The following is a 226348-nucleotide window of genomic DNA, read 5'->3' as shown; positions in this document are numbered from 1 at the left end:
ACCAGTCGCTGACGTTCGTTCCCGGCGACATCCTGCTGCTGACCCAGCGGTGCCGCATCGACGTGGTCAACACCCCCGATCCCTGCAGCGGCCGCTACCTCAGTGCCATCGTGCCGCTCTGCACCGAAGTGCTGGCGGCGGCGCGTACGCTCTGGAATGAAGAGCTTCCCGCCCCCGGCCAGGCGATGGCGCGACTGCCGTTGATCGACCATGGCGCGGTGCTGCGCCAGTGGCGGCAATCGCTGCAGGACGGCCGTTACAGCGACGCGCGGCTGGCCCTGGCCTCGCTGGTGCTGACCCTGTGCCGACAGGGCCATGGCAACCTGCTGCTGCCGCAGGCGCCGAGCCTGGGCGAACAGATCCGCGACCGCATCGCCGCCGAACCAGCACGCGACTGGCAATCACGCGATGTGGAAGCGCAGTTCGCGCTGAGCGGCGCGACCCTGCGCCGTCGCCTGGCGGCCGAGGACACCAGCCTGCGCCAGCTGCTCACCGAGGCCCGGCTGGCGCATGGCATGCAGCTGCTCTACACCACCGACCTGCCGTTGAAGACCGTGGCCGCGCGCGCGGGCTACCGGTCTGCGGCCAGTTTCAGCAAGCGCTTCGCCGAGCAGTACGGGCTGGCTCCGACAGACATTTGAGGGGGTTCGGCAGGGCTGCGCCCTGCACCCGCAGAGGCAACGGCAACAGCCGAAGCAACAGCAACAGCAACAGCAACGGCGTGCATTTCGTGGAATGGCGGGGCACTGTGGGTTTGCGGGGACGCCGTAAACCCGTCCATGGGGGCTTGGTCGCCGCATCCATGCGGCTCACACCCCGCAAACCCACAGTGCCCCGCCTTCGACAGATTCCGGCGGCTGTTGGTAGGTGTCGACCTTGGTCGACACATCTGTCAGTTATCGAATGAAATTCGTGGGGTCAGATCCGTTTTCCTCCGGAAAACGGATCTGACCCCAAGAGCATTTCCAACAGACAGATAGCAGAAGACTGTCGAAGGCGGGGTGGGTCCGGTTGCGGGAGTGTCCGCGGCATGGATGCCGCGGCCAAGCCCCCATGGGTGAGGGCGCTTTGCTTGCGAAGCACTGCTTCGCAAGCGCCCGAACGCCCAGCCGCCAGCGACTGGGCCGGACCGCGGAGCGGGGTTTACGGCGTCTCCCGCAACCGGACCCACCCCGCCATCCCAGATAGCCCGCTGTCGCTGTTGCTGTTGCTTCGGCCGTTGCCGTTGCCTCTGCGGGTGCAGGGCGCAGCCCTGCAGCCCCCCCTTCCCTGAGCATTCCGCGCAGTGGTTTGAGCGCCGTGCACACGCCGGCCACGGCACGCTGGGCACAACGGAACCGCCCGTCATCCACCGAGAACCGCCATGATCCTGCGTCCCCTGCCGCTGCGCGGCGCCCTGCTGCTGGCCCTGTCGTCCCTGCCGCTGGCTGCACTGGCCGAAGCCACCTCGCCCGCTCCCACCCAGCAGGTGCCCGGCGTCTACCACCAGCGCGTTGGTGCGCTGCAGGTCACCGCCCTGTTCGACGGCGTGGTCGCGCTGGGCCGGCAGGAAGTGGTCGACGTGCCGCCGACACTGGTCAGCCGCCTGTTGGAAGGCCGCTACGTACCGGAAGACAAGAAGGGCCTGCAGACCGCGATCAACGCCTTCCTGGTGCGCCAGGGCAACCACCTGACCCTGGTCGATACCGGCACCGCGCAGTGCTTCGGCCCCGGCCTGGGCCAGGTGCTGGGCAACCTGCGCGCCTCCGGCGTGGACCCGGCCGAGGTGGACGAGGTGCTGCTGACCCACGCCCACCCGGACCATCTGTGCGGCGTGCTCGACGCGCAGGGCAAGCCGGCCTACCCGAATGCCACGGTGTGGTTGTCCAAGGCCGATGCCGATTACTGGCTCAGCCCGGCCAGCGAGGCCACGGCGCCGAAGGGCGTGCGCTTCGCCTTCCCGCTGGCACGCAATGCGGTCGCGCCCTACCAGGCCAGCGGCCACCTGCGCACGTTCAGCCCCGGCGATGCCCTGCCCGGTGGCGCGGTGGCGATGGACACCCACGGCCATACCCCCGGCCATGTCTCCTACCGGTTCGACAGCCAGGGCCAGTCACTGCTGGTGTGGGGTGATGTGCTGCACTTCCATGCGGTGCAGTTCGCGCACCCGGAAGCGGCATTCGAGGCCGATTCGGACCGCAAGGCGGCCATCGCCAGCCGTCGCGGGCTGCTGCAGCAGGCCACCGCCAACGGTTGGTGGGTGGCCGGTGCGCACCTGCCGTTCCCGGGCCTGGGCCATGTGCGTGGCGAGGGCCAGGCCTATGCGTGGGTGCCGGCGGAGTATTCGCCGTTGTGAGGGTGTGCCGACCAAGGTCGGCACCCACCCGATCGGGTAGCGCCCGGCTGCCAGCCGGGCGACCGGAGAGCCTTATTCCAGCCCCAGCCAGCCGCCGATCACGCCGCGGGCTTCGTCCACGCCGGTACGGTCTTCGCCGGAGAACACCTGCACGCTGACGCTGTCACCGTAAGCCGATTGCAGCTCCTTGCGCACCTTCTGCAGGGACTGCATCTGCTGGCTGCGGCTGAGCTTGTCGGCCTTGGTCAGCAACGCGTGCGCCGGCAGGCCACGCTGCACGGCATAGGACAGCATCTGCCGGTCGTAGTCCTTCAGGGGGTGGCGGATGTCCATCACCACCACCAGGCCCTTGAGGGCCTCGCGGGTGCGGAAATACTTGTCAATGAAGGCCTGCCAGTGCGCCTGCAGGTCCAGCGGCACCTTGGCGTAGCCGTAACCGGGCAGGTCGACCAGATGCGCTTCCGGGGTGACCTGGAAGAACACCAGCTGCTGGGTGCGGCCGGGGGTCTTGGAGACACGGGCCAGGGCGTTCTGGCGGGTCAGCGCGTTGAGCGCACTGGACTTGCCGGCGTTGGAGCGGCCGGCGAAGGCCACTTCAGCCCCTTCGTCGGGCGGCAGCTGCCGCACGTTGTGGGCCGAAAGGTGGTAACGGGCGCGTTCGATGAGCAATGACATGTGCCTAGGATCGCATGTTGCGGCGCCGCGCGCCCGTGCCGGCGGCCGCTGCGGCCATTTTGCTGCACTGCTGCGTTGACCGTGCGCGGAAACGCCGTTGATAATCCGGGCGATGCCGGCGGCCACCGTCCGGCCCGGTCCATACGGAGCTTCAGCATGCGCCACGCTCGCGTTCTTGCCGTATCCGCCCTTGCCACTGCTGTAGTCGTTGCCGCTGCTGCGTTCGCGCAGACCACGTTGACCCCGCTACCCGACAACGGGCCGATCAATACCGCCTCGCTGGAGGTGGACTTCAGCAAGACCCACTGGGGCGATGCCAAGGCCGGCCAGACCAAGGCGACGGCCTGCGCGGCCTGCCATGGTGCCGACGGCAACTCCACGGTGGAGATGTACCCGTCCATTGCCGGCCAGAGCGAGCGCTACGTGGCCCAGCAGATGGCCCTGATCGCCAACGGCCAGCGCAGTTCCGGCGCGGCGGTGGCGATGGTGCCGTTCGTGCAGAACCTCACCCCGCAGGACATGCGCGATATCGGCGCCTACTTCGCCACGCAGAAGGCCAACGCCGGCATCGCCGATGACACGGCAGTGACCGATGGCCCCTACAAGGGCATGAAGTTCTACGAGATCGGCCAGCAGCTGTACCGCGGCGGCGATGCCAAGCGCGGCCTGCCGGCCTGCATGGCCTGCCACGGCCCCAGCGGTGCCGGCAATCCCGGCCCGGCCTATCCGCACCTCGGTGGGCAGCACGCCAGCTATGTCGCGCGCCGCCTGCAGGAGTACCAGGCCGGCCAGACCAACGAGACCGACAAGGCGCACTTCCAGATCATGGCCACGGTCGCGCAGAAGCTCAGCGAGCAGGAGGTGCAGGCGCTGTCGAGCTACCTGCAGGGCCTGCACAACAAGGCCGACGATGTAGCCGCTGCGGCCACGCCGACGCAACCGGCTGCCGCCCCCTGACCACCACTGGTCGGCCCGGGCCGCGACGCCGGCCCACGGCTGCGGTATGTTTCCTTCACGCCGGCGACCGCGCCGGCGTTGCTTTTTTCAACGGAGATGCGTGTCGATGAGGTTGATTTCCCGCCTGCTGTTGTCCGTGCTGGTGCTGCTGCCGCTGGCAGCCTGCGCCGCCACCCCCGCCAATGCCCCGCTGGTCGAGGGCAAAGACTACGAGCGCATCGCCCAGCCGGGCCCGTTCCAGCCGCTGGCCGGCAAGATCGAGGTGGTCGAGGTCTTCGGCTACACCTGCCCGCACTGCGCCCATTTCGAGCCACAACTGGAAGCCTGGGCGGCCAAGCTACCGGCCGACGTGCGCTTCACCCCGGTCCCGGCCGCCTTCGGTGGCGCCTGGGATGCCTGGGCACTGGCCTACTACGCCGCCGACGAAGTCGGCGTGGCCAAGCGCAGCCACGCTGCCGTGTTCAAGGCCCTGCACGAGCAGGGATCGCTGCCGATGCAGAACGTCTCGGCCGATGAGCTCGCCACGTTCTACAAGGCCTACGGCGTGACCCCGGACCGCTACCTCCAGGCGCTGCGCGGCGATGCCGTGCAGAAGAAGGTCGAGGCCGCGCGCGCGTTCGCCCAGCGCACCAAGATCCCGGGCACCCCGGCCATCATCATCAACGGCCAGTACCTGGTGCGGGGCAACAGCTTCGACGACCAGCTGCGCATCGCCTCGGCGCTGATCGCGCAGGCCCGCGCCGCCCGCGGCCGCTGAACCAACGCCCACCCTCGACACGGCGCTGTCGCCGCCGCATGTCATCATTTCCCCCTGGCTGGCGCCTGGCGCCGGCCCCCACCTTTCCAGATGCTGGAGACGTTTCCATGAAGATCCGTTACGCCCTCGCCCTCGCAGCGCTGCTGCCGATCCTGGCTGCCTGCAAGGCTGATGACGGCAGCACCAACACCACCGCGGCCCCGGCCGCACCGGCAGCCGCCCCGGCCACCGCCGAACCGGCCGCTGCGCCGGCCACGGGCAGCGAAGGCACCGCTCCGGCTGCCGCCGAAGGCGAAAAGGCCCCGGCCGAAGCCGCCCCCGCCGCGGCGCCGGCCCCGACCACCGCCGCGCTGACCGGCCCGGCCCCGGTGGAAGGCGCCGATTACCAGGTGATCCCGAACGGCCAGCCGTTCCAGCCGGCTGCCGGCAAGATCGAAGTGACCGAGATCTTCGGCTACGTCTGCCCGGCCTGCGCCGCATTCCAGCCGCTGGTCGGCCCGTGGAAGGCCGGCCTGCCCAGCGACGTGAACTTCGTCTACGTGCCGGCCATGTTCGGCGGCACCTGGGATGACTACGCCCGTGCCTTCTACGCCGCGCAGACCCTGGGCGTGCAGGAAAAGACCCACGAAGCGCTGTACGCCGCCATCCACTCGCAGAAGACCCTGAAGGGCGAGCGCGGCCGTGACTCGGTGGAAGACATCGCCAAGTTCTACGCCACCTATGGCGTGGATCCGAAGCAGTTCGCCGCCACCATGGGCAGCTTCGCGGTGAACGCCAAGACCAACTCGGCCAAGCAGTTCGCCCAGCGCAGTCAGATCAGCGGCACCCCGTCGATCATCGTCAACGGCAAGTACCTGGTGAAGGGCAAGAGCTTCCCGGACATGCTGCGCATCGCCGACCACCTGATCGCCCGCGAACGCGGTGCGGCCCAGGCTCACTGATCCAAGAGAAGCATTTCCCGGCCGTGAATTCCCCCCGTACACGGACCCTGCGCTTGCTGACGGCCAACATCCAGGCCGGCTCAAGTACCCGCCGCTACAGCGACTATGTGACCCGCAGCTGGTCACATGCGCTGCCGGCGGGGCGCAAGCGCAGCAGCCTGGACGCGATCGCCACCCTGGCGCGCGACCATGACATCGTCGGCCTGCAGGAGGCCGATCCGGGCAGCCTGCGCTCGGGCTTCACCAACCAGACCCACTACCTGGCCCAGCGCGCCGGCTTCAACTACTGGAGCCACCAGCCGAACCGGCGCATGGGCGGCGTGGCATCCAGTGCCAATGGCCTGCTGAGCAAGCTGGAACCGGTGGAAGTGCAGGACCATGCCCTGCCCGGCCGCATCGGCGGGCGCGGCGTGCTGCTGGCCAAGTTCGGCGATGGTACCGATGGCCTGGCGGTGGCGGTGGCGCATCTGTCATTGGGCGCGGGCTCGCGGATGTCGCAGCTGGGCTTCATCGCCGAGCTGCTGTCCGACCACCCCAACGCGGTGCTGATGGGCGACTTCAACTGCCTGGCCGAACGCCCGGAAATGCAGGTGCTGTACCAGAAGACCCGGCTGCAGCCCCCGGGCTGCATCGTGCCGACCTTCCCCAGCTGGCGCCCCGACCGCGCCATCGACCACATCCTGGTCAGCAGTGGCCTGCAGACTCGTACCGTGGAAGCCGTACCAGCCGCGTTCTCCGATCACCTCGCCCTGGCGATGCAGATCGACGTCCCGGCCGACGCCCTGCGCTGACCCGCCGTTACGGTAGGTGCGGACCGTTGGTCCGCACGCTCTGCGCCGGGCGCCGCCCGGCGCTCCCCTAAATCGGGGCATAAACGACTTAATCCCCTCCGTCCCCTTTTTTTCAGGCGGTGACGGGTGCCTTCAGGCGCCGCGCGGTCATCGTGCTGCCCACCGAGGCCAGCACCGTGCAGCCGATCGCCAGCCACTGCAGCCCATGCAGGTGCTCGTGCAGCAGCAGCATCGCCCACAGCGCGGCCACCGCCGGTTCCATGCTGATCAGGATGCCGAAGGTCTCCTTCGGCAGCCGCTTGAGCGCCATCATCTCCAGTGACATCGGGATCGCGCTGGACACCAGCGCCACCAGCAGCCCGGCGGCCAGGATCTTCGGATCGAGCAGCGCGGCGCCGGCGTGCACCACGCCCACCGGCACTACCACCAGCGACGCCGCCAGCAGCCCCAGCGACACCGAATGCCCGGCGTGCAGGTGGCCGGCACGCTTGCCGAACACGATGTACAGGCCCCAGCACGCCGCAGCCCCCATCGCATACAGCACGCCAGCGGGATCCAGCGCCGGACCACCGCCGATCGGCAGCAGCAACAGCAGCCCCACCGCCGCACAGCCCACCCAGAGGAAATCGATCGGCCGTCGCGACGACAGCATGGCCACCGTCAGCGGCCCGGTGAATTCGATGGCCACCGCGATGCCGAAGGGAATGGTGCGCAGGGCCATGTAGAACAGCAGGTTCATCAGGCCCAGGGTGAGGCCGTAGCGCAGGATGGTGATCGCATCCGGGCGGCTGGTCTTCCAGCGCCACGGCCGCCAGAACAGCAGCAACAACAGCGCCGAGAAGCCCACGCGCAGCGCGCTGGTGCCCTGCGCGCCGATCAGCGGGAACAGGTGTTTTGCGTAGGAGGTGCCGATGGCCAGCGAGGTGACCGAGCCGAGCACCGCCAGCGCCGGCAACATCGGCGCGAGTCGTGAGGTCTGCATGGGCAAAGTCTATTGCGCCAGCGCCGAGCACTTGGCTCAATTGACGGCCCGTTCGTGCAACTTCTGCTCGCCATGGCCACCGCCCCCGTGCTCGACAGCTTCGACCGCGCCATCCTCGACCTGCTGCAGCGGGACAACACCCTGCCGCAGCGCGAAATCGCCGAGGCCGTGCACCTGTCCACGCCGGCCGTGCAGCGCCGCATCAAGCGCCTGCAGGACAGCGGCGTGATCGCGGCCAATGTGGCGGTGATCGCCGCCGCCCAGGTCGGGCGGCCACTGACCATCATCGTCGAAGTGCGCGTGGTCAGCGAGCAACGTGATCACGTGGCGCCGTTCAAGCGCCGCGTGCAGGACGACCCGGCGGTGCAGCAGTGCTACGCGATCACCGGCGATGGCGATTTCCTGCTACTGCTTTCGGCGGCGTCGATGGAAGAGTACGAGGCCATTACCGAGCGGTTGTTCGGCGGCGATGACAACATCGAACGCTTCAGAACGTCGGTGGCACTGGGGACGTTGAAGCGGAGTTTCGAAGTGCCGCTGCTGCCAGGCCTGTAGAGTCGAGCCATGCTCGACTGCCTCCTGATCGCAACGCAACAGCAGTCGAGCATGGCTCGACTCTACACTTTGAAACCATGAGTACACCGCCCTCCCCCGCCCGTCGCCTGCGCCGCTGGTTGCTGCGCGGCCTGTGGCTGGCCATCGCCCTCATTGCCGCGATGGCGCTGTGGAACAGCCCATGGGCCGCTGCGCCGAAGCTGCTGTGGACACTCTCTCGTATGCCGCCGGCCACGCAACTGGCGGTGCCGGTGGACGGCGTGCGGCCACGCCAGATCGCCGACACCTTCGGCGCACCACGTGGCCGTGACCGCTCCCACGCCGGCATCGACATCTTCGCCAAGCGCGGCACCGCGGTGCGCAGCGTCACTGCCGGCGTCATCGCGGACGTCAGCGAGCGCGGCCTCGGTGGCCGCCAGGTCTGGGTGATCGGGCCCGGGCGCGAACGTTACTACTACGCCCATCTGGACGACTGGGCCGAGGGCCTGGCGCGCGGCCAGGTGGTCCAGGCCGGCGACCTGCTCGGGCATGTAGGCGACAGCGGCAATGCCAAGGGCACGCCGCCCCACCTGCACTGGGGCATCTACGGCGCCGATGGCGCGCGCGATCCGCTGCCGCTGCTGCGCTGAACACCATGCGCTGCGTCGCGGCCCGGGTGAGCGCCTACCTCGTTCATGATTTGTAAATAGGAATAGTTCGTATTACCATTTCTTTCGTTTCCGGTGGTGCCAGGACGGCCTGCCCGCCCGTTTCCCACCCGTAGCGCCTCGCCTTCTGGATGCCGGCCGAGCGCGCGTGCTCGTCCAGGACCCCCATGACCTGTTCCACCTTCCGTATCCCGCAGCCGCAGCGGCTGTCCGTTGCCGTACTCGTTGCACTCTGCGCCCTGGCCCCGGCCGCCTTCGCCGACACCGCCGCCGACCCGACCACGCTGGACAAGGTCGTGGTCAAGGGCGAACGCGCCGAAGGCTATTCGGTGCGCCGCACCTCGGCCGGTACCCGCTTCGACCTGGCACCGCGCGAGATCCCGCAGTCGGTCAGCATCATCAGCCACCAGCGCATCGAAGATCAGAAGCTCGACGACATCATCGACGTGCTGGCCAACACCACCGGCGTGACCAGCACCCAGTCCGACAGCGAGCGCACCGAGTTCTACGCGCGTGGGTTCTACATCGACGCCTACCAGTTCGACGGCCTGCCGACGCAGATGGTGCAGAACTGGAGCTACGGTGACTCCGGCCTGGATCTGGCGCTGTACGACCGCGTGGAAGTGGTGCGCGGCGCCACCGGCCTGCTCAGCGGCGCCGGCAATCCGTCGGCGTCGGTGAACCTGATCCGCAAGCATGCCGACAGCGCCGAGCTGACCGGCAGCGTCTCGGTGAACGTCGGCAGCTGGGGCCGCACCCGCACCACGGTGGATGTGGGCAGCGCGCTCAACGCCAGCGGCAGCGTGCGCGGGCGCGTGATCGGCAGCTATCTGGATACCGACGGCCAGATGGACCGCTACAACCAGCGCAAGACGCTGGGCTACGCCGTCATCGATGCCGACCTGACCCCGGACACCCAGCTGAGCGTGGGCTACGACTACCAGCAGAAGCGCGCCAATGGTGCGACCTGGGGCGGCTTCCCGATGCTGTATTCGGATGGCTCGCGCACCGGCTACGACGAATCGTTCAACGCCAGCCCGGAGTGGACCTATTGGGACACCACCAGCAAGCGGGCCTTCGCCACCCTGCAACACGCCTTCAGCAACGGCTGGAAGTTCAAGGTGGGTGCCACGCACGATGAGACCAGGGCCGACGACAAGCTGTTCTACCCCGCCTACAACGACTGGACCACGGGCGCCTCGAACTTCGACCGGACCACTGGCGCGGGCATCTCGCCGTCCGCAGGCCTGTACAACACCGAGCGCAAGGTCACTGGCGTCGACGGCTACGTGGATGGCCCGTTCCAGCTGTTTGGCCGCGAGCACCAGCTGATGGCCGGCCTCAGCTACAACAGGCGCGAGTACGCCAACTACGGCGACTACCAGGTCGGTGGCCCGGGCCAGCCCTGGGATCCGTTCGCCAGCTATCTGAACTGGACGGGCAAGATCGGTGAGCCGAACTGGAACCCGCTGGCCCTGGCCAGCGAGGGCACCATCACGCAGAAGGCCGGTTACGCGGCCGCTCGCCTGTCGCTGGCCGATCCGCTGAAGCTGATCATCGGCGCACGCTACACCGACTGGAAGAGCGAGGGTGAAGGCGCCGACCGCGCGCACAAGGTGACCACGCCGTACGCTGGCCTGGTCTTCGACATCAACGGGACGTACTCGACCTACGCCAGCTACACCGAGATTTTCCAGCCGCAGACGCTGAAGGACCGCAATGGCGGCTACCTCGATCCGGTCGATGGAAAGAGCTACGAAGTGGGCGTCAAGGGCGCGTGGTTCGACAACCGCCTGAACGCCTCGCTGGCCGTGTTCCGCATCGAACAGGACAACGTCGGCCAGGCCACCGGTGAACCCGTGCAGGGCAGCCAGAACGAGTTCGCCTATCGCGCTGCACGCGGCACCGTCAGCCGCGGCTTCGAGTTCGAGCTGAACGGCGAACTCGCCCCGGGCTGGAATGCGACCTTCGGTGCGTCGCGCTATGTGGCCAAGGACATCAACGGCGCCGACATCAACACCAACCTGCCGCAGACCGCATTGAAGCTGTTCACCAGCTACACCCCGCAGTCGCTGCAGGCACTGACCGTCGGCGGCGGCGCCAACTGGCAGAACCGCATCTACTACCCGGTGCCGGCCTACGGCCGCATCGAACAGAGCGGCTACGCGCTGGTCAGCGCCTTCGTGCGTTACCGCATCTCGCCGGAGTTCAGCGTGCAGGCCAACCTCAACAACCTGCTGGACAAGAAGTACCTGTCGCAGATCAACGGCTACGGTGCCTACGGCGATGGCCGCAATGGCTCGCTGACGTTCACCTGGGCGTTCTGATCAGACGCGGGGTTCGCACGCCCCGCACCTGTAGAGCCGAGCCCATGCTCGGCTCAGAGAATCAGCCGAGCGCGGGCTCGGCTCTACACCCGCAAGGCAGCGCCGGAACTGACCGGCGCTGCCACCGTCACATCAGAAGCGCAGGTCCGCGCGCAGGTACCAGTAACGGCCACGCGGGATGTCGTAGGTCGAAGCGTCGTAGCCGTTCAACGAGCACGACAGGCAGATCGGCGGATCCTTGTCGAACACGTTGTTCAGGCCGGCGGTCAGCTGCAACCCCTTCATCCAGTCGATCTTGTAGCCCACCTGCATGTCGTGGAAGGTGGTGGCCGACAGCGTGTTGGTGCCCGCAGCCTGGTTGCTGCACACCGGGAAGGCCGCCGCATCGCCGCAGTTCTCGGTCAGCTCGGAGATGTGGCGCACCGTCCAGTTGGCGCTCCAGCGATCCATCGTCCAGCCGAGGCTGGCATTGCTGGTCCACTCCGGGATCGAGCTGTCGGCCACTTCCACGCCCGGCTTCTGCGGCTGCTTCTGCCCGGCCGCGCCAGTGGCCTCGTAACGGCCGACGAAGGTGTTCTTCCACCCCAGCTTGAACTGGCCGATGGAGGTCTGCGGCAGCGTCCAGAACAGATCCACGTCCCAACCGTCGGTCTTGATCGAACCCAGGTTGGTCAGGCGGTTGTTGAAGCTGCTGACCGCACCGGTGCTGGCACGGGTGATGCCGTTGCAGTAGATCGGGTCCAGTGTATCCACGCACAGGTCCAGCTGGGTCTGCGCGTTGATGGCCTGGATCGCACCATCGATGGCATGGCGGTAGAAAGTGACTTCCACATCGAAGCGCTCCGACCACGAGGCGTTGTTGCCGAACCACGGGCTCCACACGAAGCCGGCGCTGAAGCTGCGCGAGCGTTCCGGGTCCAGCTCGCGGTTGCCGCCGGTGGTCACCGAGATCTGCGAGTTGGCCTGCTGGAAGCCGGCCGGTACGCCCAGTGCAGCACAGTTGGCCGCGCTGCCACGCGGCGGCGTGCCGCCCAGGCCCACCGAGCACGGATCGAACAGCTGCAGGTCGGCACGTGCGGCAGAGCCGTACAGCTCACCGATGGACGGTGCGCGGAAACCCTCGGCGTACGTGGTGCGCAGCACGAAGTCATCGGTCACCTGCCAGCGCAGGCCGTACTTGGGCGTGAACTCGCCGCCGAAGGTGGAGTAGTCCGAATAGCGGCCGGCCAGGCTCAGGTCCAGCTTCTTGCCGAACGAGGAGTCGGCGAAGATCGGCACGCTCAACTCCAGGTAGGCCTCGTTGACGTCGTAGGAACCGGAGGTCGGTTGCGACGGCACGCCGTTGTAGTGGCCGATCACCGTCAGCGGATCGGGCTGGTAGGCGCCCTTGTACTTGCGGTACTCGAAGCCGGTGGCGAAGGACACCGGACCGGCCGGCAGCGAGAACAGCTCGCTGGACAGGTTGGCGGTGAACAGGCTCAGTTCGTTCTGGCTGCGGTCGCGCACCACCGGCTGGATCCACTTCAGCATGTCCGGGGTGATCGAACCGGCGCCACCGAAGATGTTCAACGGCACGCAGCCAGGCGTGGCCGCGCACACCGCGGGATCGCCCAGCGCCATGTTCACCTTGTAGATGTCATAGCTGCCGTAGTTGGTCTGCTCGGCCTTGTTCTTGCTGTACATGCCGTTGACGTCCCAGTACCAGCTGCGGTCGGCGGCATGGAAGTCACCGACCAGGCCGGTGGCGAAGTAGGTGGTGTCCACTTTCTGCTTGAACACGCGCGCACCGCCCTCCACCGGGCGACGACCGATCAGGCTCATGTTGTCGCCGGAGACGAGATCGAAGCCGAACGGGTTGTACGGGTTCAGGCGCGAGACCACGATGTTGTCGGCCAACGGATTGCCGGTGGCGCCATCGGGGCCGAAGAACAGCGGCTCGGGGCCGGCCTGGTTGGTCGACTCGCGGCGGTTGCCCAGCGCCTTGATGTACCACTGCACGTTGTCGGTGATGTCAAAGCGGAACTGGCCGAACAGGCCTTTGCGCTCCGACGGCGTAAGCACCATGTTGTATTCGGCGAAGTTGAAGCGGTCGGCGGTGGTGAAGCAGTGATAGTCATCCGTGCGGCTGCAGCCGGCACTGCCGTCGTACCGCGGATTGCTCACGCCGGTATTGGGCACGATGTTCTGCACCGCACCGGTGTTCGGGTCGGTGAACATGAAACGGCCCTGCGGAATACCACCGCTGCCGAACGCCAGGCCGGTACCGGGAATGGGGAAGCGCGACTGCTCGCGATCCTTGGCGAATACCGGGTCCTGCTTGGTCCAGCTGGCGCCCAGGAACAGGCTGAAGCGATCGCCACTCTTGCCCCAGGCCAGGTCCACGCCCTTCTGCGTGCCGTCGCCCTTGCTGTACTCGCCGTAGTTCAGCGTCACCTGCCCACCATCGAAATCGCGGCGGGTGATGATGTTGACCACGCCGGCGATGGCATCGGAGCCGTACAGCGACGAAGCACCGTCCTCCAGCACCTCGATGCGCTCGACGATGGCCAGCGGAATGGTGTTGAGGTCGGTGGCCGAGCCCACACCGGACGCCGACGATTCATTGACCCAGCGGATGCCGTCGACCAGCACCAGCACGCGCTTGGCACCCAGGTGGCGCAGATCGACCTGCGCCGAGCCGGCACCCACGCCACTGCCATCGGGCGGGAAACCGAAGTTGCCGGACGAGTTGAACTTGGCGTTGAGCGCAGAGCCGGAACCGGTGAGCTGCTGCAGCACTTCGCCGATCGAGGTCAGGCCGGTGCGTTCGATGTCGCCACGGGTCAGGGTCTGGATCGGGACCTGGCCCTCTACTTCAGCGCGCTTGATGCGGGTACCGGTGACTTCCACCGCGTCGAGGTTGGTGGTGGATTGTGCAGCGGCACCCAGGGGTGCCAAGGCCATCACGCACAGCGTGACGGCAACCGCCAACGGGCGGTGGTGCAGGTGCTTCATTCGCTCTCTCTCCAAAGGAATGTCGGGACATGGACTGCCGCGCTCCCCCCTGCATGGCGGCAGCGTCTCCTTTGTAAACAAGCGGTAAAAATCACGGCGTGATGATCGACACTCTTTCACGCGGAATTGACGCAATTGACAGACATTTACGTCAGATGAGGACCGTTTAGAACCGGACGGTACTGTTCACCGCCCTCCACTTTGATGCCGGCTGCGTCAGCGCGCGCCGAGATCCGCCACAACTCATCAAGGGGACTTGTCGGTGCAGGCGCTAGTGACCGGGCGCGTCGACGCGCAGCCCATGCTGGCTCACGGCCAGCAGCACGCGTGCCATGTCTTCGTAGTCGGTGTCGTCGGCGGTCGCCAGGTGCACCCAGGGGCGATGCTGCTGCGGCATCTGCTGCGCCTGCACCAGGTGCCGCTGCAACGCGACAGCGTCGAGCGGCTGGCCATTCCAGAACATCGCCCCCGCCGCGTCGATGCGCAGGTGGATCGGCTGGGGTGAGGACGCCGGCCAGGGTGGGCACGAGGTGCGCTGCTGGAGCGCCAGGAGGCCGGTCGCCTGCGCCATCGGCAGCGCGGTGATCACCAGCGCCAGCAACACCAGCAACACATCCACCAGCGGTGCCAGATTGGGGGCGGCCATCAGTGAGGCCGCGTGCTGTGTCCCGTATCGCATGCCACGTTCCCTCGCAGGAAGAGCGGCCTGCCGATGGCAGGCCGCCCGTTGCCGGACTCACCGCACGAAACTCACCGCACGAAGGCAATGCGCTCCATGCCAGTGGCTTCGGCCGCAGCCAATATCCGCGCCATGCCTTCGTACTCGGCCGCCGGATCGGTGGCGATGCGCAGCTCCGGCAGGTTGCCGGCATGCTCGCCGGCCTGCGCCTGCAGGCGCCCCTGCAGATCGCCGATCGCCATCGGCTGGCCATCCCAGCTCAGCTGGTTCGACGCATCCAGTCGCAGCTCGATCGGCGGCGGCGGTTCGGGGCGATCGATCGTGCGATCGGTGGCCTGTGGCAACTGCACGGGAATCGGCCGGGCCACGATCGGCGCGGTTACGATGAAGATGATCAACAGCACCAGCATCACATCCACCAGTGGCGTGACATTGATGTCCGCCAGCGGGCCGCTTCTTCCTGCGCTACTGAACGCCATGTGCCGCTCCCTGCAGCCGGGCGGTTCGCCCAAGGCCGACGTTACGACGCCTGCGCCCGCCTGCGGCAGGGGCCTGTGCGGGGTCATTCAGCTATCGTTGCCCACGCATTGCGTGCACGCAATGCGAAACTGAATTCAGCCACTGCCCGCTATGCTGCATGCCATGACCCGACGCTCTTCGACCGCCCTGTCCCTGCTGCCCTTGGCCACCACGCTGCTGATCGGCTGCGCCAATGCCCAGTCCCTCGATGCCCAGAACGCGCAGATGAAAGCCGCGATCGCGGCCGCCGAACGCGGCCAGTTCGATCCTGGCCAGGCCGCTGCGCTCAGCCGCCATCCGGCGTATGGCTGGCTGGAGTACGCCAACCTGCGCCGCAACATCGACACCGTCGATACCGCGCAGGCACAGGCCTTCCTCACGCGCTATGAGGGCCAGGCCGTGGCCAGCACGTTCCGCAGCGTGTGGCTGCCCTCGCTCGCCCGCCGCCAGGACTGGCCGACCCTGCTGGCCAACTGGGCGCCCACCGACAACGCCGGCCTGCGCTGTGCGCAGCTGACCGCGCGCCAGGTGACCGGCAAGGTCGATCCGCAGTGGATCAGCGAAGCACAGGAGCTGTGGCGCAAGAACGGCAAGCCGCTGCCGGACAGCTGCGATGCGGTGTTCACCGTGCTGCAGGCACAAGGCGGCCTGAGCGACGCCCTGCGCTGGGAACGGATCGATGCTGCCGCCGACGCGCAGCAGCCCGCCGTGATGCGCAGCGCGGCCCGCGGCCTGCCTGCCACTGACCTGGCACTGGCCAACACTTACGCCGCCTTCGTCGACAAGCCCAACGCCAGCGCCCTGAACTGGCCCCGCAACGAGCGCAGCCGGCGCATCGCCACCGATGGCCTGGCCAAGCTGGCCAAGGCCGACCCGGCCGCCACCGAACAGCAGCTGCCGCAGTACGCGCAGGCACTGGGGCTGAGTGCCGCCCAGCAGGGCCAGGTGCTGTACCAGATCGCGCTGTGGACGGTGGCGTCCTACCTGCCCGATTCGGCACGCCGCCTCAACGCGGTGCCGGAGTCGGCCTATGACGAACGCCTGCACGAGTGGCGCGTGCGCGAAGCGATGTCCCGCGGCGACTGGACCGCGGCGCTGACCGCCATCCGCAAGATGGGCAGCAAGCAGCGCAGCGACCCGCGCTGGCGCTACTTCGAAGGCCGCATGCTGGAGAAGACCGGCCAGGCCCAGCAGGCGCAGCCGCTGTTCCGCGAGGCCGCGCGTGCATCGACCTTCCACGGCTTCCTCGCCGCCGACAAGCTGCAGCAGGGCTACACGCTGTGCCCGTGGCAGCCCAACGACAGCGCGCAGGCTCAGGCGGTGATCGCGCGCGACCCGGCCATCCAGCGCGCAATGGCGTTGTACCAGATCGATCGCGCTGGCTGGGCCGTGGCCGAATGGAACAGTGCACTGTCGCGCTTCGATGACACCCAGCGTCGCCTCGCCGTGCGCGTGGCGCAGGACAACGGCTGGTTCGACCGCGCCGTGTTCGCGCTCGGCAAGCAGCCGCAGGAGCAGCGCCTGTACGACCTGCGCTTCCCGCTGCACCACGACGCCACCATCCGCCGCGAATCGGCACGCAACGCAATCGACCCGGCCTGGGTGGCGGCGGAGATCCGCGCCGAGAGCACCTTCACCCCGCGTGCGCGCTCGCCTGCCAACGCCATGGGCCTGATGCAGGTGCTGCCAGCCACCGGTGCCGGCGTGGCCAAGTCGATCGGCCTGACCGGCTACGGCGGCGCCGACAGCCTGTACGACCCGGACACCAACATCGCCATCGGCACCGCCTACCTGCGCCAGTTGATGAACAAGTACGACGGCCTGCCCTACGTGACCATCGCCGCGTACAACGCCGGCCCGACCCCGACCGCACGCTGGCAGAGCCAGCGCCCGGGCTTTGATCCGGACCTGTGGATCGAGACCATCAGCTACAAGGAAACCCGCGAGTACGTGGCCCGCGTGCTGGCCTTCAGCGTGATCTACGACTGGCGCCTCAATGGTGATGCGCTGCCGCTGAGCGATCGCCTGATGGGCCGCCTGGTGGACAAGCGCAAGCGCTTCAGCTGCGCCGCCAACGCCGACCAGGGCGGCGATTGATCGCACTGCGGTCGTGCCGGCCGCTGGCCGGCACGACCCGGCATCCACTCGCTGGGGAGGGAAACGATGAGCCTGCTGGCCTGGATCGGCTGGACGCTGTATCGGTAGTGCCGGGCGCTGGCCGGCAGCTTCGGGGTGACTGGGGGTGCCGGCCAGCGGCCGGCACTACCGGTGCGTCTGCGCCGGGCATGCGATGATTCCAGCCATGAAGATCTATCTTGTCGGCGGCGCCGTGCGTGACCGCCTGCTACAGCGACCTGCCGGCGACCATGACTGGGTGGTGGTCGGCGCCACGCCCGCGCAGATGGAAGCGCAGGGCTTCACCGCCGTCGGCCGCGATTTCCCGGTGTTCCTGCACCCGAAAACCGCTGAGGAATACGCGCTGGCGCGCACCGAGCGCAAATCCGGCCGTGGCTACCGCGGCTTCGTGGTCGATGCCGACCCGGCAGTGACGCTGGAAGAAGACCTGCAGCGCCGCGACTTCACCATCAACGCGATTGCCTGCGACGAAGACACCGGCACGCTGGTCGATCCCTACGGCGGTGTGCGCGATATCGAGCAACGCGTGCTGCGCCATGTCGGCCCCGCGTTCGTGGAAGATCCATTGCGCGTGCTGCGCGCGGCCCGGTTCATGGCGCGCTTCGCACCGCTGGGCTTCACCGTCGCCGAAGAGACCATGGCGCTGATGCGCGAGGTCGCCGCCAGCGGCGAGCTGGACGCGCTGGTGCCCGAGCGCGTCTGGCAGGAGCTACGCAAGGCGCTGGTCAGTGAACGGCCCTCCGCCTTCCTGCGCACGCTGCACGATGCGCAGGCACTGGGCCCGATCCTGCCCGAGCTGGAAGCGCTGTATGGCGTGCCGCAACGTGCTGAGTTCCACCCCGAGGTCGATACCGGCATCCATCAGGAAATGGTCAGCGACACCGCCGCGAAACTGGCGCCGGGCGATGACCTGGTCGGCTTTGCCGCGCTTACCCATGACCTGGGCAAGGGCCTGACCCCGCCGGAGGAGTGGCCGCGCCACATCATGCACGAGCAGCGCGGCATCAAGCCCTTGAAGGCACTGTGTGCGCGGTTGAAGATTCCCGCCGAACACCAGCAGCTGGCCGAAGCGGTGTGTCGCGAGCACTTGAACGTGCACCGCATCGACGAACTGCGCGATGCCACCGTGCTGGAACTGCTGGGCCGCTGTGATGCGCTGCGCCGGCCGGAACGCGTGGCCCGCATCGCACTGTGCTGCGAGGCCGACAAGCGCGGCCGGCTCGGCTTCGAGGACGCCGACTACCCCCAGGGCGAAACGCTCAAGCGCCTGCACCAAGCGGCGCTGTCAGTGCAGGCGCGGGATCTGGATACCACGCATCTGAAGGGCCCGGCCATCGGCGAAGCGCTGGCCAAGGCGCGGGTGAAAGCCATCGCCGCCGCCCGCTGATCCGCAACGTCCGCGCGCACTGCTATGGGCAGTGCCGGCCGCTGGCCGGCACCCCTATATCACTGGCTTCAGTGCGCCATCCCACGGGTAATCGCCGCCGCACGCTGCTTCAGCTGGGCCACGGCATCGGGAATCATCTCCATGCCCACGTCCAGGCCCGGGTTCAGCACCAGGCCGACGCCGTCGCCGATACCGGCCAGCAGCGCGTGCACCGCGATCGGCATGGCATGCGCAAACTGCGGCAGCTGCTCGTGCCACAGGCCCGCGCGCTCGGGGGCAGTGAACACCGCGAACATCGGCTCACCGCTCTCGCTGGTCAGCACCAGCGGCGAGATGCTTTCGTCCCAGGCGCCATCCTCACCAATGGCCTTGTCCAGCAGCACGAACGCCGTCGAGGTCAGCAGGCCGTCGAGGAACTGCGCTGCGGTCAGCGTGCCGTCCTGGGCCTGCAGCAGGCGCACCTCGAGGTCGTTGAGGGGTTCGAACGGGGTGTCGTGGTCCATGGTCGGTTCCGGTACGTGGTTGCAGGGCAGACTTTAACAGGCCCGGTCCTCAACCGATGTATCCGTGCCGCCACATCCAACCGGCCACCGCCAGCGCGGCGCCCCCCACCAGCATCAACGGCAGGCCGAAGCGGTGCCGCCACGGGATCGGCACCCCGCCCAGCTGCTGGTCCATGGTCTCGGTATCGAGCACCCAGCCGTGCTCGCACCGGGTGCAGGCCAGCTCGTAGCGGCGCTGGTAGGTGAAGCCGAACAGCAGGTCGATGCGCGCCATCTTGTAGCGCAGCTGCGGCGCGAACTCGGTTTCCGTCTGGCAGCGCAGGCAGTGGTGCGCTTCGGTGGGGCCGACGATCAGCACCCGTTCCTGTTGGCCGATCAGAATCATGTCCGGTTGCCCTGGCAGGCGGGCTGGGCCAGCAGCCAGGCCTGGGCGGCGGCCACAGTGGCGGCATCACCCTCGACGCGCTGGTCGGGTTCGATCTTCAAGCCATCGCCACGATCATTGCGGTCCCGCATCACGCTGGTGGTCAGCAGCAGGCGACTTCCATCGGCAAGGGTGTGCACGACATTGCCGGTGGAGACACCCGCGGTCGGCTGGCCGAAACTCCGCGACTGCGGGCGGCCACGCCACGCCAGCACCGAGGCCTCGCCCGAACTGCCGGTGCGGGGCCCGAACAGCACCGCCACCGGTGCGCCAGGCTGCCGCACTACATGGCCGGACTGGCCGAAGTCCAGCAGCGGCCTGCCCGCCAGCTGCACCGCAGTCGCCGTCAACGTCCAGCGCTGCGGCCCTTGCGCGGTTTCGAACGCGCCGACGTCCTCGTTGTTCACCACCGAGGTGCGTAATAGCGGGGCCATGCCCAGCAGCATCGGCCACATGGAGCCGCCACCGTTGTCCCGCAGGTCGACGATCCAGCCACAGCGCGCGCCGTCGTCCTTGCTGCGGATGACCTGCTGCCATCGCGCGGCACGCTGGATGTCCTGGCGGAATTTTTCCTGCGGCGTCGCGCCCGGCGAGGAGGCATAGCCCTCGATGACCACCCAGCCGATGCGCGCATCCACCGCATCAGCGGCCTTGGCCCGGTCCACGGCGGCGGCACCGGCCTGCTGCGCACGCGCGAGGGATTCGCGCTGACGCTGGGTCGTGGTCCACGCACCATGGTGGCCGGTGCTGAGCGCAATGGCTTCGCGCAGAACGGCCAGCCGTTGCGCGGGATCCCCCTGCGCCGATTGCAGGCGGATGCGGATGGCGGGCCAGTCCACCCGGTCGCGATACAGCGCCTGGCGTTCAAGCAGGTTGAGGATCTCAGCCTGGGCCTCCGGCGAGGGCATCTCGACCGCGCCTGGCGTATCGGCCATGGCGCCGGTCGCCAGCAACACGAGCATCAGCGCGCCGATGCGACGCACTCCCTTGCGAACCTGCATGCGACGCTTCCTTGTCGTTGAATCAGGACCGCAGCATAACCGGGGCATGATCGCTTGCGCCACGCGCGAACTGTCGTATCCGGCCCGGTCGCGGGTTGCAGCAAGGCGGCTTGCGTGCGGTCACCACATTGCAACTTTGCCCATGCCATCGCGGCGCACAACGCGCCAAGGTGGCCCCGTCGGCGCTTCCTGCGCTGACCGGGATTGGCGTCCTGAATCAAACATCGAAGCGATCGATTTGCCGCATCAACGGCAATCGCGACAATGCACCGGCTTGCCCATGGTGGGCGGTGCGTGGGGATCCTCGTGATCCGTCGGCTTTTTCGCTTTGATTTTGACCGGCACGCCAACCCGCACCGCCCGCCACCTTGCGCTTCGCAGGTGGCCTTGCCTCGTGAGGTTGCCGCCATGAACACGCCCTACCCCGCCTATCCACGCCTGCAGGCACTGCTCGGCGCTGCACTGCCCGGCCTGCAGCTGTCCAACGCCGCAGCCGAAGCGTTGGAAGATGCGCTCACCGAAGTCGACGAACAGGCGCCGCCCTCCGCATTCTTCGCGCGGCTGCGCGGCATCGCTCACAGCCACGCGGCCGACGGCCAGGCGTGGCGCGAACGGCAACTCAGCGAGGCGCGCGGCCGGCACCTGGCCGAGGCGACGCGCTGCCTGGCGGCGGTGTCTGCGTGTGGGGGCATCTTGTTGGCGGCGCAGTCGGCACGCGAGATGGATGATGCGCAGGCGCAGTGTCCGCCGCAGGTGGAGGAAGGCCTGCTGCATGCGGTGGTGGTGCTGGCCGATCATGCCGGGGCGCTGGTCGCGCCCGAGCTGCTGCCGATACGAGCCAATGAATGCTGCTAGATGTTGGAACCCTACCGGAAAGAAATAGACCCATGAGAAAGCAATCAGATCAAGGCCTGGACGACAAGAGATATGGATTACTTCGGAAATTCGTGCATGCGCTATCGGATCGGGATAGCAGCACACTGCAGGAGGACTTTGGCCTGACCTCAGTCATGATTCTGGAAATCTACGAGCTTCTGCCGGTGTACTTCCTAGAAGGTGCCGCCATTTCCATCCCTCTACCTACGTACGGCGCAGCAGGCGACTTGATATCGTTGATGACCACGTATGACTGTGGTGATGGTGACATTGCAGTTGAGTGCTATCTCCTCGGAGATGGCGAGCCCGGCGAGGCCATTCTTCATGTCCATTTCGAGAAAGGTAATCTCATCTACGGATTCATCAATTCATAGCAATTCCCTATCGCCCAAAGCGAACGATATTTCAGAGCGTGTCGACCAAGGTCGACACCTACCAGAGCGGGTCAATGGCGTCGGTTGGGTGTGTGTGCCGACCTTGGTCGGCACACCAGAGCATGAGACTCACCAGTCCGCGCGCAGGCCGATGTTGCCTTCGATGATGCGGCGCTTCTCTTTGCGGTCGCCGCCCAATTCGCGCGTGTAGTCGGCCACGGCATAGGCGCTGATCGTTCGGTTGAAACGCCCGACCACACCCACGCCGGCTTCCAGCGCGCGTGAGCGCTGCGAATTGATGATCACGTCGTCGTCGAAACGGATGCGGTCTTCACCAGAACGGCCATGCCAGTAATTGAGCTTGAAATACGGCTGCCAGCCGTTGTCAGCCAGCTGGTAATCACCGGCAAGACGCAGGCCGATGCGGCCGGTCCAGGCGTTGTCGTTGTCGAAGCGCACACTCGATACTTCATCGCGACGGTCATCCAGCGAAGTGCGCTGCCAGATCACCTGCACCTGCGGTTCCAGCCACCATGCGGACTGCCCGAAGTGCAGCAGCGGCTTGCCGGCCTCCACCGACACGCTGGTGCCGTCGCCGCTCAGGCCGAAGCCGAGCCCACGCGAGGAACGCACGCGGCCGTCGTAGCGGCTCTGCATCGCCACGGCGTCGATGTAGCCGCCACTGCTGTCGGTGAAGGTCCAGTACAGGCCCACGTGCTTGTCATCCAGGCGGTTCTGGCCTACCTGCACGTTCTCCCAGCCCAGTGCCAGACCCGTGGTCTTGCCCTGCGCGCGGGTGCGGCCAACGAATACACCGATCTGATTGCGATGATGGTCAGACGCCGCGGCCCACACATCAAGGCCGGCCTGCAGGCCCATCACATCGCCATCGAAGCCCGGCTGCGCATCACCCTTCCAGTGGATCTCGCTGCTCTGCCCCACCAACCGGCCCCAAGCGGTGCGGACTGTGCCCTGGTTGTACAGCAGGCGCTGTTCGCCCTGCCGCTCGTGGAAGGTACCGAGGCTGGCCAGCGAGGTCTCGCGCAGCAGCGGTGGCACCACGGCGTAGGCGGCGGTCTCCACGCGGTACAGCGGCACCACCGCGCCTTCGGCCGGGCGTGCACCCGGCGTTGGCGGGGTGCCGGTACCGGGCAACGCACCGCCGGCCACCGGCACGTCCGGCACCGCCGGGTCGCTGGGCGGCGCCACCGGCGCCGGTTCCGGTGGCGGCGGTGGCGGCGCGGCCTCGCCGGCGGTCAGGTTCGGATCGGTAGCGCCTTCAGGCGGCGGCGGCGGTGCCGGGGTGATCGCCGGCGGCGGTGCGACCGGCGGCGTCAGGGGCGGTGGCGTGGCAGTGCCGCCGCCGTTGGGTGCCGGCGTTGGTCCGGTCACCAGCGTCGATCGCAGGTACCAGTTCTCGCTGGTGCCGGCGCTGACACCACCCTTGAACAGGAAGTACTCGTAGGCACCGGCTGCAACCGGTGCGAACAGCGAGAACGCGCCCGGCGCAGTGCGGCCACCATTCAAGGCCTGCACCACCAGGATGCCATCGGCCAGCGTGGCGGCGCCGCTGCCGCCGGCATTGAGCACGCCGATGCCGGTGGTACCGGTGGCGGTTCCGCCATCGATCACCAGGCGGTCGCTGCTGGAATTGTCCGCACCCAGCACGGTACGCAGGTACAGGCCACCGCCGTCACCACGGTAGTTGCCACGCACGGTGAACACGTCGCCTGCGCCGGTGCCGGTCAGGTCGATGCGCCCGGCATTGGCCATCTCCACCAGTGCACCACTGTTGAACGGACGGACTGCATGGCCGCCACTGCCCGCGTAGACGGTGCTGGTGTCGTCCACGGTGAGCGTGCCGGTGCCGGTTCCGCTGTCGCCCAGCACCAGGTCGCCATCAAAGGTCAGCTCGGTGCTGTTAGCCAGGCTGATCGCCTCCCAGTTCTGGAAGCGGCCCACGCCGGCAGTCTTGACGTTGTGGAAGTTGAGCTGGTCGATGCCACCGCCACCGTCGAACAGCGGCACCGCCCCCAGGTTGCCCTGGTTGAGGTTGCCGAGGTTGGCGACGTCGTTGTCCGGCCCCATGTCGATCGCGCCGTAGACGATGCCGCCGCCATTCCAGTTGAAGGTGTCGTTGCCAGTACTGAGCAGTACCTGCCCGCGCACGGTGCCGTCGGTGATGGTCACGCTGTCGTTGCCGCCGCTGACGCTGATGTTGCCGCCGATGTAGGCGGTACCCGAGATGATGATGGTGTCGGTATCGAAGCCGGTCACCACGTTGCCGTCCACGGTGCCGCCGGACTGGTCCCACAGGTTCTTGTCCAGCTTCATGTTGACCCGGCCGATGCGGCCAGCGGTCATCCACGCCTGGTCACCATCCTCGAACGCACCGATGACGCGGCCACCGCTCATGCGGAAGGTATCGATGTTGTCGCCCTGCTGCAGCGCGCCGACCGTGCCGCCACTCATGACGAAATCATCGCGGCCACTGCCCTGCGCCACCACGCCGGTGACGGTGCCGCCGGTGACGGTCATCTGGTCATCGCCACTGCCCTGGTCGACGCTGTCGATCGTACCGTTGTCCAGCAGCAGCGCATCATTGCCATCACCCTGCAGCACACTGCCGCTGATGCTGCCAGCCTGCATGTCCAGGCGATCAGTGCCGGCACCGAACTGCACGCCGGTGCGCCCGCTGATCGTTCCGCGGTTGACCAGCACGCTGTCGCCCGCGCCGACGAACTGCAGGGCGGTGTTGTTGCCGGTGCTGATGCTGCCCGAGTTCTCGACGCGGCTGCCGCCACCGAGCTGGACCGCCACGCCGCCCACCGAACTGATCGTGCCCAGGTTGGACAACAGGTGCCCACCGGCCCCGACAAGCGAAATCGCGCTGCTGCCACCGCTTTGCTGCAGCTGCGCCGTGCTGGCGACAGTGACGGTGATGCCGGCGGCGCCATTGGCGGTGACGGGAACGGTCTGCGGGTTCGGCGCATTGGCATCGCAGGTGACCGTCTGGCCGGCGACGGGGGCGACGCTGTCACAGCCGGCCCAGGCGGCGCTGGCGGTCAACAGCATGACGGAGGGAACAGCCAAAGCCTGCAGTACGGAAACAGTGAGGCGGCGCATACGCACTGCGCGCGGGACGGCACGGGACATACAGCACTCCTGGACAGGGGATCAGGAACTGCGGATATGCGGTACTGCGAGCGAAGTCTGCGCCATGGTGAACGGTTTCGGCAGGTGAATTTGCGTGCCGATCATCACAGTTCAGATGCGAACTTGATCGGGCATCACCTGACCTCTACGTGCCTGAAATCGTTCACCTTTGCGGAGTCATGCCCATGCCTGGATGAGGCGGCCTCCCGGGTTGGGTCAGAGCCCTTTCCTGCGGAAAGGGATCCGACCCGGAGCCGTCAGATCTTCAGATAGATCTTCCGCCGGTCCAGCCACCACCCCACGCCCCACCACAGCGCGACGAACGCCAGCGCCTGCAGCATCGACGCCAGCTCGAGCGCGTGCGGCATCGCGGCGGCCAGTTGCTGCCAGATCCAGCCCCACGCGCCGGTCGCCATCAGCGCCACCGACATCACCGATGCGCCAAGATAGGCGGTAATTGCATTGACCCCGAAGCGCCGGCCCAGTGCGGGCCATCCCTTCTGGTCGATCAGCACGTGGCTCAGCCACAGTGCCAGCGCGGCAAGGCCCCCGGTCCACAGCGCGTAGCTGGGCGTCCACAGCTGCTTGTTCAACGGCAGCACCGTGGCCAGCAGCAGCCCCAGCACGGCGGTTGCCACACCCAGGCCAGCCAATGCCGCCGCACGACCGTTGCGCAGCAGGCCACCGGCAATCAGGCCGAGCACGGTACTGGCCAGCGCACCCAGCGTGCTCAGCAATCCTTCCGGGTCATGGCCCAGTCCGGTATCGGCGTGCCACTGGTAGATCCACGGTGCGAACAGCGTGGTGTCCAGGCGGCTGGCCGGGTTGGTCCATGGCGCCAGATCACCGATGCCCAGCAGCAGCACGGTGTAGCCCACCAGCAGCGTGACCAGCACGCCAGCCTGCACGCGCGGCCGCGCATACACCGCCAGAACACCCACCAACGCTGCGCATACCGCAATCCGCTGCAGCACGCCCCAGATGCGGAAGTGATGGGTATGCAGCGCCCACCAGATCAACAGGTGCAGCAACGCGCCGGCGAGCAGGATGCGCAGTGCACGCTCCAGCACCCCGCGCGCCAATGCTGGCCGTGCAGCGGCATCCAGCGCGCGCGGTGCCACGCTGAAGGCCATCGACACACCCACCAGGAACAGGAAGAACGGGAACACCAGGTCGGTGGGCGTGCAGCCATGCCATTCCGAGTGACGCAGCGGCGCGAACACCGCACTCCAGTCGCCCGGATTGTTGACCAGCAGCATCGCCGCCACGGTGATGCCGCGCAGGGCATCGATCGAGCCCAGACGGCGTGGCGGCGTACTGTTCATCAGGCGGCCTCGTACTGTCCGGCAATCCAGGTACCACGCACCTGCAGGGCGTCATCCAGCAGCACCAGGTCGGCCTGGTAGCCCTCGGCGATGTGGCCAAGGCGGTCGTCGACGTTGAGGAACTGCGCCGGATAGGTCGACGCCATGCGCGCCGCTTCGGCCAGCGGTTGGCCGAGCAGCTGCACGGTATTGCGCACGGCGATGGCCATGTCCAGCGCCGAGCCGGCCAACGAACCGGCGGCATTGCGCACCACGCCATCGATGGCGGTGATGGTTTCGCCATACAGCACGTAGCTGGGATCGTCGGCTCCAACCGGCGGCATCGCATCGGTCACCAGCAGCAGGCGACCGCGCGGCTTGGCCGCCAACGCCACGCGAAGGCTGGCCGGGTGCACATGCACGCCATCGACGATGATGCCGATCCAGCTGTCGCGGTCTTCCAGCGCAGCGCCCACCGCGCCGGGCTCGCGGCCCTGCAACGGCGACATCGCGTTGTACAGATGGGTGAAGCCGCGCACGCCGGCATCCAGGCCGGCGCGGATCTCTTCGTAGGTGCCTGCAGTGTGCCCAGCAGCGACGATCACGCCACGCTCGACCAGCGCACGGATGGTCTCCAGCGGCACGCGCTCCGGCGCCAGCGTCAGCAGGGTCACGCCGTTATCCAGCGATGCGGCCAGCGCAATCTCCGCTTCGTCCGGCACGCGGAACTTGCTGGCATCGTGCGTGCCCTTGCGCGCCGGCGCGATGTACGGCCCCTCCAGATGGATGCCGATCACGCCCGGCACGCCCTGCGTGATGGCCTCGCGCATTGCACCGATGGCTTCGCGCATCACCGCCACGTCATCGCTGATCAGCGTCGGCAGCATCGCGGTGGTACCGAAGCGGCGGTGCGCCTGCGCGATGGTGCGCAGTGCCGCCACGTCCGGCGTGTTGTTGAACAGCGCGCCGCCGCCGCCATTGACCTGCACATCGATGAAGCCGGGCAGCAGCCAGCCGCCCCCCAGGTCCACCTGCTCGGCCGCGTGGCCCAGCTGCGGCGCGGCATCGGGCAGCAGCGCGCTGATGCGACCGTCCTCGATCACCACCGCCAGGTCGTCGCGGAACTCATCGCCGGCCAGGATGCGGGCATTGCGCAGCACCGTCGCCATCACACCGTCTCCGTAACCTTGTTCAGATGCGGCGGCAGGTCCGGGTTGAAGCCACGGCGCAGCGCCAGCGCATTGATGGCGCGATAGAAGCTCTGCACGGTCAATAGCGGTGCGCACAGCGGATGCGGCGCGGCCGCCACCGGCAGGTTGCCGCCGGCACCGGCCATCCACACCTGCGCACCACGTGCGGTGAATTCATCGACCACTGCACGGGTACCGGCGCCGGTCTCGTCCGGCTGGGCGAAGGCCAGCACCGGGAAGCCACGGCCGACCAGCGCCATCGGGCCGTGCTTGACCTCGGCCGAGCTGTAGGCTTCGGCGTGCAGGCTGCAGGTTTCCTTGAACTTCAGTGCCGCTTCCTGCGCCGCACCCAGGCCCAGGCCACGGCCGAGCACGAACAGGTTGGTGGCCTCGACCAGGCCTTCGGTCACCGCGCTCCAGTCGCACTGCCAGGCTTCACGCATCGCGTCCGGCAGCAGGTCCAGCGCCGCACGCAGGCTGCTGTCCTGCTTCCAGTACGCGGCCAGCTGCAGCAATGCGGCCAGCGAGGCGAGGTAGCTCTTGGTCGCTGCAACGCTCTTCTCGGGGCCCGCATGCAGCGGGATGACCGTGTCGGCCAGCTGCGCCAGCGGTGAATCCTCGACGTTGACCAGCGCGATCACGCGCGCGCCGGCGGCCTTGGCCGCCTCGGCGTTGCGCAGCAGGTCCGGGCTCTTGCCCGACTGCGAGATGACGATGAACAGTGCGCCGCGCAGCTGCAATGGTGCGGCGTAGACCGAGCCCACTGATGGCGAGGCCGACGCGACCACCAGCCCCAGCTGGGTTTCCAGCAGGTACTTGCCATAGGTGGCGGCGTGGTCGGAGCTGCCGCGTGCACAGGTAACCACGAACGGCGGCGGCGCGGCACGCAGGCTGGCGGCCAGGGTTTCCAGGGTGGCGTGGTTTCGCGAGAACTGGCGGGCAACCACGTCGGCCGCTTCAGCGGCCTCGGCGAACATCAGGGTAGCGGTGGGGTCTGACAGCGACATGGCAGGCTCAGGCAGGATCGGAAGGAAGGGGGCGTGCGCCGGCCGGGCGCATCGGCGCGGTCGAACCGCGCACCACCAGCTGCGGCACGAAGCCCTGGTTGTGCAGCGGTGCCGGCGCATCGTCGTAGGCGTCGCTGCGCAGCTGCGCGATCAGCAGGCGCGCGGCATGGCGGGCGATGTCTTCGGTGGCCTGCTTGGCGGTGGTCAGCGGCGGCCACGACTGGCGCGAGAACGGGCTGTCCTCGAACCCGGCAATGGACAGGTCGTAGGGCACGTTCATGCCGGCCGACTTGGCGGCGGCCAGCACGCCGGCAGCGATTTCGTCGTTGGAACCGAAGATGGCGGTAGGCGGTTCGCGCAGCGCCAGCAGGCGGCGCGCGCCACGGAAACCGTCGTCGAAGGTGTAGTCGCCCTGCACCACCAGGTGCTTGTCCACGGTCATGCCGTAGTCCTTCAACGCGGCCTCATAACCGGCATAGCGTTCGCCCGAGGAGCGGTGCGAGCTGCCGCCCCAGAGGAAGCCGATGCGCTGGTGCCCCAGCTGGATCAGGTGTTCGGTGATCTCGTAGGCGGCCTCGCGGTCGTCGACGAACACGCAGGCACCGTCGGCCGGATCTTCGGTGGCCGCAATGATGCGCACCAGCTTGATGCCACGCGCGGTCAGCGCCTGGATCAGGTCGCGGCGCTCGGACATCGGTGCGGTCAGCACCAGCCCGGCCAGGCGCGAACGCTGCACCCAGTCAGCCAGTTCATCGGCCAGCAGCGGCGAACTGGAATCGCAGGGATGGATCTGCAGGCCGAACCCGGTCTCGCGGCAGGCGGCGAGCACGCCGTTCTGCACGCCGATGATGTGGTACGGGTTCGGGTTGTCGTAGACCAGCCCGATCACGAAGGTGGTGCCGCTGCGCAGGTTGCGCGCGGACGGATCGGGCTCGTAGTCCAGCTCGGCGATGGCACGCAGCACCCGCGCGCGGGTGGCCTGCATCACCGAGGGCTCGTTGTTGATCACCCGCGATACCGTCTTCAGCGAGACCTTGGCCTTTTCGGCAACGTCCTTGATGGTCGCTCTGCGCATCGGTTTTTCCTGGGGTTGGCTGCCGTCCATCATCGCCGATCAGCTCCGGTCCTGCGGCAGGCCCACGCGGTGGCCCACCACCGAATAGAACAGGATGTACAGGTAGCAGGGCACCATCAGCAGCACGAACACCAGCTGGAAATCGATGTGCTGCTTGAGCAGAGCGAACAGCTGCGGAATGATCGCGCCACCGGCGATGCCCATCACCAGCAGGGCCGAACCGGTTTCGGTGAAGCGCCCCAGGCCGCGGATGGCCAGCGGGAAGATGGCCGGCCACATCATGGCGTTGGCAAAGCCCAGCAAGGCCACGAAGGCCACCGACACATAGCCGTGCGTTGCCCACGCGCCCAGGCAGAACACCACGCCCAGCACCGCCGAAATGGTCAGGTAGCGCGACTGCGACACCACCCGCGGAATCACCAGCAGGCCGACCACGTAACCGACCAGCATCGCGCCCAGGGTGAAGGCGGTGAACATCTTGGTCTCGTCCAGCGGCAGGTTGAAGCCATGGCCGTAGGTGCCGATGGCATCACCGGCCATCACTTCCACGCCCACGTACACGAACAGGCACAGCACGCCCAGCCACAGGTGCGGGAACTGGAAGATGCTGCGGCGCTCGACCGCACCGGCGGCCACCGGCGTAGCGTTGGCTTCGGACGATTTGATTTCCGGCAGCGGCGAGAACAGGATCGCCACCGCCAACACCACCAGCAGCGCCGCCATGGCCAGGTACGGAGCATGGATCTTGGCGGCGAACTGGTTCAGCAGCACGGCTTTGGTCGCGGCATCGGCCGCCTGCACCTGCACGTCCAGATCGCCAATGCCATGCAGCACCACCGTGCCGATCAGGATCGGCGCCAGGATGCCGGCGATCTTGTTGCAGATGCCCATCAACGCGATGCGCCGCGCCGCCGTTTCGATCGGCCCAAGGATCGAGATGTACGGGTTGATGGCCGTCTGCAGCAGGGCCAGGCCGCTGCCGATCACGAACAGGCCGCCCAGTGCGCCGGGGTACCAGCGCTGGGTGGCGAATTCGCCGAACAGGGCGGCACCACCGGCCATCACCAGCAGGCTCAGGCTCAGGCCCTTCTTCATGCCGGTGCGGCGCAGGATCCACGACGCCGGCAGGGCCAGGAAGAAGTAGGACAGGTAGAACACCATCAGAACCAGGAAGGCGCCGACCTCGCTGAGTTCGAAGGCGAGCTTGACGAAGGTGATCAACGGGCCGTTGAGCCAGGTGAAGAAGCCGATCAGGAAGAACAGCACGCCGACGATGGCGATGGAGGTGGCCACGTTCGGGCGCGCGCTTGCAGCGGGGACGGCGGACATCAGGAGGGCTCCTGCGGCGACGGCCGCAGAACGCGGCGTCGGAGAGTGGCTGGGAACAACGTTGTCACATTCTTTCGATGGACAGCTGCGGTTTGTCAACTTCCGTCCGACGCCCCCTGCGCCTCATGTTGCACTGCGCAAGGCGGTCGCCCTGCATCTCGCTGAATGCGCTGCGCGGCTTGAGCCCCATGGCACAACGGTTCCCGCGTGAATCCCGCATTCACGCCATGTAAACGTTTACCACGTGGCGCATTCGCTGCGGCGCAGCAACGAAAGTGTCACGAACTCGTTGACATCGTTGTCAGCGCGGTTACAGACTCCGGCCCAATCGCCGCTCCCGATCCCGGGGCCGGCCCCACCTGCAGCAGGAGCCCGCGTGACCGCCAGCCACCCCGCCCCGGCCCATGTCCTGTCCCGCGTCGCGCCCTCGTTCCTGGCCGCGGACGTCGGTGGCACCCATGTGCGCGTGGCCCGGGTCCAGGCCAGCGGCGATGCCGCCCATCCGGTGCAGGTGCTGGAATACCGCAAGTACCGCAACGCCGACCACGCCGGTCTCAGCGCGATCCTGTCCGACTTTCTGGGCGAAGGCCCGCGCCCCACGCACTGCGTGGTTGCCAGCGCCGGCTACGCCCGCGAGGACGGCACGGTGATCACCGCCAACCTGCCGTGGCCACTGTCGGCGCGCCAGGTGGAGGCCGATGTCGGCCTGCAGCGGGTCTACATCGTCAACGACTTCGAAGCGGTGGCCTATGCCGCTGCGCAGGTGGACGCCAGCGGCGTGCTGCACCTGTGCGGGCCGGACACCGGCACGCGTGGCCCGACCCTGGTGGTCGGCCCCGGCACCGGCCTCGGCGCCGCGCTGTGGATCCCCACTGCGCATGGTCCGGTGGTCCTGCCGACCGAAGCCGGCCAGCCGACCCTGGCGGCCAGCACCGAACTGGAAATGGCCATCGTCCGCCACATGCAGCGCGACCGCGCCCACGTGTCGATCGAACATGCGATCTCCGGCCCCGGCCTGATGAACCTGTACCGCGCGGTGTGCGCGCTGCAGGGGCAGGCACCGACGCTGGCCAGCCCCGATGCGGTCACCGCCGCCGCCATGGCCGATACCGATGCGCACGCGCGCCAGGCGCTGGATGTGTTCTGCGGCCTGCTCGGCAGCACCATCGGCGACATGGCCCTGTTCTATGGTGCCCACGGTGGCGTCTACCTGGCCGGCGGCATCCTGCCGCAGATCCGCGAATACCTGCACGCCAGCACCTTCGTCGAACGCTACCTGCAGAAGGGGCCGATGGGCGAAGCACTGGCACGCATCCCGGTGAAGGTCGTCGAACACGGCCAGCTGGGCGTGGTCGGCGCTGCCAGCTGGTACCTGCAGCAGCAGTCGGCCGCCTGACACCGCAACAGGCTTCAACGCAATCGCAGCACGCAGTACGTGGCACGCCAACGCACGGGACTTCGCCGCCGCCCCGCGCATGTCATCGCAACCGTTATCGAACACCGCCGCCGGCATCCAATCGAGTGATGAGGAGAGACATCATGAATACCCGCAAGACCCTGCTTTCGGCCGCCATCGTCAGCTGCATCGCCTTCAGTGCGCACGCGCAGCAGGCTGCCCCGACCGCCACCGACCTGGACACCGTGACCGTTACCGGCATCCGTGGTTCGATGGAAAAATCGCTGGACACCAAGCGCGAAGCCAATGCGCGCGTGGAAGTGGTCACCGCCGAGGACGTGGGCAAGCTGCCGGCGCACAACGTCGCCGACACCCTGCAGCGCCTGCCGGGCGTCAACATCAGCTCGTCCAGCGCCGATGAAGGCGGTTTCGACGAAGCCGACCGTGTCAGCCTGCGCGGCACCAGCCCGAGCCTGACCCAGACCCTGATCAACGGCCACACCGTCGGTTCGGCCGACTGGTTCGTGCTCAGCCAGGGCAACAACGTCGGCCGCAGCGTCAGCTACTCGCTGCTGCCGTCCGAACTGGTCAGCTCGGTGGAAGTGAACAAGTCCTCGCAGGCCAAGCTGCAGGACGGCGGCACCACCGGTACCGTCAACATCATCACCCGCAAGCCACTGGAATTCTCCAAGCCGTTCACCGCGGAAGGCTCGATCGGCCTGGTGCGCTCGGACCAGGCCAAGTCGAACGACCCGCAATATTCGGCGCTGTTCAACTACAAGAACGACGAAGGCACCTTCGGCGTGATGGTGCAGGGCTTCAGCCAGAAGCGCGAACTGCGCCGTGAAGCGCAGGAAATCCCGGGTGGCTTCTTCAAGATCGGCGCAAACGATCCGGTCGCCAGGACCAATCCGGACCTGATCGGCGTCAACGTTCCGGGCCTGCTGGGTTCGACCCTTTTCGAACAGACCCGCGAGCGCAAGGGCGGCCTGGTCTCGCTGCAGTTCAAGCCGAGCGACAGCCTCACCCTCGGCCTCAATGGTTTCAGCTCCGAGCTGAAGGCGAACAACTACAACCGCAACTTCATGATGTTCGGCAACAGCTTCGCCAAGTCGCAGGCGCCGGATCCGGGCTATGTGGTCAAGGACGGCGTGCTGACCAACGCCAACTACAAGGGCGTGCCCGGCACCGACTATGCGGTGTACGACATGATCTACCGCGAGTCGAAGGCCAAGTCGAGCTATGTCACCTTCGATGCCGACTGGCAGATCAGCGACAGCCTGACCGCCAAGTTCCAGGCCGGCAGCACCAAGGGTACCGGCGAGACGCCGCGCCAGTACATCGCCGAGGTCACCCTGGCCAACGGCGGCGGCGCCAGCTGGGCTACCCACGGCAATGGCTCGCCGATCGACTGGAACGTCGGCGGCGACATCTCGCCCAACGGCGTGACCAGCTTCGGCACCTGGGGCAACCAGCAGGTCACCGCTGAAGACAAGGAGAAGTGGGCCACGCTCGATTTCAACCAGTACTTCAACGATGGCGGCGTGCTGAGCTCGATCGACTTCGGCCTGCGTTTCGCCGACCACAAGCGCGAAGCGCTGTCGCCGGAAGGTGCAACCCCGGGTGACATCTGGAGCGCGCTGAAGAACGGTGCGACGGCCAACTATCCCAGCGGCTTTGCCGGTGACATCGGCGGCACCTTCCCGCGCAACCTCTGGTACTTCACCCCGGGCGCGCTGAAGGACGCGGTGACCAACAACTCCACCTGGCTGGCCGGCAATGATGGCCCGACCGGTCGCCACAACTATGGCGCCGAGTGGAAGGTGAAGGAAAAGAACTTCGCCGGCTACGTGCAGGCCAACTTCCGCGGCGACTGGTGGAGCGGCAACGTCGGCCTGCGCTACGTCAACATCAAGCAGGACATCGACACCTACAACGCCGTCAGCAAGGCCGCCGATGCCGATGTCAGCAGCCTGTTCGGCATGTGGGAGCGCCTGGCCTTCCAGAACAAGCGCAACCGCGTATTGCCCAGCGCCAACATCAAGTTCGACCTGGACGACTCGCTGGTGCTGCGCGTCGCCGCCTCGCAGACCCAGACCCTGCCGGACTACTCGGCACTGGGTGCCTCCTCGTACGGTTCGGACCTGAACCGCACCGGCGGCGGTGGCAATCCGAACCTCAAGCCGACCCTGTCGACCAACCTGGACGCCAACCTGGAGTGGTACTTCATGCCGCGCGGCCTGCTGTCGGTGGGCGCGTACCACATGGACCTGAAGGACTACATCGCCTTCGACGTGGTCTCGCGCCAGCTGTACAGCGAACTGACCAACCAGCTTGAGACCTACCAGATCTCCACCCCGATCAATGCCGACGGCAAGGTCACCGGCGTGGAAGTGGCCTACGAACAGCCGATCGGCGAGTACTTCGGCGTCAATGCCAATTACACCTACGCCAACGGCACCACCTCGCACACCTGGTCGGACGGCTCGCACAACCTGCTGGGCACCTCGAAGAACACCTACAACGTGGGTGCCTACTTCGAGAACGAGCGCTTTGGCGCCCGCGTCAGCTATACCCGCCGTTCCTCGTTCCTGATCAGCCTGTCGGGCACCAATCCGTACTACCAGGATGACTTCGGCACGCTGTCGGCGTCGCTGAGCTACAAGGCCACCGACTGGCTGAGCATCACCCTGGATGGCCTGAACCTCAACAACCCGACCTACAAGTACTACCAGACCGCGGCCATCCCGACCTCGTTCTACAGCAACGGTCGCCAGTACTACCTCAACTTCCGCTTCAAGTACTGATCCAGCGGCGGCAACATCGCCGAGTCGTGCACGCACGCCGGGCCTGGGTCATTCCGGGCCCGGCGTTTTTCATGTATAGCGTTCATCGCACCGTTCCAAGGAGTCGTACCGATGGTCAAGCCTTCCCGCGCCCGGATGCGCAGCGCAGTGCTGCTGGGCAGCCTGCTCGCCCTGTTGCCGGCACTGCCGGCACTTGCCGCCGACCCCATGCCGGCCGCTGAGGCACCCGGCCCGCAGCTGCGTGCCGGCAGCCTGATGCTGATTCCCGCCCCCAGCAATGTGCAGCCTGGCCAGGGCAGCGGCATCACCGTGCGCGCCGATACCGTGCTGCAGGCCGAAGGCGAGGCCGCACAGCGCGTCGCCAGCCAGTTCGCCGACCTGCTGGCGCGCAGTGGCGGCCCGCGCCTGGGGCTGGCCAAGGGCAAGGCGGCGGCCAGGACCGGTGGCATCCGCTTCCAGATCGTGCCCACCTTCCGCGACAGCGGCGAGGGCTACACGCTGGAAAGCACCGCACAGGGCGTAGTGGTACAGGCCGGCAACGAAACCGGCCTGTTCTACGGCGCAACCACCCTCGCCCAGCTCGCCACCGGCGGCAGCAACGGCGTGCTGCCAGCGGTGCAGATCCAGGACGCGCCACGCTTCAGCTGGCGCGGTTTCATGCTCGACTCGGCGCGGCATTTCCAGAGCCTGGACGAGATCAAGCGCGTGCTCGACGCAATGGCCGCGCACAAGCTCAACACCTTCCATTGGCACCTGACCGATGACCAGGGTTGGCGCATGGAGATCAAGCGCTATCCGAAGCTGACCGGAGTGGGCAGCTGCCGCCTGCCGGCCGGCGACGGTGGCACCGATCCGGGCACTGGCAAGGAGCATCCGTATTGCGGCTTCTACACGCAGGACCAGATCCGCGAAGTGATTGCCTATGCCGCGAAGCTGCATATCCAGGTGATTCCGGAAATCGATGTGCCGGGGCACGCGACCGCGGCGATTGCCGCGTACCCGGAACTGGGTTCGATCGATACCCCGCTGAAGCCGATCAGCGAATGGGGCGTGTTCCCGAACCTGTTCAACGTGGAAGACAGTACTGTCACCTTCCTCGAGAACGTACTGGAGGAAGTGATCGAACTGTTCCCGGCCAAGTACGTGCACGTCGGCGGCGACGAGGCGGTCAAGGACCAGTGGGAAGCCTCCAGGCAGGTCCAGCAGCGCATGCGTGCGCTGGGCATCAAGGATGAAATGGCCATGCAGAGCCACATCATCAAGCGCCTGGAGACCTTCCTGGAGGAGCACGACCGGCGCCTGATCGGCTGGGATGAAATCCTTGAAGGCGGGCTGCCGCCGCAGGCCACGGTGATGTCCTGGCAGGGCACCGAAGGTGGCCTGGCCGCGGCCAGTGCTGGCCATGACGTGGTCATGTCGCCCGTGGGCTACCTCTATCTGGATTACCTGCAGACGGCCTCGCCGAACGAACCGCCGGGCCGCCCGGCCCAGGTCAACCTCGGCAAGCTGTACAACTTCGAGCCCGTGCCGGCCGAGCTGGCCGCTGACAAGCGCGGGCACATCCTCGGCCTGCAGGCCAACATGTTCACCGAACACACGCGCACCTATGCGCGCCTGCAGCACAACCTGTTCCCGCGCCTGGCCGCGGTGGCCGAGACCGGCTGGAGCACGCCGGAACATCGCGACTTCCGCGATTTCCTCGCGCGCCTGCCCGCGCAGCTGCAACGCTACCGCGCCTGGGGCCTGGCCTACGCGCAGACCCCGTTCGAAGTGGGCGTGGACTACACCGACAACCGCGCCGCCAACACGGTGACCGTGTCGCTGGCCAACCCGCTGGGCTATGAAGTGCGCTACAGCACCGATGGCCAGCCGGTGACGGCGCAGTCGCCGCTGTACCGGCAGCCGCTGACCAGTACGCTGCCGACCACGGTGCAGGCCGCCGCGTTCTACCAGGGCCAGATGCTGGCGGCGAAGCCGACGGTCGCGGACTTCAGTGCGCAATCGCTGCTCAGCCGCCGCAGTGACGAACTGCTCAGCTGCGTAGGCAAGAAGGGGCTGGTGCTGCGCCTGGAAGACGATGGCCCGCGCGAGGGAAACCGCGCAGTGTTCAACGTGGACATCTTCCAGCCATGCTGGCGCTGGCCACAGGCACAGCTGGACGGCATCGGCAGCGTGGAAGTCCGCGCGGGGCGTATTCCGTACTACTTCCAGCTGGCCCACGACGAGCCCAAGCGTCGCTTCGAGAAGGCCAAGCGTGCGCATGGCGAGATGCTGGTGCGTCGCGGCGACTGCAGCGGCAAGGTGCTGGCCGAAGTGCCGCTGCCGGCCACGCCGGATGCCGATGGCTTCGTGACGCTGCGTGCGACGCTGCCGAAGGGCTCCCAGGGCACCGGTGACCTGTGCATCAACTTCACCGGCGACACGCGCCCGGCGATGTGGGTGCTGGATGAGGTCACGCTGGGGAAGTGACCCCAAGCCTGTCCTGGCGCAATCGATCCACGCATGGCGTGGATCTACTGTAGAGCCGAGCCCATGCTCGGCTGCCTTTGGGAGGAAGCCGAGCATGGGTCGGCTCTACAGGAACTTTACCCGCGCCAGCGCAGCAGCAGATCGCGCAGCGGGGTCAGTGCCGTAGCCAGGCCGGCCAGCACGCCGATCATGTTGGCCAGCGCGTCCATCGGATCGGCCATGCGGTCATCGGTCAATGCGCCCTGCGCGAACTCGATGCCGATCCCCATCAGCACCAGGCCCACGCCCACACACAGCAGCGGACGTCCGTGCCGGAACAGCTGTACCGCGCTGCCAGCCAGGATGAAATAGGCGAGGAAGTGCTCACCCTTGTCGCCGTTTTCCGGCAACGGAATCGGTGGCGGTGGGATCAGGCAGACCACGATCACCAGCAGCACCGCGCTGAACCACAGTGCGGCCCACAGCCGCGGCCGCCGCAGCGGCTTGATCAGCGGCAGTGCATCGCTCACAGGCGCCAGCTCAGGTCACCCAGCTCGAAGGCGGGCTCGAAGTCGACGCCGCGCTGCAGGCCGATCGCCTGGAAGCGCTCCCCCATCTCGGTCGGCAGGGTCAGCTTCTTCACCTGGTCGCGCAGCTGGATGCGGCCGACCTCATCAGTGCGCTCCTCGGCCAGCGACAGCACCTGGTCCAGGCCGTTGCCGAGCAGGAAGCTGGCCTGGCTGCAGTAGCCCGCCAGCTCGAAACCGCCGTGCATGCCGGCCTCGGCCATCGCAGTGAAATCCACCGACGCGGTGATGTCCTGCAGCCCCGGCCAGCGGTGCACGTCGTTGTGCACGTGGTGGCGGTAGAACGCGCGTACGGTGCCCTCATCGCGGTCGTGCTGGTAGAACTCGCCACGGTTGTAACCGTAGTCGATGAACAGCATCGCACCGCGCTGCAGGCCGCCCGCCACCGCCTGCAACCAGTACGGCAGCTGCGGCAGCACCTCGGAACGGTAGCCCTCGGCGAAGGGGCGCTCCAGGTAGCGCTCGATGTGGCGCACCGCACCGTTGAGCAGGATGTCGGCCGGCTGCGCACCACGGATGAAGTTGCCTTCGGCGTCCAGTTCCACGGTTTCCTCGTAGACCTCGCCATCCCGGATCAGGAAGCGCGGCGTCGGCAGCGCGTCGATCACTTCGTTGGCAAACACCACGCCCTCCCAGTCCTCTTCGAACGGGCGATCGACCCAGTCCACGCGTGCGGCCAGCTCGGCCGGCAGGTTCTGCTGCAGGCGCTGTTGCTGGCGCTCGCGCAGGTCGGCGCTGGGTTCGAGGATGGCGTAGCGCGACGGCAGCGCGTCCAGCTCGGCCAGGCGCAGCAGCACCGCTTCGGCGAAGGCGCCGGTACCACCGCCCAGTTCCAGCATCCGCGCCTGCGTACCCAGCTGGGCGAACACCGGCGCCAGCGCGTTGGCCACGCTGCCGGCGAACAGGCTGCCGAGCTCGGGCGCGGTGGTGAAGTCGCCACTGCCGCCGAATTTGCTGGCGCCGGCGCTGTAATAGCCCCAGCCGGGGGTGTACAGGCACAGCTCCATGAAGCGGGAGAACGGCATTGCCCCGCCCTGCGCAAGGATTTCGGCGCGCAGGGCAGCGGCCAGCTGGTCGCTGTGGGCCAGGGCATCGGCTTCGGGCAGGGGGAAGGTGGGCTGCATGGCGTCTTCGAATGCGGTGACAATGGTGCACAGGATAGCCGAGCCTTGGAGGACCCTCGATGAGCGATACCCACCCCGTGGTCCTGATCACCGGCAGCGCGCGCCGGATCGGTGCGGCCATCGCCCGCCAGTTCCACGCCTGTGGCTGGTCGGTGGTGCTGCACGCCAACACCTCCAGCGCCGAGCTGCAGCAGGCTGCGTTCGATTTCGACAACGTGCGCCCGGGCAGCGTGCTGGCCCTGCAGGCCGACCTGCGTGACGCCGACGCCCTGGCCGATCTGGTCGAACAGGCCGTCACCCACTTCGGCCGCCTGGACGCGCTGGTCAACAACGCCTCCAACTTCTTCCCCACCCCGCTCGGCCAGGTCACCGCCGAGGCGATGGACGCGCTGTATGCGGTCAATGCACGCGCGCCGCTGCTGCTGTCACAGGCGGCAGCGCCCTACCTGCGCCGCCAGCAGGGCTGCATCGTCAACCTCACCGACCTGCACGGCACCGACCCGATGCGTGACCACATCGCCTACACCATGGCCAAGGCCGCGCTGGAGATGGCAACGCGCGCGCTGGCGCTGGAGCTGGCGCCAAAGGTGCGGGTCAATGCAGTAGCACCGGGTGCGATCCTGTGGCCGGAACAGGGCAAGGATGATTTCGCCCGCGAAGCGCTGCTGGCACGCACGCCTTTGGCGCGGATCGGCACCGTCGAGGAGATCGCCGAGGCGGTGTACTGGCTGGTGGCCGAGGCCAGCTTCGTCACCGGCCACACCCTGCGCGTGGACGGCGGGCGTACGGTCAGCTGAAAGGTTGCCGGGGTCCACAACGGGGTCAGATCCCTTTTCCCGGCGGGAAAAGGGATCTGACCCCGTCACTCCAGATCCACCACCTCGAATGCCTCGCCAAACTGCGGGTGCGCGCGCCACAGCGTGGCCAGGTTCTGGCCGCTGACCGGGTCGATGAAGCCCGGCGCGATGTCGGCCAGCGGCTTCAGCACGAACGCGTGCTTCAGCTCCGGCCGCGGGATGCGCAGGTGCCCCGGGCCTTCCAGCACCAGGTCGCCATAGAACACCACGTCGATGTCCAGGGTCCGGTCGGAGAAGCGCGGCCCGCTGCGGTCGCGACCGTGCGCGTCTTCCAGCGCGTGCAGCCAGTCGTCCAGTTCCTGCAGCGGCAGATCGGTCTCGATCGCCACCGCATTGTTGAGGAAGGCCGGGCCATCGAAGCCGACCGCGGCGGTACGGTAGGCCGGCGATACCTGCAGCGCGCCGAAGCGCTCGCGCAGGGCCGCCACCGCGGCGTGGAGGTAGCGGCGGGGCTGGACATTGCTGCCCAGGCTCAGGAGCACGGTCGTCATGCGGTTCAGGTGGCAGCAATGGGGGCGTGGACATGCCGTCGTCACGGCGGCCTGCCTACAATCCGGGATGCACATGATAGGGCACCGACATGACCTATTGCGTTGGAATCGAGGTGGACGAGGGCCTGGTCTTCGCTGCCGACACCCGGACCAATGCCTCGCTGGACGATGTGCGCGTGCATCGCAAGCTGCACGTGTTCGAGTATCCCGGCCAGGCAGCCTACGTGCTGATGGCGGCTGGCAACCTGGCCACCACCCAGCTGCTGGTGTCGCGTCTGGGCCGCGACGCCGCAGAGCGGCGCGTGCCCAACCTGCGCGACATGCCCCACCTGTTCGAAGCCGCCGAGTACGTCGGCCAGCTGCTGGTGGACAGCCAGGTGCACACCAACCACAGCGAACATGGCCACGATGGGGTCAATACCCAGGCCACGCTGATCTTCGGCGGGCAGATCGCCGGCGAGCGCCCCGGGCTGTACATGATCTATCCGCTCGGCAACGCCATCGCCGCCTCGCCGGAGACGCCCTACCTGCAGATCGGTGAATCCAAGTACGGCAAGCCGATCCTCGACCGCATCCTCAGCCCGGCCACGCGCCTGGAGGATGCCGCACGCACGGCGATCGTCTCGTTGGACTCCACCATCCGTTCCAACCTGTCGGTGGGCCTGCCGATCGACCTGGCGCTGCTGCGCGACGGCGAACTGCGCATCGGCCAGCAGCTGCGGCTGGGTGCGGATTCCACGCTGTATGCGGACATCCACCAGAACTGGTCGCGGCGGCTGGAACAGGCAGTGGACGCCCTGCCGCGCTTCCCCTGGGAAACCAACGGACGGTAGTGCCGGCCGCTGGTCGGCAACCGCGTTGATCCCACCACACAGGGATGCCGGCCAGCGGCCGGCACTACCGCGACATCAGCCCAGCGCTTCGGACACCGCGCGGAACACCTGCTGCATCTGCAGCGGCTTGCGCAGCACGTGCACCTGCACGCCAGCGGGAAATGCATCGGCCGCCACCTCCACCGCTGCGTCTTCCAGCACCAGCGCCGGGCCGCGATAGCCCAGCGTGGCCATCTCGCCCAGCAGCTGGCTGGCCGGCAACAACTTCGAGCCGGCGTCGGCAATCACCAGCGCCGGCATTGCCTCCTGCTGCATCCAGCGCAGCGCCGCCGGGCCATCGGAGGCCAGCTGCAGCTGATATCCCTGGCTTGACAGCGCATTGCCGAGCAACGACAGGCGCGTGGCCTCGCCATCGACCACCAGGATCGACTGGCCACTGCCCAGGGCCACCAGCTGCTCGATCGGCTCACTGCCGTCGCTGGCTTCGTGCATCGGCAAGTGCAGTTCGAAGCAGGTGCCCTGCCCCGGCTGGCTGCTGACATGGATGCTGCCGCCGGCACCTTCGACGATGCGCTTGCAGGAAATCAGGCCCAGGCCGGTGCCGTCGGCCTTGGTGGTGAAGAACGGATTGAACAGGTGCGACAGCGTGTCTGCATCCATGCCGATGCCTTCATCGGCCACGCAGATCCGCATCCAGTCCACGCCATCGCGCTGGCCGGCATGGCTGGCGGTCAGGCTCAGGCGACCGCCGTTGGGCATCGCCTGGATCGCGTTGAGCGCCAGGTTCAACATCACCTGCTGCAGCTCGGTGTAGTTGGCATCGACCACCAGGCCTTCGTCCTGCACCTGCAGTTCCAGGCGCACGGCATCGGGCACGTTGCTGCGCAACAGCAGTGCAACCGCATCGAACAGGCCATCGATCTCGATGCGCTCGCTCGGCTTGCGCGAACCGCGCACGAACGACAGCATCGATTCGGCCATCTCATGGCCACGGCGACCGCACTCGGCGATGACATCGGCCAGGTGGTGCAGCTGCGGATCCTCGGTGCGCGCCTTCAGCAGGTCCGGCATGATCAGCAATGGCTGCAGGATGTTGCGCAGGTCATGGCTGAGGCCGGCAGCAAGCAGCGACAGGCTTTCCAGGCGCTGCGCGCGCATCAGCTCGGTTTCCACCCGTGCACGCTCCACCGCGCTGCGTGCATCGCGGATCGCACGCGCCACCGCCGACGGCAGGCGCGCCGGCAGATGCTTGATGATGTAGTCATTGGCGCCCTTCTGCAGCGCCGCCACCGCGTTCTCCTCACCCATCGTGCCGGAGACGAAGATGAAGGGCACGTCCGGCGAGGTCTCGCGCACGATGCGCAGCGCGTCATCACCGGAGAACCCCGGCATGCTCAGGTCGGACAGCACGATGTCCGGCTGGAACGCAGCCAGTGCCTGGCGCAGTTCCGCCTCGCTCTCGACACGCTCGAAGCGGGCGTCCAGGCCCGCGTCGAGCATCTGTTCGGACATCAGCTCGGCATCCTCTTGTGAGTCTTCCACCAGCAGGATGCGCAGCGCCCCCAGGGCGGGACCGGTCAGGGGCATGGGCTCACTCGAGTTCCGGTGCCTGGTTGATCAACGCCCAGAACTTGCCCAGGGTCTGCACCGCGCCGAAGAACTGGTCCACGTCCACCGGCTTGACCACGTAGGCGTTCACGCCCATGTCCCAGCTGCGGGCCAGATCGCTTTCCTCGCGCGAGGACGACAGGATCACCACCGGCAGGCGCTTGAGTTCTTCATGCTCGCGGATCTGCCGAAGCACTTCCAGGCCATCCATGCGCGGCATCTTGATGTCCAGCAGCAGCACCGCCGGCAGGCCTTCCTCGCGATTGGCGAAGGCGCCGCGGCGCAGCAGGTAGTCCATCACTTCCACGCCGTCTTCGACGTGCACGATGGGATTGGCCAGACGCGCCTCTTCCAGGGCATCGATCGCCATTTCGGCATCCGCCGGGCTGTCTTCGGCGAGAAGAATGGTGCGCAGAGTGGTCATGCAGAAGGCCCTTGTTTGTCCGCGTCGATCGCGGGAGGCAGGTAGAAGTGGAAGGTGGCGCCGACGTCCGGTTCGGCCTCGGCCCAGATACGGCCGCCATGGCGGGTCAGCACGCGGCGCACGCTGGCCAGGCCGATGCCGGTCCCCGGGTAGTCGCTGGCCTTGTGCAGGCGCTGGAATACACCAAACAGCTTGCCGGCGTAGGCCATGTCAAAGCCTGCACCATTGTCGCTGACCGTGAACTGATGGCCGCCATCGGGCTGCGGCTGGTAGTCCACGCGGATCTTCGCCGGCTCGCGGTTGCCCGAGTACTTCACCGCGTTGCCGAGCAGGTTCAGCCAGACCTGGCGGATCATGTTCTCGTCGCCCACCACGATCGGCAGCGGCGCGATGCTCCACTCCACGTGGTGCGCATGGCCGCCGTTCTCGGCCTCAGCCTGCAGGTTGGCATCGAGCATGGCGCGGGTATCGGCCACCAGCGACTGCATGTCCACCGCCTGCTGGCGCATCGCCGCGCGGCCCAGCCGCGAATAGACCAGCAGGTCGTCGATCAGCGCCGCCATGCGCCGGGCCGAACTGGAGATCACCTCCAGGTAATGCCGGCTCTTGTCATCGGCGGCGTCGCCGAGGTGGCGCGACAGCTTGTCGGAGAATCCGGCCACGTGGCGAAGCGGCGCACGCAGGTCATGCGAAACCGAGTAGCTGAAGGCTTCCAGCTCGCGGTTGACCTCGGACACTTGCGCGACCTTGCCCTCCAGCTGGCGGTTCAGCTCTTCCACGCGCAGCTGCACTGCGCGCTGCATGGTGACGTCGCTGATGGTCAGCAGCACCACTTCGTCATCGGTATCGGGCAGCGGCATGCGCCGTGCGTTGAGCAGCATGTAGCGCACCATGCCATCGGCGGTACGCTGCTCATGCTCGAAGTCCCAGAGTTCGCGGCCACGCGACAGCACATCGGCCAGGCGCTGGCGCACCACCGGATCCCGCCAGGCGCCGTCGCCGATGTTTTCCAGCAGCAGGCCATCGGCGCGCTCGTCCTGCAGGTCATACAGTTCGGCGAACGCCGGGTTGTGCAGCTGCACGCGCAGGTCGCGGTCGAGCAGCACGATCGGTTCGCGCACGGTCTGCAGCACCGACGCCGCGCGTGCGGCCGAGCGCAGCGATTGCCGTTCCGCATGCAGGCGGCGGCCGATCTGCCGCTGCAGCAGCCACAGCACCAGGCCGAGCAGGGCCAGCTGGATCGCCAGCGAACTCCACGACACCAGTTCGGTCTGCTTGCGCTGGCGCGCGGCCTGCTGGGCGCGCAGTGCCAGCAGATTCTGCTCGCTGGCCTGCAGCTCCTCCACCAGGCCACGGATCGGATAACGCGTGCTCAGGTCCTGCACCAGCTCACGCTGGTCGGAGTTCGGTTCGGACCGGGCCAGCTCGCGGGCAAGCGCCATGCGGCCTTCGAGCATCGATTCGATCCGACCGATGCGGATCAGCTGATCGGGATTGTCACGCGTCATCCGGCCCAGTTCGGCCAGGCGCCCGGGGATCTCGTTGGCCTTGGCCATCCGCTCGCGCAGGCCGGGCGCATCCACGCCCTTGGACAGGGTCAGGGCGGCGGATTCGACGTCGCGCACATCGGCCTGCAGCTGTTGCAGCGCCACACCAACGGACTGGGTGTGGTTGACCCAGGCCATCGCCTCTTCGCTGTCCTGCTGCAGTTTGCGCAGGGTCAACCACGGCACCACGATGATCGCGGCAGCCGCCAGCGCCAGGGCCGGCAACCGCCAGCGGTCCCAGATGTCGTCACTGAAAACCAGCGCCATAGTTCCTCGTCAGCACGGCCGCGGAGCGGGACCCGGGACGAGCCCGGCTGCGGCGGAACCGGCAATATAGCGCAGGCGGTCACAACTCTGGAGCCCAAAGCGCGGCAGGCTGAACGGGCCCCGCAGCCGGCCCCATACGCGAGTGGGCGCCCCCTTCGGGGCGCCCACCCTGTTCAACGCGCGGTGGATGCTCAGCGCTTGGCAGCGGCGCTGACCTTAAGCGCGGCGGCATCGACGCGGGTCACGCCCTTGATGCCCTTGGCGGTGTTGACCGCCTTGTCCTTCTCCGCCTGCGTAGCGACGGCACCGCTCAGGCTGACCACGCCGTTCACGGTTTCCACCTTGATCTCGGTGCCCGGAACGTTGCTGCTGGCCAGCAGATCGGCCTTCACCTTGGTGGTGATCCAGGTATCGGTCACCGGCTCATTGGAGTCGTGACGATCAGCATGGGTCGTCGGATGGGTGCTGGTCGGCGGGCTCTTCGCGGCCGGGTCCTTGGCGAATGCGGCCGAGGAGGACAGCGCCAGGCCCAGGGTCAGGGCGGAAGCAATCAGCGTGCGGGTGGTATTGCTCATCGTGTCGTACTCCTTCGGAATGTGCTGCCAGTCTGGACAACCCACCGTAGAGCAGGCGTGGCGTTGCGGTCATGCCGCCGTGAATCGAAACGTTTCCAATGGCAACCGTTCAGTTTTGGACGGCCAGCACCCGTCGTTTACCCTGCCCTTCCCACTGCCGGAGCCCTGCCATGCGCCCCGACCTGCAACTGGCCCTGATAGGCTACGGCCTCGCCGGCCGCGTCTTCCATGCACCGCTGATCCAGCACACCCCCGGGCTGGCGCTGCACAGCATCGTCAGTTCACAACGCGACACCCTGCTGCGGACGTTCAGCGATGTGCACGTGCGTGCCACGCCGCAGCAGGTATTCGATGATCCGGCCGTGGATGCCGTAGTGATCGCCACGCCGAACGAACAGCACGCGCCACTGGCCATCACGGCGCTGGCGGCAGGCAAGCATGTGCTGGTCGACAAGCCGTTCGCGCTGGATGTGGCCGAAGCGGAAACGGTGCTGGCTGCGGCACGCGATGCCGGGCGCATCGCCACCGTGTTCCAGAACCGGCGTTTCGATGCCGACTTCCTCACCCTGCAGTCGCTGCTGGCCGAAGGCAGCTTGGGCGACGTGGCCGAGTGCCACGCGCACTTCGACCGTTACCGTCCGCAGGTGCGCGACCGCTGGCGCGAACAGGACGGGCCCGGCAGTGGCCTGTGGTACGACCTCGGTCCGCACCTGCTGGACCAGATGCTGGTGCTGTTCGGCTGGCCCGAGGCAATCGATGCCGACCTGGCCGTGCAGCGCGAAGGTGGCGGCGGCATCGATTACTTCCACGCGATACTGCACTACCCACGGCATCGGGCGATCGTCCACGCCGGTTCCCTGGTGGCAGCGCAGACGCCGCACTTCAGTGTGCATGGCAGCGCCGCCAGCTGGATCAAGCACGGCCTGGACGTGCAGGAGGCGCAGCTGCGCCGCGGCGTGGCGCCGGGCGCACCAGGCTGGGGCCTCGATCCGCGGCATGGCGAGCTGGTGCGCTGCGATACCGAAGACAACGTGCAACGCAGCACCGTCGACAACCTGCCCGGCGACTATCGCCGGTTGTATGCGCAGTTCGCAGCGGCGATGCACGGCGAGGGCGAAGCCACGGTCAGCCCGGTGCAGGCGCTGCAGCTGATGCGGTTGCTGCAGGCCGGCATGGACAGCGCGCGCGAAGGGCGCCGGATCGCGTTGGGGTGATCGGCAGGGCTGCGCCCTGCACCCGCAGAAACGGTAGTGCCGGCCGCTGGCCGGCAACCTCAACAGCAACGGCAAAAAACGGCTACCCGTGAGATGGCGGACCCACCCGCCTTCGACAGTTATCCGCGCCCGACGGTAGGTGTCGACCTTGGTCGACACATCCACGCCATGCGTGGATGACGTGGCAATGACCGAAGAAGGCTTTTGTAGAGTCGAGCCATGCTCGACTGGCTGCCTGGGGCCGGATCCCTTCGGCAACGCCGAAGGGCTCTGACGCCACCGCAGTGCTTACGACTTCTTGATAGCGTGGCCGCCGAATTCATTGCGCATCGCCGACAGCAGGCGATCGGTGAACGAATTCGATTCGCGCGAGCGCAGGCGTTCCAGCAGCGACAGCGTGATCACCGGCGCCGGCACATCCAGCGCGATGGCTTCGGCCACGGTCCAGCGGCCTTCGCCGGAATCCTCCACATACGGGGCAATGCCATCCAGCGAAGGATTGCGCTTGAGGGCTTCCGTGCTCAGGTCCAGCAGCCACGAACGCACCACGCTGCCGTGGCGCCACACCTCGGCCACCTGCGCCAGGTCCAGTTCCATCTCCTGCTTGCGCTCCATCAGCGCGAAGCCTTCGGCATAGGCCTGCATCATTCCGTACTCGATGCCGTTGTGGACCATCTTGGTGAAGTGGCCGGCACCGGACGGGCCGACGCGCCCCCAGCCACGATCTTCGGCCGGGGCCAGCGTGCGCAGCAACGGTGCGATCTGCTCCACCACCGACGCTTCGCCACCGACCATCAGGCTGTAGCCCTCCTGCAGGCCCCACACGCCACCGCTGGTGCCGCAGTCGACGTAGCCCAGATCATCCTCGGCCAGCGCCTTGGCGCGGCGGATCGAGTCCTGGTAGTTGGAGTTGCCGCCGTCGATGACGATGTCACCCTCGGCCAGGTGCGGGGTCAGCTGGCCCAGCGTCTGGTCGACGGTTTCGCCGGCCGGTACCATCAGCCACACCACGCGCGGCACCGGCAGCGCGGCCACGGCGGCGGCCAGCGAATCAACCACCTCCAGGCCGGCCTCGGCGGCGCGCTGGCGGGCGCCTTCGCCCGGGTCGTAGCCGACCACGCGGTGGCCGCCGCGATGCAGGCGCTGGGCCATGTTGGCGCCCATGCGGCCGAGGCCGATCATTGCAATATCCATTGTTTCACCTTCAGTTGGGGTCTAGGGTCAGGCTGCCTGGCCTGCCGGTAGCCGCGCAGTGGCGCAGCTGCGCCTCGCGCCAACGCCGGTAGAGCGTGGTATGCAGATTGTGCACCGCCAGGTCGATTGAAAACGGGGTTCGCGGGTTGCGATCGAGCAGGCGGGCGACGTGGTAGCCGATGGGACGTATACCGCGTGGATGCACATAGATCACGAACTGCTGGTAGAACGGATCGTCCAGCAGCTGGTCCATGCGCGCGAGCGTGTCGTGGTAGCGCGGCGCCAGCCGTGCGCGCAACTGCGGATCGCGCTCGAACAGCAGGCGCTCGAAGTAGCGCTGGCCGATGCGCGGGATGTCCTGCGCCAGGTTCCAGAGTTCGGCATTGCGCTGGTCGTACCAGGCCAGGCCGCCGTGCTGCGCCAGGGCCTGCGCAGCGCCCTCGCCCACAGTGACGACCACGAAGTTCTCGGCCTGGTTGCTCAGGTCATCCAGCGTACCGTTGTCGTACACATGTTCGATGAAGCCGGGCACACCCACGAACGCCTGCCGCCCCATCGCCGAGGTGCGCACCGCCTTGCCATCGGCGAAGAACTCGCCCGCGTGCGCGCCAAGCAGGATGCTGTCGGTGGCGCGCAGCGCGAGGAAGGTGCCGATCGACAGTTCATCCGCTGCGAACTCTGTATCGAACGCAGCATCGCCATACAGCTCGCGCTGGGTGGCCAGCTGCGCGACCTGGCGGCCGACACCGCACTCGGCGCGCACGGCACCGCTGTAGAACGCCTGCAGCGCATGGCTGTTGCCCGCACTGGGCACGAAGCCACGGCCGAAACTGCGCGTACGCTGCCAGCCCTGTGCCGGCGCGCCGCGCAGACCAAAGCCGATCCAGCCCAGTTGCGGGCCGGAGAAGCGGAACGTGGCATTGCCCTGCAATGCCGAGGTCGCGCGCCGCGTGGCCGCCCCCAGCTCGAAGGCATAGGCGCAGACCGTAGCAGGGTCTTCCAGCAGCTGCTGCAGCAGTGCCTGTCGTTCGCCTGCAGGCAGATCCGCCGGCCAGCGTACGCGCAGGTCACCCGCTGCCTGTGCCGCGGCGAGCGAGGAACGCGTACACACCGGGCCCTTGTGTACCTGCGGTGCACGCAGCTCGGCATCCTCGAAGCGCCACCCCAACCGCTGCAGCAGACCCTGCGTACAGTCCGGGGATGGCGCTGCGACGACCCACGCGGGCGCCAGCAGCAGGGCTGCAATCAGCCACCTGCCGCGCACGCTCAGCCCTGGTCCGTGACCGCCGGTGCGGGTGCGGGCTCCGGTGCCGCCGCCGGCGATGGCGGCGGCTTGCCCGCCGCGGCCGGCAGGTACTGCTGCAGGCGCTGGAAGAAGCGACGATAGAACTCGGCATCGGTGACCGTGCTGCTGGCCACCTTCACCAGCGAGTCGTCGTTGCTGCCGAAGGGCAGCGATACCGAACCCAGCGCTCCCACACCGACACTGGCCGAGGTCGGGCTCTTCTTCAGCGCGTAGCGATCCTGCACTGCGCTGACGAACACCAGCGTCTGGCCGCCACGCGGGGCGCAGGAGATGCGCAGCACCAGCTGCTCATGGTCATCCTCGCGCGGCTGGAAGTTCTTGTTGCCTTCCACCTGTGCATCGTCGGAACGGGCGATGGCATAGCCCTGGCTGAGCAGCGTGCGGCGCGCCGCTTCGCAGGCTTCGCCCGGGCGCCCATCGACCGTGCGCGAGAAGGTATCGCCGGAATCGAAGGACTCGCGCAACACGGTGCTGTCGGCGGCACGGCCACCGCAGGCCGAGAGGATCAGGGCGCTGGTGAGCGCCACGGCGGCGCTGGAAAGACGGGAGGCCCGCATGGGTACTCCTGCGAGAACGGAAGCACCAAGGGTAGTCCCACCCCCGTGTGCGGCAGGTCGACATACCCTCCCACGTTGCTCCCGGTTCATGCACGAAAAAGGGGACGGAGGGAATTAAGTCGTTTGTGGCACAAACGACTTAATTCCCTCCGTCCCCTTTTACGCCGAGGGGCCGGCAATGCCGGCCCCTGAGGTGTCACATGCCGTGGCCAGCTCAGTCCGCCCAGCGCCCCGCGCCGGTGGACTGCGGCAGCACCTGGGCCGACAGCGGGCGGTCATTGGCCAGCAGATTGACCGCGTCAGCGAGGATCGAGGCCGACTCGCGCAGCAGCGGGTCCGGACGCTTTTCAGCGGCCTTCTCACGGGCGGCATCCTTGACGATGTCGCGCTCGTTGCCGGTCAGGCCATCGTCGCTGCTGTCGTCGGCCAGCGGGTCCAGGGCCAGGCCCAGTTCCTTGCGCTGCACCTGGCGCTCCTTGCGCTGGGCGTCCTGGCGCTCGCGCTCGGCACGACGGGTCGCCTCGTTGAGCGAGATGTACTTCTTCGCGGCCTCGGTGCGGAACTGCTCCACATCCTCGTTCCACCACTGGAATTCCTTGTCAGTGGCGATGCGCGCGTCGTGGCGGGTCTCCAGCTTCGGCAGCAGCGGCGCGAAGTTGCCGTACTGGGTGTGCGGCACGGCGGCGATGCGGGTCCACGGCAGGGCGTTGTCGTAGGTGCTTTCGCCGAATTCGGTGGCATCGACGCTGGCCGGGAAGGCCAGGTCCGGCACCACACCCTTGTGCTGGGTGCTGCTGCCGCTGATGCGGAAGAACTGGGCGATGGTCAGCTTGACCTGGCCGAAGCGCTGGGTCTCGCCGCTCGGCCAGCGATCGAGGTCGACGATGTTCTGCACGGTGCCCTTGCCGAAGCTGGTTTCACCGATCACCAGGCCACGGCCGTAGTCCTGGATGGCACCGGCGAAGATCTCCGAGGCCGAGGCCGAACCGCGGTTGATCAGCACCGCCAGCGGGCCATCCCACGCCACGCCCTGGTTGCGGTCGCTGTTGACGGTAACGCGGCCACCGGACTCGCGCACCTGCACCACCGGGCCCTGTTCAATGAACAGGCCGGTCAGTTCGATCGCCTCATCCAGCGAGCCCCCCCCGTTGTTGCGCAGGTCCAGCACCACGCCATCCAGCTTGTCGTTCTTGAAGCCGGCCAGCAGCTTGGCGACGTCGCGGGTGGCCGAGGCGTAGTCAGCGGCATTGCGGCGACGGCCTTCGAAGTCCTGGTAGAAGGTCGGCAGCTTGATCACGCCGATCCTGCGCGCCGGTTCGCCGTTGGCGGCCGGGATGCTCATGGTCTCGCCCTTGGCGGCCTGTTCGGCCAGGCGCACCTTCTGGCGGGTCAGGACCAGCGTGTGGTGCTTGCCGTCCACGCCCTCGGCGGCCGGGATGAATTCCAGCTTGACCTGGGTATCCTTGGCACCGCGGATCTTGGCCACGACGTCGTCGATGCGCCAGCCGATCACATCCTCGACCAGGCCGGACTTGCCCTGGCCAACGCCGACGATGCGGTCCCCCGGCTTCAGGGTGCCGTCCACTGCGGCCGGACCACCGGCGATGATCTCGCGGATCACCACCATGTCGTCCTGCCGCTGCAGCTGCGCACCGATGCCTTCCAGCGACAGCGACATCGCCTGGTTGAAGTTCTCGGCGGTGCGCGGGGTGAAGTAGTCAGTGTGCGGATCAACCGCGCTGGTGTAGGCGTTCATGAAGAACTGGAAGACGTCTTCGCCCTTCAGCTCGTTGACCGACTTCTCCAGCGTCGCGTAGCGCTTGTCCAGCGTCTTGCGGATGTCGTCCGGCTTCTTGCCCGCCAGCTTCAGGCGCAGCCAGTCGTTCTTCACCGACTTGCGCCACAGCTCATCCAGTTCGGCACTGCTGGCCGCCCACGGAACCTTCTTGCGGTCGTATTCGAAGCGCTCGTCGGTGGTGAAGTCCGGCTCCTGCTTGAGCAGCTTGCGCGCATAGGCCACGCGCTCGCCGACGCGCTGCTTGTAGACCGCGAACACCTGGAACGCCGGCTCCAGCTCGCCGCCACGGATGGCCGAAGAGATGTTGGCTTCGAACGGCGCGAAGCGCGCCACGTCGGCCTGGGTGAAGTACTGCTTGCCGCCGTCCAGGGTCTCCAGGTAACGCTTGAACACGTCTTTGGAGGTGGCCTCGTCCAGCGCGCGCGGGCGGTAGGCGTAGCGGCTGTCGGACAACAGGCCGTACACCAGCTTGGAGGTGGTCACCTGATCGGCGGTGGCCGCCGCGGGCAATGCGGGCGAGTCGGCCTTGGCCGCCAGCGCCAGCGGCGCGACCAGCGCCAGGGCCATCAGGAATGCGGGGGCTTTGAATTTCATTGACGTGCTCGAAGGCGCCTTGCCAAGGGGGAGACTGCAGGGTGTTCAGACACCACGACAGTGCCGAAAGTTGCCGGGTTTGTCATCCGGCCGCGCTCGGTGGAAAACCAGCCTAGCCGGGCCGGTGTAGCAAATTGTGAATGCATGCAGAGCCGAGCCCATGCTCGGCTGGCCGGCAGCAAGCAGCCGAGCATGGGCTCGGCTCTGCGGCAGGCAGAGGTATGCGGACCAACGGTCCGCACCCACCTCAAGAGATGCCGGCGCCCTTGGCCTGCACGTCAGCGTGGTACGACGAGCGCACCATCGGGCCGGACGCCACGTGGCTGAAGCCCAGCGCGTAGCCGTAGTCTTCCAACGCCTTGTAGTCCTCGGGGGTCCAGTACTTCAGTACCGGGTGGTGATGCGCGGTCGGCTGCAGGTACTGGCCGATGGTGATCATGTCCACATCGTGCGCGCGCAGGTCGCGCATCGTGGCCTTGATCTGTTCGAAGTCTTCGCCCAGGCCCAGCATGATGCCGCTCTTGGTCGGCACGTCCGGGTGCTGTGCCTTGAAGTTCTTCAGCAGGTTCAGCGACCACTGGTAGTCCGCACCCGGGCGCACGTTGCGGTACAGGTCCGGCACGGTCTCGATGTTGTGGTTGAACACATCCGGCGGGTTCTGCGCCAGGATCTCCAGCGCGCGCTCCATGCGGCCCTTGCCACGGAAGTCCGGGGTCAGCACTTCGATGCGGGTACCCGGCGACTTTTCGCGGATGGCGGTGATGCAGTCGACGAAGTGCTGGGCACCGCCGTCACGCAGGTCATCGCGGTCGACGCTGGTCACCACCACGTACTTCAGGCCCATGTCGGCCACGGTCTGGCCGAGGCTGGCCGGTTCGTTGGCATCCGGCGGCTTCGGGCGGCCATGGGCCACGTCGCAGAACGAGCAGCGGCGGGTGCAGACCTCGCCGAGGATCATGAAGGTGGCGGTGCCATGGCCGAAGCATTCGTGGATGTTCGGGCAGCTGGCTTCCTCGCACACCGTCACCAGGCGGTTCTCGCGCAGCTTGGCCTTCAGGTTCTGCACGGCGTTGCCCGAGGGAATACGCACGCGGATCCACGACGGCTTGCGCAGCACCGGCGCATCGGCGAACTGCACCGGCGAACGGTTGATCTTGTCACCGCCCAGCTGCTTGACCCCGGCCTGCAACGGCGCGGCGGACGGAGAGTCGCCCTGCACGATCTGCAGGGGAATGGAACGGGCGGTGGTTTCAGTCATGGCAGTTCCGGGGGGCGGTCAGGCGGCCGCAGAAAGATCGGGCAGTTCCGGCGTGTGCTGCAGCAGCAGGCCGAACTGGCGGGCCAGGTGGTCCAGCAGCACCGGCTTGACGGCATCCAGCCCGGAGGGGCCGCCCAAGTCTACCACCGAGGTCACCTGCAACCCCTGATAGCCACAGGGGTTGATGCGGTGGAAGGGTTCCAGGTCCATGGCCACGTTGAAGGCCAGGCCATGGAAGGTGCAGCCGCGGCGCACGCGGATGCCAAGCGCAGCGATCTTGGCGCCACCGACGTAGACGCCCGGGGCGCCCTCGCGGCGTTCGGCGCCGATGTTCCACTCGGCCAGGGTATCGATGAGGGCCTGCTCGATGCGGCACACGTAGTCGCGCACACCGATGCCCAGCCGCGGCAGGCGCAACAGCGGGTAGACCACGATCTGGCCGGGCCCGTGATAGGTCACCTGGCCGCCACGGTCCACGTGCAGCACGGGGATGTCACCCGGCGCCAGCACGTGCTCATCCTTGCCGGCCTGGCCCAGGGTGAACACCGGATCGTGCTCGACTACCCACAGTTCGTCGGCGTCGGCGTCGCTGCGCTGGTCGGTGAAGCGCTGCATGGCGCGCCACACCGGCTCGTACGCTTGGCGGCCGAGGTCGCGGACCACCGCCGGACGCGGCGCGCGGTCTTCCGGGGCGGCTTCGGCCGGGCAGCTGTCGGCTACAGCGTCCACTTCACTTCCGGGTGGTCGCGCAGTGCCTGGTGCGCCAGGTCGTACTGCTCGCGGCTCTCGGCCTTGAACACGATGCGGACGGACACGTACTTGCCGTTGGACGAATGCTTCCAGCTGATGCGTTCGTTCACCACATCGATGCCGGCAGCCAGCAGCAGACGGGGAAGCTCATGCTCCAGGCCGCGGTTGGCCGGGCCCATGGCGCTGAGCTCGAACTGGCCGGGGAACTGGAAGCCGTGGTCGGGGTTGTCGGACTTGATTTCCATGGCCCCATTATCGGGCCGCAGGGCAACAAACCCAAGAGTATTCATCAACGTCAAAGACAGCACTGGCGGCCTGCTGCGTTGCAGCTGGCCCAAAAGCGCGGGCGGAGAGCCCAACGGCAGCTGACTGGTTCTTTCGGCCCCTCACTGACCGGGGCATCGTGCGCGCGGCCTGCAGTCGCCTTCACGCCAGGCCTGCGGCGCGTGCGCGGGTAACGAATTGTGTCCGCCGGACAATGTTGTTTTCGGAACAGACAAGTGATCCCAACGTGCTCGTTCCGGCGCGCGGGCACGAGTACCGTAGCGTTGCAGAAAACGACAGAAAACCGCCCCCTTCCCCATGAGCATTCCATCCATGCGTAGTGTCGCAGCCCTCGGGCTGGCCGGCGTGCTGGCCTCTGCCCTCCCCCTTGCCGCCCAGGCGGCCGAACAATGTGGCCCGGACGCGATGCGCGATCACCCGCCGCAGGTCAATTTCCGCGTCGACAACGACCTGTTCGGCGGCCGCCACCAGGACCAGGGCTATACCAACGGTGCGCTGTTGACCCTGGTCTCGCCCAATCTGGTCGATTACACCGACGACCCGTGCCTTCCGCGCATGGCGCGCTGGGTGAACCAGTACCTGGAAGGCCTGCATCCGGGCAGGTTCGAACAGCAGAACATGATCTTCAGCATCGGCCAGGGCATCTTCACCCCGACCGATTTCAGCCGCAGGGACCTGATCGAGGACGACCGCCCTTACGCGGGCGTACTGATCGCAAATTTCGGTTTCAATGCGCGCAGCGGCGACCGCCTGCAGACCACCCAGCTGACGTTGGGCGTAGTTGGCCCGTGGGCACAGGGCAAGCAGGTGCAGAATGCCGTGCACGAAGTGCTGGGCGACGAGAAATTCAAGGGCTGGGACAACCAGCTGCACAACGAGCCGCTGTTCATGCTGACCCATGAGCGCATGCGCCGCTGGCCGGGTGATGCCAGCATCAATGCCGACGGCTGGGGTTGGGACGCGATCAGCCACTACGGCGGCTCGATCGGCAACCTGGAAACCAAGGCCAACCTCGGCGGTGAAGTGCGCTTCGGCTGGAAGCTGCCGGACGACTTCGGCAGCACGCCGTTGCGCCCGGCCGGTGAGAACACGGCACCGACCCGCAGCGGCCGTCCCAATGGCTGGTCCTGGCACCTGTTCGCGACCTCGGACGCGGCCTGGGTGATCCGCGACATCACGCTGGATGGCAACACGTTCCGCAACAGTCACAGCGTGGACAAGCGCCATGTGGTGGCCTACGGTGGCTATGGCGTGGCCGTGATGTACGGACGCTGGAAGTTCGCCGCTGCGCGTTACCACAGCACGCGAGAGTTCAACGGCCAGCGCCAATCGCCGGTGTTCGGCAGCTTCACCATCAGCCGCTCGCTGTAGGCGAGGGGCTGAGGGTGAAGCGGGTAGGTGCCGACCGTTGGTCGGCACACCGGTTACCGCATCGCTCGCTGCAAGTCAGGCGCTGCAGGTGGTGCCGGCCGCTGGCCGGATGCCGGCAGTTCCGGATGAGTTGCTGGGGAGCCGGCCAGCGGCCGGCACGACCCGCATCTGGGTGGGCTCATGCGGAGCCGGCCAGCGGCCGGCTCTACCCCCCCGCGTGCGGGGGGAAGCGGCCTTCCGAAACAGAAAAGGCCGGCATTTGCCGGCCTTTTCGTTCACCACGCAAAGGCGTGGATCATTCCGATTCCCACCACATCCAGAAGCTGTCCCACAGGCGCTTGAAGAAGCCGGCCTGCTCGACGGCGGCCACGGCCACCAGCGGTGCCTCGGCGATGACCTTGCCATCCAGCGTGACCTTCACGGTGCCGATCTGCTGGCCGGCAGTGAACGGTGCTTCCAGGGTCTTGGGCACGTCGATGCTCGGCTTCAGGTCGTTGTAGCGGCCGCGCGGCACGCTCACCAGCATCGGCTGGGCCACGCCCAGCTGTACCTTGTCGGTGGTGCCCTTCCAGACCTTGTGCTCGGCCACGGCCTTGCCCGGCTCGTACAGGCGATGGGTCTCGAAGAAGCGGAAGCCCCAGTTCAGCAGGGCCAGGCTGTCGTCGGCACGCTGCTTCTCCGACGCACCACCCAGCACTACGGAGATCAGGCGCTGGTCGCCACGCTGGGCCGAGCTCATCAGGCAGTAGCCGGCTTCGGACGTGTGGCCGGTCTTGATGCCATCCACGCTGCCATCGCGCCACAGCAGCAGGTTGCGGTTCGGCTGCTTGATGTTGCCGACCTGGAATTCCTTGATCTTGTTATACGCGTAGGTTTCCGGGTAATCACGCACCATCGCGCGGCCCAGCAGCGCCAGGTCGTAGGCGGTGCTGTGGTGGCCCTGTGCGGTCAGGCCGTGGGCGTTGACGAAGTGCGAGTCCTTCATGCCGATCTTGGCGGCGTAGCTGTTCATCAGCGACGCAAAGGCCTCTTCGCTGCCGGCCACATGCTCGGCCAGGGCGATCGCGGCGTCATTGCCGGACTGGATCGCCATGCCCTTTTCCATGTCTTCCAGGCGTGCGGTCTGGTTGACCGGGAAGCCGCTGTAGCTGCCGTCGGTACCGGCGCCACCTTCGCGCCAGGCGCGCTCGCTCATCATCACCTGGTCATCTGCACGGACCTTGCCGTTCTTGACCTCGGCGGCAACGACGTACGACGTCATCACCTTGGTGATGCTGGCCGGGGCCAGCTGCTCGTGGATGTTCTCGCCGGCCAGCACCTGGCCGGTGGCGTAGTCCATCAGGACCCAGGCCTTGGACACGCTCGGGGCCGGGGCCGGCGGGGTCGCGACGGTGGCCGGGGCGGCAGCGGCGGCGGCAGGCGCCGGCGTGGCCGGGGTCGGCAGCGGCGTCTGGGCGGAAGCCAGGCCCACCACCAGGGTGGCGGCCAGGGCGGTGGCGGCGGAACGGAAATTCATTGGACAGCAGGCTCCAGGGGACGGCCGGGAATGGAGGGTGGAACGTAACGGCCATTGTAAGGCCGGGGGAGCCTGGGCCGGCAGCACCGGCCCGGGCGGATCAATCCTTGACGATCTGCGGCGAACCCAGGCCCAGACCGGCGATGCGGCCGGCAAGTTCCGCGGCACTGGCATGGTCGGTGGCAGGAACGCGCAGACGGAACAGGGTGCGGCCACCGGCGGCGATGTCGCTGATGGTCGCGCCGACGATGCCGGCAGCGTTGAGCTGGCCCATCGCACGGTTGGCGTTGTCGCGACTGGAGAAGCTGGCGACCTGCACCATCACCGCGCCCACCACCTGCTGCGACAGGCTGGGTGCCGCCGGCGTGGCGGCGACGGTGCGCACGGGTGCCGGCGCGACGGCGCGCGGCGCGGCGCTGGCGACTGCAACCGGCGCCGGTGCGGTGCTGCGCAGCGGTGCACTCGGCGGCAGGCTGCTGACCGCCACCTCCGGCACGGTGCTGGCCACGCCCTGGGTGGTGGCCGGCTGGCCGCGTGCCGGCATGCCATCGGCCGGCAGGCGCTTGACCAGGCGATCGATATCGCTGTCGGCAGTGGCGCGCGCGGTCGCTGCCGGGCGTGCACTGGCCACCGCAGCTGCCGCTTCGGCGGCACGACGCTCGCGGCGGGACGGCTTCTGCGCCAGCAGGTTGCTCTCGCCCGGCTGCAGCGCGCGCACTTCCACGTTGCCGGTACCGCGCTGGGTGATGCCCAGGCGCACGGCGGCGGCATAACTGAGATCGACCACGCGACCATCGTGGAACGGGCCGCGGTCGTTGACGCGCACGATCACCGACTCGCCATTGTCGAGGTTGGTCACGCGGGCGAAGCTGGGCAGCGGCAGCGTCTTGTGCGCGGCGGTGAACTGGTACATGTCGTAGACCTCGCGGTTGGAGGTCAGGCGGCCATGGAACTTGGCGCCGTAGTACGACGCGGTACCGCGCTCGACATAGTCGTGGGTATCGTCGAGCACCTTGTACGACTTCCCCAGCACCACGTACGGCGACTTGTTGCCGATCGCCGAGCGCTCCTCGGCGGTCACTTCCGGCTCGGGAATGCAGGCCACGTTGGGAATGTAATCCGGCGTGCTGTCACGCACGCCCGGCTTGTACAGGCCACCGGCAGTGTAGTTGCCGCGCGTGCTCAGGTCTTCCTTGGCCGCCGCGTACGGTGACCCTTCCGGGCAGTGTGCCGGGCGCGAGCCACGCCCCTGCACCAGCGTGCCGCCGGACTTGCCACCATGGCCGGCCGTGGCCGGCTTCTTCGGCGCGCTGCTGCAGGCAGCCAGCGCGAGGACGATCAAGCCTGGGACCAGCCATCTGATGTTCATGCCGGGGGCAGCTCCTGTCCGGCGATGGCCTGGGACAACTGGAACACGGCCATCGCGTACATCTTCGAGAGGTTGTAGCGGGTGATCGCGTAGTAGTTCTGGAAGCCCAGCCAGTACTGCTTGCCGGTGCTGCCTTCAAGCGTGATCGGCGTGGCGGTGGCGCCCGGCTGCACCGGCGCGCCCGGCTGGTAGCCGCGCTGCGCCAGGTCGGCCATCGTCCAGGTCGGCATCCATTCGGTCGGGTTGAACTCCTCGCGGCCCGGCGCCAGCGTGGCCGGCACGGCCACCTGCCCGCCACGCACCCAGCCGCCCTTCTTCACGAAGTAGTTGGCGATGGACGAGAACACGTCGTCGTAGCTGGTGAACAGGTCGCGGCGGCCATCACCGTTTCCGTCCACGGCGTAGTCGAGATAGCTGGACGGCATGAACTGGCCCATGCCCATCGCACCGGCATAACTGCCCTTGAGCGTGGTGATATCCAGTTTCTCTTCGTGGCCCAACTCGAACAGCTTGGCCAGCTCATCGCGGAAGAACAGCTCGCGGCGCACTTCGCGTTCCAGCTTGGCCGGGTCGCCGCTGCGCGGGTAATAGAACGCCAGCGTGTACAGCGCATCGAGCACGCGATGGCTGCCAGCATTCCTGCCGTAGCTGGTTTCCACACCGATGATCGCGACGATCACTTCGGCCGGCACGCCGGTGCGCTGCTGCACGCGATCCAGTTCGGCGCGGTGTTCGGCCAGGAACGCGCGGCCGCCATCGATGCGCGCCTTGCTGATGAACATCGGCCGGTACTCATTCCACGGCTTGACCCGTTCGGCCGGGCGCGACATCGCGGCGATGATCGGCTGGCGCACCTGCGCCTGGTCGAGCACGCTGCTGATCTGCTCCGGCTTCAGGCCATAGCGCTTGGCGGTATCGGCAATGAAGCGGGCCCGTGCGACCTCGAACGGCACCGGGGTGAGATCGACAGGCGCCGCGGTGGCGGCGGTGGCTTCAGGCGCGGCCTCGGCCGGGCCATGGGCCTTGGCGGCGGGCTGGCGCGGCGTACTGCTGGCCTGGGGCGAAGACGGTGGGGACTTCGGCTGGGTCGCGCAGGCGACCAGGCCGAGGGTGAGCATGCAGGCCAGAGTGCGTCGAATCATCGTCGCAGGTTAGCAGGTCATGGATGAATTAAAACCCCTAACACCATGAATCACAACGATTTGCCTGCGACCAGCGGGAAATGTGAAGGCACCGTGATCGCCCTTCCCCATTCAGATGGAGGTTGCCGGTTGCGTCCCCATCCCCGCAGACGCAACCGGCGACCGGATCCGGTCGGTACCTGCGCGGCTGCCGCTCCCCAGTGGCAGTACCCCGCGCTCCCTGTACCCGTTGGATCAGTACTGCTTCCCGCCCGACGCCCCCTCGCGCTGCAACGATTGACGGCGCGCCGTGCCGAACGGGCCGCCATTGTGCAGGCCGATTACGACAAGTCCATTGATCAAGATCAACGCGGTGTAAAAGTGTGAACCAGCTAACGTTTTTTGCGGACTTTCGTCAGCGGGCGTGCTGTCGTGCATCGGTGTGAGAACGCTTACACAACGGGCGTTGCGCAGTCAGGAAGTTTCCAGCCAATGGCGCAGCCCCTCGTGGGTGGCCGCGAAAAGCAGTTCATGGGTGGGGCCGGGTAGACGGGCTGCGCAGGGGCCGCTGCAAGTACGTCCATGTAAGCTCGGTCGCCGCATCCATGCGGCTCACGCCCCTGCGCAGCCCGTCTACCCGGCCACGGACAGGTTCCGTGCGCGTCTACCCACGGCGAAGTAAAGAGAAGATCAAAAGCAAAGGCGGCCTGACGGGTCGCTTCATTGCCGTGTGTAGAGCCGAGCCATGCTCGGCTCACGAGCAAGCGCAGCGTCGCGATCGGCTTTTGATCTTCTTTTTCTTCTCCGTGGGTGGCAGACCTCCGAAATCTGTCAGAAGCCGGTCGGGTTGGGTACGCGGGGGTGTCAGCCGCATGGATGCGGCTGCCAAGCCTCCAGGGACGGATTCACGGCGTCCCCCGCGTACCCAACCCGACCGGCCCACCCGCGGCTTCTGCTTTCCGCAGCCACCCAGACACCACCCACGAGGGGCTGCGCCGTTGGCTGGAAACCCTATCCCCCGTGCACGGGCCGGTGCCCGCGTACCGCCATCACCAACCCGATGCCGGCCAACAGCGAAACCGCCGATGTCCCGCCGTAGCTGATCAGCGGCATCGGAATGCCCACCACCGGCAGCAGGCCGGAAATCATTCCGCCGTTCACCAGCACGTAGACGAAGAACGCCAGCCCCAGGCTGCCGGCCAGCAACCGTGCATGCGTGTCGCGCGCGTGCACGGCAGTCCACAGGCAACGCCCGACCACGAACAGGTACAGCGCGAACAGCGTCGCCACGCCGATCCAGCCGAACTCTTCGGCCAGCACCGAAAACGCGAAGTCGGTGGTGTATTCGGGGAGGAAATCCAGCGTGGCCTGGGTGCCCTGCCCCCAGCCGCGTCCCTGCCATCCCCCGGAGCCGATCGCGATGCGTGACTGCAGGATGTTCCAGCCGGTGCCCAGGGGGTCGGCCGCCGGGTCGAGGAAGGTCAACACACGATCCTTCTGGTACTGACGCAGCAGACCGAACCACGCCAGCGGCGCGGCCACTGCCAGCCCCGCCGCGCCGGTCGCCACCCAGCCCCAGTGCAGGCCCGCCAGCAACAACGCGAACACGCCGCTGGCGGTGACCAGCGTGGCGGTGCCGAGGTTGGGCTGCATCAGGATCAACACCGCCGGCGCGCCGATCAGCACCGCGGCGGTCAGTACCGTGCGCGGCGACGGCGGCAGCGGTTGCCGGTGCAGGTACCAGGCCATCATCAACGGCAGGCTGAGCTTGAGCAGCTCCGACGGTTGCAGGTAGAACACGCCGAGGTTGAGCCAGCGCTGCCCATATTTGCCGGTGCCGATCACATACACCGCCATCAGCGGCAGCATCGACAGCGCGTACAACGCTGGTGTCCACGCGCGCAGGCGCAGCAGCGAAACACGTGACAGCAGCCACATCGCCAGCAGTCCACCCGCAAAGCGCGCCGCCTGCCCGGCCACCGGCCCGGACACACTGTGCAGCACCGCCAGGCCCGCGCCCATCAGGATCAGCAATGCGACCAGCAACGGCAGATCGATCGTGCGCACTGCCTCACGGCAGCCGCCAAACAGTCGTTTCCATTCCACGCGCAGCACGCTAGCAACGGGCGCTTGCGTGAAGCTGTCAGGGTGCTTCTGATCTCCGTAGCCGGGCTGTGGGGTCAGATCCCTTTTCCCTGTGGAAAAAGGGATCTGACCCCGACGCCGTACTCAGCCGTAGCCGCCGTGCACCGGGTTGTGACTGCGCACCGCCATCACCAATCCGAAGCCGGCCAGCAGTGACACCGCCGAGGTACCGCCGTAGCTGATCAGCGGCATCGGCACGCCCACCACCGGCAGCAGGCCGGAAATCATCCCGCCGTTCACCAGCACATAGACGAAGAACGCCAGGCCGGTGGCGCCGGCCAGCAGGCGCGAATACGAATCGCGCGACTGGCTGGCGATCCACAGGCAGCGCCCGATCACCACCAGGTACAGCGCCAGCACGGTGGCCACGCCGATCCAGCCGAACTCCTCGCTCAGCACCGAGAACGCGAAGTCGGTGGTCTGTTCGGGAATGAAGTTCAGGTGCGACTGCGAGCCCTCGCCCCAGCCCTTGCCATCGAAGCCGCCGGAACCGATCGCGATCTTCGACTGGATGATGTTCCACCCGGCCCCCAGCGCATCCATCTCCGGGTCCAGGAACATCATGATGCGGTCCTTCTGGTACGGCCGCAGCAACCAGAACCAGGCCACCGGCGCGACCGCGGCCACGCCACCCACGCCCAGGCCGACCCACCACCACGGCAGGCCGGCCAACAACAGCACGAACACGCCACTGGCAGCGATCAGCACACCAGTACCGAAGTCCGGCTGCAGCATCACCAGGCCGGTGGGCACGCCGATGATGACCAGGGCCACGAGCACGGTGTTGAAGCGCGGCGGCAGCGGCATCTTGTGCAGGTACCAGGCCACCATCATCGGCAGGCTGACCTTCAGCAGCTCGGCCGGCTGCAGGTAGAAGAACTTCAGGTCCAGCCACTGCCGGCCGTACTTGCCGGTGCCCAGCACGAACACCGCCAGCAACGGGATCATCGAGATCGCGTAGATCATCGGCGTAGCCGAGCGGATGCGCAGGATCGGCACCCGCGAGATGCCCCACAGCGCGGCCATGCCCACGGCGAAGCGCGCGCCCTGGGCCATCACCAGGCTGTCGCCACCGGCGCTCTTCAGGGTGGCCAGGCCGATCACCATCAGCGTCCCCAGGGCCAGGCACAGCACCCAGTCCAGCGTGCTGAAGAAGCGGCGCAGCATGTCGCCGGCCCAGCGCAGGAACACTCTCATCGTACGGGCTCCGCGACGGTCGGGCGTGGCGTGGCGGGCAACACGGCGGCGGCCGGCGTCGCCGGCTGCGGTGCGGGTACAGGTTCCGGCGCCGGCACGCCGACCAGCACCGGATGTTCACCCAGCTGCGCCGCGGCGAGGTCGCCAGCCTGGCGCGCGCCGGCATCTTCGTTGTCGAACGCGGTGGCGCCGATGGCGGTGGTGCCGCGCTCGCTGTCCAGTGGCTGCATGCCTTCGGGCATCTTGCCCAGCAGGTAGGCGTCGAACACCTTGCGTGCGATCGGCGCGGCCGCCGAACCACCATAGCCGCCGCCTTCCACGGCCACCGCGATCGCGATCACCGGGTTTTCCACCGGTGCGAAGCCGACGAACAGCGCGCGATGGCGCAGGTGCATCGGCAGGCTCTTCGGATTCACTGCCGCCGTGCCCTTTCGGCTGATGACCTGCGCGGTACCGGTCTTGCCGGCCATCACGTACGGCGCACCCACCGCCACGCGCCAGCCGCTGCCGCCGGGCCGCATGGTCGCCATCATGCCCTCGCGCACGGCCTGCACGTTGGCGGGGTTGGGGCTGACCGGCTTGCTCTCGCCAGCCGGCATCGCCGACCAGTCGCTGTCGAAACCCTCGCGCTGCTGGATCACCAGGTGCGGGGTGCGCAGCTGGCCATCGGCCAGACCGCTGACGCCGCGCGCCAGCTGCAGCGGGGTGACCTTCCAGTCACCCTGGCCGATGCTGATGTTGACCGTATCACCGGGGTACCAGGCTTCCTTGCGGCTCTTCCGCTTGTAGGCCGGCGACGGCAGGATGCCGCCGATCTCGCCGGTGAGGTCGATGCCGGTCGGCTGGCCGAAGCCGTAGTACTCCATGTAATGGTCGAAGCGCTCGATGCCCAGGTCCAGCGCCAGCTTGTAGTAGTAGGTGTTGACCGATTCGGCGATGGACTTGCGCAGGTCGGTCCAGCCATGGCCGCCACGGTGGGCGTCACCCCAGCCGCGGGAAGTGCCCGGCAGATAGAACATGCCGGTGGACAGCACCTTGTCTTCCGGGCGTCGAACGCCCGAATCCAGGCCGGCCAGGCCGATCAGCGGCTTCAGCGTGGAACCGGGGGCGACGCCACCGAGCACCAGGCGGTTGAACTGCGGCCGCGACGGGTTTTCGTTCAGCGCCTTGAAGTCGGCATGCGAGATGCCGTTGACGAACAGGTTGGGGTCGTAGGACGGCAGGCTGACCATCGCCAGCACTTCGCCGGTGCGCGGGTCCATCGCCACCGCCGAGCCTTCCTGGTCGCCGAAGGCGGCCACCATGGCGCGCTGCAGGTCGGCGTCGATCGACAGCCGCAGGTCGGCGCCGGACTGCGCGGCGACGCGGCCGATGGTGCGGATCGCGCGCCCCTGCACGTTGGTCTCGACCTGCTCGTAGCCGACCTTGCCGCGCAGCTGCTGCTCGTAGTAACGCTCCAGGCCGGACTTGCCGATGTGGGTCAGCGCGGCATTGCCTTCGCCGAGGATCTCCAGATCCTTGTCATCAACGCGGCCAACGTAGCCGATGATGTGCGCGAACAGATCGCCGTAGGGGTAGCGGCGGGTCAGGTAGGGCTCCAGCTCGACGCCGGGGAAGCGCCAGCGGTCGACCGCGAAGCGCGCCATCTCCTCGTCGCTCATGCGCAGCTTCAGCGTGACCGGCAGGAACTTGCGGCGCGCCTTGCGCGACTTGTTGAACGCTTCCAGCTCTTCCGGGCTGATGTTGATGATCTTCGCCAGCCCTTCCAGGGTGGCGTCCATGTCCTTGACCTTGTCCGGGGTCACGTCCAGGCGGAAGGCCGGCACGTTCTCGGCCAGCAGGCGGCCATTGCGGTCGTAGATCATGCCGCGCCCGGGCACCACCGGCCGCGGCTTGATGCGGTTGGCTTCCGAGCGCGTGGCATAGACGTCGTGGTCCAGCACCTGCAGCTTGAAGTACCAGCCGCCCAGGCCCAGCAGGCAGACCAGCACGCCCAGGAAGCCCAGCGCCGCGCGGCGGCGGAACTGTTCGGCTTCGGCGTGCGGGTTCTTGACCTGGCGGCGCGGGATCATGGCTCAGCGCCCGCGCTTGCCGAAGCGCACCGCGTCCAGCAGCACGAACACCAGCGGCCACAGGCCCATGCCCAGCAGCGGTGCCCACCAGTACGACCACGGCAGGGTCGGCTCATCCACCACGATGTGGACCAGCGCGCTGACGATACGGTCGTTGAACAGCAGGCCGCCGATGGCCAGCATCTGCTGGGACATCGGGAAGAAGCGGATGCGGGCGCGGAAGCGCTGCAGGATGAAGGCCAGCATCACCAGCCGCAGCGCCTGTTCGCCCAGCACGCCGCCGTACAGCAGGTCGGCAACCACGCCGCTGGCGAAGGCGATGCCCAGGCCGACGCGCTCGGGGGCTTCGATGACCCAGTACGCCAGCACCAGCGCCAGCCAGTACGGGCGCAGCGGCTGCAGCAGCGCCGGCAACGGCAGCAGGCCCAGCAGCAGCGCCACCACCAGGCTGGCCGGCAGCACCCACGGGTTGTCGCGCAGGCGGCTCATCGCTGGGCCTCCGGCGTGGTCGGTTGCCGGCCAGCGGCCGGCACTACCGGAGCAGCAGGATCAGGCGAGGATGCGCGGGCAACAGTCCTCGTTTGCGACGAGGGCTGTTGCCGGCCAGCGGCCGGCACTACCGGGGAGCTGGCCGGAGCCGGCGTCGTTGCCGCTGGCGCGGCTCCCGCAGGCACGCTGGCGCCGGTGGCCGGCCCCCCCGGGGCGGGTTCTTCCAGCTGCAGGCGCAGTTCCGGCGGAATGCGGATCGCCGCGCCCGGGCGCAGCAGCAGCACGTCGCGGCCGCGGTCGAGCTGGGCCGCCGGCTTCAGTTCGCCGACCAGGAAGGCGTGGGTGTCGTCCGGGCGCAGGCCGGTGATGGTGCCGACCGGGAAGCCGGCCGGGAAGCGCCCGCCGAGGCCGGAGGTAACGATCTCATCGCCCACTTCCACGCCGGCGCTGAGCGGAATGTCGCGCAGCTCCAGCGTGTCGCCGCGGCCGTAGACGATCAGGCGCACGCCGTTGCGGGCCACGGTAACGGGCACCGCGTGGTCGGGGTCGGTCAGCAGCAGCACGGTGGAGGTGCCGCCGGTGACGCTGATCACCTGCCCCATCAAGCCGCCGGCATCGATCACCGCCTGGCCGACGTGCACGCCTTCGCGGGTGCCGGCGTCGAGCACCAGGCGCTGCTTCACCGGGTCCAGGTCGATGTCCAGGATCGGCGCCAGCTGCACGTCCAGGCCGCTGCGCTCGGCCACGTTCAGCAGTTCGCGCAGCTGGGCATTGTCCAGCGCGGCGGTCTGCAGGCGGGTCAGGCGCGCGTTGGCCAGCAGCAGCTGGTTGCGCAGTTCGCGATTCTCGGTCACCAGCTGGGTATGGCTGGCGGCGGAATCCTTGACCTGGTTGCCGAGCTTGCCGGGCAGGCCGGCCAGCGCCCATACCGGCTGCACCAGGCTGTTGGCCTGCTCGCGCAGGCGCGCCAGCCAGCCGGCCTGGTCATCGAGCACGATCAGGGTGATGGCCAACGCGAGATAGGCCAGCAACCGCAGGGGGCTGGCGGCATCACCGGATCGGGAGGCAACGGGAGGACCGGCGTAGGGCGGCACGGCAACGATTCAACTGGCAGAAGGCGAAAGGGAAACACGCGGGCGCCCCGCCGGTGCCGGCCCGCCATCACGGCGGGCCGCACCCCGGAAGGGCGCGGCGGGCAGGAACGGCCGGGACGGCTTATTCCGGCGCAAAGAACTCGTTGCCGTGCATGTCCACCAGCTCCAGCGCACGGCCGCCACCGCGGGCCACGCAGGTCAGCGGATCGTCGGCCACCTGCACGTGCAGGCCGGTTTCCTCGGAGATCAGGCGGTCCAGATCGCGCAGCAGGGCGCCACCACCGGTCAGCACGATGCCGCGCTCGGCGACGTCGGCGCACAGTTCCGGCGGGGTCTGCTCCAGCGCCAGCTTGACCGCGCTGACGATGCCCGACAGCGGCTCGTGCAGGGCCTCGAGCACCTCGTTGGAGCTGATCTTGATCATCTTCGGCACGCCCTCGGCGAGGTTGCGGCCGGAGATTTCCATCTCGATCACTTCCGCCTGCGGGTAGGCGCAGCCCAGCTCGACCTTGATGCGCTCGGCGGTGGCTTCACCGATCAGCATGCCGTGGTTGCGGCGCACGTAGTTGGTGATCGACTCGTCGAAGCGGTCGCCGCCGATGCGGACCGAGGCCGAATAGACGATGCCGTTGAGCGAGATCACCGCCACTTCGGTGGTGCCGCCGCCGATGTCGATGACCATCGAGCCACGGGCCTCGGTGACCGGCATGCCGGCGCCGATCGCGGCCGCCATCGGTTCTTCGATCAGGAACACGTCACGGGCACCGGCTTCCTCGGCCGATTCCTTGATCGCGCGGCGCTCGACCTGGGTCGAGCCGGCCGGCACGCAGACCAGCACGCGCGGGCTCGGGCGCAGCACGCGCGATTTGTGCACCTTCTTGATGAAGTGCTTGAGCATCGCCTCGGTGTAGGTGAAGTCGGCGATGACGCCGTCCTTCATCGGGCGGATGGTGGTGATGTGACCCGGGGTACGGCCCAGCATCTGCTTGGCTTCGGCGCCCACGGCTGCCACCGAGCGGGTGCCACCGATGGCACGGTCCTGGCGCACGGCCACGACCGACGGCTCGTTCAGCACGATCCCCTGCCCGCGCACGTAGATGAGGGTGTTGGCCGTGCCCAGGTCGATGGACAGGTCGTTGGAGAACATGCCACGGAGTTTCTTGAACATCTGAGGAAGGAGTCCTGAGGGGTGTCGTGCCCGCCGCGGGATGGCGAAAAAATGGGCAGAAATCGAGGCCGACAAGCCTAGCAACCCGCCTGCCGCCGAGCAAGGAAAAAACTAGCTGAACCCGCGTCTTCACAGGCTTTCGGCCTGATCGGGCATCACCCGGTTCTGGCCCTGAGCGGCACCAGCGGGTAACCTTTGCGCCGTCGGGCGCCCAAGGGCGCCGTTTGCTTGCCCGCTGAACCGGGCTGGCCCACCCCAAAATTCACCGCATAGGCTTACATCGATGTCCGCTCTGATCTGTGGTTCTCTTGCCTTCGACACCATCATGGTGTTTCCGGACCAGTTCAAGAATCACATCCTGCCGGACAAGGTGCACATCCTGAACGTGTCCTTCCTGGTGCCGCGCATGCGCCGCGAGTTCGGCGGCTGCGCCGGCAACATCGCCTACAACCTGCACCTGCTGGGCGGCCAGCCGATCCCGATGGGCACCGTGGGTTCGGACTTCGGCCCGTACCGCGAGTACTTCGAAGGCCTGGGCATCGACCTGTCGCGCGTGCGCGTGATCGATGAGCTGTTCACCCCGCAGGCGTTCATCACCACCGACCACGACAACAACCAGATCACCGCCTTCCACCCGGGCGCGATGATGCGTTCCTACGAGAACCATGTGCGCGGCGTGCCGGGCGTGACCCTGGGCCTGGTCGGCCCGGACGGCCGCGAAGGCATGATCCAGAACGCGCAGGAATTCCACGAGGACGGCATCCCGTTCATCTTCGACCCGGGCCAGGCCATGCCGCTGTTCAACGGCCCGGAGCTGCGCGCCTTCATCGACCAGGCCGACTACGTGGTGGTCAACGACTACGAGTCGAACCTGCTGCAGGAGCGCACCGGCTGGGACGAAAAGGAGATCGTCAGCCGGGTCAAGGCCTACATCACCACCCGCGGCCCGAAGGGCGCGGTCATCCACACCCCGGAAAAGAGCTACGACATCCCGCCGGCGCACGAGCGCCGCGTGGTCGACCCGACCGGCTGTGGCGACGCCTTCCGCGCCGGCCTGATCTACGGCATCCAGAAGGGCTACGACTGGCTGACCATCGGCCGCATGGGCAACCTGATGGGCGCACTGAAGGTCGAGCACCCGGGCACGCAGAACCAGCGCTTCACCTTCGATGAGTTCAACGAGCAGTTCAAGCAGCAGTTCGGTTACGCGCTGGGCGCGTAAACCGAACTGCCCGCGCATCGCTCGGTGGGTGTCGACCTGGGTCGACACTGCCGGCCGGCGGCCGGCACTACCGGAACTTCCGACCGACACGTTGCCTGCTCTCTGTAGAGCCGAGCCCATGCTCGGCTTGCGCGCGCCTGCGCGATCTGACCGCAGAGCAGCCGAGCGTGGGCTCGGCTCTACACGGTCATGCGGCCTGCCAGGCCGCCAACAGCGCGCGGCAATCGGCGAAATGCCAGTCGGCACGGCCGGGCCACGGGTTTTCCGGCAGGTTGACCAGTACGGTATGGGCGCCCGCGGCGCGGCCGCACTCCAGGTCGTAGGCGTGGTCGCCGACCATCACCGCCTCCCTCGCTGCAATGCCCCAGCGCCGCAGGTGCTGCTGCAGGCCATCCGGCGAGGGCTTGGGCACCGCTTCATCACGGCCGACGATGTCGGCATCATCGAACAGTTCCCCGACCCCGATCGCGTCCAGCGTCAGCTTCGCCAGCGCATGATCGTTGCGGGTCAGGATGCCCAGCCGGCAACCGTCGGCTGCCAGCGCACGCAGCAGCGTCACCGCACCCGGCGCCGGCAGCGCCTCCTCGGCCAGCACACGTTCGTGATCCAGCAGCCACTCACGCTTGGCCTGCGCCGGCGCATCCGGCAACGCTGCGATATGGTCCAGGATGTCCTCCTCGGCCGCGATCTGCAGCGCACGGCGGATCGCGGCGAAATCATGCACGGCGACGGTCAGCGTACCATCCATGTCGAAGATCCAGTGCCGGATCGCGGACAACGCGTGCACTGCGCTGCCCGTCGCGATCATCACTGCCACCACTGCGGCATGCGACTGGCGTCGACACCGCCGGTCTCGAACACGGCCGTACGCGTGCCGCCAGCCTTGACCGGGAACTCGATGCTGATCGACTTGCCCTTGCGCGCCAGCTTCCACAACGCCTTCTGGTCGGTGATGAACAGGGCGATGGCTTCATCGGTCTTCGGGCGCCAGGCCGCCATCGACACCGGCTTGCCATCGTCCACGGTCACCTTCACCGTGCACTGCGGGCAGCGGAAATCGCCGGCCTGCAGCACCAGGTAAGCGTGCCGCTTCCACTCCGGGTGATCGCGGAACACCAGCTGCACCGGCTTGGCGCCGCTGCCATCCACGTCCACCCGTTCCTTGCTGTAGATCTGCGCCGAAACCTGGTTGCCCTTGTTGCCCACCGGGATCTGGTTGTACCGCCACAGCGCCTGCATGCGGCGCAGGTCGCGCGCGGCATCGCCCTTGGCCTTGACCTCGTCGAAGCCCGCGGCGATGCGCTCGGCGGCGGCGGTGTCCTTGTACTGGTCCAGCAGCGAGGCGCCATGCAGGCGCGCGCGTTCCCAGTCCTGCGCGGCCACGGCCATGTCGTACTGCTTGGCCACGTCCTCGGCCTTGGCTTCCTTCTGCGCCTGCACGGCGGCCGCGGCGGCTTCCTGCGCCTTGCGCTCTTCCTCGGGGTTGCTGCAGGCGGCCAGGGCCAGGGTGCAGGCGGTGAGCAGGATCAGTCGTTTCATGGCGGAGGTCCTATGCGAGTGCATCCCGATTCTATCGGCAGCGAAAAGCGGATACAGCAACGGCGGGTTTCCCCGCCGTAGCTGGTGAAGCAGTGACCGGTTGCCGGCCAGCGGCCGGCACCACCGGTTACTTGGCTTCAGCCTTGGCCAGCATGTCCTGGACCGAGGCCGTGGTGATCGGGTGGTAGCCCGGCTTGGCCTTTTCAAAGGCCTGCTTGGCCAGCTCCAGCCCCTTCGGGGTCTTCACCAGTTCGGCGTAGATCGGCAGGATCAGCTTGCGACGGCCGACGCGCTCGATGAACGCGGCAGCACCTTCATTGGCCTGCTCGTAGCCGCTGCGGATCGCCAGCGGGTACCAGCGCATGGCGATCTCGCCATTCGGGGTGCCGGTGAAGTGGAACGCCTTGTCCAGCGTGGCCAGCTTGTCCAGCGGCTGGGTCGCACCCAGGCCGTCGATGAAGCGCACCCATTCCTGCGTGCTCCAGTCGGCGATGACCTGGCTGCTCGGCACGGTGCCGGCGCTGGCGAAGGCAATGCGCGCGGTATCGACGCTGCTGAAGTTGCGCGACTGCGCCTTGGCCGCGAACGCCGGAATGCCCGGCTCGTCCAGCCACGCCTTCAGTTCGGCCTCGGTCACTGCCGAGGGATTCTTCGGCAGCAGGTTCTTCTTCATGTACGCGACGAACTGGTCGGTGTTCGCGCTCTGGAAGGCATGGTCATCGAACCAGCCGCGCAGGAACGGATCGAAGGTCTCGCGGCCGAAGCGCTGCTCCAGGAATTCCAGGAACCACGAACCCTTGACGTAGGCGACCTGGCTGAGGGCTTCGTCGGGGTCACGCTCGTTCAGCGGCGGCAGCGCCAGCGCCTGGTCGGCCGGGCTCATGTCCTTCACTTCGGCCAGCAGGTCGGTCTGGTCGATCTGCTTCTCCATCTCGGCCATCTCCTTGCCGTACAGGGCTTCGGTGATGCGGCCCTGGACGTAGGTGGTGAAGCCTTCATTGAGCCAGATGTCCTTCCAGCTGGCGTTGGTCACCAGGTTGCCCGACCAGCTGTGCGCCAGTTCATGGGCGACCAGCGAGACCAGCGACTTGTCACCGACGATCACGGTCGGGGTGGCGAAGGTCAGGCGCGGATTCTCCATGCCGCCGAACGGGAACGACGGCGGCAGCACCAGCATGTCGTAGCGGCCCCAGCGGTATTCGCCGTAGAGCTTCTCGGCGGCACCGATCATCTTCTCGGTGTCTTCGAATTCCTTGGCGGCCTTGTTGACCATGGTCGGCTCGGCCCAGACGCCGGAGCGGCCGGAGATCGGCTCGAACACCAGGTCGCCGGCGGCGATGGCCAGCAGGTAGGACGGAATCGGCTGCGGCATCTTGAAGGTGTAGTCACCGTCACGCGCGGCCTTCGGATCGTTGTCGGCGCTCATCAGCACCATCACGTCCGGGCGCGAGACCACGTGCGCGCTGTAGGTGAAACGCACGCTCGGGGTGTCCTGCAGCGGCACCCAGGAGCGGGCGTGGATGGCCTGCGACTGGCTGAACATGAAGGGCAGCTTCTTGCCTTCGGTCATCGACGGCGCCAGCCACTGCAGGCCCGAGGCGGTCGGTGCGGTGTGGTAGGTCACTTCCACCTTGGCCGGCTGTTCCGGGGTCTCGATTGTCAGCTTGCTGCCGAACACCTTGTCGACCGGGGCCAGCGCGAACTGCAGCGGGCTGCGCGCGCCATCGGCACCGACGGCCTCGACCTTGGACACGGTCAGCTCGCGGGTGTCGAGCACCAGCTGCCTGGCGTCCTTCTGCTTCCATTCCAGGGTGTAGGTGGCGGTGCCGCCGATCTGCTTCTGGTCGAAGTCCAGCTTCAGATCCAGTGCGATGTCCTTGATGACGACCTTGTCCGGCTCGGCGTACGAGCTTTCGTCGTGGCTGCGGTTCTCGGCGTTCACGGGGGCGGCGGGGGCCTTTGCGGCAGTCGGGGCGGCGGCGGGCGCGGCCGCCTCCTGGGAGCAGCCGGCGGCCAGGGCCACGGCCAGCGGAAGGAGCATCAGCGGATTACGCATGAATCGGGACCGTTACGGGGATCAAACCCCAATGGTACCTCCCTCCGGCCGCGCAGGCGTTGCGCGGTGCGGGGTAATGCAGGCCGGGGCCGTTCCTGCGCCTCCGGCGCATGCCAACCAAGGTTGGCATCTACAGGCAGGTGCCCACCTTGGTTGGCACGGATCCATCAACGCACGCGGCAGGCCCGTGCCGACCAAGGTCGGCACCTACCAGAGCGGATGACCGCAGCGGGCGAGTGCCAACCAAGTTGGCACCCACCAGAGCAGGGCTTACAGCTTGTAGCCGGAGTGGATCGAGACGATGCCGCCGGTCAGGTTCTTGTAGTGGCAGCGCTCGAAGCCGGCCTGCCCCATCATCGCCTTCAGTTCGTCCTGCGGCGGGTGCTTGCGGATGCTCTCGGCCAGGTACTGGTAGCTGTCCGAATCGTTGGCGAACAGCTTGCCCAGCTTGGGCAGGATCTTGAACGAGTGGAAGTCGTAGATCGGCTTGAACCAGTCCGCGGTGACTTCGGAGAATTCCAGCACGCGGGCCTGGCCGCCCACCTTCAGCACGCGGTACATCTCGCGCAGGCCAGCGTCCTTGTCGGTCACGTTGCGCAGGCCGAAGGCAATGGTGACCAGATCGAAGCTGTTGTCCGGGAACGGCAGGGCTTCGGCGTTGCACTGCACGTAGTCCAGGCCGAGCACGAGGCCGCGGTTGGTCAGGCGGTCACGGCCGACCGACAGCATGCCGGCGTTGATGTCGCCCAGCACCACCGAGCCCTCGGCGCCGACGCGCTCCTTCAGCAGGGCGGCGATGTCGCCGGTGCCGCCGGCCAGGTCGAGCACGCGGTCGCCCGGCTTCACCTGCGCGGTGGCCACGTAGTAGCGCTTCCACGCCCGGTGCACGCCCAGGCTCATCAGGTCGTTCATCAGGTCGTAGTTGCGCGCGACCGAGGTGAACACCTGGCCGACCAGCTTCTGCTTGTCCTTGGCGGCGACGTCGCGGAACCCGAAATGGGTGGTACCGGCTTTGTAGGGGGATTCGCTCATGGCCCCGATTATCGCACCGCCGGGGGCCAGCGGCACCCCCTGCCCGTATGATGGCGGGCCACGACTTACCGGAGCCCCGCATGATCACCACGCCCGACTACCAGGCCCTGCTGCAGACCGCCATCGCCGAAGCCCGCCAGGGCCTGGCCGAGGGCGGCGTGCCGATCGGCGCGGCGCTGTACCACAACGACGGCCGCCTCCTCGGCTGCGGCCACAACCGCCGCGTGCAGGAAGGCGACCCGTCGGTGCATGGGGAAACCGACGCCTTCCGCAAGGCCGGCCGCCAGCGCCGTTACCAGGACACCATCATGGTCACCACCCTGGCCCCGTGCTGGTACTGCTCGGGGCTGGTGCGCCAGTTCAACATCGGCACCGTGGTGGTGGGCGAATCGCGCACCTTCCAGGGCGGCATCGACTGGCTGCGCGAAAACGGCGTCAACGTGATCGACCTGGACAACCAGGAATGCGTGGACCTGCTGGGCGATTTCATCAGCCGTCATCCCGACATCTGGAACGAGGACATCGGCGAATGAGCCACGCGCGCTCGTCTCTGCAACACATTTAATGAACGCTTCAGCGCCGGTGCGCCCTTGTGCCGGCGGCCTTTGCGGGCATCGGCGTGACCGCGCGCACAGTCAGCCAGGCCACGCGCACACATTGCGGTAACACCCCACGCGGCTGACACGCCTACGGTGGGTTCACCGGGGCACCCGTTCCCCGGCGGAGCCAGCCATGTGCGCGCACGCCGTACGCCCTACGACAGACCCGATCCTCGATCCGATCCGCGAACGCTTGCAGCAGCAATATGCGCTGCACCGGCGCGGCGCGCCGTTCTGGACTGCCTATCAGCACATGCAACTGGAGCTGGTCCGCCGCCACCCGCTCGACCACGAACGCCTGTGCAATGCGATGGCCACTCTGGCCGAAGACCTCGGTGCGGTCGAACATGCGCAGTTGATCGGCCATGCCAACGCAGGCTCCACATCCCGCTGACGCGGCATGCACCGCCATATACGCCACACTCGGATGAACCCCCACTCCCTTTCCACTCAACCGAACTGGATTGTCATGCACGCTGAAGTCCCCACCATTCCTCCGGTCATCAACGTTGACGCCGAGCTTGACCACTGGCGCCGCCAACATGCCGAAGGCGCACTGCCGCACAACTCGTTCGGCTCGTACGTGCCGTGGATCAAGTTCGCCTGTGATTCGCTGATCACCCAGCCGCGCGCCAGCGAGGCCGAACGTGACGAGATGTTCCAGACCCAATACGCCCTGCAGATCATGCCGCGGCTGAGCGAAGCCCAGGCCCGTGAGTTCGTCGACCGTTGCTGGCAGCACGTCTACCAGAGCAGCCCGGTGCGCAGCCTGCAGGCGCCACGACTGCAGCGCATGCGCGCCTGACCGCCGCTGCACAACCCCTGCACGGGCCACTGCCGATCATCCTCGTCACCTGAGTGGGACGACGACGATGAAAGCACGCAACCTGTTCAATACGATCGCCAAGAAGGCCGCGGCCGCCACCGGCTCGCCGTGGACCTTCCTGGCTGCAGTAGCGATCGTGGTGATCTGGGGCATCAGTGGCCCGGTGTTCGGTTTCAACGACACCTGGCAGCTGGTGATCAACACCGGCACCACCATCATCACCTTCCTGATGGTGTTCCTGATCCAGCACACGCAGAACGCGGATACTGCCGCGATGCAGATCAAGCTGGACGAGCTGATCCGGGCGACGGCCGAAGCCAACAACGAACTGTTGGATCTGGAAGAACTGGATGAAGCGCGCCTGGAAGAGATCCGCGCCGAGTACGAGCAGATGGCGCGCGAAGCCGGCGATGCGCTGGCGCGCGTTCGCGCCTGCCATGCGGCGCGGCGCGACGATGAAGCGGTATAGCAGGCCTCCGAATGACAATGCCGGCCAACGGCCGGCACTACCCTCGATCTCCAGGCAGGTGCCAACCTTGGTTGGCACAGGGCCAGCCGCCTGCGCTGACGCATCCGTGCCAACCAAGGTTGGCACCTACCAGAAGCACTGCTTACCCGCGCTCGTGCCAGCCGCCGCCCAGCACCTTGTACAGGGTGATGCGGTTGGCCTGCTGCGCCAGCTGCGCCTGCAGCTGGGTCTGCTGCGCGTTGTAGGCGGTACGCCGCGCGTCAAGCAGGGTGACAAAGCTGTCCAGCCCCGCGTCGTAGCGTGCCTGCGACAGGCGATTGGCCTGTTCGGCCGCTTCCACCAGGCGCTGCTGTGAACTCACCTGCTCATCCAGGCTGACATTCAACGCCAGCGCATCGGCCGTTTCGCGGAATCCCACCTGGATCGACTTCTCGTACTGCGCCAGTGCGATATCACGATCCGCGTTGGCGATGGCCAGGTTGGCGCGCAGCTTGCCGCCCTGGAAGATCGGCAGGGTGATCTTCGGCAGGAAGCTCCACACACGGGTGCCGCTGTCGAACAGGTTGGACAGTTCGCTGGAGCCGCTGCCGATGCTGCCGGTCAGCGAGATGCTCGGGAAGAACGCTGCGCGTGCCGCACCGATGTTGGCATTGGCGGCCAGCAGCTGGTGTTCGGCGGCCATGATGTCCGGGCGCTGCAGCAGCACGTCGCTGGGCAGGCCGGCCGGCGGCGGGGCCAGCGCCAGCAGCTGCGGTTCGATGCTGTCCGGCAGCAGTGCCGGATCGAGCTGGCCACCGGCCAGCAGCGCCAGTGCGTTGCGGTCCTGGGCCAGCTGGCCGCGCAGGCGCGCGGCATCGGTGCGTGCGGTCTCGACCAGGGTACGGGTCTGGGTCAGCTCCAGCGCCGAACTGCCGCCGCGTTCGTGGCGGGCCTCGGCCAGGCGCAGCGAATCCTCGTAGGTCTTCAGCGTGGCATCGGCGATCTTCAGCCGCTGCGCATCAGCCCCATAGGTCAGCCACGCGGTGGCGGTCTCGGCCACCAGGCTCAGCTGCGCGTTGCGGCGGTTGGCAGCCACGGCGAAGTACTGCTGCAGCGCCGCCTCGCTGAGGTTGCGCACGCGACCGAACAGGTCCAGCTCGAACTCGGCCACACCCACGCCCGCGCTGAACTGCTCGGTGACACCGGCATCGGTACCACGGCGGTCCATCTGGCCGGTCACGGCCACGCCGGGCACGCGATCGGCGCGCTGCACGCGGTACTGGCCACGCGCGCGCTCGACATTGAGCACGGCCACGCGCAGGTCGCGGTTGTTCTGCAGCGACTGCTCGATCACCTGCTGCAGGCGCGCATCGGTGAAGAAATCGCGCCAGCCGACGGCGGCGACATCGGCCACCTCGCCCTGCGCGGCCTCGGCCGGCCACTGCGCAGGAATCGCCGGAGCGACGGCGGTGTTCTTCGGCGCCAGGGTGGAGCAGCCGGCCAGCGCGAGCGTGGCGGCAATGGAGAGGAACAGGGATGCACTTTTCATGGGGATCACTTCCATCGGTACTGCCGGATGGCAGGAGGCAGTGCCGGCCAGCGGCCGGCACTACCGTTTCGATAACGCCAGCCTGAGGCCGGCATGACCGCTACAGGTCACGTCGTGGATCTGCGCTTGAACACGCGCTGCACCACCACGAAGAACAGCGGCACGAAGAACACGCCGAGCACGGTGCCGACGATCATGCCGCCGAGCACGCCGGTGCCGATCGCCTGCTTGGCGCCGGAGCCGGCACCGGTGGAGATCGCCAGCGGTACCACGCCCATGCCGAAGGCCAGCGAGGTCATCACGATCGGGCGCAGGCGGTCGCGCACGGCGTGCATGATCGACTCGATCAGGCTGGCGCCCTTTTCCAGGTTTTCCTTGGCGAACTCGACGATCAGGATCGCGTTCTTGCTGGTCAGGCCCACCGTGGTCAGCATCGCCACCTGGAAGTAGATGTCGCGCTCCAGGCCCTTGAAGGTGTTGGCCAGCACCGCGCCGAGGATACCCAGCGGGGCCGCCAGCAGCACCGCGGTCGGTACGCTCCAGCTTTCATACATCGCGGCCAGGCACAGGAACACGATCATCAGCGACAGCGTGTACAGCAGCGGCGTCTGCGAGCCGGCCTGGCGTTCCTGGTAGGACATCGCCGTCCATTCGATGCCGAAACCCGCCGGCAGCTGCTTGGCCAGCTGTTCGATCTCGGCCATGGCATCACCGGAGGCGACACCCGGGGCCGGTTCGCCCTGGATTTCCATTGCCGACACACCGTTGTAGCGTTCCAGGCGCGGCGAACCGTAATCCCAGTGCTTGGTAGCGAAGGCGCTGAACGGCACCATCTCACCCTTGTCGTTCTTCACGGACCAGAGATCGAAGTCCTCCGGCACCATGCGGAACGCCTGGTCGGCCTGCACGAACACGCGCTTGACGCGGCCACGATCGACGAAGTCATCGATGTACGAGCTGCCCCACGCGGCTGCCAGCGTGCCGTTGATCTGGTCGATCGACAGTCCCAGCGAGGTCGCCTTGGCCGCGTCGATGTCGATGCGGAACTGCGGCGTGTCTTCCTGGCCGTTCGGGCGTACGTTGGCCAGCTTCTTGCTGCCTGCGGCCAGGCCGAGCAGCTGGTTGCGCGCGGCCACCAGTGCCTCGTGGCCCTGGCCGCTGTTGTCCTTCAGGAAGAAGGTGTAGCCCGAGGCGGTCCCCAGCTCCGGAATGGCCGGCGGCGGGAAGGCGAAGATGAAGGCATCCTTGATCTGGCCCAGGGCCGCCATCGCACGTCCGGTGATCGGCATCACGCCATTGTCGGCGTCACGCTCGCTCCAGTCCTTCAGCTTGACGAACGCCATGCCCGCGTTCTGGCCCATGCCGGCGAAGCTGAAGCCCTGCACGGAGAACACCGAGTCCACCGCATCCTTCTCGTTCTGCAGGAAGTGGTTTTCCAGTGCCGCGATCGATTCCAGCGTGCGTTCCTGGGTGGCACCGACCGGCGCCTGCACCAGCGCCATCAGCACACCCTGGTCTTCGTTGGGCAGGAACGAGCTGGGCAGGCGCACGAACAGCACGCCCATCAGCACGAACAAGGCCGCCACGATGCCCATGAAGCGCCACGGACGGTGGATGATGCCGCGCACGCCGCGCTGGTAGCTTTCGCTGGTGCGATCGAAGCCACGGTTGAAGCCATTGAAGAAGCGACCGGCCAGGCCACGGTGGGCGACGTGGTGCTCACCCTTCTTCAGTGGCTTGAGCATGGTCGCGCACAGTGCCGGGGTCAGCACGATCGCCACCAGCACCGACAACGCCATCGCAGAGACAATCGTGGCCGAGAACTGGCGATAGATCACGCCGGTGGAGCCGCTCATGAAGGCCATCGGCACGAACACCGCCGACAGCACCAGGCCGATACCCACCAGCGCACCGGTGATCTGGCCCATCGACTTACGGGTCGCTTCGAGCGGCGACAGCCCTTCCTCGGACATGATGCGCTCGACGTTCTCCACCACCACGATGGCATCGTCCACCAGCAGGCCGATCGCCAGCACCATCGCGAACATGGTCAGCATGTTCACCGAGAAGCCCAGCATCGCCAGCACGCCGAAGGTACCCAGCAGCACCACCGGCACGGCGATGGTCGGGATCAGGGTGGCGCGGAAGTTCTGCAGGAACAGGTACATCACCACGAACACCAGCACGATCGCTTCGATCAGGGTCTGCACCACGCCCTTGATCGACACGCGCACGAACGGGGTGGTGTCGTACGGGATCTCGGCCTTCAGGCCGGCCGGGAAGAAGCCCTTCATGTCTTCCAGCGCGGCATCCACACCGGCCGCGGTATCCAGCGCGTTGGCGCCGGTGGCCAGGGTGACCGCCAGGCCACTGGCCGGCTGGCCGTTGTAGCGGGTGACGAAGTCGTAGGACTCGGCACCCAGCTCGACGCGGGCGACATCACCCAGGCGCAGCTCGGCACCGTCCTGCGCACCGCGCACGATGATGTTTCGGAACTGTTCCGGGGTCTGCAGGCGCGACTGCGCGTTGATGGTGGCGTTGAGCTGCTGGCCCTTCACCGACGGCGCACCGCCGAGCTGGCCGATCGCCACCTGGGCGTTCTGCGCCTTGATCGCGGCGGTCACTTCCGGCACCGACAGGCCATAGGTATGCAGCTTGTTCGGGTCCAGCCAGATGCGCATGGCGTACTTGCCACCGAACACCTGGATGTTGCCCACGCCCGGCACGCGGCTCAGGCGGTCGACGACATTGGAACCGACGTAGTCGGCGATGTCGTTGGCGTCCATGCTGCCGTTCTCGGACACGAACGCGATGACGTTCAGGAAGCCCGAGCTGGACTTGGCCACGTTGATGCCCTGCCGCTGCACTTCCTGCGGCAGCAGCGGCATGGCCAGCTGCAGCTTGTTCTGCACCTGCACCTGGGCGATATCCGGGTTGGTGCCGCTCTCGAAGGTCAGGGTGATGGTGGCCTGGCCGTTGGACGAGCTGTTGGAGGAGAAGTAGATCAGGCCATCAAGGCCCTTCATGTTCTGCTCGATGATCTGCGTCACCGAGTCCTCGACCACCTTGGCCGATGCACCCGGGTAGGTGGCACTGATTTCCACCGCCGGCGGTGCGACGTTGGGGTACATCGAGACCGGCAGCTTGAACAGCGCCAGGCCGCCGGCGAGCATGATGATGATGGCGATCACCCACGCAAAGATGGGTCGATCGATGAAAAAGCGTGCCATGGGGTTCTCCGCTTACTTCGCGTCGCCGGCCGGGGCGGCAGGCTGGGCGGCTGCCGCCGGCTTGGCCGGTGCGTCGCCCTTCTCGGTGGCCTTGACCGGCATGCCGGGGCCGATCTTCTGCAGGCCTTCGACGATGACCTTGTCACCGGCCTTCAGGCCGTCCTCGACCAGCCACTTGTCGCCGACCGTGCGGCTGACCTTGACCGGGCGCACTTCGACCTTGTTGTCCTTGCCGACCACCATCGCGGTGGTGTCGCCCTTCGGATCGCGCGCGATGCCCTGCATCGGCACCAGCACCGCGTCGCTGCGCACGCCGCCGCCGATCACCGCACGCACGTACATGCCCGGCATCAGCAGGCCGTCCGGGTTGTCCACCTTCACGCGCAGGCCGAAGCTGCCGGTGGTCGGATCGACGCTGACTTCGGAGAACTCCAGCGTGCCCTTGTGCTCGAAGGTGCTGCCGTCTTCCATCAGGATGCTGACCGGCAGGGTCTGGTTGTCCTGCAGGCGGCCGGCGGCCAGTTCGCGGCGCAGCTGCAGCAGCTCGGCCGAGGACTGGGTCAGGTCGACATAGATCGGGTCCAGCTGCTGCACGGTGGCCAGTGCGTTGGCCTGGCCGGCGCTGACCAGCGCACCCTGGGTGACGCTGGACTTGCCGATGCGGCCGCTGATCGGCGCGGTGATGCGGGCGTAGCCCAGGGTGACGTTGGCCGCATCCAGCGAGGCCTTGGCGGCACCGACGTCGGCCTCGGCCTGCTTCTGCGCGGCGACGGCGTTCTCCAGGTCCTGCTGGCTGACCGCATCGACCTTGGCCAGCTCGGTGATGCGCTTGGCACTCAGGCGCGCGGCATTGGCGGTGGCTTCGGCGCGGGCCAGCTGGGCGCGGGCGTTGTTGGCCTGGGCCCGGTAGCTGGCATCGTCGAGCTGGTACAGCGGCTCGCCGGCCTTGACCATGCCGCCCTCGGTAAACAGGCGCTTGGCCACGATGCCATTGACCTGCGGGCGCACTTCGGCGACCAGGAAGGCATTGGTACGGCCCGGCAGTTCGCGGGTCAGGCCCACGGTCTCGGACTTCAGCGTGACCACGGTGACGTCACCCGGGCCCTGCTCGGGGGCCTGGGGTTGGCCGCCGCAGGCAGCCACGGTCGCGGCGATTGCCAGCGACAGTGCAAAGGGTCGGATTCGGCTCAGCAACATGACGGAAAGGCTCTTGGAGGAAGGAATCTCAGAGGGAGCTGATATCGATGGACGTTCCCCTTCCGGTGAAAGCCCGCAGATCGCGCCCACCCGGGTGGAGTGGGCGCCAGACCGGCCTGCCACGCACACGACGGGAATGATGGGTGCGAAATATACATACATGCTTGTTTGTTTGTAAACCGGTACAATTCAGCCACGTTTCACCCGCACTCGTACCCACACCCATGGCCCGCAAGACCAAAGAGGACACCCAGGCAACCCGGGAAGGCATCCTTGACGCCGCCGAAGCCTGCTTCCATGAACACGGCGTGGCCCGTACCACGCTGGAGATGATCGGTGCCCGCGCCGGCTACACCCGTGGCGCGGTCTACTGGCACTTCAAGAACAAGAGCGAGGTGCTGGCCGCCATCGTCGAGCGCGTGCACCTGCCCTTCATGCAGGAACTGGAGCGCACCTCCACCGACCAGCGCGACACCCCGGTGCACGACCTGCGCGCGGTAATGATCCACTCGTTCATCGAGCTGTCCGAGGACGAGCGCCTGCGCAAGACCATGGAGATCATGCTGCGCAGCGATGCGTCGGCGGACACCAGGGTGCTGACCGAAATGCAGCAGGCCGGATTCCGCGATGCGCTGGACCGGATGGAGCGTGCCCTGCGCCGCGCCCGCGATCTGGGCCAGCTGCGCGAAGGCGCCGACCCGAAAATCGCCGCGCGCATGCTGCACGCCACCGTGCTGGGCGTGCTGCACGGCGCGATGGTCGAACCGGAACTGATGGACCTCAAGCGCGACGGCATGCTCGCGCTGGACATGACCCTGGCCGCCTACGTGAAGGATGGTGTGTTCGTTCCCGGCACCGTCCCCGAGCCGCTGCCCGAGGCGTGAACGAGGCTGCTCCCATCACTGCGGCACCCCCTGCAAGGGCAGATCGATGATCCTGGACAACGTGGTGTGGGGCTTCATCGGGTGTGGCAGCGTCACCGAGAAGAAGAGCGGGCCAGCCCTGGCCAACACGCCGGGCTCACGGGTAGTGGCGGTCATGCGCCGCAATGCCGCATTGGCCGAAGACTATGCACGCCGCCACGCGATTCCGCGCTGGTACGCGGACGCCGATGCACTCATCGCCGATCCGGAGGTGAACGCGGTCTACGTTGCAACACCGCCCTCCACGCACATGCACTACGCATTGCAGGCGATTGCTGCGGGCAAGCCGGTCTACATCGAAAAGCCGATGGCCATGGACCACGACGAGTGCCAGCGCATCATCGCGGCCAGCGCCCGCAGCGGCGTGCCCGTGTTCGTGGCCTACTACCGCCGTGCCCTGCCCCGCTTCGCACAGGTGAAGCAGCTGCTGGACGACGGCGCGATCGGCACAGTGCGCGCCGTGCGCGCCACCCTGCACCGGCCGCATTCAGTGGATGCCGCATCGCCTGACTTCTGGCGGACCAACCCCGCGATCGCCGGCGGCGGGCTGTTCGTCGACCTGGGCTCGCATACCCTGGACCTGCTCGACCATCTGCTGGGGCCGCTGAGCGATGTGCGTGGCCTGGCCAGCTCGTTGACCGGCGCCTACGCCGCCGAGGACAGCGTCTCGATGTGCTTCCGCACCGGGACGGGGACGCACGGCATCGCGCAATGGAGCTTCTGCGCGTTCCGCCGCCAGGATCAGATCGAGATCACCGGCGACCGTGGCCAGCTGCGCTTTGCCACCTTCGAGGACGTTCCGGTGGAGCTGGAAACCGAAGCGGGCGTGCAGGCCTTCGACATCCCGAACCCGTCGTCGATCCAGCAGCCGTTGATCGCCTCCCTCGTGGACGAACTGCGCGGCAACGGGCACTCGCCCTCGAACGGCATCAGCGCCGCCCGCACCAGTGCAGTGATCGACCAGGTGCTGCGGGACTACCGCACCCGGCAATCGCACTGACCGCACAGGAAAAAGGCCGCCTTGCGGCGGCCTTTTCTGTTGCAGTGGGCGGGGTCAGCGCCCTCGCCACGGCGAGGGATCCGACCCCACCGGGCATTACAGGATGTAGCGGCTCAGGTCCGGGTCCTGCACCAGCTCACCCAGGTGCTTGTCAACGTAGGCGCTGTCGATGGCCAGGGTTTCGCCGTCGCGGTCCGGTGCCTCGTAGCTGAGCGAATCCAGCAGGCGCTCCAGCACCGTATGCAGGCGACGCGCGCCGATGTTTTCCTGGCGTTCGTTCACCTGGAAAGCGATCTCGGCCAGACGATCAATGGCATCGGCAGTGAAGCTGACCTTGACGCCTTCGGTGGCCAGCAGTGCTTCGTACTGCTTGGTCAGCGCGGCCTTCGGTTCGGTCAGGATGCGCACGAAATCGTTCTTGCTCAGCGCACCCAGCTCCACGCGGATCGGGAAGCGGCCCTGCAGCTCCGGAATCAGGTCGCTGGGCTTGGCCAGGTGGAACGCGCCCGACGCGATGAACAGGATGTGGTCGGTCTTGATCGTGCCGTACTTGGTGGACACGTTGGAGCCTTCCACCAGCGGCAGCAGGTCGCGCTGCACGCCTTCGCGCGACACGTCACCACCACCCACGTTGTCGCCACGCTTGGCGACCTTGTCGATCTCGTCGATGAAGACGATGCCGTGCTGCTCGCAGGCCTCGATCGCGGCGGTGCGGATGTCGTCCTCGTTGACCAGCTTGCCCGCTTCTTCCTCGATCAGCAGCGGGCGCGCGGCCTTGATGGTCAGCGTGCGCTTGTGCGCCTTGGCGCCGCCGCCGAGGTTGGCGAACATCGACTTCAGCTGCTGGCCCATTTCCTCCATGCCCGGCGGGGTCATGATGTCCATGCTGACGTTTGCGGCCAGGTCGAGTTCGATCTCGCGCTCGTCCAGCTCACCGTTGCGCAGCATCTTGCGGAACTTGATGCGGGTCTCGTTGTCCTGCGCCGACGGCTCGTTGCGGGCGACTTCCGGATCGAAGCCGATGCCACCGCTGCGGCGCGGCAGCAGCGCATCCAGGATGCGGTCTTCGGCACGCTCTTCGGCCTGGGTGCGTACGCGCACCTTGGCCTGTTCGCGATAGAGCTTGACCGCGGTATCGGCCAGGTCGCGGATGATCTGCTCGACGTCCTTGCCGACGTAGCCGACTTCGGTGAAGCGGGTGGCTTCGACCTTCACGAACGGCGCGTTGGCCAGCGTGGCCAGGCGACGCGCGATCTCGGTCTTGCCGACGCCGGTCGGGCCGATCATCAGGATGTTCTTCGGCATCACTTCATTGCGCAGCTCGGGCACCAGCTGCATGCGGCGCCAGCGGTTGCGCAGGGCGATGGCCACGGCGCGCTTGGCGTCGTGCTGGCCGACGATGTGCCGGTCCAGTTCCTGCACGATCTCGCGCGGGGTCATGGTGGCGGAGGAAACTTCGATCTTCGACATGGATGTGCTCACGGATTCTTTGTCGGTAGTGCCGGCCGCTGGCCGGCAACCAGGCACGCGTGCGGGGGATCATGAGGTTGCCGGCCAGCGCCCGACGCTACCCTCACAGCTCCTCGACCACCACGTTGCGGTTGGTGTAGATGCAGATGTCGCCGGCGATGCCGATCGCTTCGCTGGCGATGGTGCGCGCATCCAGTTCGGTGTGCGCCATCAAGGCGCGTGCGGCCGACAGTGCATACGAGCCACCCGAGCCGATGGCGATGATGCCGTCCTCCGGCTCGATCACATCGCCGGTGCCGCTGATGATCAGCGAGGTTTCCTTGTCGGCCACCGCCAACAGGGCTTCCAGCTTGCCGAGGCGGCGCTCGGTGCGCCAATCCTTGGCCAGTTCGACCGCAGCACGCTGCAGCTGGCCATGCTTTTCCAGCTTGGCCTCGAACAGCTCGAACAAGGTGAAGGCATCGGCGGCGGCACCGGCGAAGCCGGCCAGCACCTGGCCATCACGGCCGAGGCGGCGCACCTTGCGCGCGTTGCCCTTCATCACGGTGTGGCCCAGCGTGACCTGGCCGTCGCCGGCAATGGCCACGTGCTCGCCGCGACGGACGCAGACGATGGTGGTGGCGTGGAAAACGTTGGGGTTCTGACTGGGGTCCATGATGCCTCCGGGGTGACAGAACCAGAGGTGGGGACTGCGCTGCGCCCTTCAAGCCACCCGCGACCGGCTGCCGCAGGGGCAACGTTCAGCTTTCTCCGCTGCCCTCGTTGCTGCGTCGACGCTTCGCGCGCGGATGCGCGGCGTCGTAGACCTTGGCCAGGTGCTGGAAATCGAGGTGGGTATAGATCTGCGTGGTGGCTATGTCGGCGTGGCCCAGCAGCTCCTGCACACCGCGCAGGTCGCCGGACGATTCCAGGATGTGGCTGGCGAAACTGTGCCGCAGCATGTGCGGGTGCACGTGCTTGAACAGGCCCTGGCGCTGCGCCAGCTGGCGGATGCGGATCTGCACTGCACGCTGGCTGATCGGCCCGTTGCGGCCGGGGAACACCGGCGAGGCCGGGCCGCCCCCACTTTCCGTGCGCCACGCCTGCAGGGCTTCGCGCGCGGGCCGGCCGAACGGCACCCGGCGCTGGCGGTTGCCCTTGCCCAGCACGTTCACCAACCCGCTGTCGAAATCCAGATCGCGCCAGGTCAGCGCGCAGACTTCGCTCAGGCGCAGGCCAGAGGAATAGAACAGTTCCAGCAACGCGCGGTCACGGCGGCCGAGCTCACCCTCCGGCTCCAGCTCGACCAGCTGCACCGCCTCATCGGCGTCGAGGACCTGTGGCAACCGGCGCGGTGCGCGCGGTGCCTTCAGCGTCGCTGCCGGGCTGACCTCGATACGCCCGTGCTTGAGCAGCCAGGCATAGAAGCTTCGGCAGGCCGACAGGCGGCGCTGCAGGCTCTTGGCCGACAGGCCACGCCGGTGCTCGTCGGCAACGAACTGGCGCACGGCCTCGGCATCCAGTGCCTCCACCGCCACGCCACGCGGCTCGGCCCAGGCCGACAGCGCGTCCAGGTCGCGGCGGTAGGCGTCGAGCGTATGCGCCGACATCCGCCGCTCCACCTGCAGGTGCTGCAGGAAGGCCTGTACCGCGCTCATCGTCGTCGCAACCTGCTCAGCCCGGGAAGCGCTTCAGGCCAGTGACCAGCGCGTCGCCCATCATGCGCAGGAACAACGTCCCCATGCCCGGGTAGAAGCGGTTCGGGTCGTGGCTGCCGACCGCGATCAGGCCCACGCCCGGTAGCGGCAGCAGCGCGGTGGTCTGCACTTCCTCGCTGCGCACGCCGTACAGCACGGCATTCTTTTCCGGCTGCAGGCGGCCGCAGATCGGCTCGCCATCGTTCAGGCAATCGCGGAACGGGCCCAGCTGCGGATCATCCGCGGCAATCACCCGCAGCCAGTCGGCCTGTTCCAGCCCGGCCACTGGCGTGTGCACCACCAGCCGCACCAGGTCGCCGGCGAAGTCTTCCTGCAGCGAGGCGGCCATCGCGCGCAGGGTGTCAGCCGCGTTGTCCTGCTTCATCAGCGCCAGGGTCAGCTGGTGCGTGCGCACCGCCAGGCGCTCATTGACCTGGGCGGTCGCGCCCAGATCGGCCAACCGTCGTGCCAGCTCGCGGTTCTTCTCGCGCAGCACTTCCAGCTGGTAGCTGGCCAGCGACGCGGTCGGGCCGTCGTCACGCGGCACCACCAGGGTCAGGGCCAGGTCCGGGAACTGCTTGAGGAAGCCGGGATGACGCCGCAACCAGGCAGCGACTTCATGGGCCCCGAGCTTGTCGACGGTTTCGGTCATGCGATCCACTCCCCTTCGAAGACGAATGCGGTCGGGCCCGCCATCACCACCGGCTGGCCATCGCCCGGCCACTGGATGCGCAGGTCGCCACCGGGCAGGCTGATGCGGGCATCGCGCTGCAGGCGACCGCGCTGCATCAGGGTCACCGCGGCGGCACAGGCACCACTGCCGCAGGCCAGGGTCTCGCCGACACCGCGCTCGAACACGCGCAGGCGGGCGTGGGCCGGGCTCATCACCTGGGCGAAGCCCACGTTCACCGAGCGCGGGAACGACGCATGCTGCTGCAGCAGCGCACCGACGCGCTCGACCGGTGCAGCATCGACCAGGCCCACTTCGATCACCGCATGCGGGTTGCCCATCGACACCGCGGCGAAGCGTACGCTCTCGCCCTGCAGCGGCAGCAGGTATTCCTCGCGCGCGTGCGCAAAGCCCATCAGCGGCACGTTGGCCGGCTCGAAGGCGGGCACGCCCATCGTCACCGCAAACTGCCCTTCGCCCAGCACCTTCACTTCATGGCTGGCCAGCGGGCTGTCGATGACGAATGCACCGCCCTGCGCACTGCCCTCGCGCACCAGCCAGGCGGCGATGCAGCGCGCGCCGTTGCCGCACTGCTCGGAATTGGAGCCGTCGGCATTCCAGATGCGGTACGAGGCCACCGAACCGTCCGCACGCGGTGCCTCGATGGTCAGGATCTGGTCGCAGCCAACGCCGGTGTGGCGGTCGGCCAGGCGCGCGGCCAGCTCGGGCGTGGGCGGTGCGGTGCCGTCACGCAGGTCGATCACTACGAAATCATTGCCCGCGCCATGCATCTTGCTGAAACGCAGGGCCCTGGAACCGGCCTTACTCATTCCCGCTGCCCGCCTTCTTCGCGGGCGTTGGCGCCGGCTGGGTGGCCGGTGCGGCCGGCTCCACGGTCGTGGCCGGGGTGCCGCTGCCCTGGGTCTGCGGCGCGGTCGCCTCGGTGGCGGGCTCGGCAGCGGGTTCGACGGTTTCTTCCACCGGCACCGGCTTCTGCGGCAGTACCAGCGGGCCCTTGTTGCCGCAGGCGGCGAGGAGCAGCAGCGAGGCCGCTGCCAGCGGAATCAGGATGGCGTTTCGATGGGGGATCTTCATGCCCCGAGTATAGCCATTGGCGGCTGAGCGGTTGGTGCAGGGAATCGGGTGGCCGGCCAGCGGCCGGCACTGCCGCCGGCGCTCAATCCGCGGGCGGTGGTGGCAGCGGCCGCGTCCACAGCCAGATTGCGACCACGGTCATGCTGCCGATCGAGAACCACTTCACCCAGGCGATCGGCACGCACCACAGCATGATGCCGGCGCATACCGCCATGGTGATCGTGGCCATCCACTTGCCGTAGCGGCTGACCGCCCCGTGTGCCTGCCAGTTGGCGATGGCCGGGCCGAAACGCGGATGCTGCAGCAGCCAGGTATGCAGGCGCTCCGAACCGCGCGAGGCGGCCCAGGCCGAGATCAGGATGAATACGGTGGTCGGCAGCCCCGGAACGAAGATGCCGACGATGCCGGTGCCCAGGCTGACGTACGCCAGCAGCCACCATGCCCAGCGGAAACGCACCACGCGCGGCGGCGTGGCGCTATCGCGGGGTGCAGATGGCTCGGGCTGGCTCATGGCCGCAAGGATACCGGTTCGGGGTGCCAGGCAGCGCCCGGCGCCCCTTCGCCGTTACGGCTGGGCGATGCCCAGCTGCTGCAGCACGAACGCGTACGACTCGGACAGTTCACGGTAGCGCTGGAAGCGCCCCGACTTGCCGCCGTGGCCAGCTTCCATGTTGGTGCGGAACAGGATCGGGTAGTGGCCGGTGTTGTCATCACGCAGCTTGGCCACCCATTTGGCGGGCTCCCAGTACTGCACCTGCGAATCCCACAGGCCGGTACCCACGTACAGCGCCGGGTACGCCTGCTGCTTCACGTTGTCATAGGGCGAGTAGGACAGCATGTAGTCGTAATACGGCTTCTGCTCCGGGTTGCCCCACTCGTCGTATTCGTTGGTGGTCAACGGAATGGTCGGGTCGAGCATGGTGGTGACCACGTCGACGAACGGCACCTGCGCCACCATCACCCGGTAATCCTGCGGCGCCTGGTTGGCCACCGCGCCCATCAGCAGGCCGCCGGCGCTGCCACCGGACGCGGCCACGCGATCCTTCGCCGCCCAGCCCTGTGCTACCAGGCCACGGGTGACGTCGATGAAGTCGTTGAAGGTGTTCTGCTTGTGCAGCAGCTTGCCGTTCTCGTACCAGTCGCGTCCCATCTCCTGGCCGCCACGGATGTGGGCGATGGCATACACCACGCCACGATCAAGCAGGCTGACCGCGGTCTGGTTGAAGTACGGATCCATCGACATGCCGTAGCTGCCGTAGGCGTACTGGAACAGCGCGCCCTTGCCGTCCTTCTGGTAGCCCTTGCGGTAGACCAGCGACACCGGCACCTTCACGCCATCGCGCGCGGTGATCCAGACGCGGTCGGTCTCGTACTTCGAGGCGTCATAGCCGATCACCGGCTGCACCTTCAGCTGGCGACGCTCGCCGGTGGCGGTGTTCAGCTCGAACACGGTGGTCGGGGTGGTCATCGAGGTGTAGACGTAGCGCAGCCACGGCGTATCGGCCTCGGTGTTGTCGCCCAGGCCCATCGAATAGGCCGGCTCGTCGGCCTTCACGTAGTCGCTGCGCCCGTCCTTGAACAGCAGGCGGATGCGCTCCAGGCCCTCGGACCGTTCGGCGATGGCGGTGTAGGTGTCGAACAGTTCGAAGCCTTCGATGAACACCGCATCGTCGTGCGCGATCCAATCCTTCCATTGCGCGCGCGAGGTGGCATCGGTCGGCGCGGTGACCAGCTTGAAGTTCTTCGCACCGTCGTTGGTGCGGATCACCCAGCGGCCGTCATGGTGGTCGGCGTCGTACTCGACATCGCGCTGGCGCGGCGCCAGCACGGTGAAGGTGGTCGGGTCGCTGGCCGGCGCGTAGCGCTCTTCCGAGGACACGGTGCTGTGCACGCCGATGGTGATGAAGCGATCGTCGCGGGTGCGGCCGATGCCCATGTAGAAGCTGTCGTCCTTCTCTTCGTAGACGACGGTGTCGGCGCTGGCCGGGGTGCCCAGCACGTGCTTCTTCACGCGCACGGTCAGCAGCGTTTCCGGATCGTTTTCGACATACAGCACGGTGCGGTTGTCGTCGGCCCAGACCAGGTCGCCGGAGCTGCCGGTGATCACATCGGGCAGCACCGTGCCGGTGGCCAGGTCCTTGAAGCGGATCGTGTACTGGCGGCGGCCGACGTCATCGTCGGCCCAGGCCAGCAGCTGGTTGTCCTGGCTGACTTCCATCGAGCCGACGCTGAAGTAGCCCTTGCCGGCGGCCATCGCGTTGACGTCCAGCAGGATTTCCTCGGCCGCCTCCATGCTGCCCTTGCGGCGCGCGTGGATGGGGTAATCCTGGCCGGTCTCGAAGCGGCTGTAGTACCAGTAGCCGCGCTCGCGCGCCGGCACGCTGGAATCATCCTGCTTGATGCGGCCGACGATCTCCTTGTACAGGGTGTCTTCCAGGGGCTTCAGCGGTGCCAGCAGCTGGTCGGCGTAGGCATTCTCGGCCTGCAGGTAGGCCAGCATGTCCTTGTTCTCGCGCTTGTCGTCGCGCAGCCAGTAATAGTCATCGTTGCGGGTCGCGCCGAACGGCGCCTTGACCACGTGCGGATGCTTGGCGGCATCCGGCGGAACGGGCGGCGTGGCGGCGGTAGCAGTCGTGGTCATCAGGCTGGCGAGCAACAGGCAGAGGGTGGACTTCATGAGATAAGGCTCCTGGCGCATCAATGCAATGGTCTTCGACGGGGTCAGATCCCTTTTCCCGAAAAGGGATCTGACCCCAATCGCGGCAATGCGGCAACCCTGCGGAACGTCATGGGTTGCGCCGGCCGGCGTACCATGGGCACATGAGCACCCCGCCCCACACGCCGGGCTACAGCCGGCGCAGCCATGAAATCGCTCCGTTCCACGTGATGTCCCTGCTGGCCCGCGCGCAGGCGCTGGAACAGGCAGGCCACGATGTGATCCACCTGGAAATCGGCGAACCGGACTTCACTACCGCCGAACCCGTCGTGCGTGCCGGCCAGGCCGCACTGGCCGCCGGCCACACCCGCTACACCGCCGCGCGCGGCCTGCCGGCGCTGCGCCAGGCGATCAGCGGTTTCTACCGCAGCCACTATGGGCTGGATGTCGATCCCGAACGCATCCTGGTGACCCCGGGTGGGTCCGGTGCGCTGCTGCTGGCCAGCAGCCTGCTGGTCGATCCCGGCCGCCACTGGCTGCTGGCCGACCCCGGCTACCCCTGCAACCGCCACTTCCTGCGCCTCGTCGAGGGCGGCGCGCAGCTGGTGCCGGTCGGCCCGGACACCGCCTACCAGCTGACCCCTTCGCTGGTGGAACAGCACTGGAATGACGACAGCGTCGGCGCGCTGGTCGCCTCACCGGCCAATCCGACCGGCACCGTGCTGTCCGCCGACGAACTGGCGGCACTGTCGCAGGCCCTGCACGCGCGGGGCGGCCACCTGGTGGTGGACGAGATCTACCACGGCCTGACCTACGGCCTGGATGCGCCCAGCGTGCTGCAGGTGGACAACAGCGCGTTCGTGCTGAACAGCTTTTCCAAGTACTTCGGCATGACCGGCTGGCGGCTGGGCTGGCTGGTGGCACCGCCTGCAGCGGTACCGGACCTGGAAAAGCTGGCGCAGAACCTGTACATCAGCGCCTCCAGCATCGCCCAGCACGCCGCGCTCGCCTGCTTCAGCGAGGAATCGATGGCGATCTTCGAACAGCGCCGGGAAGCGTTCCGCCAACGCCGCGACTTCCTGCTGCCCGCGTTGCGTGAGCTCGGCTTCCGCATTGAAGTCGAGCCGCAGGGCGCGTTCTACCTGTACGCCGATGTCAGCGCGTTCACCGACGACGCGCAGGCGTTCTGCGCGCACTTCCTGGAAACCGAGCACGTGGCGTTCACGCCGGGCCTGGATTTCGGCTTCCATCGCGCCAACCAGCATGTGCGGCTGGCGTATACCCAGCAAGTACCGCGGTTGCAGGAGGCGGTGGGGCGGATCGCGCGCGGGTTGAAGCGTTGGCAGGGATCACGTTGACGGCAGTGCCGGCCGCTGGCCAGCAACCCGGGAATGCCTGAATGATGCGGTTGCCGGCCAGCGGCCGGCACTACCGGTAAAGAAAAACGCCGCCCTAGGGCGGCGTTTTCCGTTCTGCTTACTTGCCGCCCAACCGCTCCCACAGGAAGCTGTAGGCCAGCGCGGACATATGCGCGGCCTGTGCGTTGTTGGCTGCGCCGCCGTGGCCCCCTTCGATGTTCTCGTAGTAGGTCACGTCCTTGCCGGCGTCGATCATCTTCGCCGCCATCTTGCGGGCGTGGCCCGGGTGCACGCGGTCATCGCGGGTGGAGGTCGTGAACAGCACCGGCGGGTAGTTCTTCTTCGCGTTGAACAGGTGATACGGCGAGAAGGTCTTGATGAATTCCCAGTCGCTGGTGTCCGGGTTGCCGTACTCGGCCATCCACGAGGCGCCGGCCAACAGGTGGCTGTAGCGCTTCATGTCCAGCAGCGGCACCTGCACCACCACCGCACCGAACAGCTCCGGGTACTGGGTCAGCATGTTGCCGGTCAGCAGGCCACCGTTGCTGCCGCCCTGCACGCCCAGGTGCTTGGCGCTGGTGATCTTGCGCTTGACCAGGTCCCGCGCCACCGCGGCCATGTCTTCATAGGCCTTGTGACGGTTCTGCTTCAGCGCCGCCTGGTGCCAGCGCGGGCCGTACTCGCCGCCGCCGCGGATGTTGGCGACCACGTACACGCCGCCCTTCTCCAGCCAGGCGCGACCCATGCCACCGGAATAGCTCGGGGTCAGCGAGATCTCGAAACCACCGTAGCCATACAGCAGGGTCGGGTTGGAGCCATCGAGCTTCATCGCCCTGTCGTGCACCACGAAATACGGCACGCGGGTGCCGTCCTTGCTGGTGGCGAAGTGCTGCTCGATCACCTTGCCCTTGGCATCGAAGAAGGCCGGCATGGTCTTCAGCGTTTCCGGTGCCTGGCCGATCTCGGCCAGGGCCAGCGTGGTCGGCGTCAGGTAATCGGTGGCGGTCAGCCACACCGCGTCGCTGTCATTGCTGTCCACCGCAGCCACGCCCAGCGTGCCGAAGGCCGGGGCGCCGACGAAGCGGCTGGTCTGCCAGCCGTCGGCACCCGGGGTCAGCACCGACAGGCGGTTCTTGACGTCGTCCAGCACGTTCAGCACCAGGTGGCTCTTGGTCCAGCTGGCACTGGCCAGTGAGGTGGTCGCGGTCGGGGTGAACAGCACGTCGAAGTCGCGCTTGCCGGCCAGGAAATCGTCCAGCTTCGTCGCCAGCAGCGAACCGGACGCGTAGGTCTTGCCGCCCACGGTCCACGGATCGCGCAGTTCCAGGGTCAGCCACTGCTTGTGCAAACCCTTCTCGGCCGAGTTCGGCGCGTCGATCTTGGTCAGCGTGCCGTCGTCGCCACGCAGGTAGAGCTCGTTGTTGTAGAACGCCAGGGTGCGGCTGACCAGGTTGCGTTCGAAGCCCGGGGTGTCATCGTGCATCGCCGCGATGTACATGTCCTCCGGCTTGCCTTCGTACACCACGGTGGCCGAGGCCATCGGCGTGCCGCGCTTCCACAGCTTGGCCACGCGCGGGTAGCCGGAGGTGGTCATCGAGCCGGCACCGAAGTCGGTGTAGACGAACACGGTGTCGCGATCGACCCAGTTGAGGCCGCCCTTCGACTCCGGACGGAAGAAGCCGTCCTTGATCCAGGTCTTGTTGGCCAGGTCGAACTCACGGGTGACGTCGGCGTCGGCGCCGCCGCGCGACAGCGCGATCAGGCAGCGGCTGTAATCCGGGCGCAGGCAGTCGGCGCCGTGCCAGACCCAGTTCTCGCCCTCGGCCTTGTTCAGTGCATCCAGGTCGAGCACGGTCTCCCACTGCGGCGAGGCCTTGCGGTACTCGGCCAGGGTGGTGCGGCGCCACAGGCCGCGCTCGTGCTGCTGGTCCTTCCAGAAGTTGTAGTAGTAGTCACCGATCTTCTGCACGCCGGGAATCTTGGCGTCGGAGTCGAGCACCTCGCGGATGCTGGTCTCCATCTGCTTGAAGGCCGGGGCCTGCGCCAGGCGCGCCTCGGACCTGGCATTCTGTTCCTTGACCCAGGACAGTGGCTTGTCGCCGGTGACGTCCTCCAGCCAGGCGTAGCGATCGGTGTCTTCAGCGGCCACGGCGGTCCCCACCGAGGCAGCGGTCATCATGCCGGCCAGCAGGCAGGCGGAAGCGAGTCGTGACATTGCAGCTCCAGGCAGTCATAAGCCGGGGAACGCTAGCACGGAATGTCGCGGCCTCCCCCGTGTCGAAGGTCAGGCCGTGGCCGCCGGACCGCGCCGGCCGCGTGCGGCGGAAGCCGGCCGACGGCGCGCCTGTCCACCGGTACGCCGCGCCCGCCATCGCCATGACGGGTGCGGCAGCGGAAAGCGCAGCAGCGCCCACCAGGCGGCGAGCGGCATGCCCACCAGCCACATCGGCAGCCAGCCCAGCCACGCGCTGCTGCCGCGTGCCGCCGGCCAGACCAGGATCAGCGCCAGCCCGGCCAGCGCCAGTTGCCGCACGCCGCGCAGCAGGCGTGGGTCGGCGCGTTCGATGACGCGTTCAGTTGCAGGGCGACGGACGGAACGAGCGTTCATGGGGGCTTCTCCGGTAGACAATGCAACACAGCTTGGGCAAGCCCCTTCTCACAGGATGCGACACCATTGACGGATCGCGTGCACACAGTCGACCATGCGCGTGCAAGCCCACTGGAGCCCGCTCCCGCATGACTTCGATCCGCCCGTTCTGCGCCGTGCTGCTGGCTCTGTCCCTGGCAGGTCCTGCCATGGCCGCCAGTGAGCCGCCGTCGCCCCGCGCCAGCGCCACCGACGCGGCCGACCCGGGGGCGCCGATCGACCTGAAGCGCTTCATGGGCACCTGGTATGTGATCGGCCGCGTGCCGAACTTCATCGAACGCGGGCATGTCGCCAGCGTCAACGAGTACGAGCTGCGCGACGAGCACAAGGTCGCCATCACCTACCGCTACCGTGATGGCTTCGGCGAACCACTGCAGGAAATTCGCGCACGTGCCAGCGTCGATCCGGACAGCGGCAACCATGGCTGGCGAACCTGGTTCTATCGCGTGGTGCCGACCCATTCGCGGGTACTGGAAGTGGCCCCGGACTATTCATGGGCACTGATCGGTTATCCGGGCCGCGAAATGGCCTGGATCTTCGCGCGCAAGCCGGACATGGACAAAGCCCTGTACAAGGAGCTGGCCGAGCGCCTGCGCGACGAGTACGGCGTGAACACCGACAAGCTCAAGCGCGTGCCTCAGCATCCGGAACAGGTCGGCAAGCTGGGCTACGAAGTACCGAACGCGCGTTGACCGGATCGTGGGCGCGGATCCGGGGCCGCGCGTCCAGGGTTCATGCCTCCCGAGGCTGTACGCGGCGTTCGATCTCGCTGCGTGTTGGCAATGTCTTGAGATCGTAGGCCGCCTGCATCGCAAGCCAGGAAGCGGCATCCCCGCCGAAATGCCGTGCCAACCGCGCTGCCGTGTCCGCCGAGATGCTGCGCTGAGCGTGGACGATGGCGTGCAGCCGCGTTGCGGGAACATCCAGCGCCTTCGCCAGCGCATTCACGCTCAGCGACAGGGGCAGCAGAAACTCTTCGCGCAGGATCTCGCCAGGATGGATGGCGCGCATGCCGTTGTGGGGACGCTTCATGGCGGGCACCTCAGTGATAGTCAACAATTTCCACGGCATCGGCGCCGCCGTCGGTCCAGGTGAAACAGAGCCGCCACTGATCGTTGATACGGAGGCTGTATTGTCCTCTGCCTCAAGACGATTCCCGGGCGGGCTGCGCAGGAAGGCCAGCGTCTGTGCCGAATCGAGCAGCTGGAGTTTACGTTCAGCAGCGCGTCGTATCGTGCGCCAAGCGCGAGGGCAGGTTCCTTCAAACAGGGCCGGGTCTGCTTGCAGCGGAATGAACGGATCATTCCGCCAAACGTATTACGCCTTACGGAACACACCAAGGAACGCGACGTGCTGCCAGTCCCAGTCTGGCGATATCGATCCCTGATGGACGTGGCAGCTTCCAGAGCCTGGCGCCATGACAGGCACCCTGTCGACACTCTGCAGGCTGCAAGCTGCCGGCCAGCGGCCGGCACTACGCGAACGATGCCGGGCGCCGCCCGGCACTCTGTTATCTGCGGCTGTAATGCGCGACCAGGCGGTCGCCGAGCATCTGCAGCAGCTGCACCAGGACCAGCAACAGGACCACGGTGACCAGCGCCACGTCGGTGTGCGAACGCTGGTAACCATCGCGGAACGCCAGGTCGCCGAGGCCACCGGAACCGATCGCACCGCCCATCGCGGTGAAGCCGATCAGGGCCACGGTGGTGACCGTCGCCCCGGCGATCAGCCCCGGTCGTGCTTCCGGCAGCAGCACCCGGGTGACCAGCTGCCAGGTGGTGGCGCCCATCGCCTGGGTCGCCTCGATCACGCCACGATCCACTTCGCGCAGCGCGGTCTCGACAAGGCGCGCGTAGAACGGCGCCGCGCCGATCACCAGCGGCACGATCGCGCCGCGCACGCCCAGCGAGGTACCCATCAGGAACAGCGTGACCGGGATCAGCACGATCATCAGGATGATGAAAGGCACCGAGCGCAGCAGGTTCACCACCAGAGCCAGCACGCCATAGGCAAACGGCCGGCGCTTCATCTGCGGCGCCCCGAACAGGTACAGCAGCACACCCAGCGGCAGGCCGATGGCCAGAGTCAGCGGCAGCGAACCGAGCAGCATCAGCAGGGTGTCGAGGGTGGCCTGGCCGATGTCGGCCCACTTGCCCGCATCCAGGTGACGGAAGAAACCGCCGGCAGTGGCGATGATCATCGACGCAGCTCCTCGACATGCACGCCGGCAGCCACGAAGGCAGCCTGCGCGGCGGACTGGTCACCGCCCACCAGGGCGACCACCAGCTGGCCATAGGGGGTGTCCTTGATCCGGTCGATACGGCCGGACAGGATGTTGTAGTCGACCCCGGTCTGGCGCGCGACGCTGCCCAGCAGGGGTTCGTAGGTGTCGCCGCCGAGGAAGGTCAGGCGCACGATGCGCCCGCCCACCACGTCGAAATCGCGGTGCAACGCCCCTTCGTCCACGTGCTCCGATTCGCTGACGAACCGCCGCGTGGTCGGGTGCTGCGGATGCAGGAACACCCGGGTAACCGGACCGGTCTCGACCATCTGGCCAGCATCGAGCACGGCCACGCGGTCGCAGACACGGCGGATCACGTCCATCTCGTGGGTGATCAGCACGATGGTCAGGCCCAGCTCGCGGTTGATCTTCGACAACAGCGACAGCACCGAGGCGGTGGTCTGCGGATCCAGCGCGCTGGTGCCCTCGTCGCACAGCAGGATCTGCGGGCGGGTCGCCAGCGCACGGGCGATGCCGACACGCTGCTTCTGGCCGCCGGACAGCTGCGCCGGATACTTCTGCGCATGCGCTTCCAGGCCCACGGTCTGCAGCAGCTCGGCCACGCGCGCGTCGATCTCCGCCTGCGGCGTGCCGGCCAGTTCCAGCGGGAAGGCGACATTGCCAGCCACCGTGCGCGACGACAGCAGGTTGAAGTGCTGGAAGATCATGCCGATGCGCCGGCGCAGCGTGCGCAGGCCGTCCGCGTCCAGTGCGGTGACATCCTCGCCACCGATCAGCAGCCGGCCACCGCTGGGTTCTTCCAGGCGGTTGATCATGCGGATCAGGGTCGACTTGCCGGCGCCGGAATGGCCGATGATGCCGAATACCTCACCGGCCTCGATGGTCAGGTCCAGCGGTTGCAGCGCGCTGACTTCGCGGCCGGCAACGGCATAGGATTTGTGCAGGCGCTGGAACTCGATCACGGGCGTGGCTCACCGGCTGGGTGACGGAAGGGGGCGTGCAGCCTACCAGCGCAGGCGGTCGCGCGCCCGCGCCATGGGCCAGAATGTTATTCCTTTTGGTTCTAAGCCGCCCGCGCCGACGTGTTGGCTGGGGTCAGAGCCCCTGCGGGGATCCGACCCCGGGGTCGGATCCCCGCAGGGGCCCTGACCCCATTCCCAGGCCCAACCGGCTCAGGGATGGTCCAGCGGCTTAGGTGGCTGCACCCGGTTCAGGCGCTCACGATGCAGCAGGTACAGCCCCGAAGCCACGATGATCGCGGCGCCCACCCAGGTATAGCCATCAGGCAGCTGGCCCCAGAAGGCCAGATCCCAACCGATCACCCAGACCAGGCCACTGTATTCCAAGGGCGCGATCATCGAGGCCTCGCCCAGCTGGAACGCCTTGGTCAGGGCGATCTGGCCCAGCGCCCCGGCCAGGCCCATGCCGGCGATCAGCGGCGCATGCGCCAGCTGCAGCGGCACCCAGCCGGGAAGGGACAGCAGGCCGGCACCGATGGCCATGATCACCAGGAACCAGACCACCATCGACTGCGAGGTATCGGTGCGGGTCAGCAGGCTGACCGTGATCGCCGCCACGGCATAGGCGGTGGCCGCAGCCAGCACCATCAGGCCGGGCACCGAGATGAAACCGTCCACGCCCGGCCGCAGCACCACCAGCACGCCGACCAGGCCGATGCCGATGGCGACCCAGCGCCGTGGCCCGACCCGCTCGCCCAGCAGCGGTACCGACAAGGCGGCGATCAGCAGCGGGGCGACGAAATAGATGGTGTAGGCGGTGGACAGCGGCAGGTCGCGCAGGGCGAACACGAAGCAGCCGATCATCGCCATGCCCAGCGCGCCACGCAGCAGGTGCAGGCCCCAGCGACGCGGCACCAGCGAGCGCGGGCCGGCGCTGGCCAACACCCAGACCAGCACGAACGGCAACGAGGCCGCGCCGCGCAGGAAGGTCACCTCCAGGGTCGGATAGCTGGCCGACAGCTGCTTCATGCCAGCGTCCATCAGCGAGAAACAGGCGACCGCAGCGACCATCCAGGCCACCGCACGCGAAGGGGAGCGTTGCACGTTCATGGCCCATTATCGCCCGGTCGTCGCTTTCTGTAGAGCCGAGCCCACGCTCGGCTGCTCTTCACAAAGCCGCCGAGCGTGGGCTCGGCTCTACAGGGGACGGGCATGCGGGCCCTCGCGATAGAATGATCGCCACTGAAACCTGCGGAGCACCGCCCATGCCTTCCTTCGACGTCGTGTCCGAAGTCGACACCCACGAGCTGACCAACGCCATCGACCAGGCCAACCGCGAACTGGCCACCCGCTTCGACTTCAAGGGCGTGGACGCAAAGTTCGAGCGCGACGGCGATGTCATCAACCAGACCGCGCCGACCGAATTCCAGCTCAAGCAGATGAACGACATCCTGCGTGCTCGCCTGGCCGCACGCGGCATCGACGTGCTCAGCCTGGAGTTCGGCGACATCGAGACCAACCTGGCCCAGGCCCGGCAGAAGATCACCGTCAAGCAGGGCATCGAGCAGAAGATCGCCAAGAAGATCGCGGCGGCGCTGAAGGATGCCAAGCTGAAGGTGGAAAGCCAGATCAACGGCGACAAGCTGCGCGTGCAGGGCAAGAAGCGCGACGACCTGCAGGACGCCATCGCCGTGCTCAAGGCCGGCAAGTTCGAGCTGCCGCTGCAGTTCAACAACTTCCGCGACTGAGGCATCCGCCGGGCATGCCCCGGCGCTGCCAGCGGCAGGCACGACGGCGCGTTGCCAACGACGCGCCTACAATGGCGGCCCCGCCAGCCGACGTGCCCGCCATGACCGATTCCCCCCTGCCCACCGATGACCCGATCGCTGCCACCCGCCTGTGGCTGGAGCGCATCGTCATCGGCCTGAATCTGTGCCCGTTCGCCAAGGCGGTGTATGTGAAGGACCAGGTCCGCATCGTGCTCAGTGATGCGACCACGCCGGAAGCGCTGGTTGAGCAGCTGGCCGAGGAACTGGTGCTGTTGCGCGATACGCCGGCCGAGCAGATCGATACCACGCTGATCGTGCATCCGCAGGTGCTGACGGACTTCCTCGACTACAACGATTTCCTCGACAACGCCGACGCCGCGATCGAGGCACTGGACCTGCAGGGCATCCTGCAGGTGGCCAGCTTCCACCCGGACTACCAGTTCGACGGCGTGGCAGCGGACGACGCCAGCAACTACACCAATCGCGCGCCCTTCCCCACCCTGCACCTGCTGCGCGAAGACAGCGTGGCGCGCGCAGTGGATGTCTATCCGGACCCGGACGTGATCGTCGAGCGCAACATCCAGACCCTGGACCGCATCGGCGTGGACGGCTGGCATCGCCGCCTGCGTGGCGAAGACCTGACGTGAGCACGGTGCCGCCGATTGCCGCATGGCCGGCCGCGCCGCTGTCTGGCAAGGTGGTGCTGGTCACCGGCGGCGCCAACGGCATCGGCCGTGGCATCGCACAGGCCGTGCTCGGTGCCGGCGGACGCGTGCTGATCGGCGACCTGGACGTGGAGGCCGGCGAGGCGTGCCTGGCGGAATGGCAGCGTAGTGGCGAGGCCGCATTCCAGCGCCTGGACATCACCGACGAAGCCAGCGTGCGCGACTTCATCGCCGTGGCCCTGCGGCGTTTCAGCCGTATCGACGGGCTGGTCAACAACGCGGGCATCGCCGGACCGCATGGCACGCAGCTGCAGGACATGGACTGGGACGAGTGGCAGCGCCGCCTGTCCTCGCTGCACGGCGCCTTCCTGTGCAGCAAGCACGCACTACCGGCGCTGACGGCCAGCGCCGCCGGCGCAATCATCAACATCGCCTCGACCCGCGCCTGGCAATCCGAAGCGCACAGCGAGGCCTATGCTGCGGCCAAAGGCGGGCTGGTGGCGTTCACCCATGCGCTGGCGATCAGTGCCGGCCCAACGGTGCGGGTCAACAGCATCAGTCCGGGCTGGATCGGCACCACGGCCTGGCAGGCCCCCTCGCGGCGACACGCACCGGAGTACTCCGCCATCGACCAGGCACAGCACCCGGTCGGCCGGGTCGGCCGCCCCGAGGACATCGGCGCGCTGGCGGTGTACCTGCTGTCGTCGCTGTCCGGCTTCAGCACCGGCCAGGACTTCATCGTCGACGGCGGCATGACCCGGAAGATGATCTACGCCGGATAGAAAAAGGGGACGGAGGGGATTAAGTCGTTTGTGCACAAACGACTTAATCCCCTCCGTCCCCTTTTTTTCGCTTACGCCATGCCCGAGTGCCGCAGCAGCGCGTCGATCTGCGGCGCGCGGCCGCGGAAGGCCTTGAAGTTCTCCGCCGCCGGGCGGCTGCCACCACGCGACAGGATCTCATCGCGGAAGCGTGCACCGGTTTCAGCCAGTGCCTGCGGCGCTTCCTCGAACGCGGCGTAGGCATCGGCGCTGAGCACTTCGGCCCACTTGTAGCTGTAGTAACCCGCGGCGTAACCACCGGCGAAGATGTGGCTGAACTGGTGCGGGAAGCGGTTCCAGACCGGCGGGTGGTTCACGGCCACTTCCGCGCGCACTCGGTCCAGCAGTGCCAGCACGCTGTCCTGCGCCGGTTCGAACTGGCTGTGCAGCAGCATGTCGAACAGGCCGAACTCCAGCTGGCGCACCGTGGCCATGCCGCTATGGAAATTGCGCGCCGCCAGCATGCGCTCGTACAGCGCGCGCGGCAGCGGCTCGCCACTGTCCACGTGCGCGGTCATGCCCTGCAGGTGGTCCCATTCCCAGCAGAAGTTCTCCATGAACTGGCTGGGCAGCTCCACCGCGTCCCATTCCACGCCGTTGATGCCGGCCACGCCCAGTTCGCCGATGCGGGTCAGCAGCTGGTGCAGCCCGTGGCCCATCTCATGGAACAGCGTGGTCACTTCATTGTGGCTGAAGGTCGCCGGTCTGCCGTTGGCGCCCCGGCCAAAGTTGCACACCAGGTAGACCAGTGGCGTCTGCACGCTGCCGTCGCCACGCACGCGACGGTTGCGGCAATCGTCCATCCACGCACCGCCGCGCTTGCCCTCGCGTGCGTACAGGTCCAGGTAGAACTGGCCGACCAGCGCGCCCTGCGCATCGACCAGGCGGAAGAAGCGCACGTCTTCGTGCCACACCGGTGCGCTGTCTTCCTGCACATGCAGGCCATACAGCTGCTCGATCACCGAGAACAGGCCGCCCAGTACCTTCGGTTCGGTGAAATACTGCTTCACTTCCTGCTCGGAATAGCTGTAACGCGCCTGCTTCAGGCGGTCGGCGGCGAACGCCAGGTCCCAGGCCTGCAGGGCATCGATGCCCAGCTGCTCGCGTGCGAACTGCTCCAGCTCGGCGCGGTCCTTGGCCGCGAACGGCTTGGCTCGCGCGGCAAGGTCACGCAGGAAACCCAGCACTTCGGCCGGATCCTGCGCCATCTTGGTCGCCACCGAGTAATGGCCGTACGAATCGAAGCCGAGCAACGCGGCCAGTTCGGCGCGCAGGGCAAGGATACGGTCGATGTTGCCACTGTTGTCCAGCGCGTCATCGCCGAACTCCGATGCACGCTGCGCGCTGGCACGGTACAGGATCTCGCGCAGGTCGCGGTCTTCAGCCCAGGTCTGCACCGGCAGGTAGCACGGCATCTGCAGGGTCAGTTTCCAGCCGGTCCTGCCGTCCTTCTCTGCCGCAGCGCGCGCGGCAGCCTTCACGTCTTCCGGCAGGCCCAGCAGTCGCGCTTCGTCCTCGATGTACAGCGACCATGCATCGGTGGCGTCGAGCACGTTCTGCGAGAACTTCGCCGACAGCGCCGACAGTTCCTCCTTGATCGCCGCAAAGCGCTGCTGCGCCTCAGGTGCCAGCTCGGCACCGCCCAGGCGGAAGTCACGCAGCGTGTTGTCCAGCACCTTGCGCTGGGCTTCATTGAAATGCGCGGCCTCCGGGCTGGCGGCCAGTGCCTGGTACTGGCGATACAGCGCCAGGTTCTGGCCCAGCGCGCTGGCGAAACGGGTCACCCGCGGCAGGTTGCCGTTGTAGGCCTCACGCAGTTCCGGGGTGTTGACCACCCCCTGCAGGTGGCCGACCAGGCCCCAGGCACGCCACAGGCGCTCGGTGGCGTCATCCAGCGGGGTGACGAAGGTGTCCCAACGCACCGGCTGCACCCGCTCGGCTGCGCTGACGGCAGCTTCGGCCTCGGCCAGCAGCACATCCAGCGCCGGCGCGACGTGCTCGGGGCGGATCGCGTCAAAGCGCGGCAGTCCGGAAAAGTCGAGCAGGGGGTTGGCAACGGTCACGGCAGATCTCCAGGGAACGGGCCCGGCGGGCGGGCAGCTTCCCAGATATGGCGCTGACAGGCGCGGCTGACAAGGGGGCATGCGCCGGCGTTCACGTCGGCCTGACGGCCGCGCACCGAAGCTCTGGCTGCGGGGGAGTCCGCAGCGGTACTTACCGAACGAGGCCCTACATGGAAGGTCTGGCTGCAGTGGCATCCATCTCACCGGCGCGCTCGCTGGCGCTGTCCGCCAGCCCGGCAGAACTGGCCTGGATCGCCGCGCTGTGCGATGCCGGCGACGACGCCCCCCGCCATTTGGAGCAGCTGCAGGCGGTATTGCAGCAGGGCGGCACGTTCAACGATGCCCAGGAGTGGTACCCGTTCGAGGTGATCGAGCGCGGCGCCAGCCAGTTGCAGCTGGGCCACGAGCGCGAGTTCGTGATCTGCGTGCTGCTGTGGCTGCAGGCATTGGCCCAGGGACGCGCCAGCATCCTGGACCCCAGCCTGCACCTGGATGACCGCGCGATGGACATCGAGGCGTTGCCTGATGCGCTGCGCGATGCGGTGCTGGATGCGTTCACCGCAGCGGGGTATTGAGACGCCCCGGCGACCGGGTGGAGTCGACTGTGGGTCGACTTTCGCGCGCAGCGCGGGATTCCGGCGACCTGAACGTGGAGCGGTCGACCAACAGTAGACGCTACCCAGCCGATGCGCAGCCGGCCGTGCGTTGCCGCGTTACAACGCTTCCAGGCTGCACCACGGCAGTTCGGGCAACCCCTGCCCGGCCACCGCCGCCGCCAGCTGCGCATCGGCGCCGTCGACATCGATCCCCTGTCGCCCATACCACGCCGGGTCGTAATAGCTCTGCGCATAGCGCTCGCCACTGTCGCACAGGATGCTGACGATGCTGCCCTGGTGGCCCGCCTCACGCATCCATTGCGCGGCCTGCAGCACGCCGATGAAGTTGGTGCCGGTGGAGCCACCGACACGGCGGCCGAGCTGGCGGCTGACATGGCGCATCGCGGCCAGGCTCAGCGCATCGGGCACCTTCACCATCGCATCGACACTGGTCGGGATGAAACTCGGCTCCACCCGTGGCCGGCCGATGCCTTCCACGCGCGAGCCACCGCTGCAGGTCAGTCCACGCCAGTCCTGTTCACCGGCCACGGCAGCCTTGTAGCCGTCGAAGAACACCGACACTTCCGGGTCCGCGCAGAGGATGCGGGTGTCATGCCGGCGGTAGCTGACATAACGGCCCAGCGTGGCGGCGGTGCCGCCGGTACCCGGGCTGCACACGATCCATTCCGGAACCGGGCTGGGCTCTTCGGCCATCTGCTTGAAGATGGATTCGGCGATGTTGTTGTTGGCACGCCAGTCGGTCGCCCGCTCGGCATAGGTGAACTGGTCCATGAAGTGGCCGCCGGTTTCGCGGGCCAGCTTTTCCGAATCACAGTTGAGGTCGCAGGCGCGCTCGACCAGGTGGCAGCGGCCCCCGTGGAACTCGATCGCCGCGATCTTTTCCGGCGAGGTGGTGGCCGGGATCACCGCAATGAACGGCAGGCCCAGCAGGCGCGCGAAATAGGCTTCGGACACGGCGGTCGAGCCACTGGAGGCCTCGATCACTGGCCGGCCCTCGCGCAACCAACCGTTGGCCAGCGCGTACAGGAACAGCGAGCGCGCCAGCCGGTGCTTGAGGCTGCCGGTGGGATGGCTCGACTCGTCCTTCAGGTACAGGTCGATGCCCTCGAACCCGGGCAGCGCCAGCGGGATCAGATGGGTATCGGCGGAACGGTTGAAATCGGCTTCGATCTTGCGGATGGCGGCGGCCACCCATTCACGCTGCGACATGGCGGGCAATCGTTTTCAGGACGGAACGGTGCGATCCGGCCATTGTACGTCGCGGTGCCGTCAGGTGCGGGCCGGTAGAATGGCGCCATCCGGCCGGCAACGGCCCCGTCTGAAGGACCTCCCCCATGACCATTCCCGCCCTGCGCGATGTCCCCGGCGTCGCCGCCCAGGCACCGGCCGAAACCAGCGGCTTCGTGTTCAACCACACCATGCTGCGGGTGAAGGACATCACCGCCTCGCTGGACTTCTACACCCGCGTGCTGGGTTACCAGCTGATCGACAAGCGCGACTTCCCGGACGCCCAGTTCAGCCTGTACTTCCTGGCCTACGTGCCGGCCGGCGCAGTGGTGCCGGAAGACGACAGCCAGCGCCGCCTGTGGATGGCCGGCCTGCCGGGCGTGCTGGAACTGACCCACAACCACGGTACCGAAACCCAGGCCGGTGCGGTGTACCACGACGGTAACAGCGACCCGCGCGGCTTCGGCCACATCTGCGTGTCGGTGCCGGACATCGAGGCCGCCTGCCAGCGCTTCGAGGACCTCGGCGTGACCTTCCAGAAACGCCTGACCGACGGCCGCATGAAGAATCTGGCCTTCATCAAGGACCCGGACGGCTACTGGGTCGAAATCATCGCCAACTGACAAAAAGGGGACGGAGGGGATTAAGTCATTTCTGGCACTATTGGCCGGAAGCGACTTAATCCCCTCCGTCCCCTTTTTTGCGAGGTTCGTATGGAAACGATGGAACTGCACCGCGGCCGCCTGATCGACCACATCCAGCTGGTGGTGCGTGACCTGGCCGCCAGCCGCCGCTTCTACCAGGCGGTGTTCGACACCATCGGCATCCCGATCGCCGGCGAAGGCGATGATTACTTCTGGGCCGATGAGCTGTTCATTTCCAGCGCCAGCAGCGAGGCCGCCGCCGGCCAGCTGACCGGCCGGCACCATCTGGCCTTCCAGGCCCGCGACAGCGCCACCGTCGATGCCTTCCATACCGCCGCGATCGCCGCCGGCGGCACCGACAACGGCGCGCCGGGCGAACGCCCCTACCACCCGGGCTACTACGGCGCCTTCGTGCTCGACCCGGACGGCAACAACATCGAAGTGGTCTATCACGGTCCTGCGAACTACAGCGCCGACTCGGTAAAGGTCACGTTCTGATATCACCGAAGCCGTGAACGAAGAAGCCGGGCAATGCCCGGCTTCCCTGCTTCCAGCGCTGCAGCCCTCAGTGGGCGGCCATGTAGATGTCCTGAAGCACGGCCTTTTCCAGTTCCAGCTCGCCCAGCAGGTTCTTCACGATATCGCCCAGGCTGAGGATGCCGACCAGCTGGTTGCCGTCGGTCACCATCAGATGACGGCGCCGCGAGTACGTCATCAACGACATGGCCTGCTTCAGCGTCGCGTCCGGCGCAATGCCTTCCAGGCCGGTGGACGGCAGGCTGGAGATCACCCGGCGGCCGGCCTGCGGGCCGTCGTCGGCCAGGGTACGCACGATGTCCTTCTCGGAAATGATGCCGACCGGGGCATCGTCCTTCATCACCACCAGCGCAGCGATCCTGTTCGCGCTCATCTTGTGGGCGGCGGCACCGATGGTGTCTTCGGCGTCGATGGTGATGACAGCTTCTTTCTTGGATTGCAGGAGTTCGCGGACGTTCATTCTTGTTTCCTGGTGCAGGTCACTGAAGTCAAAAAAGTGTGCTCTTCCGATACGCCCCCTCCCCGGGAACAGACCTTTCAGCGCACGTCTGGCGCACCCGGCCGCCGCGTGGAATGGATCGGCAGGCGATGTGCTGCAACGCGAACGAGGTGGGCTCAACCGCTCAACCCGGACCTCGGTCAAATCGATTCTACGACTGCGACCATCGGTCACTACCGGCATCGATAGGACAGTTCGTCGTGGGAACCAACCGACGATCCAGAGAATGGCACCGCGGCTGAAACCGCCGCTGAATACAGCCGATGCCACGCATTAAAGAATGATTGCCTGCTGCCGACGGCGGACAGAACACCCGGTGGCTGTCCCACTTGGCATGGCCAACCACGCAAACGAAAGGGGCCACGCGGGCCCCTTTTCGCATGCAGCATTCAACGGATCCGGGAGTGTTACTCCACCGTCACGCTCTTGGCCAGGTTGCGCGGCTTGTCCACGTCGGTGCCGCGTGCCAGCGCGGTGTGGTAGGCCAGCAGCTGCACCGGGATGGTGTGCACGATCGGGCTGAGCACGCCGGCATGGCGCGGCGTGCGGATCACGTGCACGCCTTCGGACTCATTGAAGTTGCTGTCCTGGTCGGCGAACACGAACAGCTCGCCACCACGGGCGCGCACTTCCTGCATGTTCGACTTCACCTTCTCCAGCAGGCTGTCATTGGGGGCAATCACCACCACCGGCATGTCCTCGTCCACCAGCGCCAGCGGGCCGTGCTTCAGCTCGCCCGCCGGGTAGGCCTCGGCGTGGATGTAGGAAATCTCCTTGAGCTTGAGCGAGCCTTCCAGCGCGATCGGGTAATGCAGGCCACGGCCCAGGAACAGCGCATTGGACTTGCGCGCGAAGCGCTCGGCCCACGCCGCGATCTGCGGCTCCAGGTTCAGTGCGTGCTGCACGCTGCCCGGCAGGAAGCGCAGCTGCTCCAGGTAATCCGCTTCCTGCGCCGCGTCGATGCGGCCATGCAGCTTGCCCAGCACCACGGTCAACTGGAACAGCGCGGCCAGCTGGGTGGTGAAGGCCTTGGTCGAAGCCACGCCGATCTCCGCGCCCGCGCGGGTGTAGCAGACCAGCTCGCTGGCGCGCGGAATCGCGCTTTCCGGCACGTTGCAGATCGACAGCGTGTGCTTGTGGCCAAGCGCCTTGGCGTACTTCAGCGCCTCCATCGTATCCAGCGTTTCGCCGGACTGGGAGATGGTGACGATCAGGTGCTTCGGGTTGGCATACGCGGCGCGGTAGCGGTACTCGCTGGCAATCTCCACGCTGCACGGCAGGCCGGCGATGGCCTCGATCCAGTAGCGCGCGGTCAGGCCGGCGTAGTAGCTGGTGCCGCAGGCAATGATCTGCACGCCCTCGATGCCCGACAGCACCGCTTCGGCATTCTTGCCGAACAGCTCGGCCGGGAAACCACCGGCGTCGATCGCCGCCTCGATGGTGTCGCCCAGCGCGCGCGGCTGCTCGTGGATTTCCTTCTGCATGAAGTGGCGGTACGGGCCAAGCTCCAGCGATGCCAGCGACACGTCGGACAGGTGCACATCGCGCTCGACCGGCCGGTCATGCTCATCGAAGATGCGCACGCCATCGCGACGGATCTCGGCGGTGTCGCCCTCTTCCAGGAAGATCACCTTGCGGGTGGCCGAGATCACCGCCGAGACGTCGGAGGCGACGAAGTTCTCGCCCTCGCCCAGGCCCACCAGCAGCGGGCAGCCCATGCGCGCGCAGACGAAGCGCTCCGGCTCGGCGCGGCTGACCACGGCCAGCGCGTACGCGCCGGTCAGCTCCTTCACCGTGTGCTGCAGCGCCACCAGCAGGTCATCGCCGCCCTTCAGGTGATGATGGATCAGGTGCGCGATGACTTCGGTGTCGGTCTGCGACTCGAAGGTGTAGCCCAGCGCGCGCAGCTTCTCGCGCTGCTCTTCGTGGTTCTCGATGATGCCGTTGTGCACCAGCGCCACGCCGTGGCTGATGTGCGGATGCGCGTTGGCCTCGGTGACGCCGCCGTGGGTGGCCCAGCGGGTGTGGCCGATACCCAGCACCGCATTGAACCCTTCGGCCTCGGCCGCCGTGGCCATTTCCGACACGCGACCGGTGCGGCGGACACGACGTACTTCGGGGCGCTCGGCGTGATCGATCACCGCGATGCCCGAGGAGTCGTAACCACGGTACTCAAGCCGCTTCAGGCCTTCGATCAGCACCGGCACCACGTCGCGATCGGCGATTGCACCCACGATTCCACACATGTCACGCGTTTCCTTCAAGACGATCGGCGCATTCTAGCCCGCGTGTCCGGCTTCCCCCTCCTGTCCGCTTAATGAAAGTGTCCGGAAAGGTGTCCGCGGACACCCGGACACTCCAGCGGCCCGCCCAACCTGTTGAACTGAAAGGAAATAAAGTTGGCACGCTACGTGCTTGGTACTGGCTACCACCGTCAGGCACGCACCCGATGATCCGCGACACTTCCGCACAGGACCAGATCGTTTCCTCCGCCCCCGCCGGCGCCACCCGCGCCAACTGGCAGCGCTACCGCTGGCCGGCGCTGGGCACCATCGTGCTGCTGGCCGGCATCGGCTGGGCCGTGCATGCCTGGTCCAATGCCAGCCGCTCCTTCGACAGCAGCCGGGTGCGCATCGCCGAAGTGAAGCGCGGCGACCTGGTCCGCGACATCGCCGCCGACGGCCGGGTGATCGCCGCCAACAGCCCGATCCTGTACGCCATCTCGGCCGGCACCGTGGACCTGAAAGTGGTCGCCGGTGACGTGGTCAAGAAGGGCCAGGAACTGGCGGTCATCGACAGCCCGGAACTGCGCAGCAAGCTGGCCCAGGAACAGGCCACCCTGGCCGGCCTGGAAGCCGAGGCCAGCCGTGCCGCGCTGGACGCCACCCTGGCCCGCGCCAAGTCGCGCAAGGAAACCGACCAGGCCACCATCGAGCGCCAGGCCGCCGACCGCGACCTGCAGCGCTTCCAGCGCGGCTACGACGGCGGTGCGGTGCCACAGATCGACCTGGCCAAGGCCAAGGACTCGCTGAAGAAGGCCGACATCACCCTGGCCAACGCCACCACCGATGCGCGCCTGCAGAGCCAGGGCGCCGACCTGGATGCCCGCAACAAGCGCCTGCTGGCCGACCGCCAGAAGGCCGTGGTGGCCGAAGTGCAGCGCCAGGTCGACGCACTGACCCTGCGCGCACCGTTTGACGGCCAGGTCGGCCAGGTGCAGGCGGTCCAGTCCACCAACCTGGCTGCCAACGCGCCGGTGCTGGGCGTGGTCGACCTGTCCAAGTTCGAGGTCGAGATCAAGGTGCCGGAGAGCTTCGCCCGCGACCTGGCGATCGGCATGCCGGCGCAGCTGACCGGCGGCAATGGCAAGCCGTTCCCGGGCGAGATCAGCGCGGTGTCGCCGGAAGTGGTCAACGGCGAGGTCAACGCCCGCGTGCGCTTCGCCAGCGCGCAGCCGGAAGGCCTGCGCCAGAGCCAGCGGATGTCGGTGCGCGTGCTGCTCGATACCCGCAAGGACGTGCTGAAGGTCGAGCGCGGCCCGTTCGTCGAACAGGGCAATGGCGTGGCCTACGTGATGGATGGCCGCACCGCGGTGCGGCGTCCGGTGGAACTGGGCGTCAGCAGCCTGGGCGAAGTGGAAATCAAGTCGGGTGTGCAGCCGGGCGACCGCATCGTGGTCTCCGGCAGCGACCTGTTCAAGGACGCCGAACGCGTCTCCGTCAACTGATACCTGATACCTGAATCCTGGAGAGAGGACACCCCATGTACATGCTCGAAATGCGTTCGGTCGCCAAGGTCTTCCGCACCGAACAGGTGGAAACCCACGCGTTGCGCTCGCTGGAACTGCAGGTCAAGGAAGGCGAGTTCGTCGCGGTCACCGGCCCGTCCGGCTCCGGCAAGACCACCTTCCTCAACATCGCCGGCCTGCTGGAAACCTTCACCAGCGGCACCTACCTGCTTGACGGCCAGGACGTGAGCACGCTGGGCGATGACGCCCGCAGCCGCCTGCGCAACCAGAAGATCGGCTTCATCTTCCAGGGCTTCAACCTGATTCCCGACCTGAACCTGTTCGACAACGTCGACGTGCCGCTGCGCTACCGGAAGATGAGTGCCAACGAGCGCCGCGAACGCATCGAGAAGGCGCTCACCCAGGTCGGCCTGGGCTCACGCATGAAGCATTACCCGAACGAACTGTCCGGCGGCCAGCAGCAGCGTGCGGCGATCGCGCGTGCGCTGGCCGGCAGCCCGCGCCTGCTGCTGGCCGACGAACCGACCGGCAACCTGGATACGCAGATGGCCCGCGGCGTGATGGAACTGCTGGAGGAGATCAATGCCGCCGGCACCACCATCGTGATGGTCACCCACGACCCGGAACTGGCCGCGCGCGCGCAGCGCAACGTGCACATCGTCGATGGCCAGGTGACCGACCTGGTGCGCGAACCGGTGCTGGCTACCCCGCCGCGCCACATCGTTGCCGTCAACGAGTGAGGGCACTCCCATGTTCGCCTACTACACCCGATTGGCGGTACGCAGCTTCCGCCGCAACAAGATCCTGACCGCACTGATGGTGGTCGCCATCGCGCTCGGCATCGGTGCCTCGATGACCACGCTGACGGTGTTCCACGTGCTGTCCGGCGACCCGATTCCCGGCAAGAGCGACCAGCTGTTCTACGTGCAGGTCGATCCGCGCCCGCGCGGCGGCTATACCCCGGGTGAGGAGCCTGAGGAACAGATGACACGGCGCGACGCCGAGACCCTGCTGCGCGAGAAGCGCGGCATCCGCCAGGCGATGATGAGCGCGGGCGGCGGCACGGTGGAACCGGAGCTCAGCACGCTCAAGCCGTTCTCGGTGGATACGCGCTGGACGTCGGCCGATTTCTTCCCGATGTTCGACGTGCCGATGCAGTACGGGCGTGCCTGGAACAGCAGCGATGATGACAATCGCAGCCGGGTGGTGGTGCTGTCGAAAGCGATCAACGACAAGCTGTTCCAGGGTGCCGACAGCACCGGTCGCGAGATCCGCCTGAGTGGCCATTCACTGCGGGTGATCGGCGTGATGAAGAAGTGGAATCCCGAACCCCACTTCTTCGATCTGACCACCGGCAACTACGGCAAGGATGAAGACCTGCTGGTGCCGTTTTCCACTGCGATGGACCTGGAGTTCGGCAGCAACGGCAACATGAACTGCTTCGGCGAGAATCCGGATGGCAGCAGCAACTCGATCAACGCGCCCTGCAGCTGGATCCAGTACTGGGTGGAGCTGGATCCGGCCAAGGTCGAGGACTACCGCAGCTACCTGGCCAACTACTCGGACCAGCAGCGCGCAGCGGGCCGTTTCGAGCGCCCTACCAACGTGCGCCTGCGCCCGGTGATGGAGTGGTTGACGTTCAAGAATGCCGTGCCCAGCGACGTGCGCCTGCAGATGTGGCTGGCACTGGGCTTTCTCGGCGTCTGCCTGGTCAACACGGTGGGCCTGCTGCTGGCGAAGTTCCTGCGCCGCAGTGGCGAGATCGGCGTGCGCCGCGCCCTCGGTGCCAGCCGTGGGCAGATCTTCCTGCAATGCCTGGTTGAAGCCGGTGCGATCGGCGTTGCCGGCGGCGTGCTCGGCATCGGCCTGGCCCTGCTCGGCCTGTATGCGGTGCGCCAGCAACCCGTGGACTACGCGAGCCTGGCCCACCTGGACGGCAGCATGCTGCTGCTGGCCATTGGCCTGACCCTGTTCGCCAGCCTCGCCGCTGGTTTCCTGCCCGCCTGGCGCGCGATGCAGGTTACCCCGGCCATCCAGCTCAAGTCGCAGTAAGCACGAGTACGAGGACCTCCCATGGATATCCGCCCCATCCTCAGCACCCTGCGCCGGCACAAGACAGCCGCCGCCCTGATCGTGCTGGAAGTCGCCCTGACCTGCGCCATCGTCTGCAATGCCCTGTTCCTGGTCACCCAGCGCGTTGAACGGATCAGCCAGACCAGCGGCCTGGCCGAGAACGAGCTGGTGTTCGTCCGGGTCAGCGGCATCGGCAAGCAGACCAATGGCCAGGCCCGCACCCAGGAGGACCTGTCCGCCCTGCGCGCCGTTCCCGGGGTCACCGCCGCCGCGAAGGTCAACCAGCTGCCGTTCCGCCCGAACTCCTCCAATACCAGCGTTTCGCTGAAGCAGGAACAGGAACGTCCGACCGCCTTCGTCACCATGTACATGTTCGGCGAAGGTGGACTGTCCACGCTTGGACTGCAGCTGACCGCCGGCCGCGACTTCCAGCCCAGTGAATACAGCAACGTCGAGGATGCACAGAAGAACGCCTCCACCAATACCGCCTCCTCGGTGATCATCAGCCGCACGCTCGCCGACAGGCTGTACCCCGGCGAGAACGCACTGGGCAAGACGTTCTACATGGGCAAGCAGCCACTGCACGTGGTGGGTATTGTCGCGTCATTGGCCACGCCCACCGATTACAACAACAACACCACGCTGTCGATGGTGCTGCCTGTGCGGACCGATTTCACCCAGGGCCCGTACGTCCTGCGCACCGCTCCGGAACGGCGCGAGGAAGTACTCAAGGGCGCGATCGCCGCGCTTGAACGCAACGACCCCAACCGGCTGGTGCGCGAGAAGCTGACCTATGAGGCGCAGCGCAATGACTACTTCAAGAACGACAGGGCCATGGTCGGGCTGCTGATCACGGTGTGCATCTCGCTGCTGGTGGTCACCGCACTGGGCATCATCGGCCTGGCCAGCTTCTGGGTGCAGCAGCGCAGCAAGCAGATTGGTATCCGTCGCGCGCTCGGCGCGACGCGTGGGCAGATCCTGCGCTACTTCCAGACCGAGAACTTCCTGCTGGCCACGCTGGGCATCGTGCTGGGCATGCTGGCCGCCTATGCGATCAACCTGGCACTGATGAACATGTACGAGCTGCCGCGCATGCCGCTGCACTACCTGCCGCTGGGCGCACTGCTGCTGTGGGTGCTTGGCCAGATCGCGGTGTTCGGACCGGCCCGGCGCGCGGCAGCGGTACCGCCTGCGGTTGCCACGCGGGGCGCATGAGATGCGTATCCGCTGGATGCTGATGATGATGCTCCTGCCACTGCCGGCACTGGCCGGCGGTGGCAGCTCGCAGACACTGGAGTGGCGCCAGGACGATGCGCGCCTGGCATTGCGTTCGAGCGAAGGCCAGGTGCGCGTGGAAGCCGCCGGCCCGGAAGCCCGCTTCGGCGTGCGCAGCGGCGATCGCATCCTGCGGGTGGATGACACCACCGTACGCAGGATCGAGCATCTTGCCGAGGCCCTGCGGCGTTCAAGCGCCGCCAGGGCCTATCTCCTGCTGCAGCGCGACAGGCAGGAACTGACGGTCGCGGTGGACGCCGCTGCCTGGCGCAGGGCGCTGGTCGCTCCGCCTCCGCCAGCACCGCCACCGCCGCCGCCCCGACGCTGAGCCCGCCGCCCCGACGGCTACGGGTTTGGCTATGCTTGATGGGTGGCGCCGGGCTCTCCCGGCGTATGGACACGAACACGGCTCCATCGGCGCCGCCCATCCCTTTCTGCAGAACCGCTTGATGCCTTCGATCCTGATCATCGACGACAACGCCAGTGTGGGCACTGCACTGGACGTGCTGTTCTCCCTGCACGACATCGACACCCTGCAGGCGCAGAGCCCGGCCGAGGGGCTGGCCCTGCTCGAGTCGCAGCCGGTCGACCTGGTGATCCAGGACATGAACTTCAGCGAGGACACCACCTCCGGCGAGGAGGGCGAAGCGCTGTTCGCACAGATCCGCGCACGCCACCCGGACCTGCCGGTGATCCTGCTGACGGCCTGGACCCACCTGAGCAGCGCGGTGGACCTGGTCAAGGCCGGCGCCGCCGACTACCTGGCCAAGCCCTGGGACGACCGCAAGCTGCTGACCACGGTCAACAACCTGCTGGAGCTGTCCGAGGCGCGGCGCGAACTGGACCGCCGCCGCAGCCGCGAGCTGCGCCAGCGCAATGCGCTGGAAGAAAAGTACGACCTGTGCGGTGCGGTCTTCGCCGATCCGGCCAGCGAGCGCGTCATCGCCCTGGCCTGCCAGGTCGCGCGCTCCGAGCTGCCGGTGCTGATCACCGGTCCCAATGGTGCCGGCAAGGAGAAGATCGCGCAGATCATCCAGGCCAATTCACTGGTGGCCAAGGGCCCGTTCATCACGGTCAACTGCGGCGCGTTGCCGTCGGAGCTGATCGAGGCCGAACTGTTCGGTGCCGAGGCCGGCGCCTACACCGGCGCCAACAAGGCACGCGAGGGCAAGTTCGAAGCCGCCGACGGAGGCACGCTGTTCCTGGATGAGATCGGCAACCTGTCGCTGCGCGGGCAGATGAAGCTGTTGCGTGTGCTGGAAACCGGCCGCTTCGAGCGCCTGGGTTCCAATCGCGAACGCCAGGTCAAAGTCCGCGTGGTCAGCGCGACCAATGCCGACCTGCCGGCGATGATCCGCGACGGCACGTTCCGCGAAGATCTCTACTACCGCCTCAATACAGTGGAACTGGTACTACCGCCGTTGGCCGAGCGCGCGGGCGACATCGTGCCATTGGCCGAGCGTTTCCTGACGGCCGGCAAGCCGCTGTCCAGTGCCGCCAGTGCCGCCCTGCAACGGCACCCGTGGCCGGGCAACGTGCGCGAACTGCGCAACGTGATCCAGCGTGCCGAACTGCTGGCGACCGGCAACCGCATCGAGGTGGCCGACCTGAACCTGCCGCGCACCGCACCGGCGCCACGACCTGCACCGAGCGCTGGCAACGATCCCGACCGCGAGCGCATCGAGGACGTGCTGGCACGCAACCACGGCGTCATCGCCCAGGCGGCTGCCGAACTCGGCCTGAGCCGCCAGGCCCTGTACCGGCGCATGGACCGCCACGGCATCCCACGCGAATGAAACGGCGCTCGTTCACCTTCCGCCTGTTCCTGCGCCTGCTGCCGGTGCTGGCGCTGGCCGCTGCGCTGCCGTGGCTGCTGGCGTACTGGATGAACCATGGCTGGGTGGTGACCACGGCGTCGGCCGTGATCCTGCTGGCGTTGATGTGGTGGACCCTGCGCCGTGCCACCGCACCGGTGCGCTCGCTGATGCGTGCACTGTCCGGCACCACCAGCAGCTACCGCGACGGCGAGTACAACTTCGGCGTGTACTGGCCGGGCAACGACGAACTGGGCGACCTGGTGCAGGCGCACCGCGAGCTGGGCGATGTGCTGCGCGAACAGCGGCAGGGCCTGGTGCAGCGCGAACTGCTGCTGGACACCATGGTGCAGAACACGCCGGTGGCCATGCTGCTGATTGCCTCCGGCGGCGATGGCATCGCCCGCGTGGTGTTCTCCAACCTGGCTGCGCGCAAGCTGCTGCATGGCGGCTGGAAGCTGGAAGGCCAGCGTCTGGAAGAGGTGCTGGAACAGGTGCCGGTAGAGCTGCGCGATGCCATTGCCCGTGGCGGCGACAGCCTGTTCGCGGTGCATGCCGAGGGCGAGGACGGCGACGAGGATGACGAGCAGGTCTACCACCTGTCGCGCCGCGCCTTCCAGCTCAACGGCCGTCCGCACGACCTGCTGCTGGTACGCCTGCTCACCGCCGAACTGCGCCGCCAGGAAGTGCAGACGTGGAAGAAGGTGATCCGGGTGATCAGCCACGAGCTCAACAACTCACTGGCACCGATCGCCTCGCTGGCCCACTCCGGTGGCGTGCTGGTGCAGCGCGAACGCTTCGACCGGTTGCCGGAGATCTTCACCACCATCGAGGACCGCGCACGCCACCTGGAAGGCTTCATCCGTGGCTATGCACGCTTCGCAAAGCTGCCGCAGCCGCAACTGCAGACCGTGCACTGGGCGCCGTTCCTGTCCAGCCTGCGCCAGCAGATCCCGTTCACCATGGAACGCGAGCCGGACGAGGACCTGAGCAGCCGCATCGACATCGCGCAGTTCGGGCAGGCATTGCTGAATCTTCTGAAGAACGCGCATGAAGCCTGCGCCGAGGCCGATCCGCCCAACGATGACGTACAGGTGCAACTCACGCGGCTGCCGCAATGGCTGCGCCTGGACGTACTGGATCGCGGCAAGGGCATGAACGAGCAGGTGCTGCAGAACGCCTTGATGCCGTTCTATTCGACCAAGCGCAACGGCACCGGCCTGGGGTTGGCACTGACGCGCGAGATCGTGGAAGCGCACGGTGGCCGCGTGTCGCTGCAGAACCGCGGCGATGGCGGGTTGTGCGTGTCGATCCTGTTGCCGGTGGGTTGAGCGGGCCGATCGGGTAGCTCCACGCCATGCGCGGATGTGCCGACCAGGGCCGGCACCTACCAGGTCCGCCGCATCGCCACCCGCAGGTGCATCGGAAACCCGAGCGCAGCCTCTTCGGCCATGACGGCGCGCAGGCCGTCGTTCCACTCAGCCTCAGGCACTACGTCGAACCCTTCGCTGGCATAGAAGGCTGCATTCCATGGCACATCGCTCAAGGTGGTCAGCACCGCTGCAGCAAAGCCGGTGGCCCTGGCCTGCGCCAAGGCGTGCCGCAGCAATGCACGGCCATGGCCACGACGCGCGTGCGCCGGGTCCACATCCATCTGCAGGACATGGAACTCGCCACCCAGCTCGCCGCCCAGCAGGTAGCCGGCAATGTCGCCGCCGGGGCCATCCACAACCCACAGCTGGCCCCGCTGAAGGCCGTCCTGCAGCGTCGGCAGATCCAGGCCGTGGCCGGCAAATACCGGATGGGCTTCGTGATCCTTCAGCAGTTCGCCGGCACGCTGTTCAATTGCCGGCAGCACGCCGAGCTCGTCGGCATGCGGAATACGTGGCTCAGGACTTCTTGACCGGGCGCTTCCAGCCATCGATGGTTTCCTGTCGTGCGCGGGCCAGTGTCAGCTTGCCGTCCGGGGCGGTGCGGGTGATGACCGAACCGGCAGCGATGGTCGCGCCCTCGCCGATCGTCAGCGGCGCCACCAGCGAACTGTTGGAACCGATGAACGCGTTGTCGCCGATGGTGGTGGTCGACTTGTTCACGCCGTCGTAGTTGCAGGTGATGGTGCCGGCACCGATGTTCACCTTGCTGCCGATCACCGCATCACCCAGATAGGTGAGGTGGTTGGCCTTGCTGCCGACGCCGAGGGTGACCTTCTTGGTTTCGACGAAGTTGCCGACGTGCACGCCATCGGCCAGCACGGTACCTGGGCGGAGGCGCGCGAACGGACCGACCAGCGCCGCGCCTTCGGTGACCACACCCTCCAGATCACAGTGCGCGCGTACTTCGGTACCGGGGCCGAGAGTAACGTCCTTCAGGCGGTTGAACGGACCGATGGTAACGCCGTCGCCGAGCACGATGTTGCCTTCGAGAACGACATCGACATCGATCAGCACGTCACTGCCCACGGTGACGGTGCCACGGATGTCGAGTCGTGCCGGGTCGCGCACGCGTGCACCCTGTGCGCACAGCGCACGCACGGCGCGATGCTGCCAGGCACGCTCCAGCTGCGACAGCTGCCAGGGATCGTTTGCCCCCTCGGCTTCCTGCGCGTCGGCCACCAGCGCCATTTCGGCCGGGGTGTACTCATGCGCGGCAAATGCGAACACGTCGGTCAGGTAGTACTCGCCCTGCGCATTGCGGTTGGACAGCTGCGACAGCCAGCGGCGCAGCGCGGTCGACTCCGCGGCGATGATGCCGGTGTTGATCGTGCGCACGCGCAGCTGGTCGTCGGTCGCGTCCTTCTGCTCGACGATCGCTCCCACCTTGCCTTCGGCATCGCGCAGCACACGGCCGTAACCGGTCGGGTCATCAACCTCGGCGACCAGCACCGCCAACCGCCCCGGCTGCGCCAGCAGATCGCGCAGGGTCTGCGCGCGGATCAGCGGTACATCGCCGTACAGCACCAGCACCTGCACGGCATCCGGCACCTGCGGCATCGCCTGCGCCACCGCGTGGCCCGTACCCAGCTGCTGCGCCTGTTCAGCCCACTGCAGGTCGGGCTGGTCGGCGAACTGTTGCCGCACCGCCTCACCGCCATGGCCGTAGACCACATGGATGGCCGCCGGTTGCAGTTCGCGGGCCGCATCGATCACGTGCGCCAGCATCGGTTGGCCGGCGATCGGCTGCAGCACCTTCGGCAGCACCGACCTCATGCGCTTGCCGGCGCCGGCGGCGAGGATGATGACGTGCAAGGCTTGGGTCATGGGAACGGCAGTCCGTGGTTCGTTGCCGACGATTCTAGAGCGTACGCCGTTAACATGGGCATCCCTCCTCCTTCACCATGCCGATGAGCCTTGTCCGCCAGGGAAGCGCCTACCTCGTGATCGGGCTCGTGCAGCTGCTGGTCGATTGGCTGGTGTTCGTGGTCGCCACCGCGCTTGGCATGCCGGTCGCACCGGCCAACGTCGCCGGGCGCCTGGCCGGCATGCTGCTGGGCTTCTGGCTCAACGGCCGCTACACCTTTGCCGAGGCCGGCACCCACAAGCTGGGCTGGAAGCGCTTTGCACGCTTCTTCGGGCTGTGGCTGCTGCTGACTGCGGCAAGCACGTTGCTGGTGAGCCTGGTCGACCACGCGCTGGGCCTGCAGTACACCTGGCTGGCCAAGCCACTGGTGGAAGGCGGGCTGGCGTGCGTGTCGTTCCTGTTGATGCGCCATGTGGTGTACCGCTGATCGCGGTCAGCGGTCAGCGATCACCGTCACGGCGCAGGCGCGCTCCCAGTCCCTCACGCCACAGCTGCAGCGCGCTGTAGCGCAACCGCACCTGATGCTGCCCGGCCGGCACGCACAACGCATGGAAGAGGCCATTGCCGCGCAGCAGCGGCAGTACCTGGCCATCCTCGAGCTGCGCCTGCCAGCCACGACCGGTGGTTTCGTTGATCACCACCCATGCTGCATGGTCGGCCACCACCGTCAGCTCGATGCGTCCCGGCTGGTAGCGCAGCACCTGTACCGTGGCCTCGCCGGCATCCTGTTCGGCACAGTGGCTGCTGGCGGCTGCCGGCAGCCATAGCTGCCGGTTGAAATCGGTCTGGTTGAACAGCGGCGCAGGCGGTAGACGCTCCTCATGGCGGCGCACCTGCCGCGGATTCAGCACCCGTGGCAGCACGCTGTCACGCCGCGCAAGTTCCACCTGGTCGCCCTGCGCGCTGGAGCCCGGGAACGGCTCCTGGGCCAGCAGCCAACGCACGCCCAGCAGGTCGTACAGGGGAGCAGCGGTGTCTGGCATCCAGGCAGTGGGGACCTTCTGCTGGAAGGTATCCACCGGCTCGCCCGGCATCCCGGTCATCTGCAGATAGTCGCTTGCCAGCAGCGGGTTGTAGCCGTTTGCCAGCGCAATGGCATGCACCGCCGCGCCGTTGGTGAGTCCGCCGATGCCGAAGACCACCGCGCGCTCGGGTATGCCGATATGCCGCTCTGCCGCCAGCAGCGCATAGGCGCGCTGCGCAGGACCCGCACGATCGGCGGTGAGCACCGACTTTGTGCCGCTGCCCGCGTTGAACCTGGTGCCGACGTTGAACAGCAGCAGGTCCAACAGCACCAGCGCCAGCACCCAGCGCGCAGGTGACTGGTGGCGGCGCAGCACCCACACCGCGGCTACGCCCAGCGCGGCGCTGACCGCAAGCCAGGCGAAAGCGAGCGGATGACCATGATCGATCGCCAGCCACGCAGCGCACGCGCCCAGCACTGCGACGACCGCCACGGACACCCGATGCAATCGCAATGGCTGCCGCTGCAGGGCAACCTGCAGGGCACTGGCACCGAGCCACGCCGCCGCAGGCACGGTAAGAAACAGCGCATCGGATGGGCGCCGGAACAGGTCCAGCCCCGGAAGCCAGCCAAACAACCAGGGGAACAGCGGCGTGGCGCCACCCACCGCGACCATGATCGCCAGCGTCAGCGCACACAGCGCGACGCGCGTCGCCGCCGGCTTGCGCCGCAGCACCTCACCGCCCCAGAGCAGCCACAGCGCCAGCGGCACTGCCCCCACATAGAGGTAATCGGCGCTGATATCACCGAAGGCCCAGCTGTCGCCGCGCCCCTGCGAGAACACGTTGCCCGACAGCAGTGTCACCAGTGTCTGCCAGTGGATGGCACCCGGCAGCGCGGCTTCCAGCGTCAGGCCATTGCGATTGGTCTGGTCCAGCCAGGCCAGCGTGGACAGCCACTGCGGCGCACTGACACCACCGGCGAGAATGGCCACCACGCCCAGCTGCCACAGCAGGCGCATGCGCTGCCCCTGTGCCAGCACGACAGCAGCCACGGCGTAGATCACGCACGTGAGGATGATGAAATAAGTGACCTGGGTCAGTTGAAGCGCACACATCCCGCCGGCCACACCGGCCAGCAGGATGTCGCGCATCCGTCCCCGCCGGCGGACCTGCTCCAGGCCCAGCCACAGCCAAGGCAGCAGGCAGTAGCTGATGATCATCGGCGTGTGCTGCAGGCGCGACGCGGCCACGCCACCAAACATCAGCGTGAGTGCGAACAGCAGCTGCGCCGGCGGCGGCATGCCCTGCACGCGGCTCAACCGCAGTGCACCCAGGCCGCCTGCCAGCACATGCAGCAGCACCACCACCGTGAACAGGTGCAGGGAGCCCGGCGCCAGCAGCATCGGCAGCAGCATCGTCGGCTGCAGCGTCATCATCTGCGGATCGGCCACCTGCGGGTAGCCACCGTAGAGATACGGATTCCACCAGGGGGCCTGCAGGTGACGCAACTGCTCGGCACTGAAACTGACCGCCGGGAAGAACTGCTGCACGGCATCAAAGGGAATGGTCTTGATGCCACTGAGCCATGGCAGGCACAGAACGATCCACGCAATCAGGAACACGCCTGCCGGTGTGCGCCACGGCCGCTGCCAGCTGCCGCCTTCAATCGCTGTCGAGTAGTGCTGCATTCCCTGCTCCTGTGGCGAACAAACAAAAACGCCGGCAGCTAGCCGGCGCTTGTGCTTGATGACGCGCGAACCTCAGTGCTTGAGATTCTTGCGCAGGCGCTCCAGCGCCTGCAGCTGGACGACGGCTTCGGCCAGCTTCTGCTGGGCTTCAGCCACTTCCATCGCTTCGCCGCGGTTGGCCAGGATGCGCTCGGCTTCTTCCTTGGCCTTGCGGACCGAGGCTTCGTCGATGTCCTGCGCGCGGATCGCGGTGTCGGCCAGCACGGTCACCACCTGCGGCTGCACTTCCAGGATGCCGCCGGAAATGGCGAAATCCAGCTGCTCGCCGTTCGGCGTGGTCACCACCACCTTGCCCGGCTTCAGGCGGGTGATCAGCGGCGCGTGCTTGGGCGCGATGCCCAGTTCGCCCAGCTCACCGGTGGCCACGACCAGGGTCGCTTCGCCACGGAAGATTTCCTGCTCGGCGCTGACGATGTCGCAACGGATCGTGCTCATGCAAATCTCTTCGCTGTTCGCGGCGGCGCAATGCCGCCGTGGGGGTCCACCGGCGCGGGCGGTTGCCCGGCGCCGGCGTCAGGTCAGGCAGGATCGCTCCCGCCCGTCCCGGATCAGGCCTTCTCGGCCATCTTCTTGGCCTTCTCGACCGCTTCTTCGATGCCGCCGACCATGTAGAACGCCTGCTCCGGCAGGTGGTCGTACTCGCCATCGACGATGGCCTTGAAGCCACGGATGGTGTCCTTCAGCGGCACGTACTTGCCCGGCGAACCGGTGAACACTTCGGCCACGTGGAACGGCTGGCTGAAGAAGCGCTCGATCTTGCGGGCGCGCGACACGGCCTGCTTGTCTTCTTCGGACAGTTCGTCCATGCCCAGGATGGCGATGATGTCCTTCAGTTCCTTGTACTTCTGCAGGGTCTGCTGGACGCGCTGGGCGGTGTCGTAGTGCTCGTGGCCGATGACCAGCGGATCCATCTGGCGGCTGGTGGAGTCCAGCGGGTCGACGGCCGGGTAGATACCCAGCGAGGCGATCGAACGCGACAGGGTCACGGTCGAGTCCAGGTGGGCGAAGGTGGTCGCCGGCGACGGGTCGGTCAGGTCGTCCGCGGGAACGTAGACGGCCTGGATCGAGGTGATCGAACCGTTCTTGGTCGAGGTGATGCGCTCCTGCAGGACGCCCATTTCCTCGGCCAGGGTCGGCTGGTAACCCACGGCGGACGGCATGCGGCCCAGCAGTGCCGACACTTCGGTACCGGCCAGGGTGTAACGGTAGATGTTGTCGACGAACAGCAGGACGTCCTTACCCTTGCCGTTTTCGTCCTTCTCGTCGCGGAAGTACTCGGCCATGGTCAGGCCGGTCAGGGCGACGCGCAGACGGTTGCCCGGCGGCTCGTTCATCTGGCCGTACACCATCGCCACCTTGTCCAGGACGTTGGAGTCCTTCATTTCGTGGTAGAAGTCGTTGCCCTCACGGGTACGCTCACCCACGCCGGCGAACACGGACAGACCGCTGTGCGCCTTGGCGATGTTGTTGATCAGTTCCATCATGTTGACGGTCTTGCCGACGCCGGCGCCGCCGAACAGGCCGACCTTGCCGCCCTTGGCGAACGGGCACATCAGGTCGATGACCTTGATGCCGGTTTCCAGCAGCTCGGTGGCCGGGGACTGGTCTTCATACGACGGCGCAGCGCGGTGGATTTCCCAGTTGTCGCTGGCAGCGACCGGGCCGGCTTCGTCGATCGGACGGCCAAGCACGTCCATGATGCGGCCCAGGGTGCCGGCGCCGACCGGCACCGAGATGCCACGGCCGGTGTTGACGGCAACCAGGTTGCGCTTCAGGCCGTCGGTGGAACCGAGGGCGATGGTACGCACCACGCCGTCGCCCAGCTGCTGCTGGACTTCGAGGGTGATCTCGGTGTTTTCCACCTTCAGTGCGTCGTACACCTTCGGCACCGATTCACGCGGGAATTCGACGTCGACGACCGCGCCGATGATCTGAACGATCTTGCCCTGACTCATTGCTGCATCCTCTAATGTGTGCTTTGAACGAACGCGGTCAGACTGCTGCCGCGCCGCCGACGATTTCGGAGATTTCCTGGGTGATCGCTGCCTGGCGCGCCTTGTTGTAGACGAGCTGCAGGGTGCCGATCAGCTTGTTGGCGTTGTCGCTCGCCGCCTTCATCGCAACCATGCGTGCCGCATGCTCGGAGGCGACGTTTTCCAGCAGTGCCTGGTACACCAGCGACTCGATGTAACGCGTCATCACGTGCTCGAGCACGGTCGCGGCATCGGGTTCGTACAGGTAGTCCCAGTCGTGGTGAGCGACCTGCTTCTCAGCCGGCGGCAGCGGCAGCAGCTGATCGAAGCTGGCCTTCTGCACCATGGTGTTCACGAAGCGGTTGTAGACCAGGTACACGCGGTCGATCCTGCCTTCGGTGAAGGCGTCGAGCATGACCTTGATCACACCGATCAGCGATTCCAGCTTCGGTACGTCGCCGATGTGGGTCACGCTGCCGACCATGTTGACCTTCACGCGGCGGAAGAAGGTCGAAGCCTTCTGGCCGATGGTCACCAGGTCCACTTCGGCACCCTTGTCCTGCCATGCCTTGGCTTCGCCCAGCATCTTGCGGAACAGGTTGTTGTTCAGGCCGCCGGCCAGACCGCGATCGGAGGAGATCACGATGAAACCGACCCGCTTGACCTGCTCGCGCTCGACCAGGAACGGATGCTGGTAGTCGGTGCTGGCCTGGGCCAGATGACCGATCACCTGCTTCATCGCCTGCGCGTACGGACGCGAGGTCTTCATCCGATCCTGCGCCTTGCGGATCTTGGAGGCCGAGACCATTTCCAGGGCGCGCGTCACCTTGCGGGTGTTCTGCACGCTCTTGATCTTGGTTTTGATTTCGCGTCCGCTTGCCATCTCTTGTTTCCCGTGGCGCGGGGCTGATGCCCCGCGTTGTTCAACCGTTTGTCATCTGGTCCAGCGGAGCCAGCGGCTCCGCTCTACAGGACCGCGATTACCAGCTGCCGGTGGTCTTGAACTCGGCGATGCCCTTCTTGAAGGCACCTTCGATGTCGTTGTCCCAACCGCCGGTGGCGTTGACCTTGCTGATCAGCTCGCCCTGGGTGTTGGCGAAGTGGGCGTGCAGGCCTTCTTCGAACGCCAGCAGCTTGTTGACCGGCACGTCGTCGAGGTAACCCTCGTTGACGGCGTAGATCGACAGCGCCTGGTTGGCAATCGACATCGGCGCGTACTGCTTCTGCTTCATCAGCTCGGTGACGCGCTGGCCACGCTCCAGCTGCTTGCGGGTCGCTTCGTCCAGGTCCGAGGCGAACTGCGCGAACGCAGCCAGCTCGCGGTACTGGGCCAGCGAGATGCGAATGCCGCCCGACAGCTTCTTGATGATCTTGGTCTGGGCCGAGCCACCGACGCGCGACACCGAGATACCGGCGTTCACGGCCGGGCGGATGCCGGCGTTGAACAGGTCGGTTTCCAGGAAGATCTGGCCGTCGGTGATCGAGATCACGTTGGTCGGAACGAAGGCGGACACGTCGCCGGCCTGGGTCTCGATGATCGGCAGCGCGGTCAGCGAACCGGTCTTGCCGGTGACCTTGCCTTCGGTGAACTTCTCGACGTATTCCTCGGACACGCGGGCAGCGCGCTCGAGCAGACGGGAGTGCAGGTAGAACACGTCACCCGGGTAGGCTTCACGGCCCGGCGGACGCTTCAGCAGCAGCGAGATCTGGCGGTAGGCAACGGCCTGCTTGGACAGATCGTCGTACACGATCAGCGCGTCTTCGCCGCGGTCCATGAAGTACTCACCCATGGTGCAGCCCGAGTAGGCGCTGATGTACTGCATGGCAGCCGATTCGGAAGCGGTCGCGGCCACCACGATGGTGTGGGCCAGCGCGCCGTTCTCTTCCAGCTTGCGCACGATGTTGGCGATGGTCGACGCCTTCTGGCCGATCGCAACGTACACGCACTTGATGCCGGTGCCCTTCTGGTTGATCACCGCATCGATCGCCATGGCGGTCTTGCCGGTCTGGCGGTCACCGATGATCAGCTCGCGCTGGCCACGGCCGATCGGGATCATCGAGTCGACCGACTTGTAACCGGTCTGCACCGGCTGGTCGACCGACTTGCGCCAGATCACGCCCGGAGCAACGCGTTCCACCGGAGCGGTCAGGTCGGTGCCCAGCGGGCCCTTGCCGTCGATCGGCTCGCCCAGCGCGTTCACGACGCGGCCCAGCAGTTCCGGGCCGACCGGCACTTCCAGGATGCGGCCGGTGGTCTTGGCGACGTCGCCTTCGCGCAGGTGCTCGTAGTCACCCAGGACCACGGCGCCGACCGAGTCGCGCTCCAGGTTCAGGGCCAGGGCGAAGGTGTTGTTCGGCAGTTCGATCATTTCGCCCTGCATCACGTCGGCCAGACCGAAGATGCGCACGATGCCGTCGGACACGCTGGTCACGGTGCCTTCGTTGCGCGATTCCGCGGCCAGCTTGACCTTCTCGATGCGGTTCTTGATCAGTTCGCTGATTTCGGAGGGGTTGAGCGTGGTTGCCATCGTCAAGTCCTAGTGCCGGCAGCGGGGCCGGACGTTAAATGAATTCAGTTAGCGAGCGCGGTCTGCAGACGGGCCAGCTTGCCCTTCAGCGAACCATCGATGACCACGTCGCCGGCGTCGATCACGGCGCCGCCGATCAGCGAAGCATCGACCGCGGTGGTCACGTCGACCTCGCGGTTGAAGCGCTTGCGCAGCGCGACCTTGATCGCGTCCAGCTCGCCGGCCGACAGCTCGGAAGCCGAGGTCACCGTGGCCTTGACCACGTGCTCGGCTTCGGCGCGCAGGGCGTCGAACATGCCGGAGATTTCCGGCAGCAGCGGCAGACGATGCGATTCGGCCAGGATGGCCAGGAAGCGCGAGTAGGTCTCGCCGTGCGACACCGGCGCCAGCAGGGCGACGGCGTCGTCACGACCCAGCTCCGGGTTGGCGAGCAGGGCCGCCACGCGCGGGTCGGCGGCGACGTGGGCGGAGAACGCCAGGGCGTCCGACCACGGCGCGAACGCACCTTCGTCGCGCGCGGTCGCGAACGCGGCGCGGGCGTACGGGCGGGCAAGCGTGAGGGCCTGGCTCATCCTTAGATCTCCGAGGCCAGCTCGTCGAGCAGCGCCTTGTGGGCGTTGGCGTCGATTTCGCGCTTGAGCAGCTTTTCGGCACCGGTCACGGCCAGCGCGGACACCTGCTTGCGCAGATCTTCACGGGCACGGTTGGCGGCGGCGTCGATTTCAGCCTGGGCCAGTTCCTTCTGACGGGTGGCTTCGGTGATCGCTTCGTTACGGGCTGCATCAACGATCTGGTTGGCACGCGCGTGGGCCTGATCGATGATCTCGTTGGCCTTGGTGCGGGCTTCCTTCAGCGCTTCGTTGACCTTCTCCTGCGCCTGGGCCAGATCTTTCTGGCTGCGGTCGGCAGCAGCGAGGCCTTCAGCAATCTTCTGCTGGCGCTCTTCGATCGCGTTCATCAGCGGCGGCCAGATCTTGGTCGCGATGATCCAGATCAGACCAGCGAAGGCCAGCGCCTGCGCAAGAAGGGTGAAATTGATATTCATGGTTAGCTCGATCGCTGGTTTCGGGGTGGACGTGCCGCCGAAGCGGCACATCCGGCCTTCATCCGAAACCGGGTGCATCAGCACCCGGTCGTCTCAAACCGCTGTATCAGCCGGCCAGAGCCTTGGTGACGGCGCCAGCAAAGGCAGCCGACAGCGGGTTGGCGAAGGCCAGCAGCAGGCCAACGGCGACCGAGATGATGAACGCGGCGTCGATCAGGCCGGCGGTGATGAACATGCGGACCTGCAGGACCGGGATCAGTTCCGGCTGGCGCGCGGCCGACTCCAGGAACTTACCAGCCATGATGGCCAGACCCAGACCGGCGCCCAGCGCGGCCAGGCCGATCATGATGCCGACGGCAAGGGCGGTGGAGCTCTGAATCTGCGCGAAGTTGGTCAGGACGGCGAAGTACATGGTTATCTCCAGGAACTTAAGTTGCTAAGGGTGATGAAACGGATGAAGGTTGAAACGCGTTGAAGCTTGAAACTCAGTGAGCGTCTTCCGACAGGCTCAGGTACACGATCGACAGCATCATGAAGATGAAGGCCTGCAGCGGGATCACCAGCAGGTGGAACAGCATCCAGCCGAGGCCGAACACACCACCCGCGATGGCGCCGAAGAAACCGGCACCACCCAGCACCCAGATCAGCAGGAACACGATTTCGCCGCCGAACATGTTGCCGAACAGTCGCATCGCCAGCGAGATCGGCTTGCTCAGCCACTCGACGATGTTGAGGATCAGGTTGAACGGCATCATCCACTTGCCGAACGGCGCCGTCAGGAATTCCTTGACGAAGCCGACCAGGCCCTTGGACTTGAGCGCGAAGAACAGCATCAGGAAGAACACGCTGATGGCCATGCCGAGGGTGGCATTGACGTCAGCGGTCGGCACCGGCTTCCAGTAGTGCACGCCCACCCATTCCAGCGGCTTGGCGATGAAATCGGCCGGGATCATCTTCAGCAGATTCATCAACAGGATCCAGAAGAAGATCGTGATGGCGATCGGCGTGACCAGCTTGCTCTTGCCGTGGTAGGTGTCCTTGGCCTGGCGGTCGACGAACTCCAGGCAGATCTCGACGAAGGCCTGCCACTTGCCCGGCACGCCGGCGGTGGCCTTGCGGGTCCCCAGCCAGAACGCGACCACGATCACCAGGCCCATCAGGACGGCGGTGAGGAAGGTATCGACGTGGATATGCCAGAACATACCCTCACCCTTGCCGACCGGTGCGGTCAGGTTGTGCAGGTGATGCTGGATGTAGCTGGTAGGGGTTAGAGCCTCGCCCGCCATGTGTCCGGAACCTTCAGTTAATTGAATTCTGTCAACGCCTGGCCATGGCCAGGACCTGGAACATCAAGCCGACGGCGATACCGGCCAACAGCGCCAATGCAGGCAGCTTGAAGACCAGGAACCCCACCAGCAGGACGCCGAAAACCACGACCCACTTGGCCACGATCGCAATGATCAGGCGAGCCATCGCCGATCCTGCGGCCACCGCACCACCGCCCAGAGCCATCCGTGCCGCAACCCAGCCGCCGGCCGAAATGGCCACACCGGACGCCAGCGCGCCGAGGGCATACTTCGGACCTACCAGCAGGAAGGCCAGGGCCAGGACAGCCACCGCGGCCAGCGGGTAGACCGCGGCGCGCAGCATCAGTCGCCGACCCGCATCAACGGAGTTCAGCACAGGACGTCCCGCGTGGTTGCAAGTGGAGGGCTGAGGCGGCTACAGCAGGGGGGCCTCATCGAGCCGCCAAATTATAGCAATGGGACAATTTGCGAGACAACCGCTGCCTGTTCATCCCTGGAAGCCGCAAGTTGCGGTAACGGTTACATTTTTGCGTGCCACCCGGGGACAATGACGTCCGCGTGATGCTGCACCGCAGTATTGAACTTTGGTCGCAGGCGCGGAACTTTCGCCGGATGCGCCGGTCCGATCTTTCGACCTGCCTGCAGCAACCTCGTCGACGCTCCGCCCCGCAGGTCCCACGATGGCCCCGAAGCCCGGCTCCGGGGCCATCTTTTTGCGTCGTCGCGACAGGGCTGAACCGTGCACACTCCGTGGACCATACGTTCACGGATGGTGGACGGCGGCGTCCGGCACAGTGGTCTTCATTCTGATGAACCACTGCAAGGACTCTTCGATGCGCCCCGTACCCACCCTGCTCGCCCTTTCCCTGCTCGCTGCCGGCGCCTCGTTCGCCAATTCCGCCCACGCCGCCGAAGGCGACGACCGCTTCGCCATCCGTCTGGGTGCGATGAACATCGATTCGGACAACACGCTGCGCGGCAGCACCACCGTGGCCGGCCAGGACATCTCCCTGGACCAGGACTTCAAGCTGGGTGGCAAGGAATGGGAGCCGCGCATCGACGGCATGTTCCGCATCAGCAACCGTCAGCGCCTGCTGTTCAACTACTTCAAGTACGACAAGGACCGTCGCGAGACGCTTGACCAGGGCATTTCCTTCGGCGGTGAGAGCGTGCCGGCCGGCAGCTTCGTGAAGGGCGAGCTGAAGTACCAGGTGGCCAGCCTGGTCTATGACTACTCGGTCGTCGATACCGACACCTTCGACCTGGGCCTGCAGATCGGTGGCGAGTACGCCAAGGTCAGCACCAAGGGCTACGCGGACCTGGGCACGGTGTATGAAGGCCAGTTCCTCAACGAGAAGGCCGATGGCGTGGCACCGGTGGTGGGTGCGCGCATGACCTTCACTCCGTCCGAGCGCTGGATGATCACGCTGCAGGGCCAGTACCTGAACACGCGCTGGGGCAGTTTCGATGACTACAAGGGCGACCTGAGCCGCGCCAATGCGATCGTCGATTACCGCTTCACCAAGAACTTCGGTGTGTTCGCCGGCTACGACTGGTTCAAGCTGGACGTGGACAAGAAGGGCAGCGACGGCACGGTCGGCCTGAAGCAGGAATTCAAGGGCCCGGTGGCCGGTATCAGCTTCGTGTTCTGATCCCCTGCCCCTTCCACGGCATCTTCTCTCCTGGCGCGGCCTCCGGAACATCGGGGCCGCGTTTTTTCTTTGCATCGTCGAGCAGAAAAGCAGGCTGGTCGAGCGCTGGGGGAAGAGGGGCTTGCGTGCGAATGTCCCCCGGCGCCGGCCTACGGCCGTCACCTCCTCCTTTACTTCGCACACAAGCCCCTCTTCCCCCGCGTGTCAGGCATCCAGGCGGGCCAGGCTGTGGCTCTCGACTATCCGCAAGCCGAGCCGCTGCGCGGGTGGCAGGCGTTTGGACAAAGTAAAGGAGGAGGCGACCGCCAAAGGCGGACGACGGGGGACATTTGTCCAGACGCCTGCCACCCGCGCAGCGGCCCAGACCTTCGCGGTGGCAGTTGCCGTAGACGCAGGCGTGGTCGAGCGCTGGGGGAAGAGGGGCTTGCGTGCGAATGTCCCCCGGCGCCGGCCTACGGCCGGCGCCTCCTCCTTTACTTCGCACACAAGCCCCTCTTCCCCCGCGTGTCAGGCATCCAGGCGAGCCAGGCTGTGGCTCTCGACTATCCGCAAGCCGAGCCGCTGCGCGGGTGGCAGGCATTTCGACAAAGTAAAGGAGGAGGCGACCGCCGCAGGCGGACGACGGGGGACATTTGTCGAAATGCCTGCCACCCGTGCAGTGGCCCGGACCCTCGCGATGACAACGCCGAAGACATTCCTGCAGCCAACAAAAAACCCCGGCAGAAACCGGGGCTTTTCGTTCGGAACGGCGCGGACGCCTTACTTCTTCTTCGGCATGTACAGATCGGTGATCGTGCCGTCGTAGATTTCCGAAGCCATCGCCACCGACTCGCTCAGCGTCGGATGCGCATGGATGGTGTGGCCGATGTCTTCCGCTTCCGCCCCCATCTCGATCGCCAGGCCGATCTCGGCCAGCAGGTCGCCGGCATGCACGCCGACGATCGCGCCACCGATGATGCGGTGGGTCTCTTCGTCGAAGATCAGCTTGGTGAAGCCCTCGGTGCGACCGATGCCGATCGCGCGGCCACTGGCGGCCCACGGGAACTTGGCCACGCCGACCTTCAGGCCCTTGGCCTTGGCTTCGGTCTCGGTCACGCCGACCCAGGCGATTTCCGGGTTGGTGTAGGCCACCGACGGAATCACGCGGGCGACCCACTCCTTCTTGTGGCCGGCTGCCACTTCAGCGGCCAGCTTGCCCTCGTGCGTGGCCTTGTGGGCCAGCATCGGGTTGCCGACGATGTCGCCGATGGCAAAGATGTGCGGCACGTTGGTACGCATCTGCCGATCGACCGGGATGAAGCCGCGGTCGGTGACCTGCACGCCGGCCTTCTCGGCATCGATCTTCTTGCCGTTCGGCGAGCGGCCCACGGCCACCAGCACGCGGTCGAAGGTGCCCTGCGCCAGCGCAGGCGCCTGGCCTTCCTCGGCGGCTTCGAAGGTCACGGTGATGCCCTTGGCATCGGCGGTGACGCCCGAGGCCTTGGTCTTCAGGTGCACGTCGATGCCCTGCTTCTTCAGGCGGTCGGCCAGCGGCTTGACCAGGTCCTTGTCGGCGCCGGGCATCAGCTGGTCCATAAACTCGACCACGGTGACCTTGCTGCCCAGCGCGCTGTACACGGTGGCCATTTCCAGGCCGATGATGCCGCCGCCGACGACCAGCAGCGAGCCCGGCACTTCGGCCAGCTCCAGCGCATCGGTGGAATCCATCACGCGCTTGTCGTCCCACGGGAAGTTCGGCAGCTTCACCGCCTGCGAACCGGCGGCGATGATGCATTTCTGGAAGCGCAGCAGCTGGGTGCTGCCATCAGCGGCGGTGATCTCCAGCTCGTTGGCCGAAACAAACTTGCCGACGCCCTGCACGTTGCGGACCTTGCGCTGCTTGGCCATCCCGGCCAGGCCCTTGGTCAGCTGGTTGACGACCTTTTCCTTGTACGCGCGCAGCTTGTCCAGGGTGATGGTCGGCTTGCCGAACTCGACGCCGAAATCACCGGCGTGGGCCACTTCGTCGATCACCGCAGCAGCATGCAGCAGCGCCTTGGACGGGATGCAGCCGACATTGAGGCAGACGCCGCCGAGGCTGGCGTAACGTTCGACAAGCACCGTATCCAGGCCGACGTCGGCGGCGCGGAAGGCCGCGGTGTAGCCGCCCGGGCCGGAGCCCAGCACGACCATCTCGCATTCGATGTCGGCCGGCTTGCCGCTGGACAGCGCCGGCTTCGGCGCAGCCGGTTCAGCCGGGGCGCGGTGCGACGGAGTCACCGGCGGCTTGCTAGCCGGGGCGGCCGGAGCCAGCGCGGCGGCCTTGGCCGGGGCTTCGGCGGCGCCTTCAGTGTCCAGCACCACGACCACGGCGCCTTCGGACAGGGTATCGCCAAGCTTGACCTTGATTTCCTTGACCACACCAGCGGCCGAGGACGGCACTTCCAGGGTGGCCTTGTCCGACTCCAGGGTTACCAGACCCTGGTCCTTCTTCACCGTGTCGCCGACGGCGACCAACACTTCGATCACCGGCACATCGCTGTAATCGCCGATGTCGGGAACCTTGACTTCAATCGTGGCCATGGTGGGTTTTCCTCGTGCCCGCCCGGCGGCGCCGGCGGGCTGTCACTGCATCTGTTCACGCGGCCGCGCCATGGGCTGCGGCCGCACGGTGGGGGCGAAGCGGTGCCTTACAGCAGCACGCGGCGCATGTCGGCCAGTACCTGCGACAGGTACGTGGTGAAGCGTGCGGCCAGTGCGCCGTCGATGACGCGGTGGTCGTAGCTCAGCGACAGCGGCAGCATCAGCTTCGGCGCGAACTCCTTGCCATTCCAGACCGGCTGGATGGAGGACTTGGAGACGCCGAGGATGGCCACTTCCGGTGCGTTGACGATCGGGGTGAACGCGGTGCCGCCGATGCCGCCCAACGAGCTGATCGAGAAGCAGCCGCCGCTCATGTCCGCCGGGCCCAGCTTGCCGTCGCGTGCCTTCTTGGCCAGTTCGCCGGTTTCCTGCGCGATCTGCACCACGCCCTTCTTGTCCACGTCGCGGATGACCGGCACGACCAGGCCGTTCGGCGTGTCGGCGGCGAAACCGATGTGGAAGTACTTCTTCAGGGTCAGGTTTTCACCGCTGGCATCGAGCGAGGCGTTGAATTCCGGGAACTTCTTCAGCGCTGCGGCGCTGGCCTTGATCAGGAAGGCGAGCATGGTCAGCTTGATGCCGGCCTTCTCGTTCTCCTTGTTCAACGCCACGCGCAGGCCTTCCAGGTCGGTGATGTCGGCCTGCTCGAACTGGGTGACGTGCGGGATCATGGCCCAGTTGCGGGCCAGGTTCGCACCGGAGATCTTCTTGATGCGCGACAGCGGCTGGACTTCGGTCTCGCCGAACTTGCTGAAGTCGACCTTCGGCCACGGCAGCAGGTTCAGGCCACCACCAGCGGCGACGGCGCCACCGGCAGCGGCCGGCACGCCACCGCTGAGCGCGGCCTTGACGAACTTCTGTACGTCACCCTTGGTGATGCGGCCACCCTTCTCGGTGCCGTTGATCTGCAGCAGGTCCACGCCCAGCTCGCGGGCGAACACGCGCACCGCCGGGGTGGCGTACGGCACCTTGGCCGGCAACACGCCATCGGCATTGAACTGCACCGGCGGGCTGGACGGGGTACCGGCCGAGGCGATCTCGCGGGCCGCCAGCTTGTCCGGCTGCGCCGGCACAGCGACCGGCTCGACCTTGGTGGCGGTCTCTGCGGCAGCCGGAGCGGCAGCAGCAGCGGCCTTGGTCGGCGCCGGCGCGGCAGCGCCCTCGGCTTCGATGATGGCAACCACGTCGCCTTGCGACAGATTGTCGCCCACCTTGACCTTGATCTCCTTGACCACGCCGGCCACAGACGACGGCACTTCCATGGTGGCCTTGTCGCTTTCCAGCGTGACCAGGCCCTGGTCCTTCTTGACCGTATCGCCCACGGCGACCAGCACTTCGATGACCGGAATGCCGGCGTAGTCGCCGATGTCCGGCACCAGGGCTTCAACCGCACCACCGCTGGCAGCCGGAGCGGCCGGCGCAGCTGCGGCCGGCGCGCTCTGGGTGGCGGCAGCCGGGGCAGCGGCCTTGGCCGGTGCCGGTGCCGGTGCGGCCGGCTTGGCGGCTTCGGCTTCGCCTTCGGCCACTTCGATCAGGGCCACGACCTTGCCTTCGGACAGGCTGTCGCCCACTTTGACCTTGAGCTCCTTGACCACGCCCGCCACCGAGGACGGCACTTCCATGGTCGCCTTGTCGCTTTCCAGCGTCACCAGGCCCTGGTCCTTCTTGACCGTGTCGCCGACGGCGACAAGCACCTCGATTACCGGGATATCGCTGTAGTCACCGATATCGGGGACAAGTGCTTCCTTGATTTCGGCCATGGGGATAACTCCGGCAATCTGGTGTAGGGAAACGTCTATTGTGCGGCCAGCGGGGTCCAGCGCCAACCGTTACAGGTGTTTTCAGTACGCACGCAGCCGGGACAGGCTGTTGCCCATGGGTCGGGTGCGCGACCAGTCGGTAGCGTATTGTCCAGGCGATGTCCGCTTCATGTCGCCCGCGCGTCGGCCACCGGCTGCCAGGCCTGGCGCAGGCGCGGCAACGACCACGCCGCATTGGCAGGGCTGGTCGACGGCAGCGCGACCACCTTCGGCGGGGCCTCCAGCCGCGGCAACACCCAGCGCTGGAATGCCTGCAATGACGCGCCGCCATTGCAGCCGATCAGCGTCAGCTCAGGCAACGTGGCGATCAGTTCCGGCAGTGCATTGGCCACTTCCGTGCCACGCACGATGCCCGCATCCAGGCTGCCGCGCCGCTCGCAGCGCCCGATCACATCCCACAGGCCGATGCCTGCGGCGTTCAACGCCTGCAGCCGTTGCGCATAGGGCAGATCCGCGTCGAAACCGCAGATATCGGCCATCAGCGGCCAGAAGCGGTTGCGAGGATGCGCGTAGTAGCGCTGCTCCTGCAGGGATGCCACGCCTGGCATCGAGCCCAGCAGCAGCACCCTGCAATCGACGTTCACCTGCGCTGGCAGGCCAATGCACAACGTTGCTGTGCTCACATCTTCTCCAACTGCATGAATGTCGGCCAGAGCAGAAAACGCCATGAATACAGGCATTCCGCACCCGTCGCTGAACAAGTAAAACTATTTTTTAACGTGCGTCGGATTCGATTCATGTTGGGGCGACTACGGTGTGCTCGCCCCGCAACCGGGGGCCCAAAACAAGAAACATTAGGAGATACCCCCATGCGCTCCATCCGTATCCTGAGTCTCGCCCTGCTGACCTCCGCCGCCTTCGCGCCGGCCGCTTTCGCCCAGGACAGCAGCACCACCGATACCGCTTCGGGCAAGCATTTTGCCGTTGTTGGCGGCATCTCGCTGCTGGAGCCGAAGAACGACCCGATCACCGGCGTGAAGAAGACCGACGGTGGCCCGGCGCCGACCGTCAGCTTCAGCTACTACATCAACGACAACTGGGCCGTTGAGCTGTGGGGCGCTGCCGACAAGTTCGACAACAAGTTCAAGGGCCCGAACAACGCCCGCCTGGGTTCGGTCGAGCAGCAGCCGGTCGCGCTGAGCGGCCAGTACCACTTCGGCCAGGCTGACAACGTGTTCCGCCCGTTCGTGGGCGTGGGCTACTACCAGTCGAGCTTCAGCAACGAGAAGCTGGGCAACGGCGCTGACACCGACATCCGCTTCAAGGATGCCAAGGGCGTGATCGGCACCGTCGGCGTCGACATGAACATCAACTCCACCTGGTTCGCCCGCGCTGACGCCCGCTACATGCGCGCCCGCCCGGACATCAAGGTCGGCGGCGAGAAGATCGGCGAAGCCAAGATGGATCCGTGGACCGTCGGCTTCGGCATCGGCGCCCGCTTCTGATCCAGGCAGCACCTGCTTCACTGATGCAACGCGACGGGCCCTTCGGGGCCCGTCGTCGTTTCCGTCACCCGCGTTCCGCGTGTAGAGCCGAGCCCATGCTCGGCTGCTTTTTTGTAGAGTCGAGCCAAGCCCCCTATCCCGAGTCGAGCGGCGGGCTCCGCGCGCATTGCGATGCGTTACGTTCAATGGCGCCCACGGTCAAGGGTGGCGCGGCTCGGCTCTACAGACACAGGACGCGGAGACACGATGGACGACGTCGACCTGCTGGTGATCGGTGGCGGCATCAATGGCGCCGGCATCGCCCGTGACGCCAGCGGTCGCGGCCTGCGCGTGCTGCTGTGCGAACAGCATGACCTGGCCGCGCACACCTCCAGCGCCAGCAGCAAGCTGATCCACGGCGGCCTGCGCTACCTGGAGCAGGGCGAGTTCGGGCTGGTGCGCAAGGCGCTGGGTGAACGCGAGGTGGTGCGCCGGCAGGCGCCCCATCTGGTCCATCCGCTGCGCTTCGTCCTGCCGTGGGAACCGCACCTGCGCCCGCGCTGGATGCTGCGCGCGGGGCTGTGGCTGTACGACCATCTGGGCCGGCGCAGCCCCGCCTTCCCCGCGTCACGCGCACTGGAACTGCAACACGATCCGCTCGGCCAGTGGCTCTCCCCGGCGCTGCGGCAGGCCTTCAGCTCCGCCGATGCGCAGGTCGATGACGCGCGGCTGGTACTGCTCAACGCCCTGGATGCCGCGCAGCGGGGCGCACAGGTGCAGGTGCGCAGCCGCTGCATCGACCTGCACCCCGTGCAGGGCCGGTGGCGGGCTGTTCTGGAATCCGCCGATGGCCAGCGGCACCCCGTGAATGCCCGCGCCGTGGTCAATGCGGCGGGCCCGTGGGCCGGGGGCCTGCTGGAACGGATGCAGGCGCGCAGCGGCGACCCTGCGCTGCGTCTGGTGCAGGGCAGCCACATCGTGCTGCGCAGGCCGTGGCCCGATGACAGCGCCTGCCTGCTGCAGCAGCCCGACGGGCGGGTGGTGTTCCTGCTGCCTTTCGCCCACGACCACCTGCTGGTGGGCACCACCGATACCGACTATCGCGGTGACCCGGCGCGCTGCAGCGTGCTGCCTTCCGAGGTGACCTACCTGTGCGAAGCGGCCAATCGCTACCTGCGTGACCCCATCGCCCCGGACGAGGTGGTCTGGGCGTTCGCCGGTGTCCGTCCATTGCTGGCCGACCCGGATCCGCGCGCAGCGCAGCTGAGCCGCGACTACCGCCTGCAGGTGCAGGTGGACCCGGCACCGGCGCTGCATGTACTGGGCGGCAAGCTGACCACCTACCGGGTGCTGGCCGAGGAGGCACTGGACCTGCTGCGCCCTGCCCTGCCACAGATGGGACCGGCCTGGACGGCGCGCGGAGACCCGTTGCCGGGCAGCGACTGGGGCGACGCCGCACAGGCGTGCTCGCGCCTGCTGGCGCTGGCACCGTGGTTGCCCGCAGGTATCGCGCGACGCTGGGCCGGGGCCTATGGCAGTCGCAGCGCGGAACTGCTGCAGGGTGTACACGGCCTGCACGATCTGGGCGAGGACTTCGGCGGTGGCCTGCATGCACGCGAAGTGGACTTCCTGCGCGAACGCGAGTGGGCGTGTGACACCGACGATATCCTGTGGCGCCGGAGCAAGCTGGGGTTGCGCCTGGATGCTGCGCAGGTGGCACGGCTGCAGGCATGGATGGAGGGTCGGATCCCTTTCCCACGGAAAGGGCTCTGACCCCCGTGATGCCACGTGTGCCAACCCAGGTTGGCAGCTACCAGGGCAGCCGCGCGCGACGCGATCGATGCATTAGGATTTCCCCATCGCCATTGGAGACGCTGCATGACGCCCCGCTACGTGCTGGCCATCGACCAGGGCACCACCAGTTCGCGCGCGATCCTGTTCGACCGCGCCGGCGACATCGTCGGCAGCGCGCAGCGCGAGTTCGCGCAGATCTTCCCGCACCCCGGCTGGGTCGAGCATGACCCCCGCGAGATCCTTACCAGCGTCTATGCCACATTGACCGAACTGCTCAGCCGCGGGCAGATCGACCCACGCCATATCGCCGCGCTGGGCATCACCAACCAGCGAGAAACCACCGTGGTCTGGGACCGTGCCACCGGCCAGCCGATCCACAACGCCATCGTCTGGCAATCGCGGCAGAGCCACGCCATCTGCGAGCGGCTGAAATCGGAGGGGCATGAAGCACTGATCCGCGAGCGGACCGGGCTGCTGATCGACGCCTATTTCTCCGCGACCAAGGTGCGCTGGATCCTCGACCACGTGGATGGTGCGCAGCAGCGCGCCGAACGTGGTGAGCTGCTGTTCGGCACCATCGACAGCTGGCTGGTGTGGAACCTCAGCGGTGGCCAGGCACATGTGACTGACTACAGCAATGCGGCACGCACGCTGCTGTTCAACATCCACACGCTGGACTGGGATGACGACCTGCTGGCCCTGCTCGACATTCCGCGCGCGATGCTGCCGCAGGTGCGCGACTCCAGCGCGGTGTACGCACACACCCGGCCGCAGTTCTTCTTCGACCACCCGATCCCCATCGCCGGCATCGCCGGTGACCAGCAGGCGGCGCTGTTCGGCCAGGCTTGTTTCCAGCCGGGCATGGTCAAGAACACCTATGGCACCGGTTGCTTCATGTTGATGCACACCGGCGCGCAGGCGGTGCGGTCGCGCAACGGCCTGCTGACCACCATTGCCTGGGGCCTGGACGGGCGCGTGGAGTACGCGCTGGAGGGTTCGATCTTCATCGCCGGCTCGGTGGTGCAGTGGCTGCGCGATGGACTACGCATGATCGAACGCGCCAGCGACAGCCAGGCGCTGGCTGCGCAGGTGCCCGACAGTGGCGGCGCCTACCTGGTGCCGGCGTTCGTCGGCCTCGGCGCGCCCTATTGGCGCAGTGATGTGCGCGGTGCGATGTTCGGCCTGACCCGTGGCACCCGCAAGGCGCACTTCGTGCGCGCCGCGCTGGAAGCGATGGCCTACCAGACCCGCGATGTACTCGATGCGATGCAGTCCGATGCGGGTATCGCGCTGACCGAGCTGCGCGCTGATGGCGGTGCGATCGGCAACGACTTCCTGGCCGGTTTCCAGGCCGACATTCTCGGTGTGCCGCTGCTGCGGCCGCGACTGACCGAGACCACCGCGCTGGGTGCGGCCTACCTGGCCGGCCTGGCAGTGGGGTTCTGGAACAGCCGCGAACAGATCGCCGCGCAATGGGGCCTGGACCGGCGCTTCGAGCCACGGATGGAGGTGGCCCGGCGCGAGAAACTGTATGCGGGATGGCAGCAGGCGGTGGCCGCGACCCTCGCCTTCCACGTCGATTGAAACGGCAATGCCCTGCCCTGCTGCGGCACGTGGAGTGACACTGTAGAGCCGAGCCATGCTCGGCTGCCGCTGGCGGGATACCGCAAAAAGCAGAGCCGAGCATAGGCTCGGCTCTACAGGCGAATGGGCGCTGGCGTCAGAACGCCGGCAGCACCGCGCCCTTGTACTTGGTCTCGATGAACGCCTTCACCTGCGGGCTGGTCAGGGCCTTGGCCAGCTTCTGCACGCGGGCGTCGTCCTTGTTGTCCGGGCGCGCGACCAGGAAATTCACGTACGGCGAGTCCTTGCTCTCGATCGCCAGCGCATCCTGGGTCGGGTTGAGGCCTGCGTCCAGCGCGTAGTTGGTATTGATCAGGGCCAGGTCGACCTGGTCCAGCACGCGCGGCAGCATCGCCGAGTCGAGCTCGCGGAACTTCAGGTTCTTCGGATTGGCGATGATGTCGCGCTGGGTCGCCAGTGCGTTGGTCGGGTCCTTCAGCTCGATCACGCCGGCCTTGTGCAGCAGGATCAGCGCGCGGCTGTTGTTGCTCGGGTCGTTCGGGATCACCACGTCGGCGCCTTCGCGCAGCTCGGCCAGCGACTTGACCTTGCGCGAGTACGCACCGAACGGCTCGATGTGCACGCCGATCACCTTCACCAGGTCGGTCTTGCGGTCGCGGTTGTAGGCATCCAGGTAGGGCTCGGTCTGGAAGTAGTTCGCATCCACCTGCTTCTGCACCAGCTGGTCGTTGGGCTGCACGTAGTCATTGAACACCCGCACGTCCAGGTCCACGCCTTCCTGCTTGAGGATCGGCTTGACCACCTCGAGGATCTCGGCATGCGGCACGGCCGTGGCGGCCACCACCAGCTTCTGCGAGGGCTCGCCGGACTTGCCGCAGGCGGTCAGGGCCAGCGCAGCGGCGAGCAGGGGCAGCAACAGGGTCTTTTTCATGGGGGATTGAATTCTCGGGGAGTGTCAGGAGTTTTCGTAGTTGCTCAGGGCCAGCTCAAGCAAAGCCTTGGCCTGCTCGCGCAGCATCATGGGCTCGACGATCTCGGCATCCGAGCCGTAATGCAGCACATCCATCAGCAGCTCGCGCGAGACGCTGTACGGCACCTTCAGCTCATAGCGGCCGTCGGCCAGGAAGCGGCCCTGCTGCTTGGAATGCCAGTGCTCGTCGGCCACCCAGCGCGCGGCCTTGGCGCTGAACAGGATGGTCGCCCAGCCCTTCGGCGCGCCAGAGAAGATGCCGTAGCTGGCGCCGAGCTGCTCGTCCAGCTCGCTGTCGGCGACATCGCGCGCGGTGCTGTCGACCACCCGCGCCTTGTGGATGCGGTCGACCGCGAAACTGCGCAGGGCGTCGCGGTCATGGTCCCAGGCATCCAGGTACCAGTTGTCGCGATAGTGAGTCAGGCGCTGCGGCGAGACGGTGCGCTTGGTCGGCTCGTCGGTGGAACGGGCACGGTACTCGAACGCCAGCTGGCGGCGCTCCAGCACGGCCGATGCGACGCTGCGGAAGCTGCCTTCGTCAAACTTGCGGCCACGGTGCGGAATCACCCGCACGCGGTCGACCGGCCAGCTGGACACGCCGGCCTGGGCCGCCAGCAGGCTCTCGATGCGTTGCTGCAGCGGTGCCAGCACCGACGACAGCACACCACCGCCGGTCCGCGCCAGCAGGTGCTGCGAGGCCAGCAGGGCATGCAGCTCCTCCGAGCTGAGCCACAGGCCGGGCAGCTCGAAACGGTCGCTCTCGTCAGCCTGGTAGCGGAAGCCCGCCTCGCCGTCGCCCTCGATCGGTGCCATCAGCGCATCGCGCAGGAAGGCCAGGTCGCGGTAGACGGTGGCGCGGGAACAACCGAGCTTGTCCTGCAGGGTCGCCACCGTCACCGGATAGCGCGCGGACTTGAGCAGACGATGCAGGGCGGTGATGCGTTCGTATCGGTCCATACCCCCGATTATGTCCGAGTCGCGGGTCTTGTGTGGGACGTTTGGGCTATCGTGGTCGCCCCCACCCCCATGGAATGCCCGATGCGCCGGTTGCCTGCCCTGTCCCTGCTGGCCTGCCTGCTGCTGGCCGCCTGTGATCGCGCGCCGGCGCCGGCCGGCGCCGAGCCCCCGGTACCCGTCGCCGATCCGACGCAGGCGGTGCTGGGCGCCAGCCAGCGTTTCGCGGCCCTGCGCAGCTTCCACGCCGAACTGGAGGTGCTGGGCGCGCCGCAGCCGGTACGCAGCGCCATGGACTTCGTCGCGCCCGATCGTTTCCGGGTGGAGACGCCGGCGGGGCCGCAGACCATCATCGGCGACACCATGTTCCTGCAGGCCGACGGCGCGATCCGCCAGGTGCCGACCCCGCCTGGCCTGCTTGAGCAGTGGCGCAACCCGCTGCCCGCCGATGCCCTGCCCGCCGAACTGAAGGCCGAAGATCTCGGCAGCCAGTCGCTGGACGGGGTGCAGACCCGGCATTACCGGCTGCGCGGCACCCAGTCCGGGGAACGCCTGGAATACTGGGTGGATGCCCAGGGCCTGCCACGCCAGATCGTGCGCAGCGGCAGCAGCAATGGCCGCAGCTTCCAGCTGCGCCTGCGCTATTCGCGCTTCAACGACCCTGAGGTGCGCGTCGATCTGCCCTGAATAGGCGACCGCGCCAACGTTCGCTGAAGCGCGCATTTGGATCGATTCGGACCGCCATCACGCTTCCAGTATCATCACCGGCTGTCAACCGTTTCGGAGAAGCCTCGATGTCCCTGCGCGTGTCCCTGCTGATCCCCCTGCTGCTGTGTGCGCCGCTCGCATACGCGCAGGATGCCTCCGAGCTGGCGGCGATGTCCTCGCCGTGGAGCGGCAGTGGTGGCGAGCTCGGGTTTGCCTCGGCACGCGGCAACAGCAGCACCGAGAGCTTCAACGGCCGCCTGCGCCTGCGCTACACCGACGGTGACTGGGTGCACAGCATGGACCTGTTCGGCCTCCGCTCCAGCTCCAAGGTGACCGAAACCAACGACGACGGCACCACCACCCGCCGCAACAACACCACCGCCAACCGCTACACCGGCAGTGCCGGCAGCGCGCTGCAGCTGGGCGAACACCGCCAGCTGACCGCGACGGTGCGTACGGAACGCGACGACTTCGCCACCTACGACCGCCAGAGCTCGTTCGGTCTGGGTTACGGCACCCGCCTGTGGAACACCGAGCGCTTCTCGTTCGACGCGCAGATCGGCCCCGGTGTGCGCCGCACCCACAGCACCGAGGACGACCGCACCCGCACCGGCCTGATCGGCCGTGGCCTGTTCGACATGAAGTATTCGCTGACTGACAACACCGACCTGGTCAACACGCTGCTGGTCGAATCCGGTTCGTACAACACCTTCGGCCAGAACGACTTCGGTGTCTCGGTGAGCATGAACGAGCACCTGGCACTGAAGGCCGGCTGGCAGGCGCGCTACAACAGTGACGTGGCCGAGGACAAGCGCAAGACCGATACGCTGACCACGATGAACGTGGTCTACAAGTTCAAGTAAGCAGAACGGGCGCCCAGGGCGCCCGTTCTTCTTCCGGTAGTGCCGGCGGTAGCTCAGACGTTCAGCAGTTCGCCGGCACCGGCTTCCAGCAGCATCTTCGCCACGCGCTGGCCCAGCGCCTCCGGATCCCGGGCCGGTCCCACCGCCTCGGCGCGCACCGCACGACCATCGCTGGCACTGCCGACCAGGCCCTGCAGGTGCAGGTCGTCACCCTGCCACTGCGCGATGGCCGCCACCGGCACGTGGCAGCTGCCATGCAGCGCGCGGTTCATCGCCCGCTCGGCTTCCACGCAGGCGCGCGTAGCGGCGTCATCAAGCGTGGCGAACAGCGCCATCAGGCGCGTATTGCCACCGTCGCACTCCACCGCCACCGCGCCCTGCGCCGGTGCCGGCAGCCACTGCGGCGGCTGCAGGCGCGCGACGATGCGCCCGCCCAGGCCCAGGCGCTCCAGGCCGGCCACGGCCAGCACGATGGCGTCGTAACCACCATTGTCGAGCTTGGCCAGGCGGGTGTTGACGTTGCCGCGCAGGTCCAGCAATTCCAGATCCGGGCGCAGCGCGCGCAGCTGGGCCTGGCGGCGCAGCGATGAGGTGCCGACCCGCGCACCGATCGGGAGCGCGTCCAGCGAGGCGTACAGGTTGGAGACGAAACCATCGGCTGGATCGTGGCGGGTCAGCATCGCCGGCAGCGCGAAGGGTTCGTCCAGTTCCATCGGCACATCCTTCAGCGAGTGCACGGCGCAGTCGGCCTCACCGCGCAGCATGGCCAGCTCCAGCTCCTTCAGGAACAGGCCCTTGCCACCGATGGCGGCCAGCGAGCGGTCGAGCACCTCGTCACCGCGGGTGCTCATCGGCACCAGTTCCACATGCAGCCCGGGATGGGCCTGGCGCAGGCGGTTGGCGACGTGTTCGCTTTGCCAGAGGGCGAGCGGGCTCTTGCGGGTGGCGATGCGGACGGTTTCCATCCGGTCATTATCGCGCCTTCGGCGCGGATACGGCCAACGGCGGAGCCCCTCCTGGCTGGTGCTATCAAAGCAGAAGCCGTGCTTGGCCGGGGCGGTGGGGTCATGCGGGGACGCCGTGAACCCATCCCTGGGGGCTTGGCCGCGGCTTGCTCGTGTGCGCTGTCCTGCGCACACGGCAAGACCGGGGTTGGGCGTCCTGCCCAACCCGCCCGAGGCATGCCTCGGGCCCATGCCGCGGACACCCCCGCGAACCCACCCCGCCCGGCCTCTGACAGTTTCCGTGTGCGCCAGCCACGGAAGATCAAAAAAAAGAGTGCAGAAGCAAAGGCAACAGCCGACGGCTTCCGGGGTCAGATCCCTTTTCCACAGGAAAAGGGATCTGACCCCTCTTCCCCCGCCCGATAACAACAATGCCTTTGCCGTCCGACGCTGGACGAATGTGAGGGTTGGGCCGGGGTGGGGCGGCGGGACCGTTGGCGCCATGGATGGCGCCATCGAGCTTACATGGATGTACTTGCAGCGTGTCCCGCCGCCCCACCCCGGCCCAACCCAGCACGTAGAAACAACGAGCCACGACCCGCTGTTGCTGTTGCTGTTGATTTCATAGCAGTCGCGGCCGCAGGCCGCGCGGGACCACTCACAGATGCCGCAGTTCCTGCTTCAGCGTCGCCACACAGCGGCGGCTGACTTCCAGCGGCTGCCTGCCATGCCGCAGCACCGCCTGCACCTGCCCGCCGGAGCCGCGGCGCAGCTCCACCAGCTCGTGCCGCGCCACCAGGCAGTTGCGATGGATGCGGATGAAGCGGCTGGCGAACTCTTCTTCCAGCGACTTCAGCGACTCCTCGATCAGGTCCTCGCCGCGCGCGTGGTGCACCACCACGTACTTCTCTTCGGCCTGCAGGTAGTGGATGTCGTCCAGCGGAATCAGCCGCAGGCTGCCGCGCAGGCGTGCGCACAGTACGCTGCGTGCCTGCTGCCCGCTGTGCGCCTGCGGCTGGCCATCGCGACCGGCCAGGAACGTGCGTGCCCGTGCAATCGCCGCTGCCAGGCGTTCGGCGCGCACCGGCTTCATCAGGTAATCGATGGCTGCCGCTTCGAAGGCCGACAGCGCATGCGCATCGTAGGCAGTGCAGAACACCACCGCCGGCCGCGGTTCGAAGCTGGCCAGGTGGCGGGCTGCTTCCAGGCCGTCCAGCCCAGGCATTGCGATGTCCAGCAGGACCAGGTCCGGCTGCAGCTCCGCGCACGCGTGCAGGGCCTGCTCGCCGTTGCCGGCCTCGGCCACCACGTCCACGCCGTCCTGTGCGGCCAACAGGCTGCGCAGGCGCTCACGCGCCAGTGGTTCGTCATCGGCGATGACTACCCTCACGATCGTCCCCTCACTGGATCGGCACTGTCACCTGGCAGGCATAGTAGCCCTCGCTCCAGCCAGCCGTCATCCGCGCGGCACTGCCAAAGCGCCAGGCCAGCCGATGGCCGATGCTGTGCTGGGCATGGCCAGCCCCCCGCGCCAGGGCCAGCCCGGGCGCCTGCGGATCAGGCGCGGGATTGCGCACGCGGATCTGCAGATCGTTGCCCTCGCGCAGCAGCTGCAGCTCGATGGTGCCGCCCTCGGGCAGGCGCGAAATGCCATGCAGCACGGCGTTTTCCACCAGCGGCTGCAGTACCAGCCTTGGCAATGGCAGGTCCCACGGCAGCGGCTCGTCACGCTGCCAGCGCACCTGCAGGCGTTCGCCCAGGCGCAGCGATTCGATCGACAGGTAGCGCTCGGCCAGTTCGCATTCGTCGCGCAGGGTGGAATCGCCCTCGCCTGCACCGAGCGCAGCACGGAACAGATCGGACAGGTCGAGCACGGCACGCTCGGCCACCGCCGGGTCCCGATGCAGCAGGCTGGCGATGAGGTTCATGCTGTTGAACAGGAAATGCGGGCGGATGCGCGCCTGCAGCGCATCGGCCTGGGCGCGTGCATTGGCCTGCACCTGCGCGGCCCAGCGGTCGCTGACATAGAAGTAGCGCAGCGCCAGCGCGGTGATCAGCGCGGTGGTGGCGGCGCTGCCGAGGGTGAAGCGCCAGAAGCTGATGCCGTTGGCGAAGCTGTCACCCAGCACCGCGTACAGCGCGTGCACGATGCCGGCGCAGACGACCGCGATCAGGGCCGCCAGTGCGATGGCAGCGACCGCCCCCATCACCTGCGGCAGCCTGGACAGCGCCTGCCGCAGCAGGCACAGGCTGGCGGTCACGGCCAGCGCCAGCCACAGCGCGAAGCCGCTGGCCGACAGCAGCTCGCCAACGGTCCAGTGGCGGCTGCCATCCGGCGCAAGCGCCAGCACCACCACCACCAGCTCGGCCAGGCCCAGCATCGCCGCCAGCCGCGGCAGGCGGCACAGTTCCGGCATCCACGGCGATGGGCTGGCCGGGGACATGGCTCAGGCCGCGCCCAGCCGTTCCTGGAGCCAGTCGCCCAGCGCCCGGATTTCCTCGGCACAGACCTGGTGGGCCATCGGGTAGCTGTGCCACGCCACGTCCAGGCCCAGCGTACGCAGCGCCTGTGCGCTGTGGGCCGCCACGGCCTGCGGAATCACCGGGTCGCCACTGCCATGGGCCATGAACACCGGCACCTGCACCGCGCCTTCAACGCGCGTGGCACTGTCGGCTTCGGGCAGATAGGTGGACAGGGCGATCAGGCCGGCCAGTGGCGCGGTGCGCGACAGCGCAGCAGTCAGGATGATCGCACCACCCTGCGAGAAGCCGGCCAGGAAGATCTTCTCCGCCGCGACGCCACGCTCGATCTCGCGCGCGATCAGCGCGTCCAGCTGCACCACCGATTCCTGCACGCCGGCCATGTCGGCACGCGACCGGAAGTCCATGCCGACGATGTCGTACCAGCCGCGCATGGGCACGCCGTTGTTGATCGTGATCGGCCGCACCGGTGCGTGCGGGAACACGAAGCGCAGCGCCGGCCAGTGCGGCCGCACCAGCTCCGGCACGATCGGCGCGAAATCATGGCCATCGGCGCCGAGGCCGTGCAGCCAGATCACCGACCACTGCGGCGAGGCGCCGGTTTCCTGTTCCACCGTTTGCAGCATGATGCGGCTCCTTCAAGTTCGAGCCGCATTATGCCGCTGGCGTGGGGCAATCAGTACAGCGGCGGTTGCTCGGCCGCTTCGCGCCGCAGCTGCGCGGCGCGGACCAGTACCGGTGGCGGGATGTTCTCTTCGGGAATGTCCAGCAGGCCCAGGCGATGCAGGAAGGCGCCCGGACCACGCGAGGAGGTCAGCGCCACCACCGGAATGGCCAATACCATGCCGATCACCACCGGCGCCATCCACGCCGCCAGCGACGGCGACACGGCCCAGGCCAGCACGCCCATGAAGGCGCCGAACACACCCAGGCCACCGTAGCCGCGGATCAGTGCCAGCCACGAGATGCCGCCGTCGTCACGCTGCTGCGCATCCCAGCCGGAATCGCGGCCGGACAACACTTCGGCCACGCCCCGCGACTGCACGTACATCACCACCGGCGCCATCAGCGCGGCCAGCACGGTTTCCACCAGCATCGACACGAAGGCACGGATCGCACCGCCGCAGCCACGGCGGTCGACCGGGTCCAGCAGCATCGCCAGGTAACCGAGCACCTTGGGCAGCAGCAGTACCGCCATCGTGGCGGCGAACAGGCGCACCACCTGCTCTTCGTCCTGTGCGCGCCAGTACACGCTGGGCGACAGGTGCAGCAGGGCATTGAAGTCGATGCCCTCCTGGAACAGCGGGATGGCGATGCCGATCAGCATCAGCATTGCCCACATCGGTGCGGTGAAATAGTGGCCGATGCCGATCAGCATGTGCGTGCGGCTGATCCAGTGCAGGCCGCGGCTGCCCACGACCTTGCCGTGCTGCAGGTTGCCCTGGCACCAGCGGCGGTCGCGAACCAGCAGATCGGTCAGCGTCGGCGGGCCCTCTTCATAGCTGCCACCGAGGTAGGGCACCATGTGCGCAGCCCAGCCGCCACGACGCATCAACGCTGCTTCGACGAAGTCATGGCTGAGCACGTGGCCGCCGAACGGCTTGCGCCCCGGCAGCGCCGGCAGGCCGGCGTGGTCGGCGAAGGCGCGGGTACGGATGATGGCGTTGTGGCCCCAGTAGTTGCTCTCGGCGCCATGCCACCAGGCCACGCCACGGGCGATCACCGGCCCGTACACGCGGCCACCGAACTGCTGCATGCGTGCGAACAGGGTGCGGCCGCCGATCACCGACGGCAGGGTCTGGATCAGGCCGACGTCGGCGTTGTGCTCCATGCCGGCCACCAGGCGCACGATGCTGTCGCCGGTCATCAGGCTGTCGGCGTCGAGGATCAGCATCTGCGGGTAGGCACCGCCGAAGCGACGGACCCAGTCGGCGATGTTGCCGGCCTTGCGCCCGCTGTTGTCACCACGGCGACGGTAGAACAGGCGGATCTGCCCGTCCGGCACCCGCTCGCGCAGCTCGCCGAACACCCGCTCCTCGGCAGCGGCGATGTCCTCGCGACGGGTATCGCTGAGCACGAAGAAATCGAATCGGCCGAGCTGGCCGGTGGCCGCCACCGACTCGTAGATCGCCTGCAGGCCCGCCAGCAGGCGGCGCGGGTCTTCGTTGTAGGTCGGCATCAGCAGCGCGGTGCGGCTGTGCACGGTCGGCAGCGGCTTGTCCGGGTCGATGCCGAGGCGATAGCCACGGTCGAACACGGCGGTCAGGAAGCCGGCCAGGGCGCTGGCGAAAGACAGCGCGATCCAGGCAAACAGGCCAACGAACAGCACCAGCAGGCAGGCTTCGAGTACGCTGATGCCATTGGCCGACAGCACCCGCCACATCATCCGCGTGGCCACGGCGGTCATGCCGAGCGTGCCACCGAAGATGTACAGCCGGCGCAGGCCGATCAGGCGCGGCGACGTGCGATGCCGCCGGACCTTCAGTGCACCTTCGCGCAGGGTCTGTTCGGGCATCTGCAACGGAGATTCAGCGGGCAGCAGCGCCCAGCCGGCGTCGAGCCGGGGCGTTTCTGCTTCCGCATGGATGGTCTGCACCCCCATCGCCGCCTACTCCGCGCCGTCGGCACGGCCGGCTATCCCGGCCGGGCTGCATGCACCAAGGTTCCCGGCGCGCTTTCCCGGCGCCCGCACTTGTCCAGACTGTGTCGGCTTCAGGCCGCACAGTCGATGTCTGTCACTACCGGAACCCACACGATCTCCAACGGGGCGGAATCGAAAATGCGGCCCAGTCTAGGGCGCTGAATGTAAGCCGGGTGCGAAGGCCTACGCCGGGATTTATCCCCATTCAGCAAATAGCAGGCGATCACGTCGGGGGATGGCCAGATGTCATTGCATCGCCCCGGGTACTGGATCGTATCAAACGCGAACGGTTATCATTTCATTAACCAGGCAGGTCACCGTCTTCCGCACGGCCGCGACCCACCCAGCTGCGCCGGTCCACACCGCGCGCACCGACGACCCACGGAAGGGTGGCTGCCTGCTGTCTGCCTGCGCCTGCTGCTTCCACCGGGTCACCCCACCTCCCATGGAAGCCGCCATGTCCCCATCGTCCCGTTCCCGTTCCGCGCGCCTGCCGCGCACCCGTCTGGCCCATGCCCTGACCTCCGCCTGCCTGCTGGCCCTGCCAGGCCTGGCCGCTGCAGAGGCCGGCACCGATGCCTCCACCAAGGATCTGGATACCGTGGTGGTCACCGCCTCGGGCAGCCAGCAATGGATCAAGGATGCCCCGGCCAGCATCAGCGTGATCAGCCGTGAGGACATCGAGCGCCAGCCGGTTCCCGACCTGGCCACCCTGCTCAGCCGCGTGCCGGGCGTGACCGGCGGCCTCAGCGCCGTCGGCGAACAGTCCAAGATCAAGCTGCGCGGCATGCCGTCCAACTACACGCTGGTGCTGGTGGACGGCAAGCGCATGGGCAGCTCGGCCGCGACCAACTACCGCCCCGACCTCGGCCGCCAGGACCTGAACTGGATCTCGCCCGACCAGATCGAACGCATCGAAGTGGTGCGTGGGCCGATGTCCTCGCTGTACGGCTCCGACGCCATGGGCGGGGTGATCAACATCATCACCCGGCGCATCGGCGACGAATGGAACGGCAGCGCCACCCACAGCTACACCCGTCCCGGTGATGGCAAGCGCGGCGATACCCAGCAGATCGGCGCGACCTTCTCCGGCCCACTGGGAGAACGCTTCGGCCTGCGCATCGGTGCCAACAGCATGCGCCGTGATTCGGACCAGTCCAACCACGGTGTCTACGGCAATGCCTACGCCGGCGAGAAGGACCGCACTGTCGATGCGCTGCTGCAGTGGAAGCTGAGCGACGCACAGGAACTGTCGCTGGAAGCCGGCCATGGCGTGCAGCAGGCCTTCATCGATGCGTCGCTGGAAAAGCAGGACGAAGGCGCCTGGGGAGCCAGTGAGCTCAAGCGCAGCTCGCTGGCGCTCAACCACGATGGCACGTGGAGCTTCGGCACCTCCAGGCTCAGCGCGTACCGGACCGAATACAAGAACGACATCGGCGCCACCGGCCGCTCAGAGGCCACCGACACGATCATCGAAGGCAGCCTGACCACGCCGTTCACTCTGGGCGTTGAACACCAGTTTGCCGTGGGTGGGCAGTGGAAGCGCCAGGAACTGACCAACACCGATACCATCGGCCGCGCGCCGATCGACTACGCCGGCAACGCCGTCAGCGGCTCCAGCCTGGAAGTGGATACCTGGGCGCTGTTTGTCGAAGACGAACTGAAGCTGCACCGCACCCTGGCCCTGACCGTGGGCGCGCGCCTGGACCACCATGAGAAGTTCGGCGGCCACGTCAGCCCGCGTGCGTACCTGGTCTGGCATCCGGCCGAACAGTGGACCATCCGCGGTGGCGTCTCCAAGGGGTTCCGTGCGCCCAGCCTGACCGAGAATTCGGCCACCGCTGCCACCCAGTCCGGCGGCCGTGGCTGCACCTCGCTGATCCCGCTGGGTTATACCCGCGGCGGGTGCTACATGGCCGGCAACCCGGACCTGGATCCGGAAACCAGCACCAACCGCGAGATCGGCATCAGCTTCGACAATGACCTGATCGATGTTGGCGTGACCTACTTCCACACCGACTTCCGGAACAAGATCGAATACGCACCGCTGGGCCGCTTCAACGGCATCTGGTGGACGCGCATGAGCAACGTGCAGCGCGCGCGCACCAGCGGCATGGAAGGCAACTTCAACGTCCGCTTCGGCGAGCAGTGGCGCTGGCGCACCTCGGCAACCTGGATGAAGGAAGCCAGGAACCTGACCACCGGCCGCAACCTGATCGATACGCCGGAATTCTCCGGCTACTCGTCGCTGGACTGGACGCCGAATACGGTGTTCTCCGGCAGCCTGTCGGCGCAGTACACCGGCAAGCAGACCGGCACCGCCACGACCTTCCTCAAGGCCTACACCCTGTATGACCTGACCGTGGCATGGAACGTCAACGAGGTGCTGACCCTGCGCGGTGGCGTCAGCAACCTGGCCGACAAGAAGCTGTATGCGGAAGGCTCCACCGACTACTTCGTCGCCGGGCGCAGCTACTTCCTCAGCACGACCGCGCGCTTCTGACCGGCGGCACGCGCCGTGATCGCGCTGGCGACATGCCAGCGCGATCGACGGTATTGCGGGTTACTCGCTTTCCAGCGCGGCCGGTGCCGCGTCCCGCGTGGCGGCCGTGCGCGCACGGTCCATCGCCACCGCCAGTTGCTGGCGTGCGAGCAGTTGTTGTGCCTGCACCACTTCAGGTGTCGGCAGGAGCACCGGTCCCGGTGCGTTTTCCGGTGTAGCAGGTGTGGTCATGCAACCTCCATGGACATCCCGCCGCCGCACGGGTCCAACCGGGGCGGCAGCGGAACTGCGCACCCTATCCTAAAAACAAGGCGGGCGGGTGACGGTGCGGCACCCGGCCGCAGCATGTGGAACACGGCACGCGTCACATTTTTGACGGCAGCCCTTGGATCCTGAATAGGACTTGCCTTATCATGAAAACGTTTTCTCACAGGGATGTTTCCCCCAAATGAATACCACTGACCTGTCCCAGTTCAGCCCGAAGTGGCAGTTCCGCTTCAACTTCTTCCGCCAGCATGGCGCGCCCAAGAATCCCGGTTTCAAGCAGGCCTGGAAGGCGCTGTCGTTCGGTGACCGCCTGAAGATCAACCTGAACTTCTTCGCGTTGTTCTTCGGTGCGATCTACCTGTTGATCCTGGGCATGTGGCGCAAGGCGCTGGTGGTCATCGGCATCAACATCGCGCTGGCCATCGTCAGCATGTTCCTTCCCGACGTCGTCGGGCGCATGCTGTTCATCGCGATGAATCTGCTGGTCGCCTCCAGCACCAACTACAGCTACTACCTGGAGAAGGTGGAAGGTCGCGCCAGCTGGAACCCGTTTGAAGGAATGTTCTAAGCCATCAGACCGGCGCAGGGATGCGCGGCAAGGACGCAACCGACGCCCGGCCCCCGCCGGGCGTCTTCATTTGCGCGATCAGGCCGCGCGGCGTGCCACGGCCGCCGGCTCGGCCTGCAGGCGGAAGCGCGACACCGCCACCGCCAGCTGCTCGGCCTGCTCCTCCATCGCGCGCGCGGCGGCACTGGCTTCCTCCACCAGCGCGGCGTTCTGCTGGGTGGTTTCGTCCATCTGCACCACAGTCTGGTTGACCTGCTCGATGCCGGCCGATTGTTCGCGCGACGCGGCCGAGATCTCGGCCATGATCTCGTTGACCCGACCGACCTGACCGACGATGTCCTGCATGGTGCGCCCCGCGCCGTGCACCAGCTGCGCACCGGCACCGACCTGGGCCACCGAGGCGTCGATCAGCTCCTTGATCTCCTTCGCAGCACCCGCCGAACGCTGCGCCAACGCGCGCACTTCACTGGCAACCACGGCGAAGCCACGGCCCTGCTCACCGGCGCGCGCCGCTTCCACTGCTGCGTTCAACGCCAGGATGTTGGTCTGGAACGCAATCCCATCGATCACCGAGATGATCTCGGCGATGCGCTGCGAAGACGCCTCGATCTGCTCCATGGTGTGCACCACCTGGCTGACCACCTGGCCGCCTTCGCTGGCCACGCCCGCCGCGGAACCGGCCAGCGCGTTGGCCTGCAGCGCGTGGTCGGCGTTCTGGCGCACGGTGGAGGTCAGTTCTTCCATCGACGCGGCGGTTTCTTCCAGGTTGGCAGCCTGCTGTTCGGTACGGCGCGACAGGTCGCTGTTGCCGGCGGCGATCTCGCCGGCGGCCAAGCGGATGCTGGCTGCCGACTGCTGGATCTGGCCGACGATCTGGGTCAGGTGCTGCACGGTGCTGTTGGCATCGTCGCGCATCACCGCAAATACCCCATGGAAGTCACCCTGCATGCGGGTACTGAGGTCACCGCCGGCGATCGCGCGCAGCAGCGTCGACAGTGCGGCCAGGTTGTGGTCGCTGACTTCCATCATGGTGTTGAGGGTCTCCACCATGCGGCGGAAATCGTGGTCGAAGCGCAGTGCATCACCGCGCACGGCGAAGTCACCGGCGGCGGCCGCAGCGGCAAGCTGCTGGATCTGCTCGTTGATCGCGGCCAGGTTGCGCTTGGTGGTCGCCATCGCAGCGGTGAACACCGCCTTCTCGCCCGGCAGTGCTTCCATGTCCACGCTGAGGTCGCCGACGGCATAGCGCTGCATCACTTCAACCAGGCGCTGGGTGACCGCGTTGCTGGAGGCCACCAGCTGGTTGCTGTCGGCCACCATGCGGCCGTACTCGCCCGGGAACGCCGCGGCATCCATGCGGTAGCTGAGTTCACCGGCATCGTGGCGGCGCGCCATTTCGGCCTGCGCAGCCATCACCGCCTGCAGCTGGCCGCGCATGCCCTGCATCGCGTCCAGCAGGCGCCCCACTTCGTCGTTGCTGCGCGCCGGCAGGGTGCTGTCCAGCTTGCCGGCGGCGACGTCACCGGCCACGCGCACCGCTTCGGCCAGCGGGCGGATCGCCAGGCGGCGCAGCAGTATGTAGACACCGGCGCTGAGGGTCAGCGCGGCGATCACGCCGACCAGCAGGGTCAGCCACAGCAGCTGGCGCGCTTCGGCCACGATCACCGCATGCGGCATCACCACGCCCAGCGCGAAGCGCTGCGGGGCATCGCCCACGCGCAGCGGCACATACACGCGCACGTTGCCGGCCGCATCGGGGCTGAAGGCCTCGAAGGGGCGGTCGGCGGCGATCTCGGCCAGCATGCTGCGGGTCAGTGCGTCGTTGCGAGGCTTGCCGATTTCGGCGGCATTGGCCGAGGCCAGCACCACGCCCTTCGGCGACAGCAGTTCGACGCGGCCGGCCCCCATCGGCTGCAGCGTGGCCAGGTGCTTCTGCAACGCTGCCAGCGAGAAGTCGACGGTGAACACACCGAGGAACCTGTCGTTCTCGATGATCGGCGTGCTCAGCGTACTCATCAGCACCTGCTGCCCGGCGATGTCATAGGCATACGGTTCGCTCACTTTCGGCAGCTTGTCGCGGCTGGGCACCATGTACCAGTCACCGGAACCGCTGGCGGTCTCGGTGTAATCGGTCATCACCGACTGCTGCGGCTTGCCCTCCTGCCAGGCCCAGTAGCTCATGTAGCGGCCGGTGGCATCGTGCGCCTCGGTGTTGACGAACTCGGCATCCTTGCCGTCGAAGGCATCGGCCTCCCACATGGTGCTCTTGCCCAGCCATTCGGGATGGGCGCGCAGCTGCTCGCCCAGCACCGCCGCCAGACTGGCGCGGTCGGGCACGTCACCACGGGCGCGCTGGGCCAGCACGCTTTCAACCATGGCATCGTTGCTGGCAAAGGCGGTGCCCAGATCGGCCGCCACCTGGCGCGCCTCAGCGGTCGCCTCGCTGGTCATGGTCTGGCGTGAGGCGCTGATCAGGCTGGCGCTGGCCTGGCGATAGATCAGGAACGCGGTCAGGCCGAAGCACAGCAGCGCGATCGCGGCGGTGCCCAGCATCAGCTTGTGGGCGATGCTGCCCGGGCGGCGGGCAGCGGCGGAACGGGAAGAAGGCATGGGAGGGTCCGCAAGGCAGTTCAGGTCGACCGGCACCACGAAGGCACCGCGCAGGCGCGCGATCCGTCGCGCAGGCCACCGGCCGCCGGGCGGGCCCGGCGCTGGAAGCGCACCGGGTTAGCGGCCGCCCGCCAACGAGGTTGAGGCGACCGGCCTGCACATTCCTGAATCTGCTCAGGGTCGGGTCAGCCACCCGTCCGTCGCGATGGCCTCACTCGGCCACGCGGTCCTTGATCCACTGCGCGCGCGGCAGTACCTCGATGCTGCCGACGGCATACTGCTGCAGCACGTCGTCCGGCCCGAAGCACGGTTGCCAGCCCAGCTCACTGCGCAGGCGGGCACTGTCGTAGACACGGTCGATGCTCAATGGCAGCGGCCAGCCACGGCGTTCGAACTCGGCCAGCAGCTGCGGCGCGCGACGGGCCAGCACGCTGCGCGGGTGGGTGGCCAGTTCCAGGCAGTCCTCGCGCCGGAACGGCGTCGGTGCGCAGGCGAGATAGCGGGCGAATCGGGCGCCTTCGTCGAGCAGCAGTGCAGCGTGTGCGCTGGCCACATCGCGGGCGTCGATGCCGCGATGCAGGCGGAACATCGCCATGCGCTCGGGCGGTTCCGGGAAGCACCGGCCCATGCGCAGCACGCGAACGCTGAAGCCCGGCGTGGCGGCAGCTTCAGCCAGGGTCTCGGCCTGCAGCTTGGTGCGGTGGTAGATCGTGCGCGGCAGCGGCTCGGTGTCTTCATCGATCCAACGGCAGCCACCGGCTACCACGGCATGGCCGTACAGCGCGGTGGTGCTGGTCAGCACGAAACGCCGTGCGCCGGCTTCGCGTGCGGCCTGCAGCAGGTGCGCGGTTGCCTCCACGTTGATCTGCTGGAATACCGCGTCCGGCACCAGGCCGACATGCGGAGCATGCAGGGCCGCGGTATGGATGACCGCGTCCACGCCCTGCACCGCACGCGTGACCGCCTGGCGATCGGTGACATCGGCAATGATGCGCGTGGTGGCGAACGGGCTGCGGTCCAGCCCCACCACCTCGTGGGCGGCCGCCAACGCACCGAAGATCGCGCGCCCGATGCGCCCGGAACTGCCGGTCAACAGAATCTTCATTGAGTCCATTCACTCGAAGCGCCCGGGAACTACCGGGATGCTTCGATTCTAGGCATGCGTTCGCGCATCTGCGATAGGACAGCCATGCAATCGTGCGTTCATCTTGACGACTTCGCAGGCGCCAGCAGTTGCCGCGCGATGAACAGCGGATCGTCGCCGCCGGCCACATCAGGCCTCACGCCGGTGCCTTCCCAGTTGCCGCCGGTGCGCAGATTGATCGGTTGCCGGTCGGGAATGCTGATCTGATAGCCATCGGGCAGCAGCACAGGATCACCAAACATATGCGCGGCACCGCCACTGCGCGTGCCGACAATGCGCGCGCGGCCCAGGGCCTGCAGCGAATAGGCGACGAACTCGGCCGCCGAACCGGTACGCCGGTCGATCAGCACCACCAGCGGCTTCAGGTACACAGGCAGGCTGGCAGGCGGCAGCGGTACCGGCGTGCGCCGGCCACGCTGGTCCAGCTGCTGCACCGCGCCGATCTTCGCGTCCAGCAGCGTGCGCACCAGCAGGTCGGCACTTGCATCGTCGCCTCCCCCGTTCTGGCGCAGATCCAGCACCAGGCCATCGGTGTCGGCCAGCAGCGTGAAGGCCGCAGCGAACTTCGGCCGCGCCAGATCCAGCGGGTAAAAAGTACTCAACCGCAGGTAGCCAATGTTGCCTTCCAGCACCCTCACCTCGCGCACACCGGCACCATTGCTGCGGGCATCGGCACGCCAGGCCATCAACCAGTCGTCCTGGCCGGCAGCTGCGTCCACGCGCTCAACGTGGAAGTGGCCATCGAACATGTCCAGGTCCTGGTTCAGGCGTGCGCTGAACGCAGCAGGATCCGAACAGCTGCCCGCATACCGCTGCTGCGCCGACCAGCTGCGCAGGGCATCGGCGATGCGGGCGGCCTCCGCCTCGTCCAGGTACTGCGCCTGCACGGCGCTGGCGGCCGCCTGCAGCACCGCATCCTGCGCCGGGCAGGCCGTCGCCAGCAGCGCGCCGAGCATCCAGGAGACCGCCATCATCCACCCCGCATTGAGGATATATAAGCGCTTATATATCATCCCGCTCATGGATCTCCAACACGCCACGCTGGGTACCCTGCTGCGCGCACTGCTGGACCAGCTGGACCCGGCCGTCGAGCAGGCCTACCGGCACCTGCAACTGGACTACCGGCCGCGCTACACGCCGGTGCTGCGCACGCTGATGGCGCAGGGCCCCTGCCGGATCAAGGACCTCGCGCTGGCCTGCGGGCTCAGCCATTCGGCGCTCAGCCAGACCGTGGCGGCGATGGTGCGCGATGGTTGGCTGCACACTGCCAATGGTGACGACGGGCGCGAACGCATCCTGCAGTTGAGCCCGCGCGCGCAGCGCGCGATGCCTGTGCTGCAGGCGCAATGGCAGGCCACCGCAGTGGCGGCACGCAGCCTCGATGCCGATCTGGGGCAGTCGTTGGAGCAGGTGCTGCGCAAAGCACTGGTGGCGCTCGAACAACGGCCCTTCGCACAGCGCCTGCAGGACGCCCGCCGGCGCTGAGGCGTTACTGCTCTGCAGCCATCTCGATCTCGCTGAGGAAGGTCCAGCTGCCGTTGGCCACGCGCAGCTCCAGCGTGCGGCATTGCGCAGCCAGGGGGGCTGCATTGCCGAGCACGTACTCCTCTTCGGTCGAGCCCATCACGCCGGACTGGGTGAAGGGTGCCGACAGCGTGCCGATGGTTACGGCGGCAGTTCCGGGCTCGGCGCACATCACCTCCACCGAAGTCGGCGTGACGATGCCCCAGGCCGGGCGGGTCATCGTATGCAGGCCGATCCAGTCCACCCGTCGGCGCTGGCCCAGGTCGATGGTGATGCTGACGTTGCCGTGCACGCCTACCCAGCCCGCGTCCATCGGATTGCGCGGGTCGCCTACCCGGCGGTCGAACAGCTCATGGCCGCTGCCGTCGGGATAGCTGGTCGCCGGCGCCACGCTGTAGTGATAGGTGGTCTGCACCGGATCGACGAGGTACGAGGCACCCAACCCGTACAACCCGCGATAGGTGTTCATCATCCGCGGCGCCTCGCCGTAGCCCTGGCCGGGGCCGACCACTTCGGACATGTGGTACTGGTTGAGCCAGGCAACGCGCTTGCCAGCCGAACGCGCGCTCCACAACTGCTGGTTGATGCGCTGCACCGACGCCGACCGGTATGCACCGGACAGGCCGTTACCGGTATCAAGGAACAGCGGGCTGCCATGGTTGAACAGCTCGATGTCGGCCCACACAGCGCTGGCGCCCAGCTGCGCCGACAACGCCTGGTAGTACTGCTCGGTGGAATAGCCCGGTCGATCCCACTGGAACAGTTTCGCGTGCGACGCCGCGCCGATGCCGTCCTGCCAGATCTGCACGTCGACCCCCGTGGCAGAGCGGAACCGTAGCGCAGCACTGGCCACGCTGGCCGGGTCGACGCTGGAGGATGCCAGATAGGGCGCCACCATCACCGGCCTGGATGGCGTCGCCGCTTTCAGTGTGGAAACGATTGAACGATAGAACGACGCACGCTCGTCCGGTACCTGCGCGGGCTCATCGGTGATGTACCAGCCGGCGAATGCCGGATGCATCGCGTACTGCTGGGCCAGCTGCGCCATCGACTGCGCTGCGTCCTGCGCCACCGCTGCAGCGTTCGAGCCCTGCCAGAACGCCGCACACTGGCCCGAACTGTAGGTGGTGCCGACCACGACCTTCATCCCACGCGCTGCGGCCGCGTCCAGCACCGTGCCCAGCTTGGCCGGGAAGCCGGCGATCCATTCGAAATCCTGCGCGCTGCTGGCGCAGCCCACGCCGGCACGCGTGGCGCGGGTCTGGCCGATGATGAGCGTGTCGTTGCCCAGGTCCCGCAGTTCGTCGAGGAACAGCGGCAGCTGCGCCGCTGGCAGCTGCTCATCGGTGGACGAGTAACCGAAGTGAACGAAACTGCCGCTCAGCAGCGCAGTGTCTGCATGGGCCGGTGCAGCGCTGGCCAGCAGTACAAGCCATCCGAATCTGTCCATGGCGTCCTTTCCTGTCTGGGCGGTCATCCGCCATGCCGGTCCATCCTAGCCAAGCGGCGCTCATCGCGCAGCGGCGTAGTTGCGTCGTGAAAGCCAGTGCGGCGTGGCGTGAGGGCAGCACCGCCGGTGCGGACGCTGCCTTAGCCGGGCACACGCAAGGATGAGCTCCCCTTCCATGCACCGGGAGCCTTCACATGGCTGACCAGCATCACGGCACCTCCCATCGCGGCTTCGCTTCGATGGACCGGGACAAGCAGCGCGCGATTGCCGCAAAGGGTGGACGCGCCGCGCATGCGTCCGGCAATGCACATGAGTTCAGCCCGGCCGAGGCACGCGTGGCAGGCCGCAAGGGCGGCGAGGCGATCAGCCGCAATCGCCAGCACATGGCAGCGATCGGCCGCGAAGGCGGGCACGCGCGCCACGCCAATGCACGGCAACAGCGGCAGCACGCGGCCGAACCCGCGCCGACGAAGGAAGGGCCGCAACGCCAGCAAGGCTGACCGCAGCGTGCTCAGGCGCGCCTGCACTGGCGGTACAGGGCGAGCGCCGCCAACAGGGCCAGCACGCCCGCGACAGCCATCGCCCAGCCGAAACCGCTGGCCATCGCGCCGCGGTACCAGGCCAGTATCTGCGTCCCCGGCAGCAGTGAAGACGGCTGCAGGATCAGCGTGCGCGCCTGTGCGGCCACTGCGGGCTGCCCTGCCGCCTGCGCGGTGGCAGTGAACTGGCATACCGCGCGCAGGCCCATCAGGCTGCCCAGCAGCGCGATGCCAAGGCTCATGCCCGCCTGGCGCAGCGCGTTCATCGTGGCCGACGCAATGCCGGCACGCTCGGCCGGTACGCATGACATCACCGCCATGCCGGTCGCAGGTACCGCCAGTCCCATGCCAGTGCCGAGCAGCATCAGCAGTGCGCTGGCCTGGCCGTGCGCTGTAGTCGGCTCGAACGTGGCAATCGCACACAGCGCCATGCCTGTCATTGCATAGCCCGTCACCAGTGCGGCATGCAGCCCGAACCACGCCGCCAGACGGCCGAACAGCAGCGACACCACCGCCATCAGCACGAATTGCGGTACCAGCTGCGCACCGGCCTGCGCAGCCCCATGTCCCTGCGCCTGCTGGAAGAACAGCGACAGGAAGAACAGGCTCGCATAAGCGGTGAATCCAAGCACGAACGAGGCCAGGTTGAGCATGCCGAAACCCGGCTTCGCCAACAGGTCCAGCGGCAGCAGCGGCCGCGCCACGCGGCGCTCGACCCACGCAAACAGCGCCAGGCCGGATGCTGCGATGCCGAGCGCCAGCAGGGTCGAAGGTGCCAGCAGGCCGTGCTCGCCGATCGCGATCAGGCCGTAACTGAGTGCACCCAGCGCGACGATGCTGAGCAGCTGCCCGGCCGGGTCCAGCGCGGCGTGCTGCGGATGCCGTCGCTCAGGAATGCCCCAGGCCCCCAGCGCGAGTGCAAGCAGGCCCAGCGGCAGGTTGATCAGGAAGATGCTGGGCCAACCTGCGCGCTGCACCAGTTCGCCTCCCAGCAGCGGCCCCAGCACCAGCGCCAGCGCGCTGAACGCCGACCAGCCCCCGATCGCGCGTGCACGCTGGCGCGGATCAGGGAATGCATGGCTGAGGATCGGCATCGCACTCGGGATCAGCAGGGCGCCGGCCACCCCCTGCACCGCCCGCCCCGCCACCAGTGCGGAAAGACTGCCTGCGCAGGCACACAGCAGCGAGCCCACGGTGAAGGTCGCCACGCTGAGCAGCCACATGCGGCGGTGGCCATAGCGGTCACCCAGCGGCCCCGCCGACAGCATCACTGCGGACAGGGCGATGGCATAGGCGTTGATCACCCACTGCAGCCCGGCCATGTCGGTGTGCAGTGCCTGCTGCAGCGTCGGCAGCGCGACGTTGACGATGCTGATGTCCAGCGAGGCGAGGAAGGTGCCCAGGTAGGCCGCCAGCACCAGGGCCGGCCGTCGGAAGCGTTGCATGTGCGGATGCCGGGAGGGAGCGTGCGCGCATCGTAGTTTGCTGACTGACCGTCAGTCAATGACCGGCGGTCAGTCATTGCCGGAGGAAGCTAGAATGGCGACCGTCGCACCCGGACCCCGCCCCATGCAGATTCCCGCAGTCGCCAGGCCCCGCACCAAACCCGCTGAAACCCGCCAGGAAGAGCTGATGGACGCCGCGCAGGCGCTGTTCCTGTCACAGGGCGTGGAAGCGACCACCATCAGTGACATCGTGGCCGCCGCCGACGTGGCCAAGGGCACGTTCTATACCTACTTCGCCTCGCGCACCGAGATCCTGCAGGCGCTGGCGCAGCGCTACACGCTGCAGTTCATGGCCGAGGTCGACCATGCCGTTCAGCAGCAGCCTGCCCACGATGGCGTGGCGCGACTGTGCGCCTGGATCCGCGCCAACATCGAGACCTATGTGCGCACGCACGCACTGCACGACGTCGTCTACGCCAACCATCACCACCACCAGCGCGGCAATGCCGAGCGCAACGCCATCCAGCAGCAGCTGCTCGACATCCTCGAGGCGGGCACCCGTGCAGGCCTGTGGCAGCTGCCGGCACCGCAGATCACGGCCTCGCTGATCTATGCCGGCGTACATGGCGCCACCGATGACCTGATCGCTGCGCCCACGCAGGACGCCGACACCTTCATTGCGGCGGTGGTGGCCGATTGCCTGCGCATGGTCGGCGTGTCGCCGGCGCCGAAGCGTGGCGGCACCCGTCGCTGAAGCGCCCGCCGTCGCTCAGGCGTGGGCGAGGATGTTCAACAGCCGGCCGAACGGGTCGCGGACGAAGAAGCGCCGCACGCCCCAGGGCTCGTCGGCCGGCCCATAGTCCAGCGCGATGCCAGCCGCGTGCATGCGTTCCAGCACCTCCTGCAGGTTGTCCACTTCGATAGACAGGTCCGGCACCGGTGCGCCGGAACCCCCTTCGCTGGCGAAGCTGACCTGCGCCAGCGCACTGCCCTGCCCGCCATGGGTGACGATCCAGCCATGGTCCATCACCACCGGCATGCCGAGCAGCTCGCCATAGAATGCAGCGGCGCGGGCGGGATCAGACGTGGCGATGTTGGCGACGACACGCATGACGGCCATGTTCCACTCCACCAGGAAGAATGCGCCGAGAGTGCCCGACCCTGCGCACAAACAGAAGAGCCCCGTCATGGACGGGGCCCGTCATCAGCCGATCATGGCTGGGCTTACACCGCGCCGCAGCGCTCCATGACGCATCGATCGTATTCGTACTGGCATTCCATGGCATCACCCCCACCGGCTACACACGCCTGGTAGGCCTTCCAGCAGGGAAAATCGCAGGGCTGGACCGGTCCGGCCACGGCCACCGACCCACTGCAGGCCAACGCGAACACAGCACCGGCGATCACTTTCCTGAAAGTACGCATCGACATCACTCCTTGATAAGCCTGGTGAGCCCAGGCCGGGCCACCTTAGCGCTGCACCCGGGACGTTGGGTGAAGGCGGATGCGGCTGGACTCAGTGTTGCAGCATTCCCAGGACACGCAGTTGCCCGGCCAGCTCATCACTGTTGCGCCACGGCAGGATCGGCGAATTGCCGCGCTCGTCCGGCGGGGTGTCCGGCAGCGCGTCGGACCCGCCACCTGCCCCTGCAAGCGGCAGCAGCGGCCGCTTGTGCAGCCAAACCTCCGAGATCGTGCAGGCGCGCCCACCGCTGACGATGCAGGCATCACCGGCAAGGGCCATGATCAGGTTGCGCGCATCCCCCATGCCACAGGGCACCACCACCGTGGCCGGCCAGTCGGCCGGCGGCATGCTGCCTTCCGGGATGACGCTGGGCACCTGGCCACCAGCTGCGCGCTCGAACGCGTCGCTGCCAGGATCGGCACCGCCCAATATCGCCAACGGTGGTTTACGGAATGCGGTACGCATGGGCGGTTCCGAAGCCTCGGAAGGAAGGGTCACGGTGCCCTGCCCGCTGGAGCCGCACCATGCACCGATCACAAAACATTAACACGTTCATAAAATTCCCTTCACATTACTGGGGGATATCGCCATGCCTTGGCGTTAACGGCCTTGTTGTCCGTCAACCAAGGAAGTTGTCCGATGAATCACCCGCTGTACGGCCGTTCGTCCCGCTCCCTGTCGCATCGCCCGCTGGCGCTTGCCGTCGCCAGCTCGCTGCTGCTGGCCACCGCACTGCCAGCCATGGCCAGCGAATCACTCGAGGCCTGGCAGCAGCAGCGCCAGCTGCAGGCCGCGTGGGCGCAGCCCGCTGCCAGCACCGCACCTGCAACCACGGCCACGGCAGCCGCCGCCAGCAGCACCGCCGTTCTTGGCAACCCCGGCGATCCGGCCAGCTGGCGCAGCGATGAATTCAACGCCGATTGGGGCCTGGGCGCGATGGGCGCGGACTACGCCTATGCGCGCGGCCTGACTGGCAAGGGCGTACGCCTGGCGCTGTTCGACTCGGGCTCCGCACTGGCGCATCCGGAGTTTGCAGGACGCAATACCTCCAGCATCACCATCGGTGCCGACTGTGCGACGCCGGGCGTGGTCGCAGGGGCCGGCGCCTGCGGGCAGACCCGCGGCGAACAGCCCGGCTACAACTACTACGGACTGGGCGCCGGCGTTCCGGCCTCACTGGCGGCACGCCTGATCGCCGCCGGCCAGCCCTACGGCTTCAGCTACGCCGATCACGGCACGCATGTGCTTGGCACCATCGGCGCCAACCGCAATGGCACCGGCATGCATGGCGTGGCCTTTGATGCGGATCTCACTGCCGCCCGCGTGTTCGGTGACACCTACTACGAGTGGCGCCTGGACCCGGACAGGTTCTATCGTCCGCGCGCGGTGTACCGCACCGATCCGGATGATGCCGCCACGCTGGACATGTATGCGCAGATCCAGGCGCAGGGTGTACGCGCCATCAATCACAGCTGGGGCATTTCCACGCGCAACATGACCGCCGCCGCGCTGGACCAGCAGTACGCCAGCATTGGTGCCGACTACGGCGTGTACGGCAGCATCTACGCCAACAACGGCAATGCCCCGGGCTCCACTCTCATCCAGGTGTGGTCGGCTGGCAACGGCAGCGGTGCGGTTGCCGGCATCACCGCCTCGATGCCGCGCTGGAAGCCCGAACTGGAACCGTACTGGCTGACGGTCGCCAATGTCCGCCGGCCCGACGCCGCCGCAGGTGAAACCGACTACGTGATCGATGGCAGTTCCAGCATCTGCGGGGTTGCCGCCAACTGGTGCATCTCGGCCCCCGGTACCGATATCGTCAGCACCATCGTCTCCGGTGATATCCAGGGCCGCATCGAGAACACCTCCGCCTACGTGCGGCTGATCATCGACAGCGAGAACACCAACTACGTCTACGGCACCAAGACCGGCACGTCGATGGCCGCCCCCCATATCACCGGCGCCCTCGGCCTGCTGATGGAGCGCTTCCCGTACCTGGACAACGCCCAGGTCCGCGACGTGCTGTTGACCACCGCACGCGATCTCGGCGCGCCAGGCATCGATGCAATCTACGGCTGGGGCATGGTCGACCTGCGCAAGGCCATCGAGGGCTATGGCTCGCTGCGCGTGGACACCAACGTGGTGATGAACCAGAGGGCCGGCGGCCTGAAGGTCTGGGAAGGCGATGCGTGGGACAACTGGACCAACGACATCGGCGGCCCCGGCAAGCTGACCAAATCCGGTATCGGTTGGCTGCGCCTGAGCGGCAACAACAGCTTCAACGGCGCCGTGGTGCAGGACGGCATGCTGGAGTTGAACGGCGCCAACACGCTCACCTCGGCGGTCGAGGTCCAGGGTGGCCGGCTGCTGCTCAACGGCAGGCTGGTCTCCACCGCCCTGACCACCACCGGTGGCGTCAGCACGGTCAGCACCAGCGGCGTGCTGGATAACAGCAACCTGGTGGTCAACGGCGGCGTGGTGTCCTTCAACGGCACGCAGGCCGGTGGCACCACCACGGTCGGCGCCAATGGCCTGCTGAAGGGCGTCGGCACGCTCGGCAACACCCGCGTGGACGGCATCATCGCGCCGGGCAACTCGATCGGCACGCTGACCATCAACGGCAACTACGTGCAGGGCGCCACCGGCGTGTATGCGGCGGAGCTGGCACCGGGTAGTCGCAGTGACCAGCTGCACGTGACCGGCACCGCCACCCTCGGCGGCACCCTGGTCGCCCTGCCGGAACCGGGCGTGTATTACCTCGGCGAACAGTTCAACGTCCTGCGTGCCGACGGTGGCATCAGCGGCCAGTTCGCCAAGACCGACTTCAGTGCGTTCTCGCCCTTCCTGCAGTTCAGCCTGGCCTACGGTGCCAATGGCACGCGCATCGACGTTGCCCGTGGCGCTTCGCTGGCCACGGCTGCCAACACGCCCAACCAGCGTGCGGTGGCGGCCGCCGCCGACCTGCTGCCGATCGCCCAGGGCCTGCCCAAGCCGCTGACCCAGCTGTTCCCGCAGCAGGTCGGTGGCGTGCTCGATGGCCTCAGCGGCGAGCTGCATCCGGCCACGGCCATCGCCCTGGTCGAGGGCAGCCGCTACGTGCGCGATGCCGCGTTGTCACGCCGGGCCGGCGCCGCCGCACCCGGCAGCGACGTGGGTGATGCGACGGGTGCATGGGTGCAGGCCATCGGTGGCAACAGCAGGCTGGACGGTGACTTCAACACTGCCCGCACCGAGGCCAACAGCAACGGCCTGCTGGTCGGCATCGACCGCGAGTTCTCCGGCTGGCAGGTCGGCGTGCTGGCCGGTACCGGCCGTACCGACGTCAAGCAGCAGGACCGCCGCGCCAAGTCGAAGATCGACAACACGCACTTCGGTGCCTATGCCAGCCACACCTGGGGCGGCTTCGGCCTGCGCGGTGGTGTGGCGTGGAGCAAGCACGAGGTGAAGAGCACGCGTGAAGTCGCCTTCGCAGGTTTCAGTGACAGCCTGAGCGCGCGTTACGACGCCCGCACCCGCCAAGCCTTCATCGAAGCTGGTTATCGCTTCGGTGGCCCCGAAGCCGGGCTAGAGCCGTACCTGCAGGTGGCGCGCGTGGAAGTGGACCTCAAGCGCATCAGCGAACGCGGTGGAGCAGCGGCGCTGCAGGGCAAGGTGGACGACACCGGAACCACGATCGCCACCGTCGGCGTGCGCTTCGACAAGGGGCTGAAGGCTTCGTTCCAGCAGGACAGCTGGCTGCACCTGCGCGGGGGCGTCGGCTATCGTCGTGCCTCGGGGGATCGCAGCCAGGTCGCCAACCTTGCGTTTGCCAATGGCAGCTCCACGTTCGCGGTCAACGGCGCGCCGATCGCCGACAACGCGGTGGTGGCCGAACTGGGCCTGTCGGCGTGGCTCACCTCGCGCCAGCAGCTGGAGCTGGGTTACAGCGGCCAGTTCGGCAGCGAGAGCCGTGACCATGGTGCGAATGCACGCTGGTCCGTGCGTTTCTGATCTGTGCCTGCAGTGCGATGAAAACAGGAGGGGCGGCCGATCGGCCGCCCCTTCTGCTTGCAGGTGATTCCCTTTCAGCTCAGGCGCACAGCGCCTGCATGGCCTGCGCTGTGACCTCGACGATCTGCCCATCCACGATGTGGACGCTGCGACCCGCGCACGCCGCCAGCTCCTTGTCATGCGTCACCATGATGATGGTCATGCCGCCCTGGTTGAGCTCACGCAGAATCTCCATGACCCCTTGCGACATCTGCGAGTCCAGGTTTCCGGTCGGCTCGTCAGCCAGCAGCAGGGCCGGCGTACCCGCGATGGCGCGGGCGATCGCCACGCGCTGCTGCTGCCCGCCCGACAGTTCGCCGGGATAGTGCGACATGCGGCTGCCCAGTCCGACCTGGGCCAGTGCCGAGACCACACGCTGCCTGCATTCGGCTGCCGCCATGCCACGGTAGCGCAGGGGCACCTCCACATTGGCCTGGATGGTCAGATCCGGAATCAGGTTGAACGCCTGGAACACGAAGCCGATCTTCTCGTTGCGCAGCGCGCTGAGCGCCGCGTCGCGCATGCCGCCAACATCCACGCCACCGATCGCGTAGTGGCCGCCGGAAAAGCCCTCGAGCAGACCGAGGATGTTCAGCAGTGTGGACTTGCCGGAGCCGGAAGGGCCGGTAATCGACAGGAAATCGCCCTCCTGCACCGACAGGTCGATGGAGCGCAATGCATGGGTCATGACTTCACCCACCTGGAACACTTTGCTGACGCCTTGCATCCTGAGCATGGGAATTCTCGCTTGCAGATGGAAGCAGCGACCGGCCAAGGCCGCTGCGGGACTCACAACGAACGGATGGCCGACACCGGCGCGATGGCCGCGGCACGCAGCGCCGGCAGCAGTACCGCCGCCTGGCCCAGCAGCAGCAGGATCACCGCACTCACCGGCAGGTACAGCAGTGGCAGGCGCGGCAGTTCGTAGAAGCGCATCAGGGTCAGGTTCATCGCGTAGGCCAGCAGAGCCCCGGCCGCGATGCCGATGGAGACAATCAGCAGGTTCTCGATCTGGAAATAGCGCATCACATCGGTGCGCGTGGCCCCCAGCGCGCGGCGGATGCCGATCTGCTTGCGACGTTGCTCCACCCAGTAACTGGCCAGTCCGACAATGCCCAGGGCAGTGGCAGCCAGCAGTGCGATGATGACACCGCCCAGCAGCCCCATCATGACCCGGTCACCTTCGAAATGCCGCTCGCGCAGTTCGGAGATCCGCCGGCTGCCCTCGACATCGAACACCACGTCCGGCGCGACACGGCGGATTGCCTGCTGCGCATCGCGCATTACGCGGTTCATGTCGCCGGCCTCGGCGCGCACCAGATAGCGGCCGGTCAGGCGCGGCCCCTGCGATGCGGGCACGATCACCGACCAGTCCGAGCCCTTGGCTTCACCGCGGCCGGGGCGGGATACGGCCATGTGCTCGACCACGCCGATCACCCGCAGCCGGGTGTCCATCGCCCACAGGCTCTTGCCCACGGCGTTTTCGCCTGGCCAGTAGCGTTGGGCCAGCTCCTGGGTGACCAGCGCCGGGGGATTGGCCGGCACCAGTTCATCGGTCGGTGCGAACTCGTCCGCACCGGGCATGCGCCCCCCCACCAGGTGCAACTGCAGCGCGTCCAGGGCCACGGCATCGGCCAGGTAGAAATCCAGAACACCGCCGGGCACCTGCTGGTCCTCGTCCAGGTTGACGCCGGCGCGTATGCCCGGGCTGCCGAACGGCATGGCACTGACCAGCCCGGCCGCCGTCACGCCGCTCAGCCCCCGCAATGCACCAACGACCCGCGCGTTGACATCGTTGGCGCGCTCGGCATCGATGCCGTCGAGCTGGATCACCCCCAGCCGTGACTCGTCCAGGCCACTGACCAGCTGCATTGCAGCGTTCCGCTCGATCATCAGGAAGATCGCGTTGCACAGCACGGCGCAGGCCAATGCGATCTCCATCGCGATGAGGAAGGTCGCCAGGCGGTGCCGGCGCAGGGCCGAAAGTACGATGCCGATCTGCATGGTGGTTCCTCTACAGAAGCTTCAGTTGGGCGATGGGCTGGACCGCACTGGCACGGATCGCGGGAATCAGGCTCGCCAGCAGGCTGGCCAGCACCGACAGCGCCAGGGTGAACAGCAGCATGGTGGTATCAAGCCGCGCCAGGTCCGCATAGGCCACCGGCTGGCTGCGCACCGCGCTCAGGCCGAGCCAGGTCAGCAACAGGCCCAGCGTGCCACCCAGTGCCCCCACCAGCGCGGCCTCGACCACGCACTGCAGGAAGATCGCCGCGCGGCTTGCGCCCAGTGCGCGACGCAAGCCGATCTCGCCGCTGTAGCGCAGGAACTTCGCCAGCAGCAGACCGACCACATTGGCAATGCAGATCCCGAGGAAGGCGAAGGCCAGGATGGCCTGCAGCTTCACGTCGCTGGGTACCACCTGGTTGAAGTCGAGCCACTGCATCAATGAGCGCAGCCGCGTGTTGTCGGCGTGGCTGATCCGGCCCAGGGCCTTCTGCTCAGCGGCATAGTTCTGCAGGAACCGCTGATAGGCGGCCACCTTGGCGGCGCTGTCCAGCTTGACCCACAGGTGTACCCAGACACACGGCGCGGTCTGCAGCCGGCCGCGCTCCTCCGGCGTGGACCAGCAGGTGAACGGCACGAAGTCGCCGTCATTGATCTCCAGGCTGGAGGTCAGCGGCATGAACAGATCGTCGGCCGAGGCGAAGAAGCCCGACGTGTTGCCGCCGCTGAAGCGGCCGCCCCGCACCTTGTAGAACAGCGGCGAGGGTCGCCAGGGCGCGAGCACGCCCACGATGCGCATCGCGGTGTCCTTGACCCGCAGTGTCTGCCCCACACTGTCGCCCCCACCGAACATCTGCTCGTTGAGCTCCGACGAGATCACCACCACACGTGCGCGCGCGTCATCCTCCTCGCGCGACCACCAGCGTCCATGCGCCAGCGGCACCGCGAACATCGTCGCGAAGTCGGTGGTGGTGGAGATCGATGAGCGGATGACCGGTGGCGCGCTGCCCTGATCGGGCCGCAGCTTGACCGGATTGGCAACCACCAGTGTCTGCTGGTCCGCGCGCCCGGACGACCACAGGTCGAAGGCCGAGCGATAGTCCAGCACGTCGTACGGCTCGCGGCCCTTCGAGTTCGGGTTGGCATCCAGCTGGGGGTAGTAGAGGTCACCGCTGCGCCCGGGCAAGGGATCGCCGGACAGCAGGTAGACCACGGTCAAGGTGGTCATGCTGGCTCCAATTCCCACCGCGATGGCCAGCACCATCAGGGCGGTGATGGCCTTGCTCCGCAGTGTATTGTGCAGCGCCACCTGCGCGCAGTAGACCAGTCTGCGCATGCCCGCACCCTTTTCTGCACCCTGTATCGACTTCATGTCATGCCTCTCCCCGGACGTGCACGGGCGTGACCCGTGCCGGTTGCCACATGGACCTGCCAAGTTCGTGTACGTGATCGAATCGGGCGCGGTAGGCCTCGGCGCCGTGCATGATCATCACCAGCATGCGGCCATGGCTGCGTGCGAAGATCGCGTCCATCGCAATCTCGCGGCTGGCCGTATCGAGGTTGGCGACCGGCTCATCAAGAATGTAGAGGTCGGCGTCCTCGCCCAGCACCATCGCCAAGGCGATCTTCTGCTGCTGCCCTGCCGACAGGGTTTCCGGCAGGCTGTCGGCGATCCCGTCGCCGTCCATCCCCAGTCGCGCCAGCAGCACCGGATCGGCGCCGAGGTCGCGCACCTTCAGCGGAGGGAACTGCAGAGGAAGCGTGATGGCGCGGATACGCGCCGGTCGCAGCAGCTGGCCGGCGACGGGCTGGAAGTACCCGGCCAGGACGTTGGCCAGGGTCGTCTTGCCGCTGCCATTGTCGCCAATCACCAGTGCACGTTCACCGGGTGAAAGGGCCAGGGTGAAATCCGAAAACACGGGAGTGGCGCCGTACCCGTAGCCGATCGACGTCGCCAGCAGACCACCCTCGATGTGCGTGGCCGACGCCGCGGCTGCCGGCGCGGTCATGAACTCCGCCACCCGCACCACCACCACACCGTGGCTGTGCATCTCGGCAATGTTCTTGAAGATGCCGATGAGCGTCGTGGCTGAGCGCCAGAAGGCGTTCATGAAGGCGATGAACGAACCCAGTGTCATCTGTTGGCGGAACACGAACAGTGCGCCGACGAAGATCGAGCAGACATCCGAGATCACCATCGTCAGGTCGCTCGCACCCTGCAGGGTCCTCACCACCCTGAAGCGCTGGTAGGTCGAATCCAGCACCTCGCGCAGGCTGCGGTCATGGGCCTGCACCGTCCTGGGGCCCAGGCCGAACGTACAGACCATCTTGAAGGCAGACACGGCCCGGGTCAGCAAAGAAACCAGTTCGGCCTCGCGGTCACGCTCCACCACGGTCAGCTCGCGGATGCGTCGGCCGACCAGCACGCTGACCGTGGTGGCGATGGGAATGATGGCCATCAGCACCAGGAACGCACGCCAGGAGATGATCAGCAGGGCTGCGATCAAGGCGACGAATGTCACCGCCTGGGTCAGGGTGGTGCGTGCGACCGACAGCATCGGCACCACGCCATCCTTCACGTCCGAGCGGATCCGCGCCACATAGTAGCCAGCCCCCTTCTGCACCACCTCGTCATAACTGCGGCCATAGTAGGCGGTCAGCAACGAGGTCCCGATCCGCTCCACGATGCGGTTATCCACGCGCTGCTGCCACAGCGCGCAGCTGTAGTTGCCCAGGTTGGTCACCAGGCACAGCAGCAGATATGCACCGGTAAGCAGCAGGAAGCGATTGAAATCCTGCCGGCTGGCGGCCTCGTCGAAGATCGCGCGGATCAGCAGCGGATGCAGCAGCCCGCCCAGTCCGCCGAACATCGCGGTGGTGGCGGCCACCGCAAGGTAGCGCCCGCGGAGGGGGCCGAGCAGGATCGCGAAGCTGGCGAGGATGGCGCGCACACTGTGCCGCTGCGCGGTCTGCTCGCGCTGAAGTGGCTGTCCGGCCGGGTGCGGGCGCGCATTCATGCAACCGCCGCCTGCCCCACCCCGGCTCCGTCCACTTCCCGTACCACCGCGCCATGCACATCGAGTGCATCCAGGAAGAACTCGTCCGGCGCCAGCGTGTCGTACCGATGCAGGGCGCGGATCACTCCGGCGATGCCGGTACCGTGGTCGAAGGAAATGCGGAACAGATTCTCGCCCGGCACCGCCGCCATTCCCTCCTCCTCCTCGAACAGATACAGATCGACGATGCCCTGGTACGGTCGCTCCGCCATCTGCAGGTACCTCGGGTCACCGGAGTAGAGATGGGCGTCGACAAACACATCCAGCATGCCCGACAGGCCATACAACAGGCCGCAGAAGCCGGAATACTTGCGATGGAAGTCATGCACCAGCCGATTCACGTCCTGCCACAGGCCGTAACGGATCGCGACCTTGGCGATGCCCGCAGTCCCCTGCTCCAGATAGGGTTCATAGGTGTTGACCTCTTCCGGTGAGCTGGGGAAGGTGGTCACCCCGGTCTCCAGCTCGAAGCCGTAGGAGAGATCGTGTCGCAGTGCCTGCTCGCCAAGCACGCGCCATGCCGGATCACCACTGAGCTGCGACAGCCTCAGCAGGAACAGCGCCACCCCGGCCTGGCCGTAACCCATGCCGATGCGGACGCCACCTTCGTCCTGCCAGTAGGCACCCCGCTCTCCGTGGTGGACGGTGTCTGCAAGCCGCCGCGCCAGCGACAGCGCCCTGTCGAGATGCCCGGGCAGGCCGGTCGCGTGATGCATGGCCAGGTGCGCCATTCCGATACCCGCCATGCCGTGATACAGCGAGTGATGCGCATGCAACAGGTCACTGCCGTCAGCGCTGTCGAGCAGGCTGCGGGCGAGTTCCACCTCGCCACGCAGCAGCGCCGACCAGGCGATGCCGGCAAGGCCGGTGAGGAACCCCGGCGGTAGCGATGTGCGATCCAGGGCCTGCAGCTCCTGCGCATAGCGCTCCATCACCGCCGGCGACGGCTGATGACCCACCCCATGGAAGGCGTGGATCACACCGGTCGCCCCCAGACCAAGGCTCATCGTGTTGGTGGAGTGCGCGAACGGATCAAGTGGGAACAGCGTCCGCTCCGGCTGCAGCCGGCTGTGTGCATCCATGAACGCGAGCAGCCGCCGGATACACTGGCGCGGCGCCGGTAACGGGCGCTGCGGCGACGAGAACGGCGCCTGCAGGGTCGCCGGCTGCTGCAGCAGCTGTGCGGCCTCTTCCAGGCCGATACGGTCGTCCACCAGCGCCTGGATGACCGCGGCCACTGGCGTGTGCTGCCAGCCGATGTCCTCCATCATCACCGGCAGCACCTTCTGGAACAGGTCGGTACGGATGTAGGCCATGGCCATCAGCGGGAACAGGCAGTAGAACATCACCACCGCGGTCGCATAACGGTCATCCCTGAAACAGCTGGCGCGCTTGCGACCCTTCATGATCCGGCGGAATCCGGGCGTGTGGATGTCGTCCCACTCATCGCTGCCGTCCAGGAACGCGGCCTCCAGATCGATCAGGCGCACACGCATGTCGCTGCGGTCGACCATGATGTTGGACGGCGAGATGTCACCGATCACCACTCCCACCTTGTGTGCGCGGTCGACCGCGCGAAGCAGACCGGTGAAGATGGTCACGCACATCCCGTAGTAGTCACTACCATCGCGTGCGCTGGGACGGGCCTTCATCAGCGGCGAATGCTTGAGCATCAGCTCGCGAAGATCGAATGCATCCAGGCGCTCTTCCACCAGATAGCTGTTTTCCCAATCGGTGAATGCATCCAGGCAGCGCGGCGAGGCGCCCACCGGGCCCAGCAGTTCCAGATTGCGTCGTTCGCGTGCCAGGCGGCTGGTGGCGTCGAGCCCTTCCCCGTGCATTTCCACATGGGGCCGCGCCTCCTTGATGACCACTTCCTCCCCGGTGACCTGATCCAATGCCAGGTAGACCCCGCCCGTGTTGGAGAACCCAAGCGCGGCCTGCACCTGATAGCGGCCCTCCTTCAACGTCATCTCGCCGGGGTCATCCTCGCTGGGGAACGGGTCGGTTTCCCAGGCAGGCACCTCGAAATAGGGATTGCGCAGGTCGGGAACATGGCTGCCGTCGGGCGCGACCAGCATCGGCACCTTCTGGCCGATGAAATCAAGCCGGTACACCTGGCGCATGCCGCCATAGCGGTAATACAGGCAGCGGCAGTCCTTGTAGCGTCGATCGGACAGGATGTACGAGCCATCTTCGTCCTTCAGCGCCCCATGCAGCTGCTCGATGAAGCGCGTGAAGACCGCAAGGTCCAGCGGATAGAGCGTGATGAACTTGCCCGAGCCACCGCGTGGCCAACGCTTGGAGCTCATCATGCGCATCGTGTTCATGTCATTGGCGAACTTGAACTTCACGCGCTCGGCCAGGGCCATCCGGGTGACGGTGCGCAGCACCCGCTGGCAGTTTTCCTGCGTGGCTGAAACGTGGATCTTCCAGCCTTGCGGCGGCAGGTTGCCGGCGACCGGGTCGCCATGCGTCGCCAGGTGCGACCAGACACCGATGCGATGGATCGTCCACGCCATGCCGGCCGCCTCGATCTCCGCTTCAACGATACTGCGGAAATCTTCGCTGGGCCGGTACTGGCTGTAGCTCAATTCGTAGAACCGCTCGTCGCCCCCCACATAGGCGGCCTTGTCCATGTGGCGTGCTTCACGCAGTGATCGTTGACGCGCTGACATCGTCTCTCCCTGGTCGGTTCCACGGCTCATTTGCCCGGTGCACACATCCGCGAACGCCTCGCACATGCGCGATGGATGCATTGCGGGCGCTCCAGCCTGCAGGCATCGCAAAATGCGGAATGCGGATTCCCTGCCTGCTTCATTCGTAAGCACGGCGTGAAATCCGCCGGCTATCGCTGCAATGCAGCCGCCCGGAATGTCCCTGCAGATCGATGATTGCCACCGTACCTTGCCGCTACATTGCGCAGGCGATTCTCATTCCACAATTGACTTGACTCATTCCAATCGGCAATGCCATTTTCCATCCGCCACGTATAGACCGGGGTTCTTCAGCAACTGCAACAGGGCTTTGAGATTGCGTGGTGCAATCGCGCAGTGAATCATTTCATTGCGTAACGCGTGGGAGGCACGCATGCCTCCCGATCCCATGTACGACTAAGGAGAGTTGATATGAATCGCGTCCTGAATCTGCAGCGCCTGATGATCGAAAACCAGCAGGAAAACCTGGGCAACAGCTGCAGCAGCTCCGACAGCAACTGCTGCAACGGCTAAGCCTCTCCGGCTTGCCTGAGGTGGTGGTGCGCGCCCACCACCTCGACATCTGCCACAGCGTGATGCACCGCCACGTGGCAGGTCTCCATACGACGTAGAGATCGCTTGGCAGGCAGCCGTCCGCTGCCCGCGCTGCGCGTCCTGCATCTGCCAATGCCAGGACAGGCATCCCGGGGGGGGGATGATCAGCCAGCTGCAGCACGTGCTGCAGCCGTGACCATTGCTCGGCCCCGCTGCGACCTCACCACCATGACGGACGCTACGCAGTGCGCCTGCACGCCCGCCGGATCCAGCAATCAGGAAAAGACGCAGCATGCGCATCCTCGTGGCCATGGACGACGCCGAACTTGCACAGGCGCTTCGCAACGTACTGCAGAGCCGCAACATGCTGGTGGACCTCGTGGCAACCTGGTCACTGGCCAAGGCCGCGGTACAGGCCGTGGAGTACCGCGCCCTCATTCTCGACCGCTGGCTGCCCGAAGGCGATTCACTGAAGCTGGTGCAGATCGTGCGCGGCTTGCGTACCTGGCTACCCATTCTGCTGTTGGGGCGCCACAACCACGCTGCCGACTGCATCGCTTGCCTGGATGCCGGTGCCGATGACTACCTGCCCACGCCGTTCGAGTTCGACGAACTGGCCGCGCGGCTGCGCGCGATTACCCGGCGCCTCGACGCTGATGCCGGCCACATTCTGAGAATCGGCAATTTCACGTTCGATTTTTCCAACCGCATGGCATTGGTAGGCGGTGCGCCCCTGAGCCTGCCGCGCAGCCAGCTGCTGCTGCTGGAAGCGCTTTGCGCCCGCCAGGGCCGGATCGTCCGCCATGAAGTGCTGAGTGCTGCCGTGCACCTGGCCGGCGCCGACGGCGGTACCACCGTGTTGGATCCGCACGTATCACGCCTGCGCCGTGCCCTGCGCTCGGCCAGTGTCAGCATCGAGTCCAAGCGTGGGCTGGGCTACATGCTGAACGACGACGCGGCCTGATCAAAGGCCATCGGCGCGGGCCGCAAATGCAACAGCCGGGGCGGTAAACCGCCCCGGCTGCCAGTCCCGCTGATTGGGCCGTCCGCTGCGGTCAGGCGGCCTTCATTGCGTGCTTTCGCGCACGCATGACGTTGTGGCACTCCTGCACTTCCGGAAGCAGCTGGGTCACTTCCTGGCGCACGGCCGGCGGCAGCTCGTTGTCCTGCAGCACATCCTTGAACGCGCCCAGCAGGCGGTCCTCGGATTCTTCAAGTTCAGCCACGTAGCCATAGTTGGTGTCACCGAAAGCGGCTCGAACCTTGCCGTAGAACTGCTGCATCGAACCGACCACGGTGCCATGTTCGGCCGGCTTGCCACCGCTGGCGGCCACTGAGCCGCTCAACGCCGCCACGATGCGGCCCTTGACGCCAGCGATGCGGGTGAACAGTGCCGACAGCTCGGCATCCTTGACCTTGGTGGCCGCTTCTTCATAGAACGACTTGCCATCGCGGGCGATTTCGATCAGGTCGTTGAGGCGATGTTCGATGGTGGACTGGGTGCTCATGGCGTCGCTCCTGTGTGCTCGAAAGTCAGTGGAGAATGGCAGTGCATCTGCATTGCCTTCGACCCCACTGTGTGCAATCGCGTGTGCCAACCAGGTGAGCACGAATTGATGCACGCATCACCATGCGGAACACCTGCTGACTTCGTCATTTCAAGCATCGTCGGCTTTCACGGAATCTGAGCGCGTTGCACGCGTTACCACGGTGCGGTGACGATGATCAGAGTGACCAGCAGCGCGATTGCCAGGATCACCAGCAGCACGTGCCATTGCTTCCAGGTGGGTCTCGGCTTTCCAGGCGTATTCATCGATGGGCTCCTGCGCGGGCGGGGAATGGGGTTGCCAGACTGAAGCGCAACGGCATCGCACAATGTCGACGTGAGGTGCACGTTTCGTGCAGACCTTGCTGGAATATCGGGCCGCATCGGCCTTCCGCACCCGTGCCTGGCGGCATATTCAGCAAGTACCACACCCGACACCGCCAGCAGGCTGCCACCCAGCACCCCATCCGCTGAGTGACTCACCCAGCAGCAGCACCGCCAGTGCGGTGGTCACGATCGGCACCAGGCTGAAGAATCCCGAAACGCGCGCCGCGCCCAACCGCGAAAGACCGGTCATCCAGCTGAGGGGCGCAAGGATCGATGCACACACCGCAGCGAAACCGAAACAGCCCACCGCGGTCAGGTTGTTCACTCCGGCAGCTGCACCGGCAGCAGGATCAGCGACGTCGCCGTGGCCTGCAGGAACAGTGACTCCAGCACCGTCAGCGGAATCTTCCGGCGCTGCATCAGCACGATGCAGGCGGCAAATGCACGGCCGAATCCGTGGCCGAGATCGCGCAGCGGCCTCACATGAGCGTGCGCACGCTGGAGCGCATGGCGCGCAGTGAACTGGGCATGTCACTCGGCGGCCGGCGTGGGCGTGTGAAGTTCGTGCGCGCCACCGAGGCGCTGTGCACACGCAAGCCGATCAGCCGCATCGCCGGGGAGCTGGGCTATTCAGGCGTCAGCGCGTTTGCCGAAATGTTCAAGCGGCACGCGCAGTGCACGCCCGATCAGTATCGGGAGCAGCATCGGGCCGGGTGAAGGCCCGCATCGAGGGCTGTCGATTTCCCGCCCCGTCGCTCGTCGGAACAGGAAAGGCAGGCCCATCGGCCTGCAGGAGCGCTCCAATGCCACCGATCCTCACCGCCTTCGCCACCTCCCCCGACCGCGGCCAGGGCCTGGCCCGTGACATGCGCGTGCGCTGGGCGCTGGAGGAACTGGCCGTGGCCTATGACGTACAACTGCTCAGCTTCGCCGAGCTGAAGCAGCCCGCGCACCTGGCACGGAATCCGTTCGGGCAGATTCCCACGTGGCAGGAGGGCGACCGGACCCTGTTCGAATCCGGCGCCATCGCCCTGCACCTGGCCGAACAGCACCCCGGCCTGCTGCCGCGCGATCCGGACGCCCGCATGCGCGCGATCATGTGGGTGTTCGCTGCGCTGAACACGGTGGAGCCCCCCATCGTCGAGCGCTCCATGGCCTGGGTGCTTGAGCGCGAGCAACCCTGGTACGCGCAACGGCTGCCAATGCTCGATGAGCGGGTCCGGACGCGGCTGGCCCAACTATCGACGTGGTTGGCCAGGACAACGTGGCTGGACGGCGAATTCAGCGTGGGCGACCTGATGATGGTCTCGGTGCTGCTGCGCCTGAAGAGCAGCGGCCTGCTCGACGAGTACCCACAGGTCGCCACCTATGTGGCCCGGGCCACGCAGCGGCCCGCCTACCAGCGTGCGTTTGCTGCGCAGCTGGCGGTTTTCCAGGAGGCCTAGCGCTGCGCCTCCTCCCAGGCAACAAGGGGCCAGCAGTCACGCAGGCCCCATGCGTTACTTCAATCGACGCGATCTCCAGTTCAGGTAACCCCGCCAGCCAAAGGGAGCACTAAAAAGCGCAACCGCACCGCACGCCAGCAGGCCGTTGAACATCCAAGGGGTCAGCTCCGGGGAACCTGCCGACATGGATGGAAACACGAACCCGCATAGCAGTGCTCCCACAAAGGAAGTACCGAATATGACCGTGGAACCCAGGCCTGGTGAAACTCGCATCGATCTATTCCTCATCAGTTCCGGTTGCAGGTCACCTTGACCTCGGTCAGCCTGATCGTGCTGGTGCAGGTGACAGACTGATTGCCCGCCCCCGTCACCGGGACACCGATGTTGTTGAGCGCATTGACGAAGCTTCCCATATCGGTGGCATTCCCATTCGGGAATTCGAAGCGATGCGTGACGCCGCCTCGCCCCTCGCTCAACTGTGTAACGCTAAGCGGAATGGAGTTACCGAACCTGTCCTTGTAAAGGAGGGCGTTGGGCTCCCAGCGACGGTTGATCATGCTGTAGTTGTAGGAAGCGGTAGACCCGTCAGCATAGCGGATCTTCTGCGGCGCCCAGACATCGATGCCAAGCGAGTACGCGCCGGAAGCCAGGTAGATGTAAGTCTCGAAACGCTGCCCCAGATGCTGGCTGACCGCATCCCTTCTCTGCGGATTCTGGATGTCATCGTACACATTGGTCGGGTAGCCGGGCTCAGACAGGCTGATCACCGATTGAGCGACTATGCGCTTGAACTGAAGATAGTTGATCGCCGGTTGCTCGACCGGGAGCTCGTCGATGATGACGAAGGGTTCGCAATCCATCGCGCCGGGTTCCATTTTGTCGCAACGGATGCCGCCTTCACGATCACGCATGACGCTGAACTTTCGTGCCATGTTGCCCGATGGATTCAGTATGTAGAGGATCCTGTGCGACGGCATGCTCATGCCGTGCGCGAACGACTCCGCCATTCCCTGCATCTGCGGGTAACTGCAACCATCGCAGTCTCGAGCCACGACCTGCTGGGCATGCGCCTCCCCTGCTCCACCCAACCACGCCATCGCGATCAAAGCCGACGCACCAATCCATGTAGCCACGTTCTTTCCTGCCACTGCTTCATATCCCTGAAATCAAGTGAGTCCAGACAAGGTACGTGGAATTTCACAAATATGAAAGACACTTCATGAGCATCGCGCGCCACACGCGATGTCACTACCACTTTGAAGGATTGAGAGCGCTTGCCATACCCGGCACTTCTCCCGCAGCGACGACACTGTCAGTGCAACCTGCGCCGGCAGGCGGCCTGCACCAGCATCAGCTGCGCCACCAGGACCAGCATCGCGCAGCCCGACAGCAGCCACGGATCGATGTACCACTGTTCGTTGAAACTGAAGTCGCCGGCGGAAATGCGCTTCCAACCGTTGAAGTGCTGCATCGCCGCCACCACGAACGCGAAGGCGCCCGCGCTGTACGACAGCCAGGGCACCACGATGCCGCCCGGGCGCGCGAACAGCGTCAGCAGGCCCAACACGCCGATGACCGTGCGTTGCACGCGGCAATATGGGCAGACATAGGCCATCCCGCTCCATTCCACCGCCCAGGCCAGCAGGCTGACCAGCACGGCCGCGGCCGCGGCGGTATACAGCATCGTGGGCGTGATCGTCCTGCCTGCATCGTGTGCCATCCCGCGCTCCTTCGTTCAAAGACCCCGGCAGGGTAGCAGCGTGGCAGGTTCAATCCTTCTTGAAGACCGTGCGCTTGCCGATCGGGCTGCCCTTGCGCGCCGTCGGTCGCGCCAACCCGGGAATCAGGAAGTCGGTGACCTTGTGGCCCTTCTGGATCCTGGAAGCGAGCCAACGCGGCATGCGCCCGCGGCCGGACCAGGTCAGCCGCTTGTATTCCGGGTCTCGGTATTTGGCGGCCACTTTCCCGGTTCTGCGCCGTGCCGGTTTCCGGCTGGGTGCGGCCGCTTCGATGGCTTCATCGCCAAAGAGTTCTTCGAGGGTATATCCCGCTTCCGCTGCGGCGGCTTTCAGCATGCGCCGCACCGCGCTGGCAGGACGGCGGTTGGAAATCAGCTGCTTCCGCTGTTCAGCGGCAACCACCAAGGCGCCCAGCTCCCGCAGGCTGAGCGATTCAATATCGATCGTCATGCTGGAAAGGTCTACTGCCGCGCGGCGCCTGTCAAGGCGGCTTGCCCCCGCGTAGACACGGGCTTCACTGCGGGTGGGCTCCGATCGCCTTCGTCGGCCATCCCCGAGGACATCCCTGTGAGCACCTCATCGCATTCGCTTGCCTACCTGCTTGCGCGCATCCTGCTGATGGCGCTGTTCCTGGTCTCCGGGCTGGGCAAGCTCGGCGATCTCAGCGGCACCCAGGCCTATATGGAAGCCATGGGCGTGCCCGGCATCCTGCTGTGGCCAACGGTCGCCTTCGAGATCGGCAGTGGCCTGTGCATCCTGCTTGGCTTCCAGACCCGGCTGATGTCGATCGTGCTGGTGGGCTTCAGCCTGGTCACCGCTTTCATCTTCCACCACAACTTCGCCGACCAGACCCAGCAGATCATGTTCCTGAAGAACCTGGGGCTGGCCGGTGGGTTCCTGCTGCTGGCCTGCACCGGGGCTGGGCGCTACAGCATCGACGGGCGCGGTCGGCGCGGGTAAGCCTCGATTCGGAGTGTGCACCCGCTAGCGGCGAAGTTCGGCCTCTGGCGCCAGCGTGTGGATCACCTTGCCCTGTGCATGCAGGTACTCGATGGCACCGTAACCCTCGGCCGTGAGGGCCCGGCCAGGTTGAAGGCGCGCTTGTACTGCAGGCCATCGATGATCGGCGCCGGCGTCTTGACCTGGGTGATTCGCCAGCGTCGGACGCGAATGCCCGAACGCATTGCGATGCAGCCAGAACGAAGAACGCACAAGCACTGCGCATCATGCGATCTCCTGTCGGGATCGGAATCAACATCCGCACGCCCAGCATGCCTGTGGTCGACGACCCCGCGCGGTGACACCGGCATGCTGGCGATGGATCGACACCATCCCGTCAACCACGGCCCCCCCGAAGTCGGCCTTCCCCCTGTGCACGCCGCCGGATACGGAAATGATCCCGGCATGCGGACGGGGACATGCCGACAATGCTCTGGAACACCTTGCGGAAGGCGCTCACGTCGTCGTATCCAACTCTCACTCGCGCGGCGTTGGATTACCTGTCCCGCTGCGAGTCCGCACCGTCACTCGAATTCTTAACTCTTCAGAATTCGACCAAGCCACCTTTGTCCCAGATGGCCCACAAAACAGCATGATGGCGCCCTACGGATTCAGGGATTTCGTTCATCTTCATGCGTGACATCGGACAGTTCTACGTAATCAGCGTCGAGGGAGTGACGCGGGCAGACGGCACCCTGCTGCAGGTCACCCGAATCGATTGCTCCTGCATCAAGTGTTCCTGGCAGTTCAGGGCCATTCCCAACCATGGCCTTGTCGATCTCGACGGTGCGGCTGCCCTCAGTTGCCCAACCTGCGGCAATCACCAGTCAGTCAGCCGCGCACGGCTTGAAGAGCTCAATCGACGCAGCGACGAATAGCCTGCACTTCAACCATCCATCAACACAGCACCGACACGACCGATACCCGGTGGGCCCTATCGTTCGTCAACAAGCACCCCCCGGCATTCCCATGAGTCATACCGGCATTTTTCAGATCACCGATCTCACCTACAAGGCTGGGGAGCAGGGCGACCTGGCCCGCGCACTGCAGATCGTCGCCACCTGCACCGCCTGCGGATCGACGAGCGTGTGGGACGAGCATGAGATGGAACACGTTGCCGGTGGAACCGTGCTGTCATGCCGTGGCTGTGGTGTCCGCCAGGCCATCAGCAACGCGCGCCTTTCTGGCTGCGCTTCCGACATCCGCCATCCGCGCCGCTGAGCGGCGCGCAGTTCGTACTGCGTAGCCGCCGGCAGGGGCAGTCGTTCACTCGGCTTTTACAACGCTGCGACGTTTCAAGCGACAACGCGCACTGATGCATCTGCCTGCATCCAAGGGCCGCGCCAGCGCGTATGTAGGATGCCCGCGCCTTGCGGGCATCCTATAGAGGAACGCGCCGTGAAAGCCCTTCAGCGGATAGCCGCCACAGTCAGCTTCGCCGTACTCGTCTCAGCCACTTCAATGAGCTTCGCCGCCAGTACCGTGATGGTCGGCGGAGCGGAGATGTATCCCACCAGGACCATCGTCCAGAACGCCATCAACTCCAAGGACCACACGACCCTGGTCGCTGCGGTCAAGGCAGCGGGCCTGGTCGATACCCTCAATGGCGCCGGCCCCTTCACCGTCTTCGCGCCCACCAATGCAGCCTTCAGCAAGCTGCCCGCAGGTACGGTCGATACGCTGGTGAAACCTGAAAACAAGGCACAACTGACCAAGATCCTGACCTACCACGTGGTGCCAGGCAATTACAGTTCAGCGCAGCTGATGGCCGATGCCAGGAAGCACGGCGGCAAGGCCACGCTGAAGACCGTTGAAGGTGAATCCCTCACCGTCGCACTGCATGACGGCAAGCTGTGGGTCATCGATGCCAAGGGCGGCAAGGCGGGGATCAGCATCGCCGACGTCGGCCAGTCCAATGGCGTGATCCACGTGATCGACACCGTGTTGATGCCGAAGTAGTTGCAAGCAGCAGGACGTCCACATGAGCGGCAGCCGCATTGCGGCTGCCGCCGTCTCCTCCCATGAATCAGCATCGCGGCTGCGGGGCGATGACGCGCTACCTCATGTATCAGGAGCGTGCAGCGGCGTTGGGGCCTTGGTATCCCTGTCAGTCAGAAGGGGGCCTTGGATTCCAGGTGATTGCCTGACGTCGTAGATCTCGCATTCGGTTGGGTCCATCGGTTCCCAATGCTGGCTCGCCAGCTCAAAGAAGGCAGCGGGTACCTCCATGGGGAACGTTGCGCCTTTCTCGCGACTGCGCTGGCGGACGCGATCACGACGAATGTCATGCGGGGTATCCAGGAGATGCACCACCAGATTGTGGGCCGCCCCCCTGACCTGCGCGTCGAAGAGGGTCTTCGTACCAATTCGAGAACCCACAGGCCGTAATACTCCAGTGGTCAACTTAGAAGCCAGCCAAATTGACCATGAGGGAAGCAGCCATGCAACTGGAAGACATCGAGCGCATAGGCGACTACGTCATGCCGGAGCGCCCTGCAGTACGCTCAGATCTCGCACTGATCTTCGGAACTCGGCACGGAGTGGAGGATTTCTGCCAGGCAGTAGTCACCCTGTGGCACAAGAGAATGTTCCGGAAGGCAGTCGTTTCCGGTGGCATGACCGCAGGTCTTCACGATTCAGAAGCCGAAACCATGGCTACCCGCCTCATGGAGTTGGGAATTCCAGAGCATGTGCTCATCATCGAGCCGTTCGCCATGAACACTGGTGAGAACGTATGGCGCTCGCGCGAGCTTGCCGAGCTCATGCTGCCTCTCGAAGAGAGACGGAGCGTCATTGCCATCGGAAAAATCTGTTCCGCGCGTCGATATCTGATGACAATGGCCCGTCATTGGCCAGGGCCAATCGTTACCGCGCAGTGGGTCAACTATTTCGCGGTGGACAAGAGTGACTGGCACCTGGATCCGGAGTTCGCCGAACGCGTCAGGGCCGAGTACGTGAAGATCCCGGACTACATAAGGAGGGGATTCCTGATCGAGCTTCCAGAAAGCTGATCCAGGTGCTGCCAAGGCACGCTGCACGCATCACGCCACGACGCCGTGTGCTGTTCAGGGCTACCGAGCGGCAACACCGGGCCTGACCAGCCCGAAGTCTCTCAGCGCAACGTAAGGATCCCAGTACTCCCTGTAGGCCCTTATCTTGCCGCTTTCGAGCGTCACCATGGAGATATGGTCCTGGCGATAGAGCCAGCCGGCGTGGCCGCCTCCGTGTACTCTCCGCGCACCTGCCGGCGAGGACCAACCATTCGTTTCTTGCTGCCTTCCTTGTCATGGCAACAAGTGTCCATTGCCTGTCGATGCGCAGTAAATCCCGTGGAACCCTATCGGCGTCCGAGAATTATTTCCGATGTTCTTTCCGCCGACGCGGTAGAGGCATCGGGCCCGACGCCCAAGCACCTGCTTCTTATGGTGGGCCCACCAGGATTCGAACCTGGAACCAAGGGATTATGAGTCCCCTGCTCTAACCGTTGAGCTATAGGCCCTGTAAGGGTTTCAGGCGGTTTTGCGCGGTCGCCGTTGTAATTTCGGTGTAATCGCGTCGCCGGAAAGCTGTTTCTGTAGGGCCGCCATAGCGTCCTGCATCGAAGCCGCGTGAGTGTACCTTTCGGCCATAGCTCTTGTCTTCCAGCCGCCCATTGCTTGGATCGTGGCCGCATCGAGCCCAGCATGCGCAGCGTTGGTCGCGGCGGTGTGCCGCATCGTGTGCGGGGTCACATGCTTGGCGATGCCCGCGCGCTGCACGCACCGACCGAATACGGCGTTCATCTGATAGGCCCGGCCACTGCCCGCGCGCTGCGATGGGAATAGGTAGGCCTCAGCCTCCATTCCTTTGATGACCTTGCCAAGGTACTGCGCCAGCACTTGCGGCATGGGCTGCTCGCGCCGACCGGCCTTGTCCTTGCCGATCCACAGAATCCTGCGCTGCACGTCCACGTCGCCAGCGCGCAGGTTGAGCGCTGCGCTGTGCCGCAGGCCGGTGTAGAGCGTCACCATCACGAACCGATGCGCCAATGGCGACACGTCCTCCTGCGCGGCCAGCAGCAGCCGCTGCGACTCTTCCGGCGTCAGGTACACCAGCTTCCCCTGCGGCTCGCGCTGGCGGGCCAGCAGCGGCGCAGCGTTGAGGATCTTCCGGCGCCGCATCGTGTTGAGCATGTGCAGCAGCGCAGAGCGCTCACGGTTGATCGTGCCCGGACTGGCGCCCTCGCCCTTCCGGGTGGCCACGTAGGCGAGCCAGTCATCATCGGTCAGCCTGGCCACCGGCCGGCGCCCGAGGTGTGGCTTGATGTGATCGCGGAACCGCCGCTCCTTGGTGTCGATGTCCTTGCCGTCATGCCGGCGGAGATAGTCCAGGTAATCGTCAGCCGCCTGCGCGACCGTCTGCGAGGCGTTGCCCTTGCTCCCCTGCACCCCATGGGACGCGCTGCGTTTGGCGGCCTTGAGCGCGGCCACCACGTCCTCCGCCTGCGTACGGGTGTACCCCTCCGACTCCAAGCCCACCACCTGGTGATGCCGGCGCCTGGCCACCATCACGTTGACAGACCATCGCCCATCGCCGTTCGCGGTGCGCGTGTAGGTGATCCCGTGTTCGCTGATCGACTGGCCGGGCTTCAGCGCGCGCTGTACCGACCTGGTGAGCTTGACGTAGGCAGCCACTACTTAGCCTTCTTCACGTCCAGTTCGTGAGTGGTTTCAGCCAAGCGCAATTCGAGCAACGTCTTAAGCGTTTCCAGTTCTTGCATGCTCTTTTGCACCTTCTCCATGTTCTCTTGGACTTGGCGCGCGTTTCGCTCAACAGCTTTCCGATAGGCCACCAGGTTGACCGCAATGTCCTGCGCGATACCGCCGTCCGCAGCCTCGCCGGCTGAGTACGCCTCGGTGAGTCGAAAAACAATCTCTGCCGACAACGAACGGCCGGAACGCTCAGCTTCCTCTTCGACCTTCCGCATGAGATCGACCGGAAGCCGCAGTTTGAATTGGTGAAATTCGGGTGCCATGGGCGAATGATGGACCAAAATTGTCCTTGACGGCAACGGACAACAATGGTCCACTGCGCCATAGGGACAACAATGGTCCCTCAATGGACCATCCAACCATGAGACGCCAAATGACCACAAAAGAAACTGCAATCGCTCCGCCAGCCGCAAGACTCGACGCGGCCTCCGCAGCGGAATGGCTGGGGTTGAGCAAGAGCACGCTGGACAAGATGCGATGTGAGGGGCGCGGCCCGCGATACCTGCGGGTGGGCAAGCGCTGCTTTTACCGGCCTGCCGATCTGGACGCCTACCTGGAGGCCGCAGTTGTGGAGACGGCGGACAGCCGTGCGCTGCCCCGCTGAAAGAGAAACGGCCCACCCGGTTGCAGCCGGAGTGAGCCGTGAAAGCCACGTCCGAACCGACCAAGGAACGAACTGACCATGACGCCCATCGTACACCAACCCCTGCCGGCCGCAATCGGGCATTTCCCCGATGCGCTGCCGGACTTTTCTGACACCGCGCGCTGGGCCCAGGTGCTGGTACAGGACAACCTCAACGCCCCGCGCTATGAGCCGGGCGACCTCCTGCATGTGGACCTGCACCGCAACTACTTCGCCGGCGACGCCTGCTATGCGGTGGAGATTGCTGGGCAGCAGTCGATTCGATTCATCCAAGCCCGCCCCGGTGGCTTGCACGTCTACACGCGCAGTAATCCCGGCGCTGCCTACCCGATCCCTCCCGACCTGCTGGTGATCCTCGGGATGGTCATGTACGCCACCACAACGCGGAGGGTCGGATGAGCGCAACCATCATCCCCTTCCCTGCACACCGCATCGTACGGACTCCGCCGCTTCCCGCGCTGTCTGAGGCTCGCCTACAGGCACTCGCCGAGCGCCTGGCAGCTGCCATCGATCGCGCCCCACCACGCCGACAGGAGCGCGCGCCATGAGCCGCCGTCCTGTGGTTGAACCCATCGCATGCGACTGCTGCGGCAAGCCGCTGCTGCCGGTGTTCGGCACGTTCCATCGTGTGGAGCGGGAGTTCGGCTGGGCCTCCCTCCCCTACGTGCTGTGCGGTGACTGCGCCCTGCAGCACAGGGGCAACCCGTCTGAGGCTCGCGTGCGCGAGTGGATCATGACGCGCGCGGCGCGCGCTGGGGCGGACTGGTTGCGCGCGGTCACCAACGTGGTCACGCCACATGGCAGCTGAGAGGAACCGCCGCAAGATCACAGGCCGGCAGTTGAGCGACACGTTCGTTCGGTTGCCCCACTCGATGATGCGGCATCCGGCCTTCTTCGCGCTCAGCGGGGCAGCAATGAAGATGCTCCTGTTCTTGGCCGCGCAATACAACGGGCGCAACAACGGCGACCTCAGCGCCACAAAGGCGATGGTAGAAGGCGCTGGCGTGTGTGCTGCGAGTAAGAGCAAGGAGCTGCTGGCCCAGCTGGAGGAGGCGGGGTTCATCGTGCAGACGCGACACGGCATCAAGAAGCAATGCCATCTGTACGCGCTCACCTGGGTAGGTATTGATCGCTGCCCCGGCAAGAACCTGGAGATCGCTGCGGGCCCACCACGCAATGACTGGCGCAAAACGCATCTTCAACACCCCTCAGGGGTGCAAACAGAATCGCAATCTCAACACCCCTCAGGGGACCACGTAACACCCCTGAGGGGTGCAAAAGCAGCATGAGCCAGTCGATAAACACCCCTGAGGGGTGCAAATACAGGCAAATCGCCCGTTTTTTACACCCCTCAGGGGCCCCCCTTATAGATATCTACCAAGCGGGAGCGCAGCGGACGCTTGGCGCTGTTGCTCCTGCGCTGTTGATTCACCCGCTCTCCGCCTCGCTGCACCACCGAGCGAAAGGGAACGGGGCGCCCCCCATGCGCCCGCTGCACCCGATGCACGACGTTCACCACCACGGCCGGGGGAGGGAAAAGTTTCCGACCCTCTCGCTGCGACACGTGCGCCCCCCTTTCTTCGCGCATCCACAGTTGGCCGGACGACCCCAAAGGAGGGACGATTGAAGCCGCATAGCCTACGGGCACAAGGTCTGGACGCACTCATCGCCACAATGGATGGGCGCGCAGATTCGACCGCAACGCTGCTACGCCAGCAGGCAGAGAATCACGGAATGTGGATCAGCGCTGATGGGCGCGTTGGCGAGGCTGACTTGGCCAGGCTGATTGGCATTGCGCCTGGCACGCTGGCTAACAAGCGCAGGGAAGGCACAGCACCGGAGAGCTACGCGCTCGGCGGTGGCAAGCACAAGATCACCTATCGCCTGATCGATGCCGCGCGCTGGCTCGAGGCGCACAGGAAGTAAATTAGGCAACGCAACTCCACGCAACCCCACGATAACTGATGGTTGCGGCATGGCCTGAAACAGACACTGGACTCCTACACAGGAGCCCAGCATGACCAAGCCAACCAAGATCGCACGCGGCATTCAGGCCGTACGCGCAGAGGCCGAGCCGAACGACGTGGCCGGCCTCATCACCAAGCTCAACGCTGCCTTCGATCAGTTCAAGGCCAAGCACACCGCCGACGTGGACGCCGTGCGCCAGCAGGTGGACGAGAACACCACCGCACTGGCAGCGTGGCAGATGAACGGCGGCGGCCCGACTGATGCGCCCTCGGCGGACCTGGACGGCGGCGGTATCAAGGTGCTGCGCACTCCGGCAGAATTCCGGGCGTACTACGCCAGCCGCCGCGACGACGCTGACAAGCCGCGCGCTGCCGAAACCACGCTGACCGACTTCATGCGCGGCGTGGCCGGTATGAGCAGCACCGAGGCCGTGATGGCTTCGCTCGCAGTCGGCACCGACAGCGCAGGCGGCTACGCTGTCCCGGACGTGGTGATGCCGGGCATCCTGTCCGCGCTGGTCCCGGCGTCGTCGCTGCTGCAGGCGGGCGCGGGGATCGTCCCGATGGGCTACGGCGCAAAGTCGGTATCCACCGCGGCTATCGACACCCTACCCACTGCCAACTGGCGCAACGAGCTGGGCGACATCGGCGAGAGCCAGCCCACCCTGCGCTCGGTACAGTCCACCCCGCGCAGCCTGGCGTGCATCGTGCGCGTGTCGCGTGAGCTGCTGGCCGATGGCTCGGACGTGGATCGCGCGCTGCGCCAGGTCATCGCACAGGCGTTCGCCAAGGAGCTGGACCGGGTTGGTCTGCTGGGCTCGGGCACGGCGCCGGAGCCGCGCGGCCTGCGCAATACGGCGGGCATCAACACCGTGTCGCTGGGCGCCAATGGCGCCGCCCTGGACAGCTACCGCCCGCTGCTCAGGGCGTACGGCTCGATCATCGACGTGAACGCGCCTGCTCCGACTGCCGCGATTATGGCCACCCGCACGCTGATGGACTTCGAGGGTCTGACCGACACCACCGGCCAGCCGCTCCAGCGCCCGCGCCTGATCGATGGCATGTCCTTCGTGCCGACCAGCCAGCTCCCGACCGACGTAGAAGCTGGCACGGCGACAGATGCCAGCGAGATCTTCGTGGGCAACTTCAGCGGCCTGTACTTCCTGATGCGCGAGGCGCTGTCCATCCAGCTGCTGCGCGAGGCGTACGCCAAGACGGGCGAGATCGGTTTCCTGTGCCACGTCCGCGCCGATGTAGTCATCAACTACCCGCAGCAGTTCACCGTCATCACCGGCGTGCGGCCGGCTGAGGACTGAGTAAGGGTGGGCCCGCAGGTTCACAGGCCAGGACCAGCCGGCGGTGTCCGCAACAACACCGGCAGGGCGAGGCGCGTCGATGTTGCGCGCTGATCGCCCCGCGCAGGCCCGGCAACGGGCCTCGCGCGTTCTACCAACCAATAGCCGAGCTTGGCGCGTGCTGCGCGAGAGCATCTTGGTCCGCGACCTATACCGGTGCCAAGCGAAGGGCTGCGGTGTCCTGTGTAGCGCCAAGGGCCAAGCCCACGTCGATCACATTGATGGCGACCCGAACAACAACGTCACGACCAATCTGCAGACGCTGTGCGTCAGCTGTCACAGCAGGAAGACGGCGCGCGAGGACGGCGGATTCGGCAACCCTGACCGCGTGGTGATCGGTTGTGACGATGAAGGCTGGCCATTGCAGCCCTGAACGGCAGGGGGAGGGAAAAGTTTCAGACCCTCTCGCTGCGACACGTGCGCCCCCCTTTCTTCGCGCATCCGCAATTGGAAATACGACCCTCACGGGCCAAGGAGACCCCATGGCAAAGCCTCGAACCCCCACCAAGAAGGCCCGCGTATCGGGCGCTACCATCAAAGATCCAGGCCGTTACAAGAACCGCTCTGAGCCAGCCAATCCCGACCCCATCGGCACCCCCTACAAGGGCATGACTGTGGCTCAGGTGCGCGTCTGGAAGGAATGCGCTACCAACATGCCCTGGCTCAATGCGGCTCACCGCCTACTGTTGCGCCAGGTGTGCATCCTGGCCGCCCGCATGGAGACGGGCGAGGATCTCAGCGTGTCATCCACGCACGCGCTCAGCGCAATGCTCTCCAAGCTCGGCGCGACACCGACCGATGAGTCGAAAGTCACTCATCCTGGGTGCGGAGAGGATCCGGAAGAAGCCTTCTTCCATTGACAGGCCTCGAGATGTGACCGGCACGGCTATCTACCATGCCGGTCAACATCGTCACATGATGAAGCTGCCGATGTCCGAATAGCCAGTGCTCTCGACCCGTGCAGCTGCTAGCCTGGCCTGAATCAACCGCTTACACGAAAAGTCCTCTCCACCGTCCATGAGCCAAGCTCCCAGCCGGCGCTCGAACCAGCCGTGGGCGGACGCCTTGCCATCTTTGATCCCAAAACCACCATCCGCTTCAATGTCAGGGCTGTCAGGGTCAAGAAGTACGTTGATAGAAAGCTCACCTGCACCGATCGATGCAACTGTTACCACAGCTGTCAGGTCACCATCGAAGATAAAACGGTAGTGGCCACGCGCACCACCATTGCCGGAAGGATCGGCTCCAGGCCACCAGTCTTCATCTGGAGACAGGCCGAACAGGCGCTGATCCAACCCAGCATTGATAGCGGCGATCATAAGGTTCCGCCAAGCATTCCACCGGGCTCCGCGCTTCGCTTTTATCGGGTAGCGCTTACCAAATCCGTAAGAGTGCTTGAGCTCCGGAAGGAGCTTCAGATCGGGTCTGACGTGATAGCCAAACTGCCGCAGCCGCGAGTTCATGCGTTCGTTGCTCGGCTTGCTAGCCTCAACAGTTGCATTCCCTCGCAAGGCCGCGATTAGCGCAGCATGCGTTTTAAAGTCGAGCGCAACAGCGACCGCCTCTGAAAGATGAGACGAAGACACTCCATCCACCTTCTTTGCGGCGAACTGCTTGAGGTAGCGAACAGAGGCTGCGGAAACGAAATAGCTGTGTGTAGACATGCCTGTATCCCAAGGATGGCCGATGTCTGCCGATTACTCATCGACCGGGATGGGCTCGGTCAAGTTGGGTAGCGCTACTTTTTGAAACGTCGTTTAACCCGGCAGCAGGTTGAGCGTGACGCGGCTGTGAGCAGCACAATAGCCAATACGCACCCAAATGCAAGCGCTTACTGACCTACACAATCCTGAACAGGGGCGGGTGTTGACAATCGAAAAACATGTGACAATAGGCAACCGGTAGCAGACCGCCCTGACCGGCACATGGCACTTATGGCCTACAAAGATCGAAAGACTGCGCAGATCGCAGCCCGCATCCTCTCTCTGGGGAACGGCACTCTTAACATCGTGAAGCTCATGAAGCTTCTTTACCTCGTGGATCGTGAGGCCTTGAGCTCCACGCATCGCCCTCTCACTGGCGATCGTATGGTGTCGATGCCTCATGGGCCGGTGTTGTCGCGCACGTATGAGGCCTCCCAGGGTGTCGCGAACGCTGCTGTTGGCGGTTGGAACAGCTGGATGTCTGATCGCGCCAACCATCTAATCAGTCTGCGCCAGGGCGTTACTGCGACGAGGGACGCGCTTGATGAGCTTTCCGATATGGATATCGCGATGATCGATCAAGTATGGGAGCGGTTCGGGGCCATGAACCAATGGGACTTGGTCACTTACACGCACAACCATTGTGCAGAATGGGTCGACCCTTGCGGCTCATCGGCAAGAATTGACTACGAGACAGTTCTGCAAGCAGTAGGAAAGTCTCACGCGCAGGCTCAGGAAATCGCGCGTGAGATCGAAGCAGAGAACTTTTTGGACGCTACATTCGCAAGGATCTAGCGGTGCCGTTCCCATATCCCAAAGCCACTGTGCTTATGGCTTCTGGGCCGGCACACGATCCTGATCGAAAGCACCTCTTCATCGTCCTAACCGAGGCACTTGGAGATCCTCCTGAGGTTCTCTTGGTCAGCCTCAGCTCTGTGCCGACCAGCTACCAGCACGACTGTTCCTGTGAGCTTCAGCCTGGCGACCACAGCTTCATCACCCACCAGTCCTTTATTCGGTTTGATTTGGCACGAATTGAACCGGCACAAAAGTTGATTGATGGAGTTGACCAACAGATCTTTTCTGTTCGGGAGCCAATCAGTGAGGAGGTCTATCAGCGGATCTGCACTGGATTGATGCAATCACCCGGTAGTTCATTGAAGGTGAAGAACTTCTTGCAGTGGCATGTAAATCTCGCGTGATTCCTGTATGACCAGGAAGGCAAGACCAGCCTCATAGCACATCTCGGGGCGCTTGGAGTTCACTTCAATTGCAAGGCCGCGAAAGACAACGCGGACAGCGCAGCAGAGCAATGCTCTGCTCGCGCAGGTTGTAGATCGGTTGGGCCGGCTGGAGGCCGTCACGACTCAGGGGGTACGCGCTACAAACAGCAGCGAACTCCGCAAAGCGCTCAATGCAAAGCAAGGGGTCGGTGCATTATCTATTTACCTCAATTCTGCGCACCAACATAATATTACAATCCACACAATCACAGGCAATTTCTTTATAAACACCTTGAATTCAACGACTTGCGACTGATCAAATCCGACCAATTTAGATAACATCTATATAAACTTGATCTTTCATTTGCGCCCACCGCTAATTGCGGCATCGACACAGCGACACGCAGGTAGCAAATGAAGATCCAGACCAATGTAAGTTATCAATCAAGCTCAACGAGAGTGACTGAAAGAGCTCATGGACGCCGATTCGCGGCGCGCTGCCGCAGCGTTGACCTGACCGCCACGTGTAATTTCGGTGTAACCGTGCCGGAAATTACCCCAGGTTTCTGGCGAATGGGAGCAATCGCAGGCAAGCTGATGCTGCTGAAAATAGCCTATTTTTTGGCTCATCTGCTACATGAGGCGGGCGGCTGACATGTGCAGAGGGTGGATTATGAGTCCCCTGCTCTAACCGTTGAGCTATAGGCCCGGCGCAGCGTCACAGTGTAGTGGAGGCCGCGCCCGATCGGCTACCCGGCGGCGGCAAGCGCCTCCGAAATACGCCCCAGCCGCCTCTCCGCCGCTTCCGCGAGCCATACCTGCCGCCTCAGGCATGCCTGGAACAACGCAACCATCCTTCTGATCTGCTCCAGTCCCTGTTGGTTGTCGCCGCTGAAGCCGGCAAGCAATCCGGCCTCCGACAGCGTCAGCAGCGCATACGTCGTACGGCGTGCAAATCCCAATCGATCCTCGCACTCAACCCGCATCACCTCATCCCAGTCCAGCAGCGGCGGGAAATCGGTTTGCACGGGCTCGGGAACATCGTGCTCCACATCATTCATGGCGTGACTCCAGATGCATGACGAATCAATGCCGCAGGCCGTACGAGTTGCACGTGACCTGCCGCGCGCTTGCATCGGCGCCGGTGATGACCGGCCCGCCTACGGGATGTGTTGAGCATCTGCGCGATCAGCGTGCGACCGTCGCAGGAAAAATTCAAACGGCAGATGCGTCATCGGCAAGCCCCGTCGGGCATGTCCAGGCACCCCAAAAAGAAAAACCCCGCACCAGGCGGGGTTTCTCTCAACGCTTCACCAGCCGCTGGAAATCAATCGATATCCAGGAAGCTGCGCAGCTGCTCCGAGCGGCTCGGGTGACGCAGCTTGCGCAGCGCCTTCGCTTCGATCTGGCGGATGCGCTCGCGGGTCACGTCGAACTGCTTGCCGACTTCTTCCAGCGTGTGGTCGGTGTTCATGTCGATGCCGAAGCGCATGCGCAGCACCTTGGCTTCCCTCGGGGTGAGGCCGGCCAGCACGTCGCGCACGGTTTCAGACAGGTTGATGTTGGTGGTGTTCTCGATCGGGGACTCCACGTTGGTGTCCTCGATGAAGTCGCCCAGATGGGAATCCTCGTCGTCGCCGATCGGGGTTTCCATCGAGATCGGCTCCTTGGCGATCTTCATCACCTTGCGGATCTTGTCTTCCGGCATGTCCATTTCCTTGGCCAGCTCCTCCGGCGTAGCCTCGCGGCCGTACTGCTGGAGCATCTGGCGGGAAATGCGGTTCAACTTGTTGATCGTCTCGATCATGTGCACCGGAATACGGATGGTGCGCGCCTGGTCGGCAATCGAGCGGGTGATCGCCTGACGGATCCACCAGGTGGCGTAGGTCGAGAACTTGTAACCGCGACGGTACTCGAACTTGTCCACCGCCTTCATCAGGCCGATGTTGCCTTCCTGGATCAGGTCGAGGAACTGCAGGCCACGGTTGGTGTACTTCTTGGCGATCGAGATCACCAGGCGCAGGTTGGCCTCGACCATTTCCTTCTTGGCCTTGCGCGCCTTGGCTTCACCGTAGGCCATGGCACGGCTGATTTCCTTCAGCTCTTCCAGGTCCAGCTGGGTCAGCTTCTCGATGTCGATCGTCGCCTGCTGTTCGGCGATGATCTGGTCCTTCACTTCGCGCAGGGCCGACGACCACTTCTGCTTGCGCTTCAGTGCGTCTTCCACCCACTCCAGGTTGGTCTGGTTGCCTTCCCAGGAGCGGATGAAGTCCTTGCGCGGCATGCGCGCGGTGACGGTGGCTAGGTTCAGCACGCGTCGCTCATGGGCCTTGATCGACGCCATGGTGTCGCGCAGCTGCTTGGTCAGCACGTCGGTCAGCGGCAGCGGCAGCTTCAGGGTGACGAACACCGCCGACATCTCTTCGCGCAGGCGCGGCAGGTTCTTCTTGTCGCCCTTGGTCGCCGCCTTCTTGAAGGCATTGAAAGCATCGCTCAGCGCCTGCATGCGCGCAGCGACTTCCTCCGGATCCGGACCGGTCGGTGCGGCTTCTTCCTCGCCACCCTCGACGTCATCGTCCTCGTCCTCGTCGCCTTCTGCGTCGGCATCGCTGCTGTCATCGGCAGCGACCGCCGGCGGCGCCGGCTCTTCGTCGGCCAGGTCGTTGAAGCCGACGATCACTTCGGCCAGGCGCTTCTTGCCTTCCTTGTGGGCCTCGTAGTCGGTCAGCAGCGATTCGACCGAAACCGGGAACTGGCCCAGGGCGGCCTGGACCTGCGAAAGGCCTTCCTCGATGCGCTTGGCGATGGCGATTTCGCCTTCGCGGGTCAGCAGCTCGACCGTGCCCATTTCGCGCATGTACATGCGCACCGGGTCGGTGGTACGGCCACCTTCGGTGTCGAGCGCGCTCAGCGCGGCGGCAGCTTCTTCGGCCGCGGTGTCATCGACTTCGCGGTTACCGGTGTTGCCGTCGTTGAGAAGCAGGGTTTCCACATCCGGCGCAACTTCATGGACATCGATGCCCATGCCGTTGATCATGCCGATGATGTCTTCGATCTGTTCCGGGTCGACCATGTCGTCCGGCAGATGGTCATTGACTTCGGCGTAGGTCAGGTAGCCCTGTTCCAGGCCCTTGCTGATCAGTTGCTTGATTTCGGATTGGGCAGGACGTTCGTTGGCCATGTAGTGCTCGCGCCACCGGCTAGGGAGAAATAGGGAACGTAGCATTATACCAGCCCGGGGCCCTGCCTGCCGGGCGGTGGTCCCGGCGGCCTAGGGCCTGAGAAGGAAGGTCACGGGACCGTCGTTGACCAGGCTGACGACCATATGGGCACCAAACCGGCCCGTTTCCACCCCTGGCGCATGATTTTCACGGCAGATGTCGACAAATCGATTGAACCCGCGTTCAGCCTCGTCCGGCGGTGCGGCGCTGGTGAAACTCGGCCGCATGCCCGAACGGGTATCGGCCGCCAGGGTGAACTGGCTGACCAGCAGCAGGCCGCCACCGGTGTCGCGCAGCGACCGGTTCATCTTCCCGGCCTCGTCGGCGAACACCCGGTAACCCAGCAGGCGTTCGGCCATCCGCCGCAGCTGGGCCTCGCTATCCCCCGGTTCCATGCCGACCAGGGCCAGCAAGCCGGGGCCGATCTGCCCCACCACCTCCTCGTCGACATGGACGGCGGCCTGGCTGACACGCTGGATCAGGACGAGCATCGTGGGCTTCCAATGTACGGGGCCGGCCACGATAGCAGCGCCCTTGGCTAAACTGGCGCCGATGAATCCGCAACGCAAAGCCCGGCTGGTCTACCGCGCCACCACCCTGTTCGCCCGCCTGCCCTGGCCGATGCTGCGGGGGTTCGCACACGCCCTGGCGTGGACGTGGGTTCGTGTCAATGCCCGTGAGAGCCGCGTTACCCGGCGCAACCTCGAACTGGCCTACCCGGAGCTGGACGGTCCTGCACGCGACCGCCTGCACCGCGACCTGCTGCGCTCCACTGCGCTGCAGGCCATCGAGACCCTGCGTTTGTGGAGCCGGCAGCCGGCCGACAACCTGCGGCTGCACCTGAAGCAGCGCCACGGCGAAGCCCTGTACGACGCGGCCCTGGCCAGCGGCAAGGGCGTGATCGTGGCCGCACCGCACTTCGGCAACTGGGAGCTGCTGAACCAGTGGCTGGCCTCGCGCGGGCAGATCGCCATCGTCTACAAGCCGCCGGAAGACGAGGCCAGCGACGCCTTCCTGCAGCTGGTGCGCGGCGGCCAGAACGTGCAGCAGGTACGCGCCGAGGGCCCGGCCGTGCGCCAGCTGTTCAAGGTGCTCAAGGACGGCGGCGCCACCGGCATCCTGCCCGACCAGCAGCCCAAGGCCGGCGATGGCGTGTTCGTGCCGTTCTTCGGCGTGCAGGCGCTGACCATGACCCTGGTCAACCGGCTGGCCGAGCGCACCGGCGCCACCGTGCTGTATGGCTGGTGCGAGCGCATCGGGCCGGACATGGAATTCGCCCTGCACATCGAGCCGACCGACCCGGCCGTGGCCGATCCGGACCCGCAGGTGGCCGCCACCGCGCTCAATGCCGGCATCGAGCGCATCGCCCGCCGCGACCCGTCGCAGTACCAGTGGACCTACAAGCGCTATACGCTGCGGCCACCGGGCAGCGGCGAGGAAGATCCGTATGCGACCGAAGAGCATCCGCACTGACGGCCCCCACGCCCAGGCCCATCCGGCCCCTGCGACCGGCGGCCGCACCACGTTGAATACGACGCCGGCGCCCCCATAGAGACTGCGATGTCCGCCTCCCCCGGTCCCGCCATGCCTGCTGCCTCTTCCCTGTTCGGCGACCCCGCCGCGATCCGCTGCGAACGCGCGGTGGCCGAACTGCGTGCCGGTCGCCCGGTACTGCTCCACGATGGGCAGGGCCAGCGGCTGGCGGTGATTGCACTGGACAGCGCCACTGCCAGCAGCTTCGCTGCCTTCGCCGCTGCCGCACGCGAGCGCCATTACCTGTTCCTGACCGCCACCCGCGCCCGCGTGCTCGGCGTGGAGGCACCGGCAGGCGCGCGCCTGCCGCTGGCGGGGGTTGCCTTCGATGCCCTGCCCTCGCTGGGCTACCTGCGCGAGCCCGGCCCGATGCCGGACGACTGGACGGCCGGCGACGCCTTCGATGCCGGCGCGGTGGAGCTGGCCCGCCTGGGCCTGCTGCTGCCGGCCATGGTGGCCGTGCGCCTGGACGCAGCTGACCGCACCTTCGAGGGTGCTGCTGAAGTGGCGCTTTGCGATCTGGCCGAAGGCGCGGCACACGCCGCCCACGATTACGAACTGGTCGCCCGTTCGCCGGTACCGCTGCGCGACGTCGGCATGACCACCTTCGCGGTGTTCCGCGGCGGCGTGGCCCAGCGCGACCAGGTCGCGATCATCGTCGGCGAACCGGACCTGTCGGCGGTGGTGCCGGTACGCGTGCACTCCTCGTGCCTGACCGGCGACCTGTTCGGCTCACTCAAGTGCGACTGCGGCGACCAGCTGCGGCGCGGCCTGCGCAAGCTGAAGGAACTGGGCGGCGGCGTGCTGCTGTACCTGGACCAGGAAGGCCGCGGCACCGGCATCGCCGCCAAGATGCGCGCCTACGGCTACCAGCACGACGGCCTGGACACCATCGATGCCGATGCACAGCTGGGCTTCGGTGCCGACGAGCGCCGCTACGGCAGTGCGGTGGCGATGCTGCATGGCCTGGGCATTTCGCGCGTGGCCCTGCTCAGCAACAACCCGACCAAGGCACAGCGTCTGCGCAACGCCGGCATCGAGGTGCTGGACTGCATTCCGGTCACCGGCGAGATCACTGCCGAAAACGAACACTACCTGCGCACCAAGGCCGATCGTGCCGGCCACATGCTGGATGTGGACGCGCTGATCCAGGCTGCCCAGTAGCGCGGTCGACCTGCTACCGTCTGCGCGGTGCGGCCCTGCCGCCACCGCCCGCCCTGCCACCTGACGGAGCCTGCGTGATCGACGTTGCCCTGACCTCCCCGCCTGCCGATGCCTGGCAGTCGCTGCCGCAGCGCGCCGCCCGCCTGGCCGCACTGGAAGGCGCCTTCGGCGGACTGTTCGTGCCGGGCCTGCCGCTGGCCGCGGCCGCGTGGTTCTTCGAGCTGCCCGGCGGCCTGTGGACGGCCGCCCTTGGGCTGCTGATCGGCATCGTCTTCGGCGCGTGGCTTGGCCACCGGCGCTTGACCCGCACCCGCTGGCGGCTGGATACCCAAGGGCTGGGCCTGCGCCGCGACCTGATGTGGCAGCTGGAAACGCGCATCCCCATTTCGCGCGTGCAGCACCTGGACCTGCGCCGCGGCCCGCTGGAACGCCGTGCCGGCCTGGCCACGCTGATCGTGCACACCGCCGGGACCCGCATGAGCGCAGTGACCGTGAGCGGCCTGGACGAGGCCGACGCCGAGCGCCTGCGTGACACCCTGTCCCATCAGCTCGACCAGGACGCCGACGCCCTGTGAGCCTGCCGCCACCCCTGCCCGCATCGCTGCCTGCCGGTGGCGAGGACCATCGCCTGCACCCGTGGTCGTGGCTGTTCGTGCTGCTGATGCAGCTGCGCCACTACTTCCTGCCGCTGGTGGCGCTGCTGGTGTTCGGCCAGCGCGGTGACCGCGACCCGATGTGGGCGCAGCTGATTCCGCTGTCGGCGATTGCCGCGCTGGTGCTGGTCTCGGTGCTGCAGTACCTCAGCTACCGCTACCGCATCGGCAGCGACGCGATCACCGTGCGCAGCGGACTGCTGGCGCGCAACCGCCGCGAGATCCCGTTCGCCCGCATCCACAACGTGGAAGTGCGGCAGAACCCGCTGCACCGCCTGTTCGGCGTGGCCGAGCTGCGCCTTGAATCGGCCGGCGGCGTGCGTCCGGAGGCCGAAATGCGCGTGCTGAAGCTGGACCAGGCGTTGGCGCTGGAACGACTGGTGCGCCAGCGTGGGCAGGCACCGCAGGCCGCCGACGTCGTGGCCGCCCCCCCGATCACCGACGCCGACACCGAACAGGTGCTGCTGCGCCTGTCGAGCTGGGACGTGGTGCGCATGGGCCTGCTGTCCAACCGCGGCTGGGCATTGGCGATCGCCGCTTTCGGCGTGCTGTTCCAGACCGTGCCGCGGCCGGTGATGGACGCGGCCATCCAGCGTGGCGGCCGGGAAGCCTTCGGCTACGCAAGCCACCTGCATCCCGGCGTGGCCGGCGCCTTCCTGCTGCTGGCCGCAGCCTTGCTGCTGGGCTGGCTGGCGCTGCGTGCGCTGTCGGTGGTGCTGACCCTGCTGCGCTATCACGGCTTCACCCTCAGCGAGCAGGATCGCCGCCTGACCGTCTCGGCCGGCCTGCTCAGCCGCACCCGCAGCAGTGTCGCGCGTCGCCGTATCCAGGCCTGGACGCTGCGCGAAACCACCCTGCATCGCTGGTTCGGCCTGCGCCAGCTGCGCATCGACAGCGCCGCCGGCGGCCCCTCGCGCGACGAGGACCGCGCCCTGCGCGAGCTGGCACCGCTGGCACCGGCAATGCGCTGCGAGCAGCTGGTGCAGCACCTGTTGCCTCAACTGCAATGGCCGCCAGCGCAATGGCAGTCCATTCCGCAGCGTGGCTGGTGGCGACTGTGCCTGGGCGCGCTGCTGCTGGTGCCGTTGCTGGCAGCGGCCGCGTACTGGCGCTGGGGATCATGGGGCCTGATCGTGCTGGCCTGGCTGCCGGTGGCGCTGCTGGTGGCACACCGGCAGATGGCGCGCATGGGCTGGTATCTGGATGCCCATTACGTGGCCGTGCGCGGCGGCTGGTGGAAGCGCTGGTGGCGCTGGGCCGAGCTGGACAAGGTGCAGGGCCTGCGCCTGCAGCGTTCACCGCTGGACAAGCTGCTCGGCACCAGCAGCCTGCAGCTGGATACGGCCGGTGCGCACGGCGATGTGGCGTTGACCCTGCGCTACCTGCCGCAGGCGCAGGCGCAACACGTGATGGAGCAGCTGGCCGCGGCGCTGGCGCGGCGCAAGTTGCGCTGGTAAGCAACACCGGTAGTGCCGGCCGCTGGCCGGCAACCGCAGACATTCCCGAGGTTGCCGGCCAGCGGCCGGCACTACCGCGAGCGGGGTCGGCGAGGCATCAGCGCTGCGACGGGCCCCAGTACCCCAGGTCCTTGCGGATCTGCAGGTCGCGCACCCAGCTGCCGAAGGGCTTGCGCCGCAGCACGCCCATTTCACCGGACAGGAAATCCTCGGTGGCGGCGATCACCCGCTCGCTGGACAGGCCATCGCGGTACGGATGGATGGCGTCGGCGTAGCGCACGATCTCCGCCTGCAGCGCGGCGTCGGGATGCAGCGCGCGCTGCAGCATCGCCGGCAGCTGCGCCGGGTCGTCGAAGTCGATCATGTGCGGCTTGGGCACGCGGTTGCGGAAGGTCACCACCGGCTTGTGCTGGACGATGAACTCCGAAACGATCGACGAGGTGTCCGACACCAGCACATCGGCGGCGCGCTGTGCGGCCATCACCTGCTCCGGTTCGATGAAGCGGGCATGGGCACCGGCCAGCGCGCGGTAGCGCTCGAACAGTTCCGGTGGGCACTTCGGGTGCAGGGTCAGCAGCCAATAGCGCTCACCGCCAGCGATATCGGCGGCGATCTGCGCATGCAGGTGGGGCGCTGCGCTCAGGCGCTCGGTGAAGGTCGAACCGAACAGGATCACCGGGCGCCCGCCCGCCGCTGCGCGCAGCGCGGCGCTCTCGCCACCGTCGTCGCGGAACAGCGGGTCGAGCTTCGGCCAGCCGGTCTCGGCTACGGCGAAGTGGCCCTGCAGGGCGGCGATCTCACGGAACGGAGCGGTGGTGGCCGGCCCCTGCGTGCAGTACAGGTCGAACATGCCGCGCACCCGGAAGTGGCCACGCGCACTGTCGCGCTTCTCCACGTTGAAGCCATGGAACAGCTGTACCTTGGCGCCGGACAGGAAGGTCGGCACCCAGTTGGCGGCGCTGAACACGGCACGCGGCCGCATCGCCAGGGCCTGTTTCAGTCCGATGTTGGGCACACCCGGCAGGCTGCTGGCGGCCGCGCCGTCCTCGAACCAGGCCGCCACCTCCTGCCCGGAGGCGTGCAAGGCCTGCGCCAACGGGGCGAGAATAGGCAGCGCATAGCGCTCCGTCGCAAACAACAGGTACCCGGCCATCATGTCCTCCACGACCGCTCCCATCGAACGGCCTCGCATCTCGGCCTGCATTATCGCGTTCAACGAGGCCGGCCGCATCGGCGACTGCCTGGCCTCGCTGGCCTTCTGCGACGAGATCATCGTCGTGGACTCGTACTCCACCGATGCCACCCTGGCCATCGCCGAGGGCGCAGGCGCCCGCGTGCTGCAGCGCGCGTTCGATGGCTTCCGTAGCCAGAAGGCCTACTGCGTCGAGCAGGCAAGCCACGACTGGGTGCTGTGCCTGGACGCCGATGAGCGGATCAGCCCGGAACTGCGCGCAGCCATCGAACAGGCCCGCGACGGTGGCTTCGCCGGCCATGCCGGCTATCGCTTCGCGCGCCTGTCGGAGTACTTCGGCAGGTTCCTGCGCCATGGCAACGCCTACCCGGACCGGGTGATGCGCCTGTTCGACCGCCGCCGCGGCGGCTGGCGCGGCAAGCGCGAGATCCACGAGGCGGCCAGCGTCGACGGCAGCGTCGGCACCCTGCGCGGCGACCTGGTCCATTACCCGTACCGCTCCCTGCAGCAGCAGCTGGCCAAGACCGAGAAGTACGCGCGGATGATGGCCGAGCACGAGTTCGCACGCGGCAAGCGGGCCACGCTGGGCAAGCTGGTACTGGCGCCGGCCTGGCGGTTCTGGCGCGGCTTCGTGTTCCGTGGCGGCTTCCGCGACGGCTGGCACGGCCTGGTCTACGCCTACGTGCGCGCCAACTACGTGCGGCAGAAGACCATCATGCTGTGGATGCTGGGCAACGGCCAGCCCGTGGCCGACCCGCCGAACCCCTGATCGCCGGGGCCCGCCCGGCGCGCCGACGCATCACGAGCCGCCGGTGATCGCCCGGTGGCGCGCGCCTTCGACGATCGACAGGCCGGTCAGCAGCCCGACCAGGGTCACGTAGAAACTGGCCGTCATCTGGTGCGCGAACATCGACTGGGTCAGCCCGCACAACGCGTAGGTGATCACCAGCATGACGCCGGCAGCGGCCGGCCCGCGGAAGGTCGCCCGTCCGCTGCGGCGATGCAGGCGCACGAACAACCACAGCGGGATGCCATACACCGCCAGCAACAGCAGCAGGCCCGGTACACCCTGGGTCGCCGCCCATTCGGCCACGTCGTTGTGGGCATGCCCCAGGTGGCAGCGCAACTCTTCCGGGTTCTCCCGGCAGACCGGCACGCGCTGCATCGCGCTGTCGAAATGACCGATGCCAACACCCACCAGCGGATGATCGAGGAAGGTCTGCCAGGCCACCTGCAGGCGCTCGACGCGGGCACCGGCGGAAGAATCACTGTCGCCCAGCTCCATCCGCTGCACGTCGCTGTGCAGCTCGCTCAGGCGGACCTGGTGGCGCAGCTCCGGTACCGACAGCAGCAGCGTCGCACCGATCGCCAGCATCCCTGCCAGCACCGACAGGCGCGCCGCACCGGTACGCCAGCGCAGGCTCAGCGCCAGCACCACCAGCAGCGCCAGCAAGGCGGCGAACACACCGCGGCTGCCGGTCAGCACGATGGTGCCGCAGCCGGCGGCCATGCCGAGGATCACCAGCGACCAGCGCCGCGACGGGCGGCAGAACACCAGCAGCACCATCAACACCATCACGATGTCGGCCAGCACGATGGCGTTGGTGAACAGCTCCGCGCGCGGGGCGCCGCCCAGCACCTGCCACAGCGACATCACGAAGGTGGCGAGCAGGCCGGTCAACGAGCCGTACCAGAGCCACCGCAGGCTGGGACGCAGCGCGCAGATCCACAGCGCGATCCATGGGATCACCACGAATCGCGAACGGTTGTCGACGTCACGCAGGCCCTGTTCGAACAGCACCACCGACAGTACGCCGAGCGCCAGCACCGCCAGCATCAGCCAGACCAGCACTTTCACCGGCTGGCCGGCCATGCCCCGCGCGCGCCACAGCAGCTCCGGCGCCAGCAGGGTACTGAGCAGCAGCAGGAGACCATACGGCAACAGGTTGATCGGCACGGTCAGCACCAGTGCCGGCAGGCAGAACAGCCCCAGCTGGGCCAGCCCGTGTGCAACCCCGTGACGCCCACCGACGGGAACGCCCAGCGGGTCGCCGGCCATGAGGTTCAGGTTGTCCGGTGAAGCTGGCACGTCGGGAAGTATCGCTGCAATCTGCTGGAAGAATGGGACGGGCCAACGCGGGCCGTCCCAGCCTGCTGTTTTACTGCCTTTGGACCCGCTTGGGCAGACTGGACAAGCGGAAATCGTGCTGGCTAGTCATGTTCCTGCAAACGCCGTTCACGTTCCCGCTCCTCGGCAGTGACCACGCACGGCACCGTCACCGCCGCTGCCGGCACCAGCCACCAGCGCCGCCGGTTGGCCACGCCGGCCAGTTCGGAGCGGTTGCGGTCGACGCACGACAGCATCGCGTACTCGTGGACCAGCAGCCAACGACGTCCGGGTGCCAGCCGCTGCCAGCGCGTGGCCGCCACCAGCTGCTCGTCCCAGTCAGTCTCGAAACCGAAGGTCGCTGCGGGACGGTCGGCCAGCAGCAGGTGCTGTTCCTTCCAGGCCACCAGCCCCAGCTCGGCATCGGGGCCCAGGCGGGTACCGACCGCGCGCATCAGGCCACGGGCCGAACTGGAATCGTTCAGCAGCGGGTAGCCGACCAGGCTGTACAGCACCCAGACCACCGCCAGGGTCGACACCAGCGCAAGCTGCCGGCGACGGCCACAGGCCAGCAGGCTCAATCCGCCCCACAGGCCCATCGCCAGGATCGTCCACGCCAGCGCGTCGACGGCCCCGGGGGCGAGCCCGCGGCTATGGGTCAGGCGCAGCTCGAAGGCCGGGTCACCCAGCACCGCCATCACGCCAGCCACGGCCAGGCCCAATGACAGCAGGCCGGTGAACAGCCCCACCACGGCCTGCACATCGCGTCGCTTCAGCAACCCCGGCAACAGCGGTGCCAGCACCAGGCAGAACATCGGCAGCGCCGGCAGGATGTAGACGTCGCGCTTGCCGGCGGGAATCGAGAAGAACAGCACCACCATCAGCCACCAGGCCAGCGGCAGCAGATAGCGCGCGTCGCGGCGTTGCAGCCGGCGGCGCCAAGCCGGAATCGCCCAGGGCAGGGCCAGGAATGCCGGGATCCACATCAGCGGCATCGTCGCCAGGAAGTACCAGGCGGGCTGGTGGTGATCCCAGGAATGGGTGTAGCGCCGCGCCGTCTGCTGGAACAGGATATCGTCCATGTAGGCGCGATATTCGTCCGAGCCGGTGGCAAAGCCGGCCAGCAGCATCGGCGCCAGCCACAACGACACCGCCAGCAGGAAGGCCAGCGGCGCCAGCCAGAAGCGCGCGTCGCGCGCGTGCAGGCCCACCCGTGGCCACCGCAGCGCCGTGGCGATTGCCGCGGGCACGATCATCAGCAGCGCCAGCATGCCCACGCCCTTGGTGATCACGCCGATGCCGGCGAAGAACCAGCCCAGCCACCACCAGCGCCAGGCCGGCCCCAGCAGCAGGTGGCGCAGCAGGCCGTAGTTGGCCAGGGTGATGAACAGCAGCAGCAGGGGATCGATCTGCGCCTTCTTCGCCTGGAAGGTGAACTGCAGCGCGAACAGCAGCGCCCAGCCGGCATACAGCCCCACCCGCCGCGTCCACAGCCGCCGGCCCAGGTCGACCACGCACCACAGCGTGCCCAGTGCCGCAAGCAGCGACGGCAGCAGGAAGGCCACGCGCCACTGCCCGACCAGGCTGTACAGCGTGGCCTGCCACCACATCAGCATCGGCGGCTTGTCCGAGTACAGCTCGGTCCCGCGGTGCGGGAACAGCCAGTGGCCGCTGTCGAACATCTGCTTGGCCACCAGCGCGAAGCGCGGCTCGTCCGACGGCCACGGATCACGAAGGCCCAGCCCGGCCCCCAGCACCAGCAGGGCCATCACCACGAACAACCACGTCTCGCGCGACGCGCGGGATTTCAGCATGGGACTCGCAACGTCAGCGGGGGGTCAGGCCGTTTTTAGCAGACGCGCGTAAAAGAATCCGTCAGCATCGCTGTCACCCGGCAGTCGCTGGCGCGCGATCCCCTCGCAGTCCAGGCCGAATCTGTCATCCAGCGACTGTGCCACCGCGTCCGGATGCCACTTCAGGAAGGCCCGCACCTGATCGATGTTCTCGGCGCGCAGGATCGAACAGGTGGCGTACAGCAGCACGCCGCCCGGACGCAGCATCGACCAGCAGGCCTCCAGCAGGCGGGCCTGCACGCCGACCAGCGCATCGATATCCTCGGCGCGGCGGTGGAACATCACGTCCGGCTGGCGGCGGATCACGCCGGTGGCCGAACACGGCGCATCCAGCAGGATGGCGTCGAACGGGGTGCCATCCCACCACGCACCGGGGTCGCTGGCATCGGCCACCCGGGTCTGCGCGCCCTCACCCACACCGGTGCGGGTGTAGGTATCGCGGGCACGCGCCAGGCGACGCGCATCGATATCCAGCGCCAGCAGGCGCAGGCTCGGGTCACGCTCCAGCAGGTGCGCCGACTTGCCACCCGGTGCCGCGCAGGCGTCCAGAACGCGGGCGCCGGACGCCGGTGCCAGCGCGTCCGCCGCACATTGCGCCGACAGGTCCTGCACCGACAGCGCACCGTCGGCGAACCCCGGCAACTGGTTCACCGCGATGGGCGCCACCAGGCGCAGCGCGTCGGCGCTGAGCGGGCTGGCTTCGGCAGCAATGCCGGCCTCGGCCAGCGTGGCCAGCGCCTTGTCACGCCCCCCCTGCTGGCGGTTGGCACGCAGCCACAGCGGCGCCGGCTGCAGGCTGGCAGCAAAGATCGCCTGGGCCTGGGACGGCCAGTCGCGCTCGACGGCATCGGCCAGCCACGCCGGAAAGGCGTCACGCGCAGGCTGCTCCGGGAACCCCTCGCGCTGCGCGCGGCGCAGGATCGCGTTGACCAGCCCGGCCTGGCGCTCACGGCCCAGCGCGCGGGCGGCGTCGACCGTGGCCGACAGGGCCGCATGCGCCGGCAGTTCCAGCACGTCCAGCTGCGCGAAGCCCACCATCAGCAACGTGCGCAGGTCGGCATCACGCGCCGACAGCGGCTTCTGCATCCACGACTGCAAGGCAGCGTCGTAGGTACTGCGGCGGCGCAGGACTGCAAAGCACAGCGCTTCCAGCAAGGCCCGATCACGACTGTCGGCCAGCTTGGGCAGTGCCCAGGCCAGTTCCGCCTTCAGCGAGCGGCCACGGGTGAACACCTGCGCCAGTACGCGTGCGGCCAGCATGCGGGTGGCCGCGCCCGGCGCCGCCTTGGCGACGGAGAAATCATTCTGCTTCGACACCGCTTATGCCCCCACGTGCAGGTCGCGGCGGGCATTGAGGTAGTCGGCGGCGGTGATCGCCTTGCCGCCTTCGCGCTGCAGCGTGCGCAGCCGCAGCGCGCCCTGGCCGCAGGCGATGTCGATACCATCGCGGCTGGCCGCCAGCACCGCCCCCGGCGCCTGGCCGTGGGCCAGGTCAAGAGCGACCGCGCCGTGGATGCGCACGCGCTCGCCGGCCAGCGTGGCCTCGGCGATCGGCCACGGATTGAAGGCGCGCACGGTGCGCGCCAGTGCATCGGCGTCCTGCGCCCAGTCCAGGCGGGCTTCGGCCTTGTCCAGCTTGTGCGCGTAGGTCACGCCCTGCTCGGGCTGCGGCCGCGCGATCGGCTTGATGCCGGCACGCAGCAGGCCCAGGCCGTCTGACAGCACCTGTGCGCCCAGTTCGGCCAGCTTGTCATGCAGCTGGCCGCCGGTATCGGTGGCCGCGATCGGCAGCTCCTGGTGCAGCAGCACCGGGCCGGTATCCAGGCCGGCTTCCATCTGCATCAGGCACACGCCGGTCTTTGCGTCACCGGCCTGGATCGCGCGCTGGATCGGCGCGGCACCGCGCCAGCGCGGCAGCAGCGAGGCATGCACGTTCCAGCAGCCGTGGGTCGGGATCGCCAGTACCGCCCTGGGCAGGATCAGGCCGTAGGCGACCACCACCATCAGGTCCGGCTGCAGGTCGCGCAGCTGCCGCTGGGCAGCTTCATCCTTCAGCGATTCGGGCTGGTAGACCGGAATGCCACGGGCCACGGCTTCGAGCTTGACCGGCGACGGTGCCAGGCCACGGCCGCGCCCGGCCGGGCGATCAGGCTGGGTATAGACGGCCACGACCTCGTGGTGGCGCGCCGCGGCGCGCAGCGACGACACCGCGAATTCCGGCGTACCGGCAAAGACAATCCTCATGGCTACCCCACTTGCAGGATGGATTCGTGCAGGAAAGAAAACGGCGCCGTCGGCCGGCGCCGTACAGCCCGCGCGCGTCGCGCAGGCACGGGCCACCCGGAGGGCGGCCCGGATTGGCGATCACGCCACGTGCTTGCGCTGCTTGGCCAGCTTCTTGCGGACCATCTCGCGCTTGAGCGGCGACAGATAGTCGATGAACAGCTTGCCGTCCAGGTGGTCCATCTCGTGCTGGATGCAGGTGGCCAGCACTTCACCGGCCTCCAGCTGCTGCTCCTGGCCGTTGCGGTCCAGGTACTTCACGGTGATGGTGTCAGCGCGGGTCACGTCGGCGAAGATGCCCGGGACCGACAGGCAGCCCTCCTGGTACACCCGGCCCCCGTCCTTGGCGACGATTTCCGGGTTGATGAACACATGCGGTTCATTCTTCTCTTCGCTGACATCGATGACCATGAAGCGCTTGTGCACGTCCACCTGGGTGGCGGCCAGGCCGATGCCCGGGGCGTCGTACATGGTCAGGAACATGTTGTCGATCAGTTCCTGGAAGGCCGGCGTGGTGACTTCGGCGGCGTCGATCAACGCAGCCTTGGTACGCAGGCGCGGATCGGGGAACTCGAGAATGGGGAGAAGGGCCATGGCTGTTTCCGGATAGGGGGCCGGCACGCCGGCATACGTCGCAGATTCTAGCTCCAACGCTTGCCTTGCGCCCCGGTTTCTGGACTATAGTGCGTGGACCTGTTGGGGAATCAGGGCTTCACACCTATGTTGCTTCGTTTTCGTACGGTCGTCGCCGCGGCGATGCTGACCGTGGCTGCCTATGCTACCGCCGTGGAAGTGAATGGCGGGCACCCGGACACCTATGTGGTCCGAAAAGGGGATACGTTGTGGGATATCGCCGCACGTTTCCTGCAGAAGCCCTGGCTGTGGCCGGAGATCTGGCAAGCCAATCCGCAGATCGCCAACCCGCACCTGATCTATCCAGGTGACGTGCTGAGCCTGGCCTACCTGGACCGGGTGACCGTGTCCCAGGCCGGTCCGCGCCAGGAGGCCCCGATCGACGCCATTCCGCTGGCCCAGGTCGAGCCGTTCCTGAAGCAGCTGAGCGTTGTCGACAGCGTCAAGCAGCTGCCCTACGTCGTCGGCCTGGAGGACAGCCGCCTGCGCGTGTCCGGTGGCGACACCGTCTACGTGCGCCTGGCGGATGCCCAGGTGGGCCAGCGCTGGGCCGTGGTACGCCCGACCGTGCGTTACGCCCAGCCCAAGCCGACCGAGGACCTGACCGCCAATGGCGACGTCACCCCGGGCAGCGGCAACCTGTGGAAGGCCTACAACGCACCCAACGCACGTCGTGGCGTGCTCGGCTACGAACTGGCCCAGGTCGCCACCGGCACCATCACCCAGATCGCCGGCGGCAAGGTCGAGGCCTCCACGCTGGTGCTGGACAAGAACGTCGGCGGCCGCGAAGTGCGCGCCGGCGACCGCCTGGTGCCGGTCGAAGCCCGGCCGTACGACCTGCAGTTCGTGCCCCACGTACCCGCTGCGGGTGTCGAGGGCGTGGACGTGCGCGTGCTGGCGGTCACCGACATGTTCACCGCCGGTGGCCCACGCGACGTGATCGCGATTTCGGCCGGCCGTGCCCAGGGCGTGGACAACGGCACCGTGTTCTCGCTGTGGCGCCCGGGCCGGCATGTAGCGCACCGCATGAAGTACCCGACCTCCTCGCGCATGGACGACTCGCTCAGCACCGGCGCAGGCCGGGTCTCGCTGCCGGATGAATATGCCGCGCATGCGATGGTGTTCCGCACCTTCGACAACGTCAGCTACGCGCTGGTGATGCAGGGCGTGAAGCCGGTGCAGGTGGGTTACAACGCGCTGCACCCGGACGCGAAGTAACGGTTGCCGGACTGCCCCGGCCACCACTGGAGTGCCGGCCGCGGGGCGGCAGGCACCTCCGGCAAAACCTGACAGCCACATACGAAGGCGCCCTAGGGCGCCTTTGTTGTGTGCGGCCGATAGTGGGGGATGACCACACATGCATACGAGGCGCTGCTGCGCCTGTTGATGGCGGGAGGCGCACTGGCGTCCCGACGGGCCCTGCTGCAGGCCGCGGGCGATGCGGAAACCGCCATCGCGCAAGGCACTGCGACCTGGCGTGCGCACGGTTGCACGCCGGAGCAGTGCGCCGCCCTGGAACGCCCCGATACCCGGGCCTGGACATCGGCCCGGCGCTGGCTGGAACAGGACAACCATCACCTGCTGCCGTGTACCGATCCGGCCTTTCCGCCATCACTGCTGGAGGTACCCAACCCGCCGCTGGCGCTATTCGTGGCCGGTGATCCCTGCCTGGCCTGGCGCCCTTCGGTGGCGCTGGTCGGCAGCCGCTCGCCCACCCCGGGCGGGCGTGCACTGGCCGCGCGTTTTGCCGGCTGCTTCGTCGAGGCCGGCCTGGCGGTGACCAGCGGCCTGGCCGCAGGCATCGATGCGGCCGCGCACCAGGCTGCGCTGGAGGCCGGCGGCTGCACCATGGCAGTGATCGGCACCGGCCCTGACCGGGCCTATCCGGACAGCCACGCGCGGCTGCAGGCGCGGATCGCCGCCGAAGGCGTGGTGCTCAGCGAGTACCTGCCGGGCACGGCTGCCCGTCCCAGCCACTTCCCTGCGCGCAACCGGCTGGTGGCCGGACTGGCGCTGGCCACCGTGGTGGTCGAGGCCGCGCAGCGCTCGGGCGCGCTGATCACCGCGCGCCTGGCCGCCGAGGCGGGCCGCGAGGTCTGTGCCCTGCCCGGGTCGGTGCTCAACCCGCGCGCGGCCGGCTGCCATCGCCTGATCCGCGAGGGCGCGGCGCTGGTCGAGCGCCCCGAGGAGGTCCTGGAACTGCTCGCCCCCGCCCTTCGCCAGCAGCTGCCGGGCTTGCAATCGCGGTTGGCCACCCCCACTGAACAGGCACCGCCGGCGCTCCTGCCGGCGCGCTGGGCCGACGACCCTGACTACCAGTGCTTGTGGCGGGCGCTGGACCACAACCCAAGCGGTATGGATTCACTGATCACGCGTTGTGGATTGACGGCGTCACAGGTGTCCTCCATGCTGCTGGCCATGGAACTGGCGGGAATCGTGGTGTGCGTACACGGCCGCTACTGTCGAACTCCCTAGTTTCTTCACCTCCACAGCGTCGCGCGACGCAGGCCGAGGGGCAATGAAAGAGAGCATCCTGGATGTACTGCTGTACCTGTTTGAACACTATTTCAGCGAAGATGCGGACCTGATCCGTGACCGCGATTCGCTCCAGAACGGCCTGATCCAGGCCGGTTTCAGCCCCACCGAGATCAACAAGGCGTTCGACTGGCTCGATGCCCTGGCCGCGCAGCGGCCGAGCGTGGCCCAGGCGCGGGTCGATGGCCCCGTGCGCATCTACCACGGCCCAGAGCTGGACAAGCTGGACGTGGAATGCCGCGGCTTCCTGCTGTACCTGGAACAGCACGGCATCCTCGACGCCGACCAGCGCGAGCTGGTGCTGGACCGGGCGATGGCCCTGGACCAGGACGAACTGGACCTGGACGACCTGAAGTGGGTCGTGCTGATGGTGCTGTTCAACCAGCCCGGCTCCGAAGCGGCCTACGCCTGGATGGAGACGCAGATGTTCATGGACGAGCCAGAACCCCTGCACTGACCGTACACTTGGGGGCATAGCGCATTCAGGAGCGTCCCCGTGAGCGAGTGGTTCCACGCAGAAGGCAACCGGCAGCAAGGCCCGCTGCCGGCGGAACAGTTGGTCGAGTTGTTCCGCAACAACCAGATCTCCCTGGACACCCTGGTCTGGCGCGACGGCCTGCCGCAATGGCAGCCGTTGCGCAGCGTGGTCGATGAGCTGGGCCTGATCGTGCCGGCGCTGGACGTCGCCGCGCCGGCCGTGGAACCCGAGCCGGAGCCCGAACCGGAACCGGTTGCGCCGCCGCCGCCGCAACCACCGGTGCTGCCACCGTCCACGCCCTATGCCACGCAGACCCCGGCCGGGGTGCTGCCGCCGCCGAAAAAGAAGCTCTCCGGCTGCGCCCTGACCGCGATCATCGGCGGCGGCCTGCTGCTGGTGCTGGTGCCGGTCATGGCCATCCTCGCGGCGATCGCCCTGCCTGCCTACAACGACTACACCGTGCGTGCCAAGGTTGCCACCGCGGTCAATGCCCTGCAGCCGCTGAAACAGCAGGTGCAGCACTTCGCCGACGACGAAGGCCGCTGCCCCGGTGCCAACGATGCCGGTTTCCCGGCGCCGGGTGATTTCACCCAGGCCGGCCTGTCGGCGGTGAACATCGGCCGCTTCAACAACGGCCACTGCGGCATCGAAGCAACGCTGGCCGTGCCCGGCAAGAGCCTCGATGGCGACCTGCTGTGGCTGGAATATGATCGCGACAGCGGCCGCTGGGAATGCAGCGGTGAAAGCGACGACAAGTACCTGCCGCCGTCGTGCCGCGGCTGAGCCACGCGCACGGCAGCACCTCCAAGGACGATCCAACAGGGAACATGCAATGACCGAGTGGTACTACGCCGAAGGACAGCAACGCCAGGGCCCGCTGCCGGTCCAGGAAATCCGCCAGCGCTTCCAGCGGGGCGAACTGAACCTGGACACCCTGGTCTGGCGCGAAGGCATGGCCCAGTGGGCTGCACTGCGCCAGGTGGTCGATGAGCTCGGCCTGCAGACACTGGCCGATGCCAGCACGGCCACCGCCAGCGGCGGCTTCGACCTGCGCGGCGACTACGCCGCCATCGACAACGGCACTGCACCGCTGCCTGGCACGGGCGCGCTCAGCAGCTCGCCCTACAGCGCCCCGGCCGCTTCCGGTGCCGGTGGCCCGCAGCCGGTGATCGGCGGCGAGGTGGTCTACGCAGGCTTCTGGAAGCGCGTAGCGGCGTACATGATCGACTACTTCGTGCTGGCCATTCCGGGCGGCATCATCGGCGCCATCATCGGCGTGGTGCTTGGCGCCAGCATGGGCGCGGTGGGCAGCGGCGAGACCTCCATCGAAATCGTCGCGCAGGTGGCCAGCGCGCTGATCAACATGGCCATCGGCGTTGCCTACTACACCTGGTTCCATTCCTCGCAGGGTGGCGCCACGCTGGGCAAGATGGCGGTCGGCATCAAGGTCGTGCGCAGCAACGGCGATCGCCTGACCAAGGGCCGCGCCTTCGGCCGCTACTGGGCCATGCTGCTGAGCAGCTTCACCCTCGGCATCGGCTTCCTGATGGCCGCCTTCACCGAGCGCAAGCAGGGCCTGCACGACATGATCTGCGACACCCTGGTGGTCGACCGCTGGGCCTACACCGACCAGCCGCACCTGCAGCGCCATGAGCTGGGCACGGTCACCATCGTGATCCTGGTGCTCACCGGCCTGCTGGTGCTGGCGGGCCTGGTGCTGCTGGTGGCCGCGGTCGGCTTCATCGCCAAGATGGCCTCATGAACGGCCATCCTCACGTCTGGCTGCTTGACAGGGGCTGGCCGGGCGTGATTCCTCTAATAAGGTGAAACCTGAACGCCCGGCACACTACCGGGCGTTCAGCGTATTGATTTGTCCGTGGCCGCTTCACTAATGCGGCCGTTTGCTCCACCCTAGCGGCCCCTCCCCTGCGGCTCGCCCCACAGACACTGCTGCCATGCCCAAGCACCTGCTCATCGTCGAATCGCCGGCCAAGGCCAAGACGATCAACAAATACCTCGGCAAGGACTACACCGTCCTGGCCTCGTATGGGCATGTGCGTGACCTGATTCCGAAGGAAGGCGCGGTCGACCCGGACAACGGGTTCGCCATGCACTACGACGTGATCGACAAGAACGAAAAACATGTCGACGCGATCGCCAAGGCCGCCAAGGGCGCCGACGACATCCTGCTGGCGACCGACCCGGATCGCGAAGGTGAAGCGATCAGCTGGCATATCGCCGAGATCCTGAAGGAACGCGGGCTGGTCAAGGACAAGCCGATGCAGCGCGTGGTGTTCACCGAGATCACCCCGCGCGCCATCAAGGAAGCGATCAGCCAGCCACGCGCGATCGCCAGCGACCTGGTCGATGCCCAGCAGGCGCGCCGCGCGCTGGACTACCTGGTCGGCTTCAACCTGTCGCCGGTGCTGTGGCGCAAGGTCCAGCGCGGCCTGTCCGCCGGCCGCGTGCAGAGCCCGGCGCTGCGCATGATCGTCGAGCGCGAGGAGGAGATCGAAGCCTTCATCGCCCGCGAGTACTGGTCGATCGCCGCCGAGTGCGCACACCCGTCGCAGCACTTCAACGCCAAGCTGGTCAAGCTGGACGGGCAGAAATTCGAGCAGTTCACCATCACCGACGGCGACACCGCCGAAGCCGCCCGCCTGCGCATCCAGCAGGCCGCGCAGGGCTCGCTGCATGTCACCGACGTGGCCAGCAAGGAGCGCAAGCGCCGCCCGGCGCCGCCGTTCACCACCTCCACCCTGCAGCAGGAAGCCTCGCGCAAGCTCGGTTTCACCACCCGCAAGACCATGCAGGTGGCGCAGAAGCTGTATGAAGGCGTGGCGATCGGTGACGAAGGCACCGTCGGCCTCATCTCGTACATGCGTACCGACTCGGTGAACCTGTCGCAGGACGCGCTGGCCGAGATCCGCGACGTGATCGCCCGTGATTACGGTATCGCCTCGCTGCCGGACCAGCCGAACACGTACCAGACCAAGTCCAAGAACGCCCAGGAAGCGCACGAGGCGGTGCGCCCGACCTCGGCCCTGCGCACCCCGGCCCAGGTGGCGCGCTTCCTGACCGACGACGAGCGCCGCCTGTACGAACTGATCTGGAAGCGCGCCGTCGCCTGCCAGATGATCCCGGCCACGCTCAATACCGTCAGCGTCGACCTGTCCGCTGGCAGCGAGCACGTGTTCCGTGCCAGCGGTACCACCGTGGTGGTGCCCGGCTTCCTGGCCGTGTACGAGGAAGGCAAGGACAACAAGAGCGCCGAAGACGAGGACGAAGGCCGCAAGCTGCCGGCGATGAAGCCGGGCGACCGCGTGCCGCTGGAACGCATCCAGGCCGAGCAGCATTTCACCCAGCCGCCGCCGCGCTACACCGAAGCGGCGCTGGTGAAGGCGCTGGAAGAGTACGGCATCGGCCGTCCGTCGACCTACGCCTCGATCATCCAGACCCTGCTGTTCCGCAAGTACGTGGAAATGGAAGGCCGCAGCTTCCGCCCGTCCGACGTCGGCCGCGCGGTGTCCAAGTTCCTGTCCAGCCACTTCACCCAGTACGTGGACTACGACTTCACCGCCAAGCTCGAAGACGAGCTCGACGCCGTCTCGCGTGGCGAAGAAGAGTGGATCCCGCTGATGGCCCGCTTCTGGGAGCCGTTCAAGGAGCTGGTGGAAGACAAGAAGGAATCGGTGGACCGCGCCGAGGCCAGTGGCGCGCGCGAGCTCGGCACCGACCCGAAGACCGGCAAGCCGGTCAGCGTGCGCCTCGGCCGCTTCGGGCCTTACGCCGCCATCGGCAGCACCGCCGAGGACGCCGAGGAGAAGCCGAAATTCGCCTCGCTGCGCCCCGGCCAGTCGATGCACACCATATCCTTGGAAGACGCGCTGGAACTGTTCCTGATGCCACGCGCGCTGGGCGAGGACAACGGCGAGCCGGTCAGCGTCGGCATCGGCCGCTTCGGCCCGTTCGCCAAGCGCGGCAGCACCTATGCCTCGCTGAAGAAGGAAGACGACCCGTACACCATCGACCTGGCCCGCGCCGTGTTCCTGATCGAAGAGAAGGAAGAGATCGCGCGCAACCGGATCATCAAGGAGTTCGAGGGCAGCGACATCCAGGTGCTGAACGGCCGCTTCGGCCCGTACATCAGCGACGGCAGGATGAACGGCAAGATCCCCAAGGATCGCGAGCCGGCATCGCTGACCCTGGCCGAAGTGCAGCAGCTGATGGAAGAAACCGGCAAGCCCGTGCGCAAGGGCTTCGGCGCCAAGAAGGCTGCCGCGAAGAAGGCACCGGCCAAGAAGGCGGCGGTGAAGAAGGAAGCGGCGCCGAAGAAGGCCGCAGCCAAGAAAGCGCCTGCCAAGAAGGCGGCGAAGAAGGCCGTGGTAAAGAAGGCCGCTGCAAAGAAGGCACCGGCGAAGAAGGCCGTCAAGAAAGCCGCGAAGTAGATTCACGCCATGCGTGGATAAGGGGTAGTGCCGGCCGCTGGCCGGCAACATCCAGAAGCACCCGATGCCGGCCAGCGGCCGGCACTACCGGGCCAGGGTCCACCCCTTCTGCACGCCGCAGGGGGATAATGGGGGCCCACGTCGGGCCGGTCGCCGCCATGAAAGAACTCACCCTGGACTCTGCTGTCGCCACGCTCCGCGCCGGCGGCGTGATCGCCTATCCGACCGAAGCGGTCTGGGGCCTGGGCTGTGATCCCTCGCATGAGGCGGCGGTGCACATGGTGCTGCGGCTGAAGCAGCGCCCGATCGAGAAGGGCATGATCCTGGTCGCCGCCGAATTGTCGCAGCTGGAGGGCTGGGTGCGCCTGCAGGCGTTGCCCGATGCCCGCCAGCGCGCGGTGCTGGCCAGCTGGCCGGGTGCCAACACCTGGATCCTGCCGGCCGGTCCGCGCGCCCAGCCCTGGATTACCGGCGAGCACAGCGGCATCGCCGTGCGCATCAGCGCGCACCCGCTGGTCGCCGCACTGTGCCGCGCCTGGGGGGGGCCCCTCGTCTCCACCAGCGCCAACCTGGCCGGTGAACCACCGGCACGCAGCCGTGCCGAGCTGGATCCACGCCTGCTGCGCCTGCTCGATGGCATCCTCGATGGCGAAACCGGCGGCCTGGCCCAGCCCACCCCGATCCGCGACGCGCTCAGCGGCAACGTGCTGCGCTCCTGAGCGGACGATTGCACTGCCACGCACAATCACGCACCCTGCCGCCATGAACCTGCTGCGCACCGCCCTGGGCCTGTGCCTGCTGCTGCCATGGACCGCACCGGCCGCCGAGGACGTGCGCGTCTACCGCTGCGTCGCCAGCAATGGCGCCGTGGCCCTGCAGGACAGGCCCTGCAGCAGCGGCCGGCAGGAGGTGCGTGACCTGCAGCGCCCGCGCGATCCGGCACCCCGGGTGGTGCGCAGTGACGCCCCTCCCGCGGCGCCCAGCGAGGTTCCGGTGATGCGCGATCGCGAAGTCCGCCACGTCTACATCCAGCCGCCACAACCGTTGTACGAGTGCGTGAGCGACGACGGTCGCCGCTACACCAGCGACAGCAACGAGGGCAATCCGCGCTGGGTCCCGTTGTGGACCAGCGTGTGGCTCCCGCACGGGCACCACGGCGCGGTCCATCCCGGTCCACGCCCGGGCTTCGGCACGCCGGTCGGTGCGCCAATCGGTGAAGGCACAGGCTACCGGCCGCCTGCGGTGGGCGTCGGCGTGCAGGTGCCGGCCGGCAGCGTGCTGGTCCGTGACAGCTGCCATGCGCTGCCGCCGCAGGACGTCTGTGCGCGCCTGCGTGACCGCCGCTGGGAACTGGACCGCCGTTACAACAGCGCGCTGCAGAGTGAGCGCACCGCCATCAGCAATGAACAGCGCGGCATCGACGCGCGCCTGTCGCGGGACTGCGAACGCTGAGCGCGATGCCTGCCGGGGCATGTACGCTGTGCGCATGAAGAACCTGATCTGGCTGGCCCTGGGCCTGTTCGCCGGCAACGCGTTGGCCGACGACGGGGTGATCTACCGTTGTACCTCCAGCAGCAGCGATGTGCCCACCCTGCAACGCACGCCCTGCCCTGCCGGCAGCAAGCAGCAGGTGGTGAGGGTGCCGGCCAGTGCTCCGCCGGCGCCGGCCTCAGCGGCACCCGTGCCGGCCGCGCCCGGACCGGCCGCGGCCACTGCGCCGTCCGTTCCCGCACCCGCGCCTCGTCGCCCCGGGGAAGGACGCACGATCATGGAAGCTGGCATGGTCGAACGCGAAGGCGGCGATCTGATACTCGACAGTGCATCGCTGCCACGCCAGGCCGATGCCGCGCCGGACAGCAATGCGCCGCCGAAGCCGCCGCTGCCACCGATCTTCCAGTGCACCGACAGCCAGGGCGGTGGCTACCTGCACGAATACGAAGCCGCCCCCGGGCGCTGCGAACTGATGACCGTGCAGGGACTGGGCGGCGCCACGCCGGTCAATGCCGCCGGCTGCGAAGTGGTGCGCGACCGCTGCGAGGAACTGCCGGACGCGCAGCGCTGCAGCAGCTGGCAGCAACGCTTCCGCGACGCACGTGGCCGTGAGCGGTTCGCCTCGCCGGAAAACCGCGACAACGCCCGTGGGGAACGCGAACGGCTGCAGGGCGTGCTGGAGGCCAGCAACTGCCCGGTACCGGGGTGACAGCCACCCGGTAGTGCCGGCCGCTGGCCGGCAATCGCAGGATCTTCAAGTGATTCCAGTTGCCGGCCAGCGGCCGGCACTACCCTTTGGAAGATCAGAACCCGTAGCGCAGGAAGCCGCCATCCACCGCGATGCATTCGCCGGTGACATAGCTGGCCGCCGGCAGGCACAGGAAGCCAACGGCTGCGGCCACTTCCTCCGGCTCGCCGATGCGGCGCATCGGCGTGCGGTTGATCACTTCCTCGTAGTAGTCCGGGTCCGACAACGGACCGGACGTGCGCCGCGTGCGGATGTACCAGGGCGCCACCGCGTTGACCCGGATGCCATCCTCCGCCCACTCGACGGCCAGGTTGCGGGTCATCTGGTGCATTGCCGCCTTGGTCATGCCATAGACCACGCCACTGCGCACATGGGTCAGCCCGGACACGCTGCCGACATTGACGATCGAAGACGACGCGTGCCGGGCCAGCAGCGGATGCGCGTAGCGCGACAGCTCGAAGGCCGAGAACAGGTTGGTCTCGAAGATCTTGCGCCATTCGTCCTCGGAATATTCCGTGGCCGCCTTGGTGACGTTGCCACCGGCATTGTTGACCAGGATGTGCAGGCCATCGCTGTGATCTTCCACCCAGTCCAGGATCTGCCGACGGTCCTCGTCATCGGAGACATCGGCCGCCAGCGCGTGCACCTGGTGCTGCGGATAGACATCCAGCAGTTCGTCGCGCGCCGTTTCCAGCATGTCGATGTCGCGGCCGACGATCATCAGGTCGGCGCCGAGGCCAGCCAGTTCGTGCGCAATGGCCAGGCCAATACCGGCGCTGGCACCCGTGATCAGGGCCGTCTGGCCGTCCAGGCGCCACCGTTGCTGGGTCATGAGTCCTCCGGGGCCGCGCCCGCTGTGTTTCGATGCCGCAAGGATACGCGCTCACGGCAGCGCTCGGCCGGGGATGCGACACTTGCCCATACGCCCACCGCGGAGAGCCGCCATGCGCATCCTGATCCTGTCCACGTCGCTGCTGGCCAGCCTGCTGCTGGCGGCCTGCCAGCGGCCGCCCACGCCGAACCCGGAGAAGCCACCGGTGCCACGAGCGATGTCACGTGCGATCAACGACCCGCTGGACCGCGCCAAGGACGTGCAGAAAACCGTCGATGATGCCGCTGCGCGTGAGCGCAAGGCCGAAGCCGACGCGACGCAATGACCTGTGGGGTCAGAGACCTTTGTGCTGCCAAGGAATCCGACCCCATGAACGAAAACGCCCGGCCAGAGCCGGGCGTTTTCATTCGGTACCGTTGCCGATCAGAATCCGCAGAAGCAGTACGCCAGCGCCTTCACCGGAGCGCCATTGCCCTTCTCGCGGGCCGCGTTCTCGACGAAGCGCAACTGAGTGTCCACTTCCGGCATCGTGCGTGCCAGCATCATCCGCGCCATCCCCGAATCGGACAGCATCCAGGCACCGGCGCGGCTGCCGGCGAAACCGCTGACGAACTGCGCGAACGGCGTGGCCGCCTTCTCGATGTAGCGCACGCGATAGGCATCGGCCTTGCCCAGCTTGGCGCGGCTGGCCGCATCGGCCACCGCGTCCTTCAGGCCACCGAAGGCGTCGACCAGGCCGCGTTCCTTGGCCTGTGCACCGCTCCACACGCGGCCACGGGCGACCTCGTCCACGGCCTCGACCGGCTTCTTGCGGGCATCGGCGACACGGCCGGTGAAGTCCGCGTAGCCCTTGTTGATCACCGTCTGGATGACCTGGCCCACGGCCGGGTCCATCGGGCGGGTGACATCGAAGGCGCCGGCGAAGCGGGTGGTGCCGACACCGTCGGTGTGCACGCCGATCTTGTCCAGCGCGCGGCTGAAGTTCGGCACCATGCCGAAGATGCCGATCGAACCGGTGATGGTCGACGGATCGGCATAGATGCGATCGGCGTTCATGCTGATCCAGTAGCCACCGGAAGCGGCCAGATCACCCATCGACACCACGACCGGCTTGCCAGCGGCCTGCAGGGCTACCACTTCACGACGGATCTGCTCGGAGGCGAACACTTCACCGCCCGGCGAATCCACCCGCAGCACCACCGACTTCACGTTGTCGTCGTCGCGCGCGGCACGCAGCAGCGCCGAGGTCGACTCGCCACCGATGCGGCCGGCCGGCAGGTCACCGCCACTGATTTCGCCGGCGGCCACCACCACGGCCACCTGCGGACGCGAGTCCACCGGGTTGCGGCGCGCGTCGAGCAGGGCCAGGTAGCGGCCGAAGTCAACGTTGCGGAAACCACCGTCGGCATCCTCGTCGGCCACGCCGCGCTCGATCATCAGATCCTCGAATTCCTCGCGGGTCTTCAGCGCGGTCACCAGCTTCTGCTGCAGGGCGAACTTGGCCAGGTCACCACCGGCGGCAGCGATGCCTTCCGGCAGGGTGTCGATGCCGGCGGCCAGCTGTGCCGGATCCAGGCGGCGGGCCTTGGCGATGTCGCCCAGGTAGCGCTGCCACACGTCGTTCATCCAGAACAGGTCGGCTTCCTTGGAGGCCGGCGACGCCGCGTCGAGCACGTACGGCTCGGCCGCGGACTTGTACTCGCCCACCTTGAACAGGTGCACGTCCACGCCCAGCTTGTCCTGCAGGCCGGTGCGGAAGTACTGGCGGTAGCGGCCGAGGCCTTCGAGCACGACCGAACCCATCGGGTCCAGGTAGACCTCGTCGGCCTGCGCGGCCAGCAGGTACTGCGACTGGCCCATGCTCTCGCTGTAGGCCACCAGCTGCTTGCCGGAGGCGCGCAGGTCCTGCAGCGCGGCGGCCACCTCACGCAGCGAGGCGAAACCGGACGGCTGCAGCTTGTCCAGCTCCAGCACCACGCGCTCGATCTTCTTGTCTTCCTTGGCCGACTCGATCACCCGCAGCAGATCGCGCAGCTGGATCTCCTCGGCGCCGTTGTCACCCACCGCCTTGGCCAGCGCGCGGCTGACCGGGTCGGCGCTGAACTGCTCGACCAGGCGGCCCTCCGGCGCGATCACGAGCGTCGTGCGGTCCTGCAGCGACTTGCTGGCACCGGCACCCATGCCGGCGGCGATGACGAACATCACCAGCAGCAGGAACAGCAGGCCGAAGAACACCAGGTTGAGGATCAACCGGCGGGTGAAGTTCATGACGTCCCACAGCCCGATGAAGAAACTGGCGACGGGGTTGCGACGCGCCGGGGGCAGCGGGGGCACGGGTTGATTCATGGAACGCTCCGGATGGCTTCTTGCCGTGGTACCAGCATAGCCGGTGCCGCGTGATGCAGCATCGGACACAAGTCAGGGGATCGCCCGTCACGGGTGAACGTGGCGGGCGGGAAGATCAGGACAGCGCGGATTGCCCGATGCGCTGGCTACTGCGGCGCAGGCGCCAGCCCATCAGGATGGCAGCGGCGGTCAGGCCGACGATCAGGCCGATCCACATGCCCTGCGGGCCCATGCCCAGCCCCAGGCCGAGCCCGGCGCCGAGCGGCATGCCCAGGCCCCAGTACGCGAACATGGCGATGAACATCGGCACGCGGGTGTCCTTCAGGCCGCGCAGCGCGCCGGCCGACAGCACCTGGATGCCGTCCGGGAACTGGAAGGTGGCCGCGTACAGCAGCAGGGTCGAGGCCAGGCCGGCCACCGCCAGGTCGTTGGTGTACACACCGACGATGGCATCGTGGCCGAACAGCAGCACCGCCGCCGACAACGTCTGCGTGCCCATGATGATCGCGTAACCGGCCCAGGCCGCACGCCGCACGCCGAAGCCGTCACCACGGCCGACCGCATGGCCGACGCGCACGGTGGTGGCCTCGGCCACGCCCATCGGAATCATGAAGCACAGCTGCGCGACGTTGATCGCGATCTGGTGCGCAGCGGCTTCGTTGGCACCAAGGCGGCCGATCAGCAGCGCGGTGACGATGAACAGGCCGCCCTCCATCAGCACGGTGATGCCGATCGGCAGGCCGGTGCGCAGCAAGTCCCAGATCGCCTTCCAGCGCGGCCCTTCGAAATGCGAGAACAGCTGCAGATGGGCGAAGCGCCTGGTGAACCACAGGTAGGTGGCGAAGGCGATTGCCTGCAGCCACATCATCACCGCCGAGGCGATGCCCAGGCCTTCGGCGCCCATTTCCGGGAAGCCGAGCTTGCCGTTGGCCAGCACATAGCCCATCGGTGCCAGCACCAGCAGGCCACCGAAGCCGAGCAGCATCGTCGGCAGCGTCCAGTGCATGCCTTCACTGAGATAGCGCATGCAGAAGTACAGGGTCAGCGCAGGTCCGCCCCAGCGCACCGCATGCAGGAACGCGGTCGCCCCCGGCACGATGTCCGGCGCGATGCCGAACGACGGCAGCAGCGGCGGCACCACGGTGAGGAAGGTGAACATGATCAGGCCCAGCCCCAAGGCCAGCCACAGTGCCTGGCGGAACAGCGGGCCGATCTCGCGCTCGCGGCCGGCGCCATGCAGCTGCGACACCGAGGCGGTGAGCGAGATCAGGGTGCCGATCGGAATCAGCATCGGCAGCCACAGCAGCGCCGTACCGATGGTGACGGCGGCCAGTGTGGCCGTGGCGTGGTGGCCGGCAATCACGTTGTCGACGAAGGAGATCAGACCGGTGGACACATGGCCCAGCACAAGCGGCAGGGCGAGCAGACCGGTGGCGCCGACTTCCTTGCTGAAGCGCGGCGTGGAGGTTGCAGTAGACATAAGGTGCTTGACGCGAACTGCGGTTGCGCGCGAAGGGCACAGGCACCGGGTTGCGGGCGCCCATCTTACGCGGGCGGCGCGTGCATTCCCATGACATGGCGTGAATGCTGGGTTTCAGCCGCCCCACACAAAAAGGGGACGGAGGGGATTAAGTCGTTTCAGGCCCGCTAGTGCCGGATGCGACTTAATCCCCTCCTTCCCCTTTTTTACTGGCCGGCCTGGCGCTTGAGCCAGCTGTCGCGCTCGGCGGCGGGCACGGCGAGGAAGGCGCTGCGCACTGCGTCGCGTTCCTGCGGTGGCGTTCGCTGCGCGACCAGAGTCAGCTGGGCCAGCTGCGCCGGGCTGAGCTGGCGCAGTACGGCCAGCGCGGTCTCGCGCTGTTCCGGCGGCACGAAGCCGAACAAGCCATGCAGCTTGGGGAATTCCAGGCCCAGTTGCGGGCCCAGCCGCCACCCGTCGCGGAACGCCTGGTCCTGGTCGCGGAACTGTTGGCGCAGGCGCTGCTGCTGGTCCGCAGGCAGCGCATTGAATCGCGCAGCCGCTTGGCGGATGCGCTCGCGCTCTCCTTCCGGCAGCGCGCGCCAGGCGGCGTAGTCGGCGCGGCGCTGGCGCTGCTGCTGCGCATCGAGCTGGGCGAAGCCAGAGGGTGCTGCCGTCGACGGTGCTGGCGAAGCCACCGGCGTGGCCGGCGACGTCGGTGGCGGCAACGGCACGTTCAACGATTGCGGCGCGGCAGACAGCGACAACGGCAGGGCCAGCAGCAGGCTGGCGAACACGGACTTATTCATCGGCAGCAGCGGTTTCCAGCGTGGCACTGGCCGGCTCCGGCCGGCTCGGCCTGGATTGCGATTCATCCACCGGCAGCGGGCCGCCCGCGGCAGTCCACGCGTACAGGTCGGCATCGGCAACCAGCGGGTAGTCACGATCGGCCAGCATCGCTGCGTCGTCCGTGGCCTGGGCCGTGGTCGCATCCGGCGTGGCGTTGACCTTGCTGGGTGGCAGGGCTTCCACCGTCACCGGACCGGCTTCGCCCACCACCCCCTCCGGCAGCGGTGCATCACTGCCGAAGGAATGCCCCGGCCAGTGGCGCCAGCCCAGCGCTGCGGCCAACAGTATCGCCACGGTCGCCAGCAGGATCAGCGGACCGCGCCAACGTGGCTTGGCGTTCGTGCGACGGCGCTTGCCATTGGCGGCCGCCCGCTCATCGCGCTGCGGTGCGCGCCAGCTCGGGGTCGGGGCTTCATTGTGGGCGGTCGCGGCGGCGGGTTGCTGCAGCTGCTGCAGGCGCGCGGCCGGCAACTCACGGATACGCGCCTGCACCTGTTCGGCCAACTGGCGCCAGGCCGAGGCATCCGGCTGGCCGTGGGCATCACGCGGGCAGGCGTCGGCCAGCAGGTGCTGGTAGCCGGCCTCGTCCTGGTCGAGCACGCGCATGGCGATGCCCTCGTCCAGGCTGCCCCCCACCCGCAGCAGCAGCGCAAGGCGCGGCAGCGGCGGCATCGCGCCCAGCACGGCCAACGGCGGCAGCCACTGCCCGCCCACCGGCTCGCGCAGCGCCTGGCGCTGGCCCAGAAGGGTCCAGAAGCGGGTCGGCCACTGCGCCATCGGCAGGTCGCTGGCCACTGCGGCAAAGGCGCGCATCACCGCCACCAGGGTCTGCTCGGCGCGCGCGGCATCGCCGCACTGCAGTTCAGCGACCACCAGGGCACGGCGCTCGACGCCACGCAGGAACGCCGACAGCGCGCCGGCCGCGGTCGAGGAAACAGGGGCGGGCACAGCCGTCATCGGTCACTCCAAAGGTCTGCCGGCATGATAGCGGCAGGCCATCGACGCCCGTAGGACTTGCGCCCGCAGGCACTTCGTGCTGCAGGTTGTGCACAGCACCACGCCCCCTCCGGCGAAAACTGTGGCTTCGGGCTGAATTCACTCTGTTTCAGCATTGTTTCACACTTAAGATGTTGATTTTATTGTCTTTTGTCGTGTGGCGATTTTTTGACCAACCCAAGCGTGAGGCCGTCGCCATCGGCCTTCTACGTTTCCGATGGCCGTTAACGCACAACGTTATCCACAGAACATGTGGATAAGACTGAATCTCCAATGGACACCGATATTTAGGTGACATTTATGATTCAACGGGCGCCGCCCCGCCGCTCCCGCTGCTGCCGTTCGCGCGCGCATGGCCCGTTACACTGGCCCGATGCTTTCACCGATTCCGACCCTGCAGGTCGCCCTGCCTGTCCCCCTGCCCCGCCTGTTCGACTACCTGTCGCCGGAGGGCGATGCACCGGCGGTCGCGGTCGGCTGCCGCCTGAAGGTGCCGTTCGGCAACCGGGAGCTGGTCGGTGTGGTGGTGGGGCACGGCCAGACCGACGACGGCCAGGGACTGCGCCAGGCCTTGGCCTGGTGCGACCCGCAGCCGCTGCTGCAGGGGGAGCTGTGGCAGAGCCTGCAATGGCTGGCGCGCTACACCCATGCGCCACTGGGCGAGGTG

211 protein-coding genes, 1 tRNA gene and 1 pseudogene (2 of these 213 only partly in view) are annotated in these 226348 nt (G+C 66.9%); 92 read left to right on the top strand and 121 right to left on the bottom strand.

Annotation, left to right across the window (positions count from 1 at the left end; genetic code table 11):
• Both AC5P8F_RS05200 and AC5P8F_RS05195 read left to right on the top strand, forming a co-directional pair.
• On the top strand, window positions 1-641 hold the 3' portion of the coding sequence (locus AC5P8F_RS05200; protein ID WP_032960690.1) for a helix-turn-helix transcriptional regulator. 184 nt of this gene lie to the left of the window's left edge; only the last 641 of its 825 coding nucleotides appear in the window; its start codon lies beyond the left edge, outside the window; the stop codon is at window positions 639-641.
• 722 nt (window positions 642-1363) lie between these two features.
• Window positions 1364-2335: an MBL fold metallo-hydrolase gene (locus AC5P8F_RS05195; protein WP_046432495.1), complete on the top strand. Its 972-nt coding sequence runs from the start codon at window positions 1364-1366 to the stop codon at window positions 2333-2335.
• Window positions 2336-2407: 72 nt separating this feature from the next.
• Here the strand turns inward: AC5P8F_RS05195 and yihA are convergent, their stop codons facing one another.
• Complete coding sequence (gene yihA / locus AC5P8F_RS05190; RefSeq protein WP_005411022.1) at window positions 2408-3010, bottom strand: ribosome biogenesis GTP-binding protein YihA/YsxC; 603 nt, start codon at window positions 3008-3010, stop codon at window positions 2408-2410.
• Window positions 3011-3166: 156 nt separating this feature from the next.
• On the opposite strand from yihA, the gene AC5P8F_RS05185 reads away from it, so the two are divergent.
• The 4 genes from AC5P8F_RS05185 to AC5P8F_RS05170 all read left to right on the top strand — a co-directional run bounded on the left by AC5P8F_RS05185 (window position 3167) and on the right by AC5P8F_RS05170 (window position 6456).
• The gene (locus tag AC5P8F_RS05185) at window positions 3167-3967 is read left to right on the top strand and encodes a c-type cytochrome (protein WP_014648400.1); all 801 of its coding nucleotides are present in this window, start codon (window positions 3167-3169) and stop codon (window positions 3965-3967) included.
• Window positions 3968-4073: 106 nt separating this feature from the next.
• Window positions 4074-4724, top strand: a complete 651-nt coding sequence (locus AC5P8F_RS05180; RefSeq protein WP_032960695.1) for a thiol:disulfide interchange protein DsbA/DsbL — start codon at window positions 4074-4076, stop codon at window positions 4722-4724.
• Window positions 4725-4831: 107 nt separating this feature from the next.
• Window positions 4832-5665, top strand: coding sequence for a thiol:disulfide interchange protein DsbA/DsbL (locus AC5P8F_RS05175; protein ID WP_049440671.1), 834 nt, complete (start codon window positions 4832-4834; stop codon window positions 5663-5665).
• A gap of 53 nt (window positions 5666-5718) precedes the next feature.
• Window positions 5719-6456, top strand: a complete 738-nt coding sequence (locus AC5P8F_RS05170; protein ID WP_021202520.1) for an endonuclease/exonuclease/phosphatase family protein — start codon at window positions 5719-5721, stop codon at window positions 6454-6456.
• Window positions 6457-6568: 112 nt separating this feature from the next.
• On the opposite strand, the gene AC5P8F_RS05165 is transcribed toward AC5P8F_RS05170, so the two are convergent.
• Complete coding sequence (locus AC5P8F_RS05165; protein WP_100438132.1) at window positions 6569-7438, bottom strand: EamA family transporter; 870 nt, start codon at window positions 7436-7438, stop codon at window positions 6569-6571.
• A gap of 72 nt (window positions 7439-7510) precedes the next feature.
• Between AC5P8F_RS05165 and AC5P8F_RS05160 the strand changes: the two genes are divergently transcribed.
• The 3 genes from AC5P8F_RS05160 to fhuE all read left to right on the top strand — a co-directional run bounded on the left by AC5P8F_RS05160 (window position 7511) and on the right by fhuE (window position 10967).
• On the top strand, window positions 7511-7993 hold the full coding sequence (locus tag AC5P8F_RS05160) for an Lrp/AsnC family transcriptional regulator (protein WP_134809288.1): 483 nt from the start codon (window positions 7511-7513) through the stop codon (window positions 7991-7993).
• A 77-nt stretch (window positions 7994-8070) separates the two neighbouring features.
• Window positions 8071-8622 (top strand): M23 family metallopeptidase, encoded by a 552-nt coding sequence (locus AC5P8F_RS05155; RefSeq protein WP_053495113.1) that lies wholly within the window; start codon window positions 8071-8073, stop codon window positions 8620-8622.
• A 185-nt stretch (window positions 8623-8807) separates the two neighbouring features.
• The gene (gene fhuE / locus AC5P8F_RS05150) at window positions 8808-10967 is read left to right on the top strand and encodes a ferric-rhodotorulic acid/ferric-coprogen receptor FhuE (RefSeq protein ID WP_346601432.1); all 2160 of its coding nucleotides are present in this window, start codon (window positions 8808-8810) and stop codon (window positions 10965-10967) included.
• A 132-nt stretch (window positions 10968-11099) separates the two neighbouring features.
• On the opposite strand, the gene AC5P8F_RS05145 is transcribed toward fhuE, so the two are convergent.
• From AC5P8F_RS05145 to AC5P8F_RS05135, 3 genes are all read right to left on the bottom strand, one after another.
• On the bottom strand, window positions 11100-13961 hold the full coding sequence (locus AC5P8F_RS05145) for a TonB-dependent receptor plug domain-containing protein (RefSeq protein ID WP_032957323.1): 2862 nt from the start codon (window positions 13959-13961) through the stop codon (window positions 11100-11102).
• 271 nt (window positions 13962-14232) lie between these two features.
• Window positions 14233-14607 carry an ExbD/TolR family protein gene (locus tag AC5P8F_RS05140; protein WP_014648409.1) on the bottom strand — a complete coding sequence of 125 codons (375 nt, stop codon included), beginning with the start codon at window positions 14605-14607 and terminating at the stop codon, window positions 14233-14235.
• Window positions 14608-14711: 104 nt separating this feature from the next.
• A complete protein-coding gene (locus AC5P8F_RS05135) occupies window positions 14712-15119 on the bottom strand; it encodes an ExbD/TolR family protein (RefSeq protein ID WP_014648410.1) in 408 nt (135 codons plus the stop codon).
• Between the two features lie 151 nt (window positions 15120-15270).
• Here AC5P8F_RS05135 and AC5P8F_RS05130 point away from each other — a divergent pair, with 151 nt between their 5' ends.
• Both AC5P8F_RS05130 and AC5P8F_RS05125 read left to right on the top strand, forming a co-directional pair.
• Window positions 15271-17256, top strand: a complete 1986-nt coding sequence (locus tag AC5P8F_RS05130) for a transglycosylase SLT domain-containing protein (RefSeq protein WP_329768509.1) — start codon at window positions 15271-15273, stop codon at window positions 17254-17256.
• Window positions 17257-17461: 205 nt separating this feature from the next.
• Window positions 17462-18682 (top strand): multifunctional CCA addition/repair protein, encoded by a 1221-nt coding sequence (locus AC5P8F_RS05125; RefSeq protein ID WP_053495110.1) that lies wholly within the window; start codon window positions 17462-17464, stop codon window positions 18680-18682.
• 68 nt (window positions 18683-18750) lie between these two features.
• Here the strand turns inward: AC5P8F_RS05125 and AC5P8F_RS05120 are convergent, their stop codons facing one another.
• The 3 genes from AC5P8F_RS05120 to AC5P8F_RS05110 are packed head-to-tail and all read right to left on the bottom strand — an operon-like array spanning window position 18751 to window position 20610.
• On the bottom strand, window positions 18751-19185 hold the full coding sequence (locus AC5P8F_RS05120; protein WP_005419309.1) for an SseB family protein: 435 nt from the start codon (window positions 19183-19185) through the stop codon (window positions 18751-18753).
• Window positions 19186-19234: 49 nt separating this feature from the next.
• Window positions 19235-19570, bottom strand: a complete 336-nt coding sequence (locus tag AC5P8F_RS05115) for a hypothetical protein (RefSeq protein WP_495227675.1) — start codon at window positions 19568-19570, stop codon at window positions 19235-19237.
• Complete coding sequence (locus AC5P8F_RS05110; RefSeq protein ID WP_346601429.1) at window positions 19567-20610, bottom strand: S41 family peptidase; 1044 nt, start codon at window positions 20608-20610, stop codon at window positions 19567-19569. Before AC5P8F_RS05110 ends, AC5P8F_RS05115 begins: the two co-directional genes overlap by 4 nt.
• Before the next feature lie 408 nt (window positions 20611-21018).
• On the opposite strand from AC5P8F_RS05110, the gene AC5P8F_RS05105 reads away from it, so the two are divergent.
• Together AC5P8F_RS05105 and AC5P8F_RS05100 are read left to right on the top strand one after the other, a co-directional pair.
• Complete coding sequence (locus tag AC5P8F_RS05105; protein ID WP_197606179.1) at window positions 21019-21465, top strand: hypothetical protein; 447 nt, start codon at window positions 21019-21021, stop codon at window positions 21463-21465.
• Window positions 21466-21497: 32 nt separating this feature from the next.
• Window positions 21498-21860 carry a hypothetical protein gene (locus tag AC5P8F_RS05100; RefSeq protein ID WP_329768511.1) on the top strand — a complete coding sequence of 121 codons (363 nt, stop codon included), beginning with the start codon at window positions 21498-21500 and terminating at the stop codon, window positions 21858-21860.
• A gap of 129 nt (window positions 21861-21989) precedes the next feature.
• Here AC5P8F_RS05100 and AC5P8F_RS05095 read toward each other — a convergent pair whose 3' ends face one another.
• The 6 genes from AC5P8F_RS05095 to AC5P8F_RS05070 form a co-directional block, all read right to left on the bottom strand.
• A complete protein-coding gene (locus tag AC5P8F_RS05095) occupies window positions 21990-25016 on the bottom strand; it encodes an autotransporter family protein (RefSeq protein ID WP_495227672.1) in 3027 nt (1008 codons plus the stop codon).
• Window positions 25017-25273: 257 nt separating this feature from the next.
• A complete protein-coding gene (locus tag AC5P8F_RS05090; RefSeq protein ID WP_262093041.1) occupies window positions 25274-26341 on the bottom strand; it encodes an acyltransferase family protein in 1068 nt (355 codons plus the stop codon).
• A complete protein-coding gene (gene nagA, locus AC5P8F_RS05085; protein WP_495227670.1) occupies window positions 26341-27489 on the bottom strand; it encodes an N-acetylglucosamine-6-phosphate deacetylase in 1149 nt (382 codons plus the stop codon). The genes AC5P8F_RS05090 and nagA overlap by 1 nt, the downstream gene beginning before the upstream one ends.
• On the bottom strand, window positions 27489-28517 hold the full coding sequence (locus tag AC5P8F_RS05080) for an SIS domain-containing protein (RefSeq protein WP_014648419.1): 1029 nt from the start codon (window positions 28515-28517) through the stop codon (window positions 27489-27491). Before AC5P8F_RS05080 ends, nagA begins: the two co-directional genes overlap by 1 nt.
• 7 nt (window positions 28518-28524) lie before the next feature.
• Window positions 28525-29592, bottom strand: coding sequence for a LacI family DNA-binding transcriptional regulator (locus AC5P8F_RS05075; protein ID WP_005411045.1), 1068 nt, complete (start codon window positions 29590-29592; stop codon window positions 28525-28527).
• Window positions 29593-29631: 39 nt separating this feature from the next.
• Window positions 29632-30921: a sugar MFS transporter gene (locus tag AC5P8F_RS05070; protein ID WP_241887116.1), complete on the bottom strand. Its 1290-nt coding sequence runs from the start codon at window positions 30919-30921 to the stop codon at window positions 29632-29634.
• Window positions 30922-31297: 376 nt separating this feature from the next.
• On the opposite strand from AC5P8F_RS05070, the gene AC5P8F_RS05065 reads away from it, so the two are divergent.
• The 3 genes from AC5P8F_RS05065 to AC5P8F_RS05055 all read left to right on the top strand — a co-directional run bounded on the left by AC5P8F_RS05065 (window position 31298) and on the right by AC5P8F_RS05055 (window position 37593).
• Window positions 31298-32317 (top strand): glucokinase family protein, encoded by a 1020-nt coding sequence (locus AC5P8F_RS05065; RefSeq protein WP_049439954.1) that lies wholly within the window; start codon window positions 31298-31300, stop codon window positions 32315-32317.
• Between the two features lie 143 nt (window positions 32318-32460).
• Window positions 32461-35124: a TonB-dependent receptor gene (locus tag AC5P8F_RS05060; RefSeq protein ID WP_227864574.1), complete on the top strand. Its 2664-nt coding sequence runs from the start codon at window positions 32461-32463 to the stop codon at window positions 35122-35124.
• 111 nt (window positions 35125-35235) lie between these two features.
• Entirely contained in the window at window positions 35236-37593 is a 2358-nt protein-coding gene (locus AC5P8F_RS05055; RefSeq protein ID WP_049439955.1) for a beta-N-acetylhexosaminidase, read from the top strand.
• A gap of 116 nt (window positions 37594-37709) precedes the next feature.
• Here the strand turns inward: AC5P8F_RS05055 and AC5P8F_RS05050 are convergent, their stop codons facing one another.
• A complete protein-coding gene (locus tag AC5P8F_RS05050) occupies window positions 37710-38102 on the bottom strand; it encodes a VanZ family protein (protein ID WP_049439957.1) in 393 nt (130 codons plus the stop codon).
• Window positions 38099-39283 (bottom strand): class I SAM-dependent methyltransferase, encoded by a 1185-nt coding sequence (locus AC5P8F_RS05045; RefSeq protein ID WP_014648426.1) that lies wholly within the window; start codon window positions 39281-39283, stop codon window positions 38099-38101. The genes AC5P8F_RS05050 and AC5P8F_RS05045 overlap by 4 nt, the downstream gene beginning before the upstream one ends.
• A 59-nt stretch (window positions 39284-39342) precedes the next feature.
• Here AC5P8F_RS05045 and AC5P8F_RS05040 point away from each other — a divergent pair, with 59 nt between their 5' ends.
• Entirely contained in the window at window positions 39343-40080 is a 738-nt protein-coding gene (locus tag AC5P8F_RS05040; RefSeq protein WP_014648427.1) for a pteridine reductase, read from the top strand.
• A gap of 65 nt (window positions 40081-40145) precedes the next feature.
• Here the strand turns inward: AC5P8F_RS05040 and folK are convergent, their stop codons facing one another.
• A complete protein-coding gene (gene folK / locus AC5P8F_RS05035; RefSeq protein WP_227864084.1) occupies window positions 40146-40631 on the bottom strand; it encodes a 2-amino-4-hydroxy-6-hydroxymethyldihydropteridine diphosphokinase in 486 nt (161 codons plus the stop codon).
• A gap of 89 nt (window positions 40632-40720) precedes the next feature.
• On the opposite strand from folK, the gene AC5P8F_RS05030 reads away from it, so the two are divergent.
• Window positions 40721-41464, top strand: coding sequence for a proteasome-type protease (locus AC5P8F_RS05030; protein WP_046432549.1), 744 nt, complete (start codon window positions 40721-40723; stop codon window positions 41462-41464).
• Window positions 41465-41539: 75 nt separating this feature from the next.
• Here AC5P8F_RS05030 and AC5P8F_RS05025 read toward each other — a convergent pair whose 3' ends face one another.
• The 4 genes from AC5P8F_RS05025 to AC5P8F_RS05010 form a co-directional block, all read right to left on the bottom strand.
• Window positions 41540-43051: an ATP-binding response regulator gene (locus tag AC5P8F_RS05025; RefSeq protein WP_495227667.1), complete on the bottom strand. Its 1512-nt coding sequence runs from the start codon at window positions 43049-43051 to the stop codon at window positions 41540-41542.
• 4 nt (window positions 43052-43055) lie between these two features.
• Window positions 43056-43496, bottom strand: coding sequence for a response regulator (locus AC5P8F_RS05020; protein ID WP_005411057.1), 441 nt, complete (start codon window positions 43494-43496; stop codon window positions 43056-43058).
• Entirely contained in the window at window positions 43493-45310 is a 1818-nt protein-coding gene (locus AC5P8F_RS05015; RefSeq protein WP_197606163.1) for a sensor histidine kinase, read from the bottom strand. Before AC5P8F_RS05015 ends, AC5P8F_RS05020 begins: the two co-directional genes overlap by 4 nt.
• A 191-nt stretch (window positions 45311-45501) precedes the next feature.
• A complete protein-coding gene (locus AC5P8F_RS05010; RefSeq protein WP_014648433.1) occupies window positions 45502-45885 on the bottom strand; it encodes a BON domain-containing protein in 384 nt (127 codons plus the stop codon).
• A gap of 170 nt (window positions 45886-46055) precedes the next feature.
• On the opposite strand from AC5P8F_RS05010, the gene AC5P8F_RS05005 reads away from it, so the two are divergent.
• Complete coding sequence (locus AC5P8F_RS05005; protein WP_049439961.1) at window positions 46056-47099, top strand: oxidoreductase; 1044 nt, start codon at window positions 46056-46058, stop codon at window positions 47097-47099.
• Between the two features lie 288 nt (window positions 47100-47387).
• On the opposite strand, the gene gnd is transcribed toward AC5P8F_RS05005, so the two are convergent.
• From gnd to AC5P8F_RS04970, 7 genes are all read right to left on the bottom strand, one after another.
• Window positions 47388-48293, bottom strand: a complete 906-nt coding sequence (gene gnd, locus AC5P8F_RS05000) for a phosphogluconate dehydrogenase (NAD(+)-dependent, decarboxylating) (RefSeq protein WP_014648435.1) — start codon at window positions 48291-48293, stop codon at window positions 47388-47390.
• Between the two features lie 10 nt (window positions 48294-48303).
• On the bottom strand, window positions 48304-49557 hold the full coding sequence (locus AC5P8F_RS04995) for a hypothetical protein (RefSeq protein ID WP_495227664.1): 1254 nt from the start codon (window positions 49555-49557) through the stop codon (window positions 48304-48306).
• Between the two features lie 2 nt (window positions 49558-49559).
• On the bottom strand, window positions 49560-50156 hold the full coding sequence (locus tag AC5P8F_RS04990) for a DUF2242 domain-containing protein (protein WP_014648437.1): 597 nt from the start codon (window positions 50154-50156) through the stop codon (window positions 49560-49562).
• 214 nt (window positions 50157-50370) lie between these two features.
• A complete protein-coding gene (locus AC5P8F_RS04985; RefSeq protein WP_014648438.1) occupies window positions 50371-52548 on the bottom strand; it encodes a carboxy terminal-processing peptidase in 2178 nt (725 codons plus the stop codon).
• A 247-nt stretch (window positions 52549-52795) separates the two neighbouring features.
• Entirely contained in the window at window positions 52796-53806 is a 1011-nt protein-coding gene (gene lipA, locus AC5P8F_RS04980) for a lipoyl synthase (RefSeq protein ID WP_032960206.1), read from the bottom strand.
• A gap of 18 nt (window positions 53807-53824) precedes the next feature.
• A complete protein-coding gene (gene lipB / locus AC5P8F_RS04975; protein ID WP_014648440.1) occupies window positions 53825-54535 on the bottom strand; it encodes a lipoyl(octanoyl) transferase LipB in 711 nt (236 codons plus the stop codon).
• Window positions 54523-54801 (bottom strand): YbeD family protein, encoded by a 279-nt coding sequence (locus AC5P8F_RS04970; RefSeq protein WP_005411067.1) that lies wholly within the window; start codon window positions 54799-54801, stop codon window positions 54523-54525. Before AC5P8F_RS04970 ends, lipB begins: the two co-directional genes overlap by 13 nt.
• Window positions 54802-55153: 352 nt before the next feature.
• Between AC5P8F_RS04970 and AC5P8F_RS04965 the strand changes: the two genes are divergently transcribed.
• Window positions 55154-56212, top strand: a complete 1059-nt coding sequence (locus tag AC5P8F_RS04965; protein ID WP_197621827.1) for a lipid A deacylase LpxR family protein — start codon at window positions 55154-55156, stop codon at window positions 56210-56212.
• A gap of 295 nt (window positions 56213-56507) precedes the next feature.
• Here AC5P8F_RS04965 and AC5P8F_RS04960 read toward each other — a convergent pair whose 3' ends face one another.
• The 3 genes from AC5P8F_RS04960 to mltB form a co-directional block, all read right to left on the bottom strand.
• Window positions 56508-57728: a D-alanyl-D-alanine carboxypeptidase family protein gene (locus AC5P8F_RS04960; protein WP_495227661.1), complete on the bottom strand. Its 1221-nt coding sequence runs from the start codon at window positions 57726-57728 to the stop codon at window positions 56508-56510.
• A 100-nt stretch (window positions 57729-57828) separates the two neighbouring features.
• On the bottom strand, window positions 57829-59097 hold the full coding sequence (locus AC5P8F_RS04955) for a septal ring lytic transglycosylase RlpA family protein (protein ID WP_014648444.1): 1269 nt from the start codon (window positions 59095-59097) through the stop codon (window positions 57829-57831).
• Window positions 59094-60239 (bottom strand): lytic murein transglycosylase B, encoded by a 1146-nt coding sequence (gene mltB / locus AC5P8F_RS04950; protein ID WP_032957863.1) that lies wholly within the window; start codon window positions 60237-60239, stop codon window positions 59094-59096. Before mltB ends, AC5P8F_RS04955 begins: the two co-directional genes overlap by 4 nt.
• Window positions 60240-60284: 45 nt before the next feature.
• Between mltB and AC5P8F_RS04945 the strand changes: the two genes are divergently transcribed.
• Complete coding sequence (locus AC5P8F_RS04945) at window positions 60285-60605, top strand: DUF8588 domain-containing protein (protein WP_414615787.1); 321 nt, start codon at window positions 60285-60287, stop codon at window positions 60603-60605.
• Window positions 60606-61229: 624 nt separating this feature from the next.
• Here AC5P8F_RS04945 and rodA (AC5P8F_RS04940) read toward each other — a convergent pair.
• From rodA (AC5P8F_RS04940) to AC5P8F_RS04915, 6 genes are all read right to left on the bottom strand, one after another.
• A complete protein-coding gene (rodA, locus tag AC5P8F_RS04940) occupies window positions 61230-62324 on the bottom strand; it encodes a rod shape-determining protein RodA (RefSeq protein ID WP_197605685.1) in 1095 nt (364 codons plus the stop codon).
• A 123-nt stretch (window positions 62325-62447) separates the two neighbouring features.
• The gene (rodA, locus tag AC5P8F_RS04935; protein ID WP_014648447.1) at window positions 62448-63560 is read right to left on the bottom strand and encodes a rod shape-determining protein RodA; all 1113 of its coding nucleotides are present in this window, start codon (window positions 63558-63560) and stop codon (window positions 62448-62450) included.
• On the bottom strand, window positions 63557-65632 hold the full coding sequence (mrdA, locus tag AC5P8F_RS04930; protein WP_075076653.1) for a penicillin-binding protein 2: 2076 nt from the start codon (window positions 65630-65632) through the stop codon (window positions 63557-63559). Before mrdA ends, rodA (AC5P8F_RS04935) begins: the two co-directional genes overlap by 4 nt.
• A 3-nt stretch (window positions 65633-65635) precedes the next feature.
• Window positions 65636-66121, bottom strand: coding sequence for a rod shape-determining protein MreD (gene mreD / locus AC5P8F_RS04925; protein ID WP_005419400.1), 486 nt, complete (start codon window positions 66119-66121; stop codon window positions 65636-65638).
• Window positions 66118-67215, bottom strand: a complete 1098-nt coding sequence (mreC, locus tag AC5P8F_RS04920) for a rod shape-determining protein MreC (RefSeq protein ID WP_495227659.1) — start codon at window positions 67213-67215, stop codon at window positions 66118-66120. The genes mreD and mreC overlap by 4 nt, the downstream gene beginning before the upstream one ends.
• A 121-nt stretch (window positions 67216-67336) precedes the next feature.
• Window positions 67337-68383: a rod shape-determining protein gene (locus AC5P8F_RS04915; RefSeq protein WP_005419402.1), complete on the bottom strand. Its 1047-nt coding sequence runs from the start codon at window positions 68381-68383 to the stop codon at window positions 67337-67339.
• Between the two features lie 283 nt (window positions 68384-68666).
• Between AC5P8F_RS04915 and AC5P8F_RS04910 the strand changes: the two genes are divergently transcribed.
• A complete protein-coding gene (locus AC5P8F_RS04910) occupies window positions 68667-69605 on the top strand; it encodes a carbohydrate kinase family protein (protein WP_005411078.1) in 939 nt (312 codons plus the stop codon).
• Between the two features lie 187 nt (window positions 69606-69792).
• On the opposite strand, the gene AC5P8F_RS04905 is transcribed toward AC5P8F_RS04910, so the two are convergent.
• The 4 genes from AC5P8F_RS04905 to ubiE form a co-directional block, all read right to left on the bottom strand.
• Complete coding sequence (locus tag AC5P8F_RS04905) at window positions 69793-70413, bottom strand: HAD family hydrolase (protein ID WP_049439974.1); 621 nt, start codon at window positions 70411-70413, stop codon at window positions 69793-69795.
• The gene (locus tag AC5P8F_RS04900) at window positions 70413-71144 is read right to left on the bottom strand and encodes a hypothetical protein (protein WP_495227657.1); all 732 of its coding nucleotides are present in this window, start codon (window positions 71142-71144) and stop codon (window positions 70413-70415) included. The genes AC5P8F_RS04905 and AC5P8F_RS04900 overlap by 1 nt, the downstream gene beginning before the upstream one ends.
• A gap of 127 nt (window positions 71145-71271) precedes the next feature.
• Window positions 71272-73200: a M1 family metallopeptidase gene (locus AC5P8F_RS04895; RefSeq protein WP_041863838.1), complete on the bottom strand. Its 1929-nt coding sequence runs from the start codon at window positions 73198-73200 to the stop codon at window positions 71272-71274.
• Window positions 73201-73470: 270 nt separating this feature from the next.
• Complete coding sequence (ubiE, locus tag AC5P8F_RS04890; RefSeq protein ID WP_005411082.1) at window positions 73471-74232, bottom strand: bifunctional demethylmenaquinone methyltransferase/2-methoxy-6-polyprenyl-1,4-benzoquinol methylase UbiE; 762 nt, start codon at window positions 74230-74232, stop codon at window positions 73471-73473.
• Between the two features lie 80 nt (window positions 74233-74312).
• On the opposite strand from ubiE, the gene AC5P8F_RS04885 reads away from it, so the two are divergent.
• The 4 genes from AC5P8F_RS04885 (at window position 74313) to AC5P8F_RS04870 (ending at window position 76126) form a co-directional block, all read left to right on the top strand.
• Window positions 74313-74765 (top strand): nucleoside deaminase, encoded by a 453-nt coding sequence (locus AC5P8F_RS04885; protein ID WP_005419409.1) that lies wholly within the window; start codon window positions 74313-74315, stop codon window positions 74763-74765.
• 199 nt (window positions 74766-74964) lie between these two features.
• A complete protein-coding gene (locus tag AC5P8F_RS04880; protein ID WP_014648454.1) occupies window positions 74965-75225 on the top strand; it encodes a hypothetical protein in 261 nt (86 codons plus the stop codon).
• 75 nt (window positions 75226-75300) lie between these two features.
• A complete protein-coding gene (locus AC5P8F_RS04875; protein ID WP_005411085.1) occupies window positions 75301-75636 on the top strand; it encodes a hypothetical protein in 336 nt (111 codons plus the stop codon).
• A 67-nt stretch (window positions 75637-75703) separates the two neighbouring features.
• Complete coding sequence (locus AC5P8F_RS04870; protein ID WP_032961193.1) at window positions 75704-76126, top strand: low affinity iron permease family protein; 423 nt, start codon at window positions 75704-75706, stop codon at window positions 76124-76126.
• Between the two features lie 142 nt (window positions 76127-76268).
• Here AC5P8F_RS04870 and smeF read toward each other — a convergent pair whose 3' ends face one another.
• The 3 genes from smeF to smeD form a co-directional block, all read right to left on the bottom strand.
• Window positions 76269-77669 carry a multidrug efflux RND transporter outer membrane subunit SmeF gene (smeF, locus tag AC5P8F_RS04865; RefSeq protein WP_115444190.1) on the bottom strand — a complete coding sequence of 467 codons (1401 nt, stop codon included), beginning with the start codon at window positions 77667-77669 and terminating at the stop codon, window positions 76269-76271.
• Window positions 77670-77761: 92 nt separating this feature from the next.
• Complete coding sequence (gene smeE / locus AC5P8F_RS04860; protein ID WP_014648457.1) at window positions 77762-80884, bottom strand: multidrug efflux RND transporter permease subunit SmeE; 3123 nt, start codon at window positions 80882-80884, stop codon at window positions 77762-77764.
• Window positions 80885-80896: 12 nt separating this feature from the next.
• Window positions 80897-82081, bottom strand: a complete 1185-nt coding sequence (gene smeD, locus AC5P8F_RS04855) for a multidrug efflux RND transporter periplasmic adaptor subunit SmeD (protein WP_014648458.1) — start codon at window positions 82079-82081, stop codon at window positions 80897-80899.
• A 224-nt stretch (window positions 82082-82305) separates the two neighbouring features.
• Here smeD and smeT point away from each other — a divergent pair, with 224 nt between their 5' ends.
• Window positions 82306-82965, top strand: a complete 660-nt coding sequence (gene smeT / locus AC5P8F_RS04850; protein WP_032961200.1) for an efflux transporter SmeDEF transcriptional repressor SmeT — start codon at window positions 82306-82308, stop codon at window positions 82963-82965.
• Between the two features lie 46 nt (window positions 82966-83011).
• A complete protein-coding gene (locus AC5P8F_RS04845) occupies window positions 83012-84004 on the top strand; it encodes a Gfo/Idh/MocA family protein (protein WP_014648460.1) in 993 nt (330 codons plus the stop codon).
• A 96-nt stretch (window positions 84005-84100) separates the two neighbouring features.
• On the opposite strand, the gene hslU is transcribed toward AC5P8F_RS04845, so the two are convergent.
• The 8 genes from hslU to AC5P8F_RS04805 all read right to left on the bottom strand — a co-directional run bounded on the left by hslU (window position 84101) and on the right by AC5P8F_RS04805 (window position 91592).
• Window positions 84101-85474, bottom strand: coding sequence for an ATP-dependent protease ATPase subunit HslU (gene hslU / locus AC5P8F_RS04840; protein WP_014648461.1), 1374 nt, complete (start codon window positions 85472-85474; stop codon window positions 84101-84103).
• A 103-nt stretch (window positions 85475-85577) separates the two neighbouring features.
• Window positions 85578-86129 carry an ATP-dependent protease subunit HslV gene (gene hslV / locus AC5P8F_RS04835; protein WP_005411093.1) on the bottom strand — a complete coding sequence of 184 codons (552 nt, stop codon included), beginning with the start codon at window positions 86127-86129 and terminating at the stop codon, window positions 85578-85580.
• An 85-nt stretch (window positions 86130-86214) separates the two neighbouring features.
• Window positions 86215-87111 (bottom strand): tyrosine recombinase XerC, encoded by an 897-nt coding sequence (xerC, locus tag AC5P8F_RS04830; protein ID WP_046432594.1) that lies wholly within the window; start codon window positions 87109-87111, stop codon window positions 86215-86217.
• A gap of 16 nt (window positions 87112-87127) precedes the next feature.
• Entirely contained in the window at window positions 87128-87802 is a 675-nt protein-coding gene (locus AC5P8F_RS04825) for a DUF484 family protein (protein WP_046432597.1), read from the bottom strand.
• Window positions 87799-88650: a diaminopimelate epimerase gene (dapF, locus tag AC5P8F_RS04820; RefSeq protein WP_049439987.1), complete on the bottom strand. Its 852-nt coding sequence runs from the start codon at window positions 88648-88650 to the stop codon at window positions 87799-87801. The genes AC5P8F_RS04825 and dapF overlap by 4 nt, the downstream gene beginning before the upstream one ends.
• Window positions 88643-88915: an LPS translocon maturation chaperone LptM gene (gene lptM, locus AC5P8F_RS04815; protein ID WP_014648465.1), complete on the bottom strand. Its 273-nt coding sequence runs from the start codon at window positions 88913-88915 to the stop codon at window positions 88643-88645. Before lptM ends, dapF begins: the two co-directional genes overlap by 8 nt.
• Before the next feature lie 82 nt (window positions 88916-88997).
• Complete coding sequence (locus tag AC5P8F_RS04810) at window positions 88998-89426, bottom strand: YbaN family protein (RefSeq protein ID WP_014648466.1); 429 nt, start codon at window positions 89424-89426, stop codon at window positions 88998-89000.
• Window positions 89427-89480: 54 nt separating this feature from the next.
• A complete protein-coding gene (locus tag AC5P8F_RS04805) occupies window positions 89481-91592 on the bottom strand; it encodes a S9 family peptidase (RefSeq protein ID WP_049406041.1) in 2112 nt (703 codons plus the stop codon).
• Between the two features lie 143 nt (window positions 91593-91735).
• On the opposite strand from AC5P8F_RS04805, the gene AC5P8F_RS04800 reads away from it, so the two are divergent.
• The gene (locus AC5P8F_RS04800) at window positions 91736-92929 is read left to right on the top strand and encodes a pyridoxal phosphate-dependent aminotransferase (RefSeq protein WP_111206413.1); all 1194 of its coding nucleotides are present in this window, start codon (window positions 91736-91738) and stop codon (window positions 92927-92929) included.
• A 118-nt stretch (window positions 92930-93047) separates the two neighbouring features.
• Here AC5P8F_RS04800 and AC5P8F_RS04795 read toward each other — a convergent pair whose 3' ends face one another.
• Complete coding sequence (locus tag AC5P8F_RS04795; RefSeq protein ID WP_495227654.1) at window positions 93048-95144, bottom strand: prolyl oligopeptidase family serine peptidase; 2097 nt, start codon at window positions 95142-95144, stop codon at window positions 93048-93050.
• 69 nt (window positions 95145-95213) lie between these two features.
• Window positions 95214-95537, bottom strand: a complete 324-nt coding sequence (locus AC5P8F_RS04790) for a hypothetical protein (RefSeq protein WP_032961212.1) — start codon at window positions 95535-95537, stop codon at window positions 95214-95216.
• Between the two features lie 128 nt (window positions 95538-95665).
• On the opposite strand from AC5P8F_RS04790, the gene AC5P8F_RS04785 reads away from it, so the two are divergent.
• Window positions 95666-96268, top strand: coding sequence for a lipocalin family protein (locus AC5P8F_RS04785; protein WP_014648471.1), 603 nt, complete (start codon window positions 95666-95668; stop codon window positions 96266-96268).
• 40 nt (window positions 96269-96308) lie between these two features.
• Here AC5P8F_RS04785 and AC5P8F_RS04780 read toward each other — a convergent pair whose 3' ends face one another.
• The 4 genes from AC5P8F_RS04780 to AC5P8F_RS04765 all read right to left on the bottom strand — a co-directional run bounded on the left by AC5P8F_RS04780 (window position 96309) and on the right by AC5P8F_RS04765 (window position 99887).
• A complete protein-coding gene (locus AC5P8F_RS04780) occupies window positions 96309-96608 on the bottom strand; it encodes a HigA family addiction module antitoxin (RefSeq protein ID WP_495227653.1) in 300 nt (99 codons plus the stop codon).
• A gap of 478 nt (window positions 96609-97086) precedes the next feature.
• Complete coding sequence (locus tag AC5P8F_RS04775; protein ID WP_049439996.1) at window positions 97087-97776, bottom strand: methionine ABC transporter permease; 690 nt, start codon at window positions 97774-97776, stop codon at window positions 97087-97089.
• Window positions 97773-98780, bottom strand: coding sequence for a methionine ABC transporter ATP-binding protein (locus AC5P8F_RS04770; protein WP_495227651.1), 1008 nt, complete (start codon window positions 98778-98780; stop codon window positions 97773-97775). Before AC5P8F_RS04770 ends, AC5P8F_RS04775 begins: the two co-directional genes overlap by 4 nt.
• Before the next feature lie 210 nt (window positions 98781-98990).
• Window positions 98991-99887: a DMT family transporter gene (locus tag AC5P8F_RS04765; protein WP_014648474.1), complete on the bottom strand. Its 897-nt coding sequence runs from the start codon at window positions 99885-99887 to the stop codon at window positions 98991-98993.
• A gap of 155 nt (window positions 99888-100042) precedes the next feature.
• On the opposite strand from AC5P8F_RS04765, the gene AC5P8F_RS04760 reads away from it, so the two are divergent.
• From AC5P8F_RS04760 to AC5P8F_RS04750, 3 genes are all read left to right on the top strand, one after another.
• On the top strand, window positions 100043-100525 hold the full coding sequence (locus AC5P8F_RS04760; RefSeq protein ID WP_006471121.1) for a YajQ family cyclic di-GMP-binding protein: 483 nt from the start codon (window positions 100043-100045) through the stop codon (window positions 100523-100525).
• 101 nt (window positions 100526-100626) lie between these two features.
• Window positions 100627-101193, top strand: a complete 567-nt coding sequence (locus AC5P8F_RS04755) for a DUF1415 domain-containing protein (protein WP_049406028.1) — start codon at window positions 100627-100629, stop codon at window positions 101191-101193.
• Window positions 101190-101993, top strand: a complete 804-nt coding sequence (locus AC5P8F_RS04750; RefSeq protein ID WP_049439998.1) for an SDR family oxidoreductase — start codon at window positions 101190-101192, stop codon at window positions 101991-101993. The genes AC5P8F_RS04755 and AC5P8F_RS04750 overlap by 4 nt, the downstream gene beginning before the upstream one ends.
• A 71-nt stretch (window positions 101994-102064) precedes the next feature.
• On the opposite strand, the gene AC5P8F_RS04745 is transcribed toward AC5P8F_RS04750, so the two are convergent.
• Window positions 102065-104095 (bottom strand): M3 family metallopeptidase, encoded by a 2031-nt coding sequence (locus AC5P8F_RS04745; protein ID WP_049440000.1) that lies wholly within the window; start codon window positions 104093-104095, stop codon window positions 102065-102067.
• Between the two features lie 170 nt (window positions 104096-104265).
• Between AC5P8F_RS04745 and AC5P8F_RS04740 the strand changes: the two genes are divergently transcribed.
• The gene (locus AC5P8F_RS04740; protein ID WP_014648478.1) at window positions 104266-104670 is read left to right on the top strand and encodes a hypothetical protein; all 405 of its coding nucleotides are present in this window, start codon (window positions 104266-104268) and stop codon (window positions 104668-104670) included.
• A gap of 138 nt (window positions 104671-104808) precedes the next feature.
• Here the strand turns inward: AC5P8F_RS04740 and AC5P8F_RS04735 are convergent, their stop codons facing one another.
• The gene (locus tag AC5P8F_RS04735; RefSeq protein ID WP_014038552.1) at window positions 104809-105921 is read right to left on the bottom strand and encodes a PLP-dependent cysteine synthase family protein; all 1113 of its coding nucleotides are present in this window, start codon (window positions 105919-105921) and stop codon (window positions 104809-104811) included.
• 125 nt (window positions 105922-106046) lie between these two features.
• On the opposite strand from AC5P8F_RS04735, the gene gloA reads away from it, so the two are divergent.
• Both gloA and AC5P8F_RS04725 read left to right on the top strand, forming a co-directional pair.
• The gene (gene gloA / locus AC5P8F_RS04730; RefSeq protein WP_014648479.1) at window positions 106047-106562 is read left to right on the top strand and encodes a lactoylglutathione lyase; all 516 of its coding nucleotides are present in this window, start codon (window positions 106047-106049) and stop codon (window positions 106560-106562) included.
• Between the two features lie 90 nt (window positions 106563-106652).
• Window positions 106653-107081, top strand: a complete 429-nt coding sequence (locus AC5P8F_RS04725) for a VOC family protein (RefSeq protein ID WP_049404183.1) — start codon at window positions 106653-106655, stop codon at window positions 107079-107081.
• A gap of 67 nt (window positions 107082-107148) precedes the next feature.
• On the opposite strand, the gene AC5P8F_RS04720 is transcribed toward AC5P8F_RS04725, so the two are convergent.
• On the bottom strand, window positions 107149-107580 hold the full coding sequence (locus tag AC5P8F_RS04720) for a CBS domain-containing protein (protein ID WP_014648481.1): 432 nt from the start codon (window positions 107578-107580) through the stop codon (window positions 107149-107151).
• 446 nt (window positions 107581-108026) lie between these two features.
• Entirely contained in the window at window positions 108027-109865 is a 1839-nt protein-coding gene (glmS, locus tag AC5P8F_RS04715) for a glutamine--fructose-6-phosphate transaminase (isomerizing) (protein WP_014648482.1), read from the bottom strand.
• 203 nt (window positions 109866-110068) lie between these two features.
• Between glmS and AC5P8F_RS04710 the strand changes: the two genes are divergently transcribed.
• The 7 genes from AC5P8F_RS04710 to AC5P8F_RS04680 all read left to right on the top strand — a co-directional run bounded on the left by AC5P8F_RS04710 (window position 110069) and on the right by AC5P8F_RS04680 (window position 117860).
• Window positions 110069-111346 carry an efflux RND transporter periplasmic adaptor subunit gene (locus AC5P8F_RS04710; RefSeq protein WP_495227650.1) on the top strand — a complete coding sequence of 426 codons (1278 nt, stop codon included), beginning with the start codon at window positions 110069-110071 and terminating at the stop codon, window positions 111344-111346.
• 35 nt (window positions 111347-111381) lie between these two features.
• The gene (locus AC5P8F_RS04705; RefSeq protein WP_014648484.1) at window positions 111382-112107 is read left to right on the top strand and encodes an ABC transporter ATP-binding protein; all 726 of its coding nucleotides are present in this window, start codon (window positions 111382-111384) and stop codon (window positions 112105-112107) included.
• A 10-nt stretch (window positions 112108-112117) separates the two neighbouring features.
• Window positions 112118-113419 carry an ABC transporter permease gene (locus AC5P8F_RS04700; RefSeq protein ID WP_014648485.1) on the top strand — a complete coding sequence of 434 codons (1302 nt, stop codon included), beginning with the start codon at window positions 112118-112120 and terminating at the stop codon, window positions 113417-113419.
• Between the two features lie 21 nt (window positions 113420-113440).
• A complete protein-coding gene (locus tag AC5P8F_RS04695) occupies window positions 113441-114655 on the top strand; it encodes an ABC transporter permease (protein ID WP_014648486.1) in 1215 nt (404 codons plus the stop codon).
• A gap of 16 nt (window positions 114656-114671) precedes the next feature.
• Entirely contained in the window at window positions 114672-115043 is a 372-nt protein-coding gene (locus tag AC5P8F_RS04690; protein ID WP_014648487.1) for a PDZ domain-containing protein, read from the top strand.
• A 121-nt stretch (window positions 115044-115164) separates the two neighbouring features.
• Complete coding sequence (locus AC5P8F_RS04685) at window positions 115165-116511, top strand: sigma-54-dependent transcriptional regulator (RefSeq protein WP_495227649.1); 1347 nt, start codon at window positions 115165-115167, stop codon at window positions 116509-116511.
• Window positions 116508-117860, top strand: a complete 1353-nt coding sequence (locus tag AC5P8F_RS04680; RefSeq protein ID WP_014648489.1) for a sensor histidine kinase — start codon at window positions 116508-116510, stop codon at window positions 117858-117860. The genes AC5P8F_RS04685 and AC5P8F_RS04680 overlap by 4 nt, the downstream gene beginning before the upstream one ends.
• Window positions 117861-117916: 56 nt before the next feature.
• On the opposite strand, the gene AC5P8F_RS04675 is transcribed toward AC5P8F_RS04680, so the two are convergent.
• Both AC5P8F_RS04675 and glmU read right to left on the bottom strand, forming a co-directional pair.
• Complete coding sequence (locus AC5P8F_RS04675) at window positions 117917-118450, bottom strand: GNAT family N-acetyltransferase (RefSeq protein ID WP_041863844.1); 534 nt, start codon at window positions 118448-118450, stop codon at window positions 117917-117919.
• Window positions 118419-119786, bottom strand: a complete 1368-nt coding sequence (gene glmU, locus AC5P8F_RS04670; protein WP_014648491.1) for a bifunctional UDP-N-acetylglucosamine diphosphorylase/glucosamine-1-phosphate N-acetyltransferase GlmU — start codon at window positions 119784-119786, stop codon at window positions 118419-118421. Before glmU ends, AC5P8F_RS04675 begins: the two co-directional genes overlap by 32 nt.
• Before the next feature lie 83 nt (window positions 119787-119869).
• Between glmU and AC5P8F_RS04665 the strand changes: the two genes are divergently transcribed.
• Window positions 119870-120253 carry a GtrA family protein gene (locus tag AC5P8F_RS04665; RefSeq protein ID WP_049440007.1) on the top strand — a complete coding sequence of 128 codons (384 nt, stop codon included), beginning with the start codon at window positions 119870-119872 and terminating at the stop codon, window positions 120251-120253.
• A gap of 13 nt (window positions 120254-120266) precedes the next feature.
• On the opposite strand, the gene AC5P8F_RS04660 is transcribed toward AC5P8F_RS04665, so the two are convergent.
• The 10 genes from AC5P8F_RS04660 to AC5P8F_RS04615 all read right to left on the bottom strand — a co-directional run bounded on the left by AC5P8F_RS04660 (window position 120267) and on the right by AC5P8F_RS04615 (window position 129769).
• Window positions 120267-122480, bottom strand: a complete 2214-nt coding sequence (locus AC5P8F_RS04660) for a putative glycosyltransferase family protein (protein WP_495227648.1) — start codon at window positions 122478-122480, stop codon at window positions 120267-120269.
• A gap of 72 nt (window positions 122481-122552) precedes the next feature.
• Window positions 122553-122975, bottom strand: coding sequence for a F0F1 ATP synthase subunit epsilon (locus AC5P8F_RS04655; RefSeq protein WP_005419509.1), 423 nt, complete (start codon window positions 122973-122975; stop codon window positions 122553-122555).
• 113 nt (window positions 122976-123088) lie between these two features.
• Window positions 123089-124495, bottom strand: coding sequence for a F0F1 ATP synthase subunit beta (gene atpD, locus AC5P8F_RS04650; RefSeq protein WP_005419510.1), 1407 nt, complete (start codon window positions 124493-124495; stop codon window positions 123089-123091).
• A 37-nt stretch (window positions 124496-124532) separates the two neighbouring features.
• Entirely contained in the window at window positions 124533-125396 is an 864-nt protein-coding gene (gene atpG, locus AC5P8F_RS04645) for a F0F1 ATP synthase subunit gamma (RefSeq protein WP_014648494.1), read from the bottom strand.
• Window positions 125397-125493: 97 nt separating this feature from the next.
• Window positions 125494-127041, bottom strand: coding sequence for a F0F1 ATP synthase subunit alpha (gene atpA / locus AC5P8F_RS04640; protein WP_005419511.1), 1548 nt, complete (start codon window positions 127039-127041; stop codon window positions 125494-125496).
• 44 nt (window positions 127042-127085) lie between these two features.
• The gene (locus AC5P8F_RS04635; RefSeq protein WP_032129048.1) at window positions 127086-127613 is read right to left on the bottom strand and encodes a F0F1 ATP synthase subunit delta; all 528 of its coding nucleotides are present in this window, start codon (window positions 127611-127613) and stop codon (window positions 127086-127088) included.
• Window positions 127614-127615: 2 nt separating this feature from the next.
• Complete coding sequence (locus tag AC5P8F_RS04630) at window positions 127616-128086, bottom strand: F0F1 ATP synthase subunit B (protein ID WP_005419512.1); 471 nt, start codon at window positions 128084-128086, stop codon at window positions 127616-127618.
• 106 nt (window positions 128087-128192) lie between these two features.
• The gene (gene atpE, locus AC5P8F_RS04625) at window positions 128193-128498 is read right to left on the bottom strand and encodes a F0F1 ATP synthase subunit C (protein ID WP_005411133.1); all 306 of its coding nucleotides are present in this window, start codon (window positions 128496-128498) and stop codon (window positions 128193-128195) included.
• Window positions 128499-128571: 73 nt separating this feature from the next.
• Window positions 128572-129372: a F0F1 ATP synthase subunit A gene (gene atpB, locus AC5P8F_RS04620; RefSeq protein WP_014038569.1), complete on the bottom strand. Its 801-nt coding sequence runs from the start codon at window positions 129370-129372 to the stop codon at window positions 128572-128574.
• 31 nt (window positions 129373-129403) lie between these two features.
• Window positions 129404-129769 carry a hypothetical protein gene (locus AC5P8F_RS04615; protein WP_014648497.1) on the bottom strand — a complete coding sequence of 122 codons (366 nt, stop codon included), beginning with the start codon at window positions 129767-129769 and terminating at the stop codon, window positions 129404-129406.
• A gap of 457 nt (window positions 129770-130226) precedes the next feature.
• On the opposite strand from AC5P8F_RS04615, the gene AC5P8F_RS04610 reads away from it, so the two are divergent.
• A complete protein-coding gene (locus AC5P8F_RS04610) occupies window positions 130227-131045 on the top strand; it encodes a hypothetical protein (RefSeq protein ID WP_014648499.1) in 819 nt (272 codons plus the stop codon).
• A gap of 759 nt (window positions 131046-131804) precedes the next feature.
• Here the strand turns inward: AC5P8F_RS04610 and lpdA are convergent.
• The 3 genes from lpdA to AC5P8F_RS04595 form a co-directional block, all read right to left on the bottom strand.
• On the bottom strand, window positions 131805-133607 hold the full coding sequence (lpdA, locus tag AC5P8F_RS04605) for a dihydrolipoyl dehydrogenase (protein ID WP_495227647.1): 1803 nt from the start codon (window positions 133605-133607) through the stop codon (window positions 131805-131807).
• 107 nt (window positions 133608-133714) lie between these two features.
• Window positions 133715-135427 (bottom strand): dihydrolipoyllysine-residue acetyltransferase, encoded by a 1713-nt coding sequence (gene aceF, locus AC5P8F_RS04600; protein WP_075077125.1) that lies wholly within the window; start codon window positions 135425-135427, stop codon window positions 133715-133717.
• 167 nt (window positions 135428-135594) lie between these two features.
• Window positions 135595-136110: a DNA-deoxyinosine glycosylase gene (locus tag AC5P8F_RS04595; protein WP_495227646.1), complete on the bottom strand. Its 516-nt coding sequence runs from the start codon at window positions 136108-136110 to the stop codon at window positions 135595-135597.
• A gap of 186 nt (window positions 136111-136296) precedes the next feature.
• On the opposite strand from AC5P8F_RS04595, the gene AC5P8F_RS04590 reads away from it, so the two are divergent.
• The 3 genes from AC5P8F_RS04590 (at window position 136297) to glpK (ending at window position 140289) form a co-directional block, all read left to right on the top strand.
• Window positions 136297-136932, top strand: a complete 636-nt coding sequence (locus AC5P8F_RS04590; RefSeq protein ID WP_014648503.1) for an OmpW/AlkL family protein — start codon at window positions 136297-136299, stop codon at window positions 136930-136932.
• A 246-nt stretch (window positions 136933-137178) separates the two neighbouring features.
• The gene (gene glpD, locus AC5P8F_RS04585; RefSeq protein ID WP_495227645.1) at window positions 137179-138684 is read left to right on the top strand and encodes a glycerol-3-phosphate dehydrogenase; all 1506 of its coding nucleotides are present in this window, start codon (window positions 137179-137181) and stop codon (window positions 138682-138684) included.
• A gap of 105 nt (window positions 138685-138789) precedes the next feature.
• Window positions 138790-140289 carry a glycerol kinase GlpK gene (gene glpK / locus AC5P8F_RS04580; RefSeq protein WP_495227644.1) on the top strand — a complete coding sequence of 500 codons (1500 nt, stop codon included), beginning with the start codon at window positions 138790-138792 and terminating at the stop codon, window positions 140287-140289.
• A 136-nt stretch (window positions 140290-140425) separates the two neighbouring features.
• Here glpK and AC5P8F_RS04575 read toward each other — a convergent pair whose 3' ends face one another.
• Entirely contained in the window at window positions 140426-141220 is a 795-nt protein-coding gene (locus AC5P8F_RS04575; protein ID WP_014648506.1) for a MetQ/NlpA family ABC transporter substrate-binding protein, read from the bottom strand.
• A gap of 24 nt (window positions 141221-141244) precedes the next feature.
• Window positions 141245-142216, bottom strand: coding sequence for a helix-turn-helix transcriptional regulator (locus tag AC5P8F_RS04570; protein WP_014648507.1), 972 nt, complete (start codon window positions 142214-142216; stop codon window positions 141245-141247).
• A gap of 81 nt (window positions 142217-142297) precedes the next feature.
• On the opposite strand from AC5P8F_RS04570, the gene AC5P8F_RS04565 reads away from it, so the two are divergent.
• Window positions 142298-142900 carry a LolA-like protein gene (locus tag AC5P8F_RS04565; protein ID WP_495227643.1) on the top strand — a complete coding sequence of 201 codons (603 nt, stop codon included), beginning with the start codon at window positions 142298-142300 and terminating at the stop codon, window positions 142898-142900.
• A 107-nt stretch (window positions 142901-143007) separates the two neighbouring features.
• Window positions 143008-143784: a DUF481 domain-containing protein gene (locus AC5P8F_RS04560; RefSeq protein ID WP_032961276.1), complete on the top strand. Its 777-nt coding sequence runs from the start codon at window positions 143008-143010 to the stop codon at window positions 143782-143784.
• Window positions 143785-143837: 53 nt separating this feature from the next.
• Here AC5P8F_RS04560 and hemC read toward each other — a convergent pair whose 3' ends face one another.
• From hemC to mdoH, 5 genes are all read right to left on the bottom strand, one after another.
• Window positions 143838-144749: a hydroxymethylbilane synthase gene (gene hemC / locus AC5P8F_RS04555; RefSeq protein WP_014648510.1), complete on the bottom strand. Its 912-nt coding sequence runs from the start codon at window positions 144747-144749 to the stop codon at window positions 143838-143840.
• 637 nt (window positions 144750-145386) lie between these two features.
• A complete protein-coding gene (locus tag AC5P8F_RS04550; protein WP_014648511.1) occupies window positions 145387-146118 on the bottom strand; it encodes a LytR/AlgR family response regulator transcription factor in 732 nt (243 codons plus the stop codon).
• Window positions 146119-146128: 10 nt separating this feature from the next.
• Window positions 146129-147172: a sensor histidine kinase gene (locus tag AC5P8F_RS04545; RefSeq protein WP_185741895.1), complete on the bottom strand. Its 1044-nt coding sequence runs from the start codon at window positions 147170-147172 to the stop codon at window positions 146129-146131.
• A 3-nt stretch (window positions 147173-147175) separates the two neighbouring features.
• Window positions 147176-147835 (bottom strand): dienelactone hydrolase family protein, encoded by a 660-nt coding sequence (locus tag AC5P8F_RS04540; RefSeq protein ID WP_197575529.1) that lies wholly within the window; start codon window positions 147833-147835, stop codon window positions 147176-147178.
• Window positions 147836-147885: 50 nt separating this feature from the next.
• Window positions 147886-149811 carry a glucans biosynthesis glucosyltransferase MdoH gene (gene mdoH, locus AC5P8F_RS04535; RefSeq protein ID WP_041863849.1) on the bottom strand — a complete coding sequence of 642 codons (1926 nt, stop codon included), beginning with the start codon at window positions 149809-149811 and terminating at the stop codon, window positions 147886-147888.
• A 496-nt stretch (window positions 149812-150307) separates the two neighbouring features.
• On the opposite strand from mdoH, the gene AC5P8F_RS04530 reads away from it, so the two are divergent.
• Entirely contained in the window at window positions 150308-152353 is a 2046-nt protein-coding gene (locus AC5P8F_RS04530) for a TonB-dependent receptor domain-containing protein (protein ID WP_495227642.1), read from the top strand.
• A gap of 60 nt (window positions 152354-152413) precedes the next feature.
• Here AC5P8F_RS04530 and AC5P8F_RS04525 read toward each other — a convergent pair whose 3' ends face one another.
• Window positions 152414-152584, bottom strand: a complete 171-nt coding sequence (locus tag AC5P8F_RS04525; RefSeq protein WP_005419553.1) for a hypothetical protein — start codon at window positions 152582-152584, stop codon at window positions 152414-152416.
• Window positions 152585-152801: 217 nt separating this feature from the next.
• On the opposite strand from AC5P8F_RS04525, the gene AC5P8F_RS04520 reads away from it, so the two are divergent.
• Window positions 152802-153188: a DUF2628 domain-containing protein gene (locus AC5P8F_RS04520; protein ID WP_014648516.1), complete on the top strand. Its 387-nt coding sequence runs from the start codon at window positions 152802-152804 to the stop codon at window positions 153186-153188.
• A 78-nt stretch (window positions 153189-153266) separates the two neighbouring features.
• Here the strand turns inward: AC5P8F_RS04520 and AC5P8F_RS04515 are convergent, their stop codons facing one another.
• From AC5P8F_RS04515 to AC5P8F_RS04505, 3 genes are all read right to left on the bottom strand, one after another.
• Window positions 153267-155798 carry a methyl-accepting chemotaxis protein gene (locus AC5P8F_RS04515; RefSeq protein ID WP_142235138.1) on the bottom strand — a complete coding sequence of 844 codons (2532 nt, stop codon included), beginning with the start codon at window positions 155796-155798 and terminating at the stop codon, window positions 153267-153269.
• A 211-nt stretch (window positions 155799-156009) separates the two neighbouring features.
• Window positions 156010-156903 carry an NAD-dependent epimerase/dehydratase family protein gene (locus tag AC5P8F_RS04510; protein ID WP_014648518.1) on the bottom strand — a complete coding sequence of 298 codons (894 nt, stop codon included), beginning with the start codon at window positions 156901-156903 and terminating at the stop codon, window positions 156010-156012.
• Window positions 156904-157001: 98 nt separating this feature from the next.
• Window positions 157002-157913 (bottom strand): S41 family peptidase, encoded by a 912-nt coding sequence (locus AC5P8F_RS04505; protein WP_227864673.1) that lies wholly within the window; start codon window positions 157911-157913, stop codon window positions 157002-157004.
• Between the two features lie 49 nt (window positions 157914-157962).
• Between AC5P8F_RS04505 and AC5P8F_RS04500 the strand changes: the two genes are divergently transcribed.
• Window positions 157963-158427, top strand: a complete 465-nt coding sequence (locus AC5P8F_RS04500; protein WP_014648520.1) for a MarR family winged helix-turn-helix transcriptional regulator — start codon at window positions 157963-157965, stop codon at window positions 158425-158427.
• A 4-nt stretch (window positions 158428-158431) separates the two neighbouring features.
• Here the strand turns inward: AC5P8F_RS04500 and AC5P8F_RS04495 are convergent, their stop codons facing one another.
• The gene (locus tag AC5P8F_RS04495; protein WP_289213825.1) at window positions 158432-159916 is read right to left on the bottom strand and encodes a DUF4434 domain-containing protein; all 1485 of its coding nucleotides are present in this window, start codon (window positions 159914-159916) and stop codon (window positions 158432-158434) included.
• A gap of 194 nt (window positions 159917-160110) precedes the next feature.
• Here AC5P8F_RS04495 and AC5P8F_RS04490 point away from each other — a divergent pair, with 194 nt between their 5' ends.
• Window positions 160111-160416 carry a KGG domain-containing protein gene (locus AC5P8F_RS04490; protein WP_046432675.1) on the top strand — a complete coding sequence of 102 codons (306 nt, stop codon included), beginning with the start codon at window positions 160111-160113 and terminating at the stop codon, window positions 160414-160416.
• 11 nt (window positions 160417-160427) lie between these two features.
• On the opposite strand, the gene AC5P8F_RS04485 is transcribed toward AC5P8F_RS04490, so the two are convergent.
• Window positions 160428-161900: an MFS transporter gene (locus tag AC5P8F_RS04485; protein WP_049439232.1), complete on the bottom strand. Its 1473-nt coding sequence runs from the start codon at window positions 161898-161900 to the stop codon at window positions 160428-160430.
• 124 nt (window positions 161901-162024) lie between these two features.
• Between AC5P8F_RS04485 and AC5P8F_RS04480 the strand changes: the two genes are divergently transcribed.
• The gene (locus AC5P8F_RS04480) at window positions 162025-162654 is read left to right on the top strand and encodes a TetR/AcrR family transcriptional regulator (RefSeq protein WP_046432686.1); all 630 of its coding nucleotides are present in this window, start codon (window positions 162025-162027) and stop codon (window positions 162652-162654) included.
• Between the two features lie 15 nt (window positions 162655-162669).
• Here the strand turns inward: AC5P8F_RS04480 and AC5P8F_RS04475 are convergent, their stop codons facing one another.
• The 3 genes from AC5P8F_RS04475 to AC5P8F_RS04465 form a co-directional block, all read right to left on the bottom strand.
• Window positions 162670-163020, bottom strand: a complete 351-nt coding sequence (locus AC5P8F_RS04475; RefSeq protein WP_032958352.1) for a VOC family protein — start codon at window positions 163018-163020, stop codon at window positions 162670-162672.
• 104 nt (window positions 163021-163124) lie between these two features.
• Window positions 163125-163325 (bottom strand): hypothetical protein, encoded by a 201-nt coding sequence (locus tag AC5P8F_RS04470; protein ID WP_032958391.1) that lies wholly within the window; start codon window positions 163323-163325, stop codon window positions 163125-163127.
• A 91-nt stretch (window positions 163326-163416) separates the two neighbouring features.
• Window positions 163417-163830, bottom strand: coding sequence for an SLOG cluster 4 domain-containing protein (locus AC5P8F_RS04465; RefSeq protein WP_049439235.1), 414 nt, complete (start codon window positions 163828-163830; stop codon window positions 163417-163419).
• Between the two features lie 174 nt (window positions 163831-164004).
• Between AC5P8F_RS04465 and AC5P8F_RS04460 the strand changes: the two genes are divergently transcribed.
• Entirely contained in the window at window positions 164005-167355 is a 3351-nt protein-coding gene (locus tag AC5P8F_RS04460) for an autotransporter domain-containing protein (protein ID WP_495227641.1), read from the top strand.
• A gap of 79 nt (window positions 167356-167434) precedes the next feature.
• Here AC5P8F_RS04460 and AC5P8F_RS04455 read toward each other — a convergent pair whose 3' ends face one another.
• Genes AC5P8F_RS04455 through lanKC form a run of 5 tightly spaced genes read right to left on the bottom strand, consistent with a single transcriptional unit; the run spans window position 167435 to window position 175132 of the window.
• Window positions 167435-168130: an ABC transporter ATP-binding protein gene (locus tag AC5P8F_RS04455; protein ID WP_032958346.1), complete on the bottom strand. Its 696-nt coding sequence runs from the start codon at window positions 168128-168130 to the stop codon at window positions 167435-167437.
• Window positions 168131-168183: 53 nt separating this feature from the next.
• Window positions 168184-169398, bottom strand: a complete 1215-nt coding sequence (locus AC5P8F_RS04450) for an FtsX-like permease family protein (protein WP_032958343.1) — start codon at window positions 169396-169398, stop codon at window positions 168184-168186.
• Between the two features lie 10 nt (window positions 169399-169408).
• Window positions 169409-170734 carry an ABC transporter permease gene (locus AC5P8F_RS04445; RefSeq protein ID WP_049439340.1) on the bottom strand — a complete coding sequence of 442 codons (1326 nt, stop codon included), beginning with the start codon at window positions 170732-170734 and terminating at the stop codon, window positions 169409-169411.
• Between the two features lie 37 nt (window positions 170735-170771).
• Window positions 170772-172415: an ABC transporter transmembrane domain-containing protein gene (locus tag AC5P8F_RS04440; RefSeq protein WP_014648531.1), complete on the bottom strand. Its 1644-nt coding sequence runs from the start codon at window positions 172413-172415 to the stop codon at window positions 170772-170774.
• On the bottom strand, window positions 172412-175132 hold the full coding sequence (lanKC, locus tag AC5P8F_RS04435; RefSeq protein WP_414611763.1) for a class III lanthionine synthetase LanKC: 2721 nt from the start codon (window positions 175130-175132) through the stop codon (window positions 172412-172414). Before lanKC ends, AC5P8F_RS04440 begins: the two co-directional genes overlap by 4 nt.
• Before the next feature lie 450 nt (window positions 175133-175582).
• Here lanKC and AC5P8F_RS04430 point away from each other — a divergent pair, with 450 nt between their 5' ends.
• Both AC5P8F_RS04430 and AC5P8F_RS04425 read left to right on the top strand, forming a co-directional pair.
• On the top strand, window positions 175583-175684 hold the full coding sequence (locus AC5P8F_RS04430) for a class III lanthipeptide (RefSeq protein ID WP_014038605.1): 102 nt from the start codon (window positions 175583-175585) through the stop codon (window positions 175682-175684).
• A 313-nt stretch (window positions 175685-175997) separates the two neighbouring features.
• Entirely contained in the window at window positions 175998-176669 is a 672-nt protein-coding gene (locus AC5P8F_RS04425) for a response regulator transcription factor (RefSeq protein WP_032958333.1), read from the top strand.
• Between the two features lie 91 nt (window positions 176670-176760).
• On the opposite strand, the gene AC5P8F_RS04420 is transcribed toward AC5P8F_RS04425, so the two are convergent.
• Both AC5P8F_RS04420 and AC5P8F_RS04415 read right to left on the bottom strand, forming a co-directional pair.
• Entirely contained in the window at window positions 176761-177213 is a 453-nt protein-coding gene (locus AC5P8F_RS04420) for a PA2169 family four-helix-bundle protein (RefSeq protein ID WP_014648535.1), read from the bottom strand.
• A gap of 453 nt (window positions 177214-177666) precedes the next feature.
• Window positions 177667-177861, bottom strand: a complete 195-nt coding sequence (locus tag AC5P8F_RS04415; protein WP_262224630.1) for a DMT family transporter — start codon at window positions 177859-177861, stop codon at window positions 177667-177669.
• Between the two features lie 164 nt (window positions 177862-178025).
• Here AC5P8F_RS04415 and AC5P8F_RS04410 point away from each other — a divergent pair.
• Window positions 178026-178295, top strand: a pseudogene (locus tag AC5P8F_RS04410) (helix-turn-helix domain-containing protein); the annotation flags it as partial.
• Window positions 178296-178381: 86 nt separating this feature from the next.
• On the top strand, window positions 178382-179023 hold the full coding sequence (locus tag AC5P8F_RS04405) for a glutathione S-transferase family protein (protein WP_495227640.1): 642 nt from the start codon (window positions 178382-178384) through the stop codon (window positions 179021-179023).
• Window positions 179024-179310: 287 nt separating this feature from the next.
• Here AC5P8F_RS04405 and AC5P8F_RS04400 read toward each other — a convergent pair whose 3' ends face one another.
• The 3 genes from AC5P8F_RS04400 to AC5P8F_RS04390 form a co-directional block, all read right to left on the bottom strand.
• Window positions 179311-180171 carry a hypothetical protein gene (locus AC5P8F_RS04400; RefSeq protein WP_126411396.1) on the bottom strand — a complete coding sequence of 287 codons (861 nt, stop codon included), beginning with the start codon at window positions 180169-180171 and terminating at the stop codon, window positions 179311-179313.
• 164 nt (window positions 180172-180335) lie between these two features.
• Window positions 180336-180743, bottom strand: a complete 408-nt coding sequence (locus tag AC5P8F_RS04395; RefSeq protein WP_014648538.1) for a hypothetical protein — start codon at window positions 180741-180743, stop codon at window positions 180336-180338.
• Window positions 180744-180792: 49 nt separating this feature from the next.
• On the bottom strand, window positions 180793-181212 hold the full coding sequence (locus AC5P8F_RS04390) for an H-NS histone family protein (RefSeq protein ID WP_032958325.1): 420 nt from the start codon (window positions 181210-181212) through the stop codon (window positions 180793-180795).
• Between the two features lie 117 nt (window positions 181213-181329).
• On the opposite strand from AC5P8F_RS04390, the gene AC5P8F_RS04385 reads away from it, so the two are divergent.
• The 5 genes from AC5P8F_RS04385 (at window position 181330) to AC5P8F_RS04365 (ending at window position 184772) form a co-directional block, all read left to right on the top strand.
• Window positions 181330-181722 carry a DoxX family protein gene (locus tag AC5P8F_RS04385; protein ID WP_495227639.1) on the top strand — a complete coding sequence of 131 codons (393 nt, stop codon included), beginning with the start codon at window positions 181330-181332 and terminating at the stop codon, window positions 181720-181722.
• Between the two features lie 671 nt (window positions 181723-182393).
• Window positions 182394-182639 carry a hypothetical protein gene (locus AC5P8F_RS04380; protein ID WP_014648541.1) on the top strand — a complete coding sequence of 82 codons (246 nt, stop codon included), beginning with the start codon at window positions 182394-182396 and terminating at the stop codon, window positions 182637-182639.
• A 91-nt stretch (window positions 182640-182730) separates the two neighbouring features.
• Window positions 182731-182982: a hypothetical protein gene (locus AC5P8F_RS04375; protein WP_014648542.1), complete on the top strand. Its 252-nt coding sequence runs from the start codon at window positions 182731-182733 to the stop codon at window positions 182980-182982.
• Window positions 182983-183159: 177 nt separating this feature from the next.
• Window positions 183160-183720, top strand: coding sequence for a fasciclin domain-containing protein (locus tag AC5P8F_RS04370; RefSeq protein WP_032958323.1), 561 nt, complete (start codon window positions 183160-183162; stop codon window positions 183718-183720).
• A 482-nt stretch (window positions 183721-184202) separates the two neighbouring features.
• Window positions 184203-184772, top strand: coding sequence for a YdcF family protein (locus tag AC5P8F_RS04365; RefSeq protein WP_495227638.1), 570 nt, complete (start codon window positions 184203-184205; stop codon window positions 184770-184772).
• A 412-nt stretch (window positions 184773-185184) separates the two neighbouring features.
• Here the strand turns inward: AC5P8F_RS04365 and AC5P8F_RS04360 are convergent.
• From AC5P8F_RS04360 to AC5P8F_RS04350, 3 genes are all read right to left on the bottom strand, one after another.
• Window positions 185185-185260 (bottom strand) — tRNA-Ile (locus tag AC5P8F_RS04360).
• Between the two features lie 10 nt (window positions 185261-185270).
• Window positions 185271-186434, bottom strand: a complete 1164-nt coding sequence (locus AC5P8F_RS04355; RefSeq protein ID WP_495227637.1) for a tyrosine-type recombinase/integrase — start codon at window positions 186432-186434, stop codon at window positions 185271-185273.
• Window positions 186434-186775: an Arc family DNA-binding protein gene (locus AC5P8F_RS04350; protein WP_495227636.1), complete on the bottom strand. Its 342-nt coding sequence runs from the start codon at window positions 186773-186775 to the stop codon at window positions 186434-186436. The genes AC5P8F_RS04355 and AC5P8F_RS04350 overlap by 1 nt, the downstream gene beginning before the upstream one ends.
• Before the next feature lie 110 nt (window positions 186776-186885).
• Here AC5P8F_RS04350 and AC5P8F_RS04345 point away from each other — a divergent pair, with 110 nt between their 5' ends.
• From AC5P8F_RS04345 to AC5P8F_RS04310, 8 genes are all read left to right on the top strand, one after another.
• The gene (locus AC5P8F_RS04345; protein ID WP_134735049.1) at window positions 186886-187116 is read left to right on the top strand and encodes a helix-turn-helix domain-containing protein; all 231 of its coding nucleotides are present in this window, start codon (window positions 186886-186888) and stop codon (window positions 187114-187116) included.
• A gap of 78 nt (window positions 187117-187194) precedes the next feature.
• Entirely contained in the window at window positions 187195-187554 is a 360-nt protein-coding gene (locus AC5P8F_RS04340) for a hypothetical protein (RefSeq protein ID WP_312546993.1), read from the top strand.
• A gap of 145 nt (window positions 187555-187699) precedes the next feature.
• The gene (locus AC5P8F_RS04335) at window positions 187700-187963 is read left to right on the top strand and encodes a hypothetical protein (protein ID WP_099554614.1); all 264 of its coding nucleotides are present in this window, start codon (window positions 187700-187702) and stop codon (window positions 187961-187963) included.
• Between the two features lie 31 nt (window positions 187964-187994).
• The gene (locus AC5P8F_RS04330) at window positions 187995-188444 is read left to right on the top strand and encodes a hypothetical protein (protein ID WP_495227635.1); all 450 of its coding nucleotides are present in this window, start codon (window positions 187995-187997) and stop codon (window positions 188442-188444) included.
• A gap of 334 nt (window positions 188445-188778) precedes the next feature.
• Window positions 188779-189081 carry a hypothetical protein gene (locus tag AC5P8F_RS04325; protein ID WP_495227634.1) on the top strand — a complete coding sequence of 101 codons (303 nt, stop codon included), beginning with the start codon at window positions 188779-188781 and terminating at the stop codon, window positions 189079-189081.
• Window positions 189082-189172: 91 nt separating this feature from the next.
• On the top strand, window positions 189173-190438 hold the full coding sequence (locus AC5P8F_RS04320) for a phage major capsid protein (protein WP_495227633.1): 1266 nt from the start codon (window positions 189173-189175) through the stop codon (window positions 190436-190438).
• Window positions 190439-190517: 79 nt separating this feature from the next.
• Window positions 190518-190850, top strand: a complete 333-nt coding sequence (locus AC5P8F_RS04315; protein ID WP_495227632.1) for an HNH endonuclease — start codon at window positions 190518-190520, stop codon at window positions 190848-190850.
• 109 nt (window positions 190851-190959) lie between these two features.
• The gene (locus tag AC5P8F_RS04310; RefSeq protein WP_495227631.1) at window positions 190960-191337 is read left to right on the top strand and encodes a hypothetical protein; all 378 of its coding nucleotides are present in this window, start codon (window positions 190960-190962) and stop codon (window positions 191335-191337) included.
• A gap of 51 nt (window positions 191338-191388) precedes the next feature.
• On the opposite strand, the gene AC5P8F_RS04305 is transcribed toward AC5P8F_RS04310, so the two are convergent.
• Window positions 191389-192141, bottom strand: coding sequence for a hypothetical protein (locus tag AC5P8F_RS04305; protein ID WP_495227630.1), 753 nt, complete (start codon window positions 192139-192141; stop codon window positions 191389-191391).
• A 261-nt stretch (window positions 192142-192402) separates the two neighbouring features.
• Between AC5P8F_RS04305 and AC5P8F_RS04300 the strand changes: the two genes are divergently transcribed.
• The 3 genes from AC5P8F_RS04300 to AC5P8F_RS04290 all read left to right on the top strand — a co-directional run bounded on the left by AC5P8F_RS04300 (window position 192403) and on the right by AC5P8F_RS04290 (window position 194057).
• Window positions 192403-192975 (top strand): Panacea domain-containing protein, encoded by a 573-nt coding sequence (locus tag AC5P8F_RS04300; RefSeq protein WP_495227629.1) that lies wholly within the window; start codon window positions 192403-192405, stop codon window positions 192973-192975.
• A 2-nt stretch (window positions 192976-192977) separates the two neighbouring features.
• Window positions 192978-193382, top strand: coding sequence for a hypothetical protein (locus AC5P8F_RS04295; protein ID WP_495227628.1), 405 nt, complete (start codon window positions 192978-192980; stop codon window positions 193380-193382).
• A 435-nt stretch (window positions 193383-193817) separates the two neighbouring features.
• Window positions 193818-194057, top strand: a complete 240-nt coding sequence (locus AC5P8F_RS04290; protein WP_495227627.1) for a hypothetical protein — start codon at window positions 193818-193820, stop codon at window positions 194055-194057.
• Window positions 194058-194152: 95 nt separating this feature from the next.
• Here the strand turns inward: AC5P8F_RS04290 and AC5P8F_RS04285 are convergent, their stop codons facing one another.
• From AC5P8F_RS04285 to dtd, 3 genes are all read right to left on the bottom strand, one after another.
• Window positions 194153-194464: a hypothetical protein gene (locus AC5P8F_RS04285; protein ID WP_495227626.1), complete on the bottom strand. Its 312-nt coding sequence runs from the start codon at window positions 194462-194464 to the stop codon at window positions 194153-194155.
• A gap of 266 nt (window positions 194465-194730) precedes the next feature.
• Window positions 194731-196584: an RNA polymerase sigma factor RpoD gene (gene rpoD, locus AC5P8F_RS04280; RefSeq protein WP_014648552.1), complete on the bottom strand. Its 1854-nt coding sequence runs from the start codon at window positions 196582-196584 to the stop codon at window positions 194731-194733.
• Between the two features lie 90 nt (window positions 196585-196674).
• Window positions 196675-197115: a D-aminoacyl-tRNA deacylase gene (gene dtd / locus AC5P8F_RS04275; protein ID WP_014648553.1), complete on the bottom strand. Its 441-nt coding sequence runs from the start codon at window positions 197113-197115 to the stop codon at window positions 196675-196677.
• 61 nt (window positions 197116-197176) lie between these two features.
• Here dtd and AC5P8F_RS04270 point away from each other — a divergent pair, with 61 nt between their 5' ends.
• The 4 genes from AC5P8F_RS04270 to AC5P8F_RS04255 all read left to right on the top strand — a co-directional run bounded on the left by AC5P8F_RS04270 (window position 197177) and on the right by AC5P8F_RS04255 (window position 201431).
• Entirely contained in the window at window positions 197177-198097 is a 921-nt protein-coding gene (locus AC5P8F_RS04270; RefSeq protein WP_495227625.1) for a lauroyl acyltransferase, read from the top strand.
• Between the two features lie 87 nt (window positions 198098-198184).
• Window positions 198185-199321, top strand: coding sequence for a GTP cyclohydrolase II RibA (gene ribA, locus AC5P8F_RS04265; RefSeq protein WP_041863895.1), 1137 nt, complete (start codon window positions 198185-198187; stop codon window positions 199319-199321).
• A 74-nt stretch (window positions 199322-199395) separates the two neighbouring features.
• A complete protein-coding gene (locus tag AC5P8F_RS04260) occupies window positions 199396-199896 on the top strand; it encodes a PH domain-containing protein (RefSeq protein WP_495227624.1) in 501 nt (166 codons plus the stop codon).
• Window positions 199893-201431: a PH domain-containing protein gene (locus AC5P8F_RS04255; protein ID WP_495227623.1), complete on the top strand. Its 1539-nt coding sequence runs from the start codon at window positions 199893-199895 to the stop codon at window positions 201429-201431. The genes AC5P8F_RS04260 and AC5P8F_RS04255 overlap by 4 nt, the downstream gene beginning before the upstream one ends.
• A gap of 97 nt (window positions 201432-201528) precedes the next feature.
• Here the strand turns inward: AC5P8F_RS04255 and AC5P8F_RS04250 are convergent, their stop codons facing one another.
• Entirely contained in the window at window positions 201529-202587 is a 1059-nt protein-coding gene (locus AC5P8F_RS04250; RefSeq protein ID WP_032958279.1) for a CDP-glycerol glycerophosphotransferase family protein, read from the bottom strand.
• Here AC5P8F_RS04250 and AC5P8F_RS04245 point away from each other — a divergent pair.
• Window positions 202586-203392, top strand: coding sequence for a glycosyltransferase family 2 protein (locus AC5P8F_RS04245; protein WP_481440941.1), 807 nt, complete (start codon window positions 202586-202588; stop codon window positions 203390-203392). The two genes, AC5P8F_RS04250 and AC5P8F_RS04245, sit on opposite strands and share 2 nt — an antisense overlap.
• A 30-nt stretch (window positions 203393-203422) precedes the next feature.
• Here AC5P8F_RS04245 and AC5P8F_RS04240 read toward each other — a convergent pair whose 3' ends face one another.
• The 5 genes from AC5P8F_RS04240 to def all read right to left on the bottom strand — a co-directional run bounded on the left by AC5P8F_RS04240 (window position 203423) and on the right by def (window position 209460).
• Complete coding sequence (locus AC5P8F_RS04240; RefSeq protein ID WP_046432731.1) at window positions 203423-204682, bottom strand: O-antigen ligase family protein; 1260 nt, start codon at window positions 204680-204682, stop codon at window positions 203423-203425.
• A 152-nt stretch (window positions 204683-204834) separates the two neighbouring features.
• Complete coding sequence (locus AC5P8F_RS04235) at window positions 204835-206544, bottom strand: ArnT family glycosyltransferase (RefSeq protein WP_049439261.1); 1710 nt, start codon at window positions 206542-206544, stop codon at window positions 204835-204837.
• Between the two features lie 24 nt (window positions 206545-206568).
• On the bottom strand, window positions 206569-207900 hold the full coding sequence (gene rsmB, locus AC5P8F_RS04230) for a 16S rRNA (cytosine(967)-C(5))-methyltransferase RsmB (RefSeq protein WP_414611767.1): 1332 nt from the start codon (window positions 207898-207900) through the stop codon (window positions 206569-206571).
• 3 nt (window positions 207901-207903) lie between these two features.
• Window positions 207904-208827: a methionyl-tRNA formyltransferase gene (gene fmt, locus AC5P8F_RS04225; protein ID WP_014648563.1), complete on the bottom strand. Its 924-nt coding sequence runs from the start codon at window positions 208825-208827 to the stop codon at window positions 207904-207906.
• 120 nt (window positions 208828-208947) lie between these two features.
• Complete coding sequence (gene def, locus AC5P8F_RS04220; protein ID WP_014648564.1) at window positions 208948-209460, bottom strand: peptide deformylase; 513 nt, start codon at window positions 209458-209460, stop codon at window positions 208948-208950.
• A 126-nt stretch (window positions 209461-209586) separates the two neighbouring features.
• Here def and AC5P8F_RS04215 point away from each other — a divergent pair, with 126 nt between their 5' ends.
• From AC5P8F_RS04215 to AC5P8F_RS04175, 9 genes are all read left to right on the top strand, one after another.
• Window positions 209587-210717, top strand: coding sequence for a LysM peptidoglycan-binding domain-containing protein (locus AC5P8F_RS04215; protein ID WP_032958270.1), 1131 nt, complete (start codon window positions 209587-209589; stop codon window positions 210715-210717).
• 129 nt (window positions 210718-210846) lie between these two features.
• Complete coding sequence (dprA, locus tag AC5P8F_RS04210) at window positions 210847-211974, top strand: DNA-processing protein DprA (RefSeq protein ID WP_111206760.1); 1128 nt, start codon at window positions 210847-210849, stop codon at window positions 211972-211974.
• Between the two features lie 43 nt (window positions 211975-212017).
• Window positions 212018-212491: a DUF494 family protein gene (locus AC5P8F_RS04205; RefSeq protein ID WP_005419622.1), complete on the top strand. Its 474-nt coding sequence runs from the start codon at window positions 212018-212020 to the stop codon at window positions 212489-212491.
• Window positions 212492-212530: 39 nt separating this feature from the next.
• Window positions 212531-213295: a pilin gene (locus tag AC5P8F_RS04200; protein WP_014648567.1), complete on the top strand. Its 765-nt coding sequence runs from the start codon at window positions 212531-212533 to the stop codon at window positions 213293-213295.
• Window positions 213296-213344: 49 nt separating this feature from the next.
• A complete protein-coding gene (locus tag AC5P8F_RS04195; RefSeq protein WP_014648568.1) occupies window positions 213345-214274 on the top strand; it encodes an RDD family protein in 930 nt (309 codons plus the stop codon).
• Window positions 214275-214467: 193 nt separating this feature from the next.
• Window positions 214468-216960 (top strand): DNA topoisomerase I, encoded by a 2493-nt coding sequence (locus tag AC5P8F_RS04190; protein WP_049408649.1) that lies wholly within the window; start codon window positions 214468-214470, stop codon window positions 216958-216960.
• A 128-nt stretch (window positions 216961-217088) separates the two neighbouring features.
• On the top strand, window positions 217089-217679 hold the full coding sequence (gene tsaC, locus AC5P8F_RS04185; protein ID WP_080053022.1) for an L-threonylcarbamoyladenylate synthase type 1 TsaC: 591 nt from the start codon (window positions 217089-217091) through the stop codon (window positions 217677-217679).
• 43 nt (window positions 217680-217722) lie between these two features.
• Window positions 217723-218412 carry a hypothetical protein gene (locus tag AC5P8F_RS04180; RefSeq protein WP_014648571.1) on the top strand — a complete coding sequence of 230 codons (690 nt, stop codon included), beginning with the start codon at window positions 217723-217725 and terminating at the stop codon, window positions 218410-218412.
• A 34-nt stretch (window positions 218413-218446) separates the two neighbouring features.
• The gene (locus AC5P8F_RS04175; protein WP_041864295.1) at window positions 218447-219160 is read left to right on the top strand and encodes a hypothetical protein; all 714 of its coding nucleotides are present in this window, start codon (window positions 218447-218449) and stop codon (window positions 219158-219160) included.
• A gap of 94 nt (window positions 219161-219254) precedes the next feature.
• On the opposite strand, the gene AC5P8F_RS04170 is transcribed toward AC5P8F_RS04175, so the two are convergent.
• Window positions 219255-220031, bottom strand: a complete 777-nt coding sequence (locus tag AC5P8F_RS04170) for an SDR family oxidoreductase (protein ID WP_014038643.1) — start codon at window positions 220029-220031, stop codon at window positions 219255-219257.
• A 112-nt stretch (window positions 220032-220143) separates the two neighbouring features.
• On the opposite strand from AC5P8F_RS04170, the gene AC5P8F_RS04165 reads away from it, so the two are divergent.
• Window positions 220144-220356, top strand: a complete 213-nt coding sequence (locus AC5P8F_RS04165; RefSeq protein ID WP_134809345.1) for a hypothetical protein — start codon at window positions 220144-220146, stop codon at window positions 220354-220356.
• Window positions 220357-220454: 98 nt separating this feature from the next.
• Here the strand turns inward: AC5P8F_RS04165 and sppA are convergent, their stop codons facing one another.
• The 4 genes from sppA to AC5P8F_RS04145 form a co-directional block, all read right to left on the bottom strand.
• Window positions 220455-222377 (bottom strand): signal peptide peptidase SppA, encoded by a 1923-nt coding sequence (sppA, locus tag AC5P8F_RS04160; protein WP_032958263.1) that lies wholly within the window; start codon window positions 222375-222377, stop codon window positions 220455-220457.
• A gap of 115 nt (window positions 222378-222492) precedes the next feature.
• On the bottom strand, window positions 222493-223857 hold the full coding sequence (locus tag AC5P8F_RS04155; protein ID WP_046432753.1) for an MATE family efflux transporter: 1365 nt from the start codon (window positions 223855-223857) through the stop codon (window positions 222493-222495).
• A gap of 206 nt (window positions 223858-224063) precedes the next feature.
• Window positions 224064-224645, bottom strand: coding sequence for a DUF3106 domain-containing protein (locus AC5P8F_RS04150; protein WP_032958258.1), 582 nt, complete (start codon window positions 224643-224645; stop codon window positions 224064-224066).
• The gene (locus AC5P8F_RS04145; RefSeq protein WP_495227622.1) at window positions 224638-225642 is read right to left on the bottom strand and encodes a hypothetical protein; all 1005 of its coding nucleotides are present in this window, start codon (window positions 225640-225642) and stop codon (window positions 224638-224640) included. Before AC5P8F_RS04145 ends, AC5P8F_RS04150 begins: the two co-directional genes overlap by 8 nt.
• A gap of 412 nt (window positions 225643-226054) precedes the next feature.
• Between AC5P8F_RS04145 and AC5P8F_RS04140 the strand changes: the two genes are divergently transcribed.
• Window positions 226055-226348, top strand: the 5' portion of a protein-coding gene (locus AC5P8F_RS04140) for a primosomal protein N' (RefSeq protein WP_495227697.1). 1884 nt of this gene lie beyond the right edge of the window; only the first 294 of its 2178 coding nucleotides appear in the window; it begins with the start codon at window positions 226055-226057; its stop codon lies off the right edge, out of view.

Source organism: Stenotrophomonas sp. YJH_SMC_69 (assembly GCF_059370495.1).
Note: the sequence above shows the minus strand (reverse complement) of the source record. Positions and strands in the feature narration are given on the sequence as shown.

Bases quoted from the DNA above. Each gene is read 5' to 3' on its own strand.
- AC5P8F_RS05195 (WP_046432495.1), top strand. From the start codon at position 1,364: ATGATCCTGCGTCCCCTGCCGCTGCGCGGCGCCCTGCTGCTGGCCCTG.
- yihA (WP_005411022.1), bottom strand. From the start codon at position 3,010: ATGTCATTGCTCATCGAACGCGCCCGTTACCACCTTTCGGCCCACAAC.
- AC5P8F_RS05185 (WP_014648400.1), top strand. From the start codon at position 3,167: ATGCGCCACGCTCGCGTTCTTGCCGTATCCGCCCTTGCCACTGCTGTA.
- AC5P8F_RS05180 (WP_032960695.1), top strand. From the start codon at position 4,074: ATGAGGTTGATTTCCCGCCTGCTGTTGTCCGTGCTGGTGCTGCTGCCG.
- AC5P8F_RS05175 (WP_049440671.1), top strand. From the start codon at position 4,832: ATGAAGATCCGTTACGCCCTCGCCCTCGCAGCGCTGCTGCCGATCCTG.
- AC5P8F_RS05165 (WP_100438132.1), bottom strand. From the start codon at position 7,438: ATGCAGACCTCACGACTCGCGCCGATGTTGCCGGCGCTGGCGGTGCTC.
- AC5P8F_RS05160 (WP_134809288.1), top strand. From the start codon at position 7,511: ATGGCCACCGCCCCCGTGCTCGACAGCTTCGACCGCGCCATCCTCGAC.
- AC5P8F_RS05155 (WP_053495113.1), top strand. From the start codon at position 8,071: ATGAGTACACCGCCCTCCCCCGCCCGTCGCCTGCGCCGCTGGTTGCTG.
- fhuE (WP_346601432.1), top strand. From the start codon at position 8,808: ATGACCTGTTCCACCTTCCGTATCCCGCAGCCGCAGCGGCTGTCCGTT.
- AC5P8F_RS05145 (WP_032957323.1), bottom strand. From the start codon at position 13,961: ATGAAGCACCTGCACCACCGCCCGTTGGCGGTTGCCGTCACGCTGTGC.
- AC5P8F_RS05140 (WP_014648409.1), bottom strand. From the start codon at position 14,607: ATGGCCGCCCCCAATCTGGCACCGCTGGTGGATGTGTTGCTGGTGTTG.
- AC5P8F_RS05135 (WP_014648410.1), bottom strand. From the start codon at position 15,119: ATGGCGTTCAGTAGCGCAGGAAGAAGCGGCCCGCTGGCGGACATCAAT.
- AC5P8F_RS05130 (WP_329768509.1), top strand. From the start codon at position 15,271: ATGCTGCATGCCATGACCCGACGCTCTTCGACCGCCCTGTCCCTGCTG.
- AC5P8F_RS05125 (WP_053495110.1), top strand. From the start codon at position 17,462: ATGAAGATCTATCTTGTCGGCGGCGCCGTGCGTGACCGCCTGCTACAG.
- AC5P8F_RS05120 (WP_005419309.1), bottom strand. From the start codon at position 19,185: ATGGACCACGACACCCCGTTCGAACCCCTCAACGACCTCGAGGTGCGC.
- AC5P8F_RS05115 (WP_495227675.1), bottom strand. From the start codon at position 19,570: ATGATTCTGATCGGCCAACAGGAACGGGTGCTGATCGTCGGCCCCACC.
- AC5P8F_RS05110 (WP_346601429.1), bottom strand. From the start codon at position 20,610: ATGCAGGTTCGCAAGGGAGTGCGTCGCATCGGCGCGCTGATGCTCGTG.
- AC5P8F_RS05105 (WP_197606179.1), top strand. From the start codon at position 21,019: ATGAACACGCCCTACCCCGCCTATCCACGCCTGCAGGCACTGCTCGGC.
- AC5P8F_RS05100 (WP_329768511.1), top strand. From the start codon at position 21,498: ATGAGAAAGCAATCAGATCAAGGCCTGGACGACAAGAGATATGGATTA.
- AC5P8F_RS05095 (WP_495227672.1), bottom strand. From the start codon at position 25,016: ATGTCCCGTGCCGTCCCGCGCGCAGTGCGTATGCGCCGCCTCACTGTT.
- AC5P8F_RS05090 (WP_262093041.1), bottom strand. From the start codon at position 26,341: ATGAACAGTACGCCGCCACGCCGTCTGGGCTCGATCGATGCCCTGCGC.
- nagA (WP_495227670.1), bottom strand. From the start codon at position 27,489: ATGGCGACGGTGCTGCGCAATGCCCGCATCCTGGCCGGCGATGAGTTC.
- AC5P8F_RS05080 (WP_014648419.1), bottom strand. From the start codon at position 28,517: ATGTCGCTGTCAGACCCCACCGCTACCCTGATGTTCGCCGAGGCCGCT.
- AC5P8F_RS05075 (WP_005411045.1), bottom strand. From the start codon at position 29,592: ATGCGCAGAGCGACCATCAAGGACGTTGCCGAAAAGGCCAAGGTCTCG.
- AC5P8F_RS05070 (WP_241887116.1), bottom strand. From the start codon at position 30,921: ATGTCCGCCGTCCCCGCTGCAAGCGCGCGCCCGAACGTGGCCACCTCC.
- AC5P8F_RS05060 (WP_227864574.1), top strand. From the start codon at position 32,461: ATGAATACCCGCAAGACCCTGCTTTCGGCCGCCATCGTCAGCTGCATC.
- AC5P8F_RS05055 (WP_049439955.1), top strand. From the start codon at position 35,236: ATGGTCAAGCCTTCCCGCGCCCGGATGCGCAGCGCAGTGCTGCTGGGC.
- AC5P8F_RS05045 (WP_014648426.1), bottom strand. From the start codon at position 39,283: ATGCAGCCCACCTTCCCCCTGCCCGAAGCCGATGCCCTGGCCCACAGC.
- AC5P8F_RS05040 (WP_014648427.1), top strand. From the start codon at position 39,343: ATGAGCGATACCCACCCCGTGGTCCTGATCACCGGCAGCGCGCGCCGG.
- folK (WP_227864084.1), bottom strand. From the start codon at position 40,631: ATGACGACCGTGCTCCTGAGCCTGGGCAGCAATGTCCAGCCCCGCCGC.
- AC5P8F_RS05030 (WP_046432549.1), top strand. From the start codon at position 40,721: ATGACCTATTGCGTTGGAATCGAGGTGGACGAGGGCCTGGTCTTCGCT.
- AC5P8F_RS05025 (WP_495227667.1), bottom strand. From the start codon at position 43,051: ATGCCCCTGACCGGTCCCGCCCTGGGGGCGCTGCGCATCCTGCTGGTG.
- AC5P8F_RS05020 (WP_005411057.1), bottom strand. From the start codon at position 43,496: ATGACCACTCTGCGCACCATTCTTCTCGCCGAAGACAGCCCGGCGGAT.
- AC5P8F_RS05015 (WP_197606163.1), bottom strand. From the start codon at position 45,310: ATGGCGCTGGTTTTCAGTGACGACATCTGGGACCGCTGGCGGTTGCCG.
- AC5P8F_RS05010 (WP_014648433.1), bottom strand. From the start codon at position 45,885: ATGAGCAATACCACCCGCACGCTGATTGCTTCCGCCCTGACCCTGGGC.
- AC5P8F_RS05005 (WP_049439961.1), top strand. From the start codon at position 46,056: ATGCGCCCCGACCTGCAACTGGCCCTGATAGGCTACGGCCTCGCCGGC.
- gnd (WP_014648435.1), bottom strand. From the start codon at position 48,293: ATGGATATTGCAATGATCGGCCTCGGCCGCATGGGCGCCAACATGGCC.
- AC5P8F_RS04990 (WP_014648437.1), bottom strand. From the start codon at position 50,156: ATGCGGGCCTCCCGTCTTTCCAGCGCCGCCGTGGCGCTCACCAGCGCC.
- AC5P8F_RS04985 (WP_014648438.1), bottom strand. From the start codon at position 52,548: ATGAAATTCAAAGCCCCCGCATTCCTGATGGCCCTGGCGCTGGTCGCG.
- lipA (WP_032960206.1), bottom strand. From the start codon at position 53,806: ATGACTGAAACCACCGCCCGTTCCATTCCCCTGCAGATCGTGCAGGGC.
- AC5P8F_RS04970 (WP_005411067.1), bottom strand. From the start codon at position 54,801: ATGGAAATCAAGTCCGACAACCCCGACCACGGCTTCCAGTTCCCCGGC.
- AC5P8F_RS04965 (WP_197621827.1), top strand. From the start codon at position 55,154: ATGCGTAGTGTCGCAGCCCTCGGGCTGGCCGGCGTGCTGGCCTCTGCC.
- AC5P8F_RS04960 (WP_495227661.1), bottom strand. From the start codon at position 57,728: ATGAATTTCCGTTCCGCCGCCACCGCCCTGGCCGCCACCCTGGTGGTG.
- AC5P8F_RS04955 (WP_014648444.1), bottom strand. From the start codon at position 59,097: ATGAACATCAGATGGCTGGTCCCAGGCTTGATCGTCCTCGCGCTGGCT.
- mltB (WP_032957863.1), bottom strand. From the start codon at position 60,239: ATGATTCGACGCACTCTGGCCTGCATGCTCACCCTCGGCCTGGTCGCC.
- AC5P8F_RS04945 (WP_414615787.1), top strand. From the start codon at position 60,285: ATGAATCACAACGATTTGCCTGCGACCAGCGGGAAATGTGAAGGCACC.
- rodA (WP_014648447.1), bottom strand. From the start codon at position 63,560: ATGAGAGTGTTCCTGCGCTGGGCCGGCGACATGCTGCGCCGCTTCTTC.
- mrdA (WP_075076653.1), bottom strand. From the start codon at position 65,632: ATGATCCCGCGCCGCCAGGTCAAGAACCCGCACGCCGAAGCCGAACAG.
- mreD (WP_005419400.1), bottom strand. From the start codon at position 66,121: ATGAGCCGCCTGCGCGACAACCCGTGGGTGCTGCCGGCCAGCCTGGTG.
- AC5P8F_RS04915 (WP_005419402.1), bottom strand. From the start codon at position 68,383: ATGTTCAAGAAACTCCGTGGCATGTTCTCCAACGACCTGTCCATCGAC.
- AC5P8F_RS04910 (WP_005411078.1), top strand. From the start codon at position 68,667: ATGTCCGCTCTGATCTGTGGTTCTCTTGCCTTCGACACCATCATGGTG.
- AC5P8F_RS04905 (WP_049439974.1), bottom strand. From the start codon at position 70,413: ATGATCGCGACGGGCAGCGCAGTGCACGCGTTGTCCGCGATCCGGCAC.
- AC5P8F_RS04900 (WP_495227657.1), bottom strand. From the start codon at position 71,144: ATGAAACGACTGATCCTGCTCACCGCCTGCACCCTGGCCCTGGCCGCC.
- AC5P8F_RS04895 (WP_041863838.1), bottom strand. From the start codon at position 73,200: ATGCGTAATCCGCTGATGCTCCTTCCGCTGGCCGTGGCCCTGGCCGCC.
- ubiE (WP_005411082.1), bottom strand. From the start codon at position 74,232: ATGAGCGAATCCCCCTACAAAGCCGGTACCACCCATTTCGGGTTCCGC.
- AC5P8F_RS04885 (WP_005419409.1), top strand. From the start codon at position 74,313: ATGATCACCACGCCCGACTACCAGGCCCTGCTGCAGACCGCCATCGCC.
- AC5P8F_RS04880 (WP_014648454.1), top strand. From the start codon at position 74,965: ATGTGCGCGCACGCCGTACGCCCTACGACAGACCCGATCCTCGATCCG.
- AC5P8F_RS04875 (WP_005411085.1), top strand. From the start codon at position 75,301: ATGCACGCTGAAGTCCCCACCATTCCTCCGGTCATCAACGTTGACGCC.
- AC5P8F_RS04870 (WP_032961193.1), top strand. From the start codon at position 75,704: ATGAAAGCACGCAACCTGTTCAATACGATCGCCAAGAAGGCCGCGGCC.
- smeF (WP_115444190.1), bottom strand. From the start codon at position 77,669: ATGGAAGTGATCCCCATGAAAAGTGCATCCCTGTTCCTCTCCATTGCC.
- smeE (WP_014648457.1), bottom strand. From the start codon at position 80,884: ATGGCACGCTTTTTCATCGATCGACCCATCTTTGCGTGGGTGATCGCC.
- smeD (WP_014648458.1), bottom strand. From the start codon at position 82,081: ATGTTGCTGAGCCGAATCCGACCCTTTGCACTGTCGCTGGCAATCGCC.
- smeT (WP_032961200.1), top strand. From the start codon at position 82,306: ATGGCCCGCAAGACCAAAGAGGACACCCAGGCAACCCGGGAAGGCATC.
- AC5P8F_RS04845 (WP_014648460.1), top strand. From the start codon at position 83,012: ATGATCCTGGACAACGTGGTGTGGGGCTTCATCGGGTGTGGCAGCGTC.
- hslU (WP_014648461.1), bottom strand. From the start codon at position 85,474: ATGTCGAAGATCGAAGTTTCCTCCGCCACCATGACCCCGCGCGAGATC.
- hslV (WP_005411093.1), bottom strand. From the start codon at position 86,129: ATGGACCCCAGTCAGAACCCCAACGTTTTCCACGCCACCACCATCGTC.
- xerC (WP_046432594.1), bottom strand. From the start codon at position 87,111: ATGAGCGCGGTACAGGCCTTCCTGCAGCACCTGCAGGTGGAGCGGCGG.
- AC5P8F_RS04825 (WP_046432597.1), bottom strand. From the start codon at position 87,802: ATGACCGAAACCGTCGACAAGCTCGGGGCCCATGAAGTCGCTGCCTGG.
- dapF (WP_049439987.1), bottom strand. From the start codon at position 88,650: ATGAGTAAGGCCGGTTCCAGGGCCCTGCGTTTCAGCAAGATGCATGGC.
- lptM (WP_014648465.1), bottom strand. From the start codon at position 88,915: ATGAAGATCCCCCATCGAAACGCCATCCTGATTCCGCTGGCAGCGGCC.
- AC5P8F_RS04810 (WP_014648466.1), bottom strand. From the start codon at position 89,426: ATGAGCCAGCCCGAGCCATCTGCACCCCGCGATAGCGCCACGCCGCCG.
- AC5P8F_RS04805 (WP_049406041.1), bottom strand. From the start codon at position 91,592: ATGAAGTCCACCCTCTGCCTGTTGCTCGCCAGCCTGATGACCACGACT.
- AC5P8F_RS04800 (WP_111206413.1), top strand. From the start codon at position 91,736: ATGAGCACCCCGCCCCACACGCCGGGCTACAGCCGGCGCAGCCATGAA.
- AC5P8F_RS04795 (WP_495227654.1), bottom strand. From the start codon at position 95,144: ATGTCACGACTCGCTTCCGCCTGCCTGCTGGCCGGCATGATGACCGCT.
- AC5P8F_RS04790 (WP_032961212.1), bottom strand. From the start codon at position 95,537: ATGAACGCTCGTTCCGTCCGTCGCCCTGCAACTGAACGCGTCATCGAA.
- AC5P8F_RS04785 (WP_014648471.1), top strand. From the start codon at position 95,666: ATGACTTCGATCCGCCCGTTCTGCGCCGTGCTGCTGGCTCTGTCCCTG.
- AC5P8F_RS04780 (WP_495227653.1), bottom strand. From the start codon at position 96,608: ATGAAGCGTCCCCACAACGGCATGCGCGCCATCCATCCTGGCGAGATC.
- AC5P8F_RS04775 (WP_049439996.1), bottom strand. From the start codon at position 97,776: ATGATCATCGCCACTGCCGGCGGTTTCTTCCGTCACCTGGATGCGGGC.
- AC5P8F_RS04765 (WP_014648474.1), bottom strand. From the start codon at position 99,887: ATGAACGTGCAACGCTCCCCTTCGCGTGCGGTGGCCTGGATGGTCGCT.
- AC5P8F_RS04760 (WP_006471121.1), top strand. From the start codon at position 100,043: ATGCCTTCCTTCGACGTCGTGTCCGAAGTCGACACCCACGAGCTGACC.
- AC5P8F_RS04755 (WP_049406028.1), top strand. From the start codon at position 100,627: ATGACCGATTCCCCCCTGCCCACCGATGACCCGATCGCTGCCACCCGC.
- AC5P8F_RS04740 (WP_014648478.1), top strand. From the start codon at position 104,266: ATGGAAGGTCTGGCTGCAGTGGCATCCATCTCACCGGCGCGCTCGCTG.
- AC5P8F_RS04735 (WP_014038552.1), bottom strand. From the start codon at position 105,921: ATGTCGCAGCGTGAATGGGTGGCCGCCGCCATCCGCAAGATCGAAGCC.
- gloA (WP_014648479.1), top strand. From the start codon at position 106,047: ATGACCATTCCCGCCCTGCGCGATGTCCCCGGCGTCGCCGCCCAGGCA.
- AC5P8F_RS04725 (WP_049404183.1), top strand. From the start codon at position 106,653: ATGGAAACGATGGAACTGCACCGCGGCCGCCTGATCGACCACATCCAG.
- AC5P8F_RS04720 (WP_014648481.1), bottom strand. From the start codon at position 107,580: ATGAACGTCCGCGAACTCCTGCAATCCAAGAAAGAAGCTGTCATCACC.
- glmS (WP_014648482.1), bottom strand. From the start codon at position 109,865: ATGTGTGGAATCGTGGGTGCAATCGCCGATCGCGACGTGGTGCCGGTG.
- AC5P8F_RS04710 (WP_495227650.1), top strand. From the start codon at position 110,069: ATGATCCGCGACACTTCCGCACAGGACCAGATCGTTTCCTCCGCCCCC.
- AC5P8F_RS04705 (WP_014648484.1), top strand. From the start codon at position 111,382: ATGTACATGCTCGAAATGCGTTCGGTCGCCAAGGTCTTCCGCACCGAA.
- AC5P8F_RS04700 (WP_014648485.1), top strand. From the start codon at position 112,118: ATGTTCGCCTACTACACCCGATTGGCGGTACGCAGCTTCCGCCGCAAC.
- AC5P8F_RS04695 (WP_014648486.1), top strand. From the start codon at position 113,441: ATGGATATCCGCCCCATCCTCAGCACCCTGCGCCGGCACAAGACAGCC.
- AC5P8F_RS04690 (WP_014648487.1), top strand. From the start codon at position 114,672: ATGCTGATGATGATGCTCCTGCCACTGCCGGCACTGGCCGGCGGTGGC.
- AC5P8F_RS04685 (WP_495227649.1), top strand. From the start codon at position 115,165: ATGCCTTCGATCCTGATCATCGACGACAACGCCAGTGTGGGCACTGCA.
- AC5P8F_RS04680 (WP_014648489.1), top strand. From the start codon at position 116,508: ATGAAACGGCGCTCGTTCACCTTCCGCCTGTTCCTGCGCCTGCTGCCG.
- AC5P8F_RS04675 (WP_041863844.1), bottom strand. From the start codon at position 118,450: ATGGCTGGAAGCGCCCGGTCAAGAAGTCCTGAGCCACGTATTCCGCAT.
- glmU (WP_014648491.1), bottom strand. From the start codon at position 119,786: ATGACCCAAGCCTTGCACGTCATCATCCTCGCCGCCGGCGCCGGCAAG.
- AC5P8F_RS04665 (WP_049440007.1), top strand. From the start codon at position 119,870: ATGAGCCTTGTCCGCCAGGGAAGCGCCTACCTCGTGATCGGGCTCGTG.
- AC5P8F_RS04660 (WP_495227648.1), bottom strand. From the start codon at position 122,480: ATGCAGCACTACTCGACAGCGATTGAAGGCGGCAGCTGGCAGCGGCCG.
- AC5P8F_RS04655 (WP_005419509.1), bottom strand. From the start codon at position 122,975: ATGAGCACGATCCGTTGCGACATCGTCAGCGCCGAGCAGGAAATCTTC.
- atpD (WP_005419510.1), bottom strand. From the start codon at position 124,495: ATGAGTCAGGGCAAGATCGTTCAGATCATCGGCGCGGTCGTCGACGTC.
- atpG (WP_014648494.1), bottom strand. From the start codon at position 125,396: ATGGCAAGCGGACGCGAAATCAAAACCAAGATCAAGAGCGTGCAGAAC.
- atpA (WP_005419511.1), bottom strand. From the start codon at position 127,041: ATGGCAACCACGCTCAACCCCTCCGAAATCAGCGAACTGATCAAGAAC.
- AC5P8F_RS04635 (WP_032129048.1), bottom strand. From the start codon at position 127,613: ATGAGCCAGGCCCTCACGCTTGCCCGCCCGTACGCCCGCGCCGCGTTC.
- AC5P8F_RS04630 (WP_005419512.1), bottom strand. From the start codon at position 128,086: ATGAATATCAATTTCACCCTTCTTGCGCAGGCGCTGGCCTTCGCTGGT.
- atpE (WP_005411133.1), bottom strand. From the start codon at position 128,498: ATGTACTTCGCCGTCCTGACCAACTTCGCGCAGATTCAGAGCTCCACC.
- atpB (WP_014038569.1), bottom strand. From the start codon at position 129,372: ATGGCGGGCGAGGCTCTAACCCCTACCAGCTACATCCAGCATCACCTG.
- AC5P8F_RS04610 (WP_014648499.1), top strand. From the start codon at position 130,227: ATGCGCCCCGTACCCACCCTGCTCGCCCTTTCCCTGCTCGCTGCCGGC.
- lpdA (WP_495227647.1), bottom strand. From the start codon at position 133,607: ATGGCCACGATTGAAGTCAAGGTTCCCGACATCGGCGATTACAGCGAT.
- aceF (WP_075077125.1), bottom strand. From the start codon at position 135,427: ATGGCCGAAATCAAGGAAGCACTTGTCCCCGATATCGGTGACTACAGC.
- AC5P8F_RS04590 (WP_014648503.1), top strand. From the start codon at position 136,297: ATGCGCTCCATCCGTATCCTGAGTCTCGCCCTGCTGACCTCCGCCGCC.
- glpD (WP_495227645.1), top strand. From the start codon at position 137,179: ATGGACGACGTCGACCTGCTGGTGATCGGTGGCGGCATCAATGGCGCC.
- glpK (WP_495227644.1), top strand. From the start codon at position 138,790: ATGACGCCCCGCTACGTGCTGGCCATCGACCAGGGCACCACCAGTTCG.
- AC5P8F_RS04575 (WP_014648506.1), bottom strand. From the start codon at position 141,220: ATGAAAAAGACCCTGTTGCTGCCCCTGCTCGCCGCTGCGCTGGCCCTG.
- AC5P8F_RS04570 (WP_014648507.1), bottom strand. From the start codon at position 142,216: ATGGACCGATACGAACGCATCACCGCCCTGCATCGTCTGCTCAAGTCC.
- AC5P8F_RS04565 (WP_495227643.1), top strand. From the start codon at position 142,298: ATGCGCCGGTTGCCTGCCCTGTCCCTGCTGGCCTGCCTGCTGCTGGCC.
- AC5P8F_RS04560 (WP_032961276.1), top strand. From the start codon at position 143,008: ATGTCCCTGCGCGTGTCCCTGCTGATCCCCCTGCTGCTGTGTGCGCCG.
- hemC (WP_014648510.1), bottom strand. From the start codon at position 144,749: ATGGAAACCGTCCGCATCGCCACCCGCAAGAGCCCGCTCGCCCTCTGG.
- AC5P8F_RS04545 (WP_185741895.1), bottom strand. From the start codon at position 147,172: ATGTCCCCGGCCAGCCCATCGCCGTGGATGCCGGAACTGTGCCGCCTG.
- AC5P8F_RS04540 (WP_197575529.1), bottom strand. From the start codon at position 147,835: ATGCTGCAAACGGTGGAACAGGAAACCGGCGCCTCGCCGCAGTGGTCG.
- mdoH (WP_041863849.1), bottom strand. From the start codon at position 149,811: ATGGGGGTGCAGACCATCCATGCGGAAGCAGAAACGCCCCGGCTCGAC.
- AC5P8F_RS04530 (WP_495227642.1), top strand. From the start codon at position 150,308: ATGTCCCCATCGTCCCGTTCCCGTTCCGCGCGCCTGCCGCGCACCCGT.
- AC5P8F_RS04525 (WP_005419553.1), bottom strand. From the start codon at position 152,584: ATGACCACACCTGCTACACCGGAAAACGCACCGGGACCGGTGCTCCTG.
- AC5P8F_RS04520 (WP_014648516.1), top strand. From the start codon at position 152,802: ATGAATACCACTGACCTGTCCCAGTTCAGCCCGAAGTGGCAGTTCCGC.
- AC5P8F_RS04515 (WP_142235138.1), bottom strand. From the start codon at position 155,798: ATGCCTTCTTCCCGTTCCGCCGCTGCCCGCCGCCCGGGCAGCATCGCC.
- AC5P8F_RS04510 (WP_014648518.1), bottom strand. From the start codon at position 156,903: ATGAAGATTCTGTTGACCGGCAGTTCCGGGCGCATCGGGCGCGCGATC.
- AC5P8F_RS04505 (WP_227864673.1), bottom strand. From the start codon at position 157,913: ATGGCGGTCTCCTGGATGCTCGGCGCGCTGCTGGCGACGGCCTGCCCG.
- AC5P8F_RS04500 (WP_014648520.1), top strand. From the start codon at position 157,963: ATGGATCTCCAACACGCCACGCTGGGTACCCTGCTGCGCGCACTGCTG.
- AC5P8F_RS04495 (WP_289213825.1), bottom strand. From the start codon at position 159,916: ATGGACAGATTCGGATGGCTTGTACTGCTGGCCAGCGCTGCACCGGCC.
- AC5P8F_RS04490 (WP_046432675.1), top strand. From the start codon at position 160,111: ATGGCTGACCAGCATCACGGCACCTCCCATCGCGGCTTCGCTTCGATG.
- AC5P8F_RS04485 (WP_049439232.1), bottom strand. From the start codon at position 161,900: ATGCAACGCTTCCGACGGCCGGCCCTGGTGCTGGCGGCCTACCTGGGC.
- AC5P8F_RS04480 (WP_046432686.1), top strand. From the start codon at position 162,025: ATGCAGATTCCCGCAGTCGCCAGGCCCCGCACCAAACCCGCTGAAACC.
- AC5P8F_RS04475 (WP_032958352.1), bottom strand. From the start codon at position 163,020: ATGGCCGTCATGCGTGTCGTCGCCAACATCGCCACGTCTGATCCCGCC.
- AC5P8F_RS04470 (WP_032958391.1), bottom strand. From the start codon at position 163,325: ATGCGTACTTTCAGGAAAGTGATCGCCGGTGCTGTGTTCGCGTTGGCC.
- AC5P8F_RS04465 (WP_049439235.1), bottom strand. From the start codon at position 163,830: ATGCGTACCGCATTCCGTAAACCACCGTTGGCGATATTGGGCGGTGCC.
- AC5P8F_RS04460 (WP_495227641.1), top strand. From the start codon at position 164,005: ATGAATCACCCGCTGTACGGCCGTTCGTCCCGCTCCCTGTCGCATCGC.
- AC5P8F_RS04455 (WP_032958346.1), bottom strand. From the start codon at position 168,130: ATGCTCAGGATGCAAGGCGTCAGCAAAGTGTTCCAGGTGGGTGAAGTC.
- AC5P8F_RS04450 (WP_032958343.1), bottom strand. From the start codon at position 169,398: ATGCAGATCGGCATCGTACTTTCGGCCCTGCGCCGGCACCGCCTGGCG.
- AC5P8F_RS04445 (WP_049439340.1), bottom strand. From the start codon at position 170,734: ATGCGCAGACTGGTCTACTGCGCGCAGGTGGCGCTGCACAATACACTG.
- AC5P8F_RS04440 (WP_014648531.1), bottom strand. From the start codon at position 172,415: ATGAATGCGCGCCCGCACCCGGCCGGACAGCCACTTCAGCGCGAGCAG.
- lanKC (WP_414611763.1), bottom strand. From the start codon at position 175,132: ATGTCAGCGCGTCAACGATCACTGCGTGAAGCACGCCACATGGACAAG.
- AC5P8F_RS04430 (WP_014038605.1), top strand. From the start codon at position 175,583: ATGAATCGCGTCCTGAATCTGCAGCGCCTGATGATCGAAAACCAGCAG.
- AC5P8F_RS04425 (WP_032958333.1), top strand. From the start codon at position 175,998: ATGCGCATCCTCGTGGCCATGGACGACGCCGAACTTGCACAGGCGCTT.
- AC5P8F_RS04420 (WP_014648535.1), bottom strand. From the start codon at position 177,213: ATGAGCACCCAGTCCACCATCGAACATCGCCTCAACGACCTGATCGAA.
- AC5P8F_RS04405 (WP_495227640.1), top strand. From the start codon at position 178,382: ATGCCACCGATCCTCACCGCCTTCGCCACCTCCCCCGACCGCGGCCAG.
- AC5P8F_RS04395 (WP_014648538.1), bottom strand. From the start codon at position 180,743: ATGGCACACGATGCAGGCAGGACGATCACGCCCACGATGCTGTATACC.
- AC5P8F_RS04390 (WP_032958325.1), bottom strand. From the start codon at position 181,212: ATGACGATCGATATTGAATCGCTCAGCCTGCGGGAGCTGGGCGCCTTG.
- AC5P8F_RS04380 (WP_014648541.1), top strand. From the start codon at position 182,394: ATGCGTGACATCGGACAGTTCTACGTAATCAGCGTCGAGGGAGTGACG.
- AC5P8F_RS04375 (WP_014648542.1), top strand. From the start codon at position 182,731: ATGAGTCATACCGGCATTTTTCAGATCACCGATCTCACCTACAAGGCT.
- AC5P8F_RS04365 (WP_495227638.1), top strand. From the start codon at position 184,203: ATGCAACTGGAAGACATCGAGCGCATAGGCGACTACGTCATGCCGGAG.
- AC5P8F_RS04350 (WP_495227636.1), bottom strand. From the start codon at position 186,775: ATGGCACCCGAATTTCACCAATTCAAACTGCGGCTTCCGGTCGATCTC.
- AC5P8F_RS04345 (WP_134735049.1), top strand. From the start codon at position 186,886: ATGACCACAAAAGAAACTGCAATCGCTCCGCCAGCCGCAAGACTCGAC.
- AC5P8F_RS04340 (WP_312546993.1), top strand. From the start codon at position 187,195: ATGACGCCCATCGTACACCAACCCCTGCCGGCCGCAATCGGGCATTTC.
- AC5P8F_RS04335 (WP_099554614.1), top strand. From the start codon at position 187,700: ATGAGCCGCCGTCCTGTGGTTGAACCCATCGCATGCGACTGCTGCGGC.
- AC5P8F_RS04320 (WP_495227633.1), top strand. From the start codon at position 189,173: ATGACCAAGCCAACCAAGATCGCACGCGGCATTCAGGCCGTACGCGCA.
- AC5P8F_RS04315 (WP_495227632.1), top strand. From the start codon at position 190,518: ATGTTGCGCGCTGATCGCCCCGCGCAGGCCCGGCAACGGGCCTCGCGC.
- AC5P8F_RS04310 (WP_495227631.1), top strand. From the start codon at position 190,960: ATGGCAAAGCCTCGAACCCCCACCAAGAAGGCCCGCGTATCGGGCGCT.
- AC5P8F_RS04305 (WP_495227630.1), bottom strand. From the start codon at position 192,141: ATGTCTACACACAGCTATTTCGTTTCCGCAGCCTCTGTTCGCTACCTC.
- AC5P8F_RS04300 (WP_495227629.1), top strand. From the start codon at position 192,403: ATGGCACTTATGGCCTACAAAGATCGAAAGACTGCGCAGATCGCAGCC.
- AC5P8F_RS04290 (WP_495227627.1), top strand. From the start codon at position 193,818: ATGAAGATCCAGACCAATGTAAGTTATCAATCAAGCTCAACGAGAGTG.
- AC5P8F_RS04285 (WP_495227626.1), bottom strand. From the start codon at position 194,464: ATGAATGATGTGGAGCACGATGTTCCCGAGCCCGTGCAAACCGATTTC.
- rpoD (WP_014648552.1), bottom strand. From the start codon at position 196,584: ATGGCCAACGAACGTCCTGCCCAATCCGAAATCAAGCAACTGATCAGC.
- dtd (WP_014648553.1), bottom strand. From the start codon at position 197,115: ATGCTCGTCCTGATCCAGCGTGTCAGCCAGGCCGCCGTCCATGTCGAC.
- AC5P8F_RS04270 (WP_495227625.1), top strand. From the start codon at position 197,177: ATGAATCCGCAACGCAAAGCCCGGCTGGTCTACCGCGCCACCACCCTG.
- ribA (WP_041863895.1), top strand. From the start codon at position 198,185: ATGTCCGCCTCCCCCGGTCCCGCCATGCCTGCTGCCTCTTCCCTGTTC.
- AC5P8F_RS04245 (WP_481440941.1), top strand. From the start codon at position 202,586: ATGTCCTCCACGACCGCTCCCATCGAACGGCCTCGCATCTCGGCCTGC.
- AC5P8F_RS04250 (WP_032958279.1), bottom strand. From the start codon at position 202,587: ATGATGGCCGGGTACCTGTTGTTTGCGACGGAGCGCTATGCGCTGCCT.
- AC5P8F_RS04240 (WP_046432731.1), bottom strand. From the start codon at position 204,682: ATGGCCGGCGACCCGCTGGGCGTTCCCGTCGGTGGGCGTCACGGGGTT.
- AC5P8F_RS04235 (WP_049439261.1), bottom strand. From the start codon at position 206,544: ATGCTGAAATCCCGCGCGTCGCGCGAGACGTGGTTGTTCGTGGTGATG.
- fmt (WP_014648563.1), bottom strand. From the start codon at position 208,827: ATGAGGATTGTCTTTGCCGGTACGCCGGAATTCGCGGTGTCGTCGCTG.
- def (WP_014648564.1), bottom strand. From the start codon at position 209,460: ATGGCCCTTCTCCCCATTCTCGAGTTCCCCGATCCGCGCCTGCGTACC.
- AC5P8F_RS04215 (WP_032958270.1), top strand. From the start codon at position 209,587: ATGTTGCTTCGTTTTCGTACGGTCGTCGCCGCGGCGATGCTGACCGTG.
- dprA (WP_111206760.1), top strand. From the start codon at position 210,847: ATGACCACACATGCATACGAGGCGCTGCTGCGCCTGTTGATGGCGGGA.
- AC5P8F_RS04205 (WP_005419622.1), top strand. From the start codon at position 212,018: ATGAAAGAGAGCATCCTGGATGTACTGCTGTACCTGTTTGAACACTAT.
- AC5P8F_RS04195 (WP_014648568.1), top strand. From the start codon at position 213,345: ATGACCGAGTGGTACTACGCCGAAGGACAGCAACGCCAGGGCCCGCTG.
- AC5P8F_RS04190 (WP_049408649.1), top strand. From the start codon at position 214,468: ATGCCCAAGCACCTGCTCATCGTCGAATCGCCGGCCAAGGCCAAGACG.
- tsaC (WP_080053022.1), top strand. From the start codon at position 217,089: ATGGGGGCCCACGTCGGGCCGGTCGCCGCCATGAAAGAACTCACCCTG.
- AC5P8F_RS04180 (WP_014648571.1), top strand. From the start codon at position 217,723: ATGAACCTGCTGCGCACCGCCCTGGGCCTGTGCCTGCTGCTGCCATGG.
- AC5P8F_RS04175 (WP_041864295.1), top strand. From the start codon at position 218,447: ATGAAGAACCTGATCTGGCTGGCCCTGGGCCTGTTCGCCGGCAACGCG.
- AC5P8F_RS04170 (WP_014038643.1), bottom strand. From the start codon at position 220,031: ATGACCCAGCAACGGTGGCGCCTGGACGGCCAGACGGCCCTGATCACG.
- AC5P8F_RS04165 (WP_134809345.1), top strand. From the start codon at position 220,144: ATGCGCATCCTGATCCTGTCCACGTCGCTGCTGGCCAGCCTGCTGCTG.
- sppA (WP_032958263.1), bottom strand. From the start codon at position 222,377: ATGAATCAACCCGTGCCCCCGCTGCCCCCGGCGCGTCGCAACCCCGTC.
- AC5P8F_RS04155 (WP_046432753.1), bottom strand. From the start codon at position 223,857: ATGTCTACTGCAACCTCCACGCCGCGCTTCAGCAAGGAAGTCGGCGCC.
- AC5P8F_RS04150 (WP_032958258.1), bottom strand. From the start codon at position 224,645: ATGAATAAGTCCGTGTTCGCCAGCCTGCTGCTGGCCCTGCCGTTGTCG.
- AC5P8F_RS04145 (WP_495227622.1), bottom strand. From the start codon at position 225,642: ATGACGGCTGTGCCCGCCCCTGTTTCCTCGACCGCGGCCGGCGCGCTG.